Source organism: Bacillus sp. FSL L8-0199, assembly GCF_038005705.1.
Lineage (GTDB): Bacteria > Bacillota > Bacilli > Bacillales > Bacillaceae_G > Bacillus_A > Bacillus_A cereus.
Map to the genome: position 1 here is coordinate 515001 of NZ_JBBOTS010000001.1, position 202500 is coordinate 717500.

Sequence of the window (202500 nt, forward strand, 5' to 3'; positions counted from 1 at the left end):
TTATCTCCCCCAAGAGTCCACATCGACGGGGAGGTTTGGCACCTCGATGTCGGCTCATCGCATCCTGGGGCTGTAGTCGGTCCCAAGGGTTGGGCTGTTCGCCCATTAAAGCGGTACGCGAGCTGGGTTCAGAACGTCGTGAGACAGTTCGGTCCCTATCCGTCGTGGGCGTAGGAAATTTGAGAGGAGCTGTCCTTAGTACGAGAGGACCGGGATGGACGCACCGCTGGTGTACCAGTTGTTCTGCCAAGGGCATAGCTGGGTAGCTATGTGCGGAAGGGATAAGTGCTGAAAGCATCTAAGCATGAAGCCCCCCTCAAGATGAGATTTCCCATAGCGTAAGCTAGTAAGATCCCTGAAAGATGATCAGGTTGATAGGTTCGAGGTGGAAGCATGGTGACATGTGGAGCTGACGAATACTAATAGATCGAGGACTTAACCATATAATATGTAGCAATGTTATCTAGTTTTGAGAGAACATAAAAAACTTGTTGACTTTTAAAGTAAATAAGTTATAATAATGATTGTTTCAAAAGAATAATGTCTGGTAATGATGGCAGAGAGGTCACACCCGTTCCCATACCGAACACGGAAGTTAAGCTCTCTAGCGCCGATGGTAGTTGGGACCTTGTCCCTGTGAGAGTAGGACGTTGCCAGGCAATATTATTCCGCAGTAGCTCAGCGGTAGAGCTATCGGCTGTTAACCGATCGGTCGTAGGTTCGATTCCTACCTGCGGAGCCATTGGAGAGCTGTCCGAGTTGGCCGAAGGAGCACGATTGGAAATCGTGTATACGTCACAAGCGTATCAAGGGTTCGAATCCCTTGCTCTCCGCCATAGGATTTATAATATTTGGCCCGTTGGTCAAGTGGTTAAGACACCGCCCTTTCACGGCGGTAACACGGGTTCGAATCCCGTACGGGTCACCACTTTGGAGGATTAGCTCAGCTGGGAGAGCACCTGCCTTACAAGCAGGGGGTCGGCGGTTCGATCCCGTCATCCTCCACCATATAAATTTTATATGAATAGTATTATCGCGGGGTGGAGCAGCACGGTAGCTCGTCGGGCTCATAACCCGAAGGTCGCAGGTTCAAATCCTGTCCCCGCAACCAAATGGTCCCGTGGTGTAGTGGTTAACATGCCTGCCTGTCACGCAGGAGATCGCCGGTTCGACCCCGGTCGGGACCGCCATTTTAATAAGGCTCGGTAGCTCAGTCGGTAGAGCAGAGGACTGAAAATCCTCGTGTCGGCGGTTCGATTCCGTCCCGAGCCACCATTTATTTTAATAAAATACGCCGGCTTAGCTCAATTGGTAGAGCAACTGACTTGTAATCAGTAGGTTGGGGGTTCAAGTCCTCTAGCCGGCACCATGTAAGTTTCGGAGGGGTAGCGAAGTGGCTAAACGCGGCGGACTGTAAATCCGCTCCTTCGGGTTCGGCAGTTCGAATCTGCCCCCCTCCACCATTTACATAGGGGCATAGTTTAAAGGTAGAACTGAGGTCTCCAAAACCTCCAGTGTGGGTTCGATTCCTACTGCCCCTGCCAAAATATATTTACACAACATGGCGGTTGTGGCGAAGTGGTTAACGCACCGGATTGTGGCTCCGGCATTCGTGGGTTCGATTCCCATCAGTCGCCCCATTTTTATTTTAAAAATTACAAATAATCTAATGGATACTTACATATAATTAAGTAAGAATTCGATGGGCTATAGCCAAGCGGTAAGGCAACGGACTTTGACTCCGTCATGCGCTGGTTCGAATCCAGCTAGCCCAGCCATTTTTGCGGAAGTAGTTCAGTGGTAGAATACAACCTTGCCAAGGTTGGGGTCGCGGGTTCGAATCCCGTCTTCCGCTCCAATAAAATTTTATATGGCGGCATAGCCAAGTGGTAAGGCAGAGGTCTGCAAAACCTTTATCACCGGTTCAAATCCGGTTGCCGCCTTTTCTTTTGTGCCGATGTGGCGGAATTGGCAGACGCGCACGACTCAAAATCGTGTTCCTTCGGGAGTGTCGGTTCGACCCCGACCATCGGTATCATGAACGGCGTAAAAAAGCTCTATACAATTAGTATAGAGCTTTTTTGTTTTCTTTTCATGACATGACAAAATAAGTAGAAAAAGTATTGTATATACAATATTTCTTTCGAGTACTCTAGAGAGAATTTCTCCACCCCGGTGACATGAAGTTAAATCCGATACCACCAGTAGATATTAGTACACTATCAACGGTTAAGTTTGTAACCTCTAAAAACTTCTTTTCAAACCCTTCTCTGTTGTACTTATACATAGTTGAGTGGCACGCCCACATATGCGTTGAAGTACTTAACCAGTCCCCTAAATCTTTTAATTCAGGGAACGACTCAAATTGAATTGGTTCATCTAATTTCATGAATCTCACTTGATAGATAGTTGGGTTTAACTTTTCTTCTATCCCTTTAAGACTATGTGCTTTTTTCTCATTTGAATGTGTCATAATTCTCCCTCTCTCTTTTCTTCAAATTTTTCCCTATTTTTATTATACAGCAATAGAAAGTAATTATGGGAATATTATGGAAATAGGTGTCAGCAATATAAAAAGACTCTAACAGAAATGTTAGAGTCTTTTTGTTAAATTATACTATGTGCTTCTAAAATTCGTAATAAACGTAGGAATTCATGTATAATATAACTTGTCGAAAGAACAAAATGATAGTGATTTATATTATGTCTGTAATATGAATCAAAAATGAACTTTTTATATTTCTTTTAAAAATGTGTTGAACACACATTATATTTCATATTAATATTTTTATGTAGATTTAAAACGGGAAAGAGAGTGGAAAGTATGGGCCGTAAATGGAACAATATTAAAGACAAAAAAGCATCAAAAGATGCAAATACAAGCCGTATATACGCGAAATTTGGGCGTGAAATTTATGTGGCAGCAAAACAAGGCGAGCCAGATCCAGAATCAAACCAAGCGCTAAGAGTTGTATTAGAGCGTGCGAAAACATACAATGTTCCAAGAACAATTATTGATCGTGCAGTTGAAAAAGCAAAAGGCGGTTCAGAAGAAAATTATGACGAGCTTCGTTATGAAGGATTCGGACCAAATGGAGCTATGGTTATTGTAGATACACTTACAAATAACGTAAACCGTACTGCAGCAGATGTACGAGCTGCATTTAGCAAAAATAGTGGTAATATGGGTGTGAACGGTTCTGTAGCTTACATGTTTGATGCGACAGCTGTTATCGGCCTTGAAGGTAAAACATCAGATGAAGTTCTTGAAATTTTAATGGAAGCAGATGTAGATGCACGTGACATTCTAGAAGAAGAAGATTCTGTTATCGTGTATGCTGAACCAGATCAATTCCATGCAGTACAATCTGCACTTAAAGGTGCTGGCGTTGAGGAGTTTACAGTTGCAGAATTAACAATGCTTGCACAAAGTGATGTAACACTTCCTGAAGATGCTCAAGCACAATTTGAGAAAATGGTTGATGCATTAGAAGATTTAGAAGATGTTCAACAAGTTTATCACAACGTAGACTTAGGAGAGTAATACGATAGAAGACCTTTTTCGCTTAGCGGATAGGGTCTTTTTTTATGAAGTTAATTAAGGTGATGAAGTATTAAAGGTATTTTGTTGTAGGTAGTGAATATGATTATAGGGATATATAAAATATTCATTATTTCTAGGAGGCTTAATATGGAACATAAGACACCAAAGCATATAGTTGCTGTAGCAGGTTATTTAACAAATGAAAAAAATGAAGTGTTATTAACAAAAGTGCACTGGCGAGCTGATACGTGGGAGTTGCCAGGAGGACAGGTAGAAGAAGGCGAAGCGCTCGATCAAGCTGTCTGTAGGGAAATAAAAGAGGAAACAGGGTTAACGGTGAAGCCTATCGGAATTACAGGGGTTTATTATAATACCTCTATGCATATTCTAGCTGTTGTTTTTAAAGTAGCATATATAAGTGGTGAAATAAAAACTCAACCTGAAGAGATACAAGAGGCTAAATTTGTTGATTTAAATGAAGAGAACATAGATGAGTATATAACGCGTCCTCATATGAAATCCAGAACGCTTGATGCAATGAGTGCAACACATTTTATTCCGTATGAAACGTGGGAAGTACAGCCATATAATTTAATAGGAAGATTGTAAAGAAAAGAGTAGCCGATTTGAGATACATTCGAATCACTACTCTTTTTTGTATACTGTTTAAGAAAAAGGTCAAAATAATAATAGCACTAGTATTGATTTGCAGAACGTTTGTTCTGTATAATAAATCTATATGTTATATACATTTAGATTACTAGATAGTCAAAAGTATATATATTTGTAGATGATATAATTAAAGTGTAAAGTGAAAATATAATAGTCTTAAGGGTTTCTCTTTTATTGGTTATTCGTGCTTTAACATAACCTATATTCAATATTTCAGATGAATAGTAGATAAAAAAATACTGTGATACAATACTTTTTTATCCCACTATTTGCTGGGCAGTAAGCCTGATTGATGAGGGCTCATTAAAGTTTCACTTTATACCTTACAATGATGTAAGGTACGTGTAAGAGAAATCGATGGGATATTTTTTTACAACAATGTATTCTTAAAGTAAGAGTTATATGCTGTGTGGAAAAGAGGTGTTCAAGATGAAAGAACGAGTATTATCTAGGGTGAACTATCATCAAAAAGTTGCATTAAATCCAATGACTAAACTTTTTTATAAAGCCATTATATTATTATTATTGTTAAGTTGTACGTTATTATTCATTGGAAATGTAATGATTGAGAAAAGTGATATTAGTAAATTACATGTACCGGCTAAGTTAGAGGTGCCAGAATCATTAACACATGCATTTATTGCGACAGAAGATAAAAGATTTTATCATCATAACGGTTTAGATTATATAGCAATTATTAGGGCCTCAGTTGAGAATATAAAGGCTGGTGGTGTCGTGCAAGGAGGAAGCACGATTACACAACAGCTATCTAAAAATGCCTTTTTAACAAATGAACGTACATTTTCTCGTAAGTGGAAAGAGATTTTTTATACGAAAAAAATTGAACGCACATTTACGAAGGATGAAATTTTAAAATTATATGTAAGTAATATTTATTATGGAGAAGGAGCGTGGGGAATTGAAAAAGCAGCAAACCTTTACTTCGGTAAAAAGGTGAACCAATTAACGTTGGCTGAAAGTGCAATGATGGCTGCTGTAGTAAAAGCACCTGCTTATTACTCACCTGCACAAAATTATGATAAAGCAGTAGAGAGACGAAATGTCGTTTTGAGACTAATGGAGAAAGAAGGCTATATAAGCCATGATGAGTATGTTCAAGCAGTTAGTGAGAAATTGGTAATTCGTCATGATATAAAGATAGAGCAGTCGATGTTAAATAGCGCGCGTAAAAAAGCAGTAAGTTAAGAGAAGTTCCTACAGAGGAGCTTCTTTTTTTGAATAAATTGTGACAAATTGTGACACAATATCGTCACAATTATTGTGTTTTTGTAATTTATGTGAGCGTGTTCATTGCGTGACGTATATAAGTGTTGATATTATGTGTATTGTGTACAATGCTGTATACAGAATATGAATTTAAAGAGGAATGTATATGAAATCAAATAAACTCATGGCTCTTGGTATAGTTTTTTCTATCGCAGTATTGATTGTAATTGGAACAATTGCGTATAGCATCATAAATGACAAAAAAGATAAAGGGAATGAGATGTTTGCTTATTCTACGCAACAATCTTTAGGGAAAGATGATGCTCCAGTTAAGGTAGTTGAATTTGGAGACTTTAAATGTCCTGCTTGTCGTACTTGGGATGTAACAGTATTACCTCGATTAAAAGAAGAGTATATTGATAAAGGCAAAGTGCAGTTATATTTTATTAACTTCCCATTTATCGGAAAAGACTCGGATTTAGGTGCAGCAGCTGGTGAAGCAATTTATAAACAAGATAAAGATTCATTCTGGATTTTCTATGATGAGATTTATCAAAATCAAAAGAAAGATACGGAAGAATGGATTACAGAAGATTTGCTTCTTAGCATTGTGAAAGAGAAACTGCCGAAAGTTGATGTAGAGCAATTTAAGAAAGATTTACACAGTAAAGACATTAAAGAAAAAGTACGTAAAGACTCAGATCGTGCTCAAAAATTAAAAGTTCAAGGTGCTCCTTCAGTATATGTAAACGGAAATCTTGCAAATCCTGATTTTGATAGTATGAAGAAGGCAATTGATAAAGAATTGAAAAAGTGATGAGGTTTCTCATCACTTTTTCGACTTTTTTCGATAAAATTCTTGCCTCTACTTTTTTTACATGCTATACTACTTTACATAAGTTATTCTAATATCTTATATGTAATTCATATTTGCGGGTGTAGTTTAGTGGTAAAACAAGAGCCTTCCAAGCTCTGGTCGAGAGTTCGATTCTCTTCACCCGCTCCAAATTTTATTAAATGTTTTTCTATAAATTGTGATCAACGCAGTGTTTCGTTTCCGAGATAAACGAGGCATTGCGTTTTTTAATGTTTGAAAAACCTAATTACATGCGAAAATAGAAGTAAATAATAGTATTCCAAAAGTGAATTACTAACCAATAGAGTCGTTACATAAGGGATGGATTCATCTGAGGAGGCGATTAAGAGTGGATTTTGAACAATTAAAGCAAGATGTAATTGCGTATAGTAAAACAATTGGCATAGATAAAATAGGCTTTGCGAGTGCTTCTCCTTTTGAGGAATTAAAGCAGCGCTTAATCCAGCAACAACAATTAAATTATCAATCTGGATTTGAAGAGCCTGATATAGAGAAGAGAACGAATCCGCAACTGTTATTACCGGGTGCTAAATCAATTATTGCGATTGCTTTAGCATATCCTTCAAAATTAAAAAATGCACCATTAAGTAAGCGTGGAGAACGCCGTGGGATTTTTTGTCGTGCTTCTTGGGGACAAGATTATCATCTTGTTTTACGAGATCGTTTGCAAAAATTAGAAGCATATTTAATTGAAAAACTTCCGGATATAGAAGTGAAGTCCATGGTTGATACAGGTGAATTAAGTGATCGAGCTGTATCAGAGCGTGCAGGCATTGGATGGAGCGGTAAAAACTGCTCTATTATTACACCTGAATTTGGTTCGTACGTATACTTAGGGGAAATGATTACAAATGTTCCATTCCCGCCAGATAAGCCGATAGAAGATCAATGCGGGGGCTGTACGAAATGTATCGATATTTGTCCTACCGGTGCTTTAATACAGGGGGGACAGTTAGATTCGAAGAAGTGCATTGCGTTTTTAACACAGACGAAAGGATTCCTACCTGAAGAATATCGCGATAAAATAGGAAATCGTATATATGGATGTGATACGTGTCAGACTGTTTGCCCGAAAAACAAAGGAATGGATTTTCATAATCATCCTGAGATGGAGCCGGATCCTGAGCTAGTTAAACCATTATTAACGCCACTTTTAACAATTAGTAATCGTGATTTTAAAGAGAAATATGGGATTATGTCAGGGTCATGGAGAGGGAAAAAGCCACTGCAAAGAAATGCGATTTTAGCATTAGCACATTTTAAAGAAGCATCGGCAATTCCTGATTTAATTGGTGTTATGAAAGATGACCCAAGACCAGTACTACGCGGAACGGCAGCATGGGCACTTGGGAAAATTGGCGGAGATGGAGTAGGCGAAGCGATTGAGAAAGCGATGGAACGTGAGAAAGATGAAGAAGTGCTTCATGAAATGAATCGCGGGCTTGAATTGTTAGCACAGAAAAAAGAGTAGATAATATTTCCCTTTTTCATATTGTAATATGGGAGGGAGACAGAATGGTTGTAAAAACGAAGATTGAAAACCAAGTACAACAATTTTTAGCATATATAACGGAGAAAAGAACGAATGTGGATGGTATTGCTGAGGATTTACTACAAATGGCACTGAGAAAGAAACAATTGTTTCAAAGACGTAGTGCACATATAGTGAAAGCAACTGCGGATGTTTCTTTCATTAGACAATTAAATAGTAATGACCATCAAGAAATTGATTATCAAATACATTTTAAATATTTAATTAAGCATAAAGAATTATTTTATATTGAAGAGGAACAATTAAAACGAAGAGTTTGTTTAAATAATAGTCGGATTATAGGCGATTATGCTATTGAAGTGTCAGAAGAAATTAGAATGGGTGAGACATTAGAAAGGGAAATTACGAAAGAGAAGTACGGTTCTTATCAGTATAATCGTTTAGAGGCAGTGAAATATGCAGAGCGTTGGTGGGATGACCGAAATCCTATGTATCGTAATTTCCCTGATAATTGTACGAATTTCATTTCTCAATGTCTTCATACTGGAGAAGTACCTATGAGCGGGTATCCTAATATTCGTAAAGGATGGTGGCAAAGGGAGAATCAGTGGAGCTGGAGCTGGGCTGTTGCACATTCTTTTTATTGGTATTTGTCAGGTGCTACAACAGGACTTCGAGCAGAGGCGGTAGAGAGGCCAGAAGAACTTATTCTTGGAGATGTCATTGCTTATGATTTCGAGGATGACGGAAGATGGAATCATACGACGATTGTAGTAGCAAAAGATGCAGATGGTATGCCGCTTGTAAATGCACATTCAGCGAATAGCCGTCGACGTTATTGGAACTATGAAGACTCTAGTAAATATACACCACAAATGAAATATAAATTCTTTCATATTATTAATGGGTAGAGATTTTTCGCTCAAGTGGTATAATACGTAGTAGACAAAAAACAGAGGTGAATATCGCGTGGGAGTACATGTTGTTTTATATCAGCCAGAAATTCCAGCAAATACAGGGAATATTGCTCGTACTTGTGCAGCAACTGGAACAGAATTACATTTGATTAGACCGCTTGGATTTTCAACGGATGATAAAATGTTAAAGCGTGCAGGATTAGATTATTGGCAGCACGTAAAAATTACGTATTATGATTCAATTGAAGAATTTTATGAAAAAAATAAAGACGGTGAATTCTTCTATTTAACAAAGTATGGCGAGAAAGCTCATACAGCGTTTGACTATAGCAAGCGCGAGAAGGATTACTATTTTGTATTTGGAAGAGAAACAAACGGCTTACCAGCTAATGTAATCGAAGAAAACTTTGATCATTGTTTACGTATTCCAATGACAGATAAAGTACGTTCATTAAATTTATCTAATACAGCAGCAATTTTAATTTATGAAGCGTTCCGTCAACAAAATTACCCTGGATTAGATTTAGAAATCGTTTATTAAAAGTCGCCATATGGCGACTTTTTTTTATAAAATAAAAATAATATATAATCATACATTTAAAAGAGAGGACATAATCATATAGAATGGGATATATGATTAAAAATAGATAAGACGGGTTGAGATAAATATGAAGGAAGAATATAGTAATCAAAATACCTTTTTAAGTATGATAGATATGGATTTAATTAGACAAGGATTATTACATGCTATTCAAGATTTAGTATTCATATTGAAAGTTATTGATAATGAAACGTTTCAATATATGTATGTGAATAAAATAGGAATGGATTATGCTAGGTTAAGCGAAGAGTGCTATGGAAAAACTTTTGCAGAAGTATTACCAAAAGATATAGCGGGGATATTGCAAAGGCAATATGCAAAAGTAGTGAGAGAAGCGAAAGCACATACCTTTTGTGATGTAGTCAATTTACCAAAAGGTGAGATACATTATGAATCTTCACTTAATCCTGTCTGCGACGAAGAAGGAATATGTCAATTTGTTATTTGTATTACAAGAGATATTACAGCTCAAATTGAGGAGAAGACAGAGATAGAGGAAAAACAAATGTTATTTAAGTCGTTACTGGAATATAATAATGACTCAATTATATCTATAGATTCTATAGGGAGAGTTACATATGCAAATCCGGCAACGTATGAAATATTTGGATACCGGTATGAGGAATTAAATAATAAATTTATTTTTGAATTCATTAATAAAGAATATGAAAAAGATTTTCAAATTATATTTAAGGGATCGATGCAAGGAAAAGCAAAACAAATTGTTTCAAAGAAATATGTTCATAAAGAAGGGTACGAGCTATATATTTCTTTGAGAACTATCCCGATTATTGTGAACGGTGAAATTGTTGGGATTTATATTGTTACGAGAGATGTTACAAGGCAAGTATTAAACGAAATGCGAACAGAATATTTAGCTTACTATGACCAGTTAACGGGATTAATGAATAGAATTTCATGTACAAATAAGTTAAATACTTTTTTAAATGAGAGTGTAAATTTTGCACTTGTATTTATAGATTTAGATGAGTTTCATCGTATTAATGATACATTTGGTCATAAAGAGGGAGATAAAGTATTACAAAAAGTTACAGAATGTTTAAGCAATCTAAAAATAGAAGATATGCACTTATTTAGAGAACACGATGATCAATTTGTTATGTTGATAGAAAATATAACGAAAGAATATGTAGAGGAAGTTGCAAAAAGCATACTGAAAAATATTAGTGAATATTTTGTAATCGAAGAAGAAGATGTATATTTAAGTGCGTCAATTGGAATTGTAATGGCTCCAGCAGATGGAGAAGATGAAAAAATACTATTTCAGAGAGTCGATGCTGCTTTAGAAAAAGCAAAAGAAAAAGGAAAAGGACATTATCATTTTTATTGTAGTGGATTAGACTGTGAGCGTGAACAAAGGTTTATAATAGAAAACCAGTTACATCGTGCTATAGAAAAAAATGAATTTTTCTTATATTATCAGCCACAAATTAATATTGAAACGAAAAAAATAGCTAGTATGGAAGCTTTAATAAGGTGGGAGAATAAGGAATTAGGATTTGTTTCTCCAAACCAATTTATTCCGTTGGCAGAAAGAACAGGATTTATTATTAAGCTGGATGAATGGGTAGTAAATCAAGTGTGTCAGCAATTGCACGAATGGTTAAATAAAGGGTATGATGTAGTCCCAATTGCAGTTAATATTTCAGCTAGACACTTTCGTTCTATTACATTAATAGAGATGATTACACGGGCTTTAAATAAGTACAATGTACCAACTCATTTATTAGCGATAGAGGTTACAGAAGGAGCTCTTATACATAAAGATATATCGAAGAGAGTGTTACTACAATTAAAAGAGCAAAATTTAAAGATTCATTTAGATGATTTTGGAACAGGCTATTCATCTTTAAGTTATTTAAAAACATATCCAATTGATACTTTAAAAATTGATCGTTCTTTTATGGAAGGTATACATATAGATGAACGTGATACGAATATTACAGCTGCAATTATTCATTTAGCTCATACTTTAGAATTGAATGTAATTGCAGAAGGAGTAGAAAAAAAGGAGCAAATACAGTTTTTGAAAGAAAAGAATGTGAAGCTTGTACAAGGTTATTATTATAGCCGACCACTATCCAAATATGATATGGAAAATATGTATTATAAATAAAAAAATGATGTGCTAAAAGCACATCATTTTTTATGTGTACCTGGTTTGTCATTGTAACCGGATGTAAAAATAGCTGTAAGAAATGTGAGTGATACACCTAAAATTAATAATAATTTCATACTAATATCCTCCTTACTTTTTTCGGTTCATGAGTTTTATTTATTACCCAAAATGTATGTAAGGTTCTTAGAAGAAAAGAATTTATTTATAATGAATAGCAGTGTAAAAACGTTAATACCTATATTATACAGAATTTTCTTTGAATTTTGGAGAGAATTTTAGTGTGCTATTATATATTTCGTTTTGATTTAAAGAATGTTTAAGGACATCCTAGCATACCTTTTATAATAATCCGATTGAACAAGGAGATGGGGGAGGAGCTATAATGGATATTCTAAAAAAGATTGAACAGCATCGAGCAGCAGAAGAACGTTTACAATGGGAAGGTACGTTTGCGGAGTATTTGGAGCTTGTGAAAGAAAGACCATGGGTGGCTCAAACAGCACACTCTCGCATTTACAATATGATAAAAGATGCTGGAATTGAAGAAGTTGATGGTAGAAGAAAGTATAACTTCTTTAGTAATCAGCTCTTTGGATTAGAGGATGCTCTAGAACGTCTTGTAGAGGAATATTTTCATCCATCTGCAAAACGATTAGATGTTAGAAAAAGAATTTTATTATTAATGGGTCCTGTTAGTGGAGGGAAATCAACGTTAGTTACAATGTTGAAACGAGGATTAGAAACATATTCAAGAACCGATCGCGGAGCAATTTTTGCAATTAAAGGATGCCCAATGCACGAGGATCCACTGCATTTAATTCCACATCATTTACGAGATGATTTCTTTGATGAGTATGGGGTTAGAATTGAAGGGAATTTATCACCACTAAATGTCATGCGTTTAGAGCAAGAATACGGATCAAGAATTGAGGATGTAGTTGTAGAGCGTATTTTCTTCTCTGAAGATCGCCGTACAGGGATTGGTACATTTAGCCCGTCTGATCCAAAATCACAGGATATTGCAGATTTAACAGGTAGTCTGGACTTTTCTACGATTGCAGAATATGGTTCAGAATCAGATCCGCGTGCGTATCGATTTGATGGAGAATTAAATAAGGCAAACCGAGGAATGATGGAGTTCCAAGAGATGTTAAAATGCGATGAGAAGTTTTTATGGCACTTATTATCACTTACGCAAGAAGGGAATTTCAAAGCGGGAAGATTTGCGCTTATTTCAGCAGATGAATTAATTGTAGCGCATACGAATGAAACAGAGTATCGCTCATTTATAGCAAATAAGAAAAATGAAGCATTGCACTCAAGAATTATTGTAATGCCAGTTCCTTATAATTTACGAGTAAGTGAAGAAGAACATATTTATGAAAAAATGATTCGTGAAAGTGATGTATCGAATGTTCACATTGCACCACACACACTTCGCGTTGCAGCAATGTTCACTATTTTAACTCGTTTAAAAGATCCGAAGCGTCCGGATATTGATTTAATTAAAAAGATGCGTTTGTATGATGGAGAAACGGTAGAAGGTTATAATGCGATTGATGTAGAAGAATTACAACGCGAATATCAAGATGAAGGTATGAAGGGTATTGATCCTCGTTATGTCATTAACCGAATTTCGTCTACAATCATTCGAAAAGAGGTACCATCTATTAACGCGTTAGATGTACTTAGATCTTTAAAAGATGGGCTAGATCAGCATCCATCCATTAGTAATGAAGACCGTGAACGTTACATGAATTTCATCTCATTAGCGAGAAAAGAATACGATGAAATCGCGAAGAAAGAAGTACAAAAAGCGTTTGTTTATTCATATGAAGAATCAGCTAAGACGCTTATGGATAATTACTTAGATAACGTCGAGGCGTACTGCAATAAATCGAAATTACGTGATCCGTTAACAGGAGAAGAAATGAGTCCAGATGAAAAATTAATGCGCTCAATTGAAGAGCAAATTGGAATTTCAGAAAATGCTAAGAAAGCGTTCCGTGAAGAGATTTTAATTCGCATTTCTGCTTATGCCCGTAAAGGAAAACGCTTTGATTATAATTCACATGAACGTCTTCGTGAAGCGATTCAGAAAAAACTATTTGCTGATTTAAAAGATATAGTGAAAATTACAACATCAACGAAAACGCCGGACGAAAATCAGCTTAAGAAAATCAATGATGTTGTTGCGCGTTTAATTGATGAGCATGGCTATAATTCTTCTTCAGCAAATGAATTACTACGCTATGTAGGTAGCTTGTTAAACAGATAGTTTGATAACAAAACGCTGTCTCTTGTATTTTGCGGGACAGCGTTTTATTATCCGTTCATATGTGTATAAAGTGTCATACCTTGTCCAAATGTAATAAATTAAGATGCAATTTTATGAATTTATTGTCAATTATTTTTACAATATGCATATGATAGAGTAACCAACCATTCATACGAAAAAAGCCAACACAATACAATATGTTGCAAAGTAAAAATATGTGCAACAATGCATTGTGTTTCTTTCTTATCAGTGGCTGAATATTTCTTTCTATTATGTGAGTGGCAAAATTTTGTTTGGGATGCTCGGGGTATTGTATGAAAAACGTTATAAATGTTTATGGGATGATTTTCTGTGGGCAGTTACCTTTCAAACATTCTAGCTTGCACATTACAGAACAAAATTTATAGATTGCTGTTCATACAGGAAGACAATTACAGTAAGGAGGGAAAGGAATGGGCGAAGAAAATCAACCAAATTATACGATTTCACAGGAAAACTGGTCCCTCCATCGCAAAGGATATGACGACCAACAGCGCCATCAAGAAAAAGTACAAGAGGCAATTAAGAATAATTTACCCGATCTTGTAACAGAAGAAAGTATAGTTATGTCTAATGGCAAGGATGTTGTAAAAATACCAATTCGTTCTCTAGATGAATATAAGATTAGATACAATTATGATAAAAATAAACATGTTGGGCAAGGAAACGGTGACAGCAAAGTTGGTGATGTCGTTGCGAGAGATGGATCAGGTGGTCAAAAACAAAAAGGGCCAGGAAAAGGGCAAGGAGCAGGAGATGCAGCTGGGGAAGATTACTATGAAGCTGAAGTCTCTATTTTAGAATTAGAGCAAGCGTTTTTCAGAGAGTTAGAACTGCCTAATTTAAAGAGAAAAGAAATGGATGAAAACCGGATTGAACATGTTGAATTTAATGACATTAGAAAAACAGGATTATGGGGAAATATCGATAAGAAACGAACAATGATATCCGCATATAAACGAAATGCAATGAGTGGTAAAGCATCTTTTCATCCAATTCACCAAGAAGACTTAAAGTTCCGCACTTGGAATGAAGTATTAAAGCCAGATTCAAAAGCTGTTGTATTAGCGATGATGGATACGAGTGGATCGATGGGAATATGGGAGAAATATATGGCACGTAGCTTCTTTTTCTGGATGACAAGATTTTTACGCACAAAGTATGAAACAGTAGATATTGAATTTATTGCCCATCATACGGAGGCAAAAGTAGTTCCAGAGGAAGAGTTTTTCTCAAAAGGAGAAAGTGGCGGAACGATTTGTTCTTCTGTATACAAAAAAGCACTCGAACTTATCGATAATAAATATTCACCAGACCGCTATAATATTTATCCATTCCATTTTTCAGATGGTGATAATTTAACATCAGATAATGCTAGATGTGTAAAACTTGTTGAAGAGCTAATGAAGAAGTGTAATATGTTTGGGTATGGGGAAGTGAATCAGTATAACCGCCATAGTACACTCATGTCAGCCTATAAAAATATTAAAGATGAAAACTTTAGATACTATATTTTAAAGCAGAAAGCAGACGTATTTCATGCGATGAAAAGCTTTTTTAGAGAAGAATCAGGTGAGAAAATGGCATAACCTCTTTTAAAGAGGTTCTTTTTTTGTAAACTTTTTATTTTTCTAGTTGACAATGATAATGAAAATCATTATCATTTATTCGAGAAATGATTACATTTCGAATTATATATTTTGAAGGAGATGTAAAATTGAAACAAAATAAAAGAAAACGTATAAATGCAATGATTATAGCGGCGGCGTTATCACTTCCGTTTGCTGTTTATTCAACACCTGCTTTAGCGGCAGTAGCAAGTGAGGCGAATAAAACGGGACAAGGTTTAGAAGATGGTACATATGACGCTGTTATTAAAGCGTATAAAGATAAAACAAATGAAGAGTCTATGGCAGCTGTTTATATAAAGGATCCGAAATTAACAAGTGAGAATGGAAAGAAAATTGTAACAGCAACGTTAAGTGATAGTGATTTCTTTCAATACTTGAAGACAGAGGATATTCACACTCCAGGTGTGTTTCATGATGTAAAGGTCATATCAGAAGACAAAAAGAAAAATGGGACGAAGGTTATTCAATTTGAAGTTGGAGAATTAGGAAAAAGATACAATATGCAAATGCATATTTATATTCCAACGATGGCCTATGACAATAAGTATCAAGTACAGTTTGAAGTAAATACATTGAATTTAGAGAACAATGTTCCAGAAAAACAAAAGGAAAATAAAGAGGATAAAGTGGATCAACAAGATGAAATTGGAAATGTAATAGTAGATAAGCAACTACAAAGGCATATTAATAAATATAATTTAAATAGAGAAAATCTAGATACCCCAATAACTAAGGAAGATTTATTAAAAGTTAAATCCTTAATAGTCGTTGAAGCTAAAAGTAAAGGAATAAAAGACGTAAGTGGTCTAGAATATATGACGAACTTAGAAAACTTAACGTTGGAAGAAGTTAAGTTAAAAAATATAAAATTTATCTCGGACTTGAGACAATTGAAATCATTAAGTATAACCTATGGTGAACTTGAAGATATTGGACCTTTGGCTAAGTTAGAGCATATTGAGTTTTTAACTTTGAGAAACAATAAAATCTCAGATTTAAGCCCATTAAGCCAAATGAAGAAGATTAAAATGCTAGATTTAAATAGTAATTATATAAAAGATATTAAACCATTATTTACAGTGAAATCTTTAAGGACTTTGACTGTAGCAAATAATCAAATTAGTAATACAGGTCTTGAAGGAGTTCACCAATTAAAGAATTTAAAGACATTTGAAATAAGCAATAATGGATTGAGCAATGTTGAACATATTAATGGAATGAATAAATTAATTGAATTAGGGCTTTCCAAAAATGAATTAGTAGATCTTACGCCATTATCAAAATTGTCAGGGTTACAGAAATTAAATCTAGAAGAAAACTATATTTCAGATATAACGCCACTTAGTCAATTAACAGGTTTATATGATTTAAAACTAGGTTCAAATGAAATTCGTGATGTTAGACCAGTTCAAGAACTAGGAAAAAGAATGTATATCGATATTCAAAGACAAAAAATTTTTTTAGATGATGTAGAAAAGGATAAGGAAGTTAAAATACCTATCTATAATTTACAAGGAGAGCCACTTGATACTATTCAATTGAAGAGTGAAGATGGGATCGTTAATAATGGTTCTGTTAAATGGGGGACTACTGGTGAAAAAACATACGAATTTACGTTGGATATAAAGCCAGAAGAGAACCGTATTAAGTTTAATGGAACAGTAATTCAAAATGTTGTTGAAAGATTAGACGAAATCAAGGAAACAATAAAAGAGGATAATGAACAAAAGGAAAATGTAATTCTCGATAAAACTTTACAACAACATATTAATAAAAAGAATTTAGGTAGAGAGAATTTAAACGCTCCTATTACAAAAGAAGATTTATTACAGATCAAAAAATTAGAGATACCTAAAGAAAAAGGAAATGAGATAGAAAATATAACAGGTTTAGAGTACATGACGAACTTAGAAAACCTCACTTTAGAAGGAGTAGGCCTGAAAAATATTGAGTTCATCTCAAACTTGAAACAATTGAATAATGTGAATGTATCTCATAATCAAATTGAAGATATAACACCACTATCTTCATTGGAAAATTTACAGTGGTTAAATCTTGCGGACAATCATATTAAAGATGTAACGGTTATTGGTTCCATGCTAAACTTATTTAGCTTAAATCTAGCTGGGAATGAGATTCGTGATGTCAGGCCGTTAATACAATTAGGGCAGTGGTTTACAATTGATGTTGGAAGACAAAATATCATTTTAAATGATGCAAAAATAAACGAAGAAATTCAAGTTCCTGTATATGATTTAGAAGGAGAAAGTATTGAAAATATTCAATTGACAAGTGAGGGAGGGACGTTTAATAACGGAGTAATAAAATGGAATACCCCAGGTGAAAAGGTGTATAAATTTGATTTAGATTCTGATGAAATTAGCATAAGGTTTAACGGAACAGTTATACAGAATATAGTGGAAAAAGAAGAAGTGAAAGAACCAACAAAAGAAGGTGAAGAAACAAAAGAAGAAGTGAAAGAACCAACAAAAGAAGTTGAAGGATCGAAAGAAGAAGTAAAAGAACCAACAAAAGAAGTTGAAGAAACAAAAGAAGAAGTGAAAGAACCAACAAAAGAAGTTGAAGGATCGAAAGAAGAAGTGAAAGAACCGGTAAAAGAAGTTGAAGAAACAAAAGAAGAAGTGAAAGAACCGGCAAAAGAAGTTGAAGAGCCAAAAGAAGAAGTGGACGAGCTAACAACAGGAGTTGAAGAGTCGAAAGCGGAGGGGAAAGAAACAGGAAAAGAAATTGAAGGTTCAAAAGAAGCAGTAAATCCATCCGAAGTAGTCCAAGAACAAAACATGAATCATCAAGTTGTGAAAGAAAATAAACCAGTTGCTAATAAACAGGAAGAAAGTAAGAAATCATTAGGAGCAACAGGGGGACAAGCGAATACATCAAAGTTACTTTCAGGCGTAGCATTAGTTCTTTCAGCACTGAGTATGTTTGTATTTAGAAAGAGATTATTTAAGAAGTAAATAACGTGTTATCTTATTATATTGTAAAATAATTGTATGAGTTTTTGAGAAGACATTATCATGGCAGTTTCATTTTGAAATAGGCTTATGATAATGTCTTTTTTAAGGAGGATATAAATGGAAAAGGTGTCGGAGAGCGGTTATTACAAGTTGCAATTCAGTATATTTTCTCCTTCCAAGGGATGAGAGAGATAGTACTATGTTTGAATACGAATAATGCTCGTGTGATGAAATTGTGCAAGAAAGTAGATTTTGAGGAAAAAGCATGTTTACAACACTATATAATAGAGTGAAAAACCCATTCATATGAAAATGATATTTCATACGAATGGGTTTTATTACGGATTTAGAAGTGATTTGAGGCGCCAATCGTTACATAACCTTTTTTATTTTTTTCGGCACTTCTTTCGTTTGCAAATTAACATCTTCTTTTCGTAGCTCTTTAAAGAGTGAAGTAACCATAAGAACGACTACAATAGAAAATGGTAGCGCAGCAATTATAGCTGCGATTTGTAGTGCATTTAATCCTCCAGCTTGTAATAAAATAGCGGCAATTATCGCGATTGTTAATCCCCATATAAGTTTTAAACTATTTTTCGGTGATAAACTTCCGTTACTCGTTTGCATTGAAACAACAAATGTTGCTGAATCGGCAGAAGTAACGAAAAATGTGGCTACTAAAATTAACCCGATAATCGTTAAAAATGTAGAGAATGGTAGGTGTGAAATAACAGCAAATAATCCAATCTCTGTACCATTTTTTGCAATTTCATCAGCTATTCCAAGCGATTGGAACATTTCCATATGGATTGCGGTACCACCAAACACTGCAAACCAAAATGTACAGATAAGAGTCGGGACTAATACAACTCCAAAAATAAATTCTTTTATTGTGCGCCCTTTAGAAATACGAGCGATGAATGTACCGACGAATGGAGACCAAGAAATCCACCATCCCCAATAGAAAATAGTCCAGTTTTCAATCCAAGAAGAAGATTTTTCATTAAATGCTCCTAAATTTAATCCCATACTAGGCAAAGCTCCAATATAAGAACCGAGTGTAGATGTGAAATATTTCATAATAAATACGGTTGGCCCTAAAAATAAAAAGGAGACGAGTAAAATACCTGCAAGAGAGAAATTTAAGTTACTCAAATATTTAATCCCACGATCTAAGCCAGTTTGTGCACTCGTTAAATATAAAACGGCGAAGATGGCGATAAGTACGAGCTGTGTAAGTAAAGTGTTATGAATAGAAGGGAATAAATAGCTTAATCCTCCAGCAATTTGTTGAGCACCAATCCCAACAGATGGTACAATGCCAAACACTGTGGCTAAAACAGCTAAAATATCGACTGTTTTTCCGATACGAGAATTTTTCGATCGATTAAATAATGGAGTAACTGTAGCCCCGATAGTGCTACCTTTTTGTTTGCGGAATGTGAAATATGCAATTGTTAAAGCAACCATTGCGTATAGTGACCATGGAAAGAGACCCCAGTGGAAAAATGAATATTGCATAGCGAGTTTGGCACTTTCCTCTGTCCCCGCTTTTCCTGTTAATGGATCTGTAAAATGTGAAATCGGTTCAGCGATTCCATAAAAGAGGAGTCCAATCCCCATTCCTGCTCCAAACAACATGGATAGCCAAGATGGATAATTATATTTTGGCTTTTCTCCATCTTTACCAAGACGAATAGAACCGTACTTAGAAAATGCTAAATAAGCAGCCAAAATAATCATTGTAGTCATAAGTAGAGAGTAAAACCACCCAAATTTATTGAGGATAAATGAGTTTAAAGAAGATGTAACACTTTGTAAATCGTAGCCTTGTATCCAACTTGCTGGGGTAATTCCCCATATAATGAATAATGTTGTTAGCAAGAAGGAGATATAAAATACACTGTTTTCTTTTTTTATCATAGAATCCCACCCTTATTTAATAAAGTTAACAATTATAATAATCATAACAATTAAGTTTTTAATTGTCAAAAAATTACCTTTTTATAATGTGAAAGGATGCAATTTGTTTTAGGGAGGTAAAGAGCAATGTGTTCACGATATGTACAAATTATAGGAAGAAATAATATGAAATATTGCATTTTATATTGTTACATCCAGATTTTATGTTAAATTCTTGAATGGAATATTAAAATAGGGGGCAAGGATATGAACAAGAAATCAAAGATCAATAAAGTGATGCTTAGCATTAGTACAATGGCTTTATCGTTAGGCGCACTTCAAACTCATGCAGCAGCGGAAGAAAAAGTACCGTATAACGTGTTGAAAACGAAACCGGTTGGAATTGAAAAGTCGGTAGATGAAGTTGGACATATTTCAAAAGTTGATGAAACTTTATCATTTCAAGAACGTTTAAAAGTAGGAGATTTTTCACAGCGACCAGCATCTATTACGAAGAAAACTGCAGTAAAGCAAGTTAAAGAAAGCTATTCAATGGCTGATTTAAACAAAATGAATGATCAAGAATTAGTTGAAACGTTAGGCAGTATTAAGTGGCACCAAATTACAGACTTATTCCAGTTTAATGAAGATGCAAAGGCTTTTTATAAAGATAAAGGAAAAATGCAAGTCATTATAGATGAATTAGCTCATAGAGGTAGTACATTTACGAAAGATGATTCAAAAGGAATTCAAACGTTTACTGAAGTGCTGCGTTCAGCTTTTTATCTTGCATTTTATAATAGTGAATTAAGCGACTTAAATGAAAGAAGCTTCCAGGACAAATGTTTACCTGCTTTAAAAGCAATCGCAAAAAATCCGAATTTTAAGCTTGGTACAGTTGAACAAGATACAGTCGTATCTGCATACGGTAAATTAATTAGTAATGCTTCAAGTGATGTTGAAACGGTTCAATACGCATCGAATATTTTAAAGCAATACAATGATAATTATACTACTTATGTAAATGATCGAATGAAGGGACAAGCAATATACGATATTATGCAAGGTATTGACTATGATATACAGTCGTACTTAACTGTGGCTCGTAAAGAAGCGAATGAAACGATGTGGTATGGAAAAGTAGATGGGTTTATTAATGAAATAAATCGTATTGCTCTTCTAAATGAAGTAACGCCAGAAAATAAATGGCTCGTTAATAATGGTATTTATTTTGCTAGCCGTTTAGGGACGTTTCATAGTAATCCAAATAAAGGATTAGAGGTTGTTACACAAGCAATGCATATGTACCCGCGCTTAAGTGAACCGTATTTTGTTGCGGTAGAACAAATTACAACAAATTATAATGGTAAAGATTATAGCGGGAATACAGTAGATTTAGAGAAAATACGTAAAGAAGGAAAAGAGCAATACTTACCAAAAACGTATACATTCGACGATGGATCAATTGTGTTCAAAACAGGAGATAAAGTATCAGAAGAAAAAATTAAGAGACTATATTGGGCTGCGAAGGAAGTAAAGGCACAGTATCACCGTGTAATTGGAAATGACAAAGCGTTAGAGCCAGGAAATGCGGATGATGTATTAACGATCGTAATTTATAATAGTCCAGATGAATATCAGTTAAATAGACAATTGTATGGATATGAAACAAACAACGGTGGAATTTATATTGAAGAGACAGGTACATTCTTTACATATGAGCGTACACCAGAGCAAAGTATTTATAGTTTAGAAGAGTTATTCCGTCATGAATTTACTCATTATCTGCAAGGGAGATATGAAGTTCCTGGTTTATTTGGAAGAGGAGATATGTATCAAAATGAAAGGCTAACTTGGTTCCAAGAAGGAAATGCAGAGTTTTTCGCAGGATCTACTCGTACGAATAACGTTGTACCAAGAAAGAGTATAATTAGCGGATTATCATCTGATCCTGCAAGCCGTTATACAGCAGAGCGTACACTATTTGCTAAATACGGTTCTTGGGATTTCTATAATTACTCGTTCGCATTGCAGTCTTACTTATATACGCATCAGTTTGAAACATTTGATAAAATTCAAGATTTGATTCGTGCGAATGACGTGAAAAATTATGATGCATATCGTGAAAATCTAAGTAAAGATCATAAGTTAAATAAAGAGTATCAAGAGTATATGCAGCAGTTAATTGATAATCAAGATACATACACTGTACCAGAAGTAGCTGATGATTATTTAGCTGAACATGCAACGAAGTCGTTAGCAGCGGTGAAGAAAGAAATTAGTGATACGTTGCCTATGAAAGATACAAAAATGACAAAACATAATTCTCAATTCTTTAATACATTTACATTAGAAGGTACGTATACAGGTAGTGTCACAAAAGGTGAATCAGAAGATTGGAAAGCAATGAGTAAAAGAGTAAATGAATCTTTAGAACAATTGGCGCAAAAAGAATGGAGTGGCTACAAAACTGTTACAGCATACTTCGTCAATTATCGTGTGAATAGCTCAAATGAATTTGAATATGATGTAGTTTTCCACGGTATCGCAAAAGATGACGGAGAAAATAAAGCTCCAACGGTTCATATAAATGGTTCTTATAATGGACGTGTAAAAGAAGGTATTCAATTTAAAAGTGATGGCTCAAAAGATGAAGATGGAAAAATCGTTTCTTATTTATGGGACTTTGGAGATGGAAGCACAAGTGCAGAGGCTAATCCAGTACATGCATATGAAAGAGAAGGAACTTACAAAGTTGCGTTACTAGTAAAAGATGATAAAGGGGGAGAGAGCAGAAGCGAAACAACGGTTACGATTAAAGATGGAAGTTTAACAGAATCAGAACCAAATAATCTTCCAGAAGAAGCGAATTATATTGGGCTAAACACTACTATAAAAGGTAGCCTTATCGGCGGAGATCATACTGATGTTTATACATTTAATGTAGCATCAGCGAAAGATATCGATATTTCCGTTTTAAATGAGTATGGAATCGGGATGACATGGGTGCTTCACCATGAATCAGATATGCAAAATTATGCAGCTTACGGTCAAGCTAATGGAAATCATATAGAGGCAAAAATGAATGCAAAACCAGGTAAGTATTATTTGTATGTATATAAATATGATAATGGCGATGGAACGTACAAATTATCAATAAAATAAGTGCTTTTCCAATGTATGTTTAACTTTACTTTTTGTGGAAAATAGTATATTATATAGATATATAATATATCGGTTATTTACTAGGAGGAGCCTGTCACAATAGGCTTCTCCTGTTCTTTTTTAGGGGGCCTGTCTTACAGGCTTTTCTTTAAAAAGTAAATAACTGAAAATTAAGAACAATAATCTTTGAAAGAGGTGGGGCATACACATAACAAAAAAGGGATTGTTTAAGAGAGGGGGATAAGAAATGGTTTTGTTTGGTTATCCACTTGAAACAATTTATTTATACGGATTTATTATTGCTACTATACTCACTGTGATTTATATCTTTTTTGGAGATATATTTGAATCCATATTTAGTTTTGGAGGCGGATCGGTATCCGTTGTTACTTTATTACTTAGTTTTTTCGCCATGTTATGTGGACTTAGTTATATAGGAGAATATTTATTTTCCTTTAATAGCATTCTTATTTTCGGGGCTGCATGTGCTATATCCTTTATTGGTGTATTCATAATGAAAATACTAATTTTAAAGCCGATTGCAGAAGCAGAACAAAATACTGTGCAACGTATGGATGAGTTCATAGGTTGCAAGGGGGAAGTCATTACAACAATTCCTACAGAAGGATTTGGAGAAGTACTAATCTCCTCTCAATTTGGAAGTAATGCAATTCCAGCTAAAACAATTGGGAAAAAAGATATTTCACAAGGAACTGAGGTTATTATTGAGGGAGTCCAAGATGGTGTTTTACTTGTACAAAACATCGCTTATTCTTTAAAAAAACCAAAATTATAAGGGGGAATTCACATGACGATTCCATTAATTATTGGTGGAGTGTTACTCGCAATTTTAATTCTACTCATTTTAGTATTTATTACGAAGTATCGAACAGTTGGACCAGATGAAGCGTTAATTGTTACAGGGAACTGGCTTGGTGGCGGAAAAAATGTAGTTACCACTGATGATGGAAAGAAGATTAAGATTATTCGCGGTGGCGGTACATTCGTAGTTCCAATTATGCAACGAGCAGAGCCTTTAAGCCTATTAAACTATAAGTTAGAAGTGGGTACACGTGATACGTATACGAAGCAAGGTGTTCCAGTTACAGTAAATGGTGTTTCTATTATTAAAGTAGGTTCTACGATTGAAGAAGTATCTACAGCAGCTGAGCAATATTTAGGAAAAGAAACAGAAGAGTTAAAAGTAGAAGCAAAAGAAGTTTTAGAAGGTCATTTACGTGCGATTTTATCTTCTATGACAGTAGAAGATGCGTATAGTAATAGAGAGCAATTTGCTCAAAAAGTACATGAAGTAGCTTCTACTGATTTAAAGAAAATGGGTCTTCGCATCGTTTCCTTTACAATTAAAGAAATTATGGATAAGAATGGTTACTTAGATGCACTTGGTCAGCCGCAAATTGCGACAGTGAAGCGTGATGCAACAATTGCGAATGCAGAGCGTGAAAAAGAAGCTCGTATTGAAAAAGCTCGTGCTGAGAAAGAAGCAAAAGAAGCTGAATATCAACGTGATGCTCAAATCGCTGAAGCTGAAAAACATAAAGAATTAAAAGTACAATCTTATAAGAGAGAGCAAGAACAAGCTCGAGCAGACGCGGATCTTTCTTACGAATTACAACAAGCGAAAGCACAACAAGGTGTTACAGAAGAGCAAATGCGCGTTAAAATCATTGAGCGTGAGAAACAAATTGAATTAGAAGAAAAAGAGATTGCGCGTCGTGAGAAGCAATATGATGCAGAAGTTAAGAAAAAAGCAGATGCAGATCGCTATGCTGTTGAGCAATCAGCGGAAGCAGAAAAAGTGAAACAAATTAAAAAGGCAGATGCGGATCAATATAAGATTGAAGCTGAAGCGAGAGCTCGTGCAGAAGAAGTACGTGTAGAAGGTTTAGCGAAGGCGGAAATTGAAAAAGCGCAAGGTCAAGCAAAAGCAGAAGTACAAAAAGCACAAGGTACAGCGGAAGCGGATGTTATTAGATTAAAAGGTTTAGCAGAGGCAGAAGCGAAACAAAAAATTGCAGAGGCATTCGAGTTATATGGCCAAGCGGCAATTATGGATATGGTTCTTAAAATGCTTCCAAGTTATGCGAAAGAAATTGCAAGCCCACTTAGCAATATTGATAAAATTACAGTTGTCGATACAGGTGGCGGTGGTAAAAATAGCGGCGCCGGAAAAGTTGCAGGTTATGCGACTGATTTAATGGCAACGATGCAAGAAACGTTAAAAGCATCTTCTGGCATTGATTTAAAAGAGTTATTAGAAGGATTTGCTGGAAAAGGAGCAGTACAGCAATTATCAAGCGATAAACCTGTTGTATCTGTAGTAGAAGATGAGAAAAAGGAAGTAGAAAAAGAGAAAGAATAGTAAGGCGGGAGAGACCTCTAGTAAGTACGATGCTAGAGGTTCTTCTGTGGATTATAATATTTCGAATAATATACATTTTTATATATTGTTTTAATTATTTAATTTATATAGAATAAAAAAGGTATGTATTAACTCTTTAATAGAAAAAGAGTTAATGCAATTAATCGTGTAATTTATATAAGTAAATTAAATGTGAAATAATTACATTTAAAACGGTATGGAGGGGTAGGAATATGCTTCAAGGGAAATTAAGGGGAAGTAGTTTAAAAGCAAAGTTACTTGTATCATTTGTTATTGTTTTAATTTTCCCAAGTATTGTAATTGGTTGGACGTCTTATCAACAAGCGAAGACAAATTTTAACGAAACAATTTTACAATCAGCGGAAGATAACGTAAAGATTTTAAATAATGTTATTAACAAAGAGATAGACAGTAAAAAGGTAGACGCAGTATATTTTACAAAGTTATTTAATGGAGTAAGTTACGGAACTGATCAGCTCCAAAATGTGCAAAATAAATTAGAAGAATATAATAAATTACATCCAGAAATAGAAGCAGTTTATACGGGATCTAGTACGGGACAATTTATTCAATCACCGTCTATTCAAATGCCAGATGGGTATAATCCTACCGAAAGAGATTGGTATAAAGAAGCAGCGAAAAAAAGCGGAGAAGTGGTTATCACAGCCCCATATAAGTCAAGTACAACAGGGAATATTGTTATTACAATAGCAAAACAAAATGAGGATAAAAGTGGTGTTCTCGGTATTGATTTAATTATTAATGATATTGTAAATACTTCAAAAATGGTCAATATCGGCAAAAAAGGATATGTAGCAATCTTTGACCAATCTAAAAATGTAATAGCGCATCCGACGATGAAGCCAGGTGACAAGGTAGAAGAAAAAGTGGAGAAGGAATTGTATAAACAAGAAACAGGTGATTTTAAATTCAAACTTGATGGTGATGATCGCAATATTACCTTTATAACAAATAAGCAGACTGGATGGAAAATAGCAGGAATTATGCCTTCAAAAGAAATTATCGAAGCAGCTAACCCTATTTTCTATAAAACAATAACTGTTATTGGTATTTCATTAGTAATTGGTGGGATTTTAATTTACTTCATAATTGCTTCTATTATTAGTCCGTTAAAACAACTTGTTATATCATCGAAAAAGATTAGTGAAGGCGATTTAACAGAGTCAATTACAGTTCATTCTAAAGATGAAATTGGACAGCTAGGAGAAAGTTTTAACGAGATGGCTGCATCGTTACAAAGTGTCATTTCCAATATAAACACTTCAGCAAGTCATGTAGCGGCATCTTCAGAAGAATTAACAGCTAGTATGAAGCAGACAAGCGAAGCAACGGAACAAATTACACAGGCCATAGAGCAAGTATCAAGTGGTGCAGAAATACAAACGAAAGAAGTTGAAGAAGGAGCAACATTGTTAGAAGAAGTTACAGAAGGAATTCAGCGTGTTGCAGATAGTTCTTCATTAGTATCTACAGCCTCTATGTATACGAAGAAAAAAGCTGAAAATGGTGGGAAGTTAGTTGAACAAACTGTGAATCAAATGCAATTAATTCATGAGTCTGTTTCGCAGTCAGACAAAATCATTGGTTTGTTAGACGATAAGTCGAAACAAATTGGAGCAATCCTTGAAGTGATTCAACATATTGCTGAACAGACAAATTTATTAGCGTTAAATGCGGCAATTGAGGCTGCGAGAGCTGGAGAGCAAGGAAGAGGATTTGCAATTGTAGCAGATGAAGTGCGAAAGCTAGCAGAACAATCAGGACAGTCTTCTACGGAAATTGGGAAACTAGTGAAAGAGATTCAATTTGATATAAAAGAAACAGTAAGCTCTATGAATCAAGTTGGAGTAGAAGTACAATCAGGACTTGTAGTTGCAAATGAAACGAAGCAAAGCTTTGCCGAAATATTGAAGTCTACAAATGATACAGTTGTACAAATTGATAGCATGGTAGATGTAGCAAAACAAATGACGGTAGATGCAAAACAAGTAAGTGCATCTATTAATGAAATTGCAGCTACGATTGAAGAAAATGCAGCAAGTGTTCAAAATATTGCTGGTTCCTCTGAGGAACAATTAGCTTCAGTAGATGAAATAAATGCAGCAGCAGTTCATTTATCACAAATGGCAGAAGAATTACAAGAGATGATTGGTAAGTTTAAAGTGTAATAACAAATATTAAGAAACGAGGTAATAATTTTACTTCGTTTCTTTTTTTATGAAGAGAAAAAGAAAGAAATATAGAGTAACCGTGTTATGATTAAGTATAATTAAAGAGACTGTATATTCTTTAAATTCTATCTTTAATCATGTTAGGGGAATGGTTTTGAAATTTAAAAAATTAAAACTCCAACCGAGAATTACATTAACTATAAGTACACTTATTTTAGTTGTACTTATGCTAACGAGTTATTTATTTTATTACATATTATCTGAAACGGTAGAAGAGCAAATTGGGAAACGAGCTTTGCATGTTGCGAAAACAGTTGCTGCTATACCTGAAATAAAGGAAGCTTTTCAAAAAGAAAACCCAGCTTCTATCATTCAGCCGATTGCAGAAAGAATTCGAATGGATACAGAGGCTGACTTCATTGTAGTTGGAAATAAAGAGGGGATTCGATATGCACATCCTGAGCGAGATAAAATAGGAGAAGCGATGATTGGTGGAGATAACAAAGGTGTTTTATTAGAAGGAAAATCATATGTTTCGAAAGCAACTGGATCATTAGGCCCTTCATTACGTGGAAAAGTTCCAATCCGTAATCAGGAAAATGAAATCATTGGTGTGGTGTCTGTTGGATTTTCAATGGACGATATTCATGGAGCGATAGAAGTGTATGGAAAGCGTGTATTTTGGATTACAATAATAGGGCTATTAATTGGAGTAATTGGCTCTATATATTTAGCGGCAAGTATAAAAAGAATGATGTTCGGGATGGAACCAGAAGAAATTTCATCTTTATATGAAGAGCATAGTACAGTGATTCAATCTGTACGTGAAGGGATTATTGTAATCGATAAAAATGGCATGATTAGTTTAGTCAATCAAGCAGCTTATGATATTCTTTCGCTAGATAAACAACAAAATATTATTGGGGAATTTATTTTAAATGTAATTCCTAATTCAACGATACTAGATGTACTCCAAACTGGTGAAAAACAGTTTGATCGCCAATTAAATATAAAAGGACAGGCTGTTATTGCGAACCGTCTACCTATTAAAGTAAAGAATAAAGTAACTGGCGTTGTATCGAGCTTACGTTTGAAATCTGAAATGGATCAGTTAACAGCAGAATTATCTCAGACGAAGCAATATACAGAGGCATTACGAGCGCAAGCGCACGAATATAACAATTTATTGTATACACTTTCAGGTCTTATTCAATTAGAATCATACGAAGATGCTTTAGAGCTTATTCATAAGGAAACAGCGGTATATCAAGATTTTGTTCAATTTATTATGAAGCGGATTCAAAATCCATGGCTAGGTGGAATTTTAATTGGATTTTATAATAGAGCACGAGAGTTGAAGATTGATTTTATGCTAGATAGAGAAAGTGGTTTAGACAAATTAAGTCCACATATTGAGAGTAATTATGTCGTTTCTATTTTAGGAAATTTAATTACGAATGCATTTGAAGCAATTGAAAAAAATGAAGAGAATGATAAGACAGTAAGGATGTTTGTAACTGATATTGGAGAAGAAATAGTAATTGAAGTGGAAGATTCAGGGCAAGGGATTCATGATGAAATAATTACTAGCATATTCTATAAAGGCTTTTCGACGAAAGAAGGAGGAGAGCGAGGATATGGATTAGCAAAAGTGAAAGAGTTAGTAGAAGATTTAAATGGAAGTATTGCAATTGAAAAAGGGGATTTAGGTGGTGCGTTATTTATTATTGCACTACCGAAAGAGAGAGGCGAATAGTAATGGGTGAGGAGATTGAAGTATTAATTGTAGAAGATGATATTCGGATTGCTGATATTCATCGTCGTTTTACTGAAAAAATTGAGGGATTTAAAGTAATTGGAACGGCAACGACTGGAGAACAAGCGAAAGAATGGCTAGAGCTTGTGAAGCCACAGCTCGTGTTATTAGATGTGTACTTACCTGATATGCACGGAACGGAACTTGTCACATATATTAGGAATCATTTGCACGATACAGATATTATTATGATTACAGCGGCATCGGAAACAGATGTAGTGAGGCACGCCCTGCGGGGCGGAGTAACAGATTATATTGTAAAGCCACTAATGTTTGATCGATTTAAGGCGAGTTTGGAAAGTTATCAAAAAAAGATTGTGCAGCTGAAGAAAAATAATCAATTATCTACAGAACAAATAGAACATTTATGGTCTCAAAGAGGCGTAAAGGGAAATGAAATGGAATATGCCCCGAAAGGGATAGACCCCTTAACTTTAGCAAAAATAAAAAAACATATGTTAACAGTTAATGAAGAAGGGATTACAGCAGAGGTACTAAGTTCAATGGTAGGCGTAAGTCGATCAACTGCAAGGCGCTATTTAGAGTATTTGATATCTGGGAAGAAAGTCCACGCAGAGCTAATATATGGAAGTGTTGGGAGACCGGAGAGACGGTATTTTCTTGTTTCTTCATAATAAAAAACAGTAGAGGATTTATTTCTTCTACTGTTTTTTGCGTCTTATATTGGAATAATCCCAATTACAATTCCAGTAATCAACATCACCATTGTCGTTCCAACTGCCCACAATAAAGTAAAACGTTGATGTTCACCAAAATCAACTTTTGCCATCCCAACTAATAAATAAGTGGATGCAACAAGAGGACTTAATAAGTGAACGGGTTGCCCAAGTAAGGAAGCACGTCCCATTTCAGCTGCACTAATTCCGTAAGTAGCAGCAGCCTTAGTTAAAATAGGTAATACTCCAAAGTAAAATGCATCATTGGACATGAAAAATGTGAATGGCATACTAAGAAGTGCTGTAATAATTGGTAGTTGTGGTCCAAGAGCGTCTGGTATAAGAGTTACTACACTTTTAGCCATTGCATCTACCATTTTTGTTCCTGATAAAATTCCAGTGAAAATCCCAGCGGCAAATACGAGAGAAACAACCGCTAATACGTTTCCTGCGTGAGAAGCAATACGCTCTTTTTGTTGTTCTAAGTTTGGGTAGTTAATCATAACAGCAATAGCGAAAGCGACTGTAAATAAAACAGGTAACGGCATAACTTCTAGTATGAGACAGACAAGTAATGTAGCGGTTAATAAAAAGTTAATCCATAGAAGTTTAGGACGTTTATGCACTGCGGCTTCGACAGTTGCAGCTTGCTCATCCATTGTTTGCATTTGTTTTAAATACTGTACATCCATAATTCCTAAACGTTTTCTTTCTTTTTTTCCAAGATAGTAAGCAACGAAAACAACCCAAATTGCACCAGCAATCATTCCTGGAATAAGAGGTGTAAATAATTCAGAAGCCTCAAGTCCAAGTGCGCTCATAACACGAGCTGTGGGTCCACCCCAAGGTGTAAGATTTGTTACCCCCGCCCCTAACATAACAACTCCAGCTAATATGAGGGGGTTCATTCCAAGGCGCTTATATAATGGATACATTGCGGAAACTGTAATCATGTATGTTGTTGTACCGTCACCATCTAGAGAGACGATAATAGTCAATATAGCCGTTCCGACAACGATTTTTAAAGGATCTCCTTTTACAAATTTTAAAATCTTACTAATGACAGGATCGAATAAACCGCTATCAATCATAATCCCAAAATATAAAATAGCGAACATAAGCATAATACCAGTAGGTGCTAATTTTTGAATCCCCTCTAACATCATAGGTCCCATATTGGCATAGAATCCGCCAATTAATGCAAAAACACTCGGAATTAATATTAATGCTACTAGCGCTGACATACGTTTCGTCATAATTAAAAACATAAAGACAAATACCATCGCAAATCCAAGTAGTGCTAACATGTAATTTCCCCCTCAAAAGAATGATTGCGCTTTCAAAATAGAATAAAAATTCAGAAAAAGGTTTTTTATTTATAATAAAAGCATCTATTCAAATGGTAAATAATTTGAAAAATAACATCATTAGAAGCATAATTTTTATTTTGTTCATTTTGTTCACGGTAGTTAATTTGAATTTTTAAAAAGTAAGCTGCTCCTCGTAAGAATGGTAGAATAAGATGAAAATAGTGAAGTGTGAAATAGGGAGTAGATGTTATATGAAAACGAGAATTGAAGAGATTTATAGCTCTTATGAAGGAAAAGTAGAGGAGATTTTTATTAATGAATCTTCTTACGTATATGAATGGGAAAAATTACTGGTGATCCGAAAAAATGACGGTGAGCTTAAAAAAATCGCAGTCGGGATTAGTGGAAATATAAGATTGGTAAATGTAGAAGTTGGACAGGAAATTAGTGCGGATACATTATTAGTTAAGTTAGAAGATGATTTGTTAATTACAGGTTGCGAGTGATGAGAGATGTGTAGAAATAACTACACATCTTTGTTTGTTTCCTATATTACAAAAAGCACATTGTTTTTTCACAAATCTCACACAACCTTTTGGTATTCTTTTCGTGGAGTATATGGTTTCTAGGGAGGAATATTGATGAAAGTAAAATATGTCGTACTTGCTATATGTTTATGTTTCGTATTTACGGTAGTCGGGTGTGGGAAAAAGGAAACAGCAGCTGTTGCCATTGATGAGAAACATGATAAATGTGATATTTGTCAAATTGGGGTAACAGATAATCAATTTGCAACAGAAATTATTTTAGAAAATGGAAAAGCGTTAAAGTTTGATGATATCGGTTGTATGTATAAATGGATGGAGATCAACTCAGGTGAAAAGACGAAAGAGAAATTTGTTCGAGATTATGATTCGAAAGATTGGATTTCATTAGAAGACGCTACTTACGTATATGATAAAACAATAACGACACCGATGGCTTATAATGTCATTTCATTTAAAAATAAAAAAGATGCAGAGAGCTTTGTATCTAACTATAAGGGGAAAGTTCTTTCATATAAAGAGCTAGCAGAGCATAAATGGGAAATGAATAAAGAGATGATGGGGAAACCGAAAGCAGGAAATCATGGTGGACATCATTAATGATAGAAAAAGACAACTATATAGTTGTCTTTTTCTATTATTACTCAGGTGCAAATATAGAAAAGGTGTAAAATTTTTAGAAGAACGGTTACAATGGAATATAGTAACCTAAAGCAATCATTTATCCCACATTAACGGGCAGTAAGATCCCCACCTCAAAATCTAGTGAAAGCAAAGAAGTTAGGTGGAGTCGGGCTGCCCGTAAAAGCCCGATTGGTGTGGGCTAATAATTAGTGGTGGATGAACAAAACCCCCACTAATTAAAGTTTCACTTTATGTACTTTTTAGAAATGTATACAAATGCGGTAAAAACGTGCTAAACTAATTGCTTCATAATGTTAATGATGGGGCCATCAGGCGTATCATTTCAATAGGTTGAGAAACATAGTATAAGCTTAAGATAATCCGATTAAAGAAGGAATCTAAAGGGCTTATGGATAAATGTACTCAAGAAGAGTTATTGTATGTGATGGAGGAATGGTTAAGAAAACATTATCTTTCATAGGAGCTGTAGTTGTGAGAAAACAAAAAATTTTATTATGTATTTTATTAGGACTTTTAATGACGGTAGTGGCTTGCGATAAGCAAGAAGAACCAGAATCGAAACCGGTTCATGTGAAAAATGAAAAGAAAAAAGAGAAGCATAAAGAACAGGAAGAATCTAAAGAAGAGAAAAGTATAAATTTAATGGACAAACAGTTGTTACTTTCAGCTACTCTTGGAGACACAGAGACAGCTATGAAGTTGATTCAGGATGGAGCGAATATAAACGTAGAAGGTGACAACGGAGAAACGCCTGTCCTTGCAGCAACGTACCAAAATCATGTAGAGACAGTTAAAGCATTAATTGGTGCAGGTGCTAATATTGAAATTAAAGATGAGAAAAAAAGTAATCCACTTCTTTATGCAAGTAGAGAAGGATATACGGATATTGTAAAAGTATTAATTAATGCAGGAGTTAATACGAAAGAAACGACTAGGTCAGGTGGGACAGCACTTATTTCTGCATCTGAGCGTGGCCATGTAGAGGTTGTTAAAGAATTATTAGAGCATACAGATATTGATGTGAATTATAAAAATGAACGTGGTGGAACAGCGCTATTAGAAGCAATTGTATTAGGAAATGGTAGTGAAAACCATAAGAAAGTAATTCAATTGCTTATTGATCACGGTGCAGATGTAAATATGGCTAACAAGGAACACCTGACGCCACTGCAATACGCTGAAAAAAGAGGTTTTAAAGATATTGTAAATATGTTGAGGGTAGCTGGAGCGAATGAAGTAGTACAGCCACAACAACCAGTAGAGTAAAAAACGAAAAATAATCCCATTTAGATAGACAGAATGAAGAAATCAGTTAGTATGATGGATTCAGTAATGTGTATTTGAATGGGATTTTTATTTTGAATATGAAAAATAGATTATGAATGGATGGTAAATGGAGTAAATAAGGAGGAAACCTTATTTTGCAATTGTAAAAAATGAAAAGGGAGTTTCTGTTTGTTGCAGTGCCAGAAGGACGCCCGTAGCTGCTGAGGTAAGTGTGGAAACTTTAGCGGAGTTTCAAGGGAACGGATATGGTACTGATGGTGTTACAGCCTGGGCGATATCAATACAAGAAGAAAAAAGCATTCCACTTTATAGTACTTCTTGGAATAATTATGCTTCACAAGCTGTTGCGAGAAAACTAAAACTAATTAACTATGGAATGAATTTGCATATCACTTAAATTTTAAAGATAGTTATTTGCCGTTGGGATTTATTTGTATATCTAGATTAATATTAAGAAAATATGGTGAATATTAACATTCGATTAACACCTAATTAACAATCTATCAAAACTGACTTAATAAATACGTAATATAGTAAAGGTAACAAAATAACTAGGGTAGAGAACATTTGAGAACACCCACTTACATATAATGTGCCACTTTCTTAGGTGTGCTCTATTCCCTAGAGTTCAAATAAGGAGAAAGGCGTTCTATGTAAGTAGGTGTTTTTAGTTTGGTTAAAAATAGAACAGTTAGGTGGAATAAATGTTTAAAGAACCTTATATTGCGATGATAAAGGATTGGAAAGGATACAAAGCATACAAAAAATTGCCGAAAACAGTTTTTCTTATGACTGGTTCAATGCTGGAATTACCAGAGCGTGTATATGAATTGCAGAAACATGGACATGATGTATTTCTTCATTGTGATTTTATACAAGGCTTAAATACGAATACAGAGGAAGCGCTTTTGTATATTCAAGATGTTATCGGGGCACAAGGTATTATTTCAACAAAGGGTTCAACAATTCGAAATGCTAATAAAATTGGATTGAAAACAATTCAACGTATTTTTATTGTAGATACTTTATCTCTTACTAAATCAATTGAAAATTGTAAAACGACTAAACCAAATGCAGTAGAGATTATGCCGGGGATTATGCCTTCTATTATTAAACAGCTAGTAGAGGAAATAGAGTTTCCTATTATTGCAGGAGGGTTGATTCAAACGCGAGAAGATGCGGAAATTGCAATTCGTGCAGGAGCAAGTGCGATTTCAACAAGTCATTATGAAGTATGGATACAAGAAGAAAAAAGGAGTGCAACCTTGTGATTGAATTGAAAAATGTTTCAAAGGTATATAAAAATGCAGAAGAGACAGCGGTTAAAGGCGTATCGGTTCATATTAAGAAGGGTGAATTTTTTGTTTTAGTTGGACCTTCGGGATGCGGGAAAAGCACATTATTACGAATGATCGCTGGCTTAGAAGAGATTTCTTCAGGAGATTTAATTATTAATGAACGTGTTGCAAATGATCTAGAGCCGAAAGACCGTAATCTATCAATGGTATTTCAAAATTATGCATTATATCCACACTTATCTGTAGAAGAAAATATTTTATTTGGACTTAAGGTAAGAAAAGTACAAAAAGAAGAGCGACAAAAGCGATTAATGGAAGCTATTGAAATGGTAGGACTGAAAGAGTATGTGAAAATGAAACCAGGCCAATTATCAGGCGGACAAAGACAGCGTGTTGCACTTGCCAGGGCAATTGTGAGTCAAGCACCAATCTGTTTAATGGATGAACCACTTTCGAATTTGGATGCGAAATTACGTGCGCAAATGAGAATTGAAATTAGAGAAATTCAGCAGCGATTAGGAATTACGATGATTTACGTTACCCACGATCAAATAGAAGCGATGACTATGGGAGATCGTATCATGGTTTTAAATAAAGGAAGTATACAGCAAGTTGGAACACCACTTGACATATATAACGAACCTGCAAACGAATTTGTTGCAAGCTTTATAGGTTCTCCTTCTATGAATATAAATGATGGGGAAGTAAATAAAGAAAAAGGTGTATTACATATAGGGCAATTGCAAATTCCATTATCTATTAGACAGTTAAAGCAATTACCAGAAGGAACAATTCGCATAGGCATGCGCCCTGAGCATATTGCACTGTCTGAGGAGGGACAAGAAGTGACGTTGCAATCTGTAGAAGTATTAGGGAATGAATCTATATTGAACTTTGCGGTAAATGGAACAACTTGGAGTGCGAAAGTCATCGGACAGTTACTCTTGAACAAAGGTGACAAAGTAAAATTATTATTCTCGCAAGAAAAGTTATGCTTCTTTAATGAAAACACGAATGAACGCTTAAAAGTGGTAGCTGAAGAAGAGTTGAAAGTGGTGGCGAAATAATGATCGGAGTAAGTAAGTTACCAGTTCAAACAAAGGTGTCAAAAAAGAAAAAATTATGGGGGAGAACGAAAGATTTAAGAATAGGATTATTGTTTTTGGCGCCATCTATTTTGTTATTTTCGATTTTTTTGTTCTATCCATTGTTTAGGACGATTTACTATAGCTTTTATTTAACCGATATACATGGGGAAGCTAATCTTTTCGTTGGCTTAGAAAATTATCAATACTTATTCTCTGATCCAGCCTTTTACAAAAGTATAAAATCAACTTTATTATTTGTTTTATATACAGTGCCTACGAGTATTATATTTGCTTTGTTTCTTGCATTGATTGCAAATGGAAAAGTAAGAGGTATTGGGTTATTCCGAGTTCTGTTTTCTTCGACGATGGGAATATCAGTAGCCGCTAGTGCAGTGATTTGGCTATTTTTATTTCATCCAAGTGTAGGATTATTTAATAATATATTAGCCTCTATGAACCTTCCTGCAATCGCATGGTTAACGAGTCCGGACTGGGCACTATTCTCTGTATCAGTTACAACAGTTTGGGTGAATACAGGTTTTGCATTTTTAGTTATATTAGGTGGTTTACAAAATATCGATACGTCGTTATATGAGAGTGCATCTATAGATGGTGCTAGTTATTTATATAAACTTCGCCGTGTTACATTACCGATGCTATCACCAACTTTATTCTTTATTGTAACAGTAACATTAATTAGTGCGTTCCAAAGCTTTGGGCAAATTGATATTTTAACGCACGGTGGACCAAATGATGCAACGAATTTGATTGTGTACTCGATTTACAAAGAGGCGTTTGTGAATCATCAATTTGGAACAGCAAGTGCACAAGCAATGGTATTATTTGTTTTCATTTTCATTGCTACATTACTTCAATTTAAGTTTGCTGAGAGAAAGGTGCATTATAAATGATTGTTAAACAGTGGAAACAAAATTTCCTATTATACATGCTGCTCATTATTAGTGCAGTAATGGTATTTTTTCCTGTACTGTATGCATTTTTAATAAGCTTTATGACACCAGACGATATTCAAATGAGAAGGTTATTTCCGACTCAATTTACTTTTGATAATTTTATTAATATTTTTCAAAAGGTACCGCTTTTTACATACTTATATAACAGTTTAATTGTATCGACAGTCGTTATGATTGGACAACTTATCGTATCAAGTTTAGCAGCTTATGCTTTTGTTTTTCTTCAGTTTAAAGGGAGAAACTTAATTTTCTTCCTGTTTATTTCAACGATGCTGATTCCGTGGGAAGCAACGATGGTGCCTAACTTTTTAACGATTCAAAACTTTGGTTGGATCAATAGTTTCGCCGGGATGACAGTGCCGTTTTTTGCAACAGCTTTCGGTATTTTCTTGTTACGTCAACATTTTATGACACTTCCGAATGAACTGAAAGAAGCTGCGTTTATTGAAGGGATTGGAAATATAAGATTTTTATTCAGCGTTGTAATTCCGTATTGTAAAACGAGTTTTATTACGCTTGGAGTATATAGCTTTTTAACAACATGGAATATGTATTTATGGCCACTTTTAGTGACCACTGATGAAAAAGTAAGAACAGTGCAAATCGGTGTGAAGCAGCTTCAGTCTCAAGAAGTTGCAACTGATTGGGGAAGCGTAATGGCCGGTGTTACGGTTATCGTTATTCCAACATTGATTTTACTATTTTTAGGGCAAAAGCAATTACAACAAGGATTAACAAAAGGTGCAATTAAATAACTAAGAGAAGGTGAGATTTAAATGAGTCTAGTTAAAAAAGGTGCTGCTCTATTAATGGTAGCAACAATGGCATTATCTAGTGCCGCTTGTTCAAATAGTAAAACAGAAGGAAAACCTGAAGCACAGGCAAAAGTAGCACCAGTTGAAAAAAATGGTGATAAAACTGTAATTCGCTTCTGGCATGCGATGGGTGGAAAAACACAAGGAGTACTAGATGGTCTTGTTGCAGACTATAATAAGTCGCAAAATAAATATGAGATAAAGGCAGAGTTCCAAGGAACATATGAAGAGTCTTTAACGAAATTTAGAACGATGTCTGCAACGAAAGAAGCGCCAGCTCTTGTTCAATCAAGTGAAATTACAACGAAATATATGATTGATAGTAAAAAAATCACACCAATTGATAGCTGGATAAAAAAAGATAAGTACGATACGTCAAAATTAGAAAAAGCAATTACAAATTATTATTCAGTTGATGGAAAAATGTATTCTATGCCATTTAATTCATCTACACCAGTATTAATTTATAATAAAGATGCTTTCGCAAAGGCGGGCTTAGATCCAGAGAAAGCTCCGAAAACATATGCGGAATTACAAGAAGCAGCGAAAAAGTTAACCATTAAAGAAGGCGGAAATGTAAAACAATATGGATTCTCCATGCTTAACTATGGTTGGTTCTTTGAAGAATTGTTAGCGACACAAGGTGCTTTATATGTAGATAACGAAAACGGCCGTAAGGATGCTGCAAAGAAGGCGGTATTTAACGGTAAAGAAGGACAGAAAGTATTTGGAATGTTAGATGATTTAAATAAAGCTGGCGCACTTGGAAAGTATGGAGCAAGTTGGGATGATATTCGTGCCGCGTTCCAGTCTGGACAAGTTGCTATGTATTTAGATTCTTCAGCAGGTGTTCGTGATTTAATTGATGCATCTAAGTTTAATGTAGGTGTTTCATATATTCCGTATCCAGAGGATTCGAAACAAAATGGTGTTGTTATTGGTGGAGCATCGTTATGGATGACGAATATGGTTTCAGAAGAAACGCAACAAGGTGCTTGGGACTTTATGAAATATTTAACGAAGCCAGACGTACAAGCAAAATGGCATACTGCAACAGGCTATTTCTCAATTAATCCAGATGCATATAATGAGCCATTAGTAAAAGAGCAATATGAAAAATACCCACAGTTGAAAGTAACAGTAGATCAACTGCAAGCAACGAAGCAATCTCCAGCAACACAAGGTGCTTTAATTAGTGTATTTCCAGAATCAAGAGATGCAGTTGTAAAAGCATTAGAAGCGATGTATGACGGGAAGAATAGTAAAGAAGCGTTAGATGAAGCTGCCAAAGCAACAGATAGAGCAATTAGCATTTCAGCTCGTACGAGTCAAAAATAAGAGAAAGCCGTATCCTTAAAAGGGATACGGCTTTCTTTATAGGGAGATAAGGGATCAAAGAAATGATGAAGTCTTATCTCTTTTATATGAGTAAAGGGTCTAGAGTGAATGTTGTCCTTTTCATTATTTATTTAACTCCATTGCCACTTGTTTACCATTTACGAAAACCTCTACTACCGCTACTACAACTTCCATTACTTTTTTCATCGCTCATCTCTCCTTATTTTTTGTTTCATTTCTTACTCTCAGTATAAGGAAATACAGTAATTACAACTATCGAATTGGATGACAAGAGACTTACATTGTTGTAAGGATAATAGTTTAGTTTGTAATAAAGTGAAACTGTAATCAGTGGGGGGCTTACTGCCCGTTAATGCGGGATAAATTTGATTTAAGATTAAGATTCGGAAGTTTCTGTTGTTTTGAACTATAATTAGAAAGAGGGGGGGGATAATATGAAAAGAATTCTTGTTATTAGTGATATTCATGGAGAGATAGAAAAGTTCGAACAGTTATTGGAAGAAGCACAATATGATGCGAAACAGGATCAATTAATCTTACTGGGAGATTATGTAGATCGTGGTCCAAATGCGCGTGCTGTAATTGAAAAGGTAAGAGAATTGAAAGAAGAGGGAGCACTCATTTTAAAGGGAAATCATGAAGATATGATGATTAAGGCGTTAACGACAAATGAGGAACGTTCATGGAACCATTGGGTAAAAAGAAATGGTGGAGATAAGACATTATATAGCTATGGATTTGTAGAAGAGGATATTGCGGTTAATGACAAAGACTTCCAAAAACCGATTTTACACTCTCGTGTATTAGAGGAACATATAAAGTTTATTCAAGAATTAGATCATTACATTGAAACAGAAGAGTATATATTTGTACATGCTGGGGTTGAACCGATGAAACGAGTTTCTGAATCTGAACCATATACGTTAATGTGGATCCGTAATGAATTTCATAATGGATATAGCGGTGAAAAGGTTGTTGTATTTGGGCATACGGAAACAAAAACGCTTCATGGTAGTGAGGATTGCGGAGTGTATTTTGGTAGTAATCGTATTATTGGAATTGATGGCGGGGCTGTGTACGGTGGTCAGCTAAATTGTTTGGAATTGCCGAGTAAAAAGGTATATGTAATAAAAAATTGAAAGAGATAAGAGGAATCTTATTTCTTTCAATTTTTTATTAAGCTAAATTTAAGACAAAGTTTTTATAATAAAACTTCAAAATTTTAGAAGGAAATAGTTAAAAATGAAACGTAATGTAACTACATTCTTTTGTTATGAAGAGAAGAAATGTAATAATAAATAGAATTGAACTATTTGATGGAAGGTGAGAGCATGCGCTTACTTGTAGTAGAAGATAATGCCTCGTTATTAGAGTCTATCGTACAAATTTTGCGTGATGAATTTGAAGTAGATACGGCAATAAATGGAGAAGATGGATTGTTTTTAGCTCTTCAAAATATATATGATGCAATTTTACTGGATGTGATGATGCCAGGGATGGACGGATTTGAAGTAATTCAAAAAATACGTGATGAAAAGATTGAAACACCAGTCCTGTTTTTGACAGCGAGAGATTCTTTAGAAGATCGGGTGAAGGGATTGGATTTTGGTGGAGATGACTATATCGTTAAGCCATTCCAGGCCCCTGAATTAAAAGCGAGAATTCGCGCTTTACTACGCAGAAGTGGTAGTTTAACAACGCAGCAAACGATTCGTTATAAAGGGATTGAATTGTTCGGAAAAGATAAAGACGTTCAAGTAGATGGACAAAGTATTAAGTTGACATTGAAACAATATGAGCTGCTAGAGTATCTCATTCAAAATAGCGGGAAGATTTTAATGCGTGAACAAATTTTTGATCGTGTTTGGGGATTTGATTCAGATACGACAGTAGCCATTGTGGAAGTGTATGTGCATCATTTGCGTAAAAAATTAGAACCATTCGGTTATCAGAAAGATATTCAAACCGTTCGAGGTATTGGATATATATTAAAAGAACAATGAAAAAGGGAAGTATGTTTCAGAAGACACGCATTCGTTTGACTATAGTGAATTCATTAGTATTTATCCTATTAATAGGTATATTAGGTAGTATTATTTATTCATACACATATAAGCGTATTTATAATGAAGTGGATCAATCTATAAAAATGATGGCTCAGTATAGAGAAAAATTAGATGTTAAAATACCACCAAGAAAACGTATGGAGAATATCCAAATTGGAGATCCGCGAGTAACTAGAATAACTTGGAATGGGAAAATAGTGAAAATAGAGGGCGATAACCGTAAATTCCGTTCTATTTTTGAAGAGAATTTGGAAAAGTTTTCTCCGGAAAAAATAGGGGAGTTACAAGATATCAAAGTACAAGGACGATATTTTAGAGCATTTTCGCTTCAAAAAGATGGAGAAATAGTTCAAATCGTGCGAGATATAACAGCGGAAGAAGGAATGTTAAATACTTTATTTTTAATTCTTATTATAGGTTGTAGCATAGGAAGCCTCTGTGCGATAGGTATCGGCTTTTTCTTAGCTGGCAGGGCACTCGTACCTATTCAAAATTCATGGGAGAAACAGCAGCAATTCGTTTCTGATGCATCACATGAACTAAGGACACCACTTGCAGTTATTCAATCAAAAACGGATGTGTTATTTCAGTCACCATCCGCTACGATAGAAGAAAAAGCGATGGATATTTCTACAATTTCAAAAGAATGTAGGCGTTTATCAAAACTAGTTAGTAATTTATTATTGCTAGCCCGTTCTGATTCTAATCAAATTGAGATGGATAAGAAAATATTTGAACTCGATAAATTGTTAGAAGAAATAGTAGCTCCATATAAGGAGATTGCTTCTTATCAAGAAAAAGAAATGATACTAAAAGTAGAACGTGACGTATCTTTTATGGGGGATAGAGAGCGGATTCATCAAATGATGGTCATACTGTTAGATAATGCGATGAAGTATACAAATGAAGGTGGGCATATTCAAATTGATTGCACGCAAACGAGTAGTTCAATTCGTATACAGGTGAAAGATGACGGGATAGGAGTGAAAGAAGAAGATATTCCAAAATTATTTGATCGTTTTTATCAAGGGGATAAAGCAAGAAGTACGTCAGAAGGAGCTGGATTAGGTCTTTCAATCGCAAATTGGATTGTAGAAAAGCATTACGGAAAAATATCAGTAGAGAGCAAATGGGGAGATGGCACTTGTTTTGAAGTGATTTTCCCTAAAAACCAAAAAATATAAGTAAAAAGACGACCTTGTTTTTACACAAGGTCGTCTTTTTTTAAGGTAAAGTTAAGAAACTATTTATATTATGTATGGCATAAAGAAAGTTCGTTACATGAAGAAGAGACTAGGTGTATGTGAGTGGGGTTTATCAATCATAATGTTATCTCAAGCAGCGATGAGATGTATGTATAGTATTAAAAAAACTAGGGGAATGATGGGAAAGAAAGTATAAGAGGGAGGAATTAATTTTGAAAAAGAAAATGATGACGGTATTCACTATTGGAGTAATGAGCTTAAGTATATTAGGGGGTGCCTCTCCTTCTGAAACACAAAAAGGAAAGACTGATTACACGCAGCGCAGTAAAGAACAATTAAATAATGGTAAGATACATGCAGTGCATACAGAAGAAAAAGCAGAGAAACTAGGTATTGAAACGGAAGGAAAAGAACAAATTACACTAGAAAAAGAAATTCATGAAACAGAAGTAGGAAGGGAAGCAGAGCAGTTAGGCATATCGATTGAAGGAAAAGATGTTGGGGCGTTGTCAGAAGAAATCTATGAAACAAAAGTGAAGCAAGAAGCGTTAAAACTAGGCATATCTATAGAAAATACATCAATTGTAAATTTAATTAATCAAATTAATATGATTAAAATTAATGATGAAGCAGATAAATTAGGTATTTCGACAAATGGAAAAGAAATAGAGGACATTGCAGAAGAAATCTATGGAAAGAAAGTAAGAGAAGAAGCAGGGAAGTTAGACATTTCTCAAAAGGGAAAAGAAATTGAAGAATTAGCACAAGAGGTGTACGAACAAAAAGTGCAGGAAGAAGCAAAAAAATATCATATTGATTTGTATGGGAAAGATATATATCAAGTATTAAGAGAAATTAATGAACAAAAGGTGCTACAATTGGCAGATGAGCTTAATATGGACAAAGCGAACATGAATATTCAAGAGCTAACAGAAAAAATAAAAAAAGATCAACCTGAGAGAGAAAAAGAACTAAATTTTGTACCAGTGATTCGAACGGATGCTGACGCATTTTATTCTTATTTAACGAACTAAAAAGGGCGTGAGAGTGATACGGAGGTTTAAGTGGTATATATGTATAGCATTACTAGCTATAGCGGTATGGAGTGTATATACAAATGGAGTTACAAAGTATGTGGAGAAGTTGACATTCTTCAATATACAAAACGGAAAAGAACCGGAATTTAGTAATAATGATGAAAAGGTCATTTTATCAAGTGTACCATTAATTCAGCAACTACCAGAGCTAGATCGAGGCTGTGAAGTGACAAGCTTAGCGATGATGTTACAATACGCTGGTGTTTCAGTGGATAAGATGACATTAGCAAATGAAATAAAAAAAGTTGATTTTATAGATGATGGTGTGCGCGGGAATCCAAATGAAGGATTTGTAGGTAATATTTATACATTTTCTGAATCAGGATACGGTGTATATCATGGGCCACTTTTTCAGTTAGCGGAAAAATATTTACCTAATAAAGCTGTAGACTTAACAGGGAAGAATATAGAAGAAATTTATAAGAGTGTAAAAGCAGGACAACCGGTAGTCATGATCACAAATGCAACATTTGCACCATTAGATGCAGATGAATTTACTACATGGGAAACAAATAGTGGAGATGTTTCAATTACGTATAATGAACATTGTGTAGTGCTTATTGGATATGATAAGGAATTTGTATATATTCGAGATCCTCTTAATGAAAGTTTAGATGTAAAAATACCGAGAGAAAGTTTTGAAAAGGCATGGATGCAAATGGGGAGTCAGGCGATTAGTTATGTGAAAAGCTCTAAATGAATGAGTAAGGAAAGAGATGTAAGGAATTGTAAGAGGAGTTTTTGTGGGGGTTTTTTGTTACGAAATAAGAGAACTTGAACTTATTATATAAGCTGAAGTTCTCTTATTTTTTTATGATTACATCTTTAGAAGGAGTGAATATGTAAAAATGCATAATTGACGAAAAATTTACATGTTATCATTATATATTGTTTTATACATGTTAATTGTATAAAATGACACAAGTATCCACATTACATAAAGGAGGCTTATTATGCAAAAAATATTTAACTGGGTTAAATGTATGAGTATCAATAAAAAATTAATCATTTCATTTTTTATTATTTTAACTATACCAGGAATTATTATCGGTGGTGTTTCATATCAAACTGCCAAAACAAATTTTGAACATCAAATGACAGCTAAAGCAAAGGAGAATATTTCGATTTTAAATACTGTTATTTCTCAAAATATAGAAGAGAAATTTGTTGATGCGACGTACTTTGCAGACATCTTAACAGAGGATACCTATCCAAATGGACAGGAAGAAATAGTAAGAACGAAGCTAGCGCAATATATAAAACTTCATCCAGAAGTAGAAGGTATTTATATTGGAACAGAGACAGGAAAGTTTATAAGAGAACCATTTATCCAAATGGATGGTGGGTATAATCCAACAGATAGATCTTGGTATAAAGAAGCACATGAAAATAAAGGGAAAGTAATTGTTACTGCACCATATCAATCAGCATCTACAAAAAATATGGTAGTGACAATTGCAAAAGAAGTAAAAGATGGTAAAGGTGTTATAGGAATTAACTTAAATCTAGATAACATCTTGAAAATTTCCAAAATGATTAACATTGGTGAAAAAGGTTATGCAGTTATTTTAGATCAAAATAAGCAAATTGTTAGTCATCCATCTAGAAAACCAGGTGCAAAAGTTACTGATCCTTGGATTAAACCAATTTATGAAGAAAAACAAGGAAATGTCTCTTATACAGAACAAGATGATAAAAAGAATTTAATCTTTGCAACAAATGAGAAAACAGGTTGGAAAGTAGTTGGTGTTATGTTCGATGAAGAAATTAACCAAGCTGCCAGTCCAGTGTTTTATAAGACTTTGATTGTCATTGCTATTGCTATTGCATTTGGTAGTATATTAATTTATTTCATTACAAAGTCTATTACAGGGCCATTACGAAAAATAGCTGAATCGGCATATAAAATTAGTAAGGGAGATTTAACAGAGAAAATTACAATCCATTCCAAGGATGACATAGGGAAATTAGGGAATTCATTTAATGAAATGTCTACGTCTTTACAAGATGTTATTACCCAAATTAGCTTTTCAGCAGAACATGTTGCAGCATCGGCTGAAGAGTTAACAGCGAGCGTACAGCAAGCAAATGATGCGACAGATCAAATTACAATTGCGATGGAACAAGTATCAGGTGGGGCTGAGTCACAAAGTCAAGGTGTTGAAGAAGGTGCTGCTACATTACAACAAGTAAATACAGCAATTCAAGATGTAACTGGAAGCGCAGAGTCAATTTCTATTTCCTCATTACATGCCCGTGAAAGAGCTGAAGAGGGAGAAGATTTAGTTGAACAAACCGCAAAACAAATGCAGTCTATTTCTAGGTCGGTATCCGAGTCAGATGCTATTATTAAACTTCTTGATGAGAAATCAAAGCAAGTAGGAGCTATTTCTGAAGCAATTCAAAACATTGCAACTCAAACAAACTTATTAGCTTTAAATGCGGCTATTGAAGCAGCAAGAGCAGGTGAACAGGGACGAGGATTTGCTATTGTAGCAGATGAGGTTAGAAAATTAGCAGAGCAATCAGGAGAGTCATCTGGAGAGATTGCAAATTTAATTGCAGAAATTAAGGCGGATATTGAACATACTGTTAAGGCGATGGATAATGTGAATGGAGAAGTTCAACAAGGCCTTGATGTTGTAACAAAAACGAAAGTAAGTTTTACGGAAATTTTAAGTTCTACTACACATATTGTTTCTCAAGTTAATCAAATGGTAGAAACAACGAAGAGAATTGCTGGAGATGCAAATGAAGTGACAAATGCTATTGATGAAATTGCAGCTGCTGCAGAAGAAAATACAGCTAGTATGCAAAGTGTTGCAGCTTCAACAGAAGAACAGGTTAATTCCATGGAGGAAATTAGTTCAGCTTCGCAAAACTTAGCTGAGATGGCAGAAGAACTACAAGCGATGACTAGTAAATTTAAAGTATAATAACAGCAGATAAGTAAGGTGAAAATAATATCACCTTACTTATTTTTCTATTCAGCAATTAGGGGAGTCATTAACAGGATGAAAAAAAGAAAAAGACTATGGAATTTATGGAAAACGATTACATTGTTAGTTTGTACAGTTGTAATTTTTTCTTTACTTGTGACAGATATATTAATTAGTCATAATGTAGAACGGACGACGGAGGATAGCCAAGCAGAGAAAGCAAAAACAATTGCACACATTGTGGCGAATGATTCGATTGTAATCGATGGTTTGGTTGGGAAAGCAGATACCTCTGCAATCCAAACGTATACAAATAGAATATTACAAAACACAGGTGTTCAATTTATTGTAGTTATGGACATGAATGGAATAAGAAAGTCACATCCAAATCCTCAAAAAATAGGGCATCATTTTATTGGGGGAGATGAAGGGCCTGCATTGAAAGGAAAAGAACATGTATCGTTAGCAGAAGGAACTTTAGGTATTTCCATGCGAGTGTTTGTACCAATATTTTCTGAAACAGGTGAACAACTTGGAGCAGTGGCTGTTGGTATTTCAGCAGATAATGTAAAAGAGAGAGTTAAGGAAAGTAGACATATCATTTATATTGGTGTCGGAGTGGGTGTATTAGTCGGAATTATAGGAGCAATATTGCTAGCTAGACATATAAAGAAAAGTTTATTCGGTCTTGAGCCGCACAGGATAGCAAAAATTCTTGAAGAAAGAAATACGATGCTACAATCTGTAAAGGAAGGTATTATTGCTGTAGATAAAGAGGCTAGAGTAACGTTAATTAATAATGAAGCGAAACGTCTATTTAAAAAAAGCGGACTTGAAGAAGATTTTATCGGTAAAGATGTTGAGTTGTATATGCCAAATTCACGTATAAAAGAAGTATTGCAAACGGGAGAAGTACAATTAAACGAAGAACAAAATATTTATGGAATTACGATTGTGACGAATCGAGTTCCTTTATATGTAAAAGGAGAAATAGTTGGTGCAATTGCAACATTTCGTGATAAAACAGAGATTAGAAAACTAGCAGAGGAACTAACTGGTATTAGACTATATGCAGAAGCATTACGGGCACAATCTCATGAGTTTATGAATAAGATGCATGTCGTATTAGGGCTTACACATATGAAACAGTATGAAGAATTACAGAAGTATATAAGCGGCATGGTATCAGAGCATCAATATGAAATTGGTGGAGTTATGAAAAGAATAAAAAGTCCAGTATTTGCTGGTTTTTTACTAGGTAAGCTCAGCTATGCTAGAGAGAAAAATATAAAATTAATCATAAGTGAAGACTCTTACATGCCGGAAATAGATGATGAAAGTATTACTCATGAACTTATTACGATTGTCGGAAATTTAATTGATAATGCATTAGAGGCAGTTACGAATTGTGAAAAGAAGCAAGTTGAAGTTGAGATACAACATGGGGATATACTAACTATTACAGTGCAAGATACGGGAAAAGGTATACAAGAAAAAGAAATAGAGGAATTATTTACGAAAGGTTATTCCACAAAGGGAGATAACCGCGGTTATGGTTTGTATCTTGTAAAAGAAAGTATACAGCGAATAAATGGGGAAATTCATATGCATTCATTAGTAGGAAAGGGAACAACGATAACGATTGAAATACCTAAAGGTAGGGATGAGAGGCAAATATGATTAAAGTTTTAATTGTAGAAGATGACCCGATGGTAGCAATGTTAAATACGCATTATTTAGAGCAAGTAGGAGGATTTGAACTTGTTCAAGCAGTTAACTCAGTAAAGTCAGCGATAGAAATATTAGAGAAATTACGAGTAGATTTAGTATTACTTGATATTTTTATGCCTGAAGAGACTGGGTTTGAGCTTTTAATGTATATCCGGAACCAAGAAAAAGAAAGCGATATTATAATGATTTCAGCTGTACATGATATGGGAAGTATTAAAAAAGCATTACAATATGGAGTTGTAGATTATTTAATTAAACCATTCACATTTGAACGATTTAAAGAGGCATTAACTATATATCGAGAAAAACTTACTTTCATGAAAGAACAACAAAAAATTAGTCAATCGGAATTAGATTCGTTAATTTTACAAAAAGAAAAAAGGGAGCCTACTGTCACGAAAGAGCTTCCGAAAGGGTTAACGAAGCAAACGTTGCAATTAATTTGGCAGAAAATCGAGTCTCTGAATGGAAGAGTATTTACAACAGATGAAATGGCACAATTAGTTGGAATTTCAAGAGTTTCTATTCGAAAATATGTAATGTTTCTGACTGACATTGGGGTGTTAGAAAACGAAATGATGTACCAACATGTGGGAAGACCTGTAAGTAAATTAAGATGTGTTGATCAAAAGAAAATAGAGTTTTACGTATAAGCGACTTAATATAAGTCGCTTATACTTTTTTTAATTACAAAATCAATTACAAAACTTACAAAAACTATTTTTACTATTGAAAGCGTTTTAATATTGTTATTAAGAAAACGAGGGGGTGCCATATGGGAATTCAAAAGAATGTGGAAGCGGTATCATTTTCTGAAGGAAATGAAGTACAAAGAGAATCTTTCGCTTCTAAAATTATGAATGTAAAAATCGGTGTTATACCTTTACCGTTATATGTAGTATTGGCTGCTATTATTTATGGGGCATCTGTATATAATAAATTGCCAGCAGATATGATTGGTGGATTTGCAGTTATTATGATCATGGGGATTTTCTTAGGCGATATTGGGATGAGAATTCCAATTTTAAAAAATATCGGCGGTCCAGCAATACTTTCGTTATTTATTCCATCATTACTTGTATTTTTTAACTGGATGAATCCAGCTTCAATGGAAGCTGCGACAATGTTAATGAAAAAATCGAATTTTTTATATTTATATATTTCTTGTTTAGTAGTCGGAAGTATTTTAGGAATGAACCGTAAAGTGTTAGTACAAGGTTTCGTTCGCATGTTTATTCCTTTAGTAGTAGGGACGTTAGCTTCTGTAGCAGTAGGATTATTGGTCGGTTCATTATTTGGATTTGAAATGAAGCAGACATTCTTCTTTATCATCGTACCAATTGTGAGTGGTGGTATCGGGGAAGGGATTTTACCATTGTCGCTAGCTTATAGTGATATTTTAAATGAATCATCAGCAACGTTTGTATCACAGCTTATTCCAGCAGCTATTATTGGAAATATGTTCGCAATTGTAAGTGCAGGGTATATGAAGCGTTTAGGTGAGAAGAAACCGGAGCTTAGTGGTAACGGTGTATTAGTGAAAACAGACAATCAAGCAGAATTATTAAAAGAACAAAATACAGAGAAGCCAATTGACTTCTCATTAATGGGAGCAGGTTTATTAATTGCGTGTACGTTCTTCATCTTCGGAGGATTTGCTTCTAAGTTCATCGGTATTCCTGGGGCAATCATTATGATTTTCTCAGCAGCGCTTGTGAAATACTTTAAATTAATGCCAGCAAAAATGGAGCAAGGAGCATTCCATTTATATAAATTTATTTCGAAGAATTTAACTTGGCCTTTAATGGTTGGATTAGGATTGCTATATATTCCGTTAAAAGACGTAGCAGCAGTTCTTTCAGTAGGATATGTGGTTGTGTGCGCATCGGTTGTTCTTACAATGGTAGCATCAGGTTTTCTTGTAGGGAAAGTGATGAAGATGTATCCAGTTGAATCGGCGATTGTAACTGGATGTCATAGCGGTTTAGGTGGAACTGGAGATGTTGCTATTTTATCGGCTTCAAATCGTATGGAATTAATGCCGTTCGCGCAAATTTCGACTCGTTTAGGCGGGGCAGCAATGGTTGTAACGGCGACAATATTATTAAAGATGTTTTCATGATCAAACAAGCTAGCTATATTCATATAGCTAGCTTGTCAAATTAAGGGGAGATTATAAGTATGTTAGCAAATCAAATTAATGAAAGATCATTGTTATTGCATAAAGAATTAGTAGGGAAAATTGAAATTACAAGTAAAGTTGAGGTAAATTCAGCGGATGATTTAAGCCTGACGTATACACCAGGTGTAGCGGAGTCTTGTAAGGCAATTGCAGCAGATGAAGAAACGGTGTATGACTATACAGCACGTGGCAATATGGTGGCAGTTGTTTCAGATGGAACAGCAGTACTCGGCTTAGGAAACATTGGACCGAAAGCGGCTATGCCTGTTATGGAAGGAAAAAGTATTTTGTTTAAGAAGTTTGCGAATGTAGATGCTTTCCCATTATGTTTAGGCACAACGGATGTAGATGAAATCGTTACCCTTGTAAAAAATTTAGAGCCTACATTTGCAGGGATTAATTTAGAAGATATTGCAGCACCGCGTTGTTTTGAAATTGAAAAACGATTAAAAGAAGAAACGAATATTCCTGTATTCCATGATGATCAACATGGAACAGCTATTGTCGTTTTAGCAGCTGTTATTAATGCATTAAAAGTTGTTAGCAAACAAATGGATAATGTGAAAATTGTTATTAACGGTGCGGGTTCGGCAGGAATTGCAATTGGAAAATTATTATTAAAGGCTGGTGCAAAGCACATTACGCTAGTTAGCCTAGAAGGTATTGTTTGTGAAGGTGAAACATGGATGAACGAAGCACAAATTGAAGTTTCAAAAAAGACAAATCGTGAACATGTGCGTGGAACGTTAAAAGAAGCGATTAACCAAGCTGATATTTTTATTGGCGTATCTGCTCCTAACGTATTAACGAAAGAACTTGTACAGACGATGAATGAGAAAGCAATTGTGTTTGCAATGGCGAATCCAATTCCAGAAATCTTCCCTGAGGATGCATTAGAGGCTGGGGCAGCCGTAGTAGGAACTGGGCGCTCGGATTATGCGAATCAAGTAAATAATGTATTGGCGTTTCCCGGAATATTCCGCGGTGCGTTAGATGTGCGCGCAACTGATATTACAGAAGAGATGAAATTAGCGGCAGCATATGGGATCGCTAACATCATTACTGATGAAGAACGTAATGCGAATTATGTAATCCCGAATCCATTAGATAAAAGAGTTGTTCCAAGTGTTGCGGAAGCAGTAGCGAAAGCAGCTATTGATTCAGGCGTGGCACAAATTACGAAAATACCACGTTATTAATAGCTAAAAGCAGTGCCTAAAAGGCACTGCTTTTTTGAGATAAGAAATCAAAATAATGAAGAAGTGTAGAATTATTTATGTTTCTTCACTATTTATTTAATTCCATTGCAACTTGTTTACCATTCACTAAAACCTCAGTTACTGCTACGATTACTTCTATCATTTTTTTCATCTCTCATCTCTCCTCGTTTATTTCTTACTTTAAGTATAAGAGAAGAGAGATAATTCAACTATCGAAGTACATGACGTAGAAATTACATTGTTGTAAGAAAGTTGTTTATTTTTGTCACTTTACTCAGCGGTGATTACAAACTGATCATAATATTTTTCATTCACATATATATTTAATAACCATAATCCAGATGAAGGTAGTGACATAGCGAGAGGGAGTTCGCTTGTAGTAGAATTGATTGTATTTGAAGTAGTCCAAGTTTGTTTGGAAATTTCTTTTTGAAAGAGTACTGGTGTTGGAGTTACAGATCCTTGTTTTAGCGCAATAATAGACAATTTTCCAGTTGGTATTTCAGAATCTAGAAAGTACCACATTATTTCATTTTGTTCATTTGCGATAATAGGACTATCAGCCATTGCGATTTTTCCTTCGATGCCTTTTAAAGGTATTTTTCCGTCTATGAATGAGGGTGCTTCTTCCCAATTTACATCTTTTAAAACACTAAGATGAAAGAAGGAAGGTGCGTTCACTTGATTGGACGTTGCGACAGCTTCAGTTTTAGATGCTTTTGAATCAGGTTGTGCTTGTGTGCATCCAGTGATGAGGAAGGAGAGAAGTAGCATAGTTCCGATTTTTTTCATGGTGCCACACTCCTAGTTTTTATTGTTAGTGTAATTGTATTTGCTAGAAGGCGGGACAATTCCTTTAAAATGTCAAAAGAGGTCGTAAGTTTTGTACGACCTCTTTTGACATTTTGTATCCCGTAAAAGCCCGATTGGTGTAGGTTAATAATCAGTGGGAGATAGCCCCACTAATTAAAGTTTCATTTTATATTTGTTCCGTTGTATAGGTTGGTTCGGTTTCTTTTTGGGGCATCGTCAAAAAAATAACGGATAGAACGATACATATGCCGCCTAATAATTGATATGCTCCAAAAGATTCACTTAGCCAAGTGATTGAAACGATGGCAGCTACAAGGGGTTCAATGCTAGATAAAATGCTTGTTTCTGTTGCTGCTAAATATTTAAGACTACCGATATACAGAAGGAAAGAAAGGGTACCACTAATAATGATAAGAATAAGCATAGAAAAAGTTTTTAGTGTAAAGGTTTGTGAAAATTGATTCCACCCGAATGAATGATTATAAATAAGTAGTGCAATTCCTCCGATTAACATCCCCCAACCAATTACTATAGTTGTTCCGCATGCTTTAATAAGCGAAGCTGGATGAAGGGTATAAAATGCAAATCCAATTGCTGTTAATAGTCCAAAAATAATAGCTTCTTTAGATAAAACAATATTTTCAATTGAGCCATTTGTAATAATAAAGTATGTTCCTATTAGCGCGGCTATAATTGCGAATAGTTGCATGGAAGCAGGGAATTTTCTTTGTTCAAATGCAACATACATGGTAATAAGAACAGGACCTAGAAATTGAAATAGCGTTGCTGTGACCGCGTTACTAATATGAACCGTTTCGATAAAGGCGTATTGCGCACCAAGCATGCCGAGAATAGAGAAAATAATAAGTTGTATAGAATATCTAGGGTGTTTCCAAATTTGAAATATGTTTTGTTTCTTTATAAGTAAGAAAGACAAAATAAATATTCCTGCAAGTAACAATCGAATTGTTAAAAAATCAATTGAGGATACATTAGTATGCTGAAATAGCCACTGAATCATTGGACCAGATAATCCCCATAATGTAGCCCCTGTAATAATCATAATGAGTCCGATACGTCTACCATTGTTCATTATCATGTTTCTCCTCTCCGGTATTTGATTTTTGATGTGTGACATGATAAAAGGAATTATATATAAAATCTGGTACTGTAAAAAGTATCAGATTTTAGTTTTATTAAGGGGTCAGATATTATGTTAGAATTAACGCCTAATTTAAATGTGAATAGTAAAAAGGCATTGTATGTGCAATTGTATGAGTATATAAAAAAAGAGATTAAAGATGGATCGATTGTCCCTTTTACGAAATTACCGGCTAAGCGAAAGTTAGCGATACATTTACAAGTAAGTAAAAATACAGTAGAGGCAGCCTACGAACAATTACTTGCAGAAGGTTATATTGAATCGATATCGAGAAAAGGTTATTTTGTATGCAAGATTGAGCAAATGGTTCATGTAGAGGATAGCGAAGAGAGGATAGAAGAAGTCCCGTTTCAGGAGAAGCGTTATAAATTTGACTTTACACAAACAGGAATTGATGCAAATGCTTTTCCATTTAATATGTATCGGAAAATTGTAAATGAAGTATGGCAACCGCATAATAACGAACTTCTCTTTCTAGGACACCCTCAAGGGGAAGCAAGCTTAAGAGAAGAGATTACAAATTATTTGTATGAATCTAGAGGTGTGCGTTGTTCAGCTAGTCAAATTGTATTAGGAGCGGGAACACAAATATTAGTGAAACTATTGTTTCAATTGTTAAAGGAAAGCAATTATGCAGTTGAAAACCCAGGGTATCATAGGAAGATGGTTGTTTTTGAACAGGGAGAAGCAAGAGTCAAAATGTTATCTTTAGATAGAGATGGAATTTGTATTGCAGATTTAGAAAATAGCAATGCGAATGTTGTATTTGTTACACCTTCCCATCAGTTTCCATCTGGAATGATTATGCCTATTACGAGAAGGATGCAGCTTTTACAATGGGCAAAGAAAGAAGAGAACAGGTATATTATTGAAGATGATTACGATAGTGAATTTCGTTATTCTGGAAAGCCTATACCGGCGCTGCAAGGGTTAGATACAGAGGGGAAAGTTATTTATATGGGGACGCTATCTAAAGCATTATTGCCATCGCTACGGATGAGCTATATGGTGTTGCCGAAGAAATTAATTAAAAAGTATCAACAGCAATATTTATTTTATACACAAAGTGTTTCAAGAATAGATCAAGAAGTGATTAGAAGATTTTTAAATGAAGGATATTGGGAAAAACATATTCATAAAATGCGTGTTGTCTACCGAAAGAAGAGAGATAGACTTGTTTTTGAAATAGAGAAGTATTTCTCTAATCGTGTTGAAGTGATAGGAGAAGATTCCGGATTACACATTTTATTAAAAGTGCATAATGGAATGCGGGAAGAAGAATTAATTCAAGAAGCTGCGAAATATAGTATTAAAATATATCCTGTGTCTACGTACTATAAAGACGGTACGGCGCCTGAGAGTGTAGTTTTACTTGGGTTTGCGATATTATCAGAGGAAGAGATTGCGAAAGCGATTCAATTATTACACACGGCATGGTTTACAAGAAAGTAAAAAACATCCTCCAAACATGAGGATGTTTTTTATTATTTATTTTCATCTAAGAATAAGACCATATGCTCTTCGTCCCAATATTGTCCGTTATATTTTAATGAACGTTCTTGTACACCGAATGTTTTAAAACCTAATGATTCATAAAGTTTTTTCGCTCCATCGTTGCCAACAACAACATCAAGCATAACTTGTTCTACTTCTAAAGATTTAGCAAGCTCAAGACATTCTTTAATAAGTGCTTTTCCTGCTCCAAGTCCGCGTGCTTTTGGAGATACATATACAGAACCGATTTTAGCTTTATGTTCTTGTTTTACATATGGTTTCGTTTCCAGTGTTGCAACCCCGATTAATTTTCCATCTTTAAATGCACCTAGCGTATAGTTTTCATCTTGTGCTAATTTTTGTGCTTTATATTCAATCGCACACTCTTTATTAATAATATCTTCATAAGAAGAGCTGAATGCTTCAGGGTTTTGCTTTAATCCTTCTACGCGAAGTTCTAAGTAAATTTCTGCTTCGTCTTTTGTTAATACATGGATATCCAATTATATCACCCTCCAAATCTTTGCAAATGTACCTTTATTTTATATTGAAATAAGAATAATTTCAAAAGCTTAGCTTATATGAGCTGTTTTTATGAACAAAATAACACCAGTAGTGTTTACTACTACTGGTGTTTTCACACGCATATTATTCAAAAGGTAGCTCGATTATAAAGTTTGTTCCCGCTCCTAATTGGCTTGTTACTAGAATAGAACCGTTATGCAATTCTACAATTTCCTTTGCAACAGCTAGCCCGATGCCTTTTCCGCCTGTAGCTCGTGTTCTAGATTTATCAACACGATAAAAACGGTCAAAAATATGCGGGATATCTTCTTCAGGAATACCTTCACCTTCATCTTGTACACTTATTGTAAAAGAATCTGTTTCCATGAGTACACGTATCGTAATGGATGTGTTTTCTGGCGAATGTTGATAAGCGTTGTGTAATAAATTTAACATAACTTGTTCCATACGTCTTTCGTCTATACAAACTTCTAAATCATCTTTGCAATATACATGAAGTTGCATTTGCTTATTCGTTAATGTTGTTTTTGTTTTTTCAACCATTCGTTCTAAAAATGGCTGAAGAAGCACTTTTTGTTTTTTTATAACAAATTGGTGTTGTTCTAATTGTACAAGCATAAATAAATCTTGGACGAGATCGGTTACACTATCCGTTTCATCCTCAATGATTTGTAAGTATTCTTCTCGCTCCTCTTTTGTTAAAGAGTCTCTCTTTGCTACCTTTGCATAACCTTTCATATAGGTCAATGGAGTTAATAGTTCATGAGCGACACTAGCGAGAAATTCATTGCGCTCTTTTTTCATATACGTAAGTTCACTCGATAAATCTTCAATTGTTTTTGCTAAACTTCCGAGTTCATCATTCCGTTTAATACCTAATTGAATTGGCTTATTTAATTTTGACATTTTTTCTGTCGCTCTCTTCATTTTTACAAGTGGTTCTGTAATAACGCGTGAAAAAACAAAGACAGAAATTGTTGTTAAAATAATTGTTAAAACGCTAATGATAAGAAATTGGTTCATGAGTTTAAGTAACATATTTTCTAGGAAAGATGTTTTTAATAGCATATATAGCTTTCCTTGAAACTTTGTTGTGTTAAGTGGGCTTACTGTTGTGATGAACTTTGATTTTTTCCAGTTCCTTTCAACGACCAATCCGCCGTCTGGGACAGTTTCTGTTTTACAAGTAAGTTGTTTTTGCATATCTTTTGTTACGGGTTCTGAGGTGGAAATAATTTTGCCGTTATGGTCAGTAATAATGATAGCTATATCGGAGTTAGAAATTGATTCCGATTCAACTAAGTGTGCAGCCTCATTCGTAATATCGAATTCAGGATACACAGGGCGTTTAGGACTTTTATTATGTTCAGCGTGTTTCATTTCTTTATAATATTCATCCCGTCTCTCGCGGCTTTTTATTTTTTTACTATAGCGATTACCTTTCTCTAAAAGAGCATCTGTTTCCTCTACAATACGCATTTTTGAAAGGCTTTTATAAAAAGATACGAAAGCAATTGTTTCAATACATAAAGCTAATATTAAAAAGTATGTCCCAATTTTAAGGGAAAGTTTACTCATTTTTTCACCATACCTTATTCATAATAAAGAGTCAGTGGTATACGATTTCCCACTGACCGAAGTAATTATTCACTTTTCCATTTATATCCGACTTTATAGACCGTTTCTAAGTAATCTTCAATTGGAAATCCTTTTTTGCGTAGTTTATCACGGATATTACGAATGTGTGAATCAATTGTTCTATATTCGATATCTGTTTCATAGCCCCAAATTTTTTCGATTAAATCATCTCGGCTATAAGCACGGTTTGTATTTTGCAAAAATAGTCCGAGTAACGAAAATTCGATAGGAGTTAATGAGATTTTTTCATCATAAACTGTGACAGTATGTTTCGTTTTATCCCACTCAATACCATTGAAACTAACAAAGCCATCTTTTTTTGTACGGCGTAATATAGCCTCGATTCGTGCGACTAATACATGCTCATCAAATGGTTTTGTAATATAATCATCTGCGCCCATCGTGAGGCCTTTCACCATATCGTAGTTTTGATTACGAGCTGTTAACATAATGATAGGAACATTGGAAATTTGACGAATTTGATAGCAAGTATCCCATCCATCCATATTTGGCATCATAACATCTAATAAAATAATATCGAATTCTTTTTGTTCGATTAAATTTAGTGCTTCAAGGCCAGAGGTAGCTTTCATGCAAAAATAGCCGCGAGGGCTTAAGAACAGATCTAATAATCGTAACATACGTTCTTCATCGTCTACTAATAAAATTTTTACCATAATCTTGTGCACCCCAAACTGTTCATTCTACTTGTATAGTTTACATGAAAATAATAAAAAACTCTTTTTATGTGATTGAGTGGAAGAGTTATTTTTCGCTCAGAGTAATTGACATAAAAAATGCACTAGTTTTGCACAACTATTTTTTATAATAGAAAACGTAGCGACACAAAATACCCTATGTTGCGACATAACGTCATGTCATTTTATTTATAAAATGACAATTCCATTCTATTGTGTATGTGAGATAGAGAGGGTTTTCGTATTCACCTCGCATCGGATAAGAAAAATTTCCTATCTCACACTTTTTTTTAAAGGAGATCATACACATGAATTCAAAAGAAGAAATTTCAAAAAAAGAAAAGCAAGATCGTAATACGGTTGTCATGTGTGTTGCCGTATCTATGATTATTATTATAAGTTGCGTAAATAAAATTTTGGGGATTTTATAATATAAAAAAGCTGATTGCTTCTTAAGGAGCAATCAGCTTTTTTCATTGTTAGGGGAGTATTCCTATATGATAAACCAAGGTAAAATTGCTAACCCAGAAGTTACAATTGCTGTAGTAAATATTAAAAGCATAGCTCGTTTGTTTTGTTTCATATCACATTCTCCTCTACATATCAAGTACATGCGATCAGCGTGGGATGTAGTTCCCCACTGAGTAAAGTTTCACTTTATATTTTTAGTATAATGAATGGTAAGGATTGGTACGATCGATAAAGGTGACATGAAGATTACATTGTTGTAATGCAAAAAAACATCTTTCTTATTAAGAAAGATGTTTTTGGAAAACTACCCCGCTATTTGTGGGCAGTAACTCCCACCTTAAAATTCAGCGAATGCGAGGGAGTTAGGTGGGCGATAACTGCCCGTAAAAGCCCGATTGGTTCAACTAATACTCAGTAGGGAATGGAAAAAAAACACTGAGTAAAGTTTCACTTTATATTGAAGTATTAATCATTTAAGAACAAAACCATATGTTCCTCGTCCCAATATTGACCATTGTGTTTTAATGAACGCTCTTGTACGCCGTAAGTTTGGAAACCTAATGACTCATATAATTTTTTTGCACCAACGTTACCAACTACAACATCAAGCATGAGTTGTTCTACATGTAATTTATCGGCATTTTCAATAATTGCTTTAATTAGAGCTCGTCCTGCTCCGAGACCACGTGCTTTTGGGGAAACAAAAACGGAGCCAATTTTTGCTTTATGTTCTTGTTTAATAAATGGTTTTGTTTCTAAAGTAGCGATACCAATTAAATCATTATCTTTGAAGACACCTAGAGTATACTTATCCGGATTGCTTAATCGTTTAGCCATAGCAGCCACAGGATTTTCATGTTTAAGAACATCTTCATAAGAAGAGCTAAAAGCTTCCGGATTCTTCGTTAAACCTTCCATACAAACTTTTAAATATATTTCTGCGTCCTCTGTTGTTAATAAGCGAATTTCCATAGTTGTAACCTCCCTGGTGGATTTCAAATAAATCCATTACTTTTATAAGATTGAGTATATGTTTTGTTAGTATTCTCTTTTAATTTGTAAAAGAATGAAAAGATATATGCTACAATGTTTTGTTTTAATTATGTAATGAAATTATATATTAACTTTGTTAACTATTCAAGTGTTTAATATGTTACATTTTTATAACTAAAATAACTCCTCGATTGAGGAGTTATTTTTTAAACATTGGATTGATAGCCATCAATTCGTTTTGGATGTGTGTAAATATTACAAGATTCATTTCTAATAAACCCTACGACTGTAATGCCTAAATCATGGGCAAGTTGCAATGCCAGTTTTGTTGGAGCGGATTTAGATAGAACAATTTCACATCCGATTTTTGAAACTTTGAGTAAAATTTCGGATGAAATACGTCCGCTAAATGCGATGATTTTTCCTTTAATGGATATATCGTTACGCAAACAATGACCATATATTTTATCTAATGCATTATGTCTTCCAATATCCATTCTTGATAGGAGGATATTGTTTCGATCACATAGCGCGGTATTGTGAACACCGCCAGTTTGGCGAAATGTAGTAGAAGATTGTTGCAAGGTATTCATTAAGTGAAAGCATTCTTCAGGAGTAATTTTTACATGTATATCATGTAAGTCTTTTGCTTTTGCTGCGTCGTTTACGAAAATAAAACCTTGTCTACCTTTTCCGCAGCAAGAAGTGATGTATCGTTTATTATATAAAGTTTGATAGAGCGGATTCACTTTTGATGATTTTACATGGACAATTCCGTTATCTTTTTGAACCCATAGTTCTTCAACATCTTTATAGGAAGAAATAATCCCCTCAGAAATTAAAAAACCAATTACCATATCTTCAATATAATTTGGTGTGCATACGACTGTTACATATTCTTCACCATTCAACTTAATAGTAATAGGAGATTCTGTAACAATCTCATCAAGCTGTTTTGAAAATGTACCAGATTGATAGCGTACAATTGTATAAGTCTCTTGCGTAGGCCCCATATTAAATTCCCCTTTTATATGTATTTCTCTCCCACATTTATCATAAAACAATGGAAAAAATAAAAACACCTATTAACAAGAAGATCACAGATTATTTTGGTTATTATTGTATATGTACGATATAATAGAACTGTAGAATAGTGATAATTTCAAGCTTTCGTAGTTATACCTTATAACATCTAGAATCGACTTCATAAGAAAGTATTTGGGTAGAGCGTTTCAAAAATATGTACAGTAATGCGATTTTGAAAACGGATTCATAATTGTGTTGTACAGTTGGTTGTAAGGAGAGGGGAAACTATGGCAGAACAGACAGTCCGTGTAACCGTCGATGGTAAAGAATTTTTTGCATCAGGTGAAAAGACGATACTACAATTATTTAACGAGAGTAATTTGGAACATCCTCAAATTTGTCATGTACCAGAAGTAGATCCAATTCAAACTTGTGATACGTGTATTGTAGAAGTAAATGGGAAGTTAATGCGTGCTTGTTCAACGAAATTAGAGAATGGTATGCATATTGAAAGACAGTCCCAGCGTGCAAAAGAGGCACAGACTGAGGCAATGGATCGGATATTAGAGAATCATTTATTGTATTGTACTGTTTGTGATAACAATAATGGTAACTGTAAAGTCCACAATACAGTACATATGATGGGAATTGAGGAACAGAAATATCCGTATGAGCCGAAAGTAAGTGCGTGTGAAGTGGATATGTCACATCCATTTTATCGATATGATCCAAATCAATGTATTGCTTGTGGGCAGTGTGTAGAAGTATGTCAAAACTTACAAGTGAATGAAACTATATCGATTGATTGGAGCTTAGACCGTCCACGTGTTATATGGGACAATGGTGTAAGTATAAATGACTCATCTTGTGTAAGTTGTGGGCAGTGTGTAACAGTATGTCCATGTAATGCGTTAATGGAAAAAACAATGCTGGGTGAAGCTGGATTCATGACAGGATTGAAACCGGATGTGTTAGATCCGATGATTGATTTTGTAAAGGATGTAGAACCTGGATATAGTAGTATTTTAGCAGTTTCAGAAGTAGAGGCTGCGATGCGTAAGACGAAAGTGAATAAAACAAAAACAGTTTGTACATTTTGTGGTGTAGGTTGTTCATTTGAAGTATGGACGAAAGACCGCCACATTTTGAAAGTACAGCCTGTTTCAGATGCGCCGGTTAACGGTATTTCCACATGTGTAAAAGGCAAATTTGGATGGGATTTTGTAAACAGTGAAGATCGCATTACGAAGCCATTAATTCGCCAAGGAGATATGTTTGTTGAAGCTTCATGGGAAGAGGCTCTTGAAGTTGTTGCATCCAATATGCAGCATATTAAATCAGAATATGGAAGTGATGCATTTGGATTTATTTCTTCTTCGAAAGTAACGAATGAAGAAAATTATCTTATGCAAAAACTAGCCCGTCAAATATATGGAACAAATAATGTAGACAACTGTTCCCGTTATTGTCAATCTCCAGCAACAGACGGTTTATTTAAAACTGTCGGTATGGGCGGGGACGCTGGAACAGTGAAAGATATTGCGGAAGCAGGCCTTGTCATTATCGTTGGAGCAAATCCAACAGAAGGACATCCTGTACTTGCAACGCGTGTAAAACGTGCACATAAATTACATGACCAAAAATTAATTGTGGCAGACCTTCGTAAACATGAAATGGCAGAGCGTGCGGATTTATTCATTCATCCGCGCCAAGGAACTGATTACGTATGGCTCGCTGGTATTACGAAATATATTATTGATCAAGATTGGCACGATAAAAAGTTCATAGCTGAAAATGTGAAGAATTTTGATGAATATAGCAAAATGGTAGAAAAGTATACGCTTGATTATACAGAAGAAATCACGGGGATTTCGAAAGAAAATCTGAAAGAAATGGCTCGTATGGTATATGAAGCAGATGGTACTTGTGTACTTTGGGGAATGGGTGTAACTCAAAATACTGGAGGAAGTACAACTTCAGCAGCAATTTCAAATCTATTGCTTGTTACGGGTAACTATCGTCGTCCTGGTGCAGGAGCATACCCATTACGCGGACATAATAACGTACAAGGCGCTTGTGATATGGCAACATTACCAAACTGGCTTCCAGGTTACCAAGCGGTTTCAGATGATGCGCTCCGTGCGAAATTTGAAAAAGCATACGGTACTACAATTCCGAAAGCACCAGGCTTAAATAATATTGCAATGTTACTTGCGGCAGATGAAGGAAAACTGCGTGGTATGTATGTTATGGGTGAAGAAATGGCTTTAGTAGATTCGAATGCCAACCATGTACAACATATTTTAGCGAATTTAGATTTCCTTGTTGTTCAAGATATGTTCTTATCGAAAACAGCTCGTTTTGCTGATGTTATTTTACCAGCGGCACCAAGCTTAGAAAAAGAAGGAACGTTTACAAATACAGAGCGCCGCATTCAAAGATTATATGAAGTATTGAAGCCGCTTGGTGATTCAAAACCAGACTGGTGGATTTTACAAAAAGTTGCTCGTGCACTAGGCGGGGATTGGAATTATGAAAGTCCAAGTGAAATTATGGACGAAATCGCGTCACTTGCACCGTTATACTCTCAAGCAACGTACGACCGTCTAGAAGGATGGAATAGTTTATGTTGGGGTAGTCATGATGGTAGCGATACACCGCTATTATATGTAGACGGATTTAACTTCCCAGATAAACTCGCTCGTTTATCATTAGATGAATGGATACCACCAGTTGTAGCGCCAGATGAGTATGATTTACTTTTAAATAATGGACGTATGTTAGAACATTTCCATGAAGGGAATATGACGAATAAATCGGCTGGTATTTTATCTAAAGTATCTGAAGTGTTCGTTGAAATCTCCCCGGAACTTGCCCTAGAGCGCAATGTGAAAGATGGTGGTCTTGTAGAATTAGCATCACCATTTGGGAAAATTAAAGTACAGGCACTTGTTACAGATCGTGTAACGGGGAAAGAGCTATATTTACCGATGCATGCAACAGTAAATGAAGAGGCAATCAATATTTTAACTGGAACGGCGACAGATCTTTATACGTGTACACCAGCGTATAAACAAACGATGGTAAAGATGCGTGTACTACGTGAAAAAGGGAATCGTCCGTTACCATCTTCAAACCCGAGAGATAAAAAGCGTAATCCGCAAAATGGTGTTGAAATCCAGCAAAAATGGCAAAGAAAACAATACGTATCACTTGTGGACTAGGGGGCGGAGATAGTGGCGAAAGAAATTACTGTAATTAAAAAGAAAGTTGTAACAGAGGAAGAACAGAAACAGCAAGTAGCAGATGAACTTCTAAATGAGTTATCTAATAATCGTGAAGCAGTAGAAGAAACGATGCAGCTTTTAGCACAGTTGCAGAAGGCTGGTATATTAGATGCAGCAATTAGTTTACTTGCTGCGAAGGAAGATGTTTCAAAAATCGCTGTGGAGCAATTAAATCGTGAACCAGTTAAAAATGCACTCAACAATATGATGGGGGCAGGAGAAGCGTTATCTTCAGTTGATCCAGAAATAACGAAGCAAATTACGTCAAGTTTAGTTACAGGATTGCAATTTGCAACAGATGAATTAAATAGTGGTAAAAAAACAAAAGTAATGGATTTCTTTAAAGTATTAAAAGATCCAGATATCAATAGAGCTATTACATTCGGTTTTAGCTTCTTGAAAGCATTTGGACAAGGCCTAGAGAAAAAATAGAATAAATGAAAAAGTGATGGGAAGTAGCCATCACTTTTTTCATTATATGTATAAGAGTGTTCATGTTAAGCGGAATATATTATTATTAAAAAGATGGATTAGAACTTGAAATATGGAATCCATCTCAAATACCGTTTTAGAATTTGGAGGAATATATGCAACACCGTAAAAAACTATCTATACCAGGAGTAATGAGACATTCCTTTCAAACAGTTAAATTTGCTTTTTGGAATGTATTAACTTTTCAACTTGCTTATAAATTATTAGCAGCGATTGTGTTTGTTCCACTATTTGGAATCATTTTTAATAAGTTATTGTATTTTGCTGGTTATGCAAATGCGACAAATGATGAATTATTAGCGTTTTTAAAGACGCCTTATGGCATCTTAGCAATCGTAATTTTATCATTGTTAGCACTGTTTCTTATCTTTACAGAATTTGCGGTGCTTATTATTATTTCGTATTTCGCTCATAAAAGACAGAAGGTGAAATTACGTCCGATTTTATATAAAACGGTAACGTATTTACCTACTCTTTTCACATATTGCTTACCAGGATTTATTTTATATGCTGTCGTATTGTTGCCTCTTTTAAATATGGGATATGAAACGGCGTTAATCCCGCAAATTCAAATTCCTAACTTTATTACAGGAGAACTTTTTAAGACAACGATGGGACAAGTTGGTTATTACACGTTCTTTGCTGTAGTCGCGTATTTGAATCTTCGATGGATTTTCGTTCTACCCATTGTTGTTTTAGAGCAAAAACCATTTCGCGTGGCAGCACGTAAAAGTGCAACTTTAGTAAAGGAAAGCTTTTTTAAAGTACTATTCTTTTTAGTAGGATTTTTTATTTCAATTGGAATTGTATATGTCGTGTTTTTGGGAATATATTTATTGTGCCTATGGGGTGTTTATGAATTTACAAACCCGAAAGGAACATTTGCATTATTAGCTGAATCAACGATTTCTGTATTTTTAACGAGCACATTGTATTTATTCAGCTTTATCGTGACGCCATTTTATATTATGGCGATTACGCGATTATACTTACAAAAGGTACCGGTTGAGGATGTTTTATTAGAAGAAGGATTAGATTATTCGAAAACGAAAGCAGATAAATGTTTCTTCCAAAAACATCGTTGGAAATTCATTGGCGTATACATTGTAGGAATTATTACTGCCGGAATGGTCGTTGCTTTCATTGTAACGTTTATTTCAAATTCATATAAAGAACCGATTATTATGGCGCACCGCGGGTATATATCAAAAGGTGTAGAAAATACGAAAGAAGCTGTGCAAGGTGCTATTGATGCAAAAGCAGACTACGCTGAAATAGATGTATTACAAACGAAAGACGGTGAACTAGCGGTTATACATGATTTGAAGCTGAAACGTCTCGCAAATGCCAATGTGCATGTGTCAGATTTAACGATGGCTGAGTTAAGGCAGCTTACCCTTAGTCAAGATGGACTTTCAGGACAAATAAGTACACTTGATGAAATCATTAAGCTAGCAAATGGCAAAATCAAACTTAATATAGAAGTGAAGCTTCATGGGGGCGAAAAAGATTTTGTAAACAAAGTCTTAAAAACGATTAAAGATAATGAATTTGAGAAGCAATGTGTAATTCAAACGTTACACTATCCACTTATTAAAGAGTTTAAGCGTGCAAATCCAGATATAAAAGTAGGGTATATATTGTATGCAAGTAGAGCTAACTTAAAGAATGTGAAGGCTGACTTTTACGTAGCAGAAGAATATATGTTAAATAAGAAGTTAGTAAAAGAAGCAAGGAAGTTAAACAAACCAATTTACGTATGGACAGTAAATGATATGGAAAATTTAAAGGCATATTATAAGTTGAACGTAGATGGTATCATAACCGATTACCCTGAAGATGCACGTGAAACAATTAAGATGTTAAAAGAGCAAGAAGCGGAAGAAAGTGATCTGTTTGATAAAATTACTGAAACGACAGATGATTTATTTTCTAAGTTATTTATAAGTTACCCAGCTGCTAGCTAAATGCTAGCAGCTGTTTTTTTTTTTGAAAAGAATATATCTCTAAAGTATTGAGTAAAATAATAACTGTATATGTATACGTTATCGCTTAGGTTTCTTACATTGTTAAATTATTGTCAAATAATAAAAGGTTGCTGTTTATTTTGAAGAGGTATAATAAAAATAGAGTGATAGATAATGAAATGTCACGAAACCCCCAATAGAATCAATGTTTTATATATTTACACTATTCTAAATATATAAACTTTATAAAAATGGTATGTTAGCGTTTTCATAACTTTTAAGTTATGCTAGAATAAGGACATAAGTTATTAATTATTACAAAAAGAAAAAAGAATCTCTTTTTTCTGTTAATTATAAGGGGGCATTTCATTATGCGTATTGGGGTACCAGCAGAAATTAAAAACAACGAAAACCGTGTGGCAATGACACCAGCAGGTGTTGTACATTTAATTCGTAACAATCACGAAGTATTCATTCAAAAGGGTGCAGGTTTAGGGTCTGGTTTCACAGACGCTCAGTATGTTGAAGCGGGAGCAAAAATTGTTGATACAGCTGAAGAAGCTTGGAACATGGAAATGGTTATGAAAGTTAAAGAACCAATTGAAAGCGAATACAAACACTTCAGTGAAGGCTTAATCTTATTCACATACTTACACTTAGCTCCAGAGCCAGAATTAACAAAAGCTTTAATCGAGAAAAAAGTTGTTTCTATTGCATATGAAACAGTACAATTAGAAAATCGTTCATTACCATTACTTGCACCTATGAGTGAAGTAGCTGGTCGTATGGCTGCACAAATTGGTGCACAATTCCTTGAGAAAAACAAAGGCGGTAAAGGTATCTTACTTGCAGGTGTTCCAGGGGTTAAACGTGGTAAAGTAACAATCATCGGTGGTGGACAAGCTGGTACAAATGCTGCTAAAATTGCAGTTGGACTAGGTGCGGATGTAACAATCATCGACTTAAGCGCAGAACGTCTTCGTCAATTAGATGACATTTTCGGAAACCAAGTAAAAACTTTAATGTCTAATCCTTACAATATTGCAGAAGCTGTTAAAGAGTCTGATCTTGTAATCGGTGCAGTATTAATCCCAGGTGCAAAAGCTCCAAAACTTGTAACAGAAGAAATGATTAAATCAATGGAACCAGGTTCTGTTGTTGTAGATATCGCGATTGACCAAGGTGGTATTTTCGAAACAACTGATCGTATTACAACTCATGATAACCCAACTTATGAAAAACACGGCGTTGTTCATTATGCAGTTGCAAACATGCCAGGTGCGGTTCCACGTACATCAACTCTTGCATTAACAAACGTAACAGTACCATATGCAGTACAAATTGCTAACAAAGGCTACAAAGAAGCTTGCCTAGGCAACACTGCACTATTAAAAGGTATTAACACATTAGATGGCTATGTAACATTTGAAGCAGTTGCAGAAGCTCACGGTGTAGAGTACAAAGGTGCTAAAGAATTATTAGAAGCAGAAACAGTATCTTGCTAATAGAAGCATTATACAAAACAAAATCGAACAATATATAAAACAACATGATAAGAGCTAAGAGTGAAGATCTCTTAGCTCTTCTTGGCAAAAGGGGGCATACATCGTGGCCAACCTATTTAAAAAGAAATCCGTTACGCAATTGTTAGGGGAAAGTAAAAGTAAAACTTTGACGAAAACGCTAGGGGCATTTGACCTAACAATGCTAGGGATTGGTGCGATAATTGGTACAGGAGTTCTAGTATTAACTGGATTAGTAGCAGCAAGAGATGCTGGTCCAGCAGTTATTTTTTCATTCATGATTGCAGCCATCGTTTGTGGATTTGCAGCATTATGTTACGCAGAGGTTGCTTCTACACTTCCTGTTTCAGGTAGTGTGTACACATACTCATATGCAACAATTGGCGAGTTTGTAGCTCATTTAATGGGATGGACATTACTATCCGTATATGTTGTAACGACTGCCGCAGTAGCTGGCGGATGGACTGGTTACTTCCATAACTTAGTGAGTGGATTAGGGCTTGAAATTCCAAAAGCACTGCTAACGATTCCGTCTCAAGGTGGTATGGTGAATTTACCAGCAGTTATCGTTACATTAGTTATAACTTGGTTATTATCAAGAGGTACGAAAGAAAGTAAACGCGTGAATAACATAATGGTATTAATTAAAATTGGTATCGTTGTTTTATTCATTGCAGTTGGTGTATTCTACGTGAAACCAGAAAACTGGATACCATTTGCACCGTACGGTTTAAGTGGAGTTTTCGCGGGGGGAGCAGCAGTATTCTTTGCTTTCTTAGGATTTGATGCATTAGCAACTTCTGCTGAAGAGGTAAAAAATCCGCAACGTGATCTACCGATTGGTATTATCGCTTCGTTAGTCATTTGTACAATCATTTATGTTGTAGTTTGTCTCGTTATGACGGGGATGGTTTCTTATAAAGAATTAGATGTACCAGAAGCTATGGCATATGTGTTAGAAGTTGTAGGACAAGATAAAGTAGCTGGTATAATCGCAATTGGAGCTGTAATTGGTATTATGGCAGTAATTTTTGCTTACATTTATGCAACGACACGTGTATTCTTCGCGATGAGCCGTGACGGTTTATTGCCAGAATCTTTCGCGAAAATTAATAAAAAGACAGAAGCGCCAACATTTACAGTTTGGTTAACAGGAATTGGTAGTGCTTTAATTGCTGGATTTATCGATTTAAAAGAATTGTCGAATTTAGCGAATATTGGAGCGTTGTTAACATTTGCGATGGTTGGTGTGTCAGTTATTATTCTTCGTAAAACACATCCAAAATTACAACGTGGATTTATGGTACCACTTGTACCGATCTTGCCGATTATTTCGATTGCATGTTGTCTATTCTTAATGGTAAATCTACCATTAAAAACATGGATGTACTTCGGTGCTTGGTTAGCAATTGGAGTAGTTGTATACTTTGTTTATTCGAAAAAACATAGTCATTTAAAAGACGATGGAAGTTCGCAGGATAATTTAGAACAAGCTAATTAAAAGGGATATAAGTATAGTAAGCCTTGTGCGTCTAGGGAGCGCGCAAGGCTTTTTCTTTTGTTGAAATAAAGGGGATGTATATTACTTTGTTGAATTTTTATGTCGGAATATGAAAAAAGGGTGGGGGCATAATGGAAGAAACAAAAGTTGTTGTTGGAGCAGAGGGTTATAATAATAACCCTGGTTGGTTACATACGAATGAAGAAGAATTAAATTTATTACGGAGAGAAACTTGGCTTGATAAATTTCAACCTAATTCTTTATCAGTAATTTTGGCAGAACATGTATGGGAGCATTTATCATATGAAGAAGGAATTGAAGCTGCAAAAATTTGTTATGAGTTTTTAATAGAGAATGGATATATTCGTTGTGCAGTACCAGATGCATTTTTTCCAGATGAAGAATATCAGCAAGGGGTACAAGTAGGTGGACCTGGTCCATTAGATCATCCTGCAGCAAGCCATAAAATTGTTCATAACTATAAAACAATCACGTCCATGTTTGAATCAGCAGGTTTTCAAGTGATGCTCTTAGAATACTGTGATGAGAATGGTAAGTTTCACTATAATGATTGGAATGAGAAAGATGGATTTATTTATCGTTCGAAACGTTTTGACCATAGAAATCGGGATAATCAGTTAGGATTTGTTTCTTTAATTGTGGATGCGGTGAAAAATGAAAAGTAAGTAAAAAGGGATGTGCGAATTGTGCATCCTTTTTTGTATGAGAATATAGAGAGTGCGGAAAATATGTATACGACTTATTAAAATGTGAACGGAATGTTCATAAAAAAAATTCAGATTTCATTGACACATATGAGTGGACGCTCATATAATAAGAGTATAAGATATATGAATGATTGTTCATATGTTCAATTAAAGAGGTGAGCTATAATGGCTGGAAATAAAGTAGAAACACCACAAGAGACATGTTCTCAAACGATAATTCATGAAGAAGTTGTAGAGCAAGTAAAACAAACAATTCCAACTGATGAAAGTTTAAGTAAAGTAGCAGAACTATTTAAAGTATTAGGTGACCGTACACGTACGAGAATATTACATGCGCTATTTGAAGCTGAAATGTGCGTTTGTGATTTAGCTTATTTATTAGGAATGACACAATCATCTATTTCGCATCAGCTTCGTGTGTTAAAGCAAGCGAAACTTGTGAAGAATCGTAAAGAAGGAAAGGTTGTTTATTATTCGTTAGCTGACCAGCACGTAATTCATATCTTCGAGCAAGCGTTTGAACACGTAAACGAAGAAGAATAAAAGAACGCGAGGAGGGAGAACGATGGCTGAAGCATTGGTGAAAAAGAAACTGATGTTAGAAGGTTTAGATTGTGCGAACTGTGCAATGAAAATTGAAAAAGGTGTTGGGAATATAGAAGGGGTAAATTCTTGTTCTGTAAACTTCGCAACAAAGACAATGATCTTAGAAACAGCACAAAATAAAGAAAACGAAGTTGTTACGGAAGCAAAACAACTCGTTACAAAATTAGAACCGCATATTAAAGTTCAAGAAGAACAAAAAAATAAAATTGCTAAAGAAGTATTTATATTAGAAGGTTTAGATTGTGCGAACTGTGCAATGAAAATTGAAAATAAAGTGAAGGAAATGCCAGCTGTCTCAGAAGCAACTGTTGATTTCGTATCGAAGAAACTACGAGTAGAAGTTGCGAATAAAAGAGAACTAGAAGCGACTGTAGCAAATATAACAAATGTCGTTCAAAAGTTAGAACCAGATGTGAAAGTTGTTCGTGAAGAGAAGAACGGTCATGACCACGGACATAGTCACGATCATGGTGAAGCAAATGTGAAAAAGATGGTAGGGAGATTAGTGGTCGGCGGAATTTTGACAGCAATTGCTGCATTAGCGGGCTTACCACAAATGGTAACAATTCCGTTATTTGTCCTTGCTTATTTATTAATAGGTGGAGATATCGTTTGGAGAGCGATAAGAAACATAACTCGTGGCCAAGTATTTGATGAAAACTTTTTAATGGCAATTGCAACTGTAGGAGCTTTTGCAATTCAACAATATTCTGAAGCTGTAGCAGTAATGCTATTTTATCAAGTAGGAGAACTATTCCAAAGTATTGCGGTAAACCGCTCCCGAAAATCAATTACTTCATTAATGGATATTCGTCCTGATTATGCGAATGTAAAGATTGGAAATGAAACGAAGCAAGTATCACCAGAAGATGTAAAAATTGGCGATTATATTATCGTTAAGCCAGGTGAGAAAGTGCCGTTAGACGGAAAAGTAATTGAAGGAACATCAATGGTAGATACTTCAGCATTAACAGGTGAATCTGTACCACGTGAAGTAGAAGTTGGAAATGATGTATTAAGTGGCTTTGTGAACCAAAATGGTGTGTTGACAATTGAAGTTACAAAAGAATTCGGTGAATCCACTGTATCGAAAATTTTAGATTTAGTTCAAAATGCAAGCAGTAAAAAAGCACCAACGGAAAACTTTATTACGAAGTTTGCACGTTACTACACTCCAGTTGTAGTTATTACAGCGGCGATCATGGCGTTTATTCCACCACTTATTTTAGAAGGAGCTACATTCTCTGAGTGGATTTATAGAGCTTTAGTGTTCTTAGTAATCTCTTGTCCATGTGCGTTAGTTGTATCCATTCCTCTTGGATTCTTTGGAGGTATCGGTGGTGCATCTAAAAGTGGTGTGTTAGTAAAAGGTAGTAACTATTTAGAAGCTTTAAATGATGTAAAATATATTGTTTTTGACAAAACAGGAACATTAACAAAAGGTGTTTTCAAAGTTACAAAAATGGAACCGAGCGAAGGTACTACAAGTGAAGAGTTATTAGAGTATGCGGCATTTGCTGAAGTATATTCTAACCATCCAATTGCCCAATCTATTCGAAAGGCATATGGAAAATCAATTGATGAAAAAATAATCGATGATTATAACGAAATTTCTGGTCACGGTACAGTCGTAAAAGTACAAGGAAAAGAAATTTTTGCAGGTAATGCAAAATTAATGAGAAAAGAAAATATTGAATTTAAGCAACCAGAAACAGTAGGTACATTAGTTCACGTTGCTGTAGATGGAAGATATGCAGGTTATATTGTTATCTCTGATGAGGTAAAAGAGGATTCGAAACAAGCGATTCAAAAGTTAAAAGAACTAGGTATTAAAAAGACAGTAATGTTAACTGGTGATGCAAAACCAGTTGGTGAAGCTGTCGGTAAAGAATTAGGCTTAGATGAAGTTCATGCGGAATTACTACCGCAACAAAAAGTAGAAGAGATTGAAAAAATTGATGTAGCGAAGCACGGAAAAGAAAAAATTGCCTTCGTTGGTGACGGTATTAACGATACACCAGTATTAGCCCGTGCAGACGTTGGTATTGCGATGGGTGGTTTAGGATCAGATGCAGCAATTGAAGCGGCAGACATCGTTATTATGACTGATGAGCCTTCAAAAATTGCGACAGCTGTAAAAATTGCAAAACGCACAAGAAGTATAGTGTGGCAAAATATCATCTTTGCTTTAGGTGTAAAAGGGATCGTTTTATTACTTGGTGCCTTTGGTATTGCAACAATGTGGGAAGCTGTTTTCTCAGATGTTGGTGTGACACTACTTGCAGTGTTAAATGCAATGCGTGTATTACGAGTGAAAGATTTATAAAAAAGAGGACGCAACCCGCGTCCTCTTTTTTATTGGTGATTTTGTTGAAATTGACTCAATAAAATAATACCAAATATTATTTTACTTTCAAATAGTGCAATATTAAAATTTACAAATAAAATACATTCGTCTTATTATTTTAATATATTTTTTACAAATATCCATATAGTATTGAAAAAACAGAGAAGGGGAAACTTCTCTGTTTACTTTTGTATGTTTTTTTCAACTTGTTCTCGAACTGTTTGAATGTAATTCATTTTATGATCCCAGCACTCTTGGCTTAAATCGACAGGGTATTCTTCAGGATTTAAAGTTCGCATATATTCTTCCCAAAATAGAGAGAGACTCTGTTCATTATATTTTTGAATATCTAATATACTTGGTAGTTCATATGTTCTTTCACCGTTAACGAAAATGTCTTTATGCAGTTCACGGGCTTCAAAGTTTGTTACGAATTTACTTATATATGTGTGAATTGGATGGAACATTTTTAAGCGCTCTTCTTTTCCAGGTTCTTCAGAATCTAACGCAATATAATCGCCTTCTGCATGATTATTAACCCGATTGATAATACGATAAATTCGTTTCAGTCCTGGAGTGGTAATTTTTTCAGGGTTAGATGAAATTTTAATCGTATCATTTAATTTTCCGTCAGCATCTTCAATCGCAACTAGTTTGTAAACAGCCCCCAATGCAGGTTGCTCAAAGGACGTAATTAATTTTGTCCCAACGCCCCATACGTCAATTTTTGCTCCTTGAGATTTAAGGTGCATAATTGTGTATTCATCTAAATCGCTAGAAGCGATAATTTTTGTATTTGTAAACCCTGCTTCATCTAGTAGTTTTCGTGCCTTTTTCGATAAATAAGCCATATCACCACTATCAAGACGTATGCCATAGAAATCAATACGATCCCCAAATTCTTTTGCAACACGAATTGCATTTGGAACACCAGATTTTAATGTGTCATATGTATCAACGAGAAAGACGCACTTTTTATGAGTTTCAGCGTATTTCTTAAACGCGACGTATTCATCGCGATATGCTTGAACGAAAGAGTGAGCGTGTGTGCCAGCTACAGGGATCCCGAAGCGTTTCCCAGCACGAACGTTGCTTGTAGAGGAGAAACCACCAATAAAGGCAGCACGCGTCCCCCAAAGGGCAGCATCGAACTCATGGGCACGTCTTGTGCCGAACTCTAAAAGCTCATCATTACTTGCAGCGTGTTTCATACGTGCTGCTTTTGTTGCAATTAATGTTTGGTAATTCACAATATTTAAGAGGGCAGTCTCAATAATTTGTGCTTCACCAAGTGGTGCATCAACACGTAATAAAGGCTCGTTATTAAATACAACTTCACCTTCTTGCATACTGCGAATCGTCCCAGTGAATTTCATATTTTGTAAATAATGAAGGAATTCTTCTTCAAATTGTAATTCTGCTAAATAAGCGATATCGCTTTCAGTAAAACTGAAATTTTCTATGTACTCTACAATTTTCTCAAGGCCAGCAAAAACAGCGTAACCGTTCTCAAATGGAAGCTTTCGAAAATATAAATCAAAAACAGAACGGCGATTATGAATACCATCTTTCCAATATGTATAAGCCATGTTGATTTGATATAGGTCTGTATGTAAGGCATAACTATCGTCTTTATAATGAGTCATCGCGAGAACACCTCCATAATTTGGTTATAGTATACCAATTTTTCACCATTCGTAGCAAAGAAGAGATATTGATGTGAAGTCAAGAGAGAAAAAAATGAAATTATGCATATTTTTTAGAAAATTTATATTTATCAATTTATATTTCTCCAGATTTTATGTATTATTAGAGTAATGGGGGTAATGAGAATGGAGGAGGACAATGCAACACACATTAGAAAAAATAGGCAAACAAGTCTTTTATAAACGGCTACAGCAAAAAATGACACAAGAAGAATTATGTCAGGGCATTTGTTCTGTCTCATACTTAAGTAAGATTGAAAATGGAAAGATTGAAGCATCAGAAGAAATTCTACAATTGCTCTGCACAAGACTAGAAATTGCTGTGACGGATTTGAGAGATGTAGAAGAAGATGTGAAGGGGAAGCTGGATGAATGGTTGAATGCACTAGTTCATTTGGACAAGCAACAAGTAGAACGTATATATGAAGAGTTGCAAGGTGAAATGAAGCATGTGTTGGATTTTGAAATTATAAATTATTATAAACTGCTGTATACACGTTATTTAATTATGAAAAGGGATATTTCTGCGCTCGAAGAAGAATTAGATAAGTTGAAGAAGGTATATAAAAAATATTCTCCATTTCAGAAGTTGTTATATATGTACAGTAGAGGATTATTGTGCTGTTTACAGTATAGATGGAAGGATGGGCTAGATTACTTATTAAAAACAGAAGTAATGGCCAAAGAACAGGGGTATCATGAAACAGGCTTGTATTATAATATAGCGCTTGCATATACTCATTTAGATATTCATCATCTTGCAATTCATTTTGTAAATATGGCATTAGAAGGATTTCGTAGTGAATATAAGTTTAGAAACATAATTAATTGCCAAATCCTTATTGCGGTAAGTTATACAGAAAAAGGTCAGTATGAAGAAGCTTTAAAAATGTATGAGAGTATATTGAGAGAGGCCACATCTTTTGCTGATAAGGATGTACTATTAGCTATTACTTTAAGTAATATGGGAAGTATCTATTATAAAAAAGGCAAATATCAGCAAGCGAAAAAATATTATTTAGATAGTCTACAACTTCAAAAACAAATAGATTTAAACTATTTAGATACAATATACGAAATGGCATTAGTATGCATTAAATTAGAAGAGTTGGAAGAGGCAAGGACATTAATTGATAAGGGAATTGATGCAGCAAAACAGGAAGAGAGATTTAATGCAAAATTATATTTGCTTTTAATGCTGAGATATAAATATTTTGAAGAAGCAAAAGATTATAAAGCATTTTTGGAAAATGAGGCTATCCCGTTGTATAAATCTGCAGGAAATAAAATAGAATTAAAGAAAGTATACGTTGAACTAGCAGAACATTTTTCCAGTTTATCGAGATTTGAAGAAAGTAATCGATACTATAGGTTAGTTATTGATTTAATGAATGATAATAAGGAGGAATAAAAATGAAAAAGATGGTATTTGGAGTATTGGCGTTTATAGTGACTCTTACAGTTGCTGGAGGAATACATCAATATAGCAGTAAACCTGATATTGTTGGTCAACAAGCTAAAACTGTTGAACAAGTTAATTTATAATCTCCCCCCCTTTCCAACCGGAAAGGGGTTTTTCAATATTTGTTCCTCAAAATTCTACAAAACTTGAGAAAAAAATTATTTGAATTTTTAGTATATTAATAGTGGAAACATAATGCTAATATGAAACTACTCTTTTTCAAAAAAATTTTTTATTAGGGGGAAGGTTCATGAAAAAGAAAAGTTTAGCGTTAGTGTTAGCGACAGGAATGGCAGTTACAACGTTTGGAGGGACAGGCTCTGCATTTGCGGATTCTAAAAATGTGCTCTCTACGAAGAAGTACAATGAGACAGTACAGTCACCTGAGTTTATTTCTGGTGATCTAACTGAAGCAACTGGCAAGAAAGCAGAATCTGTTGTGTTTGATTACTTAAACGCAGCAAAAGGTGATTACAAGCTAGGGGAAAAGAGTGCACAAGATTCTTTCAAAGTGAAACAAGTGAAGAAAGATGCTGTAACTGATTCAACAGTAGTACGTATGCAACAAGTTTACGAAGGAGTGCCTGTATGGGGTTCTACTCAAGTAGCTCACGTAAGTAAAGACGGTTCTTTAAAAGTATTGTCTGGAACAGTTGCACCTGATTTAGACAAAAAGGAAAAGTTGAAAAATAAAAATAAGATTGAAGGCGCAAAAGCAATTGAAATCGCGCAGCAAGATTTAGGGGTAACACCGAAATATGAAGTAGAACCAAAAGCGGACTTATATGTATATCAAAACGGTGAGGAAACAACATATGCATATGTTGTAAATCTAAACTTCTTAGATCCAAGCCCAGGAAACTACTACTATTTCATTGAGGCAGACAGCGGTAAAGTATTAAATAAGTTTAATACAATTGATCATGTGACGAATGATGATAAGTCACCAGTTAAGCAAGAGGCTCCTAAACAGGATGCGAAAGCTGTTGTAAAGCCTGTAACAGGAACGAATAAAGTAGGAACTGGTAAAGGTGTATTAGGAGATACGAAGTCGCTTAATACAACGTTATCTGGATCATCTTACTACTTACAAGATAATACACGCGGGGCAACGATTTTCACATATGATGCGAAAAACCGTTCAACATTACCAGGAACATTATGGGCAGATGCAGATAATGTTTTCAATGCAGCGTATGATGCAGCAGCAGTAGATGCTCATTACTATGCAGGTAAAACATATGATTACTATAAAGCTACGTTTAATAGAAATTCTATCAATGATGCAGGAGCGCCGTTAAAATCGACAGTTCATTACGGAAGTAATTATAACAATGCATTCTGGAACGGATCACAGATGGTATACGGAGATGGTGATGGTGTAACGTTTACTTCATTATCTGGTGGAATTGATGTAATTGGTCACGAGTTAACGCATGCTGTTACGGAAAATAGTTCAAATCTAATTTATCAAAATGAATCAGGGGCTTTAAATGAAGCGATTTCTGATATTTTTGGTACTTTAGTAGAATTCTATGATAACCGTAACCCGGATTGGGAGATTGGTGAAGATATTTACACACCTGGTAAAGCAGGAGACGCACTTCGCTCTATGAGTGATCCTACGAAGTATGGTGATCCAGACCATTATTCTAAGCGTTACACTGGTTCAAGTGATAACGGTGGTGTTCATACAAACAGCGGCATTATTAATAAACAAGCTTATTTATTAGCAAATGGTGGTACGCATTATGGTGTAACTGTAACTGGTATCGGGAAAGATAAATTAGGTGCGATTTACTACCGTGCAAATACACAGTATTTCACGCAATCTACTACATTTAGTCAAGCTCGTGCTGGTGCAGTACAAGCTGCTGCAGACTTATATGGTGCAAATTCTGCTGAAGTAGCAGCAGTTAAGCAATCATTTAGTGCTGTTGGTGTAAACTAAGGCTTTAAGGAAGAGCTAGTAATAAAATACCTCAAAAATAAAGAAGGAGCATAGGCTCCTTCTTTATTTTTTTCTCCATTTTTTCCACAAATAAAACAATCCAATAACGCCTGCGATTGTTACAACCCACTTCGCTTCATTTGTTCCGTTCATGACTTGGTATGCCGAATATACTTCAATCAATAAGGCCGGTATTTTACCTATTGTACTGGCAATACTGAAGGAGAGTAATGACATTTTCCCTAGAGCTGCAAATAAAGTCACGATACTTGATGGGATGAAAGGTATCAATCGAAACGATAGAACGAGTAGAAAGGCCTCTCTACCTTCTACATAAAGAAGACGCTCTACCTTTGGGTACTTATTTACTTTATCGTGAGTGAACTTTTGAAGGCCCAGGCGGTAAATATAAAACGAGATAATAGCCCCTAAGGCCTCACCTGCGATCGAAATGATTGTGCCATTTGTTACACCGAAGAGCTGTATATTAATGGCGGTTAAAAAGATGCTAGGAATAACACCTAAAAGACTAATGATGATGTTAATTAAGATACTAAGTGGAATTGCGATTGAATAGTATTCTGTTAAGAAATTTTGAATCGTTTCAGCCATTGTTTAAAATCCTTTATCTTTTTTTGCATTACACCATATTTCGATTGTATAGGCAAGGGAAAATTTACATAATGTAGAAAAACGTTGATAAGAAGGGGTATTGATACCTTATATGGGTATTAGGTATATAAAAATAGGGGTATTTTAAATCGTTTTGAAAAACAGTGTAAAAACCTTTGTCTAAAAGAGTTTTATAATTATATTATTGGTGATTTTATTCGGGAAATAATTATAAAATATAGGGGGTATATATTATAAAAGGCGAAAAATAGAGGGTTGATGAAATTGCGCGGGTAAATATGGAAAAATAGATGAAAAAAATGAAAACTGATAGATTTTTTCGTTGTGAAATTGACTTTTAGTGAAGTTGCGATAATAATCATGGAAGAGGTGATATGATGAAACGAATAAGTAGTCTTTTCTTCAGTAGTTTATTGGCATTAGTGCTGATCTTAAGTGGATGTGCAGGAAAAGAACAAAAAACAGAGAAACAGACAGGTAATCAAGCTACATCGGTAGAAAAAATTAGTGATAATATTTTAGATGAAATGGAAGGACCACCTAAAAATGGTCATACGATTGAAAGACATGTAGGCAAGTCAGAAGAGGATTTGAAGAATCGCTTGAAGACAGATAAAGTGTCAGCCGCAAGTACATACTATGATAAAGAAACAGCGACGAAAGCTGTAAAAGATAGCTTGAAGCAACATGACAAGGAAATTCAAGATTGGTTAAAAAATTCTAAAGAGGCTCGTCTCGTAATAAATACAACTCATTCATTCCCTGTTGGAAAAACGGTAATAAAGAAAAATATGAGTGTAAAAGACAAGTTGGTAAAAACTGTTACTGTTTTAGCAAGAGATAAGTCAGGGGAATTAGGATTTAAGATTATTACTTCTTATCCATCTGATAAATAAGAAGGGGGAGTACATTATGTATACGACATTACAATACTTTCTTAAATCGTACTGTACGTTAAGTATTCATGAGGATGAAATAGTAAGCGTGATGGAAGAGTTTATTGAACAAGAAGACGAAGAAATTGTTTTGAAATTACGTGATGAATTAATAAATATGAAGAAAAAGAACGCGTGGGAAGAGGCGTGTGTATTAGCTGCGAAGCAAGGAAACCGTATGTGGTCTTTAGAAGAAACGAAAGATCATCTTGAAACTTTTTTACTATTACTGCAAAAGAAAAAGGCGTGATTTACTCACGCCTTTTTCTTTATGCTATTTGGTTGATATTATCTATTCTTTTGGAGCGCTTTTATATACGCTTTTTGAAATTTGTCCATTTGATATTACTTCCCCGTTTTGTGTTACTTTTTTATACGTAACCGCTGTGATTTTATCACTAGTTCTACTAATTACTTGAGAAGAAACTTCAACATTTTTACCAGTATTTGTACCGAAAATGCGTGTAGTAATACTACCTCCATTTGAAAATGCTTGAATATAAATATGATTGCCTGTATTATTTTTAAATTTTAAATCTGGACCATAATCTGCTACTGCTGCATCTTGCCCAAGTGGTAAATAATTTACTGGCATAGAATGATTGCTTCGAGAAACAATTCCTAAATCAGCCCTTAAAGCTGCGCTGTATAAAGTACTACTGACTTGGCAAACTCCTCCGCCTGCACTTTGTATTACTTTACCTTGTGAATATACTGCTGCAGATTTGTAACCATGTGCAGCATCAGTTACGCCAACGCGGCCGTTAAAACTAAATGTTTCATCAGGTGCCACAATAACCCCACTTAAAGTATTAGCTGACTTATTTACGTTAAATGATTGATTTCCGTTACGGCCAGCCATTGGAGTAGAATATTCAGCAATGACTTCTTTAATACCCATTTTCTGTATATCTTCTGTAGAGCGTTCTGGTTTTATGAATGTAACTGGTAATGTAACATCTGATTTACCAGTAGTAATAGCTTCGTTTGTTAAACTGTTTAGTTTTCCTTTATCAATTTTTTCTCCGTTTTGGCTTTGACTAACATTTACTGTTGAGCCTTCAATGCTTAATTCTGCATTAACAGGATTTTTTAATGTTTCATTATATTTATCTTTTATAAAGGTTTCATAAGCTGTTGCATTTAATTGTGGTGTTAATTTATAGTCACGTTTTAATTCACCGTTTTCAGCTTGCTTACGCATTTTGTAACGATTCATTACGTTTCCTTCTTGTTCTTTAAAGATTTTGTCAATAATATCTTTCTCTTTATAATTTACTCCTAAATCTTTCCATGTGTAAGTTTGTTTATCGTTTTGGAATATGTAGGTAAGGGATTTTTGATCTAATTCAGTTACCCTTTGATTAATAATTGCTTGAATATCTTTCTTATTTTTTCCATCGAGAGAAATACCTTCAAATGTAGTATTTGGTAATGCAGTAGTATCTAATTGATTATTTAATTTGGATACATATTGATATCCCCCAACACCGCCTACACAAAGTAATATGCCCCCAGCAATTGCAGAACCAATCAGTATTTTACTTAGCTTCATTTATTTCCCCCCAGAAATTTATGTATAAATATATGTATTACATTTTTTGTATAAAAATGATGAAAATAACATTATGTACGTACTAGTATACTATTATTTTCACTGCGTGTGTAATGTTTTCATAAAAAATGTTACATTGCTGTAATAATTGTCACTTCTTGTCACAATGTGTATGAAAAATATGTTGAAAAATATAATAAAAAGGCTGTCTAGAAAGATCTAGCAGCCTTTTTATTATAATTTTTTATGTTCATTTTTATTCGTAACACCGAGATGTTTTTGAAGGGTAGTTGAAATAGTATCGACGCTTTTTTCATTTGGAACGTAATAATAAATACCACCTATATATTTATCTGTACCTTCTACTTGCATTTTTTCCATCTTTAAATTTGAATCCATTGAATTTTTTGTAATTGTCATCATATCATCAAAAGTTAAATTGGTTTTTAAGTCTTTATCGACAGCGTCTAGTAGGCCACCGATTTTATTAATGGAATTAAGAGATAGTGCCTTTTCAGCAATGGCCTCTAATACAAGCTGTTGTCGTTGGCCACGCATATAATCACTATCGATGTGACGAGTTCTAGCTAGTGCCAGTGCCTCTTCTCCATTTAAATGTTGACGTCCTTTTTTTAGATGAATTGCATCTGCTTCATCTTTACTGTTTTGCTCTGTGAATTCAACTGGAACGTCCACAGTAATGCCACCAAGAGAATCAACAATTTTAATAAAGGATTTAAAATTGAATTTTACATAATAATCAACTGGAACATCTAAAAAGTTCTCTACCGTATCAATTGTGCTGTCTACACCACCGAATACGTGCGCATGTGTGATTTTATCGTATTTATCACGTGATTTAATGTAGACGCGTGAGTCACGTGGAATGCTTACAAGTTTAACGGATTTATCGTTTTTATTAATTGTTGCAAGTAATAACGCATCTGTTCGAGTTGCTTTTCCATAACCTTTTTCCCTAATATCACTTTCATCAACACCCATAATTAGTACGGAAATATTGTCGGTCATAGGTTTAACAGCTTTTTCACGTTTACTGGACTTATCTCCTCGACCTAGTTCAGCATAAGCATTATTTAAGACGGACTTTGCTTTACTGTATATATGGAAGGAGTAGCCTCCTGCTCCAAGTGCTACAATTAGTAATGGAATAAGAAGGAACCAAAGTAGGCGTTTTTTCTTTGAGCGTCCTTTTTTGGATCGCGTATTGTTGTTCGTGTCGGATTTCATCATTTTTTCTCCTTTAAAACTATCAAAGTGTATACATTTAGAAGTGTATTCAAACACATAAAAAATATTTTACGCTAAATAAAAGCGATTGTACATGTATAAAAAATAGATGTCTTGATTATTTATCCCGTATTAACGAGCAGTAAAACGCCCACCTCAAAGTCCAGTGAATACAATGAAGTTAGGTGGGAGATAACTGCCCGTAAATACCCGATTGGTGAAGGCTAATAATCAGAGTGGGGATAGCCCCACTCTGATTAAAGTTTCACTTTATAAGACACCTATTCGTTATTGTATACAAAAGATAGGGATAAGAAAATGATAAAATTTTACCTAATTACAACATAATGCTTACGATAATTGCAGATAAAATACTAACGAGAGTAGCTCCATATAGTAATTTAAGGCCAAACCTCGCAACAACGTTTCCTTGTTCTTCGTTTAGTCCTTTTACCGCACCTGAAATAATACCAATGGAAGAAAAATTGGCAAAAGATACAAGGAAAACAGAAATAATACCAACTGTACGGGGAGAAAGACTATTAGAAATTTTACTAAGGTCCATCATTGCGACAAATTCATTCGTTACAAGCTTCGTTGCCATAATGCTGCCAGCTGCTACAATTTCAGAACTTGGTACACCGATAAGGAATGCGATAGGTGCAAATACGTAGCCAATTAATTGTTGGAACGTAATACCGAATATAATGAGGAACAAGTCATTAATACAACTAATTAAGGCAACAAATCCGATGAGCATAGCGCCGACAACAATGGCTACACGAAAACCATCAAGAATGTATTCTCCAAGCATTTCAAAAAAGCTTTGTTTTTCACCTTTGATTTCTAAAATATCTTCGTCATCTTTAACGTCGTAAGGGTTAATGATGAGTACGATAATAAAACCGCTAAATAAATTGAGAACGAGTGCAGTTACTACATACTTAGGTTCAATCATTGTCATATAGGCACCTACGATAGACATAGATACGGTTGACATAGCGGAGGCACAAAGTGTATAAAGACGGTGTTTTGGGATTTGAGCTAATTGCTTTTTTACTGTAATAAAAACTTCTGATTGGCCGACAATGGCAGAGGCGATAGCGTTGTAAGATTCTAATTTCCCAAGACCATTTATTTTACTAAGAAAGTACCCGATCCAACGAATGAAAAATGGTAGTATTTTGAAATGTTGTAATATACCAATTAAAACAGAAATAAAGACGATTGGTAATAATACAGTAAGGAAAAATGGCATTTCACCTTTATTTGCAAGACCACCAAATACGAAATTTATTCCATTAGCAGCATACTCGAGTAGCTTTGTAAACAAACTGGAAATGATTCTAATAAGTATGAGGCCGATTTCTGTATTTAATAGTAAATAGGTTAAAATTAACTGTATAATAAGCATGATAAAAATTGGTTTAAATTTAATATGCTTCTTATTATTGCTAGCAATATAAGCGAGCAAGAAAACAACAATTAGTCCGACGAAAAAAGTAATGAATTTCATGGTAAGCCCCCTAAAAGAGATATTCTGCTATATATGTTTTTCATTTCAAGGGAGAATATGCATCTTTGGTAAAGAAAGGAATAGAGAGAGTATGAATATATGTAGAGTGCATCACGTTGCAATTATTTGTTCGAATTATGAGACGTCAAAGTATTTTTATACTAGAATATTAGGGTTTAAAGAAATGAATGAAGTATATAGAAAGGAACGAGATTCTTATAAATTAGATTTATGTGTAGGAGAAGAGTATCAAATCGAATTATTTTCATTTCCAAATCCGCCTGAGCGCAAAAGTTTTCCAGAAGCAGCCGGTCTTAGACATTTAGCATTTGCTGTTACAAATATAGAAGAAGCTGTGAAGCATTTAAATCAATGTGGTGTTGAGACCGAACCGATCCGTATTGATGAAATAACGGGGAAGAAATTCGTCTTTTTCCAAGACCCTGATGGTTTACCTTTAGAATTGTATGAGGTTTGAAAATTGGTGGATTTTATATAGAGTTGCTTTCCAATAATTGAAGAAACTAAAGTGAAACTTCTTTTTAAAAGGAGGTGTAACTTTAGCTAAGAAAGCTAAAGAGCATATGTGGATATTTTAAAATTATTGATGGTAGTCATTCTTATTGGGTTAACAGCATTTTTTGTGGCTGTTGAATTTGCAATTATTAAGGTACGTAGCAGTCGTATTGATCAACTCGTTAGCGAAAAAAGACGAGGTGCACTGGCCGCTAAAAAGGTAACTACAAATTTAGATGAATATTTATCGGCCTGTCAGCTAGGTATTACAATTACTGCTTTAGGGCTCGGGTGGTTAGGGGAACCAACCATTAAACATTTACTCGAGCCGTTGTTTTTAAAATTGCAATTCTCACCTACAATTTCCAGTACAGTTTCATTTATTATTGCCTTTGCAGTAATTACATTTTTACATGTTGTCATTGGGGAACTTGCTCCAAAGACATTTGCTATACAAAAAGCAGAACAAGTTAGCTTATTGTTATCGAAGCCACTTATTTATTTTTACCGAGTTATGTATCCGTTTATTTGGGCTTTGAATGGTTCAGCGAGGGTTGTAACTGGTTTATTTGGATTAAATCCAGCTTCTGAACATGAAGTAGCTCATTCAGAAGAAGAATTAAGGTTAATCTTATCTGAGAGCTATGAGAGCGGAGAGATTAACCAAAGGGAATTTAAATATGTAAATAATATTTTTGAATTTGATAATAGAGTAGCAAAAGAAATTATGGTACCTCGTACGGAAGTTGTAGGCTTATATGAGGACGAACCATTTGAAACACATATTAAAGTAATCGCGCAAGAAAAGTACACGAGATATCCTGTATTTGGTGAAGATAAAGATGAAATTATTGGGATGGTTAATGTAAAAGATTTATTTATTCGTTATATGGATGGTAATCGGGACGAGGAGTGCTCGATTATGCCATATACAAGGCCAGTTATTGAAGTGCTAGAAAATATTCCAATTCATGATTTACTATTACAAATGCAAAGAAAACACATTCCATTAGCTGTATTGTATGATGAATATGGTGGTACAGCAGGGATTGTTACACTAGAAGATATTTTAGAAGAAATTGTTGGAGAAATTCGAGATGAATACGATGAAGATGAGAATCCACCTATAGAGCATGTAAGTGAAGGTTATAAAATCGTAGAGGGAAAAGTGCTTATTAGTGAAGTAAATGATTTGCTTGGCATACATTTAATTGCTGATGATGTAGATACAATTGGTGGCTGGATTATGGTACAAAAACAAATCGTTGCTGAAGGAGATGTTATTGAGAAATACGGTTTTTATTTTAAAGTCCTTGAAAAGGATATGCATCAAATTAAACGAGTGGAAATAAGGAAAGTAGAAGAATGATTTTCTATAAACTTTAATAAAAAGGATATGCAGAAAAATAAATGTTTGCGCTTTCAAAAAAGGTACTATATAGTGAAGGTGGATACTGAAAAATTCTTCTGAATGATACTCGTGTTTTTAGAGGGCGGATTTTTTGGATAAGGATTTAGAATGAAAAAGTATAGGTGATAAAAATGATAGCAACGAAGGATATACGTATAGAAAAAGATTTTTTAGGTGAAAAAGAAGTACCAAGTGCAGCTTATTATGGTGTACAAACATTACGTGCCGTAGAAAACTTCCCAATTACAGGATATCGCATTCATCCATCACTCATTACAGCAATGGCAATTGTGAAAAAAGCGGCGGCGCTTGCGAATATAGATACTGGTTACTTAGCTAAAGACATTGGACATGAAATTGCAGAAGCAGCGCAAGAAATTGTTGATGGAAAGTTTCATGATCAATTTATCGTGGATCCTATTCAAGGCGGAGCCGGAACTTCTATTAATATGAATACAAATGAAGTAATTGCGAATAGAGCGTTAGAACGTATGGGATATGAAAAAGGGGCGTATGCGAAAATTAGCCCAAACACTCATGTGAACATGGCCCAATCAACGAACGATGCGTTTCCGACAGGAATTCATATTGCAACTCTTATGATGTTAGAAAAGCTTCTTATTACAATGGAAGAACTTCATTCTGCTTTTCGTAAAAAAGCAAAAGAGTTTGATCACGTTATTAAAATGGGACGCACACATTTACAAGATGCAGTTCCAATTCGCCTTGGACAAGAATTTGAAGCGTATAGCCGAGTGCTTGCGCGTGATATAAAAAGAATTAAACAGTCTCGTCAACATTTATATGAAGTGAATATGGGGGCGACAGCTGTTGGTACAGGATTAAATGCAAATCCTACGTATATTGAACAGGTGGTAAAACATTTAAGAACGTTTAGTGGGTTCCCACTTGTTGGTGCAGAGCATTTAGTTGATGCAACGCAAAATACAGATGCATACACAGAAGTATCTGCAGCACTTAAAGTATGTATGATGAACATGTCTAAAATTGCAAACGATCTTCGTATTATGGCGTCTGGGCCACGTGTTGGGTTGGCTGAAATTCAATTGCCAGCACGTCAGCCGGGTTCATCGATTATGCCAGGTAAAGTGAATCCAGTTATGGCAGAAGTGATTAACCAAGTCGCATTCCAAGTAATCGGAAACGATCATACAATTTGCTTAGCATCAGAAGCAGGACAATTAGAGTTAAACGTAATGGAGCCTGTGCTTGTATTTAATTTAATTCAATCTATAAGTATTATGAATAATGGATTCCGTGTATTCCGTGAATATTGTATTGAAGGAATTACAGCAAATGAAGAATTGCTGAAGCAATATGTTGAGAAAAGTGTTGGAATTATTACAGCAGTTAATCCTCATATTGGTTATGAAGCAGCATCTCGTATTGCACGTGAAGCGATTGAAACAGGAAAATCTGTTAGGGAGTTATGTTTAGAGCATGGTGTACTGACAGAAGAGGAATTGGATATTATTTTAGATCCATTCGAAATGACTCACCCTGAAATTGCTGGAGCTTCTTTATTAAAAAATAAAGAAATGTAATGTGAAAAACACCGATCCATTTGGATCGGTGTTTTATTTTTAAAAGATATTAAATACAGCGTTTAATTGAAGTAAGCTAATAACAGCTAAGAAGATTAAACTGTATTTCATTGCTGTTTTAAATAGAGCAGATTCTTTACCAACTAGTCCAACTGCGGCACAAGCAACTGCTACAGATTGTGGTGAAACCATTTTTGCCATTGTACCACCTACTACGTTTAAGGCAACGAGTGTAGAAGGAACGATGTTTAACTGGTCTGCTGTTACTGCTTGAAGTGGTGCGAATAAAGAACCACTTGAAACTACTGAACCTGTAATGAATACGCCAATCCATCCTAAGATTGGAGAAAGAACTGGGAATGCATTACCAGTAGAAGAGAATGCAAGTCCAAGTGTAGATGACATACCAGAGTAGTTCTCTACGTAAGCTAAAGCGATAACGCTACAAATTGTATATACTGGAGCTTTTAATTCTTTCATTGTTTCAATCATTAATTCCTTAACCATTTTACCTTTTACGCGGTAAACGATAAGTGAAACGATAATTGCTAGTACAATCGCAGTAGTTGTAGAAGAGAATACATCAAATTTGAAAACAGCTGCGAAAGGTGTATCAGCTTTTGTAATTGGTGTAGTTTTCATAACAGCATTATGAAGACCAGGGAACTGAATGTTAAATACTAAGTTTGCTAACGCACCATCTGGAGCAAATAAAGCTTTAATCGGTTTTAAGTTAAAGATTGTTACAAATGCAGTTAAGAATACGAATGGAGACCAAGCATATAAAATTTGATTGAATGTATGTGATACTTTAGTTTCTTGTTTTTCTTCTTTAGTAGAAGATTTTGGTTGCCAAACACGTAAGAATAATGCAAGAGCAATCATACTTACAACGGCTGCGAAAATATTAGTAAGTTCTGCGCCTAAGAAGTAAGTTACAGCGAATTGAGTAATAGCGAAAGAAACACCACTTACAAGAATACCTTGCCAAGTTTCTTTAATACCTTTAATTCCATCGACCATTGAAACAAGTAAGAAAGGTAAGATAACACTAATGAAAGGTAAAATAAGAACAGTTTGACGACCAATAGTTAATGCGTCAAGTTGAGTTAATTGTGCTGGTACTGTAACTGGAATACCCATAGCACCCATAGCACCACCAGCAATATTAGCTACTAAACAAATACCTGCTGCTTTTAATGGATTAAAGCCCATACCTACAAGTAGTGCGGCTGTAATAGCAACTGGAACCCCTAGACCAGCTGCGCCTTCTAAGAAAGCACCGAAAGAATAAGCGATTAATAATACTTGTAAACGTTGATCATTTGTAATGCTTGAAATACTATCGCGAATAATATTGAATTGCTCTGTTTTAACAGTTAATTTGTAAAGGAAAATTGCAGCGATAACGATAGTACAAATTGGATAAAATCCAGATAAAACACCGAATCCGGCAGATGCTACAGCTACTGTTGCTGGCATTTTATAAACAAATATTGCAAGGATAATAGCGACAATCACACTATAAAGACCAGCCATGTAACTTTTCATTTTGAATCCCATTAAACAAATGATGAAACAAAAGATTGGAAGTGCTGCGATTAGTGCAGATAACCAAATATTGTTTAACGGGTCATAAATTTGTGTCCAAGTACTCATAATAATGACAACTCCTATCTATTATATGTGAAGAAATTCACATTATTTGTGAAACAATTCACAATCAACTTACATGCTTAGTATATTCTCCTTCAACACTATTGTCAACGTAAAAAAGTATAATTATTCCATAATAGTGTTAAAAGAAAAGCTTTGTTCATAAAGTAGACAAAAAACACACTCAAATGAATTTAAGTGCGCTGTATAAACTATGTGCATATTATTTTGCTTATTCAGATGGCATGTTCCTTATAGGCGTATATTAGATGAAGTCTTTTATATTAAGTATAAAGTTTGATATATGCAATTATCTGTCCTGTTTGATCTAGTGGGGGGAACGGTGAGTGGATTTAATAGGAAGTTTTGCACAACAATCCAACCGCTTGCAATACGAATAAAAAATAAGAAACAAATTTTTAATATCACATCATCTCTTTTTACTGAAAATTCCTTTTAGCGTAACAAAGAGGTTAATTATAGTTCAACTACATTACGATAGGTTATCAATTATAGACGGTATTTTACAATACCGTTACTGTGCATTTCAATGAGGTGAAAATATAACAAAAAGCCTGATAAAACAACGTTTGCAAGCAAAGTATTCGTAGGCCATTATTTTGCTTTTTCGTTATATCATATAGTATAATATTCAAAATCAGCAAGGATTTTTTCCTGAATTTTTGCTGATAAAGATGGAAAAATTTTTCGGCTTTATAGGTTGATAAAGTTATGTCGTAACAGGAAATATAAGAACAGATATATAAATAAATAAAAAGAACATAAAAACGCAAATAAAAACGAAAATGAGGGGAACTTTATGAGCCAAAATCAATTCGAATGTCGTATTTCAGAAGAAGATGTACAAATGTTAAGAGCGTTAGCTCACCCACTTCGTCTACGTCTAGTAATGGAACTTATGCAAAGAGGAACATGTAATGTAACACAGCTACAGGAAGTATTAGAAATTCCACAATCAACTGTTTCACAACATTTAACGAAGTTAAAGCAAAATAAAGTAGTACGCTTTGAAAGACGAGGATTAGAAGTGTATTATCAAATCCATAATGATAAAGTAAGTGCAGTAGTAAAAACATTATTTTCTTAAAATTTGAATATTATGGAAAAAGACGTGTAGAATATACGTCTTTTTTTATTTGTCAGAAAGGTAGCGAGAGAGTAAATATTAGCATGTTAGGAAGAAATGACTATCAATCAATATGCTGCCTTACGGAATATATTCTAAAAGGAAAAGAAAAAATAAAAAGGAGTATAGTAAGCAAAAGGAGGGATAGTAGTATGGATGTGAAACGTGTGAAACAAATCTTATCTTCTTCAAGTAGAATTGACGTTACATATGAGGGCGTACCAGTATGGATTGAGAGCTGTGATGAGCAGAAGGGGAGTGCTCAAGTGTATGATGTATCTAATCCTGGTGAGAGCGTTCATGTGGACGTGACAGCTTTAGAGGAGAAATAATAAAAAAGACGCTTCTAATTTTAGAAGCGTCTTTTTGTTATTCCATCATATGTGCAATTTTCTTAGAGAACATAAGAAGTACTAATCCCAGTACAATTACGATAATACCGATGCTTGCGAATACTTCTAAATATCCTAAAGATTGAGTGAAAGCGGCTAATTGTCCTGCTAATAAGTTTGCGAAGCCAGTACCAGCTAACCATACACCCATTAATAATGATGCTAATTTAACAGGAGCAATTGCACTTACCATAGATAATCCGATTGGTGATAAGAATAACTCACCGATTGTGTGGAACATGTAAGTGAATACAATGAATAGTAAGTTTGCTTTCATTGTAATGTTACCTTCATCGCTACCAGTTTTTAAAACAGCTAAAGTTAGAACTAAATATCCAATCCCTAGTAAAATCATGCCTAATGCCATTTTTGTTGGGATTTTCAAATCGCCATTTTTTGTTTTTGAAAGCTTAATCCATAACGCAGAAACAGGTAATGCTAGTAAGATAATGAATAGTGGGTTTACAGATTGGAACCAAGGTGTTGGAATTGTAAATCCACCAATTGTACGATCTACGAACTTATCTGTGTAAAGTGTTAAAGAACTACCAGCTTGCTCAAATCCTGCCCAGAAGAATACTACGAAACAAGTTAAAATTAAAATTGCAGCAGTACGTTTTTTCTCTTGTGTTGTTAAAGGTTTTTTCTCAATTGCTTTTGCATTTTTTTCTTTAGATTGTTTACCTACAACAGTTGTTCCGATAGACCCTAAGTAACGAGGTGCTAAGAAATTAAAGGCAAGCTGCCCAATAATCATACCGATACAAGCTGTTAAGAAACCGTATCTATAATCTGCGAAGTAACCGCAAATGAATGGAGCGATAAGAGCTCCTAAGTTAATCCCCATGTAGAAGATAGTGAAGGCACTATCACGACGAGAATCGTTTTCGCTATATAATTGACCTAATAAAGTCGAAATATTTGGTTTGAAGAATCCGTTACCAATAACTAATAATCCTAATCCTAAGAAAAGTCCAGTTTTTGTGTTCATTGAGAATAATACAAAGTTACCAATTGCCATGATGATACCACCAATAGTAATGGCATGTCGCTTCGTAATGAAATGGTCAGTTAACCAACCACCAATAATAGGTGTGAAGTATACTAACATTGTGAAAATACCGTAAATTTGAACTGCAACTGCTTTATCAAATCCTAAACCGCCGCTTACTAAGCTCGTTGTTAAATAAAGAACTAATAAGCCACGCATTCCGTAATAACTAAATCTTTCCCACGCCTCTGTAAAGAACAACAAGTATAACCCTGGTGGATGTTTTTTTGGTGATTGTTGCTCTCCAGCTTTGTCTAATTTTAAAGCTGCATCCATTTTTGTTTCCCCCTAATCCTGTATAACGGATATTTATGTAATCATTTTAATTTACAAAATATTTAGAAGTCAATAGAATTATATGGAAATAGAAAGAAAATTTCTAAAAAAGTTCTATTTTTCTTCGACCGTTACTGTATTTTGCCCTGAAAACGAGATGATAAGCGTTTTCAAATGTAATAATTGAATTCTAAAAGAAAATAAAATAGTGATTAATCAGAAAATTTAGATTAAAACATTTATTCTGATATAAAGAAAATATATTCTATTTACTTTCTCAATATAACATATTGGGAATAAAAATACAAAACGAAATAATGTGACATTTAAGTGAATTGAAAAATAACCAGCTCCACAGAAGGGAGCTGGTTAAGGAAATATTATTTAACAAAGCGTTTTTCGATGTCATCTAATAGTAGGTTAGCGGCCATTACGCCACCAGCTGTATTCCAAATAACGTCATCAAGTTTGTATGCTTTACCATTTTTTACTGCATTTAAATTTTTAAATAGAGGATCGTTTATATACTCTTTTTCTAGTTCAGACCCTTTTTTCTCATTTCCTTTATCGAATGTGAAGTAGAATAATACGTCACCATCCATAGCAGAAATACGCTCTTTAGATACGTTACGCTCTGCAAAATCATCTTTATTTTGATCTCCAGGACGTTTAAATCCAAGTTCTTTTAAAATAACACCAGAGAATGTATCGCCATGATAAATACGAACATCACCAGGCATGAAACGAACCATAGAGATTTCTTGGTTTACTTTATCGCCAAGTTTGCCTTTTAAATCTTTTATACGTGATTCGTAATCAGCTACAACTTTTTGACCTTCTTTTTCTTTATTTAATGCTTTTGCATAAAATTTGAAGTTATCTTTCCATTCACCACGTAATGTTTCTGAGAACACAGTAGGTGCAATTGCTTTTAGTTGTTCGTACACTTTTTCGTGGCGCATTTTATTACCGATAATTAAGTCTGGTTTTAAAGAAGCAATTGTTTCAACGTTAACTTGTCCTTCATCACCAACAACTTTTACATCTTTCATTTTATCCTTAATATGTGGATACCATGGGTCACCAGTCCAAGACTTTACAGCACCAACTGGTTTCACACCTAATTCAAGTAAAGCTTCAGTTCCTTCATTTGTTAAGATAACTACACGTTTTGGATTAGCAGGAACTTCTGTTTTACCCATTGCATGTTCTACAGTAACCACTTCTTTTTTATTATCTTCTTTTGTAGATTCTTCTTTGTTATTTGATTTTCCACAAGCGCTTAAAAGCATTGAAAATGCTAGTAAAAATACAAATATTGTAAACGATTTCTTCCGCATGAAATTCATTATGTACCCCCTACATGTTGAGAATATTTTTCAATAGCAAGCATGATATTAAGCCTTTATCTTTTGATTGTCAATACATATGGGTGAAAATAATTCTCATTTCCGTTGACAATGAGAATTAAGTTGAAATACACTAACAACGTATCATTATACATTGAAGGGGAAACGCTGCATGTTATTAAAAACAAATCGAGCAAAATGGATTGGATTATTTGTTGGAATCATTGCAGTCGTTATTTGTATTTGGGGAAGTATTATTTTCGGGTATACAAATACGAGTTGGAAACTAGCATTGGATGCTTTTTTCCATTTTAACGGTTCCAATGAACATATTATTATTCAAAATGTACGTCTGCCTAGGGCGTTAATTGCAGCTAGTGTTGGTGCTAGTTTAGCCATTGCTGGTTGTCTTATGCAAACTTTAACTAAGAATCCACTTGCTTCTCCAGATTTTATTGGATTAAATTCAGGTGCTGCGTTCTTCATAGTTGTAGCAATTGTAATCTTTTCAGTAACATCATTATCAGCTTTCACATGGATTGCCTTTTTAGGAGCGGCGGTTGCAGCTGTACTTGTATTTGCTTCTAGTTCTTTAGGAAAAGAAGGAACTACTCCTCTTAAGTTAACGTTAGCAGGGGTCGCAATTAGTGCGTTATTTTCATCATTAACACAAGGATTACTTGTGTTAAATGAAAAAGCACTTGAAGAGGTATTATTTTGGCTTGCTGGATCTGTACAAGGGAGAAAGTTAGAAATTTTACAATCTGTATTCCCATATTTATTAATAGGATGGATTGCATCTCTTATGATGGCAGGAAAAATAAATACATTGATGATGGGAGAAGACGTTGCAAAAGGACTTGGACAACGAACAATTTTAATGAAATCATTCGTATTACTTATTATTGTACTGTTGTCTGGTGGTTCGGTTGCGGTTGCTGGCCCAATTGGATTTATTGGCATTATTACTCCGCATTTTGCTAGATTTCTTGTTGGAGTTGACCACAGATGGAGAGTGCCTTATAGCGGATTGTTAGGTGCAATACTACTAATATTGTCTGATATAGCAGCAAGATATGTCATTATGCCACAAGAAGTACCAGTAGGAGTTATGACAGCATTTATTGGAGCTCCATTCTTTATTTATATTGCACGTAAGAGAGGGCTTAGCAAATGAAGAAGTATATTCCATTTCGTATAGGGAAAGGCGGGCCCTCGTTTTTAATGTATAAACGAGCTTGTCTCGTCTTATTTAGTTTATTAGTTGTTTTAATAGGATTATTTTTTGCGAGTGCAGGTATGGGAGACATGAAAATTGCTCCTTATGATGTATGGCAAGCGATCACTGGAAATGGCGATGCGATGTCTAACATGGTTGTAAATAAGTTTCGTATGCCGCGTATTTTAATTGCCATCCTTGTAGGAATTGCGCTTGCTGTAGCAGGATGTATTTTACAAGGTCTCGTTCGAAATCCACTTGCTTCTCCGGATATCATCGGGATTACGGGTGGGGCAAGTGTTGCAGTTGTATTGTTTTTAGCTATATTTAGTGATAAAAATAATGCGCTAACTGTAAGCATTCATTATATGCCGTTAGCAGCCTTTGTTGGGGCAACGATTGTGGCGCTTTTTGTATATTTATTTGCATGGAGAAATGACGGGTTATCGCCGATTAGTCTTGTTTTAATTGGTGTGGGGTTTTGGGCATTAACGAAAGCGGCAACGACTTTGTTTATGTTGTTAGCACCAATTTATCAAGCGAGTCAAGCGAATGTATGGATTACAGGTACTGTTTATGGTTCTTCATGGCAAAACGTTATGGTGCTTGCACCGTGGGTTCTCATTTTAACGGTAATATCATTTATAGCTGCTAGACATTTAAATGCGCAAGAGCTAGGGGATGATATTGCGGTAGGACTTGGTGTTCCTTTAACGAAGTCACGCGTATTCATGTTATTACTTAGTACGGCTTTAATTGGGGGAGCAGTTGCCTTCGCCGGAGGAATTGGATTTGTCGGTTTAATGGCACCTCATATTTCACGAAGGCTAGTTGGTTCTTTATACGGTGCATTACTCCCAGTTGCAGCTATTGTCGGTGCAATTCTAGTACTTGCTGCAGATTTAATTGGGCGTACAGTTTTCACACCACTTGAAATTCCAGCAGGGGTATTTACATCAGCAATTGGTGCACCTTATTTTATTTATTTACTTTATAAAAGTCGGAATTCATAAAGGGAGATGAATATGCAAAAAGCATTGGAGACGAAATGTTTGACGTTGTCTTATGGTGAAACAATTATTATTGATGAGTTGAATTTAGAAATTCCAAAAGGTGAAATTACAATCTTTATCGGTTCCAACGGTTGCGGGAAATCAACTTTATTACGTTCACTAGCTAGATTATTAAAGCCAACAACTGGTGACATTTTGTTAGATAATCAAGCTATTCAAAGTATGCAAACGAAGCAAATTGCTCGTCAAATGGCAATTTTACCGCAAGGACCGCAAGCACCTGAAGGGCTTACAGTATTGCAACTTGTAAAACAAGGACGCTATCCATATCAAACATGGCTGAAACAGTGGTCAGAAAAAGATGAGGAAATGGTACAGAAGGCACTTGCAGCAACAGGTATGACAGAATTTGCTGAGCGTGATGTGCATGCTCTTTCAGGTGGACAACGACAACGTGCTTGGATTGCAATGACGCTTGCACAAGATACAGATATTATTTTACTGGATGAGCCTACTACATATTTAGATATGACTCACCAAATTGAAGTGCTAGATTTATTATTCGAATTAAATGAAACAGAACAAAGAACAATTGTTATGGTATTACACGATTTAAATTTAGCATGTCGCTATGCAGATAACATTGTAGCCATTCAAGATAAACAAATATATGCACAAGGTAAACCTGAAGAAGTGGTAGATGAGAAACTAGTACGTGATGTATTCCGAATGGAGTGTCAAATTAGTACGGATCCGTTGTTTGGAACACCGCTTTGTATACCTCACGGAAGAGGAAGACGTGTAGTTAAAGAAGTTGCTCAGGCAATGAGATAAAAAAACGATGAGTGATTCATCGTTTTTTTTATTTGGTACAAGAAAATAAGAGGAAGAGAGGAATACGTAAGCGACGTTTATAATCTGCTTCATTTTGAAAATAGGTTGGATTTGGTGTAGCTTCTTTTAATGATGTAATGGTAAATCCGGCTTGCTGTAATAATGTGAAATAATCTTCCGTTGTACGATGATATTTAATAACTTCTTGGTCAATCCATGGTTCAACCCGTTTGCCTAGTTTAAAGTAATCATCGACGAGCCAACTCGTTCTTTTACCACTTGTTTGTAAGCTTTCAAACGAAGAAGTAATAACGGGATGTTGAACGCTAAAGGTAAAGGTGCCATTTGTTTTTAAAGTTTGAAATACATTTTGAAAAATGGTATCAAGATGTTCAATATAATGTAAGGCGAGTCTAGATGTTACTAAATCAAAAGTGGAAGAGGGGTAGGTATAATCTTTGAGGTTTAAAAAATGAACAGATCCATTTTTATTTTCTAGTTGTTTTTTAGCTTTTTCATACATAAGTTCGGAGCCTTCAATGCCGGTGTAAGAGTAGCATCCCTTTTCTAATAATTCCGCGCCAAACTTAGCATCACCACAGCCTAAATCGAGAATTTGTTTTCCTCGTACATGACCAATGAGCTGAAAGAATACTGGTTTTTCAATGGATTCATTTGGGCTATTTTCTCGGTATCTTCGTTTCATATATTGTTCGAAAAATGCTGTGTTATTGTATACATCAGATTCTGTAAATGCCATGTTTGAAACCTCCCGAAATATTTTTTTAATTCTATCAAATATGAAAAGTAAATGATAGATTTATTGTAATGAATCATATATAATCTAAAAATGTAAGCGGTTACTTTAAACTATTTTTCTATAATAAATTCTGAAAACGTGTTAAGCTAGTAGAGGGATTATTAGAACTATTAAGACAATAATCCGCTTACATGAACGATGGGAGGCTTCACGATGTCTAGTAAAACACTTGCGAAATTTTTAGAAGAAAACTTAGAGGATTTAAAATCAAAGGGGCTTTATAACGTAATTGATCCGCTTGAGAGTTCAAATGGACCGATCATTACAATTGGCGGAAAAGAATATATTAACTTATCTTCAAACAACTATCTTGGATTAGCAACAGATAGCCGTTTGCAAGAAGCAGCAATTGGTGCTATTCATAAGTACGGTGTTGGAGCAGGGGCTGTTCGTACAATTAACGGTACTTTAGATTTGCATATTAAGTTAGAAGAAACAATTGCAAAGTTTAAACATACAGAAGCAGCAATTGCTTATCAATCAGGATTTAACTGTAATATGGCAGCGATTTCAGCTGTTATGGATAAAAATGATGCAATTCTTTCAGACGAATTAAACCATGCTTCTATTATTGATGGTAGTCGTCTATCAAAAGCAAAAATTATTGTTTATAAACATTCGGATATGGAAGATTTACGCCAAAAAGCAATTGCGGCGAAAGAATCAGGTCTTTACAATAAATTAATGGTAATTACAGACGGTGTCTTTTCAATGGATGGAGATGTTGCAAAACTACCAGAAATTGTTGAGATTGCAGAAGAGTTAGATTTAATGACATACGTAGATGATGCACACGGTTCAGGTGTACTTGGAAAAGGTGCAGGAACTGTAAAGCACTTCGGTCTTTCTGATAAAGTTGATTTCCAAATTGGTACATTATCAAAAGCAATTGGGGTAATTGGTGGATATGTAGCAGGGAAACAAAATTTAATTGACTGGTTAAAAGTTCGTTCACGTCCATTCTTATTCTCTACAGCATTAACACCAGCTGATGCAGCAGCTTGCATGAGATCAATTGAAATCTTAATGGAAAGCACAGAGTTACACGATCGCTTATGGGAAAATGGTCGCTACTTAAAACAAGGATTAAAAGAACTTGGCTTTAACATTGGGGAAAGTGAAACGCCAATTACACCTTGTATCATTGGGGATGAGGTATTAACACAAGAATTTAGTAAACGTCTAAATGAAGAAGGTGTATACGCAAAATCTATCGTGTTCCCAACTGTAGCAAAAGGAACAGGGCGCGTTCGTAATATGCCTACAGCAGCTCATACGAAAGAAATGTTAGATGAAGCAATTCTTAAGTATGAAAAAGTAGGAAAAGAAATGGGCATCATTTAAGTAACGACATCTTTTGAATAGCTTGCAAATGAGGAGTGGGGAAAATGAAAAAAATTCTAGTAACCGGTTCTTTAGGGCAAATTGGTTCTGAACTAGTAATGAAACTTCGTGATGTATACGGCGCATCAAATGTTATTGCAACAGATATTCGTGAAACAGATAGTGAAGTAGTAACGTCTGGTCCATTTGAAACGTTAGATGTAACAGATGGACAAAAACTACATGATATCACAAAGCGTAATGAAGTAGATACAATTATTCATTTAGCAGCTTTACTTTCAGCAACAGCAGAAAAAAATCCGTTATTTGCATGGAACTTAAATATGGGCGGACTTGTAAATGCATTAGAAGCAGCTCGTGAATTAAACTGTAAATTCTTCACGCCAAGTTCTATCGGCGCATTCGGTCCATCGACGCCAAAAGATAATACACCGCAAGATACAATTCAGCGTCCTACTACGATGTACGGGGTAAACAAAGTGGCAGGAGAATTACTATGTGATTATTATCATCAAAAATTTGGTGTAGATACGCGCGGTGTCCGTTTCCCAGGTTTAATTTCTTACGTAGCTCCTCCAGGAGGCGGAACAACTGATTATGCAGTTGAAATTTATTATGAGGCGATTAAAAAAGGTGCATACACCTCATACATTGCTGAAGGAACGTACATGGACATGATGTATATGCCTGATGCTTTACAAGCGATCATTTCATTAATGGAAGCTGATCCAAGTAAGCTAGTGCATAGAAATGCATTTAACATTACAGCAATGAGCTTCGAGCCAGAGCAAATTGCAGCGTCAATTCGTAAACACATTCCGACGTTTACAATGGATTACGCAGTAGATTCAGCTCGTCAAACAATCGCTGATAGCTGGCCAAACTCTATTGACGCAACTGCAGCAATGAAAGAGTGGGGCTTTAAAGCAGAATACGATTTAGACAAAATGACAACTGACATGCTGGCTAAGTTAAAAAAAAAGCTCGCAGCTGAGTTAGTGATGAATTAATAGGAAGAGTCGATTCTTAGGAATCGGCTCTTCATTATTTTTGGGAGGAGAGAAGTCTTATGCAAAGAGTTGATGTCGTATACGCACTAATACATGACCAGGAAATAGATAAAATATTAATGGTACATAATACAGAACAAAACGTTTGGTCATTGCCAGGTGGGGCTGTGGAAAAAGGTGAAATATTAGAGGAAGCACTAATAAGAGAAGTGAAAGAAGAGACAGGTTTAACTGCTACGTTAGGTGGACTTGTTGCGATCAATGAAAAATTCTTTGAAGAATCAGGGAATCATGCACTGTTTTTTACATTCCGAGCGAATGTAGTAAAAGGGGAACTTATTGCGGAAGATGAAGGTGAAATTTCTGCAATAGAGTGGGTAGATCGAACAATTGCGAATGAGCGCTTCCCATACTATGACGGAGGATTTGAATCTTTATTAGAAGTAGCCATTCCATACAAGTTTCAACCAGAAACAAAGTAATTGAACGAAAAAACAGGAGCCACAAGGCTCCTGTTTTCTATTCAATCGTCTTCAGTAATAGTTTTTTCAGCAATGGTTTAATCTTCAATCGTAAATCTTCAGCATGATTTGCAACTAAGAAGTGATGGTTATAAATGTTTTTCATCAATTGATAAGTTGCTTCTTTCGCTTCGCCTTCTTCGATGAAGATACCGATTACTTCCATACCACTTTTACGCGCGAGTTTAACAGCTTCATGCGTATCTAAAATTCCGTCTTGTTGATAGTCTAGCGCAGAAGGCTCACCGTCTGTGAAGACTAGTAAGAATTTATGTTTCTCAGGTCTTTTGGCAAGTTTTTCAGAAACGATACGAATAATATATCCGTCGCGGTTATCTTCTTCTTCACGAAGTTGCATAATTTCTGGACCAACGTTTGGTAACGTTGAGTTTTTATAATTTACAACTTCATGAATAACGTTCGGCTTATCTTCAGGTTTAGCGCTAGAGGCATCTTCCCAAAATCCGCTAATAGCGTGCGGGATTTTTAAAGACTTTAAAGCTTCATGGAATAGTACAACACTCTTCTTCGTTTCTTCCATTTTGTTATACATAGAACCAGAACAGTCAACTAACAGTTGGAATGCAACATCGAGTTCTTGTGACTCTTGTCCTTTTTTATAAAACATACGTGGTTGTTTTTCGGTATAAATACGAAGGAATTTCTTACGAAGTCTTCCGTAATATTTATCACTATTCGCATTCGTTTTATTTTCAATCGTTTTTTCGATAATTTTCTTTAATTCTTTTACATCTTTATTGACGACTGATTTGATAGCTTGGTAATCTTTTTTCTCATCTGAGTTTGGTTTGCGAGCTTCTTTAAATGTATGAGAAGCACCTACATTATACTTACCGTATGCACCGTCGTGCTGGCTAGAAGCGTGTGAAGCCCTTGCTTCTTCTGTATCAGCGCCATCAAAGTTGGATTGTGTACTTTTTTGTGAAGTACCTTGTACAGAACCAAGTGCTTGGTCGCCATCTTCTGATTCGCGAGCAGTATCGCCCATCATATTAGTTTTTGTTCCGCTTTCTAATTCAAAGCGTAAAAAGTTCTCGTTTTCGTTATTTTTATTTTCACGATGCCATGTGGAGAAACTTTCATCCATTTTGTTTTTATTTTCATCGTCATCTATAAGCTGCGTATCATCATTTGCTAAATCTTCGACGCGACAGTTCTTTTCGTCTGCAAGGACAGATAAGTAAAGTGGAGCATGTCCGAAATAGTTGTTAAGCATATCACTTTCAAGAAGCGCCTCTAAGCGATAGCGAATTTTCTCAACGATATACATAATATCTTCTGTATTACGTGCTTGGAATGTTTCATGTAAAATCGCTTCAATTTGCTCAAAATATTCATTATTAAACATTTCATATTTATCGCTCGTTAATGAAAGATAGCATAGGCAAAATAGACGATCACCGTGATAATTACGAACGCGGTTTATTTCATTTTGAGAGCCGAAATAGTTGCGGTACATTTCTTTTCGACGTTTAAAAACATGCTTCGTGCCAGGACGTAAGTTCTTTACGATTTCCTCAACGCGTAAATCTTCTAATAGAACAAATAATTGTGTTAAAAACTTTTTTAGGGGCGATTCTTGCAATTCAATCGCATAAGAACGAATTAAAGTCATGTCCGAGTAATGTTTATTACCAAGTGCTTTTAAGAAGACTTCGCTTTTTAATCCGATTACTGTATCTTCTTCTTTTCGATCATCCCAAAAGTGACTAATGACAACTTTCTTTTCAATTTCGTCGTAGTATGCTTTATAGCCATATTCAAGATAGGCATCGTCTTCTTTTAGAAGGGCATACATTAAGTTTTCCATTTGTAGAAACAGCGACGCATCAATTTTTTTGTCACTAAAAATTTGTCTCATAAATTATCCCTCAAAGAAATAACTTTCTGCTAATTCACGGACAGTCATTTGTTCTGTTTCATCATTAAGTTTTGCAATTATGCTTCGTTCAATCGCTCGCATAATAGGAATATATACACCTAAATCACATGCGTCGATAATACCACGAATACTTGCTGCTTCTTCACTTACACGTCCATCGCGAGCTAAAGGCATAAGGTCGCTTGCAAATGCAACAAACTTTTCAATTGTTGCAACATCATTTAATTTTGATTCTGCTAATAATAGTTCTTTTAATGTGTCACCTTGAATGTAAGGAACTTCAATAATAACGAAACGGTTTTTTAACGCTTCATTTAGTTCACTTGTTCCAACGTAACCTTCGTTAATCGCAGCAATTACACGGTATTCGTCATCACCGTATACAACCTCTTGTGTAAATGGGTTTGTGATCATTTTACGGTAATCTAATGCGCCGTGAAGTAGCGGTAAAGTTTCAGGTTTTGCCATATTGATTTCGTCAATATATAGGAAGTGACCGTTCTTCATTGCTTTCATAAGAGGACCGTTAACGAATGAAACTTCAGATGCACCATCTTTCGTTTGTAGTGTGTTGTATCCTAAGATACCCTCTACATCTAAGTCGACAGAGCAGTTAATGCTATGCATTGGTTTTTGGAATAAAGAAGAAAGAGTTTCCGCTAGTACTGTTTTACCACTACCAGTCGGTCCTTTTAATAGAATGTTCTTGCCAAGAAGAAGTGCTGTAATCGCATCTTCAATAATGCTATTATCAGACGCTTTATATATTTTCGTTCCGATTAAATGTGCATTTTCACCAGCTTCTTGTTTATTCTTTTCATGAATCGTAGAAAGCTGTTGTTTTAAATCAGCATGTATATGAAATTGTTCTAACATGTATTTCCCACCTAACATTATTTTCATAAAGTAATACATCTTATGATAACTTGTTTTAATATGGTATGCAAAGAAAAGGAAGGAGGATAAAGGGAAAAGAAAAAGCAATCAAGATAAAGTTGATTGCCTACAGTAAAGGAGAAATGAGCCTCATGAAAGACTCCAATATGCGTTTTTTTATACTTCTTTTTTGGAAAGAGTTCCATTTAATTTCAGTTGAATGTTTAAAATCTTCTTCGAAATCACATTTAATATCGTGAACTGTTTTTGATTCATAAAGTACGCTAATAATTTCGTAATTCAATTCAAAGCTACGTACATCCATGTTCGCTGTTCCGACAGTTGCAATTGTATCATCAACGAGTACAATTTTTGCATGCATAAAACCATCTTTATAACTGTAAATAGAAGCACCAGCTTTTAAAAGCGGAGTGAAATAGGATTGAGATGCTTGATCGCTAATGATGCTATCACTTTTACCTGGATATAAAATCCGTACATCTATTCCGGCAATTGCACTTAAGCGTAATAATGTTAAAGTTTCTTGATCTGGAATAAAGTAAGGGGTAGCGATCCAAATGGATTTTTTTGCAGAGCCCATAACAGCTAATAATGTATTACGAATACTTTTATCATCGGAGCTTGGTCCGCTTGCTACGATTTGAACAGCACCTTCTGCATTTGAAATTTCTTTACCTGGGAAGTATTGTCTATTCATGAATTGATCCCAGGAATAGGTATTTAAACCACTAGAGGCATAGAGCCAGTCTTCTAGAAAGATTGCTTGTAATTTATATAATGCTTTTCCTTCTATTTTTAAATGACTATCACGCCAAACGGGAAATTTCTTTGAACGGCCAAGATATTCATCACCGACGTTGAGTCCTCCGGTAAAACCAATTTCTCCATCTACAATAACGATTTTTCGATGGTTACGATAATTGACAGTTTCAAGTAACCAAGCTGAAAAAATAGGGTCAAATTCTACAATTTCAATCCCAGCTTCTTTCATAGGTTGCAAAAATCGTCTTCTTAACGTATTACTTCCAAGGCCATCATAAAGGAAGCGTACAATAACACCATCTTTTGCTTTTTGTATTAAAGCATCTCGAACTTTTGTACCAATTTCATCAGATTTATAAATGTAGTATTGAATATGTATATGATGCTTTGCCTGCTCTATAGCTCGCAAAATTTCTGAAAATGTTTGATCTCCGTTTGTTAAAAGTTTTGTAGTTGTTTTATCTGCGGCAGGACCACCTCCAAATTTTTGTATGACTTCTGTTAAATGTATGGAACGTTCATTTAGTGGGACTGTGAGTAATAACTCTAGTCTTCTTCCTTCTAATATTTCACGGAATAATTTTCTTTGTTCTTCTGAACGATGGAGATGTTTTTTTCTTCTCCAGCGGCTGCGTCCGAAAATAGCGTATAAAAGCACACCTATAATAGGAAGAAGTGCTAATACTAAAAACCATGCTAACGTACTTTGTGGAGATCTATTTTCTATAAAAATAACGAATGAAATTCCGACGATTGTGATGGACCATAGAGCACCGACAAATGTATATAACGAAATATACGATGTATTTAATAGGAACAGAACGATAGATACGATTGTAAATATTAATAGTAATTGAACGATAGGCTTTTTCATTTCTATATAATTCCCCTAATCTTTTTTCAATATAGACTTCTTAAATAGAAGATGTAATATGACATCTTTATTATAAGGTGTTTTGCTTTTTTTACAAAATATAGACATATCACCTATACTTTCCGCATTTGTCCTACATACAGTGTACTATCCCATTTTTTATCTCACTCTTAACGCATATGAAAATGAAAAAATCGAAAAGGAGCGGAGAAACATGAATTATATAGAAAACAATGGATTGTACTATCGGAATCATCATCATGGAGGACACAATCATGGTGGGCACAATCATAACGGTGGACATCATCACCATGGAGGACACAATCACTATGATCACCATCATCATCACGGAGGCGGATGGGGCTGGGGTGGTGGTAGTTCATGGGGAGGTGGATTTTTCCCTGGAAGCTTTGCAGGAGGAGTGTTAGGCGGACTGACAGCTGGTGCATTAACAGGTGCAACAAGTGGAGGATATTATCCAGCTCCATATCCAGTAGCTTATCCATCGCCATACCCTGTAACGTATCCAATGCCATACCCAGGTTATCAGCAAATACCATATTCGTATTAAATTAAAAAAGAGGCTATCCTCTTTTTTAGTTTAATACAGTATTTATTTATAAAATAATTCCAAAGTTAAGGTAGAAATATGTTAATATTTTGTTATTGTAATTCAAAAACATACACATTAATGTAGATTTTCATATTATTATTCGTGAATAGTTATGTAGTATGATCTAATTTCTATTTCGTTATTAAAAACAAAGAGATCAGATATGAGTGGTATTAGTTGGAAACAAGGCTTGCATAGAGCTACTTAAAAGGATTGCGGTATAATAAGGCGCGAAGTAATTAGAGATATGGGAAGCTACCAGTTATAATTGAAACGGTATAATATTGCTTTTTATTACAAATAATATTATGTTATTTTAATCGGTTTATTTAAAAAGATAATTTATGTAAAGGGCTAGTATTAGAAAATGAAATATCTCTATTTCTATGAAGAGAAACAGGTTGTGTTTTAGTCAGATAGAAGCAAGGAGAGATGCGCATGCTAGAACAGAGAGGTCATGCATTATATGACTCTTCGTTGCGAGATTTAAAGTTAGCATTAGATGAGTCTTCAATTGTTGCAATTACAGACCGAGAAGGTCTTATTACATATGTAAATGATAAATTTTGTGAAATCTCTAAATACAAAAGGGAAGAATTAATTGGAAAAGATCACCGTATTTTAAATTCAGGTCATCATCCGAAAACCTTTTTTCAAAACTTATGGAAACGTATTTTGAATGGGAAAGTATGGACAGGTGAGATTCGGAATCGAGCGAAAGATGGTACATATTATTGGGTCAAAACAACAATTGTTCCATTTTTAAATGAAAAAGGAGAGCCATACCAGTTTATCGCAATACGAAATGATATTAGTAGTAGAAAAGAAGCGGAACAGAGGTTGCGGCTAAGTGAAAGTCGTTATAGGGAACTTGCCTATCATGATGCTTTAACGAGTTTGCCGAACCGTTTGCAATTAATAACGTCCGTTAATAAATTGATTGCAGATAAAAAAGAATTTGGTATGATTTACTTTGATTTGGACCGTTTTAAATTAGTAAATGATACGTTAGGTCATATGATAGGGGACTTACTTTTAAGCGAAGTCGCTTCAAGGTTGCATTATGTACTAGGAGAGAAAGATGTTCTGGCTAGGCTAGGTGGCGACGAATTTGTGCTGTTAACAAAAAATCATAGACAAGATGATATGAGGCAGTTAGCGACATCTGTGTTGTCATGTTTCCAGGCACCATTTATTCTTGAAGGCCATGAAGTATATATTTCAGCTAGTCTAGGACTTTGTTCTTATCCACAAGACGGACAAGACGTGGAAACATTATTGAAAAACTCCGACTTAGCTATGTATAGTGCAAAAGAACAGGGGAGAAATGCTGCATGTTTCTTTACGGATGAGCTACGCGCGAAAATAAATCGTAGAATGAAAGTTGAGTTTGCTTTGCAAAAGGCAATTCGTGATGAAGAGTTAGATGTAGTATTGCAGCCTATTATTGATTTGAAAACGAAGAGATATTCTGGTATAGAAGCTCTAGTACGCTGTATGACAGAAGACGGACCTATTTCACCAAACGAATTTATCCCGGTAGCTGAAGAGTCTGGACTTATTATAAAGCTAGGAGACTGGGTATTAGAAAAATCGTGCCGATTGTTTAAAACATTGCCAAATTATCAAGAAGGACTAAAGTTATCAGTGAATTTATCTATACAACAATTAATGCAGAAACGTTTTATTTTCTCTGTACGTAGCATTTTAAAGAGAACGGGTTTTCCTCCGAACCGTTTAATATTAGAAATAACGGAAAGCATAGCAGTCCGCCATTTTGATTATATTATTGCTACATTACAAGAATTAAGAAATATGGGTGTGTTAATTGCTTTGGATGATTTCGGAACTGGCTATTCTTCCTTATATTATTTAAAACAACTACCACTGGATATTGTAAAAATTGATCGTAATTTTATTCGTGAATTTCATTATGATCACGCACAACCAGAACGAACGATTGTAAAATCCGTTATTGAAATTGCTCATAGTTTAAATTTAGCAGTAGTTGCTGAAGGAGTAGAAACAGTAGAGCAAGAGAGTTTGTTACAATCAATGAGCTGTGATTATGTACAGGGATTTTATTATGCGAAACCTTTATCTGTAGGAGAGCTAAAAGAAAAGTTAATTACAGATTTTTAATAAAAAAGAGAAGCTAGCAGCTTCTCTTTATTTAATCCGTTTTTTGTGAGTCTTTCATTAGTACTGGATAAAGAACAAGACCTAATATAAACAATCCAATTCCTAAGAAGAACGTTTTTAAATCAGCAGTTCCCGTTTTGATAACCCAAATGGAGTATACCAATGCCAATGTAGTGATAATTCCATCTTTTACTCGAGATCCTGGTAGTATATCATACGTTTCTCCTGTAATAACTAATTTTAATTGGTACAAGGTAGAAACAAGGTATGGAATTAAATAGGCTAATGTTGCTACGACGATAGCGAAACTATATGCTTCTGAAACAGTACCAGAAATCGTTGAAAATAAGAAAATTTGCGTCATTACATTTGTAATCAATAATGATTTTGAAGGACTACCTTTTTTATTTGTTTTCCCGAAAAACTTAGGAAAAAATCCATTCTTTGCTGCCTGGTAAGGTACTTCTGAACTAACAACGATCCAGCCAACTGTAGATCCAAATAAAGATATAAGAGCGAGTAAGGCCATTATATACGCGCCTTTATTTCCAATTGCTAAATTTAATGCATCTACTAACGGTTTTTGAGACTCCTTTAAAGCATCTTGCGGAAGAGCTCCCATTGTAAGTAAAGTAATTGACATGTAAATAAGAAGAGCGATAATTAATCCGAAAATCGTAGCTTTTTTTACATCGCGCTGTGATTTTGCACGGTTAGAAAGCATAACCGCTGATTCAATACCGATAAACGCCCAAAGTGTTGCAATAGCAGCTGAATTGATTTGGCCACCTAACGAGATAGATTGTCCTGCTTCATTCATAAAGGTTTGACCGTCTCCGAAATTAGAAGCATTGAAAATGAATAATGTAATTACAATAAACATTGTAAATCCGATAATTTTTGCAATAGTAGCAAGTAGATTCATATTTCCAGCTCGATCAATATTTTGAGAAAGAATATATTGAATTCCCCATAGCATAAGGCTACATACAAGGAAAGTTAACCCTTTTCCGAGTTCTAGTGAAAATCCGTTTATTGAAAAAAGAATTTGCTTACTTTGTAAAACTGGAAAGAATGTTGATAAATATCCAGCAAAGGAAATAATAACAGATGCTGTTGCAGCCCAGTTAGCAGCCCAATATCCCCATGCCATACTATATCCTGCAACTTTACCAGCTTTTTTTGAAGGAAACATCGCTTGAGCATAGCTTTGTGGTCCAGCTTTTAATTCTGGTTTACGAATCGCTAAATTTCCAAATACAAGTGCAATCATAAATACGCCAAGGCCTGTAATACTCCATGCGAGTGTAGAACCCATTGGACCTGATACTTGTGCTAAATTTGCTGGAAGCATAAATACGCCACCGCCAACCATATTCCCGATAACAAATGCTGTTAAAACCCATAATCCCCATTTTTTCGTTTCCATTTTTGTTAACTCCTTTGTAGTAAGTTTTGCTTAAACATCATTTTTTACTAGCTTTTTGACAATAAAAAAAGAGCCATGTAGATAAAAAAATACCTACATGGCTCTTTCGCCAAAGCGTAGGTACAACGGGAATAACCCTTGTACCTACGCGTAATTTTTCCGCTAGGTTTCAAGGGTTACGTATGATGATGATGTTTTTGTGCAAATGTAACTACAGTTGTTGTATAAGTAAGCATAGTTCTTTGCTCCCTTTCTCCTCTGATTTTGAAGTTAGTATACTACATGTTTTTTTGAATGAAAAGAAAAATATAAAAATTTTTATAAAAATACGTTTTAAAGATTAAATATTTACCTATATTTTTCTTGTAATGGAAAATAAGTGAGAGATTGGCAGAAGAGTGAAGCATGTTATAATATATATAGAATTATAAGGTGACAAGGGGCTATTGTAGATGATGAGTAAGTATGAACAAATTTATACAGAAATCAGTAAATCTATTGATAATAAACAATTAAAAGAGGGATGCAAAATCCCATCAGAAACAGAATTAATGAAGCAGTATGAGGCAAGCCGAGGAACGGTAAGAAAAGCTGTAGATTTACTGCAAGAGCGTGGATATGTGCAAAAAATTCATGGAAAAGGTGTTTTTGTTTTAAAGCGAAAAAATATTGAATTTAATTTTGGTGGTATTGTAAGTTTCCAAGAAGAAAATGAACGTTTAGGACGTCATTGTATTACAGATGTCGTAGAAATGGAGAAAATTGAAGCGACGAAAGACGTAGCAAAGTTATTAAACGTGAAAGAAAAAACAGTGATTGACCATATTAAACGTGTACGAAATATTGATGGAGAAAAAGTAATTTTAGATATAAACCATTTTGTATCGGAATATATTCCAGGGCTAACGAGAGAAATTGCAGCTACATCGATTTATAAATACATTGAGAAAGAGCTTGGGCTACATATTAGTTATTCACAGAGGGTAATTGAAGTACAGCCATGTACAGAGGATGACAGAAAGTATTTAGATTTAAATGGAACAGACTATGTTGTCGTTGTGAAAAACTTTACACATTTGTATGATGGAAGTCAGTTTGAATATACAGAATCACGCCACCGCTTAGATATTTTTCACTTTTCGGATGTGGCACGCAGGAAGTAAAGAGGTGGAACAAAATATTGTTTCATCTCTTTTTTTTATAAAAAAACACAAACTCGTATATATGAGTGTTGACTAACTTATATATACGAGTTAATATGTAATTGTAAACGGTATCAAAAAAAGAAAAGAGGGACGGGAATATGGGGAAAGACTATCGTAAAACAGCAGAGGAAGTGTTGCAGTATATTGGTGGGAAAGACAATATTGAACAAGCTGCACATTGTGTGACGAGGCTCCGTATCGCTTTAAAAGATGAAAGTAAAATAGATAATGATAAATTACAGTCTGTTTCATTAGTGAAAGGAGCGTTTCATAACGCTGGTATATTTCAAGTTGTAATTGGTCCAGGGGATGTAGATCGTGTTTACGCTGAATTGATAACGCTTGCAGGTATGAAAGAATCGACTGTAGCGGACGTAAAAGACTCTGGAAATCAGAAGTTAAATCCAGCTCAAAAGTTTGTAAAAATATTTTCGGATGTATTTATGCCGATATTACCAGCGATCGTAACAGCTGGTTTACTAATGGGTATTAACAATCTATTAGGCGCAAAAGACTTATTTTTTGATGGGAAAAATTTATTAGATGTTTATCCGAACTTAGGCGGGCTTTGGGATTTAATTAATATGATGGCCAATACAGCATTCGTATTCTTACCAGCACTTGTCGGTTGGTCAGCAACGAAGCGTTTTGGTGGTAGTCCAATACTAGGGATTGTTATGGGATTAATGCTTGTGCACCCGGCCTTATTAAACGCTTGGGACTACGGAAAAGCAGCGACTGGTTTAGAGGGTCAAAAGATTGAGTACTTCAATATTTTAGGACTGTTCCAAATTGAGAAGGTAGGATATCAAGGACAAATTTTACCTGTTTTAGTAGCAGCATTTGTATTAAGTAAAGTGGAAATTTTCTTAAAGAAACATGTACCAAATGCAATTCAATTATTAGTTGTACCAATTACAACAATCGTTGTGACAGGTGTGTTAGCATTAGGAATTATCGGTCCGGTTACACGTCATATTGGAGATTTATTAACAGTAGGATTGGTAGGTGTATATGAAACAGTACCAGTAGTTGGAGCAGTACTATTTGGAGCGTTATATGCACCGCTTGTAATTACAGGTATGCATCATATGTTTATTGCAATTGATTTACAATTGATTGCACAACATGGCGGTACATTTATTTGGCCGATGATTGCTCTTTCTAACATTGCGCAAGGTAGTGCGGCACTTGCGATGTTCTGGATTTCTAAAAATCAAAATGATAAAAGTATGGCATCAACATCAGCCATTTCAGCATACTTCGGTATTACAGAACCAGCGATGTTTGGTGTGAATTTACGAAATAAGTTCCCGTTCTATGCAGCGATTATAGGGTCTGCTGTGGCAGCGATATTCATTACATTAAACGGTATATTAGCACCTGCTATCGGAATTGGGGGATTGCCAGCATTTATTTCTATCATTCCGAAATCGATTCCAATGTTTATTGTCGGAATGATTATTGCAGTTGTAATCCCATTTACTTTAACATGGTTATTTGCAAAAAGAGTCAAACAGAAGTAGGAGGAAGTTAAACATGAAGGATTGGCATAAAAGTGTAGTCTATCAAATTTATCCGAAGAGCTTTAATAGTTATTACAATAGAGAAACCGGTGATATAAAAGGGGTTACAGAGAAACTAGATTATTTAAAAGAACTCGGAGTGGATTATATTTGGTTAACACCGATATACCAATCACCACAAAATGATAATGGATATGATGTAAGTGATTATTACAGCATTGATCCATCTTACGGAACGATGGAAGAGTTTGAAGAACTTTTAGCAGAAGCGAAAGTACGTAACATTGAAATTATGCTTGATATTGTTGTAAATCATAGTTCGACTGAACATAAGTGGTTTAAAGAAGCGAAGGAAGATAAAAATAGTCCATATCGTAATTACTATATTTGGCGTGATGAAAAAAATAATTGGCAGTCTAAGTTTGGTGGATCTGCTTGGAAATATGATGAGAAGACGGAGCAATATTATTTACATCTATTTGATGAAACACAAGCTGATTTAAATTGGGAAAATGAAAAACTTCGTGAAGAAGTATATGATATGATGCGCTTTTGGCTGGATAAAGGGGTAACGGGATTCCGATTAGATGTCATTAATTTAATTTCAAAAGACCAATGCTTCTTAAATGATGAAGGTAATACTGCGACAAGTGATGGACGCAAGTATTATACAGATGGCCCGCGTGTTCATGAATATTTACAAGAGATGAATCGCAATGTTTTTGCAGAAAAAGATGTAATTACAGTTGGAGAAATGTCTTCTACGACAATTGATAATTGTATTAAATATTCAAATCCTAAGCGTAATGAATTAAGTATGACGTTTAGTTTTCATCATTTAAAAGTAGATTATCCCAATGGAGATAAGTGGACAAAAGCGAATTTTGATTTCATTAAATTAAAAGAAATTATGTCTAATTGGCAAATTGAAATGCAAAAGGGCGGAGGATGGAATGCGTTATTTTGGTGTAATCATGACCAGCCTCGCATCGTGTCACGCTTTGGTGATGATGGAAAGTACCGAAACGAATCTGCAAAAATGTTAGCGACAGCTATGCACATGCTGCAAGGAACGCCTTATATTTATCAAGGGGAAGAAATCGGTATGACAAATCCTAAATTTAAGTCCATCGAGCAATATCGTGATGTGGAATCGTTAAATATATACGATATAAAGCTAAAAGAAGGGCTATCACAAGAAGAGATTATAGGGGTTTTAAAGCAAAAATCTCGTGACAACTCTCGTACTCCGATGCAGTGGAATGAAGAGGTGAACAGTGGTTTTACAACAAGTACACCTTGGATTTCAGTGGCTGAAAATTTTAAAGAAATAAACGTAGAGAAAGCATTAGCAGATAAAGAGTCCGTATTTTATCATTATAAAAAGTTAATAGAGCTTAGAAAAACGTATGATGTAATTACAGAAGGAGAATATGCTATTTTGGATAAAAATGATCCTAAAATTTGGGCATATACTCGTACTACAGAAAGTGAAGTACTACTTGTTATAAATAACTTCTATGGAGAAGAAATAACGTACTCTGTACCGGCGCACGTTCAATTAGATGGAATGAAACAAGAGGTACTACTGTCGAATTATAAAGATTCCAGCAAGGATATTACAAAACTTAAATTAAGACCATATGAATCAATTGTGTATCGATATACGAAATAAAAAGGTTGTATGCCCGAGCGGCATACAACCTTTTTATTTTAAGACACCACTATACAAAATATTTACGTCTACTTCAGGTTTGAATTTTACTTTTGCATAATCTTTATTCCAATTTTTTTTCTTCCATAAATCAGGGTGATAAGCGATGAGATGTCTACCAATTCCAAAAGCATCACAATTTGCTTTTTGTAGTTTATTTGTTATTTTTTTCGCTTCTTTCGTAAGTTGCTTTGATAATTCCTTATTTAGTTTTTTTCTGGCTTCCATTTTATAAATATTATCTCTTGGGGCTTCAAGTGCTATTACTTTTAGTTGGAGCTTAATGTGAGCATAAACATTTCCTTTTTTATCCGTTGTTATTTTTAAATCTCGTTTTAACTTTCGATTGCTAATTTCCATTGTTAAATAATCAGATGTCTTCTCAGATTCATCACTAGTAAGTTTTTGGGTTATACGGGCACTTGTTCCCATTTTTCCGGTTAATAATACGAATAAAACAGATTGTTTCAAAGGTAAATGTCCAGTCAATTTATCATTGTTAAATAAAGCTAACCCATTTGTAATTAATTCTTTTCCTTTTATTTTTATAGAAGGGAGTGTAAAGTCTTTACCGGGATCTAACATTTTTGTAGCGGCTGTTTCTAAAGTTTCTTTTGGAAATACACTCATATCTTCTAAACTTTTCACTTTTTTCTGTAGAAAATCTCCAATTAGTAAATTTCCTATTTTCTTTTTTTCGAGTATCTCCGATGTTTCACCATCTACTGCAATAAGTTTTACTAAAGCAGTTGGGTTTGTTGGGTCCCGAAAGCTGACATCTAAATAGGGTAATATACCTTTTTTTAGAATTTTGGTTCCTAGTAATTGAACACCATATTTAAAATAGCGAATATTCCCAGTCACATTTTTTTTTAGGGCATCGCTTGTATCCCTTATGTTATGCCCGGTTGCTGAATGTATTTCATTTTCGAATGAAGATTGCTCTCCACTTGAACTTTTTACGAGTTCAAGCGTTTGCTGAAGCTTATTCTCTTCCGTAACATCATATCCAATGCTATAAGCTAATCTAGCTTCTCTTAATGGTTCTTGATCCCAACAGCCAGAAAGGAGGCAACTAGTACATAATATAAAAAGTAATTTAAATCTTTTTGGAAACATACTGTTCTCCTTTCTTCTTTCTTATTACTGAATAGAGTAGAAATAAAAGAGGGAGAACAACGATGAAAATATAGGTGAACTTATCTGTGAAAGTTGCAATGACTTTTAATTCTTCAGGTGTATCTATAAATAAGGCTACACTAAAAGCAATAATACCAACGATTGGAACAGCCTTTTTATGATTAGCGAGGTTGAATATATGTCCAATTCCTATAGAAGCGGCACAGTAATAACTCGCAATAGAAGCGACAACTGTTATCATCCATATTGGAATGAATAGTAAATCAGTCCGGTCTATAATCCCGATATGTAAGGAGCGTAATAAGTAAGCAACTGGTTCTGGGATAAGTTCAATTTGTTTTGGACTAAATACGATAAAGCAAATCCAAACAGTGAAAGCATAAAAGAGAGTCACAAATCCATTAGCGATAGAAATTGCCTTCAGTTTTTCCACAGAACTCCCATTTACTTTAGGAAATGCGATGAGAAAGATTTCAAAACCATACATAGCTGTAATTGTTTCTTTCGATGCTTGAATAATATTCCACCATCCAGCCTCTGTAATGGGAAAAATATAAGAAAAGTCAGCTCGGGAAAGCCCTAGGGCGATTAAAAGCGCCATAGGTAAAATGAGAATAGAGGTCATGACATAAAATCGTACGATGACTTTAAACGTATTATAAGCTACATAACAACAAGCTATTGTAAATAGCATGAGAATGGCATACCACGGAGTTGCTTGTAATATCCAAACTTTAATGACGTTACAAGCATTCAACATAACCGTCATACCGATAAGGGTAAAATAAAAAATATAAGAAAAGCCCAATAGTTTTCCTAACTTATTACCAAATAGCATACAAACACTTTTATACATATCTGCATCAGGAAATCGTTTTAAGAAAAGCCACATAAGTAAAATAATAAGTTGAATGGCAAGCCCCGCGATGAGCGCAGAAATCCAACCACCACCTTTTGCTATCGGATGAAGCCGGTTAGGTAGAGATAGTATACCGACCCCAATTTGGCATTGAATAACGAAAAAGGTAAATTGAACTAGCGAGATTTTACTTTGCGTGTTTGTCACCGTCCTCATCCTCTCTCGTTACATGTTGGCGTTGCATTTTTTTTGGTTTTGGATCATGTGGTCGTTCCCAAAATGACCAAATTGGTAGTCTTACGAAAGAATCTTTCATATCTTTAATCCGCATCGGGGCAACAGGAGAAAGATATGGTGTATGAAATGAATGAAGCTGACATAAGTGAACGAAAGTTATAATGAGACCGAATGATATGCCTACATATCCAAATATGGCAGCAAGGAGCATTAATGGAAAACGAAGAATTCGAACTGCTGAACTCATATCGTTTGATGGAACGAGAAAAGATGAGATTGCAGTTAAAGCTACTACGATGATCATCGTATAAGAAACGAGCCCAGCTTTTACAATCGCATCACCAATTACTAAACCACCTACAATACCGATTGTTTGTCCAACACGGCTCGGCAAGCGAATACCAGCTTCTCGTAATAACTCGAAAATTAACTCCATTAAGAGAGCTTCAAAAATAGGAGGAAGCGGTACTTTCTCTAACGAAGCTTTAATCGTATACACAAGTTCGAGCGGCAACACATCGGGATGAAATGCGACAGTTGCAATATATAAAGCTGGCAAGAGAAAGGCAATTAAAAAACTTACTAAGCGAATCATTCGGACGAAAGAACCGACAATCCAACGGTTATTATAATCATCTGGTGATTGATAAAAAGCGAATAACGTAACAGGTACGATGAGCGTTGTTGGATCTCCGTCAGATAAAATGGCAACACGTCCTTCCATTAAATTAGCAACAGTTCTATCTGGACGCTCTGTATTTAATTGCTGCGGAAATGGGGAGAAAGACGTATCCTCTATAAATTCTTGTATGTATCCTGGTGACATAAGTGCATCCGTTTTAATCGTTTCTAATCTTCTTTTCACTTCTGTAACTAAATCGTCATTCGCTATATTTTGCATATAAGCAATTGCTACTTTCGTGTGCATTTCTTCACCGATTGTAAAATACTTAACAACTAAATTTGGACTCTTAATGAGTTTACGAATAGAGCTTAAATTAGTTGCTAGATCCTCTACAAAACCAGTATGTGGACCACGCACAATCCCTTCATTATCAGGCTCCGCTATATCTCTCTTTAAAGATAAAGCTGTTTCGAAAATACAAAAACTATCGACGTGTTCATGAAAATATAAGGATTTACCTTGTAATAAAACCTGTACTCCATAATTTAAATTCGTTTCTTTTTTCATATTTAACGTAGAAAAAGCTTTATCTAAAGATAAATCCGACCTCGTTAATAATGGTTCAAGAGCTAATTGATGAATTAAATTTGGATCTGCTAAAGATTCAATATATATGATTGTTCCTTTTCCGTTTTGAAAAGGGAGATCTAATTTTTTTATATCATCAGAATGAGAAAGTTTATTTTCAATGTAATTAATGTTCTCCAGAAGTGATGGAAACATATGCATTTGTTTTTTACTCTCTTGTTGTTCTTTTTTGTCTGTCATAATTTCCACCTCTTTTAAAGTACAATTGTTTCTGTTAATTTTTGTCGTTTGTGAGAAATTTATGCTTGAATTATTTTTTTTAAAAGAGAATTCAAAGTTACGTTACATTGTCTTTTGCGCATTATTCAATTTCATAGCAGTACTTCTAACATTTGTGTCGAATTAAGAAGATATATAGGAGGGATATATATGGAAATAGCTGTAGAACGTGTTTTTACGAAAGAGATTTTAAAAAGAGCAGCGAATTTGTTTCATGTAACAGTGGAAGAAAAGCCACTTGGAGATTTTGAGAATTATATTTTTAAGGCGAAGGGTGATAATGATGAAGATTACGTATTACGTTTAACACATTCTTCTCATCGTTCTAAACAAGAGGTAGAGGCTGAACTAGATTTTTTACGATATGTTGCGGAGAATGGGGCAAAGGTAGCAGGACCTCTTTATTCAACGTCTCGAAATCTCGTAGAAGAAATCGTAGCAGAGGATGGAACGTTCTTTTTCGCTTCTTTATTTACATATGCAAAAGGTGAGCAAGTAAAAGGAGAGGAATCGCCTTATTGGGGAGATGCTTATTTTGAAGCATGGGGAAAAGCGATTGGGCAACTGCATCGCCTTACAATGGATTATCCTAAAACAGACTACCGTGATACGTGGGAAGAAGACGAAAGTGGAATTGTTAATGAATTAGAAGATGGTCAAGTGAAAAAGATTGCAGCGGTACTAATGGATGAAATTAAGGCCCTTCCAGTTGAAAGAGAAACGTTCGGTCTTATGCACGGTGATATCCATCAAGGTAATTTTCATTATGATGGTAAAGAGCTAACAATCTTTGATTTTGATGATGCGGCTTATAATTACTTTATACATGATTTAGCGATGGTTCTATACTACTCTGTTCTATTTACAACGTGGACAGCAGAAGAGAAGACAGATTTTGCTCGTAAACAGTTACAAGTGTTACGAAAAGGATATGAGTATGAGCACAGGCTGGCGGATAGTTGGTATGAATCGTTGCCACTATTTTTACGTTTACGTGATATAGGTTTATATGGAACGCTTCAGAAGAAGTTTAAAGGTAAAGATATGCCTGATAACTTCTTGAAATTATCAGAAGAGCTATACGAAAGAATTATTAAAAGAGAAGCAATTGTGAATATATAATACATTTAGTTCAAAACAAAGTATATAAAACAAATATATACTTTGTTTTTTTATACAAAAATATGTTTACTTTATTAAAATAATATTGTCCTAGATTCAGTATGCACTTATAATTTTATATATATTCTGAATATTCTTTATAAAGGAGGAGGGGGAATGTTGGAAACTTTCGTAAATTGGATAAATAATATTGTTTGGAGTCCAGCACTTGTTTATTTATGTTTAGGAGTAGGTTTATATTTTTCCATTCGAACGAGGTTTTTACAAGTAAGGCACGTAGGAGAAATGGTGAAGCTGACATTTAAAGGAGAAAAATCAGAGGCTGGTGTTTCTTCATTCCAAGCGTTAGCACTTTCATTATCAGGACGAGTTGGGACAGGGAATATCGCTGGGGTAGCAACAGCGGTTGCATTCGGTGGACCAGGAGCTGTATTTTGGATGTGGGCAGTAGCCTTTTTAGGGGCAGGATCAGCTTATGTAGAATCAACACTCGCGCAAATATATAAGACGAAACATCAAGGGCAGTTTCGTGGTGGACCTGCTTATTACATCGAAAAAGGTTTAGGTGTAAAATGGTATGCATTAGTATTCGTTGCAGCGACAATTATTGCAACGGGGCTTTTATTGCCAGGTGTGCAAGCAAATAGTATTGCTGTAAGTTTAGAGACAGCTTTTGGAATTAACACTACATTATCAGGGACTTTATTAGTTGTTGTATTAGCTATTATCATCTTCGGTGGAGTAAAGCGAATCGTTAACGTTGCACAAGTTGTCGTACCGTTTATGGCAGTTGGTTATATTTTAGTAGCTTGCGTTATTGTTGCTATGAATATTGAAAAATTGCCAGAAGCATTTATGTTAATTATAAGAAGTGCTTTTGCATTAGAGGCGGCTTTCGGTGGTATTATCGGTTTAGCAATTTCTTGGGGAGTAAAACGTGGTATTTATTCCAATGAAGCAGGGCAAGGAACTGGGCCACATGCAGCAGCAGCTGCTGAAGTATCACATCCAGCTAAGCAAGGCTTAGTGCAAGCATTTTCCGTTTACATTGATACATTATTTGTTTGTTCAGCAACAGCATTTATGATGATTATTACAGGCATGTATAACGTATTTGATGCGAGCGGAAAAAACTTTATCGTAAATAAATTAAACGGTGCTCAGCCAGGACCGGGGTATACACAGGCGGCAGTAGAATCTGTTTTCCCTGGATTTGGAAACGGTTTCGTTGCAATCTCGTTATTATTCTTCGCGTTTACAACAATTATGGCGTATTACTACATTGCAGAAACGAATATTGCGTACTTAAATCGTGATAAAGACCGTCCTTGGATGTCTATGGTACTAAAGTTTGTATTTTTAGGAGCTGTATTCTATGGATGTATAAAAACAGCAGCAACGGCTTGGGCTTTAGGCGACATTGGGGTAGGAATTATGGCATGGGTAAATATCATTGCGATTTTACTATTACAAAAACCTGCATTAGTCGCATTAAAGGATTATGAAAAACAGAAAAAAGAAGGAAAAGATCCAGTATTCGATCCAGGGCCATTAGGAATTAAAAATGCTGATTTTTGGGAGCATGAATACGGGAAAGATAAGAAAGAAGAAGTATCTTAACAGAATAGAAATGAAGAAGCAAAGGGGAAACTCTTTGCTTTTTTTATGGACAAATTGAAGCTAAAAGTTATTTTTGAGACTATTTTTGAATATAAAAAGAATGTACATGCGTTGTTAGGGGAAGGGGGAGTATGTTGATAGAATTTTGTAATGTAAATAAATATTATGGTAACTTTCAAGTTTTGAAAAATATTAATGTGCAAGTGAAAAAAGGTGAAGTGGTGGTAGTTGTCGGGCCTTCAGGATCAGGAAAAAGTACATTGCTTCGATGTATAAATCAATTAGAGGCAATTACAGATGGAGAATTAATTGTACAAAATACAGAGGTACACAATAAAAAAACGGACATAAATGAATTGCGGCGAAATATTGGGATGGTCTTTCAACATTTTTATTTATACCCACATAAAACAGTTCTGCAAAATATTACATTAGCACCGATTAAAGTAAATAAAGTTTCCAAAGAAGAAGCAGAGAAAACAGCAATGCTTTATTTAGAGAAAGTAGGAATCCCAGAGAAGGCTAACGTATATCCACATCAATTATCCGGAGGACAACAACAAAGGGTAGCAATTGCTAGAGGACTTGCGATGCAGCCGGAAATTATGCTATTCGATGAGCCTACGTCTGCTCTTGATCCAGAGATGATTGGAGAGGTACTTGATGTTATGAAGGCGCTGGCTAAAGAAGGGATGACGATGGTCGTTGTCACGCATGAAATGGGATTTGCGCGAGAAGTAGCAGATCGGATTTTATTTATGGATGATGGTCAAATTATTGAAGATACAACACCGGCGCAATTTTTTGCAAACCCTGAACAAGAAAGAGCTCGTTTATTTTTAAGTCGGGTGCTAAATCATTAGAGGAGGAATTTTATGCTTAAAATGAAAAAATTATTTACTTTAATTGTATTTTCATGTTTATTCGTGCTTGTTGTTGCTGGATGCGGAAGTAAGAAAGATGAGTCGAAGGAAACAAATACGAAGCAAGGCGGGGCTGTTGAACAAATTAAGAAACGAGGGAAATTAGTAGTCGGGGTAAAGAATGATACGAATTTATTTGGATTAAAAAATCCTTCAACAGGGCAGGTAGAAGGATTCGATGTTGATGTCGCGAAGGCACTTGCGAAAAAGATTCTCGGAGATGAAAAGAAGCTAGAGCTGAAAGAAGTAACGTCTAAAACACGTATTCCAATGCTGAAAAATGGTGATATTGATGCAATTATTGCAACAATGACAATTACGGAAGAACGCAAAAAAGAAGTGGATTTTTCAGATGTATATTTTAAAGCAGGACAATCGTTACTTGTGAAAAAAGGAAGCAATATTAAGAGTGTCGATGATATAAAACAAGGCGTTAAAGTATTAGCTGTAAAAGGATCAACATCTACAAATAACATTCGTCAAAAGTCACCAGAAGCGACTGTATTAGAGTTTGAAAATTATAGTGAGGCATTTACAGCGTTAAAGGCAGGTAAAGGTGATGTGTTAACGACAGATAATGCGATCCTTTACGGAATGGCAAAACAAGATTCTAATTATGAAGTAGTAGGGAAAATTTTCACAGATGAACCATACGGAATTGCAGTGCAAAAAGGGGCAGATGATTTAACGAAAGAGATTAATACTTTAATTAAAGACATGAAAGCAAGCGGGGAGTATGACAAATTATATGAGAAGTGGATTGGACAAAAACCAGAAAAGTAGATAGTAAAAGTGAGAGGATGAGAGTACTCATCCTCTTCTTGTAAAGAAAGAGGGGAGAATATGTGCCTGATTTTTCTATATTAACGAATAACATTGATATGTATTTAGAAGGATTTAAATATACAGTTATGTCTAGTGTAATTGCATTGATAGGCAGTTTTATTTTAGGAGTAATTTTGGCAGTAATGCGTATTGCACCTATTCGTATTTTAAATTGGATAGGATCAGCTTTTGTGGAGTTTGTAAGAAATATTCCACTCGTATTAATTGCATTTATATTCTATTTTGCTTTACCTGTAATAGGAATTACTTTAAATGGTTTTGTAGCAGGAACAGTTACGCTTACGGTATATACGGCAGCTTTTATTGCAGAAGTAATTCGCGCTGGTATTTTATCAGTTGCGAAAGGGCAAATGGAAGCTGCCCGCTCTTCAGGGCTAACGTATGTGCAGGCGATGTATTATGTTGTCTTACCCCAAGCTGTGAAAATTGTAATTCCCCCTTTAGGAAACCAGTTTCTCAATTTAGTTAAAAACTCTTCAATACTTGGAATCATTGCTGGTTCTGATTTAATGTATCAAGGAGATTTAATTTCAACGAAGACGTTTGTTACGTTTGATGTTTATATATTTGTCGGGATGTTTTATTTAATATTAACAATTCCGCTCAGTATGCTAGTGCGTTATTTAGAAAAACGCTTGGCAAAGGAGGCGGTGTAAATGGATTTCAAGGGAGCAATTACAGGGGATCATATTCTATTTTTATTAAAAGGATTACTGATAACATTAGAGGTAGCGCTCATAGCAATTGTACTTAGTTTTATTATTGGAAGTGTAATCGGTATATTGCGCTACACGAAAATACCTGTCGTCTCACAAGTATTAGGAGTTATAGTTGAAGTGATTCGAAACTTACCACTACTGTTAATTATATTTTTCACGTATTTTGCACTTCCAGAAGCAGGCTTGAAATTAGAAATTATAACAGCTACAATTGTTGCTTTAACAATATTTGAGGCAGCAATGATATCTGAAATTGTTAGAAGTGGTTTATTGTCTATTGAAAAAGGGCAGGTTGAAGCCGCAAGATCTTCGGGATTAACTTATGTGCAAGCGCTTTGGCATATTATTTTGCCACAAGCATTAAGGAGAATGGTTCCGCCGCTTGTCAGTCAATTTATTTCATTGCTGAAGGATACGTCGCTAGCGGTTGTTATATCACTCCCTGAGCTTATGCATAATGCTCAAATTATTAGCGGGCAAAATGTGAATTACATGATTCCAACATTTATATTAGTAGCTTGTATGTACTTTATCGTAAATTATAGTTTATCAATTTTATCGAGAAGATTAGAACTTCGTTGACTCTTACAATATATGTAAGGGTTTTTTCCTTGTTTCTCCTTATTTTCCTCTAAATAGAATCTAAATCTTGCAATAATTCGATTTTTATATTATTTTATCAGAAAAGTTTTAATTTTATATAGAAAATGTAATCGCTTTCGTGTATATTTTTATTATCAGAAAATTTTAACAAGATATAGGGGTATTGGTAGGGGGAGGATTTAGATGCAGCAACCAACGAATGAGAAATTACATCGCACGATGAAGAGTAGACATTTATTTATGATCGCACTTGGTGGTGTAATCGGAACTGGTTTTTTCTTAGGTTCAGGTTACACTATTAATCAGGCTGGACCAGGGGGAGCCATCCTTTCATATTTAGTAGGCGGATTTATTATGTATTTAACAATGCTTTGTCTTGGAGAGTTAACGGTAGCGATGCCGGTTTCAGGATCTTTCCAAAAGTATGCAACGAAGTTTATTGGACCAGGAACGGGCTTTATGATTGGCTGGTTATACTGGCTTGGCTGGGCAGTAACAGTGGGTCTAGAATTAACGTCAATCGGTTTAATGATGAAAAGATGGTTTCCAAATGTTGATGTTTGGGTATGGTGCCTTGTATTCGGTGTTATTTTATATGCTTCAAACGCAATTTCGGCAAAAAGTTATGCTGAATTAGAATTTTGGTTTTCTAGTATTAAAGTAATTACAATCCTTGCATTTGTTGTTCTTGGTGGTAGTGCATTATTAGGATTTATATCATATGACGGAAAAGAAGCAGCACCTCTTTTCTCTAACTTTGTAAGCGATGGTGGACTTTTCCCGAATGGACTAGCTGCCGTACTACTTACAATGATTACAGTTAACTTCTCATTTCAAGGAACAGAGTTAATCGGAATTGCAGCGGGAGAAAGTGAAAATCCAGAAAAAACAATTCCACGTGCGATCCGTAATACAGTATGGCGCATTATGTTATTCTTCATTTTAACAATGACAATTTTAGTAGGATTAATTTCTTGGAAAGAAGCAGGTGTAATTGAAAGTCCATTCGTAGTCGTATTTGATAAAATTGGTATTCCATACGCAGCTGATATTATGAACTTCGTTATTATTACTGCGTTATTATCTGTAGCGAACTCTGGATTATATGCAGCGACGCGTATACTATGGTCACTTGCAAATGAGGGAATGGCACCAACTTCCTTCCAGAAAGTAAATAAGCGTGGTATTCCAATTACAGCGCTAGTCGTAACGATTGCGGTAGCTGGATTATCTCTATTCACAAGTTTCCTTGCAGAAGATACAGTATACATGTATTTATTATCGATAGCTGGTTTATCGGCTGTTTCAAGTTGGATCATTATTGCTCTATCGCAACTTCGCTTTAGAAGTCAGTATATAAAAGGCGGAGGAAAGTTAGAGGACTTAAAGTATAGAACACCACTATACCCGATTGTTCCAATTTTAGCTTTAATTACAAATAGCATTGTTGTTATTAGTTTAGCGTTTATTCCTGAACAAAGAATGGCGTTATACTGTGGTATTCCATTTATCATTTTCTGCTATATATATTATTATATTAGTAAGAAACGGCAGAAACCGATGAAAGTGGAGATGGAAAAAACAAATGAAACTAACAATCAAACACGATGATATAGAAGCAGATTTATCGTATGGTCAATTAGCGATTGGAAAAGAAAACGGTTATTCACCGTTACAATTACTCGTTTCTTCTATCGCAGGGTGTAGTGCAATTGTTTTTCGAACGATTTTAGAAAAGAAACGTATTCCATACGATACGTTTACAATCGAAACTGAAATTGGTAGAAGTGAAGCGTTATCGAAGCCAGTTGAAAGTGTTCATTTGCACTATAAAATTAAAGCGGAAAACATTACAGAAGAGCAGTTGGACAAAGCATTGCAGCTTGCAGTGAAAAATTGTACGATTGTTCAATCTGTAAAAGATAGTATAAAGGTTACGGAAACAATTGAACTAATAAAATGAAACATAAAAACGTGAGAATACGGCTCTCACGTTTTTATGTTTTTAATAAAGGGGGAAATATGATGGAATGTTTAGGGTGTAAATTAGCAGGCGGAGAGGAAATTATATATAAAATATATGAAGATGATTATGTAACATGTTTTTTAGATCATGCGCCTTTCTACTCAGGACATACTTTAATTGTGCCAAAGCAGCATGTTGTAGAAGTAGACGAATTAGATGACGTTGTAGCAAAATCTATTATGGATGCTTCTAAGCTCATTGCAAAAGCGATTAAGATAGTATATAAACCTGACGGAGTTACAGTTTGTCAAAATGGTGGAGTATTTAACGAGTTAACACATTATCATATGCATGTCGTACCAAGATATAAAGAGCGTTCGTTTGCTGAGTTTTATATGGTACAACCAGGAGAAAAGCAGAATCATAACTTGGAAGAGACAAAGAATTTGTTAAAAGAAGCGATAGAGCATATGCTGCTTACTGAAAAGGCGTAGCGGTCAGGAAAATTCTAATATTAAAAAGCCCAGTTTCTCAGTTACAATAGAGAAATTGGGCTTTTGTTTATTCTATTATTAAATTTTATATATAAAAAGATTTTGCAGTGTCACAAAGTATAGCGCTCATTCGTTATATAGAGTGAGAGGAGGAATTATATGAAAGTTACAAACAACGATTATGAAAAGATGGAAGAGCTATATGAGTTGTATGAACAAAAGATTTATTATGTAGCATATTCTATTTTAAATAATATTCAACAGGCTGAAGATGCGGTTCAAGAGACGTTTATTACTCTTTATAAGAATTTGGAAAAGCTCCATAGCTTGGCTACTCAAGAGCTTAAACGTTACATTTTGAGGATTGCGAAAAACAAGGCGATTGATAGTTACCGGAAAAACAAACGACATGAAACATTTTTAGAAGAATATGAAAGAGAATCTGTAGAAGCAGTAGATGAAAATATTGAAGAGTGGGAAAAACGTAAAATGTCTGAGGTTCAAATTGATGCATTGCTAAAAGAGTTAAACGAATCTAATAGACAGGTGTTTAAGTACAAAGTCTTCTATAACTTAACGTATCAAGAAATTTCAAGTGTCATGGGGATAACCGAGGCAAATGTCCGCAAGCAGTTTGAACGCGCTCGAAAACGAGTCCAAAATATGATAGGAGGTATACAACATGACGAATTCAAAGAACTCCAAAGAAATATATGAACTTGCTGAAAAAATTGCTTTAGATGATTTTGATAAACTTGAACAACAACATGAATTTTCACATACATATACGCGCAAAAAGAAATTGTTTATGGAGGAAATGAAACCGCAAGATGGACAACCGCTGAAAAAGCGTAAAAGACATCGTATGTTAATCGCTGCTGCTTGCTTATTGATCGGCATGCCGACAACCGTTTTTGGAGCAGTAAAGGTCTATAATATGATCGTTCAAAAACAAAATTATGAAGTAAATGTTTCAGTAACAAATAAGGACTCGAAAAAGGCTGATAAGTGGTATAAGCTGAAAATCGATAAATTACCAGAAAATATGGAAGCAATTGATGACTCTGCTATGAAATATTCCTTTAAAGATAACTACGCAATGGGTGGATTTTCATTCGTTCTTTGGAGAGTAGGAGGGAATTCAGATTTTCCAACTCTGTACTCGAAAAGTTATGAAGAAAAAGAGATAAATGGTAAGAAGGCAGTAATTGTCCATAGAGAAAATGGTAATAAAGATTTAATGTTTAATAGAGTAATTTTTCTCTATTTTGAGGAAGAAGGAATTATGTTACAAAGTTACATTGGAAATGATATAAACGAAGAACAAATGATAGATGTGCTAGGGAGCATTTCACTTGAGCCCACGTCAAAAGAAAAGTCATCATATATAAGCGATTATGATAAAAAGTATTTTAGCCAAGAAAGTAAAACAACTAAGGTAATTCCTTTGAAGAAGGATAGCAAACGACTATTTCATATAGGGCAAAAGGTTCCAGTAACGATATCTATGGATAACAGTCAAATTGAATATGTGATAGAAAAAGTTGAAATCTTTGATTCAATCAAAGATTTTAAACAAGAGAACTTTAATGAAATGGGCTTAGGAATACTAAGCAGGAATCAAGCTTTGGATCAAGCTGGACAATTGATACCATATAGAAGGGATAAATATAAAATTGGAAATGGTAAAGATTCAATTGATCAATTAGTAGAATCAAAATTAATTCATCCTAAATTTGTCTACCTGACAACAACAGTGAAAAATATAGGTAAACAGGCGACAGAAGAAATCTATATGACTCCATCTATAAAAGTTCTTGAATATAAAGGAAATGCATGGCAGTATGCTGGGAAAGATGGAATCGCAGAAAAAAATATTATGACAGGCGAAGTTGATTATTTAGAGCCTCATGGAGATGGAAAAAGCTTTTACAATATTGGCAGTATCACACCAGGAGAAACGGTAAAAGTTAATTTAGGTTATTTTGTAGATGAAGATAAATTAGATTCAATCTTTTTGGATGCTTTCAATTACAGAGGGATTGGTGACACTGAAAATATGAATTCGAAAAATCGTTGGTGGTTTGATATTCGTCAATCGTAAACATAATAAGAACAACTAGATTAAAAAGCTGCTTATATTTAGCAGCTTTTTTCGTCTCCATACATATGTAAAACTTCTTTCGCACGCATACGTAAACCATCTATCAATTCTATCGGTTCTAAAACTTTTGCATCTTTTCCGAGTCTATAAAATAAAGGGGTAATAAAATTGATTTCTCCTTTATCAATTGTTGAATGTATATATCCTGTCCCGTTTTCGTTTGTTACAACGAATTCTTCAAGGTAAGGCACGCTTTTACATTGGCGTACGCCTTCTGTTGACAGTAAAACATGTAACTGAGTAGGATTATGTACTACGTGAGAGTTAGAGGCAAACCACTCTTTTAAATTCATGAATGTATCTTCATTTTCTTCCGTTGATAATATAGAAAGAATACGATCGACGCGATACAGTAATGTTTTTTCTACATTAAAATCATAAGCAGGTAAATACCATAAACCATCATGCGCATATACACCGATAGGATGAACGTGTTTTGTTTTGATCTTTGATTTAGATTCGTATTGAAAGTGTAAATTTTTATTTTCAATAGCCGCTGTTAACACTTCGTTTAAAAGTGGTGTCTCAATTGTTCTTTTCGGATTCCAAAAGGCGATATAAGAACGTATTTTGTCAACTTTAGCTTTCGCATCATGTTGTAGGGAGCTATATAGTTTATGTGTAACGGAATTTATTTCTGTGTTAAAAGGCAAGTCTCTGTAGTAGCTTAAAGATTGAAAGGCAAAAAAGATGGAGACTGCTTCTTCTTCCGTAAATAAAATAGGTGGAATTACTCTATTCGTTAATACTTTATATCCTCCGTTGCGACCTTGTTCAGCGTAAATGGGTAATCCCATATCACTTAAATCTAAAATGTATCTATGGACAGTACGAACAGAAATATTAAATTCATCAGCTATTTCTTGCGCTGTAAATGCTTTTTTCGCAGAAGCAAATATAAGAATATCTAATAAGCGTTTAGCTTTTGACAAATGTATCACCTTTTTTCTTTTTAAACATGACATAAATTGTCGTGTTTTATTGTTAGTATATTGTTTACAGCATAATGTTATCAAGATGAGATGTAAGGAGGAAAAAATATGTCACGTGAAATAGTTTTATTTATTGCGGCGAGCTTAGATGGATATATTGCGAAAGAAGATGATGATTTACAGTGGTTAATGGAAACCGAAGGGGAGGGAGATAACGGTTATACAGAAATGTACGAAACGATTGATACAATAATTATGGGAAAAAGAACGTACGATTATGTAGTAGAGCATATAGAACCATTCCCGTATTTAGATAAAAAATGTTATGTTTTTTCTAACTCAGAAAAAGGTTCAAACGAACACGTGGAGTTTGTAAATGAAGATGTAGTGGAGTTTACAAAAAGGTTGAAAGAGCAAGAAGGATCTAAAATATGGATGGTCGGTGGAGGGAGTCTCTTAAGAGAGTTCTTTAAGAATAATCTAATTGATGAATATGTTGTTACGATTACACCTCACATATTAGGTTCTGGAGTTCCGTTATTTCAAGACAAGAACCCGGAAATTAATTTAACTTTAACGGATACGAAACGTTTTGGGCAATTTGTAAATTTATATTATAAAGTAAAGTGATAAAAAAACACGACTATTGATGATAGTCGTGTTTCTTTATGGATGGTAATGAAACTATAAAGCAAGACCCGTAATCGACTTCGCTCGTTACAGTAATATTTCCGCCGTGTAGTTCTACAATTTCTTTTACGATAGATAGTCCTAAACCAGTTCCGCCTGTAGATCGTGATCTCGCTTTATCAACTCGATAAAAGCGGTCGAAAATGTGAGGGAGATCTTCAGGAGGAATACCTTCGCCTTCATCTTCAATTGTAATGGAAATACTTTTATGTTCTTCTGTAACAGAAATGTTTATATGAGAATGTTCTTTTGAATGTCTATAAGCGTTATTTAAAATGTTCACCACAACTTGTTCAAATCGTTGTTCATCTAAGTTTACTAGCAGTGTAGGAGGACAAGAGAAAGAAACTTTAATGTATCTTTCTTTATATATGGCATTTACTTTTTCGGCTATGCGAGTTAGGAAGGTGTGTAAATGTACTTCCTTTACTTGAATAGAAAAGTTATGTTGTTCCATTTGTGCAAGTGAAAATAAATCTTGAACTAAGTTTGTAATGTAATCAGACTCATCTTTTATAATTGATAAATATCGCAAACGTTGTTCAGAAGGGGTGCTTTCTTTTGAAGCAATGTCAGCATAACCTCTTACGTATGTTAACGGTGTTCGTAATTCGTGAGCAACACTTGCTAGAAATTCACTTCGCTCTGTTTTCATATAATGTAAATCATTTGCGAGCGTTTGAATAGATGATGCTAGTTCACCAATTTCATCATTTCGAGTAGTCGTTAATGAAACGGACAAATCACCTTTACTCATTTTTTCAGTTGCATGTTTCATGTGTAACAATGGTTTTGTTAATAAACGTGATAATAGGAAAATTGTGATGACTGTGAGTAGAAACGTGATGGCGCCAGCAATAATGAATTGTTTCGTTAATCCATTTACCAACTTTTCAATGGATTCTGTTCCAAGAAACATATACACATATCCTTCATGTTTTCCAGCTACTATGATAGGACTAACTGTACATATATAATTAGATGTTTTCCAATGGTTTTCTATAATCGCTCCATTATGGTCTGTTCGAGTTTGCATTTTACTAATATGATCGTTTATAGTCTTGTTTATTTCGTTAGATTTAGCTAATATTTCTTTATTTGCATTTGTAATAACGACAGTTGTTTCAGCTTCAGATTCCATTAATGCTACGTGAGAGATGGTTTGCTTATCGTAATATTTTTCAAGTACATCTCGATGACTATTTCCTCGCTTTAATAAAGCTGTCATTTCTTCATTTACTCTAGTGTTTACGAGACTATAATAGAGCAAAATAAAGAGAACACTTTCAATTAAAAGTGTAACAATTAAAAAATAAAATCCGAATTGAATTGAAATCCGTTTCATCGTTTTTCCCCTTACTGTTCAGTATCAATCCATCGATAACCTACTCCATACACGGTTTTTAAATGATGATCAATAGGGAAATTTGCTTTTCGCAATTTATCACGTAAATTACGAATATGCGAATCGACTGTGCGATCTTCTGTATTTGTGTTTAATCCCCAAATTCGTTCGATGAGCTGATCACGGTTTAATACGTAGTTCACATGGCGTAAAAATAATCCGAGTAAAGAAAATTCAATTGGTGTGAGAAGGAGTTCTTCACTATGGACAGAAACGAAGTGTTTTGTTTCATCCCATACAATACCGTGATATTGGATTTGTTTATGTTCATTTGTACGTCTTAAAACGGCTTCAATTCTTGCGAAAAGTTCTTCTTCATGGAAAGGTTTCGTTACGTAATCATCGGCTCCAAGTTTTAATCCTTGAACGACATCTACTGTTTGATCACGAGCTGTAACCATAATAATAGGAATGTTACTAAAAGATCGGATTTTTTTGCACGTTTCCCATCCGTCCATCTTTGGCATCATAATATCGAGTAAAACAAATTTAAAGTTTCGATTTTCTATATGTAAAATAGCTTCTTCTCCTGAAGTCGCACATACGCAGTTATATCCAATTGGGGTAAGATAAAGCGTTAATAATTCAAGCATTCTCGGTTCATCGTCTACGAGCAGTATATCAATCATAGAGAGCCCTCCATATTTATAATTGTTACTTAAAGTGTAATGCAAAATCATGAAGAAATGGTGCAGATTATGATGCGTCTGCATAATTTCTTCAGAATTGCTTGTTATTGTGGAGTTGAAATTACATTTTAGGTAATCATATTGGCTCAAAAATGATTAATACGGAGGCGGTATAGTGAAAAAAATGACCCGAATTTTTGGGATAACAATAATTACAGCAGTTGGTCTTGCTGCATGCGGACAAACGAATACAGACCATAAAAACCATGAATCTACAAAAGAGAAGAAAACAGAGCAAAAGGAAATGAAAATGAATCAGGAGGTAACGGCGCCAAAAGAAATGAACGAAGGTGCATTGAATGATTTATTAACGACAAGTCTAAAAAATGTGACGAGGTTAAATACAAATGACCCCCTAAAAATGGCAGTATTAACTTCGCAAACGATATGGCCAGCAACTCATAAGGAGAACCAGCCAGGTGCTGTTATTTTAGTACCAGCAAGCGAGTGGCAATTAGGTATTGCGAGTGCAGACCTTATTCATCATCCGAATAACGGGCCGATTTTATTTATAGAAAAAGAAAAGATACCGGAAATGACGTTAAAAGAAATAAAACGATTAAATCCAATCGGAACGAAAGATGGGACACAAATTATGGTGATGGGGGATGTAGGTACTAGCGCGCTTGAACAATTAAAAGGTTATAAAGTAAAACAAATAAAAGAAATGGACCCAGCTATATTTGCGAAGGATGTTGATAAGGAGTATGCCGACATAACAGGAAGCTACCCAAATAGTGTTATTATTGGTTCGTCTGCAGAAGAAGGACGTTTATATACAACACCCGCTGTAAATTGGATTTCTCATATGCCGGAACCACTACTCTATACAGAAAAGAATAAAGTGCCAGAAGCGACAATAGAGGCATTAAAAATGAGAAAAGATAAAGCAAATATATATGTATTAGGGCCAGAAAAAATTGTTTCAAAAGAAGTGGAAAAAGAGCTGAGCAAATACGGGAAAGTAACGCGTATTAGTGGAGAGACCCCTACAGAAAACTCGATTGCGTTCGCTAAATTTAAAGATGAAAAAACAAAATTTGGCTGGGGATTCACAAAACCTGGTCACGGTTTATCATTTGTTTCAAGTAAAACACCAGATTTAGCAGTTGCTGGGGCACCTTTTTCACATATGGGTAAACACGCACCTGTTGTATTATTAGAAGAAGGTAAAGCTTCACACCCAGTGTATGACTTCCTTGCTACTATTCAGCCGAAGTTTAAAGATAATCCGACACTTGGACCATATAATCATGGCTTCTTATTAGGAAGTACGAGTGATATTTCATTTGAAACACAAGGAATACTAGATGAGAGGTTAGAAATTGTTCAGGAAAGTGGTCAAGGACACGGTGGACATTAATGAAATGAGAAAAGACACTACTGATATAGCGTCTTTTTCTTTAGGAAACTTTTACATAGTAAAAAATCTTCTACTCGTTATATAATAGCTTTCGTGCAGTCGGCTGATTTTCTTATGGAGAAAATCAAATGATAAAGGAGTAGAGGAGTGGTATTTTGTTTCAAACGATAAAAAATGATTGGTTTTCTAATGTGAGAGGGGACGTGTTATCAGGAATTGTCGTTGCTTTAGCATTAATTCCTGAAGCGATAGCCTTCTCTGTTATCGCTGGTGTGGATCCGACCGTTGGGTTATACGCAGCCTTTTGTATTGCAGTTACCATTTCATTTGTTGGCGGAAGAACTGGGATGATTTCAGCTGCAACAGGTGCAATGGCATTATTAATGGTGACGCTCGTTAAAGATCATGGTTTGCAATATTTATTTGCTACAACAATATTAACAGGTATTGTCCAAATTATTTTTGGCGTGTTCAAACTGAGCTCATTTATGAAGTTTGTTCCGAAATCTGTTATGAGTGGTTTTTTAAATTCACTTGGAATTTTAGTTTTTACAGCGCAATTGCCACATTTTAAAAATGCAACTTGGCAAATGTATGCACTCGTTGTATTAGGACTTGCAATTATATATTTATTTCCACGTATTACAACGGCTGTACCTTCTACGCTTATTTCAATTATTATTGTGACGAGTATTGCACTTATGAGCGGACTACAGTTGAAAACAGTAGGAGATATGGGAAGCTTGCCGAAAGAATTACCATTCTTTAGCATTCCTGACGTGCCTTTTACAGTTGAGACATTAGGGATTATTTTACCGTATGCAGTTATGCTTGCAATTATCGGTTTACTAGAATCATTATTAACAGCTTCAGTTTTAGATGATATGACGCATACGGAAAGTAATAAGCATAAAGAGGCACGCGGTCAAGGGATCGCAAACATTGTTGCTGGTTTCTTCGGAGGAATGGCAGGTTGTGCAATGATCGGTCAATCTGTTATTAATATTAAATCAGGTGGACGAGGTCGCCTATCAACATTTGTAGCGGGCGGATTTTTAATCGTATTACTATTTGTTTTAGGAGATTATGTCGTTCATATTCCGATGGCAGCTTTAGTTGCAGTTATGATTATGGTTTCAATCGGAACGTTTGATTGGAACTCTGTAACAACAATTCATAAAGTACCAAAAGGAAACGCATTTGTTATGATTGTAACAGTTGTGATTGTCTTAATTACACATAATTTAGCATTAGGTGTAATTATCGGAACAGTAATTAGTGCGGTTTTATTTGCATTCAATATGGCAAAGATTCACGTGAAACATTTATATATTGAAAATAAGAAAATATACGAAATTCACGGTCAACTTTTTTTTGCATCTACAGCCGACTTTATAAATAATTTTTCATTTAATGAAGATGTAAAAGAAATCGAAATGAACTTTACTCATGCGCACGTATGGGATGATTCGGCAGTGGCATCAATTGATAAAGTTATCATGAAGTATGAACAAAGTGGTGTGAAAGTAAGTATAACAGGATTAAATGAACGTAGTTCAAAACTTGTTGCAAATTTAGCTACTTATAATAAAAGAATTGCTAGTTAAAAGCCTCCTTTTTAGGGGGCTTTATTATATAATACGAATAGGATAACGAAAAGGGGATTCAGCATATGTACAAACAAATTATATTAGCATGTGACGGTTCTGAACATGCACTTCGAGCAGCGGAGCATGCAACCTATATTGCGAAATGTAGCGAAGAAACAAATGTTGAAGTTGTGTACGTAGTAGATAATAGAACGGCAAAATCAGATATTATACAAGGTCAAACAGATTTAGAAACAATATCGGCTAGTCGAAAAGATAAATTAAAAGAGATTGAAGGTTTATTAAAGAAAGAGAACATTTCTTATACAATTACGATATTACATGGTGATCCTGGAGATACAATTGTTCAATATGTAAATACAGGAGATATAGATCTTGTCATTGCTGGAAGTAGAGGGCTCAATACACTGCAAGAAATGGTGCTGGGAAGTGTAAGTCATAAAATAGCAAAGCGTGTGAAATGTCCAGTGATGATTATAAAATGAAATAGAACGTAACGAAGACCTTAGTATAACTGAGGTCTTTTTTTATGTATAAATGACTCTTATTTGTGGAAATACTAGATATATAAGTTGAAAAGATGTTAACTTACAAATTTGTAAGTTAGTTGTTAGAGAAATCGATGTTATGAAATTTTTCCCATTGGTAAAATAAAAGTATCAAAGGGGAGATAGGGAGGATGGAAGTAATGAAATCATTTCAAAATTTGTCATATAGCCAAGGTGTCAGTCTTATTTGTTTAGGGGGATTTGCTGCATCTGTTACGTTAGCTGTTTTAATAAAGGTGTTTCATCAAATCTTTTAATCTTATAGTAGGGAAGGAATTGGTTGTTATCATTAGTAGGAACAGCAATGAAAATAAAAAATAGCTCTTAGCATGTATGTAAATGCTAAGAGCTATTTTTATGCTTGTTATATATTATTTAAGCTTGCTTTTGTTTTACTGATCCTGTATTTAAAGTAAGAGCAAGGAAGAACATTGCAAGTACGCAAGATGCAAGTAATAAGATGAATCCGCCATCCCATCCGAATGCATCTACGATAAAGCCCATAGCTGCACTAGCAAAAGCAGCTCCGCCTAAGTAACCGAAGAATCCAGTTAAGCCTGCTGCAGTTCCAGCAGCTTTCTTTGGTGCTAAGTCTAGAGCGTGTAGACCAATTAACATAACCGGTCCGTAAATTAAAAATCCAATTGCGACAAGTGCGATACTATCAACCATTGGATTACCAGGAGGGTTTAACCAGTAAACAAGAACTGCGATAAATACACCAACCATAAATAGAATACCAGCAGGTGCACGACGTCCTTTAAAGAGTTTATCGCTCATCCATCCGCAAAGAAGTGTACCTGGAATACCAGCCCATTCATATAGAGCGTAAGCAGTACGTGAGCTACTATGAGTAAAGCTTTTTTCTTCTACTAAATAAGTAGGAGCCCAGTCTACAACGCCGTAACGTACGAAATATACGAAAACGTTCGCAATAGCGATGTACCATAAAAACTTATTGTTTAATACGTATTTAAATAAAATTTCCTTTACTGAAAGCTCGCGTTCGCGATCTTTTACTTTTTCATCTGGTGGATATTCTCCAGTATGTTCTTCAATAGAAGGTAGTCCACAAGATTGAGGTGTATCTTTCATCGTAATTAATACATAAATACCAACTAAAATTGAAAGAATACCTGGGAAGTAAAAAATACTTTTCCAGTCATCTGCGAAGAAGTATAAGCCTAATGTTACAAGTGAAGGCATAAGCGCTCCGCCAACATTATGAGCGACGTTCCAAATAGACATTTTTGTACCACGTTCGCTAATAGAGAACCAGTGAACCATCGTACGACCACAAGGAGGCCATCCCATACCTTGTACCCATCCATTTAAAAACTGAAGTACAAACATAAGTATAATGCTCGTTGTAATGAAAGAAAATGAGCCGAAAATAATATTAATGATACCTGATAAAAATAGCCCAGCTGCTAAAAAGTAGCGAGGATTACAACGATCGGATACGATACCCATAAGAAATTTACTTAATCCGTAAGCGATAGAAACTGCTGAAAGGATAACCCCAAGTTCCCCTTTACTAAAGCCTTGCTCGATTAAGTATGGCATTGCTAGTGAAAAGTTTTTTCGAACAAAGTAGTAACCTGCATAACCGATGAAGATACCTAAGAATACTTGTAAACGTAATTTACGGTATTCGCTATCAACGCGATCAGCTGGTAAGCGTTCCGCGTGGGGCGCAGGTTTAAATAATTGTGTGAAAAACATAAAATGAAAATCCTCCCCTAATTAATTCGAAGCGTTTTAAGACAGAGAACATAAAAAGGCCATGAAATATAAAAAAGTTTCCTTTTTTATGATTCATAGCCGTGTACTCCGTTTCTCCGTGACTGTCAATATTAACTTCGTCGAAAATTATACAACTTTGTGACAAAAATGTAAACGTTTTTATGAATAAAAGTATTGACGGATTTTGTTCGTGGGATTAATATTTAAATACATTAAATATTTTATTGTTTAAATAAGAGGTGGATAACATGCCAAATGATATGACGCATATCGATAAAATTCAAGCTCTTGCCTTTTCGATTGGAAAGAAAATGCAGACGGAGTTATTAGAACAAATGCAAGCGACAGGACTTACACCACCGCAGTTTTATATTTTAAAGATTTTAGATCATTATGGGGCTTCAAGAGCGACAACATTAGCGAAAAAGATGTATGTGAAGCCTAGCGCGATTACAGTGATGATTGATCGTCTAATCGATCAAGAACTTGTAGAACGCTATCACGACAAAGATGACCGTCGCGTTGTCATCATCGAGTTAACGAAAAAGGGGAAAGTTAGAGTAGAAGAGGCAATGACAGCTCGTAACGAGCATATTGCAAAATACTTTTCACATTTAGAGTTGCAAGAAAGAGAAGATTTATTACGTCTCTTTGAGAAGTTAGAAACCATTATTTGTGGGACACAAGAGAAAAAAGAGAATAACTAAGAGGAATTGAGGAGATTACATGGAGCAACAAGAAAATCAAAATAGAAAGTTGTTGTTAATCGGTTTAATTATCGCGATGCTATTTGCTGCATTAGATGGAACAATTGTTGGTACAGCAATGCCACGTATCGTCGGTGACCTAGGTGGATTAAGTTTAATGACATGGTTAACAACAGCTTATATGTTAACATCAACGACAGTTGTACCAATTGCAGGTAAATTAGCGGATTTACTTGGTCGTCGTAACGTATATATAACAGGGCTAGTTATTTTCATGATTGGTTCGGCGTTATGTGGTATGGCAAATGGTATGACAGAATTAATTATTTTCCGTGGTATTCAAGGTCTTGGTGGCGGTATTATGATGCCAATGGCTATGATTATTATTGGAGATATGTTCACGGGGAAAGAACGTGCAAAATGGCAAGGTATTTTTGGTGCGTTATACGGCCTTGCTTCTGTAATTGGACCACAAGTTGGTGGTTGGATTGTAGATGCAGTGAACTGGAGATGGGTATTCTACATTAACTTACCGGTTGGTATTTTAGCAACAATCTTTATTGCAATGGGATTAAAATCGCATAAACAAACAGGACCAATTAAAATTGATATCGCTGGAATCTTTACGATGATTCTCGGTGTTGTAAGTTTATTACTTGCGCTAACGTTTGGCGGAAAAGATTATGCATGGGATTCTTGGCAAATTATCGGTTTATTTGCACTAGCTGTAATTGGTATCGTTAGCTTTGTTATCGTTGAAACGAAAGCTGAAGAGCCAATTTTACCAATGCATTTCTTTAAAAATCGCACATTTACAATACTGAATGCGATTGGATTCTTTATGAGTATTGGAATGTTCGGCGCGATTATGTTCGTACCATTCTTCATGCAAGGTATTGTAGGAGTAAGTGCTGCTGAATCAGGAACAATTATGACTCCAATGATGATTACAATGATTGTGATGAGTATTATCGGTGGGCAACTTGTATTAAAAGTTGGTGTAAAACCACAAATTATCGCAGGTATGCTTATTATGGCCGGTGGTTTCTGGTTATTAACAACGATGGATATGCACACAACGAAGCTTACAGCTACTTCTTATATGATGGTTATCGGTTTAGGAATGGGTCTTGTAATGCCGACATTAACATTAGCGTTACAAGAAAGCTTCCCGAAAAAAGACCTTGGTGTTGTAACATCATCAAGTCAGTTCTTCCGACAAATCGGTGGTACATTTGGTATTACAATTTTAGGATCAATTATGAATAACACTTCAGGTACGACATTAACAAAGAATTTAGTACCTGTATTAGATACATTCCCGAAAGAAGCGGGACAAATGGTAACGAAATTTAAAGATATGATTCACACAGATCCACAAGGTTTATATTCGATGCTATTTAGCCCAGAGGCATTAAAACAAATGCCAGAAGCGTTCGCTAACAGTATTGTACCTATTTTGAAAAACTCTTTAGTAGACTCGCTTCATACTGTATTCTTAACAGGATTAGTATTTATCGTAGTAGGTGCTATCTTTACGATTTTCTTACAAAAAATTAAATTATCAGATCGTAAAAAAGATGCTAAAGAGCCTGTTGTAGAAGAAAAAGAAAAAACTGTATCATACTCGTAATGAAGAAGCATCGCCTTATGGCGGTGCTTTTTTGAGTATAACCTCAAAAGCTTTTTAGTGAGAAATGATTGACGTATTTTTAGAAATACGTTATATTATTTTCTGTAAACGGTTACATGAAATGAGGAGAAAAGAGAATGAGTACGATCAAAGACGTTGCGAAATTAGCGGGAGTATCTGTTGCGACCGTTTCCAGAGTTCTAAATAAAAATGGATATGTTCACCAAGATACATTAAAAAAGGTAGAACGTGCAATTGAGATGTTAGATTATAAGCCTAGTACAGTAGCGCGTTCACTGTATAATAAAAAGTCTCGTTTAATTGGCTTAGTTGTTCCAAATATCGTGAATCCATTCTTTCCGGAAGTTGCACGTGCCGTAGAAGATGTAGCACATAAACAAGGTTACACAGTTGTCCTTTGTAACTCTGATGAAAGTTTAGAAAAAGAGAAACAATATATTGATGTGCTTAGACAAAATAATGTAGATGGATTTATTGTAGCAACGAATCCACAAAATAGTGTTAATTACATGAATGTATCTGTTCCGGTTGTTGCGATTGACCGTATGTTTAATGAGCGTATTCCTACTGTATATGCAGATAACTATGCAGGAAGTCAGGCTGCGACAAAGTTGTTACTAGATAAAGGATGTAAATATATTGCACATATTCGCGGTCCACGTGATGTGAGTACTGCAAATGAACGCTTTGAGGGTTTTGTAGACGTTATTACGCAAAATAATCTTTCGTATATGATTGCAGAGAGTATGTTTGATCCAGCAAATAGTGAGCGTGTAGCGATGGAATTATTAGAAGAATACCCGCATATTGATGGTATTGTTGCTGGGAATGATTTAATTGCGATCGGTATTGTAAAGGCTGCACTTCAAAAGGGGATTGCCATTCCAGATGATTTACAAATTATCGGATTTGATGGCATTTCTTTAACGGAAATGATGTATCCATCTATTACGACAGTTGCACAACCAATATATGAAATGGGGAAAATTGCAACAGAGTTGTTGTTAGAGCAAATGGAAGGAAATACATTAGAAGAGAAACATTATCGTTTGCCGATTGAAATTATAGAACGAAATACAACGAAGTAAGGAGATGAAACAGATGCCAAATATTGCAGTAGTAGGGAGCATTTCAATGGACTTAGTGGCTGTTTCAAAAAAACGGCCGAAAGCAGGAGAAACAGTAATTGGTGAAGCGTTTCATACAATCCCAGGAGGGAAAGGGGCAAACCAAGCAGTTGCTGCAGCTAGATTAGGAGCAAATGTAGCAATGGTTGGAGCGGTAGGAAATGATGATTATGGAACAGTAGTTAGAAAAAATTTAGAGAACGAACGCATTTTTATCGATTATGTGGTACCGGTTACAGATAGAACGACAGGAATTGCTCATATCGTTTTAGCAGAAGAAGATAACAGTATTGTTGTCGTACAAGGGGCAAATGCTCTTGTAAATAAGTCAGTTGTAGATCGCTCCAAAGACCTTCTTGTAAAAGCGGATATGGTTGTTCTTCAACTAGAAATTCCACTTGAAACAGTAAAATATGTATTGGCTATTTGTGAGAAACATAATATTCCTGTTATGTTAAATCCAGCGCCAGCACAAGTTTTATCAGAAGAAATTTTAGAAAAGGCAACTTATATTACGCCAAATGAACATGAGTGCCGCATCGTATTAGATGATTTCATCTCACCAATTGAAGATTTACTGGCTAAATATCCAAATAAACTATTGATGACAGAAGGTTCTAACGGTGTTCGTTTCCATAATGGGACGGAGATTGTACATGTTCCTAGCATTGCTGTTGATGTAGTGGATACAACTGGAGCTGGTGATACATTTAATGGTGCGTTAGCAGTTGCACTTTCTGAAGGAGAGACACTTCAAAAAGCAATTCGTTTCGCGAATATTGCCGGTGGTCTTTCTGTAACGAAACTTGGAGCACAGGGCGGTATGCCAACGAGAGATCGAGTACGTGAAGTGCAGGTGATTGTTGGGTGAAAAAGCATGGTGTATTAAATAGTGAAATCGCGGCAGTCCTTGCTTCACTTGGGCATACAGATACGGTTGTAATTGCTGATTGCGGGTTACCGATTCCGGATGGAGTAAAACGAATTGATTTAGCTGTTGAGATTGGAAAACCGAGTTTTTTAGAGGTGTTACAAGTTGTAGCTGATGATATGGCAATCGAAAAAGTGACGTTAGCAGAAGAAGTCATTATAAATAATGCGGAAGTAAATAAAGAAATAGAGCAGAAATTAATAGAGCCAGCATTTGAGTATGTATCTCATGAGCAATTTAAAGAGCATACAAAGAAAGCGAAGGCGATTATTCGTACAGGCGAGGCTACGCCTTATGCAAATGTAATTTTACATGCAGGCGTGATTTTTTAATAAAGGGAAGTGATGGGAATGCATATTGAAATGAAAAACATTTCAAAGGCGTTCAATGGAAATCCTGTTTTGAAGAATGCACAGTTTATGATTGAAACAGGAGAAGTCCATGCATTGATGGGGGAAAATGGAGCGGGTAAATCAACGCTCATGAAGATTTTAACAGGTGTATACAAAAAAGATGATGGGACAATCACGATTGATGGGCAAGAGCGCACCTTTAAAAATGCGAAAGAAGCTGAAGAGTACGGCATCGCATTTATACATCAAGAACTAAACATATTGCCGAATTTAACAGTAGCTGAAAATATGTTTCTCGGTAAAGAGTTAATGTATGGGAAAACAGGTATTTTACGCACTCGACAAATGAACGCCATTGCGCAGCAGCAACTAGCGGAGTTAGGGTTGCATGTAAGAGGCGCTATGTTAGCAGAGGAATTATCGGTTGGACAACAGCAAATTATCGAAATTGCGAAAGCATTAATGACCAACGCGAGCGTTATTATTATGGATGAACCTACTGCGGCACTGACGGATCGTGAAATCGAAACGCTCTTTACAGTAATCAATAAGTTACGTAAAGAAGGTGTTTCATTCGTGTACATTTCGCATCGTATGGAAGAGATTTTCTCAATATGTGATGCTATTACGATTTTGCGTGATGGAGAATACGTCGGAAAGAGATTAATTCCAGAAACATCATTTGATGAAGTAGTGAGTATGATGGTGGGGCGCAGCATTGGTGAACGTTATCCAGAGCGAAATAGTCAAATTGGTGATGTCATTTTTGAAATGCGTAACGGAACGAAGAAAGGGAAATTTGAAAATGTTTCTTTTCAAGTGAGGAAAGGTGAAATCCTTGGTGTAGCTGGTTTGATGGGAGCTGGCCGTACAGATATTATGAAAGCGATATTTGGATACGAACCTTTAGACTCTGGACAAATTTTTATAAATGGACAAGAGGTAAAGATTGATAGTCCAATAGATGCAATTAGACAAAGAATTGCTTTTATTACAGAAGATAGAAAGTCTGAAGGATTAGTGTTAGATTTTTCAATTCGAGAAAATTTAGCTTTACCGAATTTAGAAAGTCTTTCAAAGGGAAGTGTTCTAAGCAATGAGCTAGAACAACAGTTTACAGAGGATATGATGAAGCTTCTTAATGTGAAAGCATCTAGCGGAGAGCAGGCAGTGAAATCTCTTTCTGGTGGAAATCAGCAAAAGATTGTAATCGCAAAATGGCTAGGCATTCATCCGCAATTACTCATTTTAGATGAGCCAACAAGAGGTGTTGATGTTGGAGCGAAAAAAGAAATTTACTCTATTATGAATAAGCTTACAGAGCAAGGCGATGCCGTTATTATGGTATCATCTGAGCTTCCGGAAGTTTTAGGGATGAGTGATCGAGTTCTTGTTATTCATGAAGGAAAAGTCGGCGGAATTTTAGAGAAAGATGAGGCATCACAAGAGTCTATTATGGCACTAGCTACAGGGGGAGAGTAAGGATGGCTAAGAAGGGGAATGTATTACAACAACTCGGTTCTTTAATCGGTTTAGTATTAATTATCGTCGTAATTACAGCTTTAAATCCAGCGTTCATTGAAATTCCAAATTTATTTAATATACTGCGTCAAGTATCGATTAATGCGCTTATTGCATTCGGAATGACCTTCGTAATTTTAACAGGGGGTATTGACTTATCGGTAGGTTCTATTTTAGCATTATCAAGTGCACTTGTTGCTGGAATGATGGCAAGTGGCATGGATCCGTTCCTTGCAATGGCAGTTGGATTATTAGCAGGTCTTGTAATGGGAATTGTAAACGGTATCATCATTGCGAAAGGAAAAGTAGCTCCATTTATTGCAACTTTGGCAACAATGACTATTTTTCGTGGGTTGACGCTTGTTTATATGGACGGACGTCCGATCACTGGTCTTGGTGATCATTTAATGTTCCAAATGTTTGGCCGCGGTTATTTTCTTGGTATTCCGGTACCAGCTGTTACAATGATGATCGCTTTCGCAGTACTGTACTTCATTTTGAAGAAAACGACATTTGGTCGCCGTACATTTGCAATTGGTGGAAATGAAGAAGCAGCAGCACTATCAGGTATTAATGTTACGAGAATTAAAGTAATGATTTACGGTCTTTCCGGAATTTTGGCAGCGCTTGCAGGTATTGTCTTAACATCACGATTAGATTCTGCACAGCCGACTGCAGGTACTTCTTATGAATTAGATGCAATTGCAGCAGTTGTATTAGGTGGAACAAGTCTTTCTGGGGGAAGAGGATGGATTGTTGGTACATTCATCGGTGTACTTATTATCGGTGTACTAAATAACGGTTTAAATTTATTGGGTGTATCTTCTTTCTTCCAACAAGTTGTAAAAGGACTTGTAATCTTACTAGCTGTATTAATTGATCGCAGAAAAGAAGCGTAATGGAGGGACAGTTCATGAAGAAATGGTTACTTATACTCGTTGCATGTATTATGGTCATTACTGCTGGTTGTTCAATGGAACCGCCAGAATGGGCAAAGGATTCTAGCGATAAAGGTCGAAATAAAACTATTAAAGTTGGATTCTCTGTTTCAACTTTAAATAATCCCTTTTTTGTAACTTTGAAAAAGGGTGCAGAAAAGAAAGCGAAAGATAGTGGCATCGAATTAATTGCTGTTGATGCACAAAATGATGCGGCAAAGCAAACGAACGATGTTGAAGATTTAATTCAAAAGGGTGTCGATGTAGTTGTTATTAATCCGACCGATTCAGATGCTGTTGCTTCAGCAGTAAGTGCGGCAAATGCAGCAAATGTTCCTGTTATTACAGTAGACCGCGTTGCGAATTCAGGTAAGGTTGTTTCTCACATTGCTTCTAACAATATCGAAGGTGGTCAAATGGCTAGTGATTACATTCGGGAATTAGTTGGCGAAGGAGCAAACGTTGCTGAGTTAGAAGGAATCCCTGGATCTTCCGCTGCTCGTGAACGTGGGAAAGGATTCCATAACGTAGCCGATAAGTCTTTAAAAGTAGTTGCAAAACAAGCGGCTGATTTTGATAGAGCGAAAGGATTATCTGTTATGGAAAACATTTTGCAAGCAAATAGCGATATTAAAGCCGTGTTTGCTCATAACGATGAGATGGCATTAGGTGCACTTGAAGCATTGAAGTCTGCTGGAAAAACAGATGTAGTAGTTGTTGGATTTGATGCAACAGAAGATGCTGTGAAAGCGGTTAACGATGGGCGTATGGCTGCAACAGTCGCTCAAAAACCAGAATTAATCGGAGAGAAGGCGATGCAAACAGCAAAAGAGATAACACAAGGTAAAAAAGTGGACAAATCTATTCCGATTGAATTAGAGCTTATTAAGAAAAAAAAATAAATATAAAATGAAAATTAGGAAGGAAGAATAACAAATGAAATTCTTTATTGATACAGCAAACATTAACGAAATTAAAGAGGCAAATGCATTAGGCGTATTAGCTGGAGTAACGACAAATCCATCACTTGTAGCAAAAGAAGGCGTAGATTTCCACGAACGCATTCGTGAAATTTGCAACGTTGTAGAAGGACCTGTAAGTGCAGAAGTAATTAGCTTAGAAGCTGATAAGATGATTGAAGAAGGAAAAGAACTAGCGAAGATTGCTCCAAACGTTGTTGTAAAAGTTCCAATGACAACAGAAGGTTTAAAAGCAGTAAAAGCGTTCTCTGATTTAGGAATTCGTACAAACGTTACATTAGTATTCTCAGCAGTTCAAGCATTACTTGCAGCTCGTGCTGGTGCAACATACGTTTCACCATTCTTAGGTCGCTTAGACGATATCGGTCATAACGGTATGGACTTAATTCGTCAAATCGCAGAAATCTTTGCAATTCATGGCATCGAAACAGAAATCATTGCAGCATCTGTACGTCACAGTGTTCACGTAACTGACGCAGCATTAAACGGTGCACATATTGCAACAATCCCAGCAAACGTAATTGCTTCATTAGTGAAGCACCCATTAACAGATCAAGGAATTGAGAAATTTTTAGCTGATTGGGAAAAAACACAAGAGAAATAATAGAAAAGCAAGAATCCTAGTTTAATTGACTAGGATTCTTTTTTATTTAAAAGAATTTTCATGCAATTTTGCATATTGTCTTTTAAATTTGTTATATAAGATATTTAATATATATCACATAACTCTTTATTTTTCATATTTCGACATAAAGTGAAACTTTAATCAGTGGGGGCTTTGTTCATCCCCACACTGATTATTAATTGAACCAAGGGATAAAAAGATAGAGGGTCTGACCAGAAAACTGGAGGGCATGATTCTATAACAAAAAGCTTAATGTTTATAGAATTATGTCTTTTTATATAGGGAGGGTAGTAAACAGAGATTTCGACAAAAATGCACCAATTTATCTGAATTTTAAGTTTTATAAAAGGGGAGAAATGGAATGAGAAGAAAAGCACCATTTAAAGTGTTGTCATCATTAGCAATTGCGGCAATTATCGGATGTACATCTGTAATGAGTGCTCCGTTAGCATATGCAGAAACGGCAGCAAAAGAGAAAGATAATGTATCTACAACACCAATTGATTACAATTTAATTCAAGAAGATCGTTTAGCGGAAGCACTGAAAGAAAGAGGAACAATTAATCCAGCATCTTCTAAAGAAGAGACGAAAAAAGCTGTTGAGCAATATATTGAAAAGAAACAAGGAGATCAGGCGAATAAAGAAATTCTTCCAGATGCTCACTCACAAGAAACGTCTGATTTCACAAAAAAAGTAAAAGAGAAAAAGATGGAAGAAAAGGAAAATGTAAAAAAGGCTGAAAAAAATGTTAGCCTTGAGCAAAAGCCAGAACCAAATAAAAAGCAATTGAATGAGCAAGTTCCAACTTCAAAAGCAAAGCAAGCTCCATATAATGGATCTGTTCGATCGGATAAAGTATTAGTGCTACTCGTTGAATTTAGTGATTATAAACATAATAATATTGATCAAACACCAGGTTATATGTATTCGAAAGACTTTAGTAGAGAACATTATCAAAAGATGTTGTTCGGTAATGAGCCTTATACTTTATTTGATGGTTCAAAAGTAAAAACGTTTAAACAATACTATGAAGAGCAGTCTGGTGGTAGTTATACGACAGATGGATATGTAACGGAGTGGCTAACTGTTCCAGGAAAAGCATCTGATTATGGAGCTGATGGTAGCAGTGGTCACGATAATAAAGGTCCGAAAGGTGCACGTGATTTAGTGAAAGAAGCTTTGCATGCAGCTGCTGAGAAAGGACTAGATTTATCCCAGTTTGATCAATTTGATAGATATGATACAAACGGGGACGGGAATCAAAATGAACCTGACGGTGTAATTGATCATTTAATGGTAATCCATGCTGGTGTTGGTCAAGAAGCTGGTGGCGGTAAATTAGGTGATGATGCGATCTGGTCACATCGTTCAAAATTAGCAGTAGATCCAGTAGCGATTGAAGGTACGAAATCAAAGGTAGATTACTTTGGTGGTAAAGTCGCAGCACATGATTACACAATTGAACCGGAAGATGGAGCTGTAGGTGTGTTTGCACATGAATTTGGACATGATCTTGGATTACCAGATGAATATGACACGAAATATACTGGAAATGGTTCACCAGTCGAAGCTTGGTCATTAATGAGTGGAGGTAGTTGGACAGGGAAAATCGCAGGAACAGAGCCGACTAGTTTTTCACCACAAAATAAAGACTTTTTACAAAAGAATATGGGTGGCAACTGGGCAAAAATATTAGAAGTAGATTACGATAAAATTAAGAGTGGTGTGGGAGTTCCTACCTATATTGATCAAAGTGTTACGAAATCAAACCGTCCAGGCGTTGTACGTGTTAACTTACCAGGTAAAAGTGTTGAAACGATTAAACCGGAGTTTGGAAAGCATGCATATTATAGTACAAGAGGCGATGATATGCATACAACGTTAGAGACACCATTCTTTAATTTAACAAAGGGAACAAATGCAAAATTCGATTATAAAGCAAATTATGAGTTAGAAGCAGAGTGCGATTTCGTCGAAGTACATGCAGTAACAGAAGATGGAATGAAGACGTTAATTGATAGACTTGGAGAAAAAGTAGTCCAAGGAGATAAAGATACAACAGATGGGAAATGGATTGATAAATCATATGATTTAAGTCAATTTAAAGGCAAAAAAGTGAAACTACAATTCGACTATATTACAGATCCGGCTGTAACATATAAAGGTTTTGCGATGGATAATGTAAATGTAACTGTTGATGGACAAGTTGTATTTTCTGATGATGCAGAAGGACAGTCTAAAATGAATTTAAATGGTTTTGTTGTTTCTGATGGGACAGAGAAGAAAGCTCATTACTACTACTTAGAATGGAGAAACTATGCGGGATCAGATAATGGATTAAAAGCAGGAAAAGGTCCAGTGTACAATACAGGTCTTGTCGTTTGGTATGCAGATGATAGCTTTAAAGATAACTGGGTTGGGATGCATCCAGGTGAAGGATTCCTTGGTGTTGTTGACTCTCATCCAGAAGCGCTAGTTGGTAATTTAAACGGGAAACCAGCATACGGTAATACAGGCATGCAAATTGCAGATGCTGCATTTTCATTTGATAAAACACCAGCATGGAGTGTAAATTCATTAACACGTGGTCAGTTTAACTATTCTGGATTACAAGGTGTTACAACTTTTGATGATTCAAAAGTATATAGTAACAAGCAAATTGCAGACGCAGGAAGAAAAGTTCCAAACCTTGGACTTAAATTCCAAGTTGTTGGACAGGCAGAAGATAAATCGGCAGGCGCTGTTTGGATTAAACGCTAATAACATAAAAGCACATTCTTCATATGAAGAGTGTGCTTTTTAATTTGTACAGTAAGTTATTATTTTAGCTTATGTAATACAAGTCTCTGTTCATATGTAGTGTATCAAATTATGTGGGGAAAGGAAATATTTCCGAGGAAATTGTCGAAGTATCGTCGGTATTTATACACCTTTTTTGTAAAAGAAGAAATGTAGTATTGCCTTTACAGTTTAATTTATTTACATTGTTACTTGGTTACACACAAAAGTAATATATTCGGCAGTAAAAGAGCGCTATTGGATAGTGCTCTTTTTGTAGATAGAAAGGAGTTGAGTTAAATGAAAGAAATAATTGAATGTCCACAGTGTGAAGGAGAGATTACTGCGCAACATATTATTGATCTCCCGCATCCTTTTTCATTCAGATGTCCACACTGCAAGGTGAAGTTAAAAGAAATGAGAATCACACCGTGCTTAATATTAGCAGCAATTTGTATCATTCCACTGTTTATTATAATTGGAGAGAGTATTAAGGAATTACTAGTAAAATATTTTTCTATTATAGATGATGTACCAACTGTACTTATTTTCTTCTTATTTTGTTATCCATTGTATTATTTCTATGAAAAATATAATGCTATATTGTTTATTAAATACGGCTTATTGAAAGTTAAAAGTTGAATTGAATAGGAGATTATCATAATGCTTTGGAAAATATATTTAGTTATTGTAGCAATGTTAGCTATTATTTCGTTAGTAAGGGGCATGTTTCAAACACCAATTCAAAAGTTTGACTTTGTAGTTTCTATTATTACGTGGATAGGGCTCTTTGGTTTTGTATTTGATATACAAATATTAACCTCAATTGTTTGGAAATGTATTTTCTTGTTTAGCATCATTTGGACTTTAACTGCAGTTTTTGTTTTTCGTTTATATGAGGAGCGAGATGAGCCGTTACCTTTTATATTTAAAGTAATTGGAATTATTCCAACGCTTCCATTATATTACGGATTATATCAATATGCATTTTAAAAAAGACAACGATGGATTATCCCATCATTGTCTTTTTTACTTTGCTTCTTACATAAATCATCCCAGCAAATGTTAATAAAAATGCTGTCCCGATAATGAAGCTGATGCTAGGTGATGCTCCGATTGCGCCGACTGTAAAGGAGCCAGCAACAACTCCTAATGAGAAGAAGGCATAAAATAATCCGAATGCCTTTCCGCGATTATCGTCTGTAGTATTTTCAACGAGTAAAGCGTTAATAGAGGGGAAGAGGATTGCGAATCCAATTCCATAAATCATCATTACGATAAAGAGCATACCTTTTGTAGCAAATAATCCGAGTAAAGATAATGCGAATGCCATAACTGCAATTCCGATTAGCATTAGTTTCGAACGATTAAATCGATCGTAAATACGATTTGTTGGAAGCAAGAAGAAGAGGATAGCAGTTATACCAAATACACTTAACATCATGCCTGTTGTGGATGCTTTAAGCGCTAATGCCTCAACTTTTACTGGTAACATATAAGTGACAATTCCTTGTGAAAACATTAATGTGAAAGCACCAATATATGCTTGTAATAACGGTTCTGATTTTAAAAGTTCAACCATATCTTCTTTGTTCATCATTTGCGTTCTTGATGTATCTTTTCTTGATACGTTATTTGGTAAGAAGAATAGAGATACGATCGTACCAAGAGCCATTAAAATAGAAATAGTAATGAAGACCCATTCTACGCCAGCTGTTGCTTTCATAATACCGCTGAAAGCCGGTCCTACGATTGCGGCTGTTCCAACAGCAGCACCAGATAGAGCCATTGCTTTTCCTTGTCTTTTTGCATTTGTTTGTTTTGATAAAAATGTAAAGGCAGCAGGAATTAAAAAGCCATCACTAAATCCATGCATAAAGCGAACAACTAATAGTTGTTCACCACTTTGAACAACGGTGTATAACAAGACTATGAAACTCGTAATTCCCATGCTTATATAAAGGATTTTTTTTGCACCAAATTTATCGACAGCTGCTCCAGCAATAATATTACCGATCATATTAGCGAATGAGTACATACCGACAACTAGCCCGATAATAAGAGGGGTTCCTCCAAGGCTTTGAGCGAAAGTACTCATAATAGGTAATTGTGAAAATGTATCTAAAAATGCCACGATAACGATAAAGTAAATAAAATATTTCAAGCGATATTCACCTCTCCTATGCTATTATGGCACAATGCTAATTTCACCTGCAATGAAATTGAATTAACAGATGTGGAAAAAAGTACAAAGTGACAAAATATTGAACGTTATTTGTAAAAAATTAGTAGAGATGCGATTGTTTTTTTGAAATATATGGATAGAAGTATTATAATAGAATTGTAAACTTCACCAGGTTAAGTATATACATAGAGAGGGATGTATAAAATGAAAGCACTACTTTGGCATAATCAACGTGATGTACGAGTAGAAGAAGTACCAGAACCAACAGTAAAACCAGGAACAGTGAAAATCAAAGTTAAATGGTGTGGTATTTGTGGGACAGACTTGCATGAATATTTAGCAGGGCCTATTTTTATTCCAACAGAAGAACATCCATTAACACATGTGAAAGCACCTGTTATTTTAGGTCATGAGTTTAGTGGTGAGATAATAGAGATTGGTGAAGGAGTTACATCTCATAAAGTGGGAGACCGCGTTGTTGTAGAACCAATTTATTCTTGTGGTAAATGTGAAGCTTGTAAACATGGACATTACAATGTTTGTGAACAACTTGTTTTCCACGGTCTTGGCGGAGAAGGCGGCGGTTTCTCTGAATATACAGTAGTACCAGAAGATATGGTTCATCACATTCCAGATGAAATGACGTATGAACAAGGTGCGCTTGTAGAACCAGCAGCAGTAGCAGTTCATGCAGTACGTCAAAGTAAATTAAAAGAAGGGGAAGCTGTAGCAGTATTTGGTTGCGGTCCAATTGGACTTCTTGTTATCCAAGCAGCTAAAGCAGCAGGAGCAACTCCTGTTATTGCAGTTGAACTTTCTAAAGAACGTCAAGAGTTAGCGAAATTAGCAGGTGCGGATTATGTATTAAATCCAGCAACTCAAGATGTGTTAGCTGAAATTCGTAACTTAACAAATGGTTTAGGTGTAAATGTTAGCTTTGAAGTAACAGGTGTTGAAGTTGTACTACGACAAGCGATTGAAAGTACAAGCTTCGAAGGACAAACTGTAATTGTTAGTGTATGGGAAAAAGACGCAACTATTACTCCAAATAACTTAGTATTAAAAGAAAAAGAAGTTATTGGTATTTTAGGATACCGTCACATCTTCCCAGCTGTTATTAAATTAATTAGCTCTGGTCAAATTCAAGCAGAGAAATTAATTACGAAAAAAATTACAGTCGATCAAGTTGTTGAAGAAGGATTTGAAGCACTTGTAAAAGATAAAACACAAGTGAAAATTCTTGTTTCACCTAAATAAGATAGAATCGAATAGGGTAGCCCTTTTCTAGAAATAGAAGAGGGCTACTTTTTTTCTATACTGAAAGGTGATAGACTTTCCTTTGACTAAATGTATTTTTGTTTGGAAGGGAGAATCTAATGCTTTCATTTTTGTTAACTTTAAAGCGAATGTTAAGAGCCTGTTTACGAGCGTGGAAAGATAAAGAATTTCAAGTATTATTCGTATTAACAATTTTGACTTTAATATCGGGTACGATTTTTTATAGTACAGTTGAAGAATTACGTCCTATTGACGCTTTATATTTTAGTGTGGTCACGTTGACGACTGTCGGTGATGGGAATTTTAGTCCGCAAACTGATTTCGGAAAGATATTTACAATCTTATACATATTTATTGGGATTGGATTAGTGTTTGGATTTATTCATAAGTTAGCAGTTAATGTACAATTGCCAAGTATATTATCGAATAGAAAAAAAGAGTAAAGCATTCAGATGCTTTACTCTTTTTTTACATTAGTTTAGACAAGCCTTAATAATAGTTTATTAAAATGAAAGTGTATTCATTCATTATATTCACTGTGTATAAAGTTATAATGATATGAACATTTGCATATTTTAATTTATTGATAGAAATTTCGTGAAAGGTGGGATATTCTAGTCATAGGTTAACCGGACGACATCATAGGATCCTAACAAAATGTTTACAATAATTCAATTATAAAATGGAGGATTTTATATGAAAAAGAAAGTACTTGCTTTAGCGGCAGCTATTACATTAGTTGCTCCATTACAAAGTGTTGCATTTGCTCATGAAAATGATGGGGGACAGAGATTTGGAGTTATTCCGCGCTGGTCTGCTGAAGATAAACATAAAGAAGGCGTGAATTCTCATTTATGGATTGTAAACCGTGCAATTGATATTATGTCTCGTAATACAACACTTGTAAAACAAGATCGAGTTGCACTATTAAATGAATGGCGTACGGAGTTAGAGAATGGTATTTATGCTGCTGACTATGAAAATCCTTATTATGATAATAGCACATTTGCTTCACATTTCTATGACCCTGACAATGGGAAAACTTATATTCCGTATGCAAAGCAGGCAAAGGAAACTGGAGCTAAGTATTTTAAATTAGCTGGTGAGTCTTACAAAAATAAAGATATGAAACAAGCATTCTTCTATTTAGGATTATCTCTTCATTATCTAGGGGATGTAAACCAACCGATGCATGCAGCAAACTTTACGAACCTTTCGTATCCACAAGGGTTCCATTCTAAATATGAAAACTTTGTAGATACGATAAAAGATAACTATAAAGTAACGGATGGAAATGGATATTGGAACTGGAAAGGTACGAATCCAGAAGATTGGATTCATGGAGCGGCAGTAGTTGCGAAACAAGATTACGCTGGCATTGTAAATGATAATACGAAAGATTGGTTCGTGAGAGCTGCTGTATCACAAGAATATGCAGATAAATGGCGCGCTGAAGTTACACCAATGACAGGTAAGCGTTTAATGGATGCACAACGTGTTACTGCTGGATATATTCAGCTTTGGTTTGATACGTACGGAAATCGTTAAGTATTTAAAAAAGGTCAAATCTCAGAATAGAGTATTTGGCCTTTTTATCACTATACAATACATGGAGGTATGAAACGTGAAAGGTAAATTGCTAAAAGGTGTACTTAGCTTAGGTGTTGGTCTAGGAGCTTTATATAGCGGAACGTCAGCTCAAGCAGAAGCGTCTACAAATCAAAACGATACATTAAAAGTGATGACGCATAATGTATATATGCTATCAACAAACTTATATCCGAACTGGGGACAAACTGAGCGTGCTGATTTAATCGGGGCGGCAGATTATATAAAGAATCAAGACGTAGTTATATTAAATGAAGTGTTTGATAATAGCGCATCAGATCGTTTATTAGGGAATTTGAAGAAAGAATATCCAAATCAAACAGCAGTATTAGGTCGTAGTAGTGGAAGTGAATGGGATAAAACGTTAGGAAACTATTCATCTTCAACTCCTGAAGATGGTGGCGTTGCGATTGTGAGCAAATGGCCAATCGCTGAAAAGATTCAATATGTATTTGCAAAAGGATGCGGGCCAGATAATTTATCGAATAAAGGATTTGTATACACGAAAATTAAGAAAAATGATCGCTTTGTTCATGTAATTGGTACGCATTTGCAAGCGGAAGATAGTATGTGCGGAAAAACTTCACCTGCATCTGTACGTACAGACCAATTAAAAGAAATTCAAGACTTTATTAAAAATAAAAATATACCAAATAATGAGTATGTGTTAATTGGTGGTGATATGAACGTAAATAAAATAAATGCAGAGAACAAGAATGACTCAGAGTATGCATCTATGTTTAAAACATTGAACGCTTCTGTACCATCTTATACTGGACATACAGCGACTTGGGACGCAACGACAAACAGTATTGCAAAATATAATTTCCCTGATAGTCCTGCTGAGTATTTAGATTATATTATTGCAAGTAAAGACCATGCGAACCCATCGTATATAGAGAATAAGGTGTTACAGCCAAAATCTCCACAATGGACTGTTACATCATGGTTCCAAAAATATACGTATAATGATTACTCTGATCATTATCCAGTAGAGGCGACTATTTCTATGAAGTAGTTTCAAAAAGTTTCTTCGTAAAGAAGAAACTTTTTTTATTTGCAAACAGGAAAATCACACTTTCTTTCCAATATGTATAAGACATATTGAGAAGAGGAGAGAAAAATGTGGATCGAGGAATTTTTAAAGAAGTTCCATTACCGTGTGCATTTTTGGATGAAGTGGCTTTAGATAGAAATATTCAATCGATTATAGAGTTAAGTGGAAATAAAAAGATTCGTATAGCGAGTAAATCGTTACGCTCTGTTCCGATTATGCAAAAGATACTAGCTGCAAATAATCGATTTCAAGGTATTATGTGCTTTTCACCTAGAGAGATTTTATTTTTAATAGAACAAGGATTTAATGATTTATTGCTTGGATATCCTGCTTACGATGAAAGAGCTCTGTATGAAATTAGTTTGTTAACAAAGAAAGGTTTCATTATAACTTGTATGGTGGATTGTGAAGAGCATATTGTGTATTTAGAAAACATTGCTGAGCAATCTAAAGGATGTTTTCGTGTTTGTTTGGATATTGATATGAGTAGTCGCTTCTTTCAATTTCATTTTGGTGTACAAAGGTCCCCAGTAAAAAATGTGCAGGATGCGTTGAAAGTAGTAGAAAAGGTGAGAAGGTCATCATATTTAATGTTAGATGGTGTAATGGGATATGAAGCTCAAATTGCCGGGGTGGGCGATTATATACCGAATCAATGGTTGAAAAGTAAAGTGATTTCGTATTTAAAGCAGAAATCAGTGCTAGAAGTTAAAGAAAGAAGAGAACATATTGTAAAAGCAATACAAAACATTGGTATTGAGCTAAGGTTTGTAAATGGAGGCGGAACAGGAAGCATAAAAACAACCGAGAAAGATAATTCAGTTTCAGAGATTACAATAGGTTCTGCTTTTTATTCTCCGAAGCTGTTTGATTATTATAAAGAGGTGAAATTTCATCCAGCGGTCGGATTTGCCTTACCAGTTGTGCGTAAACCAGTCCCGTTTATTTACACTTGCCTAGGTGGTGGATATATTGCTTCAGGAGCAGTTGGAAAAGATAAAGAGCCTGAAGTTTGGAGACCGAAGGGTGCAAAATTATTAGATTTAGAAGGTGCTGGCGAGGTACAAACGCCAATTTTTTATAACGGTAAGGAACGAGTGGATATAGGAGAGACCATTTTGTTTCGTCATAGTAAGGCTGGTGAATTATGTGAACGCTTTCCTTTTTTGTATCGTGTTAAAAAAGGAGAGATTGTCGGGGAGTATTCAACATATCGGGGGGATGGCCAATGCTTTCTATAAAGGGACAAAAGTGGAGAAATTGGACAGGGAATGTAGAAGGAACGCCGCATTATACGATGTATCCAGAAAGTATACAAGATGTAGTAGAAGTTGTGGGGCTTGCGCGAAAAAAGGGAAAGAAAATTCGTGTTGTCGGTTCAGGACACTCGTTTACCCCCCTTGTGCAAACGGAAGAAGTTTTAGTTTCTTTAGATGAATTGAAGGGTATTGTGAATATTGATGCAGAGAAGATGGTTGCTGAAGTATGGGCAGGAACAAAGTTATATGATTTAGGGAAGTTACTTGAGGAAAAAGGTTATGCGCAAGAAAATTTAGGGGATATTGATTCGCAATCTATTGCAGGAGCGATTAGTACGGGGACTCATGGAACGGGTATTACCTTTGGGAGTTTATCAACACAAGTTATAGAGATTACGGCAGTTCTATCTAATGGTGAGAGTATAGTTTGTTCGGAAGCTGAGAACGTAGAATATTGGAGAGCGTTTCAGTTGTCACTTGGAATGTTAGGTATCATTGTAAAGGTAAAATTGAAGGTTATTCCAGCGTATTCACTCGTTTATGAAAGTGAAAAACAGTCATTATCCACTGTAATGAACAAACTAGAAGAATATAAGAAGCATCGTCATTTTGAATTTTTCGTTTTTCCTTATTCTGATGAAGTACAAGTGAAACTTACGAACGAAACAACGAATAAAGGCAGTGATTTGAAATGGCATAAACTAAAGGTGGAGTTACTTGAAAATAGGATGTTCTCTTTACTATCTAAAGGATGTAAATGGTTTCCTTCTATAAGTAAAGGAGTGAGTCGATTATCAGCTAAAGCTGTACCAAACACAAAAATAATTGGCCCGAGCTATGAAGTATTTGCTACATCACGTACGGTGCCATTTTATGAAATGGAGTATAGCATTCCTTCAAAGTATATGAGGACGGTTGTAGAAGAAATCTCAAATCTTATTGAAAAGAAAAAGTATAAGGTGCACTTCCCAATCGAATGCCGCTATGTAAAAGGGGATGATATATGGCTTAGTCCGGCCTATGGAAGAGATTCAGCATATATCGCTGTTCATATGTATAAAGGTATGAAATATGCTGCTTACTTTGGCGAAGTGGAAAAGATTTTTCTGAAGTATGAAGGGCGTCCACATTGGGGGAAAATGCATACATTATCGTATGAGCAATTACAATATATATATCCAGAGTTTCATTCGTTTTTACAGGTGAGGAAATCTCTAGATGAACTTGGAATGTTTTTTAATCCTTATGCGGAGAAGTTATTTATCCCGCTATTTGTCAGGCAGTAAGACCCCTACGTCAAAATTCAGTGGAAGCAAAGAAGTTAGGTGAGGGCTAATTAAAGTTTCACATTATGTATATGAAAAAGCTGACAAATAATTATTTGTCAGCTTTTTTTTAGTGTAATTGCATTTCTTGTATGACTAATATGTTCATAAAATAGTAGTTTATCACGGCTAAATACATGTAGTAAAACATGAATAATAAATAGGCCGTTAATGATGAATAGGAATAATAATGTAACGAGTAATACTAAAGGCTCTGTGTGATTTAAAATAGAGCTACTAGAAAGAATATAATTGATTCCACCTAACGCAAAATAAAATATACCGTAGCGAATAAATAGTTCTTTTAATGTAATACGATTTGATTTTCCTTTCACGTGAATGCGAAGCAATGCTTTCCCAATTGTTTTTCCGTTAGTAAAGTATGGAATAATAATAAAGTAAATAAGGATTGAACACGTAATGAAAATGAGTTCATACATATTGGTGTAAGATTGCATATTAGAAACGAAGAAAGAATTTCCTTTGTTTTTAACGACAGGTACAACGATAGATAAGAAAATCCAATCAATTTGCATCGCGATAAGGCGACGAATGAATCCGACTGGTTTCGTTTCCAAATCAATATGACTATCTAACTCGTTTGTCTTCGGAAGGAAGTACGTAAATATTGGTGCAATGATAAAACCAATTACGCCACCTAATGTATTTAAAAACAAATCATCGATATCAAATAATCGGTATGCACAATTGTATATACCGTATAATCCAGTCACTTGTGTTAGCTCGAAAAATAGTGAAAGGAAAAAGGAAATGCAAATTGTTTGTAAGAAACTACGTCGGAAATAATAACGTAAGTAAATACCGAATGGAACAGTTAATAGAACGTTAAAGGCAACTTGTAAAAACGCAGACTCTTTTAATAAGTAGAAATAAGTAGCTGGTTTCGTTAAAACTGCCGATGTATGACTACTAATCTCTTGTATGAAATAAAATGGTGCGAGTTGCATGTGTTGTGTATTAGCCGGTTGTAGGCTACAAGTATCAAACGTTTGTGGCAACGGCAAAATAACAAGAAAATAGGCATTTAATAAGTAAAGTAATAATGAGTATAAAATAAATGAGCGCCATTTATTTAAATAACCGTATTTTCGATAATTAAATATTAAAAAAGGGATTAAAAGAAACATTGCTAAAAAAGGAAATAAAATAAATGCTGTTTTCACTGGAAATAAATATGCAGTCAAAGTAAAACTCCTTTCAATAAAAATTCGTTTATCATTATAGCGCTAAAAATATTTAAATACAAAGTTAAAACCTTTCGAAATAGAAAAAATTACTAATTTGATAGGGATTAAGTTATAATAAGTTTAATATAAGGATATTGTGATTATATAAGTTGAGAGAGGGTACAAGAGATGCGATATGAACTTTTTTCTGTAAGTGGGGATCATATTACGACTTTTGAAAGTGCATGGCGTTTTCAGGAGGGAGAACAGATTTTTGTTCATGATGATCAAACAAAACGAAACTTTATTATTATTCGGCTGACGCATGATGTATTTCAACAAAATAAACATGTTATTCGTTTGTATTGTCAAGAGAAGAAAGTGTATGCATAAGAGAAGCCCTCTTACAGTATGAAAAGTAAGAGGGTCCTTATCTCGTTATTTGTGAACAGCCCAATTGATGAGGGCTGATTAATTTAACTTTATCATTTTGGCCCTCGTAAGGAATAAAAAGAGAAGGATTAATGCACATAGGTAGCATTTGATTTGGAAGAAAGGATATAGCCTTGTATTTTGTGCTTCAAAGTTTCATTGCCTTCTTTTTGAGAAAGCCATGTATGGTAATCTTGTTGTGTTTTCCATAACATACGAATCATATACTCTGCCTTATCATTTGTACGATGAACAGGTGAAAACTCTATGTTAATACAACCGTTCGTTCCGGGGAAAGGATAATATTGTTTAAGCCCATAAAGTAGCTCATTTTCATATTCGTACTTAATGTGAATGAGTTTAGTAACTATAAACATATAAACACCTCTTTTACGATAATAGTAGGAAAGATAGAATTACTGTAATAGTGAACTCGATAAATATTATACTATTCTGAAAATTATAAGTAAATAATAGGTTTTAACTGAATAAAGGTATAAAAAAGCGAGTCATTCTATTACACTAGATGACTCGCTTTTAATTTGTAAGTTTTACTTTATAAGAAAATAAGAGTAAGTACACCTACGATAATACAATAGAAAGAGAAATATTTTAAATTCCCTTTTGCCATAATGTTCATAAACCATTTTAGTGAAATATACGTCATGATAAATGTTGCGATGAATGCAACGACATATGGTACGAATAATGTGTCTAGATTTGGGTCATTTGCAATGTCTGTAATGCTTAACAATAAGCCACCTAAGCTAACAGGAATGTATAGTAAGAATGAGAAGCGAAGAGCTGTTTCTTGCTTCATACCAAGTAACATTGCTGCTACGATTGTGGCACCAGATCGGCTTATTCCGGGAATCAGTGCACAAGCTTGTGCTAATCCGACGATGATTGCATCTTTCATAGAAAGGTCGCCATCATTTTTACGACCGCGTAAATTTCTAATAATCCAAAGGCCGACAGCAGTAATAAGAAGGGAAACCCCAACCATCTTCACACCTTTTAAGTACTGATCGATGTAATCTTTAAATAAAACACCAATAACACCTGCTGGAATGGTTGCAATAACAAGATAAATAATAAAGAAGAAATCTGATTTTGCGTCTTCTGCTCTTGTAAATATATAAGAGAGACCATTCTTCGTTAGACGAATTAAATCATTTCTATAAATAAGTAATACAGCTAATAATGAAGCTGAATTAACAAGTAGTTCGAAGCTAAACCCTTCTATTTTTAGTCCTAGCAAATGTTGTGCTAAAACGAGATGACCACTTGAAGAAATCGGAATTGGTTCTGTTAATCCTTGGAACAGACCGAGAATTAAATATTTTAAAACGTAGTAAAATTGTTCCATAATAACCTCCTTGTTTATTAGTTGAAAGAAACAACTTTTCCATTATAACAAAGATATGGATGAATATTGAAAAGAAATAAATATTCTAAATAAAATAAAAATCCCTTATAGCAGTATAAGGGATTCTTAATTTTAATTAAGAAGTCACTGTTCCTTGAAGACTTTTAGATAATTGAACATCGACTTTTTCAGCATCATGAATATGATTCATAATAGTAGTATTTAATTTTTGGAACATTTGTTGTGTGTTAGCGAATTCTCGTAATATGTCATCATTACAAGACTTTTGGTTTTCGATAGCCTTAATAACATTTGTAGCACCATTTTGTAACGTTTGAATCATAACTAAAATATTTTCAATTCTAGCATTTGTATCGGCGCTCATTTCTACACCTTCATCGACTAAATGTAGATTATCTTTTGTGTTATCATATGCTTTTTCAATTTCTTCTTGTATTTTTTTCGTTAAGTTGCCGATGTTTTTTGTACTTTCTGCTGTACTTTCCGCTAGTTTTCTTACTTCATTGGCAACGACGGCGAATCCTTTACCGTGCTCTCCAGCACGCGCGGCTTCAATACTCGCATTTAAAGCAAGTAAATTTGTTTGTGCTGCAATGTTTTGAATGACTTCTACAATTTGCTCGATTTCCTTTGAGCGTTCGCTTAGATGATTCATACTATTAGACGTGCGTTGAGATTGTTCACCTAATTTATTAATTACAATAAGTAAGCGGTGAACGGATTCTTTTCCTTCATTAGAGCAGTCAATAATTTCTGCAATAGACTGAATTAAGCTTTGTTCCTTTTGTAACATTTCATTATTTAACTCATTGGAATGTGTCGTACGTGTTGAAACATTTTCGAAACATGAACTTAATTGTTGAACTAAATTTTGAAGTGTATTATGTTGGTTATTTACAAGTTGATGCTCTTGGATAACGCTTTGTACACGATCGTGGATAGTAGAAATAGTCTCTTGCTTTTCGATATCTTTTTGTTTTAATTCTGCTTCTAATTCTTGTATACGCTCTTCTAATTGAGCAATTGTATGTTGGAGTGATTTTTTTTGAGTAAACATGTATTTATTTCAACCGCCTTCGAAAGTTATATTTTCTCTATATTTGGATTTTAGCATCTTTTGTGTTTTTTAAATATAGGAATTGTTAAATATTTAAGAATCTATTACATTTTATTCATAATTCTCTTTTTTTCGTCACGAAAAATAAACTGTATTTAATCGTTTTGTAAACAAACTGTAAAATAAATCATGTATAACTGTATAAGAAGGGAGTCGGATTATGAACTATTTTAAGCGAATCAGCTGTCTAGTATTAGCAGGAATTATCGGTCTTTCTAGTACAGTCGCTGTTAAAGCAGAGTCAAACGACGAGAAACTTAACAACATGCAACAGCAATTGCAACAAAACGATGCAGAAATGCAAAAGAAAGAGCAAGAGAAGCAAGCTGTTAGTAAAGAAATTAAAGGTATCGAAAACGAACTACATAATTTAAATAATACAATTGCAAAAAATAAAGAGGATCAAGCTGCTATTCAACGTAAAATCGATGAAACACATAAGCAGATTGAGCAAAAAAAGCAAGAAATTGTCGTTTTGGAGGATAAAGTCCTTGCTCGTAAAGATATTATGAGAAAACGTATGGTTTCTGTTCAAAACAGTTCAAATACAAGTTTAGTAGTAGAAGTTGTAGTAGAGTCAAAAAACTTTGCAGACTTCTTACAACGTATGAACGCAGTTTCTACTATTCTAGAAGCTGATAAAGAAATTTTACGTCTACAAGAACAAGATCTTCGTCAAATTGAAGAAGATAAGAAAACAATTGACGAAAAAGAAGCATCTTTAGTAGTAGACAAACAAAAATTAGCAAAAGCGCAAGCTGAACTGCAAGATAACTTGAAAAAGCGTCAAGATAACTTACAAACAGTTCAAGCTAAATATAATGAAGTTGCAAGTCAACTTAATTTAGCAGCGGAAGAAAAAGCTAAAATTGAATCAAATATGAAGACAGTACAAGAAACGATTGCTCGTGAGCAAGAAGCAGCAAGAATCGCAGCGGAAGAGCGTGCAAAAGCAGAAGCGGCTGCAAAAGCAGAGCAAGAAGCTTTAGCGAAAGCACAAGCAGAAATTGCTGAAAAGCAAAAGCAGGAAAAAGCTAGTAAACCAGCTGAACCAGTTGCTAATAATAATTCGAAGGTAGAACCTGCAAAACCTGAACCATCTTCTAAGCCAACTGCTGGTGGGAAAGAAATTTATGTAGAAGCTACAGCTTATACAGCTGATCCAGGGGAAAATGGTTATGCACCAGGTCAACAAGTATTTTCTGCATGGGGACCAGGTGGTAAAGGTTATAATCTAACTGCAAACCCAGGAATGAAATTAATTGCTGTAGATCCAAATGTTATTCCATTAGGTAAGACTGTAAATGTTGAAGGTTATGGAGTAGCAATTGCAGCCGATACTGGTGGGGCTATTAAAGGGCATAGAATTGATGTTTTAATGCCAGATAAAGGTTCATCAAGTAGCTGGGGCAGAAGAACAGTTAAAGTTACAATTTTAAACTAACAAGTAATCCAACTTTACAATACGTAGAGTTGGATTTTTTTATAATAATAATGTTAAGTTGAGTTTACATTTTGTTAAGAATAGCATACAATAATGGTGAGAGGTGGTAAATTTGACCATTTTAAACAGAGTAAAAGAATTAAGAGCTCGTTTTAACTTTACGCAAAGCGTATTAGCAGAAAAGGTTGGAGTAACGAGACAAACAATTGCAGCAATTGAAAAAGGGGATTACGTTCCTTCGTTGTTATTAGCACTTACGATTTGTGATGTGTTCCAGTTAAAGATGGAAGATGTGTTTGTTTTAAATAAGGAGGGAGAAGAGGATGAATAGAATTGTTTTTTCTTATATTATAAATGTACTCTATACTGCACTAGCATGTTGGACATTTGTTGAATTTTATAGTGTTATTACAGAGTTAGCAGATATGATTAAAAATGAGAAATTCCCGTTTGAAGTATGGTTTAATGGAGTACCATTCATTTTATTATTTATCGGAGCAATTATAGTTACAATTTTTTATCGAATTCAAAAGAAAAAATATAAGAATTTATCTTTTTTGATGTATCCATTATTATTTCCACTAGAAGATGAACGTGAAAAAGCGATTACGGATAAAGCTTGTAGAACAACATTTGTATCGTTATGGTTTGTCTTACCTTGTGCAGTTGGATTTTTAACTTTTTCACCTATTATTAATGAATATCTTCCTGGATACCCATTATATATTCTATTTTCTATTTTCTTTATTCAAATGACAGTATTTCACGTATCACTATACAGAAATAAATTAGCTTAAAAAGAAACCTTCTTGCACCGGCAAGAAGGTTTCTTTTCAGCTAATACTTGTACATATAGCGATATTATTTTATCATTTTATATAGAGTAAGATTTTGTAAGGGAAAGGAACTGTGTATGAATAAGCAAAGAATTTATAGTATAGTAGCAATTTTGCTATTTGTTGTAGGTGGCGTGTTAATTGGAAAGCCATTTTATGATGGATATCAGGCTGAAAAGAAACAGACTGAAAATGTGCAGGCTGTTCAAAAGATGGATTATGAAAAGCATGAGACGGAATTTGTAGATGCTTCCAAAATTAATCAACCAGACTTGGCGGAAGTAGCGAATGCATCATTAGATAAGAAACAAGTAATTGGTCGTATTTCGATTCCAAGTGTTTCAGTAGAACTGCCTGTTTTAAAAGCTTCTACTGAAAAAAACTTATTATCAGGTGCAGCGACAGTAAAAGAGAATCAAGTTATGGGAAAAGGAAATTACGCATTAGCAGGACATAATATGTCTAAAAAAGGTGTTTTATTTAGTGATATAGCTTCTTTGAAAAAAGGCGATAAAATTTATTTGTATGACAATGAAAATGAATATGAGTATGCGGTTACTGGTGTATCTGAAGTGACTCCTGATAAGTGGGAAGTTGTAGAGGATCATGGGAAAGATGAGATAACGCTTATTACATGTGTATCTGTAAAGGATAATTCTAAGCGTTATGTTGTTGCTGGTGATTTAGTAGGAACGAAGGCGAAGAAGTAAAAAAGAAGGGGAACTCTTTAAAGAGTTCCCCTTCTTTTTTACTAATGTTGAGAAATAATAGAATATTTCGGTTTGTATTTAATTATTCTTCTATTTATGTATAATAAATTTAGAATTCTATATTTTGGGAGGAACAAGAGTGAGACAACAGGTGAAGAAACTTCTTTTAACAACGAGTATAGCGTTATTGATAGCTCCAATTTCAGCTTATGCGCATCCAGGGCGTACAGATGCTAATGGCGGACATACGTGTCGTACAAATTGTGAGAAGTGGGGATTACAGTATGGGGAATATCATTATCACAATAAACCAGCTTCTAGTAGTGGCGTAACGAGCCCAGCTCCTAGTCAGAATAATAATAGTGCTGTAGAAACTGAGAGACAAGCAGAAGCACAGCGCAATACTGAGGCTGAAAAACAACGTAATGCAGAAGCACAGCGTAAAGCTGAAGAGGAGAGACAACGTGTAGCCGAGGAACAAAGAAAAGCTGAAGAGGCACGTAAGCAAGAGGAAGCGCAGCGCCAAGCTGATATGGAAAAAGGTCAACTTGAAGGTCAAAAGAATGGAGAAACTGATTTTAAAGCAGGAAAAAATGATGCAGAAGTGCATGTAGCTGGAAAATCTGATGCATATAAACAAGCGTTTAAAGCGACTTATGCAGCCGCATGGTCTTTAGAAGAGCAGAAGAAAACGCATTTTGAAAAAGGAAAAGAACAAGGTTTAGCACAAGAGACGATGGACGATAGTCAAGTTGCTCCAGAGTTTAAGGTAAACTTTGCAGACGGGTTCAAAGTAGGGAATAAAGAAAGAACAGAAAAAATTGAAAAAGAGCAAGCTGAATTAGGGGAAAAGACAGGGAAAGAACTAGCTGAAAAGAATCCTGAAAATAGAGAGAAAGAAGTATACGTGAAGGCATATGAAACAGCGTATGAAAAAGGCTATAAGTCTACAAAAAAGGCAGTAGAAAAGGCTGGCTATAAGTATGCATTTGAAAACTATGATTTAAAAGTTCCTGCTAAGTATGAACGAAATGAATTGTTAAAGAAGTGGTTTACTGAAGGATTTAAATCGAATAAAAAAGCAGCGGAAATTCGAGAAGAAGGGTATAAAAAAGGAGACAGCTGGTTCTCATTCTTCTATAAGAGTTTCGTACCAAGTGAATATAAAGAACATAAAGAGCTGTACGAACAAGCAATAGAAAAAGGTAAAACAGCATAAAAAAGATGAGGAGAAATTCCTCATCTTTTTTAATCCATCCATTTCACTAATTTCTTAGAAATTAATAATAAAACACAGCCTAATACAATTGCCACAGCGCCAATAACTGTGAATACTTCAGCGTATCCAAGTGAAGTTGTGAAGCTTGCAAGTTGTCCGCCTAAAATGTTGGCGATACCTGAACTTGCTAGCCATACACCCATTAATAAAGATGCTAATTTTACCGGAGCAAGCGCACTAACCATTGATAGTCCGACAGGTGATAAGAATAGCTCACCTAACGTATGGAAAAGATACGTAAAGACGATAAACAGTAAGTTTGCTTTTTCTGTAATGTTATGTTCATCACTACCTGTTTTTAATGTAGCGATAACGAGAATGATATAACCGATACCGAGCAAGATCATACCAAGTCCCATTTTAGTTGGGATTTTTAAATCACCGCGCTTGCGAGTTGCAAGTTTTGCCCATAATGCAGAAATGACTGGAGCAAGTAAAATAATAAATAATGGATTGACCGATTGGAACCAAGATGTTGGAACTTCCCATCCGAACACAGAGCGGTCTACAAATTTGTTTGTATATAATGTTAATGAGCTACCAGCTTGTTCAAAGCCAGCCCAGAAGAAGACAACGAAGCATGTTAAAATGACGATAACTGCGGTACGTTGTTTTTCTTTTTTTGTTAACGGTGTATCTCCTACTGATGGTTGTCCATCTGTTGTTTGCAAATCACGAGTTGGTTTTTTACCGATATTACCAAGGAAGCGATTTGATAATGTTGTAAATAAAATTTGTCCAATGATCATTCCGATTGAAGCGGCTAAGAAACCGTAACGGAATCCAAAGTGAACAACGCCATCCACTGTTGTTTTGAATAAATTTTCTGATAAAAATCCGCAAACGAGTGGAGCTAAAAATGAACCGACGTTAATACCCATATAGAAAATCGTAAATGCACTATCACGTTTTGGATCGTTCTCTTCGTATAATTCCCCAACCAGTGTAGAGATGTTCGGTTTGAAGAATCCGTTACCTATAATAATAAGCGCTAATCCGAGGTATAGGCCGACTTGGTTTTGCATGGCAAATAGTGTAAGGTTACCGATTGCCATTGTTATACCACCAATTGTGATCGCTTTTCGTCTACCTAGGAACCGGTCTGTTAAGTATCCACCAATCATTGGTGTGAAATAACAGGCTCCAGTATAAAATCCGTAAATAGAGAGTGCCCATGCGGGACTAAACCCAAGACCACCGCTTACTAAAGCTGTCGTTAAATATAATGTTAATAATCCTCGTAATCCATAGTAACTAAATCTTTCCCACATTTCTGTAAAGAAGAGTAAGTATAAACCTGGAGGATGTTTCTTTTTTCTTTGTTGTTCTCTTTCTAGTTGTATCGCTGATTCCATGTTATTTTCCTCCTGACACAAACAAAAACAAAGTTAATAATTTTGTATATTTAATATTTTACTTTATTAACTATTATAAGTCAATAAAGGTTGATTTTTCAGAAGAAATTGGAAAAGAGGAATAGCTATAGAATGGGTGTTTCTTTTGTGATAGACTATGGACTATGTTTTCTTTGTAAGGAAGCGGGTTATTGTACTTTTTTTATATGTGAAATTGATTTCATAAAAGATGAAATTAAAGAAGGAGAAAGAAATGAAATTGTTACAGAAAAAAGAAATTTTACTTATTAGCCTTATGTTATTCTCTATGTTCTTTGGAGCAGGGAATCTTATATTTCCACCTTTCCTTGGGTATGAAGCAGGAGAACATGTTTGGATTTCATTAGTAGGGTTTATTATATCAGCAACAGGTCTTCCTATATTAGGTGTTATCTCTATTGCAAAAGCAGGAAGTTTTCAAACGTTAGCGGGTAGGGTTCATTCTTCATTTGCAATTATTTTTCCATGTATCGTGTATGTATTTATTGGACCTGGGCTTGGTATACCACGTGCGGGAAGTTTAGCTTTTGAAATGGGGCCAGGTCAGTTATTCCCTGAAGCAGGAAGCGGACTATTGTTGTTTTACACAGTTATTTTCTTTAGTATTGTTTACTGGTTAAGTTTATCTCCATCTAAATTAATGGGGTTGTTTGGAAAAGTATTGACGCCGTTATTATTATGTATGATTGCACTTATTTTTATAAAGAGTATGTTTACACCGGTAGGAGATATGAAAGAACCAATAGGGAACTATGGACAAGCTCCTATGTTTCAAGGGTTTTTAGATGGATATTTAACAATGGATGCGTTAGCTGCTTTAATCTTTGGAATTGTTATTGCAAATGCATTACGTGCAAAAGGTATTGAAGATGATAAAAGTTTAGCGAAATATATGAGTATTGCTGGCATTGTGGCAGGATTATTATTATCGATTATTTATGTCATCCTTGGATATGTGGGGGCAATTAGTGGCTCATTAGGAACATTCGATAACGGTGCGAAAGTGTTAGCGCAAGTTATGACTACATTATTTGGGGAGGGCGGAGTCGTTTTATTAGGTCTTATTTTTACTATCGCATGTTTATGTGTTTCAATTGGACTTGTTACGTCTTGTAGTCAATTTTTTGCGAGTGCATTTCCGAAAGTATCTTATAAAGTGTGGGCATTTATAGTAAGCGTTGTTAGTATGATCTTAGCTAATTTAGGATTAACGCAAATTTTAAAAGTATCAGTTCCAATTCTTGGATTTATTTATCCAATTGCATTAACTCTTATTATTCTAGGGTTATTCCATAAGTATATTGGAAAGTATGCATACGTATATGCAGTAACTGTTTTGGTTGTAGCGATATTTAGTGCAATTGACATTTTAAATAAAAATGTAATGATGAATCAGTGGACGTCAGCATTAAAATACATTCCGTTTTATACAGAAGGTGTTGGGTGGATTGTTCCAGCTATTGTAGGCATGTGTCTTGGTTTCATCGTTAGCATTGTTTTAAATAAGAATAACTGAGTAAAAAGGTGTTTTCCGATTTTGGAAGACGCCTTTCTTTTTTGGAAAAAATACTATTGAAAATGAATAGACTAAGAGTATGATAAAGATAATTGGTAATATATAGGTTTAATGAGAGTTACAAATGAGGGGGGAGCGTATGAAGAAGGATTTGGATAAGAAAATAGAAGCACTCGAAACGGCAATTGAAACAATTCAAGAAGCACTTGCTGAATTAAAAGTGAAGCAAAGGGAAATAGAAGTAGAAAACGCTCAGCAACATGTTAGTAAGAACAAGAAAGAATATATTGAAACGGTAATGGAGGAAAAGCCAAAAGAAGAAATAGTTAAGATAAAAGAGCCTTTGCAAGAACGTGAGGTAAAACAAGTAGATATATCTGCTTTTAAACCAGAGCCATTTAATATTATTAAGTTTTGTCAAACATGGTTACCGCGTGTATTTGTCGGTATTATGTTGCTTGGAGTGATCTGGTTATTTAAAGCAGGGGTAGATGCTGGCTTATTAACACCAGCGATACGAATTGTGTTTGGTATCGTATTATCTATCGGATTGTATTATATAGGAGATATTCAAATTAAAAGAGAGCGGCAGGCGTTAGGGTTAGTATTAGCTGGAGGAAGTATTACCGGGATTGTTCTAACAACGTTTGCAGCACATTATTTATATGGATTTATTCCGGCAAGTGTCGCGTTTCTCTGTAATATTGCATGGGTTATTTTAGGTATTTATTTAGCGAAAAGATATCAATCGGAATATCTCACTATTTTCGTAGCGGTCGGAGCGTTCTTCGTACCATTCTTGTTAAATAGTACGACTCCTAATCCTTATATTTTCTTTGGATATGAGACAGTATTAACACTTAGTTTATTATGGTATGCGTTGAAAAATCGTTATAAATACTTATATATGATTTCTTACGCTGTTGCTGCCATTGTCCTTTTCGTTTTCTTTGCTGTTATGTCAATGTTAGTAGAGAACTTGCAAATACAGTTAACGATTGTATATGGTTTGATTCATTTACTATTATTTTGGCATATGTTTACGGAGAGAAGTTTTATACTAGAACCACGTTTGGCAATATTTAGTGCGAATGCAGTGTTCTTTATACTAGCTATTTCAAAAATACCTGATTTTACAACATGGGGATTAATTATTAGTGCACTCGTGCATGCCGTTATGTTCGTATTTGAATATAGGAAAAATAGACATTCTACATTTACAAATCTCTTATTTGGTTTCGCAATGGGAGCATTTAGTTTAGCAATTTTATATGAGTATAGTTTAGTGAATGCAGCGATTGTACTATTGTTACAAGGTTTCCTCGGCATGGTCACTTCTATTAAAGTAAAACAACAGATAAAATTGTATGTTAGTGCGACGGTTTACGCAATTGGAATGATACAGACTATTTTTAGCCCGTTTGATCAATTTATTTCGGCAGGCTTTGTTGCTCATCTTATTTTAATAGGAACGTTCTATTATTGCATGAGAGAAGCGAAAGAAGTATTAGCGAGCTTCGGCAAATATATGTATTCTATAGTGCTCTATTGGTTTATGATAATTGTATTTATTACAATTACGAGAATCGGTGAAGTTTTATCTACAGATGGAAGCGTAATTAGTGTATCAGTATCGTTATTATGGATGGTATATGCATTATTTGCGGTTTGGTTTGGAAGAAATAGAAATATGAATGAAATATTATATGCTGGTTTAGTCGTTTTAGTCGTAACGGTAGGGAAGTTATTCTTACTTGACTTACCAGAGGTATCGATGATGATTAGGGCAGTGTTATTCTTAATCGTCGGTAGTATAGGTATCGTTATTTCAAGAATGTTTTTCTCGAAGGAAGAGAAGTGAGAAGAAGGCAATCCATGTATGGATTGCCTTTTTTATTATTTCTTATTAATTGTTACAGTTTCATTATATTTCGTTGTTGTATTTTGGCGTAGACGAAGCGTTGCTTGTCCAATTGTATTTGAATCAATCTGTACATTTACAACTTTCTCAGCAGAGCCTAAGCTGTTTGTTGTGAAAGAAAATGCACTACTATATCCAAAAGTAGATGGCCAAGTGCCGTTTGCATTTTGTACTTTAGCCACTTGTGTTCCACCAGTAGTGAAGATACCTAAAGAATAGTTGTTATAAGTTGTATTAGGTAGTAAGTTGTTTACTTGAATCTTCATTTGGAAAATTTCATTGTTTGGTAGAATGCTAGGGTGTGTAACGACGTAGTCGCTTGTTGTTACCGCACCGTTATAACCGTATGAACCTGGTTTAAAAGTATTTGTATTAAACCATTGATAACCTGCATTTGGTGCACTCCAAGGTTCAGGTTGTGGTTCTGTTGATAAGCTTGGCTGTTCAAATGTTTGTAGAGCTGTAGGTGAATCAAGTTGTAAACCATTTACTTGATCTAAACTTGTAAATGTCTCTTTATTTGATAACCAATTTACGATGTTTTCTAATAAGATAGCATCGTTTTCTTCTTTATAACCATCGTAAGTTTTCTTTGTTTGGCCAGAATCTTCACGAACGTACTTTGGCGTAGCATCTTCAACAGGAGAAGAGTCACCAATAAAGGCAGCTTTTCCAAGTCCTACTTTTGCAATTGCAGCATATGGGCCTTCTGCAATACCACCGCCATTATAAACGCCGCTATCAACAGCGTTATTCCATTTTGATGGATTTTCTGGAAGGTAAACAAGTCCTTTTGCTAGTTTTGGATTTGTAATTGCCAGAGTAGAACCAGCATGCATTGCTACAGACGAAACACCTTTTGTAATTCCGAAAGATTGTTCAGGCGATACAATTGTTTTCGCTGAAACATCACCAAGTGCATTGTAGCGGAAGCGAATACCGAAGTTGTCAGAGAGCCAATCAGAGCTTTCTACTCCTTGCATAGCTTGTGAATTTGTTTCTTCATTAGACATTCCTTTTGCTGGATTATCCCAAGCACCGCGTCTATATCCATTAAATACTTCAGAAGAGTCCCAGCGATTTTTATTACGATCTGCATTGTAATGATCAGCAATAAAGAAGATACTACCACCATTTTTTACATATTGTAACATAGCGTCCTGCTCAGATTTTTTGTAAGGAATATTAGCTTCTGGAACGATAAATACATTGTAATCTTTTAAATCTTCGTACGTAATAGGTGTTGATTTACGAAGTTCCTTTACGTGATATCCGTTTTTTGCAATGCCGTTTCCGAAGTCAGAAAAGCCGCCGTCAATAACCCAGTCAGCTGTCCCAGCAGTTTGACCGTGTGTATTATCAAATAATACTTTCTTCCCATTGTTTTGATTTACAACTTTTGCAGCAATTTCAGGAGCTGGGTCTACAGAGCTTTCGGCATAAGTAGACGGTATGAACGAAGTCCCTATACTTAGTGTAATTGCTGTTGCTAAAGAAAATGTAATCCATTTTTTATTCTTCATAGAAGAATCCCCCTAATAATAAATATATGTGCTTTAATAATGTAATTTATTTTTCTGTAAAAATAAAGACGGAAAACATAAAAAATATTAAAAGATTGTAAAAATACCGTGAATTATGTTGAGAAATATTTATATAGATATAAAAACATCCCTTCCAAGTAATAAGGAAGGGATGTTTTGCTTAACTAATTTTTGAGTTAGGTGTTTCATCAATCTTATGAAACCCTTTCATGTAATATACGATTGCTAAGCCGATAAGCCAAATTGGGCCAACAATCAATGCAATTCGTGTATCTTCTGAATACGCCATTATACCTAATACTAATATAAGGAAAACGAGTGAGAAATATGAGCTTAATGGGTATAAAGGCATTTTATACGATAACCTTTGTTTATTTTGAGTAGGCAAGCTTTTACGGAATTTAATTTGAGCAACTAATATAATGCCCCAAGTCCAAATTGCGCCGAAAGTTGAAATGCTAGTAAGCCATGTAAATACCTTTGCAGGTACGAGATAGTTTAATATAACACCAATGAGTAAAACGATAGCAGTTGCTACAATTCCTTGGCTTGGAATGCCATTTTTATTTAAACGACCAAATCTTTCAGGAGCTTTTTTCTGCTGAGCTAATGTATATAGCATACGGCCTGTACTAAATAAACCACCGTTACAAGAAGAAAGAGCTGCTGTTAATACGACAAAGTTAATAATACCTGCTGCTTTTGCGATACCAATTTGCTGGAATGTTAATACAAATGGACTGCCTTTCTCACCAAGTTCGTTCCATGGATAAATTGCCATCATAACGAATAATGCCCCAACGTAAAAGAGTAGAATTCTCCAAAATACGTTATCAATTGCCTTTGCGAGTGTTTTCTTCGGATTTTGAGCCTCACCAGCTGTAACACCGATTAATTCAACGCCTAAATAAGCGAATAGTACCATCTGCATGGAGAGTAGTAACCCAGAAAATCCATTTGGGAACCAGCCACCATGTGACCAAAGATTTGAAATACCAGTAGCGATACCACCGTTTCCGAATCCGAATAAAATAATACCAGCTCCGACTACTATCATACAGATAATTGTGACAATTTTAATGAGAGCAAACCAAAACTCAAGTTCTCCAAATACTTTTACCGATAAGAAGTTAAAAGCGCTCATTAATAATAGAGCAAGTAATGCCCAAGTCCAGCGCGGGATATCAGGGAACCAGTACTGCATGTAAATGCCAGCTGCTGTAATTTCAGCCATACAAGTAACAACCCATAAGAACCAGTAATTCCAACCAGTAATATAACCAGCGAGTGGTCCAATATAATCATATGCATATTTACTAAAAGAACCAGCAACAGGTTGTTCAATTGCCATTTCCCCAAGCGCTCGCATAATGAAAAAAATAACGAGACCGGCAATCATATAGCCTAGCAAAATAGAAGGACCTGCTAGTTTAATGGCGGAAGCGGATCCTAAAAATAGCCCAACGCCAATAGCTGAGCCCAGTGACATTAAAGTAATATGTCGTTCTTTTAAACCACGATTTAAAGTTCCAGATTTGTTTGTGTGCTGCATAAGAAGAATCCCCCTTGTAGAGTGAACGATATTTGAATGCATTTACTAAATATTTAACTATTTCAAATTATAAAACATTTCTATCTGTTATGCTACAAAAATAATCATAATGAACTGTACTACATCTGTACTTGTCAGACTTAAACTTAAAATTCGAACTATTAGGGAATATATTGACTCTTCTTTTTATTGATTGTTAAGATTAAGTATTATATTTTCTCACATACTAGTAAGAAAAAGAATGTGTGATAATAATTCAGGTGTAGGAAGGGTACATAAGCATGTTTCAATTACAAAAATATAACACTTCTGTGAAGCAAGAGTTTTTAGCTGGCATCACAACTTTTTTTACATTTGCGTATATTCTTGTCATCAATCCAAAAATATTATCTGATGCAGGTGTACCATTTGACCAAGCGTTTACAGCAACAATTATTGCAACCGTTGTTGGAACAGTAGGTATGGCGATTTTCGCGAATTACCCGATTGTTATTGCTCCAGCTATGGGAATGAATGCATATTTTGCTTATTCTGTTGTACAGAAGGCAGAAGGGATTACATATGTAGTTGCCTTTTCAGCTGTATTTGTAACGGGGATTATTTTTCTTTTATTAACTTTTACTTCGTTTAGGCAAAAGTTAATTTTAGCAATTCCTGATAGTTTAAAGCATGCAATTGCAGGTGGAATTGGACTATTTATTGCTTTTATTGGATTGCGCCTTTCTGGAATTATCGTGGATCATCCGTCTAATTTAGTTACGATTGGTGATTTTCATTCTCCAGCTGTTATTTTAACTTTAATTGGTTTAATATTAGCGGCGGTATTAATGACATTGCGTGTGAGCGGTGCATTATTTATTAGTATGATTGTGACAGGAATTATTGCCTTCTTTACAGGGCAATTGAAGTTTGCTGATAAAATTATGGCGATGCCTCATTTACCAGAGGGTATCATCGTTTCAAACCCAATCAATGCCTTTTCAGATGTAATTGAATACGGATTATACGGCGTTGTATTTTCATTTTTACTTGTACTTTTATTCGATACAACAGGTGCATTACTCGGTTTAATTAAACAAGCAGGTTTAATTACAGACAATACAGAGAAGCGTTTTGGTAAAGCGTTTATTGCAGATGCAATTGGCGGGACTACAGGTTCTATCTTTGGAACAAGCCCAACAGCAGCGACGATTGAATCATCAGCAGGTATTGCTGCAGGTGGTAAAACTGGATTAACAGGGATTGTAGTTGTTGGTCTAACAATTATAACGGCATTTTTTAGTCCTGTTATTGCTTCTTTATCAAGTGTAGCCGCTATTACAGCTCCTTCATTAATTATAGTAGGTAGTTTAATGGCACAAAGCATTCGAGATATTAATTGGAATGAATTTGAAGATGCGTTACCAGCATTTTTAATTTTTATAGGTATTCCGTTAACATCTAGTATTGCAAATGGAATCGCAATTGGATTTTTAGTATATCCAGTCTTGAAAATTGTGAAGGGTAAAGGGATGGAAGTACATCCATTACTATACTTATTTGCATTCTTATTTGGATGTCATTTATTCTTATAATATAAATATAGGAGAGGGCCTTCTTATGGGAGGCTCCCTTTTTGTGTATAATAAAGTGAAACTATGGGCAGTAGGGGATATCCTCACTGTGTATTAGCCCGCACCAATCGGGATAAGATGAAAACTTAATTGGTTTCGTAAAATATAAATTACTTAATGGAATATATATGTTACAATATAGATAGAGGAGGAACATGAATGGCTGTAAGTAAAATAAAAGTCGCACGTGTTCAGTTAGATTTAACACAGCAACAATTAGCAGAAAAAGTAGGCGTTACAAGGCAAACGATTAGTTTAATTGAGAAGGGGAAATACAATCCATCTTTAGATTTATGTTTAAAAATTTGTTATGCAGTAGATAAAACGTTGAATGATTTATTTTGGGAGGAAAAGGAGTGGTAGGATGAAAATCGTGAAAGATGAACGTTTAATGATTGAAGGGTTAAAACATATTAGATTAGCTTTCATCTTACAAAACATCGTCATACTAGCTATCGTCTTTTACCGCTATGTCTTGCAAGGGGCAGGATATGAAAGTGTTTCGGATTTATTAATGGTATTTATGGGCGGGATAATAATTATTAACTTTTTAAATCTGAAAAATTCAGTGGAAGTGTATGAGCATACGGGCGGAGTGTCGCGTCGTTATTTTATGAAGCTATTATTTATTCCGGTGGGTATTATTATTGGGATTTTAGCTATTTGTATCGTTGTAACACCAGATATTTCGATAAAGGAAATTAGTATGACAGGACTTATTATGTTTGCTTGTTTTTTAGTTCCTTGTTTGTTTATATACATATATATGAAAAAAATAAAAAGAGAAGATTGAAATATAAGAAAGGCTTTCCCGTATTGAGGAAAGCTTTTCTTATATCTTTTTATACAAAACTTTATGAAGGCCAATTGGCTCAATTTCAAAAATTTCACCATGTTCCTGAAAGCCTAAGCGCTTGTAATAGTCAGCTACAGTAATTCGGCCATTACACCATAACATATTTGCTTGACGCTCTTGTAAGATTTGTTTTGCATTCTGAATTAAGGAGCTTCCAGCGTGGTTGTTTCGAAACTCAGGTAATGTGGCCATTCCTCGTAGACGATAATGAATACCGGCTGGTAGGTCAGGATATATTTCTTTTGAGAAGGAAGCGATACTAATTAGTTCATCGTTTATAAATGCGCCTAAGTGGAAGGTGTCTGTTTCATAATCGGAAGGATATTTACAATCTGCTAATGTTTGATTGGGGCGTAAAATTTTTTGACGTAATACGTAAGTTTCGGATCCCTCAATATTTTTCACGATAATCATATTAACATCCTTTCTTATAAGGCTTTTTCTGTTAATTGTATAAAGAAATAAGCAGGTGCGGCGAGAAGTCCGAGTATGCTAGCAGTTCCGAGAAGGAGTGAAAGTAGGAGGCAAGAATATTTTATTCCATTCGATTTTTTCCATCCGTAACTACAAATCTCAATACTAACACCGATGAGAATAATGGCAACGAGTATTTCTGCTAATAATAAAAGAGCTAAAGTTACAATAGACATAATGTGATCCATCCTCATAATATGTGATAGTAACATTTTACCATATGAAGTTAAAAAAATGCCCCTCAATTATGTGAGGGGCATTTTTTTACTCTAATATGTTTTTTAGTGTATCGATATGTTCTTTTGAACCTGTTACAAGTAATGTGTCACCGTGTTGTAGTCTTGTATCACCATGTGGTATTAATGCTTTGTTACCGCGGTAGATTTGAATGACAAGTACATCACCTAAAAACGGGAGGCGGCGAAGCGCAACGCCGTTATATTTATTGCTGCGCAGTTCAACTTCACGTACTGTTTCGTTTGCTGTTGTAATTAAGCGAACGAGACTAGGTTTATCAATAAGTGCACGTAATAAAATACGTGTAGAGTTAATTGTTGAGAATACAGCGATATGTTCTTGCGTTGCTTTTTCTTGTAGAAGTGGATCTTCTACACTTGCAATAACATGTTCAACACCTAGCTCTTTTGCATGTTCTGCCAATAATAAGTTTTGTTCATCATCGCTTGTTGCAACAACGACGCGATCTGCATCAAATGCTGTTTGTTCAGTTAATGATGCGATTGTGATGTCATCTAATTTCACGATAGGGAAGTCATGTGATTTCGCTTCTTCATCATTTATTTTGTTTTGACGCATCATATATAGCGTTACGTCATAATCTTCTCGTTTTAAATCTAGTGATAACGGAAGGGTAATTCTGCTCGCGCCAATAATAGCTACTTTTGGTTTTGGTGTTTCTACTTTTGGGAACATTTTTTTAAACAATATAGGTGCAAAAATACAAGTAATAACTGCGCTTAAAATAAGAGAGGCAGATAAACTTGGACTGATGATCTCCAGTTTTTCACCAATTTGTGCAGCCGCAATAACTAGAGAAAGTGTCGATGTTAATAAGATTGCACTTCCAAGTACGATATTACGTGGATACCATTTTCTTAAGACGAGTGATGGTAAGAGTTTCGAAATAAAGAGTCCTACAATTAAGATTGGAATCATGAGCATGCTAGAAGGTTCTTTGAAAATAGACCACACCTCTAGATTTACACCAACCATTACGAAGAAAATAGGGATGAAGAAACCATAGCCGATAGAATCAAGTTTTTCCACCATATCTTCATTTGGTGATAATAACGATACAAGTACACCTGCTAAGAAGGCGCCTAAAATATTTTCTGCTCCAACAGATTCCGATAACCCAACTAAGATTAAAATGAGTGCAAAAACAGCTCGTGTATCAATTTGTACACTACCAGCTTTTAAACTATCTAAGTATGGAATGTTTTTAAAGCGTTTTGCAATAAAGTAAATGACAATACCGGCACCGAATAGAATAAGTAAGAGCCACATACTCTGACCGCTTTCGGAATTTAATCCGACAAAAACAGCGAGTAAAATCATTGTAACTAAGTCTGCAATAACAGCAACTAATAAAATGATTTGTCCGATTGCAGTTTTTCCTAGGTTGTTCTCTTTTAATGTTGGTACAACAACACCTAAAGAAATAGTTGAAATAATTAAAGTCATGAACATTGCATTATCTACGAATCCTAGCCATACGAATAGTAATGATAGGGCATAAGACAAGATGAAAATAAATAAGAAGATAATGCTTGCTGCTTGAAATGTATTTGGCTCGTTTGTCGTATTCTTTTTCCCTTTTTGTTTAAAGATAGAAAAATCAATTTCTAAACCGCTTAAGAACATAAGGAAGATAAATCCTAATGTTGATAAAACTTGAAGCCATATATCTGGCTCAATAATATTAAACCCACTTTTACCTACAAAGATTCCTGCAATAATTTCTGCAACGACCACAGGAAGTGCTTTTAATTTAAAGCGTTGTAACAAAAGGGGAACGAAAAACGCGATTGCAACGACAACCATAAGTGATAGAACAGAAGTATGATGTTCCATTGCGTTCTCTCCCTTCAAATAAATATAGTACCTATTTAGCCATATAATAGGTAGAAAAGCAACGCATATGGATTCGATTTCATAAAGAAAGACTTTTCTTAACATTTGTCATAATAAGTATATTTTTCATGATTATGCTGTTAATTCCGTAATGTGGATGTAATAGGGGGGATAAAAAAAGACTGCTGAGGAATCTCAGCAGTCTTTTTCATGTACATTACATTGAGAAGAAGATCCATACAGTTAAACCAACTGTTGCAGTTGCAACGAAGAAACTGTATATCATTGTAAGAATTTGAACTCTTCCTTCTCCTTCTTTTAAATGCATGAACATAATTAATTGTAACAACGCTTGCGCAACAGCCATTATGATAATAGTTGTTAGGACTGTTGAAAGTGGCAATGTTGTGTAAAGTGCCACGTATAACGCTAGGAACGTTAATGCAAGCGATAAAATAAATCCGAAAACGTGTGACCAAGGGAATCCGCTATGCGCATGTCCGTTTGCTTGGTTGTTATTTTGACCCATTTACGCCACCATCCCGTTCAAGTAAACTAGTGTGTAAATAAAGACCCAAACAAGATCGAGGAAATGCCAGTATAAGCTGATAATGAATACTTTACGAGCTGTAACTGGTGTTAAACCTCGTTTTAAAATTTGGATAATAACACAAATTGCCCAAATGATACCGCCTGTTACGTGGGCTCCATGCGTTCCAAGAAGAACGAAGAATCCAGATAAGAAGGCACTTGTTTGAATTGTTGCACCTTCACCAATATACATAATGAATTCTTCAATCTCGAAGAATAGGAAACCTGCACCTAAAAGTAATGTAAGGACGAACCATCCAAGCATCGCTTTTTGGTTGTGCTTACGCATTTCGTGAATTACGATACCACATGTGAAACTACTTGTTAAAAGTAGTAATGTTTGAATTAAAAGCGTTTTAAGTTCAAACAGTTGCGCTGGTGTTGGGCCATCTGCCGTACGACCAGCAAGGACTAGATAAGAGGCGAAAAGTGTTGCGAACAGCATAATTTCAGCCCCAAGAAAAATCCAGAATCCTAGGATATTCAATCTGCTTTGTTCGGATTGATATTCCAAAGGTAAGCTTTTATCTAAAGCCGCCATGTCATTTCACCTCTCATGCTATATGTTCTGTTTTTTTAATTTCATCAACACTGATATAGTAACCTTCATCATAATCGAATGAACGATAGATTAAGCAAGCTAAAATACCAACTCCACCGATTGCTGCAAGCCAGAACCAGCTAAATACTAATGCGAAACCTGCAAGACCGAAGAATCCAGATGCAATAATAGGCACACCAGAGTTACTTGGCATGTGAATTGGTTTGATATCTTCTGCTGCTGGTGTAACTATTTCTCCGCGTTTTTTCATGTACCAGAAAGCATCAGCTTCTTTAATTTCAGGAAGCTTCGCGAAGTTGTAATGTTGTACAGGAGAGTGAGTTGCCCATTCAAGTGTACGACCATCCCATGGATCTCCAGTTGTGTCACGTTCACCGTGACGTGCACTCCAAATTACGTTGTAGCAAAGAAGTAGGAAGCCGATACCCATCATTACCGCACCAACAGATGCGATTTGGTTTAGCCATCCCCATCCAAGACTTTCAGAGTAAGTGTACATACGACGAGTCATACCGTCTAAACCTAAGAAGTACATTGGGAAGAAACAGATGTTGAATCCGCTCATAAAGATCCAGAATGTCCATTTACCTAGGCGTTCATTTAACATATGACCAGTCATTTTTGGATACCAGAATGTGAATCCAGCAAGCATAGCGAATACTGTACCTGCGATTAATACGTAGTGGAAGTGAGCGATTAGGAAGTAGCTGTTATGGTATTGATAATCAGCTGCTGCCATTCCAAGCATAACCCCTGTAACCCCACCGACTACGAAGTTTGGAATAAATGCCAATGACCAAAGCATTGGAACTGTAAAACGAATACGTCCTTTATACAGTGTAAACAACCAGTTAAAGATCTTAACCCCGGTTGGAATCGAAATCGCCATTGTCGAAATCGAGAAGAATGAGTTAACCGCTGGACCTGCACCCATCGTGAAGAAGTGGTGAAGCCATACGACGAAACTTAGTAAAGAAATTGCAACCATTGAGTATACCATCGCACTGTAACCGAATAGACGCTTACGTGAGAATGTACTAATGATTTCAGAGAAAATACCGAATGCCGGTAAAATAACGATATATACTTCAGGGTGACCCCATACCCAGAACAGGTTGGCCCATAACATCGGCATACCGCCGCTCGCCATCGTAAAGAAGTGAGCATCGAATAGACGGTCAAATGTCATTAATGCAAGAGCAACTGTTAATACTGGGAAAGCGAAAATAATGATAATTGTTGTAATTAAGATTGACCAAGTAAACATTGGCATTCTCATTAAAGTCATACCAGGTGTACGCATTTTTAAGATAGTAACAAGGAAGTTAATACCGGTCATTAGCGTACCGAGACCTGAAATCTGTAATGCAATTGCGTAGTAGTTATTTCCTACGCCTGAAGTAAACTCTGTACCTGCCATTGGGAAGTAAGAAGTCCACCCAGCGTCTGGAGAACCACCGATTACGAAAGCGATGTTGAATAACATTGCTCCGACAAAGAATAACCAGAAACTTAAAGCATTTAAGAACGGATATGCAACGTCACGAGCACCAATTTGTAATGGTACTACAAGGTTCATTAATCCCATAACGAATGGCATTGCCATGAAAAGAATCATTACTGTACCATGTGTTGTAAAAATCCCGTTATAGTGTTCAGCGTTTAAATAAGTTGTTTCTGGGAATGTTAATTGTGCACGGATCATTAAACCATCCATACCACCACGGAATAACATGATAACCGCAGAAATAATATACATAGCTCCGATTTTTTTATGGTCAACAGTTGTTAACCATTCGTCCCAAAGCCATTTCCATTTTTTATACTTTGTTAGTACGAAAATGATTGCTAATGTCACAAGAACGATAGAAGCGTCTGCACCGTAAATAATCGGGTCACCTGTGACAAAGAATTCATCAAGCTTCACTGTGTTCACTCCAATCTGTTGGAATAATAGCTATTATTTTTTGTTTTTGTAGTAGTTGTAATCACAATATTCAAGTGATTTTGGATCTACATAACTTAAGTGGTGACTAGAGAATGTCATACGACCAACTACACCAGGTTTAACAATTTCGTTGTACTTAGCTTCTGTTAGTTTAGGAGCAGTTTCTTGTACTTCTTTAACCCACTTGTCATATTTCTCTTTAGTTTTTGCTTCAACTTCGAACTCCATGTGTGTGAATCCTTCACCAGAGAAGTTCGCACTACGGCCTAGGTAAGAACCTGGCTTATCAGCTTGTAAATAAAGATCCATAATCATGCCATCCATTGTGTACTTCATACCACCAAGTTCTGGTACCCAGAAAGCATTCATTGGGCCGACAGAAGTCAGTTTGAATTGAATTGGTACACCAGCTGGGATGTTTAAATAGTTAACGGTTTCAATTTTTTCCTCTGGGTAACTGAATAACCATTTCCAGTTTGCAGATGTAACATAAATTTCAACTGGTTTAATATGTTCGGACTCTTTCGGAACCTCTTCCGAAGCATAAGTTGCTTTTACTGTTGGAATCGATAATGCGATAACGATAATAACAGGAACAAGCGTCCAAATAATTTCTAGTAATGTGTTACCGTGTTGTTCAGGTGGCTCATAGTCCATATTCTCTGGTTTTTCACGATAACGAATCAAGATGACTGTAAACAGAATGAATACAATTGCGATAATTAATGACATAAGCAAGAATGACCAAACAATTAAATCATACTGTGCTTTTGCAACAGGTCCTTGCGGATTTAATACTGCGAGTTTTTTATCACAGCCACCGAGGAACAGAAGTAATGATAACGGAAGAAGTGAAGCCAACTTCCAAAACGCTTTCTTTAGTTGCACGATTGAAAATCTCCTTTCTCCTTGGATTGAAACTATGCCAATAAAACAATATAAACCTATTAATTTATAGAAGGCAATAGTTTTTGATATATTGTTAAAAAATAGACACAAATGCACACTTTTTAAGGTGAATATCATTTGTAACTTGATTACATTGTAAACTATTTTCCAGAGAAAAACGTGATTGTGAAAATTTTAAGATAAATAAAGTTATACCAGGATATCCAAGAAATAGAAAAAAGCTATCTTATGATAAGAAAGATAGCTGAATATTTTGTATATTTAGTTTATTTCTTGTGTGACAGTTCGTGGCTGTTCAAGTGTGACAATTTTTTTATATTTAACTTGGTATAAAATGTAACAAATAATCATAAATGGAATGCCGCAATAAAGAGCAATTCTTTGATCTGGAATGAAAGCCAAACTAACAAATGTAATGAAATTGAGCGAGAACGCTACGATTGGAACGAGTGGATAGAGCGGTGTACGATATTTTAAATCATTTATGTCGCCACCATTTTTCACGAAATTTCTACGGAAGAAAAACTGTGAAGCGGCGATTGACATCCAAACTACAACGGCAGCCATTGCTGCAATAGATGTTAAAACTAGAAAGACAGTATCTGCCGCAAATACACTTGTTAGTAAGGACAGGCTAGCGAAAATTAGGCTGAAAATTAATGCATTTAGCGGTACACCTTTTTTAGTTAATTTCGTAAATGCTGGACTTGCCATTCCTTGTTTTGCCATCGCCCACAGCATACGAGAATTTGCGTATAGACCAGAGTTAGCAACGGATAATACAGCTGTAATAATAACAAAGTTCATAATGTCTGCTGCATATGGGACACCGGCTACATCAAATACAAGTACAAAGGGACTTTCGACTAGATTAGCCTCTTGCCATGGGAGTAAACCTACAACAACTGATATCGCTAAGACGAAGAAGAAGAGAGTTCGCCAAATTGTATTTTTTATTGCTTTTGGAATTGTTTTTTCAGGATTTTCACTTTCTCCTGAAGCGATTCCAATTAATTCTGTTCCTTGGAAGGAGTAATTTACTGTAATCATCGTAAGAAGAACAGCTAATGCACCGTTTGGAAATAGCCCACCATTTTCAGTGAAATTATGAAGCATTGGAGCTGGCTTTCCATTGAAGTCTAGTAGACCGAACATAACAGCACCACCAAGCACGATGAAAATAACAATTGTCGCGACTTTTACACTTGCGAACCAAAACTCTGCTTCTGCATATGCTTTTGCTGATAAAGCGTTTACAAGGAAGAGTGCTGCTGCAAATGTAACGCACCAAATCCAGGAAGAAACGTCTGGAAACCAGCGTTTCATTAAAATACTTACAGTTGTTAACTCCACGCCAACTGTAACAGCCCAATTTAACCAATACATCCAACCAACAACAAACCCAAAACCAGGTGAAATGAATTTGCTTGCATAACTTTGGAATGAACCTGCTTCTGGCATAGCAACGGATAATTCACCAAGACATAACATCGTTAAATACATAACAAATCCACCGACTAAAAATGCAAGAATAGCACCACCAGGTCCGGCATTATGGACAATTTGACCAGATCCCATAAATAGCCCGGTTCCGATAACACCGCCGAGTGCAATCATAAATAGGTGTCTACTTTTCATTGTTCGTTTTAAATCTGTTTGTTCAATTTGTTGATTCATATGCCCTCACCCCGTATTTTCTTGAATGTGTGAACTTCGTTTTATTCTGAGTTTTTAATCATTAGTGGGGGATGCAACACACACTCGGTTTATTTGCTATGAAATGAATGGAGTATGTAAAAAAACGAACTATGACTAAATACTCTAAGAATGTTTGTTAACATGGTGATATCTTCACTATGTTAACAATTTTGATTTTAGCAAAATATTCTGGAAATGTATATTTATTTTTCTTTTTATTAAAAATAATTAGAATTTTTATAATTCATTCTATGAGCGATAATTCACATGATCTTTCTAGCAAACTAGTAAGAAGAAGGGTACAATGATAAGAGTTGTATCTGTAAAATAATAATTAATGGAGTTTTGTTTATAATGAAAAAGTTAAAATATCTTTTTGTTTTTGGGATTATAATTGCTGCTGCGTTTTTTATAGGGAAAGATAAAATCATGCAAAAGGCGCAAGTTCTACGCCTAGAATTTCTATCTGAAATGAAAGAAGCAGCTATGATTGAAGATGTTCCGTTTATTAAACAATTACCAGAATTACCTCGAGGATGTGAAGTGACAAGTTTAGCTATGTTGCTGCAATATAAAGGTGTACAAGTAGATAAGATGCAACTTGCTAGCGAAATTCATCGTGTTCCATTTGAACAAAATGGTTTGCGTGGAAATCCTTACGAGGGATTTGTGGGAAATATTTATACAAAGGCAGAGCCTGGATATGGTGTGTACAATAAACCAATCTTTGATTTAGCAGAAAAATATGTTCCTGAAAAAGTAATTAATTTAACAGGTAGAGACATGCAAGATATATATAAAGTAATTAGTTCAGGCTCTCCGGTATGGGTCATTATTAATACGACGTTTAAGCCGCTAGCTGAAAGTAGTTTTGAAACATGGAATACGAGTTCAGGCGAAGTGAAAATTACATATTATGAGCATAGTGCAGTAGTAATTGGATATGATCAAAACTTTGTATATGTAAATGATCCTCTTAAAAATAATCCACGTTTGGCTGTTCCGCGAGCAGAATTTGAGAAAGCTTGGGAGCAAATGGGAAAACAAGCAATTACTATTTTATAATAATGAAAAAGTCATCTTTTGGATGGCTTTTTCTTTTTAGTTTATCATCACTGAAAATTCAGAAGATTCTTTTAAAAGTTAACAATTCACGTTATAATAACATTTAACTTGGTGAAGAAGGGGAGAAGAGAAATGGATGTTGCAAAGGAACTTGTTTTGTCAAAAAATCAGTTAGTTGAGTGGAGAAGGCATTTTCATAAGTATCCAGAGTTATCTTTTCAAGAAGAAAAAACATCGCAGTTTGTGTTCGATATACTTCGGAAATTTCCATGTTTAGAAGTGTCACGGCCGACTAAATATAGTGTGATGGCAAAGTTAGTAGGTAAACATCCGGGCAAAACAGTTGCGATTCGCGCCGATATGGATGCTCTTCCTATTCATGAAGAAAATGAGTTTGATTTTATTTCTACATATAAAGGTGTAATGCATGCATGTGGTCATGATGGACATATAGCGATATTACTTGGGGTTGTATATAAGTTAGTAGAAGAAAGAGAGAAGATTAAAGGGGAGATTCGTTTTCTATTCCAACATGCTGAAGAGAATTTTCCTGGTGGTGCAGAGGAGATGGTTGCTGCAGGTGTAATGGAAGGTGTGGATTATATTATTGGTGCTCACCTTTGGGCGTCGTTAGAGGTTGGGAAAATAGGTGTTATTTATGGTCCTGCAATGGCTGCACCGGATGTTTTTAAAATTAAGATAGAGGGAAAAGGTGGACATGCTGGAATCCCTCATGAAACGGTGGATAGTATTGCAATTGGAACACAAGTCGTTTCGCAACTTCAGCAAATTGTATCTCGCCTCACGAATCCATTAGATTCTCTCGTAATATCTGTTACGCAATTTCATGCGGGGACAACTCATAATGTAATACCAGAGCAAGCCGAGATTGAAGGGACAGTGAGAAGTTTAAGACATGAATTACGAGGTGAAACAGAGAAGAAGATTGAGCGGATTGTGAAGCATATTACGGAATCTTACGGAGCGAAATATACATTTTCATATGAATATGGGTATCGACCAGTTGTAAATGACTATGAAGCTACAGAGCTTATTGAACAAACGGCATTACAACTTTATGGAAGGGATAGAGTTGTTCGTTTACAGCCGACGATGGCTGGAGAAGATTTTTCAGCGTTTTTACAAAAGGCACCGGGGACATTCTTTTTTATCGGAGCGGGAAATAAAGAGAAAGGTATTATATATCCTCACCATCACCCTCGTTTTACGATTGACGAAGATGCATTACCGATTGGAGTGGAAGTCTTTGTATCAGCCATTATGAACTTTATAAGTAAAGGAGAATGAGATGAAGAAAATACACATTCTAGCGCTTATCCCAGTTCTTTGTTTAGTAGTTGGGCCAATATTTGCGAATTCAGTTACTCCTTACGTATTAGGGATGCCATTTTTATTATTTTGGGTATTATTATCAGTGTTTATTACATCTTTTTGTATGGGGCTTGTGTACGTGTTTGATCCTGCTAATAAGGAGGATGTAAAATGACTGCATTACTTATCATTATTTTATTTTTGTTTCTCGCACTATTTTTAGGGATTCGGGCACAACATGGAAAAGATATGAATTTAGAGCAATGGTCAGTTGGGGGAAGAGGGTTTGGCACTATTTTTGTTTTTCTCCTTATGGCAGGTGAAATTTATACGACGTTTACATTTTTGGGAGGAAGTGGCTGGGCGTATAGTAAAGGAGCACCTACCTTTTATATTTTAGGCTATGGCGCTTTAGCTTATCTTTTATCGTATTTTTTATTGCCACCGATTTGGAAGTATGCGAAAGAGCATAACCTTGTTTCACAGTCGGATTTTTTTGCGAAGAAATATAGAAGTAAAGCGCTTGGGATTATTGTTTCAATTGTTGGTGTTGTTTCCATCATCCCATATCTTGTTTTACAGTTAAAAGGGCTGGGAATTATCGTTTCAGAAGCTTCTTACGGAAGGGTGTCACCTGTTGTTGCGGTTTGGATTGGTGCTATTGTTATAACTATATATGTAATGGTTTCAGGTATACATGGTTCGGCTTGGACGGCCGCTTTGAAGGATATTATGATACTGTTTATCGTTATGTTTTTAGGTATATATTTACCGTATCATTATTATGGAGGATTTCAGCCGATGTTTGAGGCTGTAGAGGCAGCGAAACCGGGATTTTTATCTTTACCTGAAGAAGGAATGAGTATTTCTTGGTTTGTTTCTACTATTATATTAACGGCCCTCGGTTTCTATATGTGGCCTCATACATTTGCTTCTGCTTTTTCTGCAAAAAATGAAAAAGTATTTCGTAAAAATGCAGCAATTATGCCATTGTATTCTTTAGTTTTACTTTTCGTATTTTTTGCAGGATTTGCTGCTATATTACAGGTTCCGGGATTAAAAGGAGCGGATGTAGACCTTTCATTGTTCAGACTTGCTCTTCAAACGTTTGACCCTTGGTTTATTGGAATTATTGGTAGTGCGGGAGTATTAACGGCATTGGTTCCGGGTTCGATGCTTGTTATGGCGGCTTCTACACTGTTAGCGAAAAATATTTATCGAACGATAGTTCCATCTGCTTCAGATAGACAAGTTGCTAAGATGGCAAAATTATTTGTGCCTGTAGTAACGCTCGTGGCAGTTTTATTTACATTTAAAGGAGGAGAAACGATAGGAGCGCTTCTATTAATGGGATACAGTATCGTTACACAACTTTTCCCTGCACTTGTATGTAGTTTGTTTCCACGTCAAATTATTACGAAGCAAGGAGCTATTGCAGGAATGGGAGTTGGGCTATTAGTGGTCGCATATATTACCTTATCTGGTTCAACTATAGCCACGATGTTTCCGAGTTTCCCGCAGTATATAAAAGATTTGAATGTAGGTATAGTCGCATTGTTAATTAATATAATTGTGATGTTTGTAGTCAGTGGATTTACAAAAGGTGTATTTATAAAGAAAAACACTATAATAGTGGAAAAGTAATTCGTTTATCCCGCATTAACAAGCAGTAAGACCCCCACCTCAAAATTCAGCGGAAGCAAAGAAGTTAGGTGGGGGCCCTGCTGCCTGTAAAAGCCCGATTGGTGAGGGTTGATTAAAGTTTTACTTTATTAGAGCTATCTTTGAAAAGAGATAGCTCTTTTTTGTATATATTTTCTTCAATTAGCGGAATCTAACTAAAAACTTGTTGAAAAGGAAGTTAGGTGGGGAAATTGTTAGAGCTTGAAGGTAACTTATTTGAAGTTATGAAAGAAATTAGGGATGAGTTAGGTTCACCTAATGATTTAACAATTAGAGAAGTTGCTCTTGCTGGGAGTTTTACACGTTGTGCGGTTGTGTTTTTATGTGGGTTAACAGACAAGGATAATGTTTATAAATATGTAGTTCGTACTCTTCAATATGAAGAAGTGCAAAATGAAGCGGCTGTCGTTCAGACGTTATTGGATCGTTTTATTTCTATTGCGGAAGTGGGTAAGAAGACAACATTTCCGGATATTATAAATGCGATTTTAGCGGGAGATACAGTTATATTAATTGATAATATTCAAACTGCTATCATTATTAATAGTAGGGCTTGGGAGAAGCGAAGTTTAGAACCACCAGTGACAGAAGATTTAATACGCGGACCGAGAGTTGGATTAAATGAAGATATTAATGTGAATAAAATGTTAATCCGACGCAGCTTACGCGATCCAAAGTTGAGGTTCCAATCTTATATTATGGGGAAGCGATCGCAGAAAGAAGTAACCCTAGTATATATAGAAGATATTATTAATCCTCACATTGTAAAAGAGTTAGATCGCCGTCTTCAATCAATAGTGACAGATGTCGTTTTGGAAACAGGTACGATTGAACAATTAATTCAGGATAATAATTTATCCCCATTTCCACAGTTTTTGAATACAGAGAGGCCTGATAATATTATAGCCTCATTAGCGAAAGGGAAGGCGGCCATTTTAGTAGACGGATCCCCGTTTGCTCTTATTGCACCACTTGTGTTTGTTGATATTTTTCAATCTGTAGAAGATCATTATGAGCGCTGGGTGATTGGAACGTTATTAAGGTTTTTACGTATGGGTTCAGGCATAATTGCGGTTTTGTTACCAGCTATGTATGTAGCACTTGTATCTTATCATCAAGGACTTATTCCTTCTAAATTGGCTTATTCAATTGCAGGTGCGAGGGAAGGTGTTCCGTTTCCTGCATATATTGAAACATTAATGATGGCCTTGACTATGGAATTAATACGAGAAGCTGGAATCCGATTGCCGAAACCGATGGGGCAAACGATAGGGATTGTAGGAGGTCTTGTAATTGGAGAAGCTGCGGTAAATGCAGGGATTGTAAATCCGTTTTTAGTTATTATTATTGCAGTTACTGCGATTGCTACGTTTTCGCTTCCTGTATATAGTATTACGATTACGTTCCGAATTTTACTTTTCGTCTTTGTATTAGCTGCAACGGCTTTTGGACTGTATGGGATTATTCTAGCTCTGATCGCACTTGCTATTCATATTACAAATTTAACAAGTGTTGGTATACCGTATACAACTCCCATTGCTCCTGCATTTTATAAAGATTGGAAAGAAGAATTTATTCGCATGCCAAAATCGATGTTGAAAGATAGACCAGAGTACTTACAAACAAAAGACTCTACAATACGTCCAAAGGAGCGAAAATAAGTGAAACCATTTGAGTATGGCGATGAAGAGATTGGATCTCGGGAAATTGGGTTTGCGGTATCATCGACCATTATTGGTATAGGGGCATTGTCTATGCCAAGAGATATCGCTAACCAAACTTTATTTTCGGACGGTTGGATTATCTTGCTTTTGGGTGGACTGATTTGCGCAGTTTTAGGCTGGTTTGTGACGAGAGTGGCTATCTTATTTCCAAAACAAAATTTTGTTCAATATACGAGTGCGCATTTGACGAAGCCTGTTGCATACACAATTAGTAGTATTTTAGTATTAACTTTTGCTGCTTTGACAGCGTATGAATCGCGAATGATTTCAGTTATTTCTCAAACGTATTTATTTAGTGATACACCAATACAACTACTGTCTTTTTTCTTCTTATTAGTTGTTATTTATGGAATAGCAGGATCAAGAGCAGCCTTATTAAGGTTAAATGTTTTATTCTTGCCTATTGTTTTAATTGCGATAGTACTTCTTTCTTTATTGAATATAAATTTAATGGAAATAAATAATTTACTACCAGCTTTTCAAACGAAAGTAAGTCAATATGCTGTTGGAGTTAAAAATTCTATTTTTACGTTTATTGGATTTGAAGTAGCGTTATTTTATGCAGTTTTGCTGAATAATAAGACAGCGAAAAAAGCGCCAATGGCAGTCGCGAAAGCGGTGATGGTAAACGTGCTGTCATACATTTTAATTTATGTAACTTGTATTAGTGTTTTTACTTATATGACAACACGTGGATTGACATATCCAACAATTGAATTAGGGAAAGAAATTGAAATTGGTGGAGGATTTTTAGAAAGGTTTGATGCGATTTTTTTTACGACTTGGATTATTACTATTTATAACACTACAGCAATGTATTATGACGTCGCATCTTTATTGTTTTGTGCTATGTTTCCGAAAGTGAAGAAACAAATTTTTATTTTCATAAGTGCCCCTATTATTTTTATGGTGAATATGATACCTAGTAGTTTAAATACTTTATCAAGTTATGGGACTTATTTAGCTTGGATAGATATGGGGTGTGTTGTGTTAGCACCTTTGCTCGTTTTAATTGTATATAAAATAAAAAGAAGGAATGGTGGAAATGAAACACCTTCTTAAAATTATAATGGTTATGGCTTTAACTGGATTTATGAGTGGGTGTTCTGAGTTAGAAGAGATAGAAGAAAGAGGATTTGTAGTAGGAGCGGCTTACGATATTGTGAAGGAGAAGAAAGCGAATCCAATTATGAAAGGGACCTATCAGATGGTACTCCCCAGTAAATTGTCTCAACAGGGTGGACAAGGGGGTGGGGATAGCGAAAATTATATTAATGTTAGTGCAAAAGCAGATAGTGTATTTGAACAAATAAGAATAATCGCCAAAAAAATTAGTCGTACATTATTTTTCCCTCATATACAGGTGATTATTTTCTCTGAAGAATTACTTTCACATCCATACATTTTACAAAATACGTTAGATGTATATATTCGCGATCATGAGATGAGAAGAAATATTCGTTTGTTCGTTTCTAATAAAAATGCCGAAGCTATTTTAAAACAAAGTGCCAAGCCTGAAAATTTACCGGCGCAGTATATTGATATGTTAGCTGAACACCCTCCGAAAAATGCCCAAATGATTGAGGCTGCAAGAATTGGTGAGGTGCAGGAAAAGATGATCTCTAACCGAAGTTTTGTATTACCTATTCTGGAACTAACAAAACAAGGAGTACAAATGAACGGTGCAGCATTGTTTCGGGGAAAGGATAATAAGTGTGTAGGCAATTTGAGTGGGGAAGAAACAGTAGGGATGAATTATATAATAGGTAAAAAAATTGGAGGTTTTTTTACCATCCGTAAAAAGAATCAACTTATTACATATGAAATTCATAAGTTACGTCGAAAAATTAAAGTATCCACAACGAATGCTACAAAACCAAAGTTTGATATTCATTTATCTCTGGAAGGCACATTGGCTGAGTTGCATTTTAGTGATCATAAAAAGGTTTTGAATGAAAAGCGTTTAGAGAAGGATATATCGGAAGAAATGGAGAAGCGTATTCAAAAATCAATTAAACTTGTTCAAAAAAAATATAAGGTAGATGTACTAGAGTTAGGGGAAGTGTATAAGCGACATAATTATAAAGAGTGGAAAAAGGTAAGTAAGAATTGGGATCAAGGCGAAAATTACTTTAGTAATGCTGAAATTACTGTTCATGTTCATCCAACAATTGAACATTCAGGTTCAGCTTTACCGAAAAGAGTGAAATAAGGTGATGAAAGTTGTTTACTGGATTAGGAATTAGTTGCACGATATTAATGGCAGTTCTTCCAGGAACTATATATTTTATTCATAAAAAACTCACAACGTATGGAGCACAGCCGTGGAATACTGATGTGCAAAAAAAGAAACCTGAATAATTTCAGGTTTCTTTCGTGCAAAGCATATGTGAAGGGGGATACCTTCTATGTATGCTTTGCTTTATACAAGCCCTAACCAATGTACCAATTGTGTAGAGAGGAATGTAACAACAATGGCGATAACGGTAGGGATTGCAAACGATAAGAATGTCCATTTTGCACTTTTTGTTTCTTTGTATATATTAACAAGTGTTGTTCCGCACGGGAAATGAAGAAGTGAGAACAACATTGTGTTTAACGCTGTTAACCAAGTCCAACCATTTTCTAGGAATAGATTTTTAATTTGATTAAAATCATCTATTTCAGTTAAAGCCCCAGTTGATAAGTAAGACATTAATAAAATTGGGATTACAATTTCATTAGCGGGTAGTCCAAGAATGAATGCAGCTAGAATAAACCCGTCAAGTCCTAACATTTTAGCAAATGGATCTAGGAAGTTTACAAAATACATAAGTAAGCTTGTGTCACCGATAAAAATGTTAGCAAGTAACCAAGTTAATGCAGCCGCAGGGGCAGCAACAACTATAGCTCGTTTTAAAACATAGATTGATTTATCGAGTGTTGCGCGAACAATTGTATTCCAAACTTTTGGCTTGCGGTACGGAGGTAACTCAAGTGTGTAGTGAGTTGGAACCCCTTTTAAGGCTGTTTTTGATAGTACCCAAGAAACAGTTAATGTCATAATAACACCAATTACAACCATTCCAACTACAACACCAGCAGTAACCAATGTTTGCATACTGCCTGTATAACCAGCAGCCATAAATAGTGAAGCCATTAAAATTAACATAGGCCAGCGACCGTTACAAGGAACGAAGTTGTTCGTTAAAATTGCTAGCATACGTTCACGTGGTGATTCAATGATACGTGTTGACATAATGGCTGCTGCATTACAACCAAATCCCATTGCCATTGTTAAAGATTGTTTCCCGTGTGCGCCGGATCGTTTGAATAAGCGGTCCATATTAAACGCGACACGTGGTAAGTATCCGTAGTTTTCTAATAGCGCGAACATAGGGAAAAAGATTGCCATAGGTGGTAACATAACGCTAATAACAGCACCGATACCACGGAACAAACCAAGTATTAAAATGCCATGTAACCATTCAGGTGCATGCGCTGCTTGGAACCAAGATGTTAAATATCCTTCGGCCCATCCGAAGAATTCGGCAATCATATCAGATGGTACGTTAGCGCCTGCAATTGTAAGATAAAAAATAATAGATAAAATACCGAGCATAATTGGGAATCCCCAGATTGGAGATGTGAAAATTTTATCTAGTTTTTCGGAACGATATAATTTATCAGTATTTGTATATTGGATGGATTCTTTACATATGCTTGCGGATGTTCGGTAAATATCTCCGACTATATCATCTCGTATATCTTCTTTTGAAAGTGTTTGTGCATGTTGAATAATATAGTCTAATGGAAGAGCTTTACTGGCTGAGTGAGATTCCATTAATTACGACCTCCCTTACAAGTGGTTCATTATGGTGTTTTTGAAGTGTAGTTAAGAAATTTTTATCTCCATCTAATATACGTAACGTAATCCAACGTGCTGGATACGTATCACCGAATACTTTATAAATTTGTGGCTCTAATTCCTGAATCATATTTTCGATTTTTTCGCTGTAAGTAATTTTAATTGGTGTTGGAATTAGTTTTTTATTTGCTACTTTTGCAATAACATTTAGCAAATGACCAATACCTACTCGGTTACGTGCTGAAATTTTAACGACAGGCACACCAAGTGATTTTGCTAATTTCTTTTCATCGATAACAATCCCTTTTTTCTCGGCTTCATCAATTAAGTTAATGCAAATGACTACATTATTTGTCATCTCCATCACCTGGAGTGCTAAATTTAAATTTCTTTCCATAGCAGTTGCGTCTATAACAACTACAGTTACTTCTGGTTTTTCAAATATAATATAATCCCTTGCTACTTCTTCGTCTGCGGAATTTGAGTATAGTGAGTAAGTTCCAGGTAAATCTATTAATGTATAATTACTTCCGTTATGTTCATATTCTCCTTCAGCTTTTAAAACAGTTTTTCCCGTCCAGTTTCCAGTATGTTGTTTTAAGCCTGTTAAAGTATTAAATAATGTACTTTTCCCTGTATTCGGGTTACCAGCTAAAGCGATACGATGTTTGCTCATCTGAAATCATCTCCTATTAATACCCCGAAAATAAGGGAGCTTTCTTCTTTACGCAGTGCAATAGTTGTGTTGCTCACTTGATAAGCGACCGGATCTCCAAGTGGACTGCGTTGCAATACTTTAATCGTCGCCCCCGGGATAAATCCCAAATCTAATAAGCGTCGTTTCATAGTTCCTTCTAATTGTATCTTCTCAATTTGTACAAACTCTCCTATTTTAAATTCGGAAAGTGGTTTTATATTAGCCGATACCATAAAAGTTACCTCATCTCTATATTTTTAGTTTGAGTTTAAAAAGTTTCCTTAGGTAAACTTTTTGTTAGTAATATAGTAGACTACATTGGATGATGCTGTCAATTGGTACTTTAAAAATATTCATTTAATTTTAGAATTGTTCCAATTTATTTAGTTGTACTAAAAAATATTACTGAAATTCTTTTTTATGTGCATAAATTAGGCGTGTAAAAGTTACAAAATACAGCGGAATTGTAAATATAACTTTAATTAAAAGGGAAAAAGAGAGAAAAACATTTACATTGGATTTACATTGTTAAGAATAAATTTACATTACAGCTTAAATAGTGTGGATTTTGTTGGGTTCTTTAACTATAAATGTTGGGATTCCTAGTTTTTAAGGATTATTATCGTCATTTACTTAAAATTAAAAATTGCTTAACACTTACATAATATTATTGTCCTACAATGAATTTGTGTTCGAAAGAAGTAGACAAATGTGAAAAGTGATAATCCAAATGGGGGTACAAGACATGGTTATGAAAAAGGGTATTAAATTTTCTTTAGCAGCTTTAGTGGTAGCGGGTTCATTAGTGGGATGTGGAAAAGCAGAAGAGACATCAGGTAAAGATGCTAAAGGAAACGATAATGCAAAACAAGAATTGTCAGGTACGATAGCAGCTGCAGGCTCTACAGCACTTCAACCTCTTGCAGAGGAAGCTGGAAAGAAATTTATGGAGAAAAATTCAAACGTTTCTATTCAAGTGCAAGGTGGCGGTAGTGGAACTGGAATTAACCAAGTAGCTTCTGGTGCAGTCCAAATTGGTAACTCAGATGTTCCATCTGCAGATAAAATAAAAGATGCTAATAAGGCGAAAGAATTAGTAGATAACAAGGTAGCGGGTATTGCATTCGCACTTGTCGTAAATAAAGATGTAAAAGTTGATAACTTAACAGTACAACAAGTACAAGATATCTTCACTGGAAAAGTAACAAACTGGAAAGAAGTAGGCGGGAAAGATGAAAAAATCAACGTGATTAATCGTCCAGCTTCTTCTGGTACACGTGCTACATTTGAAAAAACAATTATGAAAGACGCGAAAATCAATGATGGAACTGGTACTACACAAGATTCTAACGGTGCAGTAGAACAAGCGATTAACTCTACTCCAGGTTCAGTAAGTTATTTAGCGATGTCTTACATGGTTGGCGAGAAAAAAGGTGCGCTACAAACAGTAAAAATTGATGGTGCTGAACCAAAAGTTGAAAACATTGCGTCTGGTAAATATCCATTTTGGTCTTACGAGTACATGGTAACGAAAGGTGAGGCAAAAGAAGCAACAAAAGCTTACATTGACTATGTAAAAGGTAAAGATTTTGAAAAGCAAGTAGAAGATATGGGTTATATTCCAATGTCTAAATTAAATAAGTAATAAAATTTATGGGGCTGGCTGCAAGGCCAGTCCTGTTCATTTCAATTTATGAAGTGGGGTCTGTCCTGTGATGAAGGGGAAAAAACAAATTAATTACGTAAAAAGTGAATATATAGGAAGATCACTTGTTACGTTTTGTGGTATTTTTATTGTTTTAATTACATTAGCTATTATTGCGTTTATTTGTGGTAAAGGTATTCAATCTTTTACACAAAGTGGTATCTCATTTACTGAGATGTTAACATCGACAAAATGGAATCCAAATGCTGATCAAGGATCCTTCGGGGCTTTAATTTTCATTGTAGGTTCAACGGTGGTTTCGTTAGGTGCGGTCATTATTAGTGCACCAATTGCTATAGCTCTTGCTATATTCATGAATTTAATTTCGCCAAAGTTTGGAAATAAAGTATTGAAGCCTGTTTTAGAATTATTAGTTGGTATTCCTTCGGTTGTATACGGATTATTAGGGGTTACGATTTTAGTGCCACTATTACGTGATTCGTTTGGGGGAGTAGGCTTTAGTTTAATTGCGGGTATTGTTGTATTAAGTATTATGATTTTGCCAACTATTGCTAGTATCGCTTCTGATGCAATACGTTCTGTTCCATTTGATTATTTAGAAGCTTCTTATGGTCTAGGATCAACGAAATGGCAAGCGATTAGCCGAGTAATTGTTCCTGCTGCGAAGAAAGGGATTTTAACAGGTGTTGTTTTAGGTTTAGCGCGTGCTTTTGGTGAAGCGCTAGCGGTTCAAATGGTAATCGGGAATACGATTAAATTACCAGAAGGAATATACAGTCCGACAGCGACGTTAACTGGTATTTTAACAATGGACATGACAAATACATTAAACGGAACTGCTTGGAACAATGCGCTATGGACTTTAGCAATGATTTTACTTGTTATTTCATTCCTGTTTATTTTAGTAATTCGAGCGATTGGGCAAAGAGGTGAGCGATAATAATGAATGCAAGAACGGTAAATAAAGTTTGGACAGGTATCTTTTATACGATTGCAGCTTTAGTTGTAGCTTTGCTAGTGTTCTTAGTGTTTGAGATTTTACAAAAGGGATGGGGTTTTTGGGATCCTAATTTCTTGTTTGGAGAACCAAGTAATACAAGAGCTGGTGGTGGGATTGGTCCGCAGTTATTCAATTCCTTCTATATGCTTGTTATAACGCTTATTATATCTATTCCTCTTGGATTAGGTGCTGGAATATATTTAGCAGAGTATGCAAAGCAAGGACGTTTTTTAAACTTTGTTCGTTTATGTATCGAGACAATGGCATCTTTACCTTCTATTGTTGTTGGTTTATTCGGTTTGTTAGTGTTCGTTACAATGACTGGTTGGGGATATACAGTAATGGGTGGTGCCCTTGCTTTAACTATTTTAAACTTACCGGGCTTAACGCGTGTTTGTGAAAATGCGATTTCAGAAGTTCCTTCTAATGTGAAAGAGGCAAGTCTTGGGCTAGGTGCAACGAAGTGGCAAACGATCACTCGTATTATTATTCCGTCGTCATTACCACAAATCATTACAGGTGTTATTTTAGCTGCGGGTCGTATATTTGGTGAAGCAGCGGCATTAATTTATACAGCGGGTTTAACATCTCCGATTTTAAATTCAGCAGCGGACTTCTCAAGTCCTGCTCATCCTTTAAATCCATTTAGACCAGCTGAAACGTTAGCGGTTCACATTTGGAAGTTAAATTCTGAAGGAATTATCCCGGATGCGAAGTTAATTGCGACAAAATCTGCAGCTGTATTAATTATTATGGTATTACTATTCAATGTTATTTCACGCTTGATAGCATCTATATTACACAAGCGCTTTACAGGAACGAAAAGAAAAAGTAAAACGACGAAAAAGGTAAAAGCGGCATAAATTATAAAGAAGAACTCTCTACTTATAAATAGGGGGTTCTTTTGTATTTTAATTATAGAAGGAAAGGGCGTAACGATTGTTGGATTTGTGATTAATTATATAGACGAACAGATGTAATTTAGATTGTGGATTCTAGTGAATCTCTAGAACGGTATGCGGAAAAAATGATGGATTATATGAGTAGGTAGAGAAAAAGGGTTATCTTTATTCGTGAAGATAACCCTTTTCTTTTAAATGTCAGGTGTTTCTGTAGAAGTGCTTATTTTTCTACGGGAGCGTCTTTTTCTCCCGATTTTATCTAATAGTTCATACATAACTGGAACAACTACTAATGTAAGAAGAGTTGAGACTGCCAAACCACCGATGACAACGACGGCTAAACTTTTTGATACCATACTCCCTGCTTGGGATTGGCCAAATAGAAGTGGGAGCATAGCAACGATTGTTGTAATAGCTGTCATAATAATTGGGCGTAGTCTAGTAGAACCTGCTTCAAGTAAGGCTTCTCTTGTTTCCATTCCGTGTTCCCGATTTTGTTGGACTCTTTCTATTAATACAATAGCGTTTGTAACAACAATCCCGATTAACATTAATGCGCCGATTAAGGAATTTACATCAACAGGTGTTCGTGAAACGATTAAGCCTAAAATACCACCGACAGCAGCTAACGGTAAGGAGAATAGGATTGCAAAAGGAGCACGTGCTTGCCCGAAGGTGATAACCATAATTAAATATACAATCCCTATTGCAATCCCCATAATTTTGAATAAATCTGTAAAATTCTCTTGCATAGATTCAGTAGCTCCTGCGATATTGACTTTTGCACCACTAGGTAAATCTAAGTCAGTTATCGCTTTATTTACTGCTGTGTTTACTTTACTCAAATCTTCATTTGAAGCTTCGGCTGTAATTTGGATTGTTTCTTTTCCGTCTTTATGGAAAATTTCTGTTTGCGTTTGTTTTTCTGAAATAGTTGCGATGTCTTTTAAAGGTATTGGGCCATTAATAGGTGATAGTATGTTTGTATTTAAAATATCTTCTTGTTTATTAATGTTTTCTTTTTTGTGTTCTATCATAATAGTAGTTTTTTCATTATTAATTGTAATTTCGCCAATAGGTGATTTCTTCATAAGGAATGCTACTTGTTGCGCAGCTATTTCTGGTGTTAAACCTAGTTGTTCAGCCTTTGTTTGATCAATATGAATTTGCCATTCTTTCTTAGAGTCTTCTAAATTTGTTTTTACTTTAGAAAGATCATCCATGCTTTTTAGTTTTGTTTCAACGATAGTAGCCGCCTCTTTTAAATCCGCTTCGTTAGTAGCTGTTACGTTAAATTGTAAGTTATTGCCGCCGCCAGAACTTGAATAACTTGTTTTTATATAATCAAGTTCAGCAGGCTCAAAAGTTTTATTTTCCTTTTTTAACTCTTTAATATATTGATCAATATCAGAACCTTTTTTAAAGACTACGAATATACTGGCAAGGTTATTTTTAGTTGTTTGCCCCCATTGTGCATCTTCTGCGCTAGATCCCATTCGTAAAATAACGTCTGTTATATCTGAATTAGAAAGTAATTTCTTTTCAAAATCAAATGCTTTTTGTTTTTGAGATTCAGCATTATAATCGGCTGGAAATGTCATGTTAATAGATAACATTGTGTCGTCTTCAGATTTTATGTTTGCTTTCGGTAGTAATATATAGGCCGCAATTGATCCTGCAAATAATAAAAATGAAGTAAGTAGAATAATGAATTTATGAGAAAGAGCCCACTTTAATGTAGCGACATATCGTGATGAAGAACTTGGCTTTCGATGCTTTGTTTTTTTGAGTAGTAAAAAAGCCATAAGTGGAACAACTGTTAGTGCAACGATTAAGGATGATAGTATAGAATATACAACTGCTAATACCATAGGTAACATTAATTTTCCGATTGCTCCTGATACGAGGCCGATAGGTAAAAAAACAGCGACCGTTGTTAAAGTAGAAGAAGTAATTGCGACTGCGACTTCTTTCGTTGCATCGAGAATGATATCTTTAGAGAAAGAATCTTTTTGTAAACGGCGGAAAATATTCTCGATGACAACGATACTATCATCGACGAGACGTCCAACCGCAACAGCTAAACCACCGAGGGTTAAAATGTTAAGCGTAATGTTAGATTGATGTAGTAAAAAGAGTGTTAATAAAATAGATAATGGAATACTGACAACAGCGATGAGTGTTGTTCGGAAGTTACGTAAAAAGATTAAGATAATTAGAGTTGCAGCGATTGCTCCAAGTATTACTTCTTTTCCCATGCTAGTAACAGCATTTTCAACTTGTTCATGGGTTGAAGCCAAAAGTTTAATAGAAAATTGATTTTTATATTCCTTATCTATCTCTTTAACTTTTTTATCAATCTCTTTTCCAATGGCAACTGCATTTTTACTTGGCTCTTTCATGATGATTAATCCTGTGCCTTCTTCTCCGTTTATATGTGAGATTGTATCGTAGTGTTGTTTAATTTCAATTTGAGCAATGTCTTGCAATTTCACTTGGGGTGCCACAGTGATGTTTTTAATGTCATTTACATTTTTTATGTCCCCAATGACGCGGAGGTTGTATTCTTCCTGATTAACAGTAATTGCCCCAGCTGGAGTAGAAGTTTCTTTTCCTTGTAAAACAGTTAATATCTGCTGTGATGTTACGTTTTTGTTTTTTAATTGGTTCGGATCAAGTACGATAGATAATTCAGAGGTGGATTTTCCGAAAAACATAACGTTGGCAACACCATCAATGTTTTCGAGTTGTGGTACGATTTCTTTTTCAATTTGTTTTTCATCTGCTTTTGAAAAACCGTTTTGTTTCTGGATAGTAATTTGAGCGAGTGGAATCATAGAAGTGTTTAATTGACTAACTACGGGCTTGGTTACATCTTTAGGTAATTTAATTGTATTGACGGCTTTTTCGACTTCGCGTGCTGCATCTTTCATGTTTGCTTTTGATGTATACGCAATGTCGATACGTGATAATCCCTCGTATGTAGAAGAAGTAATGGTGTCGACGTGCTCTAAATTGCGAAATTGTTTTTCGAGAGGATCAGTTACATCTTTTGTCATCGTTTCAGCGTCGAGTCCTTGAGATAAGGTTGTGACGGTAATTGCTGGATTGTCGATACTTGGTAAAAATTCCATAGGTAATTTAGAGCCGGAATAAACACCGAGTATGGAAATGAGAAAAATCATGATGATAATGGCAGCTCGGTTTTTTAATGAAAACTTTGTTAACCTATCCATAAAATAATTCCTCCATTGGTTTATTTATAGTTGAGTGCGTCCTTTCTTACTATATAACAAAAAATGGATATTTTTCATCAATTAAATGTAAAAAAATTCTAACAATATCCTTAAGTTTATATTAGGGTTGGAATGTTGTTAATTTGTAGGGAGATAAATTTTGAATGAGAAGGAAGGGGATAATGCGCGCGAGTGGTTGTTTAATGTAGATGGGATTTTTTCTTACGGCTAATTTGTATGGTTATTTTATAGAAGGATAATTATTATAAACTTTAATATAGAAGAGAATGAAAATTTGGGAAGGCATTGTGAAATACAATTTGGTTGAACGGAGTGTATTAGCATACAATTAAAATAACTATTTTCAGTAGTAAGGATAATAGTTATTTCTATAGAAGAAATTAGGGTAGATAATTTTTTTTATGTTTTTTATAAAAACACTTGTTATTTGAAAATCATGATGGTATATTAATAAACGTCGCTGATGCGGAAACGCAGAAAACGACAAAAAAGAAATTTTAAAACTTAGTTGACATCGAAAAATGAAGATGTTAATATGATGAAGTCGCTTCTGAAGCGGTGGACAAGTTCTTTGAAAACTGAACGAAACAAACAACGTGAAACGTCAATTTTTATTTTAGATGCTAGACAAACTAACTTTATTGGAGAGTTTGATCCTGGCTCAGGATGAACGCTGGCGGCGTGCCTAATACATGCAAGTCGAGCGAATGGATTAAGAGCTTGCTCTTATGAAGTTAGCGGCGGACGGGTGAGTAACACGTGGGTAACCTGCCCATAAGACTGGGATAACTCCGGGAAACCGGGGCTAATACCGGATAACATTTTGAACTGCATGGTTCGAAATTGAAAGGCGGCTTCGGCTGTCACTTATGGATGGACCCGCGTCGCATTAGCTAGTTGGTGAGGTAACGGCTCACCAAGGCAACGATGCGTAGCCGACCTGAGAGGGTGATCGGCCACACTGGGACTGAGACACGGCCCAGACT

Annotated in this window: 171 protein-coding genes, 16 tRNA genes, 3 rRNA genes and 5 pseudogenes (2 of these 195 running past the window's edge); 145 read left to right on the plus strand and 50 right to left on the minus strand. The window is 35.2% G+C overall.

The window, feature by feature from the left end:
- The 17 genes from NST86_RS02655 to NST86_RS02735 form a co-directional block, all read left to right on the plus strand.
- Positions 1-443: ribosomal RNA gene (locus tag NST86_RS02655) — 23S ribosomal RNA — on the plus strand; it begins 2480 nt to the left of the window's first position.
- 100 nt (positions 444-543) lie between these two features.
- Positions 544-659: ribosomal RNA gene (rrf, locus tag NST86_RS02660) — 5S ribosomal RNA — on the plus strand.
- Between the two features lie 8 nt (positions 660-667).
- A tRNA-Asn gene (locus NST86_RS02665) sits at positions 668-742 on the plus strand.
- 2 nt (positions 743-744) lie between these two features.
- Positions 745-836, plus strand: a tRNA-Ser gene (locus tag NST86_RS02670).
- A gap of 17 nt (positions 837-853) precedes the next feature.
- Positions 854-928 (plus strand) — tRNA-Glu (locus tag NST86_RS02675).
- A gap of 4 nt (positions 929-932) precedes the next feature.
- A tRNA-Val gene (locus NST86_RS02680) sits at positions 933-1008 on the plus strand.
- A 26-nt stretch (positions 1009-1034) separates the two neighbouring features.
- Positions 1035-1111, plus strand: a tRNA-Met gene (locus NST86_RS02685).
- A 3-nt stretch (positions 1112-1114) separates the two neighbouring features.
- Positions 1115-1190 (plus strand) — tRNA-Asp (locus NST86_RS02690).
- Between the two features lie 9 nt (positions 1191-1199).
- Positions 1200-1275: transfer RNA gene (locus tag NST86_RS02695), tRNA-Phe, on the plus strand.
- An 18-nt stretch (positions 1276-1293) separates the two neighbouring features.
- A tRNA-Thr gene (locus tag NST86_RS02700) sits at positions 1294-1369 on the plus strand.
- A gap of 10 nt (positions 1370-1379) precedes the next feature.
- Positions 1380-1463 (plus strand) — tRNA-Tyr (locus tag NST86_RS02705).
- Between the two features lie 7 nt (positions 1464-1470).
- Positions 1471-1544: transfer RNA gene (locus NST86_RS02710), tRNA-Trp, on the plus strand.
- A gap of 20 nt (positions 1545-1564) precedes the next feature.
- Positions 1565-1640, plus strand: a tRNA-His gene (locus tag NST86_RS02715).
- 63 nt (positions 1641-1703) lie between these two features.
- Positions 1704-1778 (plus strand) — tRNA-Gln (locus tag NST86_RS02720).
- Positions 1779-1783: 5 nt separating this feature from the next.
- A tRNA-Gly gene (locus NST86_RS02725) sits at positions 1784-1858 on the plus strand.
- A 14-nt stretch (positions 1859-1872) separates the two neighbouring features.
- A tRNA-Cys gene (locus NST86_RS02730) sits at positions 1873-1943 on the plus strand.
- 10 nt (positions 1944-1953) lie between these two features.
- Positions 1954-2035, plus strand: a tRNA-Leu gene (locus NST86_RS02735).
- 117 nt (positions 2036-2152) lie between these two features.
- Here the strand turns inward: NST86_RS02735 and NST86_RS02740 are convergent.
- Positions 2153-2473, minus strand: a complete 321-nt coding sequence (locus NST86_RS02740) for a DUF3884 family protein (RefSeq protein ID WP_000149817.1) — start codon at positions 2471-2473, stop codon at positions 2153-2155.
- A gap of 351 nt (positions 2474-2824) precedes the next feature.
- Here NST86_RS02740 and NST86_RS02745 point away from each other — a divergent pair, with 351 nt between their 5' ends.
- The 13 genes and pseudogenes from NST86_RS02745 to NST86_RS02805 all read left to right on the plus strand — a co-directional run.
- On the plus strand, positions 2825-3544 hold the full coding sequence (locus NST86_RS02745) for a YebC/PmpR family DNA-binding transcriptional regulator (protein ID WP_000532952.1): 720 nt from the start codon (positions 2825-2827) through the stop codon (positions 3542-3544).
- 147 nt (positions 3545-3691) lie between these two features.
- Complete coding sequence (locus NST86_RS02750; RefSeq protein WP_000400457.1) at positions 3692-4153, plus strand: NUDIX hydrolase; 462 nt, start codon at positions 3692-3694, stop codon at positions 4151-4153.
- Between the two features lie 492 nt (positions 4154-4645).
- Entirely contained in the window at positions 4646-5422 is a 777-nt protein-coding gene (locus NST86_RS02755; protein ID WP_000664715.1) for a transglycosylase domain-containing protein, read from the plus strand.
- 187 nt (positions 5423-5609) lie between these two features.
- Positions 5610-6260: a DsbA family protein gene (locus NST86_RS02760; protein WP_000841306.1), complete on the plus strand. Its 651-nt coding sequence runs from the start codon at positions 5610-5612 to the stop codon at positions 6258-6260.
- Positions 6261-6375: 115 nt separating this feature from the next.
- Positions 6376-6449, plus strand: a tRNA-Gly gene (locus NST86_RS02765).
- Between the two features lie 199 nt (positions 6450-6648).
- The gene (gene queG, locus NST86_RS02770; RefSeq protein ID WP_000345215.1) at positions 6649-7791 is read left to right on the plus strand and encodes a tRNA epoxyqueuosine(34) reductase QueG; all 1143 of its coding nucleotides are present in this window, start codon (positions 6649-6651) and stop codon (positions 7789-7791) included.
- A 44-nt stretch (positions 7792-7835) separates the two neighbouring features.
- The gene (locus NST86_RS02775; RefSeq protein WP_000260592.1) at positions 7836-8723 is read left to right on the plus strand and encodes an amidase domain-containing protein; all 888 of its coding nucleotides are present in this window, start codon (positions 7836-7838) and stop codon (positions 8721-8723) included.
- Between the two features lie 58 nt (positions 8724-8781).
- Positions 8782-9270: a tRNA (uridine(34)/cytosine(34)/5-carboxymethylaminomethyluridine(34)-2'-O)-methyltransferase TrmL gene (gene trmL, locus NST86_RS02780; RefSeq protein ID WP_000538147.1), complete on the plus strand. Its 489-nt coding sequence runs from the start codon at positions 8782-8784 to the stop codon at positions 9268-9270.
- Between the two features lie 127 nt (positions 9271-9397).
- Positions 9398-11467, plus strand: coding sequence for a sensor domain-containing protein (locus tag NST86_RS02785; RefSeq protein WP_193533730.1), 2070 nt, complete (start codon positions 9398-9400; stop codon positions 11465-11467).
- A 385-nt stretch (positions 11468-11852) separates the two neighbouring features.
- On the plus strand, positions 11853-13748 hold the full coding sequence (locus tag NST86_RS02790; RefSeq protein WP_000353273.1) for a PrkA family serine protein kinase: 1896 nt from the start codon (positions 11853-11855) through the stop codon (positions 13746-13748).
- A gap of 452 nt (positions 13749-14200) precedes the next feature.
- On the plus strand, positions 14201-15376 hold the full coding sequence (yhbH, locus tag NST86_RS02795; protein ID WP_000503518.1) for a sporulation protein YhbH: 1176 nt from the start codon (positions 14201-14203) through the stop codon (positions 15374-15376).
- Positions 15377-15504: 128 nt separating this feature from the next.
- On the plus strand, positions 15505-18396 hold the full coding sequence (locus tag NST86_RS02800; protein WP_340933097.1) for an NEAT domain-containing protein: 2892 nt from the start codon (positions 15505-15507) through the stop codon (positions 18394-18396).
- 107 nt (positions 18397-18503) lie between these two features.
- A pseudogene (locus tag NST86_RS02805) lies at positions 18504-18689 on the plus strand (GNAT family N-acetyltransferase); the annotation flags it as partial.
- A 79-nt stretch (positions 18690-18768) separates the two neighbouring features.
- On the opposite strand, the gene opuD reads toward NST86_RS02805, so the two are convergent.
- Entirely contained in the window at positions 18769-20319 is a 1551-nt protein-coding gene (gene opuD / locus NST86_RS02810) for a glycine betaine transporter OpuD (RefSeq protein ID WP_000591575.1), read from the minus strand.
- 246 nt (positions 20320-20565) lie between these two features.
- Between opuD and colA the strand changes: the two genes are divergently transcribed.
- From colA to NST86_RS02840, 7 genes and pseudogenes are all read left to right on the plus strand, one after another.
- Positions 20566-23463, plus strand: a complete 2898-nt coding sequence (colA, locus tag NST86_RS02815; protein WP_227593336.1) for a collagenase ColA — start codon at positions 20566-20568, stop codon at positions 23461-23463.
- A 247-nt stretch (positions 23464-23710) separates the two neighbouring features.
- Positions 23711-24259 carry an NfeD family protein gene (locus NST86_RS02820; protein ID WP_000242438.1) on the plus strand — a complete coding sequence of 183 codons (549 nt, stop codon included), beginning with the start codon at positions 23711-23713 and terminating at the stop codon, positions 24257-24259.
- Positions 24260-24271: 12 nt separating this feature from the next.
- Positions 24272-25846 carry a flotillin family protein gene (locus tag NST86_RS02825; RefSeq protein ID WP_000155006.1) on the plus strand — a complete coding sequence of 525 codons (1575 nt, stop codon included), beginning with the start codon at positions 24272-24274 and terminating at the stop codon, positions 25844-25846.
- A gap of 233 nt (positions 25847-26079) precedes the next feature.
- A pseudogene (locus NST86_RS34775) lies at positions 26080-27114 on the plus strand (HAMP domain-containing protein); the annotation flags it as partial.
- 81 nt (positions 27115-27195) lie between these two features.
- Positions 27196-28056 (plus strand): methyl-accepting chemotaxis protein, encoded by an 861-nt coding sequence (locus tag NST86_RS34780; RefSeq protein WP_372476520.1) that lies wholly within the window; start codon positions 27196-27198, stop codon positions 28054-28056.
- A 151-nt stretch (positions 28057-28207) separates the two neighbouring features.
- A complete protein-coding gene (locus tag NST86_RS02835) occupies positions 28208-29815 on the plus strand; it encodes an ATP-binding protein (RefSeq protein ID WP_001999033.1) in 1608 nt (535 codons plus the stop codon).
- Positions 29816-29817: 2 nt separating this feature from the next.
- A complete protein-coding gene (locus NST86_RS02840; RefSeq protein WP_016117135.1) occupies positions 29818-30510 on the plus strand; it encodes a response regulator in 693 nt (230 codons plus the stop codon).
- A gap of 44 nt (positions 30511-30554) precedes the next feature.
- Here NST86_RS02840 and NST86_RS02845 read toward each other — a convergent pair whose 3' ends face one another.
- Entirely contained in the window at positions 30555-31859 is a 1305-nt protein-coding gene (locus NST86_RS02845) for a CitMHS family transporter (RefSeq protein WP_016117136.1), read from the minus strand.
- A gap of 254 nt (positions 31860-32113) precedes the next feature.
- Here NST86_RS02845 and NST86_RS02850 point away from each other — a divergent pair, with 254 nt between their 5' ends.
- The 20 genes and pseudogenes from NST86_RS02850 to NST86_RS02940 all read left to right on the plus strand — a co-directional run bounded on the left by NST86_RS02850 (position 32114) and on the right by NST86_RS02940 (position 52292).
- Positions 32114-32368 carry a hypothetical protein gene (locus NST86_RS02850; RefSeq protein WP_000857381.1) on the plus strand — a complete coding sequence of 85 codons (255 nt, stop codon included), beginning with the start codon at positions 32114-32116 and terminating at the stop codon, positions 32366-32368.
- A gap of 135 nt (positions 32369-32503) precedes the next feature.
- Complete coding sequence (locus tag NST86_RS02855; RefSeq protein WP_000865666.1) at positions 32504-33007, plus strand: nitrous oxide reductase accessory protein NosL; 504 nt, start codon at positions 32504-32506, stop codon at positions 33005-33007.
- A gap of 441 nt (positions 33008-33448) precedes the next feature.
- Positions 33449-34318, plus strand: coding sequence for an ankyrin repeat domain-containing protein (locus NST86_RS02860; protein WP_000287336.1), 870 nt, complete (start codon positions 33449-33451; stop codon positions 34316-34318).
- A 142-nt stretch (positions 34319-34460) separates the two neighbouring features.
- Positions 34461-34736: pseudogene (locus tag NST86_RS02865) on the plus strand (GNAT family N-acetyltransferase); the annotation flags it as partial.
- Positions 34737-35043: 307 nt separating this feature from the next.
- Positions 35044-35610 carry a glycerol-3-phosphate responsive antiterminator gene (locus tag NST86_RS02870; RefSeq protein WP_000472003.1) on the plus strand — a complete coding sequence of 189 codons (567 nt, stop codon included), beginning with the start codon at positions 35044-35046 and terminating at the stop codon, positions 35608-35610.
- Complete coding sequence (locus NST86_RS02875) at positions 35607-36704, plus strand: ABC transporter ATP-binding protein (RefSeq protein WP_000571387.1); 1098 nt, start codon at positions 35607-35609, stop codon at positions 36702-36704. Before NST86_RS02870 ends, NST86_RS02875 begins: the two co-directional genes overlap by 4 nt.
- On the plus strand, positions 36704-37636 hold the full coding sequence (locus tag NST86_RS02880; protein WP_000580652.1) for a carbohydrate ABC transporter permease: 933 nt from the start codon (positions 36704-36706) through the stop codon (positions 37634-37636). The genes NST86_RS02875 and NST86_RS02880 overlap by 1 nt, the downstream gene beginning before the upstream one ends.
- Entirely contained in the window at positions 37633-38454 is an 822-nt protein-coding gene (locus NST86_RS02885; RefSeq protein ID WP_000635946.1) for a carbohydrate ABC transporter permease, read from the plus strand. Before NST86_RS02880 ends, NST86_RS02885 begins: the two co-directional genes overlap by 4 nt.
- A 21-nt stretch (positions 38455-38475) precedes the next feature.
- Complete coding sequence (locus NST86_RS02890) at positions 38476-39852, plus strand: ABC transporter substrate-binding protein (RefSeq protein ID WP_000060602.1); 1377 nt, start codon at positions 38476-38478, stop codon at positions 39850-39852.
- 455 nt (positions 39853-40307) lie between these two features.
- On the plus strand, positions 40308-41012 hold the full coding sequence (locus NST86_RS02895; protein ID WP_000821967.1) for a metallophosphoesterase family protein: 705 nt from the start codon (positions 40308-40310) through the stop codon (positions 41010-41012).
- 192 nt (positions 41013-41204) lie between these two features.
- Positions 41205-41876, plus strand: coding sequence for a response regulator transcription factor (locus tag NST86_RS02900; RefSeq protein WP_001238623.1), 672 nt, complete (start codon positions 41205-41207; stop codon positions 41874-41876).
- The gene (locus NST86_RS02905; RefSeq protein ID WP_082186567.1) at positions 41873-43123 is read left to right on the plus strand and encodes a sensor histidine kinase; all 1251 of its coding nucleotides are present in this window, start codon (positions 41873-41875) and stop codon (positions 43121-43123) included. Before NST86_RS02900 ends, NST86_RS02905 begins: the two co-directional genes overlap by 4 nt.
- A 233-nt stretch (positions 43124-43356) precedes the next feature.
- Positions 43357-44178, plus strand: a complete 822-nt coding sequence (locus tag NST86_RS02910; protein WP_000728583.1) for a hypothetical protein — start codon at positions 43357-43359, stop codon at positions 44176-44178.
- Positions 44179-44191: 13 nt separating this feature from the next.
- Positions 44192-44941 (plus strand): C39 family peptidase, encoded by a 750-nt coding sequence (locus NST86_RS02915; RefSeq protein WP_002004381.1) that lies wholly within the window; start codon positions 44192-44194, stop codon positions 44939-44941.
- A gap of 394 nt (positions 44942-45335) precedes the next feature.
- Positions 45336-46238 (plus strand): annotated as a pseudogene (locus NST86_RS34785) (HAMP domain-containing protein); the annotation flags it as partial.
- A gap of 120 nt (positions 46239-46358) precedes the next feature.
- Complete coding sequence (locus NST86_RS34790; protein WP_432804035.1) at positions 46359-47177, plus strand: methyl-accepting chemotaxis protein; 819 nt, start codon at positions 46359-46361, stop codon at positions 47175-47177.
- 78 nt (positions 47178-47255) lie between these two features.
- Positions 47256-48860 (plus strand): sensor histidine kinase, encoded by a 1605-nt coding sequence (locus NST86_RS02925; protein ID WP_000746420.1) that lies wholly within the window; start codon positions 47256-47258, stop codon positions 48858-48860.
- Positions 48857-49564 (plus strand): response regulator, encoded by a 708-nt coding sequence (locus tag NST86_RS02930; RefSeq protein ID WP_086423300.1) that lies wholly within the window; start codon positions 48857-48859, stop codon positions 49562-49564. The genes NST86_RS02925 and NST86_RS02930 overlap by 4 nt, the downstream gene beginning before the upstream one ends.
- 122 nt (positions 49565-49686) lie before the next feature.
- Positions 49687-51033 (plus strand): 2-hydroxycarboxylate transporter family protein, encoded by a 1347-nt coding sequence (locus NST86_RS02935; RefSeq protein ID WP_000512725.1) that lies wholly within the window; start codon positions 49687-49689, stop codon positions 51031-51033.
- 59 nt (positions 51034-51092) lie between these two features.
- Complete coding sequence (locus tag NST86_RS02940) at positions 51093-52292, plus strand: NAD(P)-dependent malic enzyme (RefSeq protein WP_000880782.1); 1200 nt, start codon at positions 51093-51095, stop codon at positions 52290-52292.
- Positions 52293-52583: 291 nt separating this feature from the next.
- Here NST86_RS02940 and NST86_RS02945 read toward each other — a convergent pair whose 3' ends face one another.
- Together NST86_RS02945 and NST86_RS02950 are read right to left on the minus strand one after the other, a co-directional pair.
- On the minus strand, positions 52584-53105 hold the full coding sequence (locus NST86_RS02945) for a DUF4871 domain-containing protein (protein WP_000719682.1): 522 nt from the start codon (positions 53103-53105) through the stop codon (positions 52584-52586).
- A 187-nt stretch (positions 53106-53292) separates the two neighbouring features.
- Positions 53293-54219 carry a DMT family transporter gene (locus NST86_RS02950; protein WP_001059051.1) on the minus strand — a complete coding sequence of 309 codons (927 nt, stop codon included), beginning with the start codon at positions 54217-54219 and terminating at the stop codon, positions 53293-53295.
- A gap of 120 nt (positions 54220-54339) precedes the next feature.
- Between NST86_RS02950 and pdxR the strand changes: the two genes are divergently transcribed.
- Entirely contained in the window at positions 54340-55740 is a 1401-nt protein-coding gene (gene pdxR / locus NST86_RS02955) for a MocR-like pyridoxine biosynthesis transcription factor PdxR (RefSeq protein ID WP_086423299.1), read from the plus strand.
- Between the two features lie 32 nt (positions 55741-55772).
- Here pdxR and NST86_RS02960 read toward each other — a convergent pair whose 3' ends face one another.
- The 3 genes from NST86_RS02960 to NST86_RS02970 form a co-directional block, all read right to left on the minus strand.
- A complete protein-coding gene (locus NST86_RS02960) occupies positions 55773-56285 on the minus strand; it encodes a GNAT family N-acetyltransferase (RefSeq protein WP_000351212.1) in 513 nt (170 codons plus the stop codon).
- Between the two features lie 145 nt (positions 56286-56430).
- Positions 56431-57885 (minus strand): HAMP domain-containing sensor histidine kinase, encoded by a 1455-nt coding sequence (locus tag NST86_RS02965; RefSeq protein WP_000041026.1) that lies wholly within the window; start codon positions 57883-57885, stop codon positions 56431-56433.
- A gap of 65 nt (positions 57886-57950) precedes the next feature.
- Complete coding sequence (locus NST86_RS02970) at positions 57951-58622, minus strand: response regulator transcription factor (protein WP_000238959.1); 672 nt, start codon at positions 58620-58622, stop codon at positions 57951-57953.
- 329 nt (positions 58623-58951) lie between these two features.
- Here NST86_RS02970 and NST86_RS02975 point away from each other — a divergent pair, with 329 nt between their 5' ends.
- A complete protein-coding gene (locus tag NST86_RS02975; RefSeq protein ID WP_001085005.1) occupies positions 58952-59074 on the plus strand; it encodes a hypothetical protein in 123 nt (40 codons plus the stop codon).
- A gap of 505 nt (positions 59075-59579) precedes the next feature.
- Here the strand turns inward: NST86_RS02975 and NST86_RS02980 are convergent.
- Complete coding sequence (locus tag NST86_RS02980; RefSeq protein ID WP_000405884.1) at positions 59580-60086, minus strand: GNAT family N-acetyltransferase; 507 nt, start codon at positions 60084-60086, stop codon at positions 59580-59582.
- 227 nt (positions 60087-60313) lie between these two features.
- Positions 60314-61120, minus strand: coding sequence for a formate dehydrogenase accessory sulfurtransferase FdhD (gene fdhD / locus NST86_RS02985; RefSeq protein WP_000529230.1), 807 nt, complete (start codon positions 61118-61120; stop codon positions 60314-60316).
- 300 nt (positions 61121-61420) lie between these two features.
- Here fdhD and fdhF point away from each other — a divergent pair, with 300 nt between their 5' ends.
- The 8 genes from fdhF (at position 61421) to NST86_RS03025 (ending at position 73563) form a co-directional block, all read left to right on the plus strand.
- Complete coding sequence (fdhF, locus tag NST86_RS02990; protein ID WP_000840636.1) at positions 61421-64357, plus strand: formate dehydrogenase subunit alpha; 2937 nt, start codon at positions 61421-61423, stop codon at positions 64355-64357.
- 12 nt (positions 64358-64369) lie between these two features.
- On the plus strand, positions 64370-64852 hold the full coding sequence (locus tag NST86_RS02995) for a DUF1641 domain-containing protein (protein ID WP_001040540.1): 483 nt from the start codon (positions 64370-64372) through the stop codon (positions 64850-64852).
- 155 nt (positions 64853-65007) lie between these two features.
- Positions 65008-66879 (plus strand): glycerophosphodiester phosphodiesterase, encoded by a 1872-nt coding sequence (locus tag NST86_RS03000; RefSeq protein WP_001164705.1) that lies wholly within the window; start codon positions 65008-65010, stop codon positions 66877-66879.
- A 371-nt stretch (positions 66880-67250) separates the two neighbouring features.
- Entirely contained in the window at positions 67251-68384 is a 1134-nt protein-coding gene (gene ald / locus NST86_RS03005; protein WP_001219744.1) for an alanine dehydrogenase, read from the plus strand.
- Between the two features lie 103 nt (positions 68385-68487).
- Positions 68488-69903, plus strand: a complete 1416-nt coding sequence (locus tag NST86_RS03010; protein WP_001284890.1) for an amino acid permease — start codon at positions 68488-68490, stop codon at positions 69901-69903.
- A 131-nt stretch (positions 69904-70034) separates the two neighbouring features.
- A complete protein-coding gene (locus NST86_RS03015) occupies positions 70035-70589 on the plus strand; it encodes a class I SAM-dependent methyltransferase (RefSeq protein ID WP_000393176.1) in 555 nt (184 codons plus the stop codon).
- Positions 70590-70796: 207 nt separating this feature from the next.
- Positions 70797-71174: an ArsR/SmtB family transcription factor gene (locus NST86_RS03020; protein WP_000918378.1), complete on the plus strand. Its 378-nt coding sequence runs from the start codon at positions 70797-70799 to the stop codon at positions 71172-71174.
- Between the two features lie 22 nt (positions 71175-71196).
- Positions 71197-73563, plus strand: coding sequence for a heavy metal translocating P-type ATPase (locus NST86_RS03025; protein ID WP_227593337.1), 2367 nt, complete (start codon positions 71197-71199; stop codon positions 73561-73563).
- A 203-nt stretch (positions 73564-73766) separates the two neighbouring features.
- Here the strand turns inward: NST86_RS03025 and NST86_RS03030 are convergent, their stop codons facing one another.
- Positions 73767-75230 (minus strand): nicotinate phosphoribosyltransferase, encoded by a 1464-nt coding sequence (locus NST86_RS03030; RefSeq protein WP_086423296.1) that lies wholly within the window; start codon positions 75228-75230, stop codon positions 73767-73769.
- 199 nt (positions 75231-75429) lie between these two features.
- On the opposite strand from NST86_RS03030, the gene NST86_RS03035 reads away from it, so the two are divergent.
- The 3 genes from NST86_RS03035 to NST86_RS03045 all read left to right on the plus strand — a co-directional run bounded on the left by NST86_RS03035 (position 75430) and on the right by NST86_RS03045 (position 78703).
- Entirely contained in the window at positions 75430-76701 is a 1272-nt protein-coding gene (locus NST86_RS03035; RefSeq protein WP_001164881.1) for a tetratricopeptide repeat protein, read from the plus strand.
- Between the two features lie 2 nt (positions 76702-76703).
- The gene (nprX, locus tag NST86_RS03040; protein WP_016112135.1) at positions 76704-76835 is read left to right on the plus strand and encodes a quorum-signaling peptide NprX; all 132 of its coding nucleotides are present in this window, start codon (positions 76704-76706) and stop codon (positions 76833-76835) included.
- Positions 76836-77002: 167 nt separating this feature from the next.
- Positions 77003-78703: a M4 family metallopeptidase gene (locus NST86_RS03045; protein WP_000730369.1), complete on the plus strand. Its 1701-nt coding sequence runs from the start codon at positions 77003-77005 to the stop codon at positions 78701-78703.
- Positions 78704-78766: 63 nt separating this feature from the next.
- On the opposite strand, the gene NST86_RS03050 is transcribed toward NST86_RS03045, so the two are convergent.
- Positions 78767-79315, minus strand: coding sequence for a TVP38/TMEM64 family protein (locus tag NST86_RS03050; RefSeq protein WP_000852232.1), 549 nt, complete (start codon positions 79313-79315; stop codon positions 78767-78769).
- Between the two features lie 398 nt (positions 79316-79713).
- Between NST86_RS03050 and NST86_RS03055 the strand changes: the two genes are divergently transcribed.
- The gene (locus NST86_RS03055) at positions 79714-80232 is read left to right on the plus strand and encodes an RNase A-like domain-containing lipoprotein (protein ID WP_000822699.1); all 519 of its coding nucleotides are present in this window, start codon (positions 79714-79716) and stop codon (positions 80230-80232) included.
- A gap of 16 nt (positions 80233-80248) precedes the next feature.
- Positions 80249-80521 (plus strand): hypothetical protein, encoded by a 273-nt coding sequence (locus tag NST86_RS03060; protein WP_000288803.1) that lies wholly within the window; start codon positions 80249-80251, stop codon positions 80519-80521.
- Between the two features lie 42 nt (positions 80522-80563).
- On the opposite strand, the gene NST86_RS03065 is transcribed toward NST86_RS03060, so the two are convergent.
- The 3 genes from NST86_RS03065 to NST86_RS03075 all read right to left on the minus strand — a co-directional run bounded on the left by NST86_RS03065 (position 80564) and on the right by NST86_RS03075 (position 84590).
- Positions 80564-81826 (minus strand): VanW family protein, encoded by a 1263-nt coding sequence (locus NST86_RS03065; protein ID WP_000777362.1) that lies wholly within the window; start codon positions 81824-81826, stop codon positions 80564-80566.
- Positions 81827-82060: 234 nt separating this feature from the next.
- The gene (locus NST86_RS03070; protein ID WP_140159032.1) at positions 82061-83077 is read right to left on the minus strand and encodes an LCP family protein; all 1017 of its coding nucleotides are present in this window, start codon (positions 83075-83077) and stop codon (positions 82061-82063) included.
- Positions 83078-83411: 334 nt separating this feature from the next.
- Positions 83412-84590, minus strand: a complete 1179-nt coding sequence (locus tag NST86_RS03075; protein WP_000668870.1) for a NupC/NupG family nucleoside CNT transporter — start codon at positions 84588-84590, stop codon at positions 83412-83414.
- Between the two features lie 91 nt (positions 84591-84681).
- Between NST86_RS03075 and gloA2 the strand changes: the two genes are divergently transcribed.
- The 3 genes from gloA2 to aspA all read left to right on the plus strand — a co-directional run bounded on the left by gloA2 (position 84682) and on the right by aspA (position 88082).
- Positions 84682-85068, plus strand: a complete 387-nt coding sequence (gene gloA2, locus NST86_RS03080; protein ID WP_001017685.1) for an SMU1112c/YaeR family gloxylase I-like metalloprotein — start codon at positions 84682-84684, stop codon at positions 85066-85068.
- Between the two features lie 108 nt (positions 85069-85176).
- Complete coding sequence (locus tag NST86_RS03085) at positions 85177-86475, plus strand: hemolysin family protein (RefSeq protein ID WP_000353325.1); 1299 nt, start codon at positions 85177-85179, stop codon at positions 86473-86475.
- A gap of 173 nt (positions 86476-86648) precedes the next feature.
- On the plus strand, positions 86649-88082 hold the full coding sequence (gene aspA, locus NST86_RS03090) for an aspartate ammonia-lyase (protein ID WP_000562129.1): 1434 nt from the start codon (positions 86649-86651) through the stop codon (positions 88080-88082).
- A 39-nt stretch (positions 88083-88121) separates the two neighbouring features.
- Here the strand turns inward: aspA and NST86_RS03095 are convergent, their stop codons facing one another.
- Positions 88122-89741 carry an L-lactate permease gene (locus NST86_RS03095; RefSeq protein ID WP_000109101.1) on the minus strand — a complete coding sequence of 540 codons (1620 nt, stop codon included), beginning with the start codon at positions 89739-89741 and terminating at the stop codon, positions 88122-88124.
- 817 nt (positions 89742-90558) lie between these two features.
- Between NST86_RS03095 and NST86_RS03100 the strand changes: the two genes are divergently transcribed.
- Together NST86_RS03100 and NST86_RS03105 are read left to right on the plus strand one after the other, a co-directional pair.
- On the plus strand, positions 90559-90846 hold the full coding sequence (locus NST86_RS03100) for an ArsR/SmtB family transcription factor (protein WP_000081428.1): 288 nt from the start codon (positions 90559-90561) through the stop codon (positions 90844-90846).
- 191 nt (positions 90847-91037) lie between these two features.
- On the plus strand, positions 91038-91217 hold the full coding sequence (locus NST86_RS03105; RefSeq protein WP_000382679.1) for an acid-soluble spore protein H: 180 nt from the start codon (positions 91038-91040) through the stop codon (positions 91215-91217).
- Between the two features lie 37 nt (positions 91218-91254).
- Here NST86_RS03105 and NST86_RS03110 read toward each other — a convergent pair whose 3' ends face one another.
- Positions 91255-92604, minus strand: coding sequence for a peptide MFS transporter (locus NST86_RS03110; protein WP_000338314.1), 1350 nt, complete (start codon positions 92602-92604; stop codon positions 91255-91257).
- Between the two features lie 380 nt (positions 92605-92984).
- The gene (locus NST86_RS03115; RefSeq protein ID WP_340933114.1) at positions 92985-93953 is read right to left on the minus strand and encodes an ABC transporter substrate-binding protein; all 969 of its coding nucleotides are present in this window, start codon (positions 93951-93953) and stop codon (positions 92985-92987) included.
- 172 nt (positions 93954-94125) lie between these two features.
- On the opposite strand from NST86_RS03115, the gene NST86_RS03120 reads away from it, so the two are divergent.
- From NST86_RS03120 to NST86_RS03130, 3 genes are read left to right on the plus strand one after another with little or no spacing between them, the layout of a single operon-like run.
- Entirely contained in the window at positions 94126-95130 is a 1005-nt protein-coding gene (locus tag NST86_RS03120) for a FecCD family ABC transporter permease (protein WP_000925231.1), read from the plus strand.
- Positions 95127-96185 carry a FecCD family ABC transporter permease gene (locus NST86_RS03125; protein WP_000760070.1) on the plus strand — a complete coding sequence of 353 codons (1059 nt, stop codon included), beginning with the start codon at positions 95127-95129 and terminating at the stop codon, positions 96183-96185. Before NST86_RS03120 ends, NST86_RS03125 begins: the two co-directional genes overlap by 4 nt.
- Positions 96186-96197: 12 nt before the next feature.
- Positions 96198-97019: an ABC transporter ATP-binding protein gene (locus NST86_RS03130; protein ID WP_001167943.1), complete on the plus strand. Its 822-nt coding sequence runs from the start codon at positions 96198-96200 to the stop codon at positions 97017-97019.
- Positions 97020-97047: 28 nt separating this feature from the next.
- On the opposite strand, the gene NST86_RS03135 is transcribed toward NST86_RS03130, so the two are convergent.
- A complete protein-coding gene (locus NST86_RS03135) occupies positions 97048-97779 on the minus strand; it encodes a class I SAM-dependent DNA methyltransferase (RefSeq protein WP_000885977.1) in 732 nt (243 codons plus the stop codon).
- 213 nt (positions 97780-97992) lie between these two features.
- On the opposite strand from NST86_RS03135, the gene NST86_RS03140 reads away from it, so the two are divergent.
- From NST86_RS03140 to NST86_RS03150, 3 genes are read left to right on the plus strand one after another with little or no spacing between them, the layout of a single operon-like run.
- Positions 97993-99183, plus strand: a complete 1191-nt coding sequence (locus NST86_RS03140) for a glycine C-acetyltransferase (RefSeq protein ID WP_000095905.1) — start codon at positions 97993-97995, stop codon at positions 99181-99183.
- 44 nt (positions 99184-99227) lie between these two features.
- Positions 99228-100193 carry an L-threonine 3-dehydrogenase gene (locus tag NST86_RS03145; RefSeq protein WP_044797126.1) on the plus strand — a complete coding sequence of 322 codons (966 nt, stop codon included), beginning with the start codon at positions 99228-99230 and terminating at the stop codon, positions 100191-100193.
- Positions 100194-100252: 59 nt separating this feature from the next.
- Entirely contained in the window at positions 100253-100675 is a 423-nt protein-coding gene (locus NST86_RS03150; RefSeq protein WP_086423292.1) for an NUDIX hydrolase, read from the plus strand.
- Between the two features lie 37 nt (positions 100676-100712).
- On the opposite strand, the gene NST86_RS03155 is transcribed toward NST86_RS03150, so the two are convergent.
- From NST86_RS03155 to NST86_RS03165, 3 genes are all read right to left on the minus strand, one after another.
- A complete protein-coding gene (locus NST86_RS03155; protein ID WP_001248851.1) occupies positions 100713-102596 on the minus strand; it encodes a vWA domain-containing protein in 1884 nt (627 codons plus the stop codon).
- Between the two features lie 3 nt (positions 102597-102599).
- Positions 102600-103493, minus strand: a complete 894-nt coding sequence (locus tag NST86_RS03160; RefSeq protein ID WP_000892972.1) for an ATP-binding protein — start codon at positions 103491-103493, stop codon at positions 102600-102602.
- Positions 103494-103620: 127 nt separating this feature from the next.
- Complete coding sequence (locus NST86_RS03165) at positions 103621-105150, minus strand: cardiolipin synthase (RefSeq protein ID WP_340933120.1); 1530 nt, start codon at positions 105148-105150, stop codon at positions 103621-103623.
- 214 nt (positions 105151-105364) lie between these two features.
- Between NST86_RS03165 and NST86_RS03170 the strand changes: the two genes are divergently transcribed.
- Both NST86_RS03170 and NST86_RS03175 read left to right on the plus strand, forming a co-directional pair.
- Entirely contained in the window at positions 105365-105721 is a 357-nt protein-coding gene (locus tag NST86_RS03170) for a hypothetical protein (protein WP_001106406.1), read from the plus strand.
- A 480-nt stretch (positions 105722-106201) separates the two neighbouring features.
- On the plus strand, positions 106202-107905 hold the full coding sequence (locus NST86_RS03175; protein WP_340933123.1) for a putative bifunctional diguanylate cyclase/phosphodiesterase: 1704 nt from the start codon (positions 106202-106204) through the stop codon (positions 107903-107905).
- A 31-nt stretch (positions 107906-107936) separates the two neighbouring features.
- Here NST86_RS03175 and NST86_RS03180 read toward each other — a convergent pair whose 3' ends face one another.
- Entirely contained in the window at positions 107937-109334 is a 1398-nt protein-coding gene (locus NST86_RS03180) for an amino acid permease (RefSeq protein WP_227593338.1), read from the minus strand.
- A gap of 452 nt (positions 109335-109786) precedes the next feature.
- On the opposite strand from NST86_RS03180, the gene treR reads away from it, so the two are divergent.
- From treR to treC, 3 genes are all read left to right on the plus strand, one after another.
- The gene (gene treR, locus NST86_RS03185) at positions 109787-110497 is read left to right on the plus strand and encodes a trehalose operon repressor (RefSeq protein ID WP_000987236.1); all 711 of its coding nucleotides are present in this window, start codon (positions 109787-109789) and stop codon (positions 110495-110497) included.
- A 140-nt stretch (positions 110498-110637) separates the two neighbouring features.
- On the plus strand, positions 110638-112065 hold the full coding sequence (gene treP, locus NST86_RS03190; RefSeq protein ID WP_016117151.1) for a PTS system trehalose-specific EIIBC component: 1428 nt from the start codon (positions 110638-110640) through the stop codon (positions 112063-112065).
- 13 nt (positions 112066-112078) lie between these two features.
- Positions 112079-113740 carry an alpha,alpha-phosphotrehalase gene (gene treC / locus NST86_RS03195; protein WP_000656137.1) on the plus strand — a complete coding sequence of 554 codons (1662 nt, stop codon included), beginning with the start codon at positions 112079-112081 and terminating at the stop codon, positions 113738-113740.
- Between the two features lie 33 nt (positions 113741-113773).
- Here treC and gerKC read toward each other — a convergent pair whose 3' ends face one another.
- Genes gerKC through gerKA form a run of 3 tightly spaced genes read right to left on the minus strand, consistent with a single transcriptional unit; the run spans position 113774 to position 117468 of the window.
- Complete coding sequence (gene gerKC / locus NST86_RS03200; protein WP_000484123.1) at positions 113774-114898, minus strand: spore germination protein GerKC; 1125 nt, start codon at positions 114896-114898, stop codon at positions 113774-113776.
- Complete coding sequence (locus NST86_RS03205) at positions 114879-115985, minus strand: GerAB/ArcD/ProY family transporter (RefSeq protein ID WP_016117152.1); 1107 nt, start codon at positions 115983-115985, stop codon at positions 114879-114881. Before NST86_RS03205 ends, gerKC begins: the two co-directional genes overlap by 20 nt.
- On the minus strand, positions 115966-117468 hold the full coding sequence (gerKA, locus tag NST86_RS03210; protein WP_000130114.1) for a spore germination protein GerKA: 1503 nt from the start codon (positions 117466-117468) through the stop codon (positions 115966-115968). The genes NST86_RS03205 and gerKA overlap by 20 nt, the downstream gene beginning before the upstream one ends.
- Positions 117469-117657: 189 nt before the next feature.
- Between gerKA and NST86_RS03215 the strand changes: the two genes are divergently transcribed.
- The 11 genes from NST86_RS03215 (at position 117658) to NST86_RS03265 (ending at position 127904) form a co-directional block, all read left to right on the plus strand.
- Positions 117658-118629: a phosphotransferase enzyme family protein gene (locus tag NST86_RS03215; RefSeq protein WP_061664097.1), complete on the plus strand. Its 972-nt coding sequence runs from the start codon at positions 117658-117660 to the stop codon at positions 118627-118629.
- Positions 118630-118788: 159 nt separating this feature from the next.
- The gene (locus NST86_RS03220; RefSeq protein WP_033693781.1) at positions 118789-120249 is read left to right on the plus strand and encodes an alanine/glycine:cation symporter family protein; all 1461 of its coding nucleotides are present in this window, start codon (positions 118789-118791) and stop codon (positions 120247-120249) included.
- Positions 120250-120383: 134 nt separating this feature from the next.
- Complete coding sequence (locus NST86_RS03225) at positions 120384-121112, plus strand: amino acid ABC transporter ATP-binding protein (protein ID WP_227593341.1); 729 nt, start codon at positions 120384-120386, stop codon at positions 121110-121112.
- A gap of 12 nt (positions 121113-121124) precedes the next feature.
- Positions 121125-121955, plus strand: a complete 831-nt coding sequence (glnH, locus tag NST86_RS03230) for a glutamine ABC transporter substrate-binding protein GlnH (protein WP_016117156.1) — start codon at positions 121125-121127, stop codon at positions 121953-121955.
- 62 nt (positions 121956-122017) lie between these two features.
- Positions 122018-122674, plus strand: coding sequence for an amino acid ABC transporter permease (locus NST86_RS03235; protein ID WP_001112669.1), 657 nt, complete (start codon positions 122018-122020; stop codon positions 122672-122674).
- Positions 122675-123319: an amino acid ABC transporter permease gene (locus NST86_RS03240; RefSeq protein ID WP_227593339.1), complete on the plus strand. Its 645-nt coding sequence runs from the start codon at positions 122675-122677 to the stop codon at positions 123317-123319.
- 204 nt (positions 123320-123523) lie between these two features.
- Entirely contained in the window at positions 123524-124951 is a 1428-nt protein-coding gene (locus NST86_RS03245; protein WP_001187097.1) for an amino acid permease, read from the plus strand.
- Positions 124926-125303, plus strand: coding sequence for an OsmC family protein (locus NST86_RS03250; protein WP_016117157.1), 378 nt, complete (start codon positions 124926-124928; stop codon positions 125301-125303). The genes NST86_RS03245 and NST86_RS03250 overlap by 26 nt, the downstream gene beginning before the upstream one ends.
- On the plus strand, positions 125300-125800 hold the full coding sequence (locus NST86_RS03255) for an HIT family protein (protein ID WP_137026707.1): 501 nt from the start codon (positions 125300-125302) through the stop codon (positions 125798-125800). The genes NST86_RS03250 and NST86_RS03255 overlap by 4 nt, the downstream gene beginning before the upstream one ends.
- Positions 125801-125959: 159 nt before the next feature.
- Positions 125960-126517: an RNA polymerase sigma factor gene (locus tag NST86_RS03260; RefSeq protein ID WP_016117159.1), complete on the plus strand. Its 558-nt coding sequence runs from the start codon at positions 125960-125962 to the stop codon at positions 126515-126517.
- On the plus strand, positions 126483-127904 hold the full coding sequence (locus tag NST86_RS03265) for an anti-sigma factor (protein ID WP_061664098.1): 1422 nt from the start codon (positions 126483-126485) through the stop codon (positions 127902-127904). The genes NST86_RS03260 and NST86_RS03265 overlap by 35 nt, the downstream gene beginning before the upstream one ends.
- A gap of 38 nt (positions 127905-127942) precedes the next feature.
- Here the strand turns inward: NST86_RS03265 and NST86_RS03270 are convergent, their stop codons facing one another.
- The gene (locus NST86_RS03270) at positions 127943-128929 is read right to left on the minus strand and encodes a helix-turn-helix transcriptional regulator (RefSeq protein ID WP_137026709.1); all 987 of its coding nucleotides are present in this window, start codon (positions 128927-128929) and stop codon (positions 127943-127945) included.
- 75 nt (positions 128930-129004) lie between these two features.
- On the opposite strand from NST86_RS03270, the gene NST86_RS03275 reads away from it, so the two are divergent.
- Positions 129005-129526 (plus strand): dihydrofolate reductase family protein, encoded by a 522-nt coding sequence (locus NST86_RS03275; protein ID WP_000085766.1) that lies wholly within the window; start codon positions 129005-129007, stop codon positions 129524-129526.
- A 13-nt stretch (positions 129527-129539) separates the two neighbouring features.
- Here the strand turns inward: NST86_RS03275 and NST86_RS03280 are convergent, their stop codons facing one another.
- Positions 129540-130931 carry a sensor histidine kinase gene (locus NST86_RS03280; protein WP_061664100.1) on the minus strand — a complete coding sequence of 464 codons (1392 nt, stop codon included), beginning with the start codon at positions 130929-130931 and terminating at the stop codon, positions 129540-129542.
- 11 nt (positions 130932-130942) lie between these two features.
- Positions 130943-131620, minus strand: coding sequence for a response regulator transcription factor (locus tag NST86_RS03285; protein ID WP_000565483.1), 678 nt, complete (start codon positions 131618-131620; stop codon positions 130943-130945).
- 175 nt (positions 131621-131795) lie between these two features.
- Here NST86_RS03285 and NST86_RS03290 point away from each other — a divergent pair, with 175 nt between their 5' ends.
- From NST86_RS03290 to NST86_RS03305, 4 genes are all read left to right on the plus strand, one after another.
- On the plus strand, positions 131796-133043 hold the full coding sequence (locus tag NST86_RS03290; RefSeq protein WP_086423287.1) for a cell wall-binding repeat-containing protein: 1248 nt from the start codon (positions 131796-131798) through the stop codon (positions 133041-133043).
- Positions 133044-133198: 155 nt separating this feature from the next.
- Entirely contained in the window at positions 133199-134650 is a 1452-nt protein-coding gene (locus NST86_RS03295; RefSeq protein ID WP_000487914.1) for a SulP family inorganic anion transporter, read from the plus strand.
- A 65-nt stretch (positions 134651-134715) separates the two neighbouring features.
- Positions 134716-135138: a universal stress protein gene (locus NST86_RS03300; protein ID WP_000277998.1), complete on the plus strand. Its 423-nt coding sequence runs from the start codon at positions 134716-134718 to the stop codon at positions 135136-135138.
- Between the two features lie 203 nt (positions 135139-135341).
- Complete coding sequence (locus NST86_RS03305) at positions 135342-135458, plus strand: DUF4027 family protein (RefSeq protein ID WP_000834733.1); 117 nt, start codon at positions 135342-135344, stop codon at positions 135456-135458.
- A gap of 118 nt (positions 135459-135576) precedes the next feature.
- Here NST86_RS03305 and glpT read toward each other — a convergent pair whose 3' ends face one another.
- Positions 135577-136926: a glycerol-3-phosphate transporter gene (glpT, locus tag NST86_RS03310; protein ID WP_000466384.1), complete on the minus strand. Its 1350-nt coding sequence runs from the start codon at positions 136924-136926 to the stop codon at positions 135577-135579.
- A 269-nt stretch (positions 136927-137195) separates the two neighbouring features.
- Between glpT and NST86_RS03315 the strand changes: the two genes are divergently transcribed.
- From NST86_RS03315 to NST86_RS03370, 12 genes are all read left to right on the plus strand, one after another.
- The gene (locus NST86_RS03315; RefSeq protein WP_086423285.1) at positions 137196-137654 is read left to right on the plus strand and encodes a MarR family winged helix-turn-helix transcriptional regulator; all 459 of its coding nucleotides are present in this window, start codon (positions 137196-137198) and stop codon (positions 137652-137654) included.
- A gap of 19 nt (positions 137655-137673) precedes the next feature.
- Complete coding sequence (locus NST86_RS03320) at positions 137674-139287, plus strand: MDR family MFS transporter (RefSeq protein ID WP_000437641.1); 1614 nt, start codon at positions 137674-137676, stop codon at positions 139285-139287.
- Positions 139288-139424: 137 nt separating this feature from the next.
- Positions 139425-140396 carry a ribose operon transcriptional repressor RbsR gene (gene rbsR, locus NST86_RS03325; RefSeq protein WP_086423284.1) on the plus strand — a complete coding sequence of 324 codons (972 nt, stop codon included), beginning with the start codon at positions 139425-139427 and terminating at the stop codon, positions 140394-140396.
- Between the two features lie 13 nt (positions 140397-140409).
- Positions 140410-141306, plus strand: coding sequence for a ribokinase (gene rbsK / locus NST86_RS03330; RefSeq protein ID WP_001132869.1), 897 nt, complete (start codon positions 140410-140412; stop codon positions 141304-141306).
- The gene (rbsD, locus tag NST86_RS03335; RefSeq protein ID WP_000716151.1) at positions 141303-141698 is read left to right on the plus strand and encodes a D-ribose pyranase; all 396 of its coding nucleotides are present in this window, start codon (positions 141303-141305) and stop codon (positions 141696-141698) included. Before rbsK ends, rbsD begins: the two co-directional genes overlap by 4 nt.
- 18 nt (positions 141699-141716) lie before the next feature.
- On the plus strand, positions 141717-143201 hold the full coding sequence (gene rbsA / locus NST86_RS03340; protein WP_340933142.1) for a ribose ABC transporter ATP-binding protein RbsA: 1485 nt from the start codon (positions 141717-141719) through the stop codon (positions 143199-143201).
- Between the two features lie 2 nt (positions 143202-143203).
- The gene (locus NST86_RS03345; RefSeq protein WP_001074641.1) at positions 143204-144139 is read left to right on the plus strand and encodes an ABC transporter permease subunit; all 936 of its coding nucleotides are present in this window, start codon (positions 143204-143206) and stop codon (positions 144137-144139) included.
- Between the two features lie 14 nt (positions 144140-144153).
- Positions 144154-145080 (plus strand): ribose ABC transporter substrate-binding protein RbsB, encoded by a 927-nt coding sequence (gene rbsB, locus NST86_RS03350; protein ID WP_044797147.1) that lies wholly within the window; start codon positions 144154-144156, stop codon positions 145078-145080.
- A gap of 34 nt (positions 145081-145114) precedes the next feature.
- Entirely contained in the window at positions 145115-145762 is a 648-nt protein-coding gene (gene fsa / locus NST86_RS03355) for a fructose-6-phosphate aldolase (RefSeq protein WP_000667661.1), read from the plus strand.
- 382 nt (positions 145763-146144) lie between these two features.
- A complete protein-coding gene (inhA2, locus tag NST86_RS03360) occupies positions 146145-148544 on the plus strand; it encodes a M6 family metalloprotease immune inhibitor InhA2 (protein WP_061664103.1) in 2400 nt (799 codons plus the stop codon).
- A 318-nt stretch (positions 148545-148862) separates the two neighbouring features.
- Positions 148863-149204, plus strand: a complete 342-nt coding sequence (locus tag NST86_RS03365) for a hypothetical protein (protein WP_000658666.1) — start codon at positions 148863-148865, stop codon at positions 149202-149204.
- Positions 149205-149225: 21 nt separating this feature from the next.
- On the plus strand, positions 149226-149555 hold the full coding sequence (locus NST86_RS03370) for a hypothetical protein (RefSeq protein ID WP_016117170.1): 330 nt from the start codon (positions 149226-149228) through the stop codon (positions 149553-149555).
- A 16-nt stretch (positions 149556-149571) separates the two neighbouring features.
- Here the strand turns inward: NST86_RS03370 and NST86_RS03375 are convergent, their stop codons facing one another.
- The gene (locus tag NST86_RS03375; RefSeq protein WP_000873271.1) at positions 149572-150726 is read right to left on the minus strand and encodes an MFS transporter; all 1155 of its coding nucleotides are present in this window, start codon (positions 150724-150726) and stop codon (positions 149572-149574) included.
- A gap of 225 nt (positions 150727-150951) precedes the next feature.
- Here NST86_RS03375 and bdhA point away from each other — a divergent pair, with 225 nt between their 5' ends.
- From bdhA to NST86_RS03405, 6 genes are all read left to right on the plus strand, one after another.
- On the plus strand, positions 150952-152004 hold the full coding sequence (gene bdhA, locus NST86_RS03380; protein ID WP_016117171.1) for a (R,R)-butanediol dehydrogenase: 1053 nt from the start codon (positions 150952-150954) through the stop codon (positions 152002-152004).
- A 119-nt stretch (positions 152005-152123) separates the two neighbouring features.
- Positions 152124-152468: a potassium channel family protein gene (locus tag NST86_RS03385; RefSeq protein WP_000948209.1), complete on the plus strand. Its 345-nt coding sequence runs from the start codon at positions 152124-152126 to the stop codon at positions 152466-152468.
- A 253-nt stretch (positions 152469-152721) separates the two neighbouring features.
- On the plus strand, positions 152722-153573 hold the full coding sequence (gene cerA / locus NST86_RS03390; protein WP_000730997.1) for a phospholipase CerA: 852 nt from the start codon (positions 152722-152724) through the stop codon (positions 153571-153573).
- Between the two features lie 76 nt (positions 153574-153649).
- A complete protein-coding gene (gene sph, locus NST86_RS03395) occupies positions 153650-154651 on the plus strand; it encodes a sphingomyelinase C (RefSeq protein ID WP_000676796.1) in 1002 nt (333 codons plus the stop codon).
- A 107-nt stretch (positions 154652-154758) separates the two neighbouring features.
- Complete coding sequence (locus NST86_RS03400; RefSeq protein WP_086391916.1) at positions 154759-155931, plus strand: amino acid deaminase/aldolase; 1173 nt, start codon at positions 154759-154761, stop codon at positions 155929-155931.
- Positions 155919-157235: a D-arabinono-1,4-lactone oxidase gene (locus tag NST86_RS03405; RefSeq protein ID WP_000948953.1), complete on the plus strand. Its 1317-nt coding sequence runs from the start codon at positions 155919-155921 to the stop codon at positions 157233-157235. The genes NST86_RS03400 and NST86_RS03405 overlap by 13 nt, the downstream gene beginning before the upstream one ends.
- A gap of 98 nt (positions 157236-157333) precedes the next feature.
- Here NST86_RS03405 and NST86_RS03410 read toward each other — a convergent pair whose 3' ends face one another.
- Positions 157334-158479 (minus strand): VanZ family protein, encoded by a 1146-nt coding sequence (locus tag NST86_RS03410; RefSeq protein ID WP_086391917.1) that lies wholly within the window; start codon positions 158477-158479, stop codon positions 157334-157336.
- A 171-nt stretch (positions 158480-158650) separates the two neighbouring features.
- Here NST86_RS03410 and NST86_RS03415 point away from each other — a divergent pair, with 171 nt between their 5' ends.
- A complete protein-coding gene (locus NST86_RS03415; protein WP_001268332.1) occupies positions 158651-158854 on the plus strand; it encodes a hypothetical protein in 204 nt (67 codons plus the stop codon).
- A gap of 128 nt (positions 158855-158982) precedes the next feature.
- Here NST86_RS03415 and NST86_RS03420 read toward each other — a convergent pair whose 3' ends face one another.
- From NST86_RS03420 to NST86_RS34795, 3 genes and pseudogenes are all read right to left on the minus strand, one after another.
- Positions 158983-159270 (minus strand): hypothetical protein, encoded by a 288-nt coding sequence (locus NST86_RS03420; RefSeq protein ID WP_000471237.1) that lies wholly within the window; start codon positions 159268-159270, stop codon positions 158983-158985.
- 179 nt (positions 159271-159449) lie between these two features.
- Positions 159450-160262: an undecaprenyl-diphosphate phosphatase gene (locus NST86_RS03425; RefSeq protein WP_000434796.1), complete on the minus strand. Its 813-nt coding sequence runs from the start codon at positions 160260-160262 to the stop codon at positions 159450-159452.
- A gap of 136 nt (positions 160263-160398) precedes the next feature.
- Positions 160399-160929, minus strand: a pseudogene (locus tag NST86_RS34795) (methyl-accepting chemotaxis protein); the annotation flags it as partial.
- A gap of 631 nt (positions 160930-161560) precedes the next feature.
- Here NST86_RS34795 and NST86_RS03435 point away from each other — a divergent pair.
- The 5 genes from NST86_RS03435 (at position 161561) to NST86_RS03455 (ending at position 165609) form a co-directional block, all read left to right on the plus strand.
- On the plus strand, positions 161561-162844 hold the full coding sequence (locus NST86_RS03435) for a 3D domain-containing protein (protein ID WP_001105787.1): 1284 nt from the start codon (positions 161561-161563) through the stop codon (positions 162842-162844).
- Positions 162845-162956: 112 nt separating this feature from the next.
- Positions 162957-163175, plus strand: a complete 219-nt coding sequence (locus NST86_RS03440) for a helix-turn-helix transcriptional regulator (RefSeq protein ID WP_000154019.1) — start codon at positions 162957-162959, stop codon at positions 163173-163175.
- The gene (locus tag NST86_RS03445) at positions 163168-163641 is read left to right on the plus strand and encodes a hypothetical protein (RefSeq protein WP_061664109.1); all 474 of its coding nucleotides are present in this window, start codon (positions 163168-163170) and stop codon (positions 163639-163641) included. Before NST86_RS03440 ends, NST86_RS03445 begins: the two co-directional genes overlap by 8 nt.
- Before the next feature lie 116 nt (positions 163642-163757).
- Positions 163758-164390, plus strand: a complete 633-nt coding sequence (locus tag NST86_RS03450; protein WP_001041724.1) for a class A sortase — start codon at positions 163758-163760, stop codon at positions 164388-164390.
- Between the two features lie 139 nt (positions 164391-164529).
- Positions 164530-165609, plus strand: coding sequence for a YHYH domain-containing protein (locus NST86_RS03455; protein WP_061664110.1), 1080 nt, complete (start codon positions 164530-164532; stop codon positions 165607-165609).
- Positions 165610-165638: 29 nt separating this feature from the next.
- On the opposite strand, the gene NST86_RS03460 is transcribed toward NST86_RS03455, so the two are convergent.
- The gene (locus NST86_RS03460; RefSeq protein WP_061664111.1) at positions 165639-167024 is read right to left on the minus strand and encodes a peptide MFS transporter; all 1386 of its coding nucleotides are present in this window, start codon (positions 167022-167024) and stop codon (positions 165639-165641) included.
- Between the two features lie 253 nt (positions 167025-167277).
- On the opposite strand from NST86_RS03460, the gene brnQ1 reads away from it, so the two are divergent.
- The gene (gene brnQ1, locus NST86_RS03465) at positions 167278-168579 is read left to right on the plus strand and encodes a branched-chain amino acid transport system II carrier protein BrnQ1 (RefSeq protein WP_016117175.1); all 1302 of its coding nucleotides are present in this window, start codon (positions 167278-167280) and stop codon (positions 168577-168579) included.
- A gap of 139 nt (positions 168580-168718) precedes the next feature.
- Positions 168719-170440, plus strand: a complete 1722-nt coding sequence (locus NST86_RS03470; protein ID WP_000710925.1) for a DUF2339 domain-containing protein — start codon at positions 168719-168721, stop codon at positions 170438-170440.
- 35 nt (positions 170441-170475) lie between these two features.
- On the opposite strand, the gene NST86_RS03475 is transcribed toward NST86_RS03470, so the two are convergent.
- Together NST86_RS03475 and NST86_RS03480 are read right to left on the minus strand one after the other, a co-directional pair.
- Positions 170476-172023: a hypothetical protein gene (locus NST86_RS03475; protein WP_000791510.1), complete on the minus strand. Its 1548-nt coding sequence runs from the start codon at positions 172021-172023 to the stop codon at positions 170476-170478.
- Between the two features lie 181 nt (positions 172024-172204).
- Positions 172205-173596, minus strand: a complete 1392-nt coding sequence (locus NST86_RS03480; RefSeq protein WP_001164898.1) for an amino acid permease — start codon at positions 173594-173596, stop codon at positions 172205-172207.
- Positions 173597-173877: 281 nt separating this feature from the next.
- Here NST86_RS03480 and NST86_RS03485 point away from each other — a divergent pair, with 281 nt between their 5' ends.
- The 3 genes from NST86_RS03485 to NST86_RS03495 all read left to right on the plus strand — a co-directional run bounded on the left by NST86_RS03485 (position 173878) and on the right by NST86_RS03495 (position 176002).
- On the plus strand, positions 173878-175170 hold the full coding sequence (locus NST86_RS03485) for an NCS2 family permease (protein WP_061664115.1): 1293 nt from the start codon (positions 173878-173880) through the stop codon (positions 175168-175170).
- A 198-nt stretch (positions 175171-175368) separates the two neighbouring features.
- The gene (locus tag NST86_RS03490; RefSeq protein WP_000301183.1) at positions 175369-175572 is read left to right on the plus strand and encodes a helix-turn-helix transcriptional regulator; all 204 of its coding nucleotides are present in this window, start codon (positions 175369-175371) and stop codon (positions 175570-175572) included.
- Position 175573: 1 nt separating this feature from the next.
- On the plus strand, positions 175574-176002 hold the full coding sequence (locus tag NST86_RS03495; RefSeq protein WP_016117178.1) for a hypothetical protein: 429 nt from the start codon (positions 175574-175576) through the stop codon (positions 176000-176002).
- Between the two features lie 39 nt (positions 176003-176041).
- On the opposite strand, the gene NST86_RS03500 is transcribed toward NST86_RS03495, so the two are convergent.
- The 8 genes from NST86_RS03500 to NST86_RS03535 all read right to left on the minus strand — a co-directional run bounded on the left by NST86_RS03500 (position 176042) and on the right by NST86_RS03535 (position 184320).
- A complete protein-coding gene (locus tag NST86_RS03500) occupies positions 176042-176479 on the minus strand; it encodes a GNAT family N-acetyltransferase (RefSeq protein ID WP_000587683.1) in 438 nt (145 codons plus the stop codon).
- A 14-nt stretch (positions 176480-176493) separates the two neighbouring features.
- Positions 176494-176751, minus strand: coding sequence for a DUF4022 family protein (locus NST86_RS03505; protein WP_044129536.1), 258 nt, complete (start codon positions 176749-176751; stop codon positions 176494-176496).
- 52 nt (positions 176752-176803) lie between these two features.
- Positions 176804-178633 carry a monovalent cation:proton antiporter family protein gene (locus tag NST86_RS03510; RefSeq protein ID WP_000399960.1) on the minus strand — a complete coding sequence of 610 codons (1830 nt, stop codon included), beginning with the start codon at positions 178631-178633 and terminating at the stop codon, positions 176804-176806.
- A 217-nt stretch (positions 178634-178850) separates the two neighbouring features.
- Complete coding sequence (gene qoxD / locus NST86_RS03515; protein ID WP_000531386.1) at positions 178851-179162, minus strand: cytochrome aa3 quinol oxidase subunit IV; 312 nt, start codon at positions 179160-179162, stop codon at positions 178851-178853.
- Positions 179163-179765: a cytochrome aa3 quinol oxidase subunit III gene (gene qoxC, locus NST86_RS03520; RefSeq protein WP_000729317.1), complete on the minus strand. Its 603-nt coding sequence runs from the start codon at positions 179763-179765 to the stop codon at positions 179163-179165. It lies immediately after the preceding gene.
- A gap of 13 nt (positions 179766-179778) precedes the next feature.
- The gene (qoxB, locus tag NST86_RS03525) at positions 179779-181713 is read right to left on the minus strand and encodes a cytochrome aa3 quinol oxidase subunit I (RefSeq protein WP_140159031.1); all 1935 of its coding nucleotides are present in this window, start codon (positions 181711-181713) and stop codon (positions 179779-179781) included.
- A gap of 33 nt (positions 181714-181746) precedes the next feature.
- Positions 181747-182622 carry a cytochrome aa3 quinol oxidase subunit II gene (locus NST86_RS03530; protein ID WP_001176162.1) on the minus strand — a complete coding sequence of 292 codons (876 nt, stop codon included), beginning with the start codon at positions 182620-182622 and terminating at the stop codon, positions 181747-181749.
- A gap of 282 nt (positions 182623-182904) precedes the next feature.
- A complete protein-coding gene (locus NST86_RS03535) occupies positions 182905-184320 on the minus strand; it encodes an amino acid permease (RefSeq protein ID WP_001075749.1) in 1416 nt (471 codons plus the stop codon).
- Between the two features lie 375 nt (positions 184321-184695).
- Between NST86_RS03535 and NST86_RS03540 the strand changes: the two genes are divergently transcribed.
- The 8 genes from NST86_RS03540 to NST86_RS03575 all read left to right on the plus strand — a co-directional run bounded on the left by NST86_RS03540 (position 184696) and on the right by NST86_RS03575 (position 192506).
- Positions 184696-185406: a C39 family peptidase gene (locus NST86_RS03540; RefSeq protein ID WP_000734482.1), complete on the plus strand. Its 711-nt coding sequence runs from the start codon at positions 184696-184698 to the stop codon at positions 185404-185406.
- A gap of 132 nt (positions 185407-185538) precedes the next feature.
- Positions 185539-186714, plus strand: coding sequence for an amidohydrolase (locus tag NST86_RS03545; protein WP_000382124.1), 1176 nt, complete (start codon positions 185539-185541; stop codon positions 186712-186714).
- Position 186715: 1 nt separating this feature from the next.
- Complete coding sequence (locus NST86_RS03550) at positions 186716-186913, plus strand: DUF3311 domain-containing protein (protein WP_000719833.1); 198 nt, start codon at positions 186716-186718, stop codon at positions 186911-186913.
- Complete coding sequence (locus tag NST86_RS03555; RefSeq protein WP_000125930.1) at positions 186910-188382, plus strand: sodium:solute symporter family protein; 1473 nt, start codon at positions 186910-186912, stop codon at positions 188380-188382. The genes NST86_RS03550 and NST86_RS03555 overlap by 4 nt, the downstream gene beginning before the upstream one ends.
- A gap of 221 nt (positions 188383-188603) precedes the next feature.
- Positions 188604-190082 carry a spore germination protein GerLA gene (gerLA, locus tag NST86_RS03560; protein WP_001999095.1) on the plus strand — a complete coding sequence of 493 codons (1479 nt, stop codon included), beginning with the start codon at positions 188604-188606 and terminating at the stop codon, positions 190080-190082.
- The gene (gene gerLB, locus NST86_RS03565; RefSeq protein ID WP_000802011.1) at positions 190083-191207 is read left to right on the plus strand and encodes a spore germination protein GerLB; all 1125 of its coding nucleotides are present in this window, start codon (positions 190083-190085) and stop codon (positions 191205-191207) included.
- The gene (gene gerLC, locus NST86_RS03570; protein ID WP_000681631.1) at positions 191191-192357 is read left to right on the plus strand and encodes a spore germination protein GerLC; all 1167 of its coding nucleotides are present in this window, start codon (positions 191191-191193) and stop codon (positions 192355-192357) included. Before gerLB ends, gerLC begins: the two co-directional genes overlap by 17 nt.
- An 11-nt stretch (positions 192358-192368) precedes the next feature.
- Positions 192369-192506 (plus strand): hypothetical protein, encoded by a 138-nt coding sequence (locus NST86_RS03575; RefSeq protein WP_000493997.1) that lies wholly within the window; start codon positions 192369-192371, stop codon positions 192504-192506.
- Between the two features lie 61 nt (positions 192507-192567).
- Here NST86_RS03575 and NST86_RS03580 read toward each other — a convergent pair whose 3' ends face one another.
- The 3 genes from NST86_RS03580 to NST86_RS03590 are packed head-to-tail and all read right to left on the minus strand — an operon-like array spanning position 192568 to position 194922.
- Complete coding sequence (locus tag NST86_RS03580) at positions 192568-193968, minus strand: nucleoside recognition domain-containing protein (protein WP_000443591.1); 1401 nt, start codon at positions 193966-193968, stop codon at positions 192568-192570.
- Positions 193946-194668 (minus strand): FeoB small GTPase domain-containing protein, encoded by a 723-nt coding sequence (locus NST86_RS03585; protein ID WP_000033866.1) that lies wholly within the window; start codon positions 194666-194668, stop codon positions 193946-193948. The genes NST86_RS03580 and NST86_RS03585 overlap by 23 nt, the downstream gene beginning before the upstream one ends.
- Positions 194665-194922, minus strand: a complete 258-nt coding sequence (locus tag NST86_RS03590; RefSeq protein ID WP_000252982.1) for a FeoA family protein — start codon at positions 194920-194922, stop codon at positions 194665-194667. The genes NST86_RS03585 and NST86_RS03590 overlap by 4 nt, the downstream gene beginning before the upstream one ends.
- Positions 194923-195434: 512 nt before the next feature.
- Here NST86_RS03590 and NST86_RS03595 point away from each other — a divergent pair.
- The 3 genes from NST86_RS03595 (at position 195435) to pstA (ending at position 198218) form a co-directional block, all read left to right on the plus strand.
- The gene (locus NST86_RS03595; protein WP_000245116.1) at positions 195435-196334 is read left to right on the plus strand and encodes a phosphate ABC transporter substrate-binding protein PstS; all 900 of its coding nucleotides are present in this window, start codon (positions 195435-195437) and stop codon (positions 196332-196334) included.
- A gap of 70 nt (positions 196335-196404) precedes the next feature.
- A complete protein-coding gene (gene pstC / locus NST86_RS03600; protein ID WP_000676676.1) occupies positions 196405-197295 on the plus strand; it encodes a phosphate ABC transporter permease subunit PstC in 891 nt (296 codons plus the stop codon).
- Between the two features lie 2 nt (positions 197296-197297).
- Positions 197298-198218, plus strand: coding sequence for a phosphate ABC transporter permease PstA (gene pstA / locus NST86_RS03605; protein WP_086423280.1), 921 nt, complete (start codon positions 197298-197300; stop codon positions 198216-198218).
- A gap of 230 nt (positions 198219-198448) precedes the next feature.
- Here the strand turns inward: pstA and NST86_RS03610 are convergent, their stop codons facing one another.
- On the minus strand, positions 198449-201493 hold the full coding sequence (locus NST86_RS03610; protein WP_000375531.1) for an efflux RND transporter permease subunit: 3045 nt from the start codon (positions 201491-201493) through the stop codon (positions 198449-198451).
- A 659-nt stretch (positions 201494-202152) separates the two neighbouring features.
- Between NST86_RS03610 and NST86_RS03615 the strand changes: the two genes are divergently transcribed.
- Positions 202153-202500 (plus strand): 16S ribosomal RNA (locus NST86_RS03615) (it continues 1204 nt past the right edge of the window).

Bases quoted from the DNA above. Each gene is read 5' to 3' on its own strand.
- NST86_RS03590 (WP_000252982.1), bottom strand. From the start codon at position 194,922: ATGGTATCGGCTAATATAAAACCACTTTCCGAATTTAAAATAGGAGAG.
- NST86_RS03280 (WP_061664100.1), bottom strand. From the start codon at position 130,931: ATGAAACGGATTTCAATTCAATTCGGATTTTATTTTTTAATTGTTACA.
- NST86_RS02755 (WP_000664715.1), top strand. From the start codon at position 4,646: ATGAAAGAACGAGTATTATCTAGGGTGAACTATCATCAAAAAGTTGCA.
- NST86_RS34780 (WP_372476520.1), top strand. From the start codon at position 27,196: ATGAAGCAGACAAGCGAAGCAACGGAACAAATTACACAGGCCATAGAG.
- gerKC (WP_000484123.1), bottom strand. From the start codon at position 114,898: ATGTTTCCAAAAAGATTTAAATTACTTTTTATATTATGTACTAGTTGC.
- NST86_RS03275 (WP_000085766.1), top strand. From the start codon at position 129,005: ATGTCACGTGAAATAGTTTTATTTATTGCGGCGAGCTTAGATGGATAT.
- glpT (WP_000466384.1), bottom strand. From the start codon at position 136,926: ATGTTTTTCACACAATTATTTAAACCTGCGCCCCACGCGGAACGCTTA.
- NST86_RS02890 (WP_000060602.1), top strand. From the start codon at position 38,476: ATGAGTCTAGTTAAAAAAGGTGCTGCTCTATTAATGGTAGCAACAATG.
- NST86_RS02980 (WP_000405884.1), bottom strand. From the start codon at position 60,086: ATGGAAATTCGCTTATTAACAACAGAGGACGCAGAAATATATTTAAAA.
- NST86_RS02930 (WP_086423300.1), top strand. From the start codon at position 48,857: ATGATTAAAGTTTTAATTGTAGAAGATGACCCGATGGTAGCAATGTTA.
- NST86_RS02935 (WP_000512725.1), top strand. From the start codon at position 49,687: ATGGGAATTCAAAAGAATGTGGAAGCGGTATCATTTTCTGAAGGAAAT.
- NST86_RS03260 (WP_016117159.1), top strand. From the start codon at position 125,960: ATGAAAGTTACAAACAACGATTATGAAAAGATGGAAGAGCTATATGAG.
- NST86_RS02855 (WP_000865666.1), top strand. From the start codon at position 32,504: ATGAAAGTAAAATATGTCGTACTTGCTATATGTTTATGTTTCGTATTT.
- rbsR (WP_086423284.1), top strand. From the start codon at position 139,425: ATGAGTACGATCAAAGACGTTGCGAAATTAGCGGGAGTATCTGTTGCG.
- qoxC (WP_000729317.1), bottom strand. From the start codon at position 179,765: ATGGCGGCTTTAGATAAAAGCTTACCTTTGGAATATCAATCCGAACAA.
- NST86_RS03415 (WP_001268332.1), top strand. From the start codon at position 158,651: ATGCGATATGAACTTTTTTCTGTAAGTGGGGATCATATTACGACTTTT.
- NST86_RS03505 (WP_044129536.1), bottom strand. From the start codon at position 176,751: ATGTTACTATCACATATTATGAGGATGGATCACATTATGTCTATTGTA.
- NST86_RS03045 (WP_000730369.1), top strand. From the start codon at position 77,003: ATGAAAAAGAAAAGTTTAGCGTTAGTGTTAGCGACAGGAATGGCAGTT.
- fdhD (WP_000529230.1), bottom strand. From the start codon at position 61,120: ATGGGGCCTACGCAAGAGACTTATACAATTGTACGCTATCAATCTGGT.
- NST86_RS03315 (WP_086423285.1), top strand. From the start codon at position 137,196: ATGCCAAATGATATGACGCATATCGATAAAATTCAAGCTCTTGCCTTT.
- NST86_RS03420 (WP_000471237.1), bottom strand. From the start codon at position 159,270: ATGTTTATAGTTACTAAACTCATTCACATTAAGTACGAATATGAAAAT.
- NST86_RS02820 (WP_000242438.1), top strand. From the start codon at position 23,711: ATGGTTTTGTTTGGTTATCCACTTGAAACAATTTATTTATACGGATTT.
- NST86_RS03035 (WP_001164881.1), top strand. From the start codon at position 75,430: ATGCAACACACATTAGAAAAAATAGGCAAACAAGTCTTTTATAAACGG.
- NST86_RS03140 (WP_000095905.1), top strand. From the start codon at position 97,993: ATGTCTAGTAAAACACTTGCGAAATTTTTAGAAGAAAACTTAGAGGAT.
- glnH (WP_016117156.1), top strand. From the start codon at position 121,125: ATGCTTAAAATGAAAAAATTATTTACTTTAATTGTATTTTCATGTTTA.
- NST86_RS02950 (WP_001059051.1), bottom strand. From the start codon at position 54,219: ATGAACAATGGTAGACGTATCGGACTCATTATGATTATTACAGGGGCT.
- NST86_RS03300 (WP_000277998.1), top strand. From the start codon at position 134,716: ATGTACAAACAAATTATATTAGCATGTGACGGTTCTGAACATGCACTT.
- NST86_RS03490 (WP_000301183.1), top strand. From the start codon at position 175,369: ATGGCTGTAAGTAAAATAAAAGTCGCACGTGTTCAGTTAGATTTAACA.
- gloA2 (WP_001017685.1), top strand. From the start codon at position 84,682: ATGAATATATGTAGAGTGCATCACGTTGCAATTATTTGTTCGAATTAT.
- NST86_RS03215 (WP_061664097.1), top strand. From the start codon at position 117,658: ATGGAAATAGCTGTAGAACGTGTTTTTACGAAAGAGATTTTAAAAAGA.
- NST86_RS03250 (WP_016117157.1), top strand. From the start codon at position 124,926: ATGAAACTAACAATCAAACACGATGATATAGAAGCAGATTTATCGTAT.
- NST86_RS03155 (WP_001248851.1), bottom strand. From the start codon at position 102,596: ATGAGACAAATTTTTAGTGACAAAAAAATTGATGCGTCGCTGTTTCTA.
- yhbH (WP_000503518.1), top strand. From the start codon at position 14,201: ATGGGCGAAGAAAATCAACCAAATTATACGATTTCACAGGAAAACTGG.
- NST86_RS03020 (WP_000918378.1), top strand. From the start codon at position 70,797: ATGGCTGGAAATAAAGTAGAAACACCACAAGAGACATGTTCTCAAACG.
- NST86_RS03170 (WP_001106406.1), top strand. From the start codon at position 105,365: ATGAATTATATAGAAAACAATGGATTGTACTATCGGAATCATCATCAT.
- rbsK (WP_001132869.1), top strand. From the start codon at position 140,410: ATGCCAAATATTGCAGTAGTAGGGAGCATTTCAATGGACTTAGTGGCT.
- NST86_RS02945 (WP_000719682.1), bottom strand. From the start codon at position 53,105: ATGAAAAAAATCGGAACTATGCTACTTCTCTCCTTCCTCATCACTGGA.
- NST86_RS03110 (WP_000338314.1), bottom strand. From the start codon at position 92,604: ATGGATGCAGCTTTAAAATTAGACAAAGCTGGAGAGCAACAATCACCA.
- NST86_RS03150 (WP_086423292.1), top strand. From the start codon at position 100,253: ATGCAAAGAGTTGATGTCGTATACGCACTAATACATGACCAGGAAATA.
- NST86_RS03540 (WP_000734482.1), top strand. From the start codon at position 184,696: ATGAAAAAGTTAAAATATCTTTTTGTTTTTGGGATTATAATTGCTGCT.
- NST86_RS03240 (WP_227593339.1), top strand. From the start codon at position 122,675: ATGGATTTCAAGGGAGCAATTACAGGGGATCATATTCTATTTTTATTA.
- NST86_RS03175 (WP_340933123.1), top strand. From the start codon at position 106,202: ATGCTAGAACAGAGAGGTCATGCATTATATGACTCTTCGTTGCGAGAT.
- nprX (WP_016112135.1), top strand. From the start codon at position 76,704: ATGAAAAAGATGGTATTTGGAGTATTGGCGTTTATAGTGACTCTTACA.
- NST86_RS03135 (WP_000885977.1), bottom strand. From the start codon at position 97,779: ATGGCATTTACAGAATCTGATGTATACAATAACACAGCATTTTTCGAA.
- aspA (WP_000562129.1), top strand. From the start codon at position 86,649: ATGATAGCAACGAAGGATATACGTATAGAAAAAGATTTTTTAGGTGAA.
- NST86_RS03550 (WP_000719833.1), top strand. From the start codon at position 186,716: ATGAAGAAAATACACATTCTAGCGCTTATCCCAGTTCTTTGTTTAGTA.
- NST86_RS34790 (WP_432804035.1), top strand. From the start codon at position 46,359: ATGGAACAAGTATCAGGTGGGGCTGAGTCACAAAGTCAAGGTGTTGAA.
- NST86_RS03025 (WP_227593337.1), top strand. From the start codon at position 71,197: ATGGCTGAAGCATTGGTGAAAAAGAAACTGATGTTAGAAGGTTTAGAT.
- NST86_RS02850 (WP_000857381.1), top strand. From the start codon at position 32,114: ATGAAAACGAGAATTGAAGAGATTTATAGCTCTTATGAAGGAAAAGTA.
- NST86_RS03345 (WP_001074641.1), top strand. From the start codon at position 143,204: ATGGCTAAGAAGGGGAATGTATTACAACAACTCGGTTCTTTAATCGGT.
- NST86_RS02790 (WP_000353273.1), top strand. From the start codon at position 11,853: ATGGATATTCTAAAAAAGATTGAACAGCATCGAGCAGCAGAAGAACGT.
- NST86_RS03165 (WP_340933120.1), bottom strand. From the start codon at position 105,150: ATGAAAAAGCCTATCGTTCAATTACTATTAATATTTACAATCGTATCT.
- fsa (WP_000667661.1), top strand. From the start codon at position 145,115: ATGAAATTCTTTATTGATACAGCAAACATTAACGAAATTAAAGAGGCA.
- NST86_RS02905 (WP_082186567.1), top strand. From the start codon at position 41,873: ATGAAAAAGGGAAGTATGTTTCAGAAGACACGCATTCGTTTGACTATA.
- NST86_RS02925 (WP_000746420.1), top strand. From the start codon at position 47,256: ATGAAAAAAAGAAAAAGACTATGGAATTTATGGAAAACGATTACATTG.
- NST86_RS03320 (WP_000437641.1), top strand. From the start codon at position 137,674: ATGGAGCAACAAGAAAATCAAAATAGAAAGTTGTTGTTAATCGGTTTA.
- NST86_RS03485 (WP_061664115.1), top strand. From the start codon at position 173,878: ATGTTTCAATTACAAAAATATAACACTTCTGTGAAGCAAGAGTTTTTA.
- NST86_RS03050 (WP_000852232.1), bottom strand. From the start codon at position 79,315: ATGGCTGAAACGATTCAAAATTTCTTAACAGAATACTATTCAATCGCA.
- NST86_RS03105 (WP_000382679.1), top strand. From the start codon at position 91,038: ATGGATGTGAAACGTGTGAAACAAATCTTATCTTCTTCAAGTAGAATT.
- NST86_RS02940 (WP_000880782.1), top strand. From the start codon at position 51,093: ATGTTAGCAAATCAAATTAATGAAAGATCATTGTTATTGCATAAAGAA.
- NST86_RS03405 (WP_000948953.1), top strand. From the start codon at position 155,919: ATGCTTTCTATAAAGGGACAAAAGTGGAGAAATTGGACAGGGAATGTA.
- treC (WP_000656137.1), top strand. From the start codon at position 112,079: ATGAAGGATTGGCATAAAAGTGTAGTCTATCAAATTTATCCGAAGAGC.
- NST86_RS03245 (WP_001187097.1), top strand. From the start codon at position 123,524: ATGCAGCAACCAACGAATGAGAAATTACATCGCACGATGAAGAGTAGA.
- NST86_RS03285 (WP_000565483.1), bottom strand. From the start codon at position 131,620: ATGATTGATATACTGCTCGTAGACGATGAACCGAGAATGCTTGAATTA.
- pstA (WP_086423280.1), top strand. From the start codon at position 197,298: ATGAATGCAAGAACGGTAAATAAAGTTTGGACAGGTATCTTTTATACG.
- treR (WP_000987236.1), top strand. From the start codon at position 109,787: ATGATGAGTAAGTATGAACAAATTTATACAGAAATCAGTAAATCTATT.
- NST86_RS03305 (WP_000834733.1), top strand. From the start codon at position 135,342: ATGAAATCATTTCAAAATTTGTCATATAGCCAAGGTGTCAGTCTTATT.
- treP (WP_016117151.1), top strand. From the start codon at position 110,638: ATGGGGAAAGACTATCGTAAAACAGCAGAGGAAGTGTTGCAGTATATT.
- NST86_RS03115 (WP_340933114.1), bottom strand. From the start codon at position 93,953: ATGAATTTCATGCGGAAGAAATCGTTTACAATATTTGTATTTTTACTA.
- NST86_RS03265 (WP_061664098.1), top strand. From the start codon at position 126,483: ATGACGAATTCAAAGAACTCCAAAGAAATATATGAACTTGCTGAAAAA.
- NST86_RS02880 (WP_000580652.1), top strand. From the start codon at position 36,704: ATGATCGGAGTAAGTAAGTTACCAGTTCAAACAAAGGTGTCAAAAAAG.
- NST86_RS02900 (WP_001238623.1), top strand. From the start codon at position 41,205: ATGCGCTTACTTGTAGTAGAAGATAATGCCTCGTTATTAGAGTCTATC.
- NST86_RS03470 (WP_000710925.1), top strand. From the start codon at position 168,719: ATGAAGAAGGATTTGGATAAGAAAATAGAAGCACTCGAAACGGCAATT.
- NST86_RS03370 (WP_016117170.1), top strand. From the start codon at position 149,226: ATGCTTTGGAAAATATATTTAGTTATTGTAGCAATGTTAGCTATTATT.
- NST86_RS03055 (WP_000822699.1), top strand. From the start codon at position 79,714: ATGAAACGAATAAGTAGTCTTTTCTTCAGTAGTTTATTGGCATTAGTG.
- NST86_RS02840 (WP_016117135.1), top strand. From the start codon at position 29,818: ATGGGTGAGGAGATTGAAGTATTAATTGTAGAAGATGATATTCGGATT.
- NST86_RS03595 (WP_000245116.1), top strand. From the start codon at position 195,435: ATGGTTATGAAAAAGGGTATTAAATTTTCTTTAGCAGCTTTAGTGGTA.
- NST86_RS03580 (WP_000443591.1), bottom strand. From the start codon at position 193,968: ATGGAATCTCACTCAGCCAGTAAAGCTCTTCCATTAGACTATATTATT.
- rbsB (WP_044797147.1), top strand. From the start codon at position 144,154: ATGAAGAAATGGTTACTTATACTCGTTGCATGTATTATGGTCATTACT.
- fdhF (WP_000840636.1), top strand. From the start codon at position 61,421: ATGGCAGAACAGACAGTCCGTGTAACCGTCGATGGTAAAGAATTTTTT.
- ald (WP_001219744.1), top strand. From the start codon at position 67,251: ATGCGTATTGGGGTACCAGCAGAAATTAAAAACAACGAAAACCGTGTG.
- NST86_RS03385 (WP_000948209.1), top strand. From the start codon at position 152,124: ATGCTTTCATTTTTGTTAACTTTAAAGCGAATGTTAAGAGCCTGTTTA.
- NST86_RS03095 (WP_000109101.1), bottom strand. From the start codon at position 89,741: ATGAGTACTTGGACACAAATTTATGACCCGTTAAACAATATTTGGTTA.
- NST86_RS02870 (WP_000472003.1), top strand. From the start codon at position 35,044: ATGTTTAAAGAACCTTATATTGCGATGATAAAGGATTGGAAAGGATAC.
- qoxD (WP_000531386.1), bottom strand. From the start codon at position 179,162: ATGGGTCAAAATAACAACCAAGCAAACGGACATGCGCATAGCGGATTC.
- NST86_RS03100 (WP_000081428.1), top strand. From the start codon at position 90,559: ATGAGCCAAAATCAATTCGAATGTCGTATTTCAGAAGAAGATGTACAA.
- NST86_RS03130 (WP_001167943.1), top strand. From the start codon at position 96,198: ATGCAAAAAGCATTGGAGACGAAATGTTTGACGTTGTCTTATGGTGAA.
- cerA (WP_000730997.1), top strand. From the start codon at position 152,722: ATGAAAAAGAAAGTACTTGCTTTAGCGGCAGCTATTACATTAGTTGCT.
- NST86_RS03160 (WP_000892972.1), bottom strand. From the start codon at position 103,493: ATGTTAGAACAATTTCATATACATGCTGATTTAAAACAACAGCTTTCT.
- NST86_RS02965 (WP_000041026.1), bottom strand. From the start codon at position 57,885: ATGAGTAAACTTTCCCTTAAAATTGGGACATACTTTTTAATATTAGCT.
- NST86_RS03180 (WP_227593338.1), bottom strand. From the start codon at position 109,334: ATGGAAACGAAAAAATGGGGATTATGGGTTTTAACAGCATTTGTTATC.
- NST86_RS03460 (WP_061664111.1), bottom strand. From the start codon at position 167,024: ATGGAATCAGCGATACAACTAGAAAGAGAACAACAAAGAAAAAAGAAA.
- inhA2 (WP_061664103.1), top strand. From the start codon at position 146,145: ATGAGAAGAAAAGCACCATTTAAAGTGTTGTCATCATTAGCAATTGCG.
- NST86_RS03365 (WP_000658666.1), top strand. From the start codon at position 148,863: ATGAAAGAAATAATTGAATGTCCACAGTGTGAAGGAGAGATTACTGCG.
- NST86_RS02760 (WP_000841306.1), top strand. From the start codon at position 5,610: ATGAAATCAAATAAACTCATGGCTCTTGGTATAGTTTTTTCTATCGCA.
- NST86_RS02750 (WP_000400457.1), top strand. From the start codon at position 3,692: ATGGAACATAAGACACCAAAGCATATAGTTGCTGTAGCAGGTTATTTA.
- NST86_RS03535 (WP_001075749.1), bottom strand. From the start codon at position 184,320: ATGAATCAACAAATTGAACAAACAGATTTAAAACGAACAATGAAAAGT.
- pstC (WP_000676676.1), top strand. From the start codon at position 196,405: ATGAAGGGGAAAAAACAAATTAATTACGTAAAAAGTGAATATATAGGA.
- NST86_RS03435 (WP_001105787.1), top strand. From the start codon at position 161,561: ATGAACTATTTTAAGCGAATCAGCTGTCTAGTATTAGCAGGAATTATC.
- NST86_RS02895 (WP_000821967.1), top strand. From the start codon at position 40,308: ATGAAAAGAATTCTTGTTATTAGTGATATTCATGGAGAGATAGAAAAG.
- NST86_RS02970 (WP_000238959.1), bottom strand. From the start codon at position 58,622: ATGGTAAAAATTTTATTAGTAGACGATGAAGAACGTATGTTACGATTA.
- NST86_RS03510 (WP_000399960.1), bottom strand. From the start codon at position 178,633: ATGGAACATCATACTTCTGTTCTATCACTTATGGTTGTCGTTGCAATC.
- NST86_RS02860 (WP_000287336.1), top strand. From the start codon at position 33,449: ATGTACTCAAGAAGAGTTATTGTATGTGATGGAGGAATGGTTAAGAAA.
- NST86_RS03495 (WP_016117178.1), top strand. From the start codon at position 175,574: ATGAAAATCGTGAAAGATGAACGTTTAATGATTGAAGGGTTAAAACAT.
- NST86_RS02745 (WP_000532952.1), top strand. From the start codon at position 2,825: ATGGGCCGTAAATGGAACAATATTAAAGACAAAAAAGCATCAAAAGAT.
- pdxR (WP_086423299.1), top strand. From the start codon at position 54,340: ATGTTAGAATTAACGCCTAATTTAAATGTGAATAGTAAAAAGGCATTG.
- NST86_RS02775 (WP_000260592.1), top strand. From the start codon at position 7,836: ATGGTTGTAAAAACGAAGATTGAAAACCAAGTACAACAATTTTTAGCA.
- NST86_RS02825 (WP_000155006.1), top strand. From the start codon at position 24,272: ATGACGATTCCATTAATTATTGGTGGAGTGTTACTCGCAATTTTAATT.
- rbsA (WP_340933142.1), top strand. From the start codon at position 141,717: ATGCATATTGAAATGAAAAACATTTCAAAGGCGTTCAATGGAAATCCT.
- NST86_RS03125 (WP_000760070.1), top strand. From the start codon at position 95,127: ATGAAGAAGTATATTCCATTTCGTATAGGGAAAGGCGGGCCCTCGTTT.
- NST86_RS02740 (WP_000149817.1), bottom strand. From the start codon at position 2,473: ATGACACATTCAAATGAGAAAAAAGCACATAGTCTTAAAGGGATAGAA.
- NST86_RS03255 (WP_137026707.1), top strand. From the start codon at position 125,300: ATGAAACATAAAAACGTGAGAATACGGCTCTCACGTTTTTATGTTTTT.
- NST86_RS03070 (WP_140159032.1), bottom strand. From the start codon at position 83,077: ATGATGAAATCCGACACGAACAACAATACGCGATCCAAAAAAGGACGC.
- NST86_RS03555 (WP_000125930.1), top strand. From the start codon at position 186,910: ATGACTGCATTACTTATCATTATTTTATTTTTGTTTCTCGCACTATTT.
- NST86_RS03475 (WP_000791510.1), bottom strand. From the start codon at position 172,023: ATGAAGAATAAAAAATGGATTACATTTTCTTTAGCAACAGCAATTACA.
- NST86_RS02835 (WP_001999033.1), top strand. From the start codon at position 28,208: ATGGTTTTGAAATTTAAAAAATTAAAACTCCAACCGAGAATTACATTA.
- NST86_RS03585 (WP_000033866.1), bottom strand. From the start codon at position 194,668: ATGAGCAAACATCGTATCGCTTTAGCTGGTAACCCGAATACAGGGAAA.
- colA (WP_227593336.1), top strand. From the start codon at position 20,566: ATGAACAAGAAATCAAAGATCAATAAAGTGATGCTTAGCATTAGTACA.
- NST86_RS03145 (WP_044797126.1), top strand. From the start codon at position 99,228: ATGAAAAAAATTCTAGTAACCGGTTCTTTAGGGCAAATTGGTTCTGAA.
- opuD (WP_000591575.1), bottom strand. From the start codon at position 20,319: ATGATAAAAAAAGAAAACAGTGTATTTTATATCTCCTTCTTGCTAACA.
- gerKA (WP_000130114.1), bottom strand. From the start codon at position 117,468: ATGACAGACAAAAAAGAACAACAAGAGAGTAAAAAACAAATGCATATG.
- NST86_RS03450 (WP_001041724.1), top strand. From the start codon at position 163,758: ATGAATAAGCAAAGAATTTATAGTATAGTAGCAATTTTGCTATTTGTT.
- NST86_RS02785 (WP_193533730.1), top strand. From the start codon at position 9,398: ATGAAGGAAGAATATAGTAATCAAAATACCTTTTTAAGTATGATAGAT.
- NST86_RS03610 (WP_000375531.1), bottom strand. From the start codon at position 201,493: ATGGATAGGTTAACAAAGTTTTCATTAAAAAACCGAGCTGCCATTATC.
- NST86_RS03445 (WP_061664109.1), top strand. From the start codon at position 163,168: ATGAATAGAATTGTTTTTTCTTATATTATAAATGTACTCTATACTGCA.
- NST86_RS03500 (WP_000587683.1), bottom strand. From the start codon at position 176,479: ATGATTATCGTGAAAAATATTGAGGGATCCGAAACTTACGTATTACGT.
- NST86_RS03030 (WP_086423296.1), bottom strand. From the start codon at position 75,230: ATGACTCATTATAAAGACGATAGTTATGCCTTACATACAGACCTATAT.
- NST86_RS03015 (WP_000393176.1), top strand. From the start codon at position 70,035: ATGGAAGAAACAAAAGTTGTTGTTGGAGCAGAGGGTTATAATAATAAC.
- bdhA (WP_016117171.1), top strand. From the start codon at position 150,952: ATGAAAGCACTACTTTGGCATAATCAACGTGATGTACGAGTAGAAGAA.
- NST86_RS03000 (WP_001164705.1), top strand. From the start codon at position 65,008: ATGCAACACCGTAAAAAACTATCTATACCAGGAGTAATGAGACATTCC.
- NST86_RS03425 (WP_000434796.1), bottom strand. From the start codon at position 160,262: ATGGAACAATTTTACTACGTTTTAAAATATTTAATTCTCGGTCTGTTC.
- NST86_RS02885 (WP_000635946.1), top strand. From the start codon at position 37,633: ATGATTGTTAAACAGTGGAAACAAAATTTCCTATTATACATGCTGCTC.
- NST86_RS03270 (WP_137026709.1), bottom strand. From the start codon at position 128,929: ATGTCATGTTTAAAAAGAAAAAAGGTGATACATTTGTCAAAAGCTAAA.
- NST86_RS03060 (WP_000288803.1), top strand. From the start codon at position 80,249: ATGTATACGACATTACAATACTTTCTTAAATCGTACTGTACGTTAAGT.
- brnQ1 (WP_016117175.1), top strand. From the start codon at position 167,278: ATGAAATTGTTACAGAAAAAAGAAATTTTACTTATTAGCCTTATGTTA.
- NST86_RS03065 (WP_000777362.1), bottom strand. From the start codon at position 81,826: ATGAAGCTAAGTAAAATACTGATTGGTTCTGCAATTGCTGGGGGCATA.
- NST86_RS02845 (WP_016117136.1), bottom strand. From the start codon at position 31,859: ATGTTAGCACTACTTGGATTTGCGATGGTATTTGTCTTTATGTTTTTA.
- gerLC (WP_000681631.1), top strand. From the start codon at position 191,191: ATGAAACACCTTCTTAAAATTATAATGGTTATGGCTTTAACTGGATTT.
- NST86_RS03545 (WP_000382124.1), top strand. From the start codon at position 185,539: ATGGATGTTGCAAAGGAACTTGTTTTGTCAAAAAATCAGTTAGTTGAG.
- NST86_RS03120 (WP_000925231.1), top strand. From the start codon at position 94,126: ATGTTATTAAAAACAAATCGAGCAAAATGGATTGGATTATTTGTTGGA.
- NST86_RS03480 (WP_001164898.1), bottom strand. From the start codon at position 173,596: ATGCAGCACACAAACAAATCTGGAACTTTAAATCGTGGTTTAAAAGAA.
- NST86_RS02975 (WP_001085005.1), top strand. From the start codon at position 58,952: ATGAATTCAAAAGAAGAAATTTCAAAAAAAGAAAAGCAAGATCGTAAT.
- NST86_RS03075 (WP_000668870.1), bottom strand. From the start codon at position 84,590: ATGAAATTCATTACTTTTTTCGTCGGACTAATTGTTGTTTTCTTGCTC.